Source organism: Halomonas sp. A40-4 (genome assembly GCF_015767635.1).
Classification (GTDB): Bacteria; Pseudomonadota; Gammaproteobacteria; order Pseudomonadales; family Halomonadaceae; genus Vreelandella; species Vreelandella janggokensis.
Genome location: NZ_CP065230.1, coordinates 517,817 through 748,502, shown reverse-complemented (window position 1 = coordinate 748,502; position 230,686 = coordinate 517,817). Strand labels below are relative to the sequence as shown.

Below are 230,686 nucleotides of genomic sequence, written 5' to 3'. Positions count from 1 at the left end.
TCAAGAAAGTTTTACCTTGACCCTGACGAGTGAATATGGAGGGTCCGTCGGCTTTTTCACAGAGGCTGTGGAAAACTCTGTGAAAACACGGCGGACGCATTTCCCTAAGCCAGGAATAACGCCCCTATTCACAAATTGGTCATTTTTTAACCATCTTTCTGCAACACGGATGACTGCGTGACGCAACACCCTTACCCTTTGCCGCCTCTGGCGGCGCTGACGTCGCCGTCGCTCACCTGGAACGACGCGGCGCCGCACTCGGACGCCTTCGACGACGTTTATTTTTCCCGTGATAACGGCCGCGCTGAAACCGAGCACGTGTTTATCAACGCCAACCACCTGCCTGCTCGCTTTACCGAGTGGCAGCAGCGGCGTGCCTTTGTGATCGGCGAGACCGGCTTTGGCACCGGGCTGAATATGCTGTGTGCCTGGGCCTGCTTTGCCGCGCATGCACCGGCCCACGCCCGGCTTCACCTGTTATCCACAGAGAAGTTTCCCCTGGATCGCACCTCGCTTATCCGCGCGTTGAGCGCATGGCCGTCGCTTGCCACTTATGCACAGGTGCTTTGCGACCAGTGGCCCGAAGCGGTCAGCGGCATCCACCGTTTGCACCTGAGCGAACGCGTGACGCTGGATCTGCATTTTGGTGACACCACCGAGCGCCTGTCGCAGTTGGATGGCCAGGTCGACGCCTGGTTTCTGGATGGCTTTGCACCTTCCAAGAACCCTGAGATGTGGCAACCTGAGCTATTTGAGGCCATGGCGGCGCGCTCACGCCCCGGGGCGACATTCGCCACCTTCACCTGCGCCGGTATCGTCAAACGCGGGCTGAAAGCCGCCGGGTTTGGGTGGCAAAAAGTGCCGGGCTTTGGACGCAAGCGGGAAATGCTGGCAGGCGCGATCGCCGTGCCACCCAGCGATACGCGCCGCCGCGCCACGCCATGGTTTACGCCGCCTGCAGGCCTGGATAACCGACATGTTGCCGTGATCGGCGCGGGCATCGCCGGGGCCAGTGTCGCCGCCGCCCTTGCCAGGCGTGGGATCAAGGTCAGCGTGGTAGAGCGTGAGGCACCCGGTGCGGGCGGCTCAGGCAATCGCCAAGGGGCGCTATACGTCAAACTGGCCGCCGAGACGAACCATCAAAGCCGGTTTTATTTGGCCGGGTTGATGTATTCCCAGCGCTGGCTTGGGCAGCTAGCCACGGATACGCCTGTATGGCAGCAAAGCGGCGTGGTACAGCTGGCGTTAAGCGATAAGGAAGCCCGCCGCCAGCAGCGCTTCATGGCGTACCATGCGCTGCCTGAAGCGGTGGTGTCGGCCCATACGGAAAACCTGAGCGAGCTTGCCGGGGTGCCGATCAGTGCCCGGCAGGCGCTGTTTTATCCCCAGGCAGGCTGGGTACACCCCAAAACGCTCTGCGAGCAGCTGCTCGCCCATCCGCTTATCAGCATTATTCAGGGGAACGTGAGGCAGTTGCAGCGGGACGGGCAGCATTGGCAGCTCGACCTGACCAACGGCGATACCGTCAGTGCCGACCAGGTCGTGATCGCCAACGCCCAGTTGGCCAACCACTTTGCGCAAACCACACAACTGCCGCTCCAGCAGGTGCGCGGCCAGGTCAGCGAAGTGACGCTGCCCGAAGACGTGCAAGCGCCTCAGCGGGTAGTTTGCGCTGGCGGCTATGTTTCACCGCCTGTGGATGGAGTGCTGACCTTTGGCGCCAGCTTTGTACCCAATAACGACACCCGCCACGTCACCCATGACGACCACCAGCGCAATATTGACGAGCTGCGACAGGCATTGCCCGACTGGGTGGCGGCTCTTGAGGCATCAGGCGTTGAGCTCAGCTCCGAATCACTCGAGGGCCGGGCCGCCGTGCGTGCGGCAAGCCCGGACAAAAGCCCCTATGCAGGGCCGGTGCCGGTAGCTGAATCCTGGCAGGAGGCGTATCAAGCATTAGGCAAGGACGCCTCGAAAGTGCCTGATACACGGGGGGAGCATTACCCGGGGCTGTGGATATCCACCGCCCACGGTTCCCGTGGGCTTGCCAGCGCGCCGCTGTGCGCCGAGGTGATTGCCTCGCGTATCAGCGACGACCCGCAGCCGTTGGAGTTGCCGCTGGTCGACCACCTCCACCCGGGGCGGCGGCTTATCAGCGCGATTATTCGGAGTGAGAGGGCCTGAGCCGCCGCTAGATATCGCCTTCTTCTTCGTCGTCGGCGATATCCCGGCCAAATGACCGCCACTGGGCGAGAGTCATCACCTCGGTCATCTCTAGCTCAAGGTCGTGGGCAATGATCAGCTCATTGCGCTCAAGCTGCTTTTTAAGCTGCGCAACCCAGCCATGCATGCCCTCGCCCGTGGTATCGGTCGTGTCGTAGCCCTGACGAGTCACAAACGCCTCGAGCAGGGCATCCAGGGTTTCCTGCGGCAGCATTCTGGCGGGTACTTCAATAAATCGGCTCATTAGCTCTGCTCCCACTCTGCCAATCGGTCTATAAAGGTCGCTTCATCGATGACGTCGACACCCATCTGCTCGGCCTTGGTGAGTTTGCTGCCAGCGGCTTCGCCCGCCACCAGGCAGGCAGTTTTCTTGGAGACGCTGCCTGCCACCTTGGCACCCAGCGCCTGCAGGCGCGCCTTACCTTCATCCCGGGTCATCGACTCAAGGGTGCCGGTGAGCACCCAGGTCTGGCCGTCAAGGGGCGTGGGGCCCTGGGTAACCTCTGCTTCTTGCCAGGTTACGCCTGCGTCTATCAGCGCCTGCAGTGTTTCCAGGTTATGCGGCTGGCGGAAAAAGGTGTGCAGGTGAGCCGCGACCACCGGCCCGACATCGTTCACCGCTTCCAACCCTGCCTGGTCGGCGTCCTGCAATGCCTGGAGGGTGCCGAAGTGATTCGCCAGGTTGGACGCCGTGGCTTCACCCACTTCGCGTATGCCCAATGCGTAGATAAACCGCGCCAAGGTTGTCGACTTGGCGTTATCCAGGGCGTTGACCAGATTGCGGGATGACTTTTCCCCCATGCGTGGCAGGCCTTGCAGTTGCTCAACGGTCAGATGAAACAAATCTGCCGGGGTTTTCACCCAGTCCAGGTCAACGAGTTGCTCGATCAACTTCTCGCCCAGACCGTCGACATCCAGCGCCTTGCGGCTGGCGAAATGTTTCAGCGCTTCTTTACGCTGGGCGGCGCAGTAAAGCCCCCCGGAGCAGCGGGCAACGGCCTCATCGGCTAAACGCTCGATCTCTGAGTCGCACACCGGGCAACGGTCGGGAAAGATAATGGGCCGGGCATCCGCGGGGCGCTTGTCGGTATCCACCCGGACCACCTGTGGAATCACATCACCGGCACGACGAATCGCGACGGTATCGCCAATCATGACGCCCAAGCGAGTAATTTCATCGGCATTGTGCAACGTCGCATTGGAAACCGTCACGCCTGCCACGGTCACCGGTTCAAGCCGTGCCACCGGGGTAATGGCGCCGGTACGCCCCACCTGAAATTCCACCTCGTTGAGCGTTGTGACTTCTTCCTGGGCGGGGAACTTGAAGGCCACGGCCCAGCGCGGCGCCCGGGCGACAAAGCCAAGCTCCCGCTGGTGGCGCAGATCGTTCACCTTGATGACCACGCCATCGATATCGTAGCCCAGCTGGTCGCGCTTCTCGCCGAGCTGTTCGCAGTAATCGGCGACGGCTTTGGGGCCCTTCATGGTGGTTAGCTCGGCGCTGGTGCGAAAACCCCAATCTTCGAGTCTTTCCATTTGACGGCTATGAGTTGGCATCACGCTATCATCAAGGTTCGCCATGTTGATTCGTGCAACTTGATAGGCATGAAACTCCAGCGGCCGTTTAGCGGTGATGCGCGGGTCCAGCTGACGCAGGCTACCCGCCGCTGCGTTACGCGGGTTGGCAAACACCTTGCTGCCCTCTTCCCGGGCGCGTTCGTTGAGCGCTTCAAACCCCGCATGGCGCATGATCACTTCGCCGCGCACTTCCAGCAGCTCGGGGACGTTTTTCCCCATCAGCTTCAAGGGCACCGAGCGTAGCGTGCGCAGGTTGGAGGTAATTCCCTCGCCGGTGCGACCATCGCCCCGCGTCGCCCCACTGACCAGCACACCCTGCTCGTAAACCAGCGACACCGCCGCACCATCCAGCTTGGGCTCGCAGCTAAACTCGATATCATCCGCCTCGCTCTCCAGGCGTTCGGCAACGCGCTCGGCAAATGCGTGGATATCCTCACGGCTAAAGGCGTTATCCAACGACAGCATGGGAATGGCGTGGGCCACTTCGGGGAAGCCATCGGCAGGCGCCGCGCCCACCCGCTGGGTAGGGGAATCCGGCGAGACAAGTTCAGGGTTATCGTCTTCAATGGCTTTTAAACGCTGAAATTTACGGTCGTAGTCCGCGTCGGATAGCGTGGGCTCATCCAACACATAGTAGCGGTAGTTGGCGTCGTCCAGCTCGGCGCGAAGCTGGCTGACTTCTTGCCGCACATCGGGGGCAGGCTGACTCATTGAAGCGGGTTCTCGATAGCGGTGGTACGAATTAACGGTATTATAAAATAAAAAACACCCGCCCTCTGCAAGAGGACGGGTGCTGGATGACAAGCGCGCTGTTAGTGCGCCTGCATATGGCGGTGCAGGCGATGTCGGCGTTCAAACTCGTGTACGCGTTGGCGCGCAAACTCGATGGTTTGTGCCGTCATCACGCTATGGTTCTCGTCTTTCAGCTCGCCACCCATATGCCGCACAACTACCATGGCGGTTTCGACCATGGCCTCGAACGCTGCCGAGCTGTCGTGGGCGCCGGGTAGCGGCATCAGCAAGGTAATGCCAGGGGTCACAAACTCATCCATCTCTTCAATGGGGAAGGTGCCGGGCTTGACGACATTGACCATGGAGAATTGCAGTTCGCTGTCGGCACTTTCGGTTTCGAAGCGGTGGAAAACCCCCATGGCGCTGCTATAGCGGAGGCCACAGGCCATCATCAATTCCAGCAGCTTGCCACCGTCAAAGCCTTCCGGGTCGCGTGACAGCACGCTGATGACGATCATTTCTTCTGCATTGGTCAAGGTTTCCTTGGCGTGTTCACCGCAGACATCGTGACGCAATGCTTTTTCCAGTGCAGGGTGAGTCCGTACTACCCCTTCATCAGGCTCGTGCCGGGTCGCTTGTGGCTCCAGCGAGTCGTAGGCTTCTTCCTCAGCGGCATAATGGGCCATCTCGGACGCCTGGGCGAGACGTTCTTCTTCAGCGGCCTGGGCAGCCAACTCACGTTCTTTCGCCTGTTCCTGAGCGATGCGGGCTTTCTCTGCCTCGGCGGCTTCCTCGGCTGCCCGGCGCTGCTCTGCCTCAAGCGCCTTACGCTCTGCTTTCTGCTTGGCTAATGCGTCGGCGCGACGCGCCTTCTCGGCTTTTTTCTTTGCCCGGGCTTTGCGATGGTCGATCATTTTCTGTTTCAGTGAACGACCAATTTCCTCAAAGTCGACCAGACGATAGGTATCTTCTTCGTCTTCATCCGGGTATTCACCGGCAATATCGTTGCGCAGATGACGACGTTTCGTCGATCCATCAGAGGAGGCGTGTTTGGCGAACGCGGCGTCCTCCGGCTCAGCCCTCAGTACCGGCCTGTCGTCATGGACATCTTGCGTGGCCGCCGAACGTTCAACCTCGTTATCCTCCATGGCACTTAAACGAGGCTCGCGGCTGGCAGCGGTGGCGTTTTCATCTGGCGCAGGGCTGGCGCCGTCTGAGGAGGACAACGCAGGTTCGCGATGGCCTTCTTCTGGCGCTGGCGTTGGCTCAGGCATTTTCACCTCGGGGCGCTGGGCACGCGTCGTTGTCGATGCTTCAGCTGTGCGCGTGGTGGCTGGTTGCTCATCCCGGCTCTCTTTCCAGCTCTCTTTTACCCTCGAGGAGACAGATGAACTTGTCTTGGAGCTACCGCGCTTAAACTGGGAAAGTATTTTTGAGGGTCCCGGGTGTTCTTGGCGTTCCAACTTGGGCTTTTGATTGAAACCGCTATAATCAGCAGGCTTTACGACACGGGCTCCGCCGTTGGGAAGCTCCCAGTTGACTTCGGCTTCTTTAGCCTCATCGTCAAACTCGGTGGATCGACTTGACGGAGTTTCGCCGACAGACTGGTCAAGGCGAGGAACACGGCGCTGGCGCTGGAGTCGTCTCACCCCATCGATGACGATGAGGGAAACCAGCGCCAGCCCTAAAATGATTAGCCACTCTCTTAATTCCATGTTGAACATTCCATGGGTCATTTTGACGGTTGCTAAGGCGCGATGCCTGAAAATTAGATCACTACTGTTAAACCTATACTTACCCTAAGCATAGCGCGATTACTACGAAAAGGGCCACTTTTTGCTAATTTTCACGTTATCGCACAGTTTTTAACGTTATCTAAGGCAAAAATTCGACTATACCGTCGGCGATAAGTGCCCCAATGCCTGCCTATTAATTAACTACCTTACGCGATAGCAACATCCTTTGCGATTGAAACCGGTGTTTGCAATGCAAGCTCGGCCCCTTTAAACATCGCCCTGCCGAGTACCGGAAGCCGGATGTGCTTAGCGCATTTTTTAACACTACTGAAGGCCAAAAACACTCATCGCCATATAATATAGATAAGTTTAGCGCCTTGAGTCACCTTTTTTAACGCTGGGATGTGGATCATTAACCGTTAGGGTAGTTAATAACGTTAACACTTGCGAGCATTAATCCACCATCGCTGTCGCTTCTTCAATCCCTACCGAGACCATCCGCGAGACCCCCGGCTCCTGCATGGTGACCCCCATTAATCGCTCGGCGGCCTCCATGGCAATTTTGTTATGGGTGATGTAGATGAACTGAACGTTTTCCGACATCTCTTTTACCAACTTGGCATAGCGACCAACGTTAGCATCATCCAAGGGAGCATCGACTTCATCCAGCATACAAAAAGGCGCCGGGTTTAACTGGAATATAGCGAATACCAGCGAGAGTGCCGTCAGTGCTTTTTCCCCCCCGGATAAGAGATGAATCGTGCTGTTCTTTTTACCCGGTGGACGCGCCATGATCGCCACACCGGTTTCCAATAAGTCATCACCGGTGAGCGTTAACCAGGCAGTGCCGCCGCCAAACACTCTCGGAAACAAGGTTTGCAATCCGGTATTGACCCGATCAAACGTATCTCTAAAACGAATGCGGGTTTCTTGATCAATACGTTTAATGGCGCGTTCCAGGGTTTCCAGCGCTTCGCTTAGCTCAGCGTGCTGGGCTTCCAGGTAGTCACGCCGTTCGGCCTGTTGATCATATTCTTCAATCGCCGCCAGGTTAATGGCCCCCAGGCGACGAATTTTGTCGGTGGTGCTTTCCAGATGCTCCTGCCAGGCGGTTTCAGTGGCGTCGTCGGCAAGCTGTTCTGCCAATGCATCGCCATCGTGGCCCAGCTCAGTGAGCTGCTCATCCTGAGTAGCAGCTTTTAGCGCCAGCGCCTGAACGTCCATTCGCCGCTGCTGCAGCTGCTCGCGGCTTTGTTCCAGATTACGTTCATGCTGCTGACGGGTCAGTTCGTCGTTACGCAACTGCTCTGCCAGCGTCTGGGTTTGCTGGCGGGTGTCGTTTAAACGCTGCTCCTGCTGTTCGCGCTGGTGAAGCAGCTCTTCAAGCTCATCGGCGGCAAGCTCGTCAGGTTCAAACAGGGTCTCCCGCGATGCTTCCAACTCTTCAATGCGCAGCGCCAGGCGCTCTTCGCTTTCATGGCTACGCGACTGCTGGGAACGCAGGCTATTAACCTCGGTGTTGAGACGTTCCCGCTCAAGCGCCAGCGCCTGTTGGCGGGCTTTCAGCGGTGCATGCTGCTGATTCAACCGTTCGCGTTGTTCGCGCTGGTGATCCCGCTGCTCGGCGCTTTCGTCGCGGGCCTGGGCAGCCATTTCCAGCTGTTCCATGGCCTCATGCCAGCGGGCACGCTGCTCATCGAGAGTAAGCGCTAACTCTGCTTCATCTTCCTGCAGTTGACTCAATTCTTCGTCAAGTTCTGTGGCTCGGCTTTCCAGATGTTCCAGACGCTGAGAAAGGCGCTGCTCGGTGACCGCCAGCTGCTGGAGCGTGGCGGCGTGGGCACGCTCTTCCTCCGCCTGTTGATCGCGGGTGTGCTCCAGCGTCTCGATGGTTTCACTGGCCGCCTCGCACTGGGCTTCAGCAAGCGCCAGCGCCTCTTCATCCTGCTCCCGGCGGGCCGCCAGCTCATCATAGCGACGCCGGGTGACCAACAGCGCGTCCACGCCGTCGCCGTTGGCCTGCTGGTGCAACCAGCCACGCCCGCGCCACACTCCCTCCCGCGTGACCACGCTTTCACCCGGGGCAAGTGTGGCTAATAGCGCATCCGCCTCGGCGCTGCTCTCGGCATAGTGAATACTTGCCAACCATTCACCCAGCGCGCCCGCCCCACTCACCAGCGCGTCCAGGCGTTGTCCACCGTGCAAGGCAGGCGACGCCCGGTCAATCAAACACCAGTCGGTGGCCAGCGCGTCGGGCAGGGCCTGCAACTGATCAACGGCAACCAGACGGGCATTGAGCCAGGGCGCCAGCAGCCAGGAAATCACCCGTTCCCAGCCGGGTTCGACACTGATGGCCTCCCCCAACCGTGGCGCCTCGGCAAGCCCGTGGGCGGCTAACGCCTCGGTGATGTGCGGGTCGTGATCGGCAAGCGCGGCATCAATCAGCGCCTCCAGCGAGGCAAGTTCGCCCTGTCGCTGACTCAACTCGGCGCGCTGTTGATCGCGGGCCTGGGTCGCCTGCTGGTAAGCCGCCTTGGCTTCGCTGTAGCGCTGCTGCCATTGGTCGCGCTCGGTTTGGAATGCCTCAGCGCGCTGTTCGGCCTCTTCCTTGCGCGCCTGGCATTCAGCGTGCTCACTGCGTAATTCGGTGACATCGGCAAGCTCGCCCCGCTGCTGACGGCGGCGCTGGCGTTCGGCCTGCAGGCGAGCAATGCGCTGTTCAAGGTCACGCAACTGATCCTGGCGGCGCTCGGCCTCGCGGCTGGCATCCCGCCAGTGGCTTTCGGCATCCGCCCACTGCTGCTCGGCGGCCTCCAGAGAGGGGCTGGCATCGGCCAGGGCCTGTTCCAGCGTTTCCAGCTGTTCGTCGAGTGCTTCGTGCTCGGGCAGCAATTCTTCCAACCGCGCTTCAATGGCGGCCAGGCGTTCCTGATCGCCTTCGCTGACCTGGCGCTGCTCGTCGAGGTCTCGCCGCGCCGTCTCGATGTCGCTTGCCAGTTGCGCTTCCCGGCTGCGCCGGTGGGCCTGGTCCTGCTCCAGACGGGCGATGCGGGTGGTGGTCTCAAAGAACTGCTGCTGGTGGCGTTCGAGGACTTCGGCCAGCTCATCGTGTTGCTCACGGGCCTGTTCGAGGCGGGTTTCGCACTGGCGCACGCCGAATACGTCCTTCTCGACGGCGATTTCCAGCTCGCGCACACGGCTTTCCTGCTGGGACTGTTCCGCCCGCAGGGCACGCCCGCGCAGCACGGCAAGCTCGCCTTTTAGCTGGAATTCCTGCTGCTTCAATGCCTGGTAACGCTTGGCGGCCTCGGCCTGACGCTTGAGGCGTTCAAGCTGCTTATCCAGTTCTTCGCGGATGTCGTCCAGGCGCTCCAGGTTTTCCTGGGTACGCCGCATGCGGTTTTCGGTTTCCCGGCGGCGCTCTTTGTATTTGGAGATCCCCGCCGCCTCTTCCAGGGTGGCACGCAGGTCATCCGGACGAGCTTCGATCAGCCGCGATATCATCCCCTGGCCAATAATGGCGTAGGAACGCGGGCCCAGCCCGGTCCCCATGAACAGGTCGGCGATATCCCGGCGGCGGCATTTCTGGCCATTGAAAAAGTAGTTGGACTGACCGTCGCGGGTCACCAGCCGCTTCACCGCAATTTCAGCGTACTGGGCATAGACCCCACCCATGGCGCCATCCCGGTTATCGAACTTCAGTTCAATGGAGGCCTGCCCCACCGGTTTACGGCCCGTCGAGCCGTTGAAGATGACGTCGGCCATGGACTCACCACGCAACGTCTTGGCGGAAGACTCGCCCATCACCCAGCGCACGGCGTCGATAATATTCGATTTACCGCAACCATTGGGCCCGACGACAGCCGTCATATTTCCGTCGAAAGGCACCGTGACCGGGTCGACAAAGGATTTGAAACCGACGAGACGTATTGACGTTAAACGCATGGAGACTTCACGTTGAGATTATTCAAAAACACGATCAATGGTCACCCTGATAGTCTCTCGTGCGTTAATCGGGCCAACGTCGACCCGGTCGACAGAGCCCCATAAATCCCCCGCCTGAGGAGCAGCCTGGCCGATTGGCGAAACACGCACCATCAGACGAACCTCACGCGCTTGCGATATCTGCGCGTCAGCCGTCATGGCCGCGCGGTCGTCCAGCACGACGGTCATTGGCAGTTCTGACACCAGGCCCTGAACCACCGCCAGTGGCGGCTGTTCGCCGTCTACATCGCGCGCAACGATAAAGACTTTATCATCACCGTCAACCTGACTTGCCAGATCGGGATCGAGCGACACGCTGACCCGCACCCCCGGGCCGTCTGCCTGCGTGACTTGACGGCCTTCTTCTCCCAGGCGCGATTGCGCCACCTGAATTCCCTCGCGCAGCGACGCGGCGATATCGGGATTCTCAACATTGGCCACGGCGCGCCGCCAGCGGTCGATTGCCTGCGCATAATCGCCAGCGTCGAAGGCGTGAATGCCGAGTATACCCAAGGCAGTGGGCTGACGGGGATCTTCCGCCAGCACTTCGTCCACAAGCCCCTGCACCTCGTCGGTGAGTTCTCGCCCGGCCATGAAAAAGCGCAGCTGCGCGAGCTGGGCTAACAGCGATGGCAAGCGCCCTTCGAGGGCGATCAAGCGCTCAAGCGCTGTCACGGCGTTATCCGCTTGGCCGGTTTCCCGATAAAGCGGGAACAGTGTGCTCCACAGGTTGGGGTTGGTCGGCTGCCGGGACGTCTGGGCTTCAAGCCGTTCTATATACATCTCCCGCGAGCCCTCCGGATGTTCGCGAACCTCCTGGCCAATGGCCCACAGCACAAGATCGTCTTCAGCGCCCTGCTGCTGGTACCACACCACGCTGCCCGCCCCCAGCGCGAGCATCACCAGTGGCACGATCCAACGCCCCGATACATAAGGCTTGAGCGGCCGACGCTGCAAGGTGGCGGTATCGTCCAGCAGACTGCGTTCCAGTTCAAGACGTTCTTCCGCCAATTGCGCTGCGTCGACTTTGCCGTCGGCGTGGGCGTTTTCAAGCGCCGCGAGACGCCGCCGAAAGATGGCGACATTTTGTTCAGCGGCGCTTTCATGCTGCTCAAAGGCCATTTGCTCGTCGCGCCACCGGCGCGCCGTGCGCAACGGCAACACCAACAGCCAGAGCGCGGGCAGCAATACGCAGGCAAGAGCGATCCAGAGCAGGGTCACGACGACTCCTTACGCTCGATAAGGGCATCCAGTCGCGCCTGTTCGTCAGGGCTAAGGGCCTTCGCCGAGGCGTGGCGACGAGACCTGACGATCCATGCCACCACAACGCCTACCACTACCAGCAGCCCGACCGGCAAGCCCCACAGCAAGTAGGTACGCTGTTCCAAACGCGGGTTATAGAGAATGTAGTCGCCAAACCGCTGCACCATGTGCTGGATGATTTCCGTATCCGATTTGCCCTCGTCAAGCAACTGATACACCCGTTCCCGCATGTCCGCCGAAATGGGCGCATCGGAATCATCGATTGCCTGGTTTTCACACAGTGGGCAGCGCATCGAAGCCGTTAGGTCGCGATAGCGCTGCTCCGTTACCGGGTCGTCAAAGTCGCGCAGCTCGATACCGGCCGACCACGCCGGTAGCGCGCATAGCAGCACCACCACCAGGCCTAAGCCGCGAATCAGCGCCATTTCTCCACCTCCGGCAGAAGACGGTTGCGAACATCCTCGGGTGATACATAGCCTTTATGGTGATAGCGAATGACACCTTGCGCATCGACCACAAAGGTTTCCGGCGCGCCAATGACGCCAAGCTCAAAGCCGAGTTCACCTTCAGGATCAAAAATGTTGGCCGCAAAAGGATCACCAAACTCGTCCAGAAACGCCAGGCCATTCTCACGGGTATCCCGGTAGTTAACCCCCACCAGTCGGATGCCCCGATCAGCCAGGTCAAGCAACTGGGGCATTTCCTGGCGACAGGCGGCACACCACTCTCCCCACACATTGACCAGTGTCAGTTGGCCTTGGAGCAACGATTGATCGACCCGCTGCTGCTCATCTTCCAGCGTCGTGGCCTCAAAGGCGGGGAAGTCGCGGGCCATCAGCGCCGAGTCACGATCGGCGGGGTCCTGGGACAAGCGCTCAAAGAAAAACAGCGCGAGACCTAAAAACGCAACGGGTAACAGAAACAAAAGCCAGCGTCGTTTCATGCCTGCCCCTCCTGGACCAATCTTGCCGGGCGCGTCTTACGATAGCGCTTGTCGAACACCGCCAGCACACCGCCCAGCGCCATCAGCAAACCGCCGAGCCATAGCCAGCGCACAAAGGGTTTGTACTGGATACGCATCGCCCAACTGCCGTCGTCCAGCTCTTCGCCCATGGCCACGTAAAGATCACGAAAGAGGCCCGGGCTAAGCGCCACCTGGGTCATGGGCATGCCCGTCGCCAGATACAGCCGCTTTTCTGGCTGCATCTCGAAACGGCGGCGACTGTCACCGCGCTGTACCTCAATAACAGCGGTATCGGCCATAAAGTTGGCACCGCGCCGGTCAAAAAGCTCGGTCATGGTAAAGTGATAGCCTGCCACCTCGACGCTGGTATCCGGCGACATGCGCACGTTGCGCTCCACCGCATAATGGCTGACCACCGTGGCACCGACAATCGTCACCGCCACCCCCAGATGGCCCAGCACCATTCCCCAATAAGCTAACGACAGGCTGCGCAGCCCTTTCCATATCGAGTGCCGATGACGCACTTTGTCGAACAGGTCACGGCTCAATGACAGCCCTATCCACAGCGCCGTTGACAACCCCAAGGTCACCCAGAGGTTCCATTCGCCGCGATACACCAGCGGCACCAGTGCCCCCAGACCCAGCGCGACCAACCCGGCCAGCCACAACCTGCGCACCAGTTTGCCAGGCGACGTCGATTTCCAGTGCGCCATCGGCCCCAGGCCCATGAACAGGCAGGCGATCACGGTCAGCGGTACAAACAGTGCATTGAAATAAGGCGGCCCCACGCTGATCTTACCCAGCCCCAGCGAATCCAGGATCAACGGGTACAGGGTGCCCAGCAGCACCGTCATCGTCGCGGTCACCAGCAACCCGTTATTGATCAGCAGCAGGGCATCCCGGGACAACCAGTTAAAACCCACCGTATGGCTGACGCGCGGTGCTCGCAGCGCAAACACGACCAGGGAAAGCGTGACGGTGATAGCCAGCAGCACCAGGATAAACAGTCCCCTTGATGGGTCGTTGGCAAAGGCGTGTACCGAGGTCAGCACGCCGGAGCGGACCAGGAAGGTGCCCATCAGCGAAAGCGAAAAGGTGGCAATCGCCAGCAAGACCGTCCAGCTCTTGAAGGAGCCGCGTTTTTCGGTGACCGCCAGCGAGTGAATCAGGGCCGTACCGGTGAGCCATGGCAGCAGCGAGGCGTTTTCCACCGGGTCCCAGAACCACCAGCCGCCCCAGCCCAGTTCGTAATAGGCCCACCAGCTACCCAGCGCAATCCCGACCGTCAGAAACGCCCAGGCGGCGTTGGTCCAGGGCCTTGCCCAGCGGGTCCAGGCGGCATCCAGCCGCCCTCCCAACAAGGCGGCAATGGCAAAGGCGAACACCACCGAAAACCCGACATAGCCCATATACAGCATGGGTGGGTGAATGATCAGCCCGATATCCTGCAGCAAGGGGTTAAGGTCTGCGCCATCGGCGGGGATGTCAGGCAGATGCCGCTCGAAGGGATTGGAGGTCAACAGGATAAACAACAGGAAACCGGCGCTGATCAGCCCCAGGACACCGAGCACACGGGCAAGCATGTCGCGGGGCAGGCGCCGCGACCACCAGCCGGCAACGCATCCCCAGCCCGCCAGCATCAGGCTCCACAGCAGCACCGAGCCTTCATGGTTGCCCCATACGGCGCTGAGCTTGTAATACCAGGGCAACAGTGAATTGGAGTTGTTGGCGACATTCACCACGCTGAAGTCGTCCATCGCGTAACTGGCCGTCAAGCAAACGTAGGCCAGCAGCACAAACAGGAACTGGCCGGTGGCCATGGGCTGCCCGTAGGCCATCCACAAGGGACGCCGCGTTGCGGCCCCGGCCAATGGCAGTATTGACTGCACAACCGCCATCAGTAGGGCAACGATCAAGGCGAAATGACCTATTTCGGGCAATATTCGGGTCAGCATGGGGACTCCGGCTGAACACGACGAACGATGGCGAGGTAGCGGGGCATCACGTATCGTCCTCGCGCGGCTGCCTCACCTCGGCGGCCCTGGCCTGAAAATCGGCGGGCGAGTAACCGGCCTCTTCCAGGGCCTGTGCGACCTCGGGCGGCATATAGTTCTCGTCGTGCCGGGCTAAGACGTCATCGGCACGAAAACGGCCATCCTCCTGCAGCTCCCCCACCACGACCACGCCCTGCCCCTCACGAAACAGGTCGGGCAGGATACCCTGGTAATCAACGTGCAGATCACCCACGTAATCGGTAACGGTAAATTCGACATTCAAACTATCGGCATCGCGGGATACCGAGCCGACTTTCACCATGCCCCCCGCACGGATGGAACGCGACACGGGGGCCTCGCCCTGGGCAATCTGTACGGGGCTAAAAAACAGATTGATGTTGGCCCGCAGCGCATACAGGGTCAGGCCCACGGCCACTGCTGCCAGGCTGACCAGCGTGACAATCACATAAAGCTTGCGCTTACGCTTTGGGGTCATCGTCATGCCCTCTTTGCTGCGGGGGTGAGGCTTGGCGGCGCGCTACCCGCTTGAGATGTTTGAGCAATTGTCGACGTTCCAGCCGGGCATGGAGCGTAAGGCCCAGCATAAACAAGGCCGTGATACCCCAGGCAGACCACACGTAGACACCGTGCTCACCCATGGATACCCATTCAGCCAACGAGGCCACCATCAGTTAACCTCCTCAAGCAACGCTCTCACCCATCGGGTATTGGCTTCGCGACGGAGTATTTCGCTGCGCGTACGGGTAAGCGTAAGGGCGATAAAGAAGCCGTAAAAGCCCACCACCATCATCAGCAGCGGCAGCCACATTTCCACCGGCATTGCGGGGCGGGAGGTCAGGGTAAATGAGGCGGGCTGGTGCAAGGTGTACCACCAGTCCACCGAGTATTTGATGATGGGAATATTGATCACGCCAACCATTGCCAGCACCGATGCCGCCCGCGCACCGCTATCCCGACGACTAAAGGCACCGCGCAGTGCTATCACCCCTATATATAAAAACAGAAGAATGAGCATGGACGTCAATCGGGCGTCCCATATCCACCATGTTCCCCAGGTTGGCACGCCCCACACCGCGCCGGAAAACAGCGCGACAAAGGTCATGGCCGCCCCCAACGGGGCCATGGCAGTCGCCGCCATATCGGCAATCTTGATTTTCCAGACCATGAAAACAAGCCCGGAAACGGCCATGGCGACAAACACCGACTGGGCCAAAAAAGCGGCGGGCACATGGACATAAATGATGCGGAAGCTGTTGCCCTGCTGGTAGTCGGCGGGGGCAAAGACGAGCCCCCATACGCTGCCGACCAGCAGCAACGCGGCGGCCACGCCCCAGCACCAGGGCTGCAGCGCTGCACTCCGGTAATAAAACCACTTTGGCGACCCCAGCTTATGTATCAAGCCCCACATACAGTGCTCATCCCTACCCGTTAATACTGATACGCAGCGACGCGGCGATGGCCCAGGGAGCAAATATCAGCGCTGCCGCCAGCAAGGCGCCAAGCATCGCCAGGTGAGGCAATGCGGTATCGCCCTGGATTGCCGCCTGAACCGCCCCGGTGCCAAAAATCAGCACCGGAATATACAGCGGCAGTACCAGTAGCGAGAGTAGCACGCCACCCCGGGGCAAATCGACGGTTAATGCCGCGCCAATGCCGCCGATGAGGCTCAAGCTGGCGCTGCCCAGCGCTAACGATGCCATCAGCACGCCGACACTCTGGAAAGGCAGTGCCAGCATGATACCCAGCAGCGGCGCCATGAGCGCCAGCGGCAAACCGGTAACTAGCCAATGGGCAGCCACTTTGGCGACACTCAGCGCCGCAAGCGGCTGAGGGGAAAGCATCATCTGCTCCAGGCTGCCGTCATCGAAATCACTGCGAAAAAGTCCATCCAGCGACAACAGTGTGGCGAGCAGCGCCGTGACCCATAAAAGCCCCGGCGCCATGACAGCCAGCAGCTCTGCCTCGGGTGAAATACCGATGGGAAATAAGCTAACCGTCAAGGCATAGAAGACCAACGGGTTCAGCACGTCACCGCGCCGACGGCGAACGCGATTGAGATCACGCACCAGGGTAGCGCCAAAGGCGACGCCCAGGCGCCTGGATGTCGGCTCGGCCAGGACCGCAACGCGCTCTGTGGTTTCTGAAGGCGGCAACTCTGGCTCCTTAGCCCAACGCAACATGACGCAGTGGATGGTCAATCTCGAGTACGTGATGGGTCGTCATCACCACGGCCCCACCAGCCCTGGCATGGGCGACCAGCTGCGCCTCCAGCGCCTCGACGCCCGCCTGATCGATGGCCGTAAAGGGCTCATCCAGTATCCATAGCACACGCGGAGTGAGATTCAGCCTTGCCAGCGCCACGCGGCGTTGCTGGCCTGCTGATAAATGCCCCACCGGAACATCTTCAAAGCCTTCAAGCCCCATGGTCGCAAGGGCGGCTTCGCGCTGTACCTCGTCGCTACATTCATCGTGCAACGCCTGGTACCAGGCCAGGTTTTCCAGCGGCGTCAGGCCCGCGCTCACGCCCGGCGAATGCCCCAGATAAAGCATGTTGGCGGCAAAATGTTCACGCCCCTGACCAAGCGGCTTGCCCTGCCAGTGGAGCGACCCGCAATAGTCATTGAATTGCCCCGCCAGCACTTTTAACAGCGTGGTCTTGCCACTGCCATTGGGGCCGGCTACATGCCATATATCGCCGCGATTGACGTCAATATCCAGCCCCTCAAAGAGCCAGCGGCCATCGCGCTCACAACCCAATTGACGGCCTTGCAAACTCAGCGACACATGCCACCCCACGCAATCAAATACTGTCTTGAACTCTACACTCAAAGCCATTTCCCCGCTAGTCGCGCCGGTCTTCGACGCTCGCATAGGTCGGTTTGCCAAACCACTGGATAATTATTTCTGGCACTGTATGCAAAAACAGGTTTATACTGGACAAACACTGTATGAAAGAACATGTAAAAACCTAACAACCGTATCGTGTCTACCGATAGATCTTGCCTAGGGACCGGGCGCTGATTTGGAGAAAGCCGATGAACATGTCGATGAACGCCGCAATACCGACGACTCGCCCGACGCCACCCCCCTGTTCAATCCCGTCGGCAGCAGCGCGAATGACTCGCCGTAACACCTATACGCTGAAGGTACGCGGCAACCGGATGGCCGATTGCAACCTGTTCGATGGCGACGTCATCGTGATTCGGCGCTATCAGGACGACAGTCAGGGCGAGACGGTTATCGCCGAAATCAATCAGCAAAGCCTCGCCCTCAAGCAGCTATCCATCAGCCGGGCGGGCGTACGCCTGTGGCTGGATGATGCCCGGCACCCCGAAGTGTTTTTGCATAATCGCGATATTCAGGTACTTGGCATGTTCATGGGAATTGAGCATCATCCCGTGACACACTAAATTGCCGGGATAATCATGCGCTATCGCGTCCCCCAACTGCCGCCAGGCACTTGGCATATTGACGAGATCGAGGTCGAGAAGAGCCGTTTCATTGCCTGGATAGCCCATACCCCTGAGCTTGACGCCGTGGAAGCATTGGCAAAGGCCGCCAAACAGGCACACCCCAGTGCGAGCCACCACTGCCTGGCCTACATTGCCGGCGCCCCGGGCGAGCAACAGCAGATTGGCTTTTCCGATGACGGCGAGCCCGGCGGCACCGCCGGTCGGCCCATGTTTCACTCGCTGCAAGGTAGTCAGCTGGGCGAAATCGGCTGCGTAGTCATCCGCTACTTTGGCGGTACCAAATTGGGTACCGGCGGGCTGGCCCGGGCGTATGCCCAAGCGGTAAACAAGGCACTCGACACCCTTGGTACCCGGGAAATCATCCAACGCATTCACTACCGGGTGCGCTTTTCCTTCGCCGACGAATCCGTTGCCCGCGGGTGGTGCGACGAACAGGCCATTCCCGTGGTCAACGCCGAGTATGACGGAAAGGGAGTGGCGCTCACCATCGGCTGGCCGAGTGATTGCGAGCTCGACTTGACACCGCTGGAAAGCCGCCTGAAGCAGTCCATTAACGCGCAGATCATCAACACCTAAGCAAAAAAACGGCCGCCCCTTGAGGGGCGGCCGTTTTGCTATGGGCCAGGCGCTTTAGCCTAACCCAGGTACTTGATCATTACCCCTGCGGCCACCGCCGAGCCGATCACCCCGGCCACATTCGGCCCCATGGCGTGCATCAGCAGGAAGTTATGCGGATTGGACTCCAGCCCCACCTTGTTGGCCACGCGTGCCGCCATGGGCACCGCCGAAACGCCTGCCGCGCCAATCAAGGGGTTGATCGGCATTTTGCTCACCAGGTTCATCAGTTTGGCCATCAGCACGCCTGCCGTGGTGCCAATCCCGAAGGCGACGATCCCCAGCGCCATGATGCCCAGCGTTTCCACCGCCAGGAAGCTATCGGCCATGAGCTTGGAGCCCACCGCCAGCCCGAGCATGATCGTCACGATATTGATCAGGGAGTTTTGCGCCGTGTCGCTTAACCGCTCGACCACGCCGCATTCGCGCATCAGGTTGCCAAAACAGAACATCCCCAACAGCGGCGACGCATCGGGTAGAAACAACGCCACCAGGATCAACAGCAGCAATGGAAACACGATTTTCTCGAGCTTCGACACCGGGCGCAGCTGCGTCATGGTGATCTCGCGCTCTTTCTTTGAGGTCAGAAGGCGCATGATCGGCGGCTGGATCAACGGCACAAGCGCCATGTAGGCGTAGGCGGCCACGGCAATGGCACCCAGTAGTTCAGGCGCCAGCATGCTCGAGACGTAGATCGACGTCGGGCCATCCGCCCCGCCGATTATGCCGATGGCGGCTGCCTGGTTGAGCGAGAAATCCATCCAGCCCATCGACGACAGCAGCACTGCACCGAAGAGCGTGGCGAAGATGCCGAACTGTGCGGCGGCGCCGAGAAACAGCGTTCTCGGATTGGCCAGCAGCGGCCCAAAGTCGGTCATGGCGCCAACGCCCATGAAGATAATCAGCGGTGCAATGCCCGAGGTAATCGCCACGGTGTAAAACATGTACAGCAAGCCATCGCCATAGCCCGCCCCCTTGGCCACGGCTTTTGCGGTAGCAAGCTGCTCGGCCGATGCGCCATTGGCCATCATCTGTTGAAGGCTCGTGCGCCAGCTCTCGATATTCGCCTGGCTGTCCAGGCTGCCACCCAGCGCCGAGGCGATCTGTTCCAGCAGCACGGGCCGCCCCACGTCAATCGCCTGATCCAGCGCGGACAGCGCCAAACCGGCTTCCGGGATGTTGGCGAGAATGCCACCAAAACCAATCGGCACCAGCAACAGTGGCTCAAACTTCTTGTAGATGGCGAGATAAAGCAGCAGCAGGCCCACCATCACCATCACGGCTTGGCCCAACTCCAGGTTATAAAGCCCGGAGCCTTGCCATAGGGTCAGTAATTTATCCATGTGGAGGGTCCTTAAAGTTCGATCAGCGTATCGCCAACGACAACGCTGTCGCCTTCACTGACGCTAACAGCCGAAACGGTTCCGGCACTGCTGGCACGCACTTCGGTTTCCATTTTCATCGCTTCAAGAATAATCACCACGTCACCCGCTTCGACGGTATCGCCCGGGCGCACATTGACCTTGAAGATATTGCCAGCGAGCGGCGCGGTAATGGCCTCGCCGCTGGGGGCCGGTGCTTCTTCCTTCGGAGCGGCACCGCCCGCGGACTGCTCTTTCACATCGCTGATGTCGCCGCCTTCAGCGACTTCCACGACAAACGCCTTGCCGTTGAGTTTGACGGTGTAGGTTTCCGGACCGGCACTGACGGCAGGTGCCTGGCTTTCTGACTGGGCAGGGACGCTGGCCGTTTCCGCCTCGGCGGCCTGGGGCTCGGGCTCAAAGGCGTCGGGATTGTCGCGGTTCTTGAGGAATTTGAGACCAATCTGCGGAAACAGCGCGTAGGTCAGCACGTCGTCGACCTGCTGCTCGCCGTCGGCCAGGCGAATGCCGTCGGCCTGGGCGTGATCTTTCAGGTCGCTTGCGAGCTTGTCCATTTCCGGCGAGAGGTTGTCCGCCGGGCGGCAGGTGATGGGCTCGCCACCTTCCAGCACGCGTTGCTGCAGCTCACTGTTGAAGGGCGCAGGCGCGGCGCCGTATTCGCCCTTGAGCAGCGCCTGGACTTCCTTGGAAATCGACTTGTAGCGCTCGCCCATCATGACGTTCATGACGGCCTGGGTGCCGACAATCTGCGAGGTCGGCGTGACCAGCGGAATAAAGCCCAGGTCTTCGCGTACGCGGGGGATTTCGGTGAGCACATCGTCGAGCTTATCGCCCGCCCCCTGCTCCTTGAGCTGGCCTTCCATGTTGGTCAGCATGCCGCCCGGCACCTGGGCGATCAGAATCCGCGAGTCGATGCCGCGCAGCGAGCCTTCAAAGGCAGCGTACTTCTTGCGCACGCCGCGGAAGTAGCTGGCGATATCTTCCAGCAGTTCAAGGTCGAGCCCGGTATCGCGGTCGGTATCCTTGAGCATCGCCACCACCGATTCGGTGGGGCTGTGGCCGTAGGTCATCGACATCGACGAAATGGCGGTATCGACGTTATCAATGCCCGCTTCGACCGCCTTGAGAATGGTCGAGGTGGAAAGCCCCGTGGTGGCATGGCAGTGCAGGTGCACGGGGATCGACAGCTCTTTCTTGAGGCGCGAGACCAGCTCAAACGCGGTGTAGGGCGTGAGTAGACCCGCCATATCCTTGATAGCCAACGAATCCGCGCCCATGGCCGCGATGGTCTTGGCGAGGTCAACCCAGCTATCCAGGGTATGGACCGGACTAACCGTGTAAGAAATAGTCCCCTGCGCATGACCGCCCACCTGGCGAACCGCCTTGATGGCGCGTTCCAGATTGCGCGGGTCGTTCATGGCATCAAAGACGCGAAATACATCGACACCGTTGGTTTTGGCACGCTCGACGAATTTATCCACCACATCGTCGGCGTAATGGCGATAGCCCAGCAGGTTCTGGCCGCGCAGCAGCATGGCCTGGGGTGTATTGGGCATGGCGTCCTTGAGGGCCCGAATGCGTTCCCAGGGATCTTCGCCCAGGTAGCGAATACAGGCGTCGAACGTCGCGCCGCCCCAGGTTTCCAGGGACCAGTAGCCGACTTTATCCAGCTTTTCGGCAATCGGCAGCATGTCAGCCAGACGCAGACGGGTAGCAAACAGCGACTGATGGGCGTCGCGCAGCACGACATCGGTAATGCCTAGTGGTTTTTTTGTTTCGTTCATGGCTTGGCTCGTAGTCAAGGAATGTTTATTTGTAGTAAAAATAACAAAAAATTATGCGGATTGCCCGGAGCGCCCCGACAAAAGATGAAAGTTAACGACGTCTTTTCGAGCGATAACGGTGCACTGCAGCACTAATCACGGCTAGCGTCTCATCGTCCTGTCCTTTCCCCCGGGGTGCAGGCTTGGCCCCGCCACCGGGCGCAACCGGCGCGGGAGCAGGCTGAAAACGCCGGATAATGCCTGACATCAAGGTCAGCAAAAAAACTAAAATCGCAAGAAAAACAAACACAAACCCCATACCTAACGCCATAAGCCCGAGGCCTTCCTGTAATAGTTCCGGGTCCTGCATAAGGCTTCTCCTTTCTGGTAGCGGATAAGACCATCAACGCGACCGCCCATTGACGCTTGGCGCAATGCTGGGAATACACTAACCTGCCACACCCCCTGAAGAATGCAATGGCGCGATGGTGTAAGTCATGGTTGTTAATTTACTACATAAAGGCGAAATCGGACTAGCCCCCATGGAGGGGGTGATTGATGCGGTCACGCGCGAGCTGCTGACGGTCAGGCCCGGGTTTGACTGGACAGTGACGGAATTTGTGCGTGTCGTCGATGCCCGCCTACCGCCTCGGGTGTTTTATAAACACTGTCCTGAACTCGCCCGCGACCAGGTTGCCACGCCCAGCGGTATTCCTGTTCACCTGCAACTCCTGGGCGCCGACCCGGTGGCTCTCGCCGCCAATGCCCGCCAGGCCTTGTCACTCGGGGCGCGCAGCATTGACCTAAATTTCGGCTGCCCGGCCAAGCTCGTCAACCGTCACGACGGCGGCGCATCGCTGCTGCGCCAGCCCGAGCGCGTCTATCAGGCCGTGAAAGCGGTTGCTAACGCCCTCGACGGCGAAATTCCCGTGACGGCAAAAATCCGCCTGGGGTTTTCTGACCGCCGCCTGGCCGTTGCCTGCGCCCAGGCCACTGAAGCCGGCGGCGCCGCACGGCTCGTCGTTCACGGGCGTACCCGTGACGAAGGCTACCGGCCACCCGCTCACTGGGAATGGATCGCCAGGATCCGACACCGCGTTTCACTGCCCGTGGTGGCCAATGGGGATATCTGGTCCCTGGAAGATTACTGGAAAGCGCGCACGCTCTCAGGATGCCGTGATGTCATGCTGGGACGCAGCGCCCTGGCCGATCCCTGGCTGGCGCCCAGGATACGACACTGGCAGAGCACCGGCGAGCGCCTGGCCGACACCACCTGGTCAATGCGCGCCAACGTTCTCAAGCAATACGCTCATCGTCAGCGTCAACAGTTGCCGAAGAAAGTGGTGGTATCGCTCGTTAAGCAGTGGCTTGCACAGATGCGCCAAGGCAACGCGGAAGCCAACCTTCACTTTCAGCGCGTCAAGCGGATTACCGATCTGGACACCCTGCTTGATAGCCTTGTGCTGCCAACCCGGATGGCCGAACCGGCATAAAAAAAGCGCCCTACCGTGAAGTGGGGCGCTAAACGAGCACGAGACTCAAGCGCGTGGCACTTGAGCCTGTCTAGAAAGCAGAAAACCCGCCCTTGAAAAGGACGGGTTTGGAATCTGGCGCGCCCGGGAGGATTCGAACCTCCGACCCTCTGATTCGTAGTCAGATACTCTATCCAGCTGAGCTACGGGCGCGTGGATGCTATTCCACGTTTGCTATATAGGTAAAACAACATCTAAAAAGGTGGCGCGCCCGGGAGGATTCGAACCTCCGACCCTCTGATTCGTAGTCAGATACTCTATCCAGCTGAGCTACGGGCGCTTACCTTGGTGTGCGGCTGGCGGAGAGAGAGGGATTCGAACCCTCGATAGGGCTATAAACCCTATACTCCCTTAGCAGGGGAGCGCCTTCAGCCACTCGGCCACCTCTCCTTAACGGCACGGCGCGAATATTACCGATTTGGCAGGAAGTTGTCCAGCCCTGCTCGGATTTTTTTCGCGCCGGCCTTACCTTACGCGTAAAACGCGGCACTATCGCACCATCAAACAGCGCTTATTCGGCTTCACTTTCACCGCTTCGTTCGCGCTGAATACGCTGGTATATCTCTTCACGATGAACCGCCACGTCTTTAGGCGCATTGACGCCGATACGAACCTGGTTACCCTTCACACCTAGTACGGTGACGGTGATTTCATCCCCGATCATCAGGGTTTCGCCGACACGGCGGGTTAGGATGAGCATGGCTGATCTCCTTCTCAGACGTTATATACAACGGGATGTGTCCGCCGGCAGCGGTACCATGCCATTATGCGGCATGGTACCCCCTGCCACCAAAGGCACCGGCTCCATGACACCTTAACCTCCCGTTGAAAGAAAGCTCACCACCACACGGCAGCAAGTACCCTTCAGCGTAGAAGGTATAAGGCGTTAATGTTATTCAGATTCGATATCTGACTTATCCAGGCCGAATGCCTTGTGCAAGGCATTCACGGCCAGCTCCATATGTTTCTCGTCAATCACTACCGAAATTTTAATCTCGGAGGTCGACACCATACGGATATTAACGTTTTCGTCAGCCAGCACGCGAAACATTTTCGATGCCACGCCCGCGTGAGAACGCATACCGACACCCACCAGCGATACTTTCGCGATGTTGTCGTCACCACGCAATTCACCGCCGCCCAGGCCTGGAATCACCGTCTCTTCAAGCAGCTTCTTGGTGGCCTTGTAATCACCCTTGGCCACAGTAAACGTGAAGTCGGTGTAATCGCCTGCCGGGGCCACGTTTTGAACGATCATGTCGACTTCAATATTGGCGTCGGCAATCGGGCCCAGAATACGTGAGGCTACACCCGGCACATCAGGCGTGTTGAGAAGGGTCAGTTTGGCTTCGTTTTTGGTAAAGGCGATACCGGAGATCAGCGGTTCTTCCATGGAATCCTCGTCTTTGTCTGCTTCAGCAACAATTAGGGTACCGGGGCCATCTTCAAAGCTCGACAGCACCCGCAGGGGAACGTTGTATTTGCCAGCAAATTCGACCGCGCGAATTTGCAGTATTTTTGAGCCCAGGCTTGATAGCTCGAGCATTTCTTCGACGGTAATATTTTCCAGACGCTGCGCCTTGGAACAGACACGGGGGTCGGTGGTGTACACGCCGTCGACGTCGGTGTAGATCTGGCACTCATCGGCGCCCAGTGCTGCCGCCAAGGCCACACCGGTGGTATCTGAACCGCCACGACCCAGCGTGGTGATGTTGCCGTCTTCATCGACACCCTGGAAGCCCGCCACCACGACAACCTGACCGGCGTCGAGGTCGGCTCTCAGGTCTTCGGTTTCGATGCGCTGGATGCGCGCCTTGGTATAGGCACTGTCGGTATGGATACCCACCTGGGCACCGGTATGCGACGTTGCCGCCACACCTGCCTGCTGCAGCGCCATCGCCAACAGGGAAATCGTCACCTGCTCACCGGTCGACAACAGCATGTCCATCTCGCGCGGGGCGGGATCGCTGTTTAGCGCTTGGGCCATATCGGTCAGGCGATTGGTCTCCCCGCTCATCGCAGAGACGACGACGACTACCTGATGGCCCTGGTCGCGGAAACCTTTGACCTTTTCCGCCACGGCCTTGATACGGTCGACAGAGCCCACCGAGGTGCCGCCGAACTTCTGTACGTATAATGCCATATGCCGTTTTCCTGTGGTTTGGACATGTATGAAGAAAAAAGCCGATAGCAAATAATGCCACCGGCCTGTCTGTTTAGCTAAGCGTGTTTTCCAACCATGCCGGTACGCTGTTCAACGCACCGGGGAGGGCATCGGGCTGGCTACCCCCGGCCTGGGCCATGTCAGGGCGCCCACCACCTTTGCCCCCGACCTGTGAGGCCACGTGGTTAACCAGTTCGCCCGCTTTGACCCGGTCGGTGAGGTCTTTGGTGACCCCAGCAATCAGGCTGACCTTGCCAGTGTCTGTATCGGCAACGCCAAGAATGATCACCCCCGAGCCCAGCTTGTTCTTCAGCTGGTCGAGTACGCCGCGCAGCTCTTTACCTGATACGCCGTCCAGCTGGGTCGCCAGCAGTTTAACGCCGTTAACGTCCTGCGCCTGGCTGAGCATGTCACTACCGGCGGCGCTGGCAAGCTTGGCCTTGAGTTGCTCAAGTTCTTTTTCCAGACTGCGATTGCGTTCGACCAGCCCTTCGACGCGCGCTTCAACCTGCTCAGGCTTGGTCTTCAGCCGCTCCCCAAGCCGCTGGACACGGGCCTCCTGTTCGCGGAAATATGCCAGGGCATTTTCGCCGGTAATCGCTTCAATGCGGCGCACGCCCGAGGCAATGCCTGCTTCGCTGACCAGATGGCAACAACCGATGTCGCCGCTGCGCGCCACGTGGGTACCACCGCACAGTTCAATCGAGAAGTCATCTTCACCGATGGTCAGCACGCGGACGTTGTCGGCGTACTTGGCTTCAAACAACGCCGCAGCCCCTTTGGCCTTGGCCTGATCCAGGCTCATTTGCTCGATTTTGGTCGGCGCGTTGGCGAGAATCTGTTCGTTGACCAGCCGCTCCACTTCGGCCAGCTGCTCGGCGGTCATGGGCTCGAAGTGGCTAAAGTCAAAACGCAGGCGCTCGGCATTAACCAATGAGCCCTTTTGCTGCACATGGTCGCCCAGCACCATGCGTAGCGCCTGATGCAGCAGGTGAGTCGCCGAGTGGTTGCGAACAGTGGCCTTACGCAGGCTCGCATCCACCTCGCCGCGCACCTTGGCCCCGACACTCATCGTGCCCTCGACCATGATCCCCTGGTGAAGATGGTGGCCACTTTGTTTCTGGGTGTCGGTGACCTGGAAGCGCCCACCGTCGACATGCAGGTAACCGGTATCGCCGACCTGACCGCCCGATTCACCGTAAAAGGGCGTGCGATCAAGGACGACTACGCCCCTCTGCCCCGCTTGCAGAGCTGCCAATTCATTGCCTTCAGTATCCACCAGAGCGGTCACGCTGGACTGGTCTTCCAGCCGGTCGTAGCCGGTAAAGGTGGTTTCGCCGTCCAGTTCGATGGAAGCGCTGTAGTCGGCGCCAAACTGGCTGGCCGCGCGGGCACGCTCGCGCTGGGCTTCCAGTTCACGGTGGAAGCCCTCTTCATCCAGCGTGACTTCGCGCTCGCGGCACACATCGGCGGTCAAATCGTAGGGGAACCCGTACGTATCATAGAGTTTGAACACCGTCTCGCCCGGCAATACGTCGCCCTGCAGGTTATCGAGTGCCGCGCTTAAAAGCCCCATGCCGTGGTCCAGTGTCCGGGCAAACTGCTCTTCTTCCTTGAGCAGGACACGGGTGATCTGATCGCGTGCGTCGCGCAGCTCGGGATAGGCATCGCCCATTTCCGTATCGAGTGCGTCCACCAGCTTGTGGAAGAACGGCTCTGTCGCCCCCAGTTTGTGGCCATGGCGAATCGCTCGACGAATGATCCGGCGCAGTACATAGCCACGCCCCTCATTGGACGGCAGTACGTCATCGGCAATCAAGAACGCGCAGGAACGGATGTGATCGGCTATCACCCGCAAGGAAGGCGCGGTGGTATCCGCGTAGCCAGTGGCGCTTGCAGCGGCCTGGAGCAGGTTCTGGAACAGGTCGATTTCATAGTTGGAGTGTACGCCCTGCATGACGGCCGCGACACGCTCCAACCCCATGCCGGTATCGATGGACGGCTTGGGCAGTGGGTTAAGCGTTCCTTCGGCGTCGCGATCGAACTGCATGAACACCAGGTTCCAGATTTCGATGTAGCGGTCGCCATCCTCTTCCGGGCTTCCCGGCGGGCCACCCCAGACCTCGGGACCGTGGTCAAAGAAAATTTCGGAACTGGGGCCACAGGGGCCGGTATCGCCCATCTGCCAGAAGTTATCTTCATCGAGCTTGGAAAAACGTTCAGGATCGATACCGATCTCATCTTTCCAGATGCGTTCGGCTTCGTCGTCGCTGATATGTACCGTTACCCACAGCTTGTCCTTGGGCAACCCCAGGGTCTCGGTAAGAAAGGTCCAGGCGAAACGAATGGCATCACGCTTGAAGTAGTCACCAAAGCTGAAGTTGCCCAGCATTTCAAAGAAGGTGTGGTGGCGCGCGGTATAGCCGACGTTATCCAGGTCGTTGTGCTTGCCACCCGCACGAACACAACGCTGCGCCGAGGTGGCACGCACGTAGGGGCGCGGGTCTCGACCCAGAAAAACGTCCTTGAACGGCACCATGCCGGCATTGGTAAACAATAGCGTCGGGTCGTTGCCCGGCACCAGCGAACTCGTGGGTACGATGGTGTGCCCGTGTTCTTCGAAGAAGGATAGAAAGGCCTGTCTGATCTCTGCGCTCTTCATAGGGTATCCGTAACAATAAAGCGTGATGCCCCAGGGCGCTGTCGCCGCTACCCGCTGGGGTCGCAAAAGCGCCATTATAGCGCAGTTGTCAAACGACTAAAGCCGCAGTTAGTGGCAGAGCTATCAGAAAGGAGGCTAAATCGCCCGGCAAAGCAGTCTACAAGCAGTCTAATGCGTAGCGAATCTGGTCAAAATCAAACCCCCGCATCGCCAGAAAACGTTCGCGTTTAGCCCGTTCTTTAGGGGTAGCGCCAGGCGATGAGAAGCGCCGCGCCAGGGTGTCCCGGGCCAGTTCAAACCAGTCGACGGCTTCGCGTTCCTCGACGTTCGCAAACGCTGCCGTGGCAATTTCCTGGTCGACACCACGCTGGCGCAACTCGCCTTTGATGCGAATAACGCCCTGCCCTCGATTCACTCGCGACCGAATGAAGCTTTCGGCAAATCGCTCATCCGACTGCAGGCCCTGCTCGATCAGGGCGTCCAGGCAGGCGTCGATATCCTCAGCAGCAAACGTCTTCTGTTCCAGCTTTCGCGCCAGCTCGGTACGCGAGTATTCGCGCCTCGCCAGCAATTGGATAGCCACCTCGCGGGGGGTGGCTTCGTGGGACGATGGGAACATGCTGACGCCCGCGGCTTAGAGCAGATCGTCTTCGGCGTTCGCGTCAGCCGCTTCTTCCTTCTTGGCAGCCTCTTCTTTCTTCGGCTCGGGCTGGGCAAGCAGCTGGGCGCGAATCTGGCTTTCGATCTCTTCCATGACGTCAGGGTGCTCTTCCAGGTACTGGGCCGCATTGGCCTTGCCCTGACCGATCTTTTTACCCTTGTAGCTGTACCAGGCACCGGCTTTGTCTACCAGGTTCTGCTGCACGCCCAGATCGACGACTTCGCCGGCGTGGTATATGCCTTTGCCGTAGAGAATCTGGAATTCGGCCTGACGGAACGGCGGCGCCACCTTGTTCTTGACCACTTTAACGCGGGTTTCGTTACCGGTGACCTCGTCGCCAACTTTCACCGACCCCGTGCGCCGGATGTCCAGCCGCACGCTTGAGTAAAACTTCAGTGCGTTACCGCCAGTGGTCGTTTCGGGACTGCCGAACATCACGCCGATCTTCATGCGGATCTGGTTGATGAACACCACTAGGCAGTTGGCATTCTTGATGTTGCCGCTGATCTTGCGCAGCGCCTGCGACATCAGGCGTGCCTGCAGGCCAACGTGGGCATCGCCCATTTCGCCTTCAATTTCAGCACGTGGGGTCAACGCCGCCACCGAGTCGATAATGATCACATCGACACCGCCGGAACGCACCAGCATATCGGTGATTTCCAGCGCCTGTTCGCCGGTATCCGGCTGAGACACCAGCAGGTCGTCCAGATTAACACCCAGTTTTTCAGCATAGCTGGGGTCCAGCGCATGCTCGGCATCCACGAATGCGCAGACCTTGCCCTGTTTCTGGGCTTGCGCAATCACCGACAGGGTCAGGGTCGTCTTACCCGAGGACTCCGGGCCGAAAATTTCAGCCACCCGGCCATACGGCAGGCCACCGATACCAAGGGCGATATCCAGACCCAGCGAGCCGGTGGACACCGACGGCATGACAACGCGGGGAGCGTCGCCCAGCCGCATGACCGTGCCTTTGCCAAACTGGCGATCAATCTGGCTGAGCGCAGCGTTGAGCGCCTTGGTGCGATTATCATCCTGAGCCATTCAGTCAATCCTCATCATAAGCTGTATAATTAGCCAGTAGTATGCCAAAGATTAGCCGCTAAACAAATCCTCAGCTAGTGTTTCGCGCGATTATTTCTCGCTGCCGTCACCCACTTTTTCCGCCAGCCGCACTATCAGCCCTGCCAGTGCCTGGCGCACGGCCTGCTCACGAACGGCCTGACGGTCACCGGGAAAAACAAACCGCTCGGCTTGCTGCTGGTCCGCATTGCCCCACGCCAGCCAGACAGTCCCCACGGGCTTGTCTTCGCTACCGCCGTCAGGACCCGCGACGCCGCTGACGGCCACCGCAAGCCCGGCACCGCTTTCCCGGCAGGCGCCCGCCACCATGGCCTTGACCACGACGTCGCTGACCGCGCCATGGGTGTCCAGCGTGGCTTCCGGCACGCCCAGAAGACGCGTCTTGGCCGCATTGGCGTAGGTGACGTAGCCGGTGGTGAAGTACGCCGAACTGCCCGCCACCGAGGTGATCGCGCTGGCAATGCCGCCGCCGGTACACGACTCGGCCGCGGTCACTTCCAGTTGCGCCTGCTGGCACAGGCGCCCCAGGCGTTGGGCTAGCAGGGATAAATCCAGATTCATCAAGCTTGAGACACTGGGTGACATCGTCGCTCCTTCATGTGCGTCATCAATTCAGCGTAGAATACTGTGTTTCAGTTGCTCAAAGAACAGGCAGCAAGTTCCACGCGCTTGCGCCCCGCTCAATTAGGACGTCCATGTCACAGGCCAGCCCCGCGCACACGCCAATGATCGCGCAATATTTGAAGATCAAACGCGAGCACCCCGAGGTACTGCTGTTTTACCGAATGGGGGACTTTTACGAGCTGTTTTTCGACGATGCCAAGCGCGCTGCTGCGCTGCTGGATATCACCCTGACCCAGCGCGGCCAGTCGGGCGGCAAGCCCATCCCCATGGCGGGCGTGCCCTATCATAGTGCCGAAGGCTACCTGGCACGCCTGGTCGCCGCTGGCGAATCCGTTGCCATCTGCGAACAGATTGGCGACCCGGCTACCAGCAAAGGCCCCGTTGATCGCCAGGTTGTGCGTATTGTCACGCCCGGCACCCTGCACGACGAGGCCTTGCTGGACGCCCGGCGCGATAACGTACTGGTGGCCGTTGCGCCCGGCAACGAACAGTGGGGGCTGGCCTGGCTTGAGCTTTCCAGCGGCCGCTTTAGCGTGCTGGAAGTCGACGGTGAAGCCGAGATGCTGGCCGAGTTGACGCGGTTATCGCCGGCTGAGTTGCTGGTCCCCGAAAGCCTTACCCTGCCCGACGCATGGTCGCAGACCCGTGGCCTGCGCCGCCAGGGGGAGTGGCTGTTTGACCTGCAGAGTGCGACGCGCAGTTTGTGCGACCAGTTCGAGGTGCAGGACTTACGCGGCTTTGGCTGCGCCCACTTGACCACAGCGCTGGTCGCCGCCGGCGTGCTGATCGACTACGCGCGGGACACCCAGCGCTCACGCCTGCCCCACGTGACGGCCATCAGCGTCGAGAACCGTGACGACGCGGTGGTGATCGATGCCGCCAGCCGACGCAATCTGGAAATCGATATCAACCTCGGGGGCGGGACTGACAACACCCTGGCAAGCGTTCTGGATACCTGCACAACGGCAATGGGCTCGCGCCTGCTGAAGCGCTGGCTGAATCGACCGCTGCGCCAACGCGACGTCATTCAGGGTCGCCAGGCAGGCGTTGCGCTATTAAGCCTGGACGCCAACTACCTGGCCATCCGCGATACCCTGAACGACGTGGGTGACGTCGAACGTATTCTTGCCCGGGTGGCGCTGTATAGCGCCCGTCCACGTGACCTGGCGCGTCTGCGCGATGCCCTGGCCACGCTGCCCACGCTGGAGCAGCAGTTGGGTGAGGTCGAAAACGGCAGCCTGCTGGATAGCCTGCGCCCGCATATTCGCCCCTACCCGGAGATAACCGACACGCTCCAGCGGGCGCTGATCGACAATCCGCCGGTGGTAATCCGCGACGGCGGCGTCATCGCCCAGGGGTACGACGCTGAGCTGGATGAACACCGCGGCCTGGCCGAGAACGCCGGTGACTATCTGGTTCAACTGGAACAGCGCGAGCGCGAGCGCACCGGCCTTGCCAACCTGAAGGTCGGCTATAACCGCGTGCATGGCTACTTTATCGAACTGCCCCGGGCCCAGGCCCAGCAGGCCCCGGCCGACTATATTCGCCGCCAGACGCTGAAAAATGCCGAGCGGTTTATCATCCCCGAGCTTAAAGAGTTCGAAGATAAAGCGCTGTCGGCGAAATCCCGCGCGCTAAGCCGGGAAAAGTGGCTTTATGACCAGCTGCTCAACGAGCTCAACGAGGAGCTCAACGCACTGCAGCGGACATCCCAGGCGCTGGCCGAGCTGGATGTGCTGTGCGCCTTTGCCGAACGCGCCGAAGCACTCAACTGGGTACGCCCAACCCTGGTGGAGGCCACCGGTCTGACCATCCACGCCGGTCGTCACCCGGTGGTCGAGCAGGTGAGTGATCATCCCTTCGTGCCCAACGATGTGACCCTCACCCCCGAGCAGCACATGCTGATTATCACCGGCCCCAACATGGGGGGTAAATCAACCTACATGCGGCAAACCGCGCTGATTGCACTGCTGGCCCACAGCGGCAGCTTTGTCCCGGCGGACGCTGCCGAAATAGGCCCCGTCGACCGTATCTTTACCCGCATCGGCTCTTCGGATGACCTGGCGGGCGGACGCTCGACCTTCATGGTCGAAATGACCGAGACCGCCAATATCCTGCACAATGCCACCGAGCACAGCCTGGTGCTGATGGACGAGATCGGCCGCGGCACCAGCACCTTTGATGGTCTGTCACTGGCGTGGGCAAGTGCAGAGCATCTGGCCAGTGCCCGCGCCTTGACGCTATTCGCGACCCACTACTTTGAAATGACCGGGCTACCCGACCAGGCCGACGGCGTGGCCAATATTCACTTAACCGCTACCGAGCATGGCGACAATATCGTCTTCATGCACCGTATCGAGTCAGGGCCCGCCAGCCAGAGTTACGGCTTGCAGGTCGCCCAACTCGCCGGGGTGCCCAGCCAGGTCATCCAGCGGGCGCGTGAAAAGCTGGTTACCCTTGAACAGCGCGACGTTGAGGAACAGCGTCAAATGCCGCTGTCTCAAACGGCCGCACCTCAACAGAATGATTTGTTTGCCAGCGCACCTCATCCGGTGGTGGAGGCGCTGGAAAACGCGGATGTGGATGGTTTATCGCCACGAGAGGCTCTGTCGCTGCTATATCAATGGCGCGAGCTGCTTTAATTCGCGTAACAGAACATCGCCACGGCGCTTGCCGCGGCCTTAGGGCACCTCTAGAATGTCGCCCATACTTTTTAGCTTATAAAAAACGGCTGATTTATAACCATTCACGATTGACCACGACCAAGGGCGTCCCCTTGGTCCCGCAAGAGGGATAGCAAGATGACGTTTGTCGTTACCGAGAACTGCATCCAATGTAAATACACCGACTGTGTAGAAGTCTGCCCGGTCGACTGCTTTTATGAAGGCCCCAATTTTCTGGTGATCCACCCGGACGAGTGTATCGACTGTGCGCTTTGCGAGCCGGAATGCCCTGCCGAGGCAATCTATTCGGAGGATGAACTGCCCGAGGGACAAGAGCAGTTTATTGAAATCAACGCGGAACTGTCAGAAGTGTGGCCCAACATTGCCGAGAAGAAAGACCCGCTGCCCGATGCCGAGGAGTGGGATGGCAAAAGCGGCAAGCTGGAGAAGCTTGAACGGTAAGTGATGCGCGAATCGAGTCGCCATTGCACACCTTTTAGAAACCAGCGACTGCGCTGGTTTTTTTATGCCTGCGGCAGGCATAAAAAAAGGCGGCCCGTAGGCCGCCCGCTCCAAGCACTTCCTCTTGACCACTCCCTGTGTCAACTTCCTTTGGTGCTGTCCTTGCCAGGACTTACATCACTGTTTCACCCGGCGCACCAACCTGCATCCCGTTGCATCCTGCCTGGGGGACATCCTTGCCTCCCTTGTCCTTGATGAGCATTGTGGCAGAACCGGCTGACACCACAAGGCGGTCCAAAACGACAAAGGGTAGGCCATGCTGGCCTACCCTTTTTCATAAACACCTTTAAAAACAGATAGTTAAAATTTAATTAGTGAAAAATTTCTGTTTTTCTTACATCTATCGAGCGATTTTCGACGGCATTTGTAAGAGATCTCTTACAAAATCTTGAGACATCTCTTACAAAGCCACTGCCATTTCTTGCCTTATTGGCCCTTAATGGCCTTGATCCCCGGGTAGCTGACGTCGCCCAATTCATCTTCGATCACCAACAGGCGGTTGTATTTGGCAACGCGGTCGCTACGGCACAGCGAGCCGGTTTTAATCTGCCCGGCACAGGTACCGACGGCCAAATCGGCGATGGTGGTATCTTCGGTCTCACCGCTACGATGGGAAATCACCGCGGTAAAGCCCGCGTCCTGGGCCATCTTGATGGCATCCAGCGTCTCGGAGAGCGAACCGATCTGGTTGAACTTGATCAGAATCGAGTTGCCGATCTGCTCGTCGATGCCGCGCTTGAGAATCCTGGTATTGGTGACGAATAGATCATCACCCACCAGCTGCACTTTATCGCCCAGCTTGTCGGTCAGCGCTTTCCAGCCGTCCCAGTCTGATTCGTCCATGCCGTCTTCGATGGACACAATCGGGTAATCGGCGCACAGGCCTGCCAGGTAATCAGTAAAGCCTTGGGCGTCGTAGCTTTTGCCTTCACCGGAAAGGTTGTACTGACCGTCTTTGTAGAATTCGGAAGAGGCACAGTCCAGCGCCAGCGTTACGTCTTTTCCCAGCTCGTAGCCTGCATCCGCAACGGCCTGTTTAATCACCGCTAGCGCATCGGCGTTAGACGCCAGGTTAGGCGCAAAGCCGCCCTCGTCACCGACAGAGGTAGAGAGCCCCTTGGCCGAGAGCACTTTCTTCAGCGCGTGGAAAATTTCCGCGCCCATGCGCAGGCCTTCGCGGAAGTTGGCCGCGCCTACTGGCTGGACCATGAATTCCTGGATATCGACGTTGTTATCCGCATGCTCGCCACCGTTCAGGATGTTCATCATCGGCACGGGCATACGGTACTGGCCAGGCTGGCCGTATAGCTCGGCGATGTGCGCGTAAAGCGGCACGCCTTTGGCATTGGCAGCGGCTTTAGCCGCCGCAAGCGATACGGCCAGAATGGCATTGGCGCCCAGATTGGCCTTGTTATCCGTGCCGTCCAGGGCAAGCATGGCGTCGTCCAGGCCACGCTGATCGCGCGCGTCCATCCCCAGCAATGCCTCACGGATTCTGCCATTGACCGCGTCCACTGCTTTGAGCACGCCTTTACCCAGGTAGCGCGCCTTGTCGCCATCACGTAGTTCGAGCGCTTCCCGCGAGCCGGTAGAGGCGCCGCTTGGGGCACAGGCGTCGCCTACCGCACCGCTTGCCAGGCGAACGGTTGCCTGAACGGTGGGGTTACCGCGTGAATCGAGTACTTCCAACGCACGGATATCAACGATTTTGGTCATGACAGTGTCCTTAGTTGTCGGTCTAATGGAGGTTTAACGTATCACGTTTGGCGGCGCCATCAGCGAATGGACAGCGGCGCAAAGCCTTTCACCAGTGCATCCAGCTGCATGAGCTGGGTCAGAAACGGCTCCAGCTGATCCAGCGGCAAAGCGCAGGGGCCATCGCACTTGGCATTATCGGGGTCGGGGTGCGCTTCCAGGAACAGCCCGGCCAAACCCACCGCGACGCCCGCGCGAGCCAATTCCGCCACCTGGGCACGGCGCCCATCGGCGCTATCGGCACGCCCACCCGGGCGCTGCAGTGCGTGGGTCACGTCGAAAAACACCGGCGACCCGGTTTGCTTCATGTCGCCCAGGCCCAGCATATCCACAACCAGGTTGTTATAGCCAAAACTGGTGCCCCGCTCGCAAAGCATCAGGCGGTCGTTACCGGCTTCCCGGAACTTGGTGAGGATATGACGCATTTCATGCGGCGCCAAAAACTGCGGTTTCTTGATATTGATCGCCGCCCCCGTCCTGGCCATGGCCACGACCAGATCGGTCTGGCGTGCAAGAAACGCTGGCAGTTGGATAATATCGGCCACTTCGGCTGCCGGTGCGGCCTGCCAGGGTTCGTGGACGTCGGTGATGACCGGCACTCCGTGGCGGGCTTTTATATCCGCCAGGATCTGCAGGCCTTTTTCCAGTCCCGGTCCACGGTAGGAGTGGATCGAGCTGCGGTTGGCCTTATCGAAACTCGCCTTGTAGACGTAGGGCATGCCCAGCTTTTGCGTCACCTTGACGTAGGTCTCGGCCACTTCATCCGCCAGCTCAGCCGACTCCAGAACGTTCATGCCCCCCAGCAGCATCAGTGGCAAAGAATTGCCGGCAGTTAGGCCGGCAACGTTGATATGGTGCTCTTGGAATGTCTCTTGAGAAGCCATGCTTCCCCCTGTTATTCCTGAGGCGCCGCGTGGGCACGTGCCCTTGCGGCTTTGTGCTCGACGGCGGCATTGATAAAGCCTGAAAAGAGCGGATGGCCATCCCGCGGCGTCGAGGTGAATTCCGGGTGGAATTGGCAGGCGACGTACCAGGGATGGTCAGCAAGCTCGACCATTTCCACCAGCGACTGGTCGACACTCTTGCCTGAAATTACCAGCCCGGCCTTTTCCAGGTCATCGATAAACTGGTTATTGACCTCGAAACGATGGCGGTGGCGCTCGACGATTTCATCAGCGCCATAGGCTTCACGTGCCTTGCTACCTGACGCGAGGCGGCATACCTGACCGCCCAGGCGCATGGTGCCACCCAGGTCGGAAGCCGCATCGCGCAGCTCGATTTTGCCTTCTGCGTTAAGCCACTCGGTAATCAGGCCGACAACGGGGTGCTGGGTATCGTGGGTGAACTCGGTGGAGTTGGCATCTTTCCAGCCCGCCACATGGCGCGCAAACTCGATCACAGCCACCTGCATGCCCAAGCAGATCCCCAGATACGGCACCTTGTTTTCACGGGCAAACTGGGCGGTCATGATCTTGCCTTCAACGCCGCGCTCACCAAAGCCGCCCGGCACCAGGATGGCGTCTTTACCGGCCAGACGTTCGGTACCATGGCGCTCGATATCTTCCGAGTCGACGAAGTCGATATTGACCTTGATGCGCCCCTGGATACCGGCATGGGTCAACGCTTCATTAAGCGATTTATAGGCGTCGAGCAATTCCATGTACTTGCCGACCATGGCGATGCTGACCGACTTCAGCGGGTTGAGCTTGGCATCCAGGACCTTCACCCACTCGGAAAGATCCGCCGGGCCGGCCTCCAGACGCAGTTTGTCACAGACGATATCGTCCAGCCCATGCTCGTGAAGCATCAGCGGGATACGGTAGATCGTATCGGCATCCTGCAGCGGCACAACGGCACGCTCTTCAACGTTGGTGAACAGGGCGATTTTGCGGCGTTCGCTCTCTTCCAACTCGACTTCGCTGCGGCAGATCAGGATGTCCGGCTGGATACCGATGGAGCGGAGCTCCTTGACGCTGTGCTGGGTCGGCTTGGTTTTGGTTTCACCCGCCGTCTTGATGTAAGGCACCAGCGTCAGGTGCATGAACAACGCGCGGTTGGCGCCCTGTTCGCTGCGAATCTGGCGGATCGATTCCAGGAAGGGTAGCGACTCGATATCGCCGACCGTACCGCCAATTTCCACCAGCGCGACGTCAAAGCCTTCACCACCGGCATAAACGCGCTGCTTGATTTCGTCGGTAATATGCGGGATGACCTGAACGGTGCCACCTAGATAATCGCCACGCCGCTCTTTACGTAGTACGTGCTCGTAAACACGCCCGGTCGTAAAGTTGTTACGCTGGGTCATTTTGGTGCGAATAAAGCGTTCGTAGTGGCCAAGGTCCAGGTCGGTTTCTGCACCATCCTCGGTGACAAATACCTCGCCATGCTGGAAGGGGCTCATGGTGCCCGGGTCGACGTTGATGTAGGGGTCGAGCTTGAGCATGGTGACCTTAAGGCCGCGTGCCTCGAGGATCGCCGCCAGCGAGGCCGACGCGATGCCTTTGCCAAGAGAGGACACAACGCCGCCGGTCACGAAGATATATCGTGTCATGAAAAACCTGTCGAAACGTGATCAGAAGGCACGGCAGAAAGCCACACCAGGATGGGACGACAGAATAGCAGAGTACGACCTAAGGCTCAATTACGGCGGGAAGAGGGATCGAGGCGCCGAGGGTGATAGCCAGTCGATGGCCTGATCGCCCGACAAGTCGGGCTCCTACATGGCCTCGCGCAAGACGGGGTGGTAGATACCGTCTCTCTATACCAACTGCAAGGGGCTTCATGCTCCTTGCGGCCGATATTCACTTTGTGACTTCAACACGCCAAAAGCGATGTGTACCAATTTGCGCATAGCCGCCCCCAGCGCCGACAACGTTGGCTTGCCACGAGCTTTGAGTCGTGCAAATTGCTCGCTGACGTCAGGATTACAGCGGGTCGATACGATGGCGGCCATATAAAGTTTCCGGCGGATACTGGGCGCCCCTGCCTTGGAAAGATGGGTTCGCAACTTCACCGAGGTACCTGATTCTTTCAGTATCGGCACGAGGCCCAGGAAGGCGGCTGCCTGGCGAGCACTGCGGAAGTCTCGACTGCGTAGCGTAGCCACCAGACGAGCTGACAGGACGTTTCCAATGCCGGGAATACTCTCGAGTAGTTTGCGATCTTGCTTAAGCGGCGGGTACGCCTCGAAATGGTCAGCGATCGCCTGCTGCAGCCGCTGTACTTCTCGCTCAAGGGCGACCAGCATATAGCTAATGGATTCGCTCGCTTGAGTGTCAGTGTTGAACTCGGCCTTCTCCAGGCGGTTACGCTCGCGCTGCAGGTCGTCTTCTACGGCCTCTAACCGGTTGATAAGGCGCTTGAGCTCTCTCACCTCAGTTGGTTCTGGCTGCCACGGTTTAGGGTTGCGTTCGATCCCATAGCGGGCGAGCATCATGCTGTCTTTACGGTCTGTCTTACTGCGAACGCCCATTCCCTTGGCGTGATGGCGCACCTGGGCAGGATTCAGTACGTACACGGTGACGCCCATGTCATGCAGCCAGTATGCTAAGGGTTCATGATAGATACTGGTGGCTTCCAGAAAGACATGCAGGTTGCTGATATCTTCGCCGGTCTGCCTGACAAGCCAGTCGAGCAAACCTGGGTAGTCCTGATGGCGGTTGGGGAATACTTTCGTTTTCACCTTGCTCTTACTCAGATCCCGCACCCACAGGCAATCAAGTTTCTGTTTGCTAACATCAATGCCGATATATGCCATCTCGTTGTCTCGCCTTGTTCGTACAGCCTCTTTCGTTGTGCGAAGGGCTTTGGATACCGTCCAAATTTACGAGATAAGAAACCAGAAGGGGCCCATCTACGGAGCAGGGTCAATGCCCATCAGGAGCCCAACGGGTTACCCTTCTGGCCAGAGAGAATGGTAGCTAATCATTCCCTCTTGAGAGACACAAGGAGCCCAATTCATTGGGCGATCAGCAATCATCAAGGCACCGAAGAGGATTTCCCGTAGACAGCCCGATCGCCCGACAAGACCGGTGCTGGAACCCCGATTAAACGCCCAGATAATCCAGCATGCCTTCCGCTGCCTGACGGCCTTCGTAGATGGCGGTGACCACCAGGTCAGAGCCGCGCACCATATCGCCGCCGGCAAAGATTTTCTCGTTGCTGGTCTGGAAGGCGTATTGGCCGTGCTCCGGCGCGGTGACACGGTCGCGCTCATCGACCTGGATATTGGCCGGGTCGAACCATGGCGCGGGGCTTGCCTGGAAACCGAAGGCAACAACCACCGCATCGGCGGGAACAATCTCTTCCGAGCCCGGCACTACTTCAGGGCGCTGGCGACCGTTTTCATCCGGCTCGCCCAGACGCGTACGCACCACCTTCACGCCTTCGACCTTGTCGTCACCGACCACGGCGACCGGCTGACGGTTGAACAGAAACTCGACGCCCTCTTCCCGGGCATTGGCAACTTCCTTACGTGACCCCGGCATGTTGCCTTCATCACGGCGATAGGCGCAGGTCACGCTCGCCGCTCCCTGACGAATCGAGGTGCGGTTGCAGTCCATTGCGGTATCACCACCGCCCAGGACCACCACGCGCTTGCCTTCCATTGAGATGTAATCGTTGGGATCTTTTTCAAAGCCCAGGCAGCGATTGACGTTGGCAATCAGGAAGTCGAGCGCTTTATAAACACCCGGCAGATCTTCGCCCGGGAAGCCTCCTTCCATATACTTGTAAGTGCCCATACCCAGGAAAACGGCATCGTAGTCCTGGAGCAGCGTTTCAAACTCAACGTCGGTACCGATCTCGGTATTCAGCCGGAACTCGACGCCCATCTCTTCAAAGACCGCACGGCGACGCTCCATGACGTTCTTTTCCAGCTTGAACTCGGGAATACCGAACGTCAGCAAGCCGCCGATTTCAGGGTACTTGTCGAACACCACCGGCTTGACACCATTGCGTGCCAGGATATCGGCGCAGCCAAGACCTGCAGGTCCTGCCCCCACAATCGCCACTTTCTTGTCCGTCCAGGTCACCTGCGACATATCCGGACGCCAGCCCATGGCAAAGGCCGTATCGGTAATGTACTTCTCGATCGATCCAATGGTCACCGCGCCAAAGCCATCGTTGAGTGTGCAGTCGCCCTCGCACAGACGGTCCTGGGGGCACACACGACCACACACTTCGGGCAGCGAGTTGGTTTTGTGCGAAAGCTCGGCGGCCTCGATAATATTGCCTTCCACCACCAGCTGCAGCCAGTTGGGTATGTAGTTGTGTACCGGGCACTTCCACTCGCAGTACGGATTGCCACAGTGCAGACAGCGGTGTGCCTGGCTGGCCGCGTCGGTGGGCTTGTAGGGCTCGTAGATTTCAGCAAATTCTTTGGAACGCTTACGCGCATCTTTTTTCTGCGGGTCCTGACGACCCACATCCACAAACTGGAAATCGTTATTCAAACGGTTGGCCATGATCTCTCTCCTGTCAGCGATAGGGGCATAAAACGGTTATTCCGGCTGACGCCGAGACTGATCCAGCAGGCTACCCAGGCTTGCGGCCTTGGGCTTTACCAGCCAGAAGTGACGCGCGTAGTCGCTGAAGTCTTCCAAAATAGCCGCCCCACGCGCTGATCCTGTCGCTGCTACGTAGGCCTCAATCATTTCGCGCAGGTGGCGACGATACGCCTCCATCGCTTCGGTGTTAACACGGTGAATCTCAACCAGTTCATGGTTGTACTTGTCTACAAAGGTGCGCTCTTCATCCAGCACGTAGGCAAACCCGCCTGTCATGCCGGCGCCGAAGTTCACCCCGGTCTCACCGAGGACGCAGACCAGGCCACCGGTCATGTATTCGCAACAGTGGTCGCCCGCGCCTTCGATAACGGCCGTCGCCCCGGAGTTACGTACCCCGAAACGCTCACCCGCCGTACCCGCCGCAAACAGCTTGCCGCCGGTCGCGCCATACAGGCAGGTGTTGCCGATAATCGCCGTTTTGTGGCTTTCGAATTCACTGACTTTCGGCGGCACAATCACAATGCTGCCACCGTTCATGCCTTTACCCACGTAGTCGTTGGCATCGCCTTCAAGATACAGGTTCAGGCCACGGGCGTTCCACACCCCGAAGCTCTGCCCGGCAACGCCGGTAAAGCGCGCGGTGATCGGCGCGTTTTCCAGGCCTTCTTCACCGTAGCGCTTGGCAATCGCGCCGGATGTCAGCGCGGCGACACTACGGTCACAGTTGGTAATGGTGAAATCAAACTCGCCACCCGACTGGTTTTCTATGGCGTCTTTCAGTGCCGCCAACACTTCCTGGTTTTTGGCACCCGGATCGTGGGGCACGTTACGGCTCACCTTGCAGAACTGGGGCGCATCCGCGGGCACGAAGTCGTTGGTCAGCAGCGGCGTCAAATCCAGCTTGCGCTGGGAGGCGGTATTGCCTTCCAGCACGTCGAGCAGGTCGGTACGGCCGATCAGATCGGTGAGTTTGGTCACACCCAGCATGGCCATCAACTCACGCACTTCTTCGGCGATAAAGCGGAAATAGTTCTTGACCATGTCCACGGTACCGCGGAAGTGCTCGCCGCGCAGGAAGTCATCCTGGGTGGCGACACCGGTGGCACAGTTGTTCAGGTGACAGATGCGCAGGTATTTACAGCCCAGCGCGACCATCGGCGCGGTACCGAAACCGAAGCTTTCCGCGCCAAGGATCGCCGCCTTGACCACGTCCAAGCCGGTCTTCAGACCGCCGTCGGTCTGCAGGCGGATCTTGTCACGCAAACTGTTGATACGCAGCGCTTGATGGACTTCCGGCAGCCCCAGCTCCCAGGGTGACCCGGCGTGCTTGATCGAGGTCAGGGGACTTGCGGCCGTACCACCATCATAGCCGGACACGGTAATCAGGTCGGCGTAGGCCTTGGCAACCCCTGTCGCGATAGTGCCGATACCCGGCTCGGACACCAGCTTGACCGATACCTGGGCGTCCGGATTGACCTGCTTGAGGTCAAAAATCAACTGCGCCAGGTCTTCGATCGAGTAGATGTCGTGGTGCGGCGGCGGCGAAATCAGCGTCACGCCGGGCACCGAGTAGCGCAGCCGCGCAATCAGCTGATTGACCTTGCCGCCAGGCAACTGACCACCCTCACCAGGCTTGGCGCCCTGGGCGACCTTGATCTGCAGGACTTCCGCATTGACCAGGTAGTGAGGCGTCACCCCAAAACGGCCAGAGGCAATCTGCTTGATTTTCGAGCTGCGAATCGTGCCGTAGCGCGCCGGGTCTTCGCCGCCCTCGCCGGAGTTGGAGCGGCCACCTTCCTCGTTCATCGCCTGGGCAAGTGCTTCGTGGGCCTCCGGCGACAGCGCCCCCAGCGACATGCCCGCGCTGTCAAAGCGCGGCAGCAGGTCTTCGACCGGCTCGACGTCATCCAGCGGAATCGGCGTTTCGGCAGGCTTGAGGGCCAGCAGGTCGCGGATTGTCGCCACCGGACGCTCGTTGACCAGCTGGGCGAATTTCTTCCACTTGGCGTAGCTGCCTTCCTGCACGGCGGCCTGAAGCGTCATCACCACGTCAGGGTTATAGGCATGATACTCGTGGTTATGAACGTACTTGAACAAGCCGCCCTGGGTGATGCCCTTGCGGGGAATCCAGGCGTCTTTGGCCAGCAATGCCTGCTGCATTTGCAGCTCGGCAAAGCCAGTGCCCTGGATGCGCGACGCCATGCCCGGGAAGCACATCTGCATGATGTCGTCGTCGAGGCCGACAGCTTCAAACAGCATCGAACCGCGGTAAGACGCCAGCGTCGAGATGCCCATCTTGGAGAGGATCTTGAACAGCCCCTTCTGCAGGCCTTTACGGTAGTTTTCCCGCGCGTCTGCCGGATTGCCGGTCAGTTCGCCGGTGCGGTGCATATCCGCCATCACCTGATAGGCAAGCCATGGGTAGACAGCCGTCGCGCCCACGCCAAACAGCACGGCCATCTGGTGGGCATCCCGGGCGTAGCCGGTCTCGACCACAATATTGGCGTTGGGGCGCAGGGCAAGCCGGCCCAGATGGGTATGAACCGCCCCTACCGCCAGGACTGCCTGAATCGGCAGCATGCCTTTGGGCAAGTCGGCATCCGTCAACACCAGCAGGACTTTACCGGCCCGCACCTGCGTTTCGGCTTCCTGGCAAAGCGCCGTCAGTGCTTGTTTGAGCGACTGCTGCTCGGGGTCATAGCCCAGCGACAGGGTATGACTGGCAAACGCCGGATCATCCTGACTGACCAGGGCGGTAAATTTGCGTGGCGACAGCACCGGCGTGGTCAAGATCAGCCGGTGGGCATGTTCCGGGGTCGCTTTGAAAACATTCAGCTCGGCGCCACAACAGGTTTCCAGCGACATGACGATCGCTTCACGTAGCGGATCGATGGCCGGGTTGGTCACCTGGGCAAACTTCTGGCGGAAGTAATCCGTCAGCAGCCGCGGACGGCTGGACAGCACCGCCATGGGCGTATCATCGCCCATTGAACCTACCGCCTCCTGACCGCTTTCAGCCAACGGACGCAGCACCTGGTCGCGCTCTTCAAAGCTGACCTGGAACATCTTCTGCTGCACGTTCAGTGCATTACCATCCATGTTCTGGAAACGCGCCAACTCGGTCAGCGCCGATTCCAGGTAGTTGGCTTCCTGCTTCAGCCAGCGCTTGTACGGATACGCCGACTTCAGCCGATTGTCGATGTCCTCGGTATGCAGCACCTCACCGGTATGGGTATCCACCGCCAGCATCTGGCCGGGTCCCACACGCCCTTTGGCCACCACATCTTCCGGCTTGTAGCCGTAGGTGCCGATTTCCGACGCCAGGGTGATATAGCCATTCTTGGTAATCACCCAGCGCGCAGGACGCAGGCCGTTACGGTCGAGCATACACACTGCCTGGCGCCCGTCGGTCATCACCACGCCTGCCGGGCCGTCCCACGGCTCCATATGCATGGAGTTGTATTCATAGAAGCCACGCAACTCGGCGTCCATGGTTTCGACGTTCTGCCAGGCCGGCGGCACCATCATGCGCACTGCGCGGTGTAGTTCCATGCCACCGGTCAGCAGCACTTCCAGCATGTTATCCATGCTGGAGGAGTCTGAACCGGTGGTATTGACGATTTCATCCAGTTCGGCGATATCCGGCAGGCGCTCGTTAACGAAGTTCGCTTTACGCGAGTTCGCCCAACCGCGGTTGGCTTGAATGGTGTTGATCTCGCCGTTGTGCGCCAGCAGGCGGAACGGTTGGGCAAGCGGCCAGCGCGGTGCGGTATTGGTCGAGAAACGCTGGTGGAAGACGCAAATGGCCGTTTCCAGGCGCGGGTCGTTGAGATCTGTATAGAAAGCCGGCAGATCTTCGGGCATTACCAGCCCTTTATACGACACCACTTCGGACGACAGCGAAGCAACATAAAAGTCTTCGTCGTCGCGCATCGCCTGTTCGGCATGACGGCGCCCCATGAAAAGGTCAACATCAAAGTGCTCACCGCTACCCGGCTGCACAAAGACCTGCCTGATACGCGGCAGGCAATCGAGCGACATCGGCCCGCACACGCTGGCGTCGGTGGGCACATCGCGCCAGCCGATCACGTTCAGGCCGCGTGCCTTGAGCGCGTCTTCAAGTGCATCGCGTCCACGTGCAGCCCGCTTGTCATCATCGGGCAGGAACACAACCCCAACGGCAAAACGCTCGCCCAGCTCAACGCCCAAGGCGTCCTTGGCCACCGCCTGCATGAAGTGAGTGGGCATTTTAAGCAACAGCCCGCAGCCATCGCCGGTTTTACCGTCAGCGGCGATCCCCCCCCGGTGCGTCATGCAGGTAAGGGACTCGATCGCGGTTTTCAACAGGTCGTGGCTGGCCTGCCCTTCCATATGGGCAATCAGGCCAAAGCCGCAGTTGTCGCGAAACTCGCCGGGCTGGTGAAGACCTCTATTCATGGGCGTGCCTCTAGTCAGCGTGTTTTTTTGGTAGCGGGGTTGTGATAAAAAGGCGGGTTGTTGATTTTTTTAGTGGTGATAACCGGCCTGTTGGAGGGCGGCTTTTGCCTTCGCTACCATTGGAAAATGGCCGGTCAGCATAGCGATTTGCAGCCGCTTTGCGCAATCTTTCCTCACCTCCTGAGCCTTCAAAACCCTTTCCAAATCCTGTAGTTGCACAACCGATCAATTAAAAAAACGATATCCTTCAACCACTTGCAGCGCAGGAAAACGCTATTTTAACGAAACACTCCAATGCCTAGACTTTAGTCTAATAAGGCGCTTTTTAGCCATGCCGATACTGCATAAGGCATGCGGATTAGCTAAAACAGAAACCTTTATTGCGCACACCTAAAAACACCCCGCTTGGTCGAAGCGGGGTGTTTTTAGGTGCAATACAACGGGAAATCAGCGGCTAGCGTCGCGGATATTGATCGAGCAGGGTTTTTAATTGGTCAGGCGGCACCGCATCGCTGACGCAGGCACTGCCCAACGCCTCAAGCAGCACCAGGCGCAAGCGGGTATCGATATTCTTCTTGTCCAGCCGCATGCGGGCAAGAAAGTCGTCACTCGACATGCCTGCCGGTGCATGAACAGGCAAGTCGGCGCTCTTGATCACCGCCAGACTGCGTTCGCGATCCGCCGCCGAAATCCAGCCCAGCTCATGGGAGAGCGTCGCGGCCATGGCCATCCCAGCGCCTACGGCTTCGCCGTGCAACCAGTTACCATAGCCCTGGTGCGCTTCAATGGCGTGGCCAAAGGTGTGGCCCAGGTTGAGCAGCGCGCGAACGCCCTGCTCGGTTTCATCCTCAGTGACGATATCCGCTTTTATCAGGCAGCTTCGGGCGATGGCCTCGGCAATCACCTCGGGCTCCACGCGGCGTAAAGCCGTCATGTTGGCTTCCAGCCAGGCCAGGAAGGTTTCATCACGGATGAAACCGTATTTGATCACCTCCGCGAGTCCCGCTGACAACTCCCTCGCGGGCAGCGTGGTGAGCGTGTCGATATCGACCAGCACGGCCTTGGGTTGCCAGAAGGCGCCGATCATGTTCTTACCCAGCGGGTGATTGACGCCGGTTTTGCCGCCCACCGAGGAGTCCACCTGGGACAGCAGCGTGGTCGGCACCTGGATGAACGCCACGCCACGCTGGTAGGCGGCGGCCGCGTAGCCGACCATGTCGCCAATGACCCCACCGCCCAGCGCTATCAGGGTGCAGCGACGGTTAAACCCCGCTTCCAACAGCGCACTCCAGATACGCTCTACCTGCTCGATGGTCTTGTACTGTTCGCCATCGGGCAGCACTAGCGTGCGCACCTCCAGATCATCCGGCAGGCTATCGCAGAGACGTTCCAGATACAGCGGGGCAATGGTTTCATTGGTGACCACCATTACCTGCTGGCCAGCCAGATACGGCGTCAGCATATCGGGCCTGCCTACAAGCCCTGTACCAATAAGGATCGGATAGCTGCGCTCGCCGAGCGCCACCTCAAGCGTACGCTGTACGCCGTCAACTGCGGTCATGGGGATACCTTGTTTGACGAATTTATGGATTCAAGAGGGTCGACCAGGCGCCGGACGCGACGCACAATTTCATTGACCACCGCGCGCGGGCTGCGCCGGTCGGTACGCACGGTAATATCCGACGTGGCACGATAAAGCGGGTCACGGGCGGCGAACATATCGTTCAGCACCTTCTCGCGGTCAGCACACTGCAACAGCGGGCGGTTGCGGTCTTTCGCCGTGCGCCGGAGCTGCTGATCGACAGTGGTCAACAGGTACACTACCGTGCCCCGCTCGCGGAGCGCGCGGCGGTTTTCCTCGCGCAGCACCGCGCCACCGCCGGTCGCCACAACCACGGGATGGCGTTGGGTCAGCTCGTCGATCATGTGAATCTCACGCTGGCGAAAGCCCTGCTCGCCTTCCACATCAAAAATCCACGGGATATCTGCCCCGCAGCGCGCTTGAATGGCGTGGTCGCTATCAAAAAAGTCGCGCGATAGTTCGGCTGCCAGCAGTCGACCAATCGTGCTTTTGCCAGCCCCCATGGGGCCAATCAGAAAAAGGTTGGGTAAATCCTGCATTAGCGAACCGTTAAGCCATCATCAAGGAGTCGTGGTGTAATAAAGACTAACAACTCTACCTTTTCATTGCTCTCTTCGGTATAGCGAAACAGTCGACCCAGCAAGGGAATATCGCCGAGCAGCGGTGTTTTGGCGACTTGACGCAGCTCCTCGGTGGTTAAAATACCGCCCAGCACCACGGTTTGCCCATTATCGACCAGTACCTGGGTCTCGATTTCATTGGTGTCTATCGGCGGTTCCCCCCCAAACTCGGACTCCCGGAAGCTGTCATTGCGAATCAACAGATCCATGATGATGCGGTTATCCGGCGTAATCTGCGGGGTGACCTCAAGCGATAGCTCGGCCTCCTTGAACTCGGTATCCGGATTATCGTTACCGTCAACACTCTGGAAGGCACGCTCCTCGCCCTGGCTGATGGTAGCGGTGCGCTGATTGGCGGTAATGATCTTGGGCTGTGAAATGGTCTGGCTCTTGCCCTCACTTTCCAGGGCGCGCAGCTCAAGATCGAGCAATACATCACCGGCCAGGTAGCCAAAGCTGAACCCGGCACCGGCGTCGGAGGTATCGCCAAAATCAACCGCCAGCCCGCCGCGAGCACGGTTTAGCCCATCGGGATTGATATCGCGGCGTTCGAATGTGCCGTCACCGCCATCCTGAAATCCGCGGGTGCTGGACGCCCCCCAGTTGATGCCCAGCTCGCGGGAAGCCGTATCACGGGCGATCACGATGCGGGCTTCAATCTGCACCTGGCGAACGGCTACATCCAGGCGGTCCAGCGTGCGCACGATTTCGCGCACTTGATCCGGGGTGTCCTGAACCAGCAGCGTGTTGGTGCGTTGGTCAACGCTGACCCGGCCTCGCTCGGTGAGCAGACCGAAACCTTCACCGCCACGCAGCAGTTGCGACAGGTCTTCGGCACGGGCGTACTTCACTTCAATAAACTCTGTTACAAGCGGTGCCAGCGTTTCCTGCTGATTGCGGGCTTCCAGTTCCTGGCGCTCTAGTTCAGCCAGTTCGCTCGCCGGCGCCACCACAATCACATTGCCCTTTTCACGACTGGAAAGCCCCTGGCTCTGGAGGATCAGGTCCAGCGCCTGGTCCCAGGGCACATCGTTAAGATTGAGCGTTACCCGTCCGCTGACGCTATCGCTGGCCACCAGGTTCAAGCCGGTAAAATCGGCGAGCGTGGCAAGCACGGCGCGCACTTCAATATCCTGAAAGTTAAGACTCAACCGCTCGCCAGTATATTCCTCGCCTTGATCCACACGCGCCTGCTGCGGGACTTCGCTGACAGGCTGGACTTCCACCGTCAACTGATCGCCTGACTGCGATGACACCATGGCATAGGGGCCATCGGTGGTGAGCACCAGCTCACTGCCGCGTTGCCCGCGGCGCGGCGTGATACGCGAGATCGGCGTGGCAAAATCCGTCACGTCATAGACCTGATTGAGGGCGTCGGGCACCGTCACCTGCCCGAGTTCGACAATCACCTCATTACGTCCACCCTCGCGCACCTTGGGGCTGACGCTGTCGCGATCAAAGGTCACCAACAAGCGCCCTGCACCACTTTCACCGCGTTGAAAGTCAATATCCTGCACCTGGGGCCCCTGCGCTGTTTCAAGGCGTTCGACAGGCAGCTCATTCGATGCCCCAGCGGCCGCCAGGGTCACTGTCAGCCGGTCACCGGACACCGATGAACGAAACTGGCGAGGCGCCTCCAGGTCCAGCACAAGGCGCGTGCGACCACTGCCTTCCAGCGCGGTAATGCCCTCAACGCCCCCCAGGTCAACGCGTGTCCGACGCTCGGTCAGGCCGTTTTGGGTATCCGCCAGATCCAGTGCCAAACGCGGCGGGTTCGTCAGCGGGTAGCCATTGAGCTCAGGCACCTCACCGCTGAAACGCAACTCCAACGCCACGTCGCCGCCTTGCGTTTCACGCACCTCGAGATCGGTGAGCACCGACGCCACCGCCCAACCGGGAAGTAGCATCATTGCGGCCAGCATGCTTTGCCGAAAACGGCTTACCAAGGTGTTTGCCATGGGTCTCCATCCACTTGCTTTGGGTCGCTGCGTGATGCGCATGCCCGTCATCATTTAGCGCTCATCGACAATAGTGAGCGAAGCAGGACGTGTCTGCCAGCCATTTTGCTGGGTGTAGACGCGTTCGCGAATCTCAATCTCCTGAGCTGATATGGCAACAATGCGACCATAATTTGTGCCCATATAATGACCTTCCCTGACGTTAACCACCTCACCCTCAGGTGTCGCAATCATGGCCACTCGCCGACCGTCCATGCGTATCGTGCCAACCAGCTGAAGCTCTTGCAGTGAAAAGCGCTCCAGTGGTTCGGCAGGTCGTTGCGGGTCGGGGCCATTTTCACCCGCCGCCCCGTACGCGCTGTCCTGTGTCGATTGTGGCGGCAAAAAGGGGCTGCGCGCCTCGCTGTGCTGATAGCGTTGTGCAGGGTAAAGCGGCACATACGGAATCACCATGACCGGCTCACTGCTGGAGGTTTGCCGTATATCGTCAAGGGTTGCCTCCAGTTGCGACAGCGCTGGATCCGCGCAGCCCGTCAACAGGAGAAACCCCGCTAGCCATCCAGCGACTAACCCTCGGCGAACCCACGACGTCATGGAGCCTCCTCCCGATCTCGGTAGGTGCGCGCCAGCAAGGAAAGCCGCAGGCTGTCCCCAGTGGTATCGACGGGCGCCAACGTGAAGTCGTGCTGGGTCACAAGCCGGGATAACGAGGCAATGTCGGCGGCGAAACGGGCAATCTGATGAAAGTCGCCGCGTACCTGTATATCCAGCGGCTGCTCCACATAGTGGGGCTGGGTAACCGTGGGACGCAGACGAATGGTTTCGATTGTCAGCCGGTTATCCACCGCGGCATCGCTAATACTATCGAGCAACGATGGAATCTCCGCACCGGTGGGCAGGATGGCGCGCACACGCGCCATTTGGTCTTCCAGCGTGGCAAGCTGCTCGCGTATCTTGGGCAATTGAGCCGCTTCACCTGACTGCCGACGGTAGTCGCCAAGCAAGCGCGATTCTTGCTGCTGCGCACTGGCCAACTCGGCGCGCCGCTCGCCGATAATCAACCATTCCATTATCAATACAGCCACCAGCAAGGCCAGCCCACCGCAAAGCGCTTTGAGCAGCAATGGCCAGCCACCGGCTTCTTTCACATCCAGGTCTCGCCAATCGACATCGCGCAGCTGTTGCCATTCCTGCGCCCAACGCGCCCGCTTCCAGATCATGGCTGCTCCTCGGCGGAAGCCGACAGTGAGGGTTGCTCAACATCGAAGCGGAACTGTCGGCCGCCACCCTCAGCGTCACTCTCGACTTCCGATAGCGATGGCACGCCAAACGCCCGACTGTCAGCCACTCGGCGTAACTGCTCGGACACCTGCCGTTCGCTGGCCGCGACCCCTTCGATGCTGACCTGGGCACCGTTGCGCGACACCTGCTGGTAGACCACACCGCTGGCGACGCTGCTAGCGAGTGCATTGAACAGCTCAACGGTGCTGGCCCGCTGTGTTTGCAGCGTTTGGAACAACACCAGTTGCTCACCGAGCCGCAGGGCGTCCGCCTTATAGCGCTCCAGGTTGCCAATATCCGCTGTCAGCTCGCGGGTTTGAGCCTCAATAAACGCATTGCGCTGTTGCTGGGCAGCCAGTTGCATTGAATAAAACTTGGCGATGCCCCAGCCGAGTGCGACGCCTAACAACAACATCAGCACCATAAAGTAGTAAAAACGCCGCGTGCGCCGTTCGCGCTGCTCCTCACGCCAGGGTAACAGGTTGATGGTGATGCTCATTGCCCAACCCTCATGGCCAGGCCGCCTGCAGTCAGCATCGCCGGGGCATCGTTGGTGAGCGCTTCGACATCCAGGCGCTTGTTGACCGCCATGGCCTGGAAGGGGTTGGCGATCGTCACGTTCATGCCACTATCTTCAGCGATACGCTCTGCCAAGCCAGGAATTACGCTCGACCCACCGGCCAGAACAATATGCTGAACCTCATGTTGACGCCCTGCGGTGTAGTAAAGCTGGAGTGAGCGGCCCACCTGCTGTACGACCGTTTCCAAAAACGGGTTAAGCACGCTGTCAGGATAGTCATCGGGCAGGCCGCCGCGTTTTTTGGCAAAACCGGCCTCCTCCATACTTAATTGGTAACGGTCGCGGATGGCATCGGTCAGTTGGCGGCCACCAAAGACCGTGTCACGGCTGTAGACGATGTGCCCACCGCGCACGACGTGAAAAGCGTTCATATTGGCCCCGATATCCACCAGGCCGACGCAGGCGTCGGGGTCGTCCTGAACATGAAGCTGGCGGCGCAGCACTTCAAACGATCGCTCCATGGCAAAGGTTTCAACTTCAACGGCGGCGGGCTCGAGCCCGGCGCGCTCGAGGGTCTCGGTTAACTGGCTTACATCCTGCTGGCGGCAGGCCACCAGCACCACCTGCTGACGGTCATCGTCAAATGGCGATGGCCCCAGGCACTCAAAATCAAACGCCACCTCATTGAACGGAAACGGAATATGCCGGTCTGACTCGGCGATGATGCGGGCTTCAATATCGTCTTCACTGAGTGATCGCGGAAAGCTGAGCGTTTTGGTGATCGCCGCGCTCGCAGGTACGGCCACCGCCGCTTTACGCGTTGACGGGCTGGCATGTTCTACCGCGCGACTGAGAACCTGGGCGACGTCGTCGATATCACGGATGCGTCTTTCCACTACCGCCCCTTCACGAAGCGGACGCACGGCGTAGCTTTGCACCTGAAAGTTCTGATGAGCGTTCTTGAGTTCAAGCAGCTTGACAGTCGCCGAGGTAATATCGACGCCGATCAACCCGTTACGAGGTTTGAGTAAGCGCATTATGGGTCCGGAGTCGCTTGCCTATCGCGTTGCTCGAGGTTACATGATTTTAAGCCGAGTCACACTCACGCCGCATGATGGCACATCAACACTGGTGGCGGCCGCCTTGGCTTCCTATAATGGCAGCCAGTTGCGTGATACGGTCGTTTAGATACCGTCTCTTTTTTATTCATCCCACGGGTACTTTCCATTCATGACGTTTCTCCGCACCCTTATTGTGTCGCTGTTGGGCATTCTGGTCTCGCTAACCGGTGCCGTCGTTCTTGCCCTGGTCGGCGCCGCTATCTATTTCGCTCCGGGCCTTCCGGACGTTCGTCAGTTGCAAAACTTTGAATTGCACACCCCCTTGCGCATCCTGACCCGCGACGGGCGCCTGATCGGGGAGTTTGGCGAAGAACGACGCATCGAAATTGACTTCGAGGCAATCCCCGATGAGATGATCAACGCACTGACCGCCGCCGAAGACGCCAGTTTCTTCGACCACCAGGGCGTGGACCCGCGCGGCCTGGCGCGCGCCTCCCTGGAACTGATGCAGAGCGGGGGAACCATCCAGTCCGGCGGCTCCACCATTACCATGCAGGTGGCGCGCAATTATCTGCTGACGCTGGACCAAACCTTCACGCGTAAAATCCGCGAAATACTGCTCGCCCTGCAGATGGAACAGGTGTTAAACAAACAAGAAATTTTTGAACTTTATGTAAACAAAATCTTCCTGGGTAACCGGGCGTACGGGATTGCCGCGGCGGCCGACACCTATTACGACAGACCCCCGGATGAACTGACGCTGGCCGAAACCGCCATGATCGCTGGCCTGCCCAAAGCCCCCTCGGCGTTTAACCCCCTGGCCAACTCTGAACGTTCGCTGATTCGCCGCAACTGGATTCTGTTCCGCATGCGCGAGCTGGGCCACATCGACGAAGAGACCTATCGTGAAGCCGTTCAAGCGCCGGTGACCGCAGAGCGGCATTCCACCGTGCCGGAAGTGGATGCGTCCTACGTGGCCGAAATGGCCCGCCAATACGCCGTCGATCGCTTCGGGGACGATGCCTATACCGGCGGCTACCGCATTTACACGACCATCGACAGCGAGTTGCAGCCCACCGCCCGCCGCACTCTGGCCAACGGCTTGATTGCCTACGACCGGCGCCACGGCTGGCGCGGGCCCGAGGAACGCGACATTGCCGCAAGCCTGGTTGAAGCCCAGGAAGAGACCGAAACCCGGGGCCTGGAAGAAGAGCTTGCCGAGTCACCGGAAATTCGCCAAACCGCCCGCCAGGCGGCCGCGCGAAGCCAAACTGAAATCGAAGGCATTGACGGCGATGTCAGCAACTGGCTTCAGGTCCTGGACCGCACGCCTCGCTATGGCTTGCTGGAGCCAGCGATTGTCGTCGAGAGCAGCGGCCAGGAAATGGAGGTTCTGGTTGACGGCGAACTACGCCAGATACCTTGGGAAGGCTTGAGCTGGGCCCAACCTTATCTCAGCCCGCGCAGCCGCGGTGCCCAACCCAGCTCGGCGCAGGAGATCGCGGTGCGTGGCGATATGATCCGTGTGGTTGAAAATGAAGAGGGTCAGCTTCGCTTATCGCAACTACCCGATGCAGAAGGCTCGCTGGTCGCCCAAGACCCACGCACCGGGGCAATTCGTGCGCTTCAGGGCGGCTTTGACTTCAACGCCAGTAAATTCAATCGCGCCATTCAGGCCCAGCGCCAGGCCGGTTCCATCTTCAAGCCGTTTATCTACCTTGCCGCCCTTGAAGACGGCGAGATGAACGCGGCCAGCGTGGTCAATGATGCCCCCGTGGTGATGGATGACGGCAGCAACGAGCTCTGGCGCCCGGTGAATTCGAGCCGCGACTTCCAGGGCCCCATGCGCCTTCGCCCGGCGCTGGCCCGCTCACGCAATCTGGTGACCATCCGCGTTCTGCAAAGCATGGGCATCAACTACACGCTTGAATACTTGAAAGGCTTTGGCTTTGCCGAAGGGCGTCTGCCTAACGGTCTTTCGCTGGCACTGGGCAGCGCAACGCTAACACCGATGGAAATGACCAATGCCTATTCGGTGCTGGCCAACGGCGGCTTCCAGGTCTCCCCCTGGTTTATCGAACGGGTCGCTCGCCAAGGTGACGAAGAAGAGGAAACCATCGACGAGGCAAACCCGCAAGTGGCCTGCCGTGAATGTGAAGACGGTCAGGAGACGGTGGAGATAAACGGCCACGACTACCCTGTGGCGAAACGCGTCGCCGACCCCGCTGCGGTGTACATTCTCCGCGACATGATGCGTGACGTGATCGAGAGAGGCACCGGACGCGCCGCGCTGAGCCTTGAGCGCGACGATATCGTCGGTAAAACCGGCACCACCAACAGCCAGCGTGATGCCTGGTTTGCAGGCTTTAACGACGAGCTGGTCACCACCGTCTGGGTAGGCAAGGACAGCAACGAGACCATCTCCGAGTATGGTTCCCAGGCAGCGTTGCCTATCTGGATCGACTTTATGGGGCAAGCCCTGGAAGGAACGCCCCAGGCGTTGCCTGAGCGCCCGGATACGGTCATTACCGCGCGCATTGATCCGGATAGCGGCCGTCGCCTGCGCGACGACCAGTCTGGCGGTATCGTTGAGCTGTTCCATGAGGATCACCTGCCTGACTACCAAAACAGACAGATCAGCCGTGAACTGGAAGAGGCCAGTGGCTCACAAGGCTCCGGCACGGCGGAATCGATTTTCTAGCCAACCCCACTCCACGCAAAAGGCCTGGCGATATGCCAGGCCTTTTTTTATGCGGCGGTTTTTCACTGCATCGATCGGGCCGTTAGCAGGCTAGGCCGCGACAGCAGACTCCCGGCGACTGGCCAGCCAGTTGGCGATAATCGCCGCGCTCATGACGACCACCCCGGCAACTTCCGCCATCAGGTTGGGGTAGAACACGCCGACGATAGCTACCGCGATCGCCACACGTGACAGCCACCCCATGCGGGTGAACAGGTAACCTTCCAACGCAGCGGCAAAGGCGCAGAGCGCCAGCAAGGCGATCACCGCGTTCCAGATCACCAGCGGCACTGGACCGCCCACGATGATCTCCGGATTAAACACCATGAACAGCGGAATCAGATACAGTCCCTTGGCGAACTTCCACGACTGGAAACTGGTTTCCATGGGCTTGCTGCCCGCAATGGCGGCCCCGGCAAAACCCGCAAGGGCAATGGGCGGCGTCACATTAGAGTCCTGGGAGTACCAGAACACCACCAGGTGGGCAACCAGCAGCGGAATCCCGAACTCTGTCGTCAGCGCCGGGCCGACCAGCACGATCAGCACGATATAGCTGGCGGTGACCGGCAGCCCCATCCCCAGGACCAGGCTTGCCAGCAGAACCATGATGAGTGCGAGCACAATGTTGCCGCCTGAAAACGCCATCATCATCGACGAGAACTTAAGCCCCAGGCCGGTAAGCCCGACAATGCCCACGATGATCCCCGCAACGGCACACGCCATGGAGACGGCGACGGCATTGCGCGCCCCCAACTCCAGACCTTCCACAAGTTTCTTGAACCCCGCAGCGGCCATCTCCTTGATGCTGTGGGCCGTCACGGTTTCACCCTGGCGAGGGGCCACAAAGAAGAACCACAACACATAACGCAACACGGCCACCGCCACCATGGTGACGACCGCATAAAAGCCGACGCGACTGGGTGACATGCTCATCGCCAGCAGCCATACCAGAACGCCCAGCGGCAGCAGGAAGTGCCAGCCATCCTTCATCACCTGGCGCATCTGGGGCAGCTCGCTTCTGGCCATACCCTGCATGCCTTGCTTAAGCGCGATGATATGCACGAACAGGTAAACCGTTGCAAAGTACATAATCGCGGGCAGGATACTGATCTTGACGATTTCAAGGTACGGCGTATTGGTATATTCAGCGATCAAGAACGCCCCTGCTCCCATCAGCGGCGGCATGATCTGCCCCCCTGTGGAAGCAGCCGCCTCGATACCACCGGCCTGCTTGGGCTTATAACCCAGGCGCTTCATGAGCGGAATGGTAAAGGCGCCGGTGGTCACCACATTGGCGATTGCACTGCCAGAAATGGAGCCCATACCCGCGGAGGCCAAGACCGCCGCTTTAGCGGGCCCGCCCCGCTGGCGGCCCGTCGCCGCGTAAGCCATGTCGATAAAAAACTTGCCGGCACCGGTACTTTCCAGAAAAGCGCCAAACAGCACGAAAATAAAGATATAGGTCGCGGCCACGCCCAGCGGCAGACCGAAAATACCCTCCTGGCCAAGATAGAGCTGACCCGCAATACGGTCAAAGCTATAGCCCCGATGCCCCAAGATGCCAGGCAGCCACTCCCCCAGCCAGGCCAGATCACCGCGTGGCCCTGCCATCGCGTAAAGAATCGCAATCAGCCCGATCATGGTCATACTCAGGCCTACCGCTCGGCGGCTCGCCTCCAGCACGGTTACCGTGGCGATGCAGGCCACCATGATATCGGTCTGGGACCAGAAACCGGCCCGATTGATGATCTCATCGAGATACAGCACCAGATAGCCGCCAGTAATCAACGCACCGGTAAAAAACACCGCATCAAGCCCCCAGCCAACAATGCCCCTGGGACGCCCTCCGCCAAACACCGGGAACATCAAAAAGGCCAGCATCATGATCAACGCCAGGTGAATGCTGCGCTGATAAAACAGGCCCAACGGCTGGATGCCCGCTGAGTAAAGTTGAAACAGTGAGAGCCCTACCGCCACGATGGTAATGCACCACAACACAGCACGTGGCTGGACCACATTGCCGCCGGGCATTACCACCGAAGGTTGTTTTGATTCACTCATGGAGTCCTCGTCAGACGATATATCTGGCTGATTAGTTTTTCGCGTTGGCGTCAGCTGCCTCGGTCAGGCCCAGCGTTACCCGCTCGCCGGCTGCCCGACGGCTCAGGCTGAAGCTGTGTGCCTGTCCATTGCGCTGCCAGACCAGGCGGTGGTTAACGGCAGGTGCGCCGACACGCAATACATACTGATTCCCTGGAACGGGCTCGTCGATGTGCTCGATCCAATATCCGCCCTGACCATCGGAAACCTGCTCGCCACGGCCGTAAATGTGCCCCAGGCCAGCGGCAAAGTCGGGTTGGTGGCTGCGTTCCAGTTCCATCACCCCCGCGTGATTTCGGTAACAGTCCAGGACCGTAAACTTCTCCACCGAATGCTGCCATTTCAGGCACCAGCGCGAGCCCTCGGGCATTGGCGTTTGGAAGAGCTGCTCGCCCTGCTCATCGGTCACTACCAGGAGCTCAGACGCATTAGCCGGAGCAGAGGTGGACCCCGCTCCGGCTAATGGTGAACCGGTTAGCCCCAGCACAAAAGCCGGGACTAACCTTACCGTCAGTGTCCAAGGCAGGCGTCGTAATGGTTGCATAATGATCGCCTGCGCAAGAATCAGGGACGTAGACGATCCGGAATCTCAGCGTCGACTTCTTCAAAGTAGCGAATGGCGCCCGGATGCAGAGGTACCGGCGTGGACTCCATGGTGAACTCGACGGTGGTATCGTTCGCCGCCGGATGAACCGCGATCAGTTCGTCGGTATTCTCGAACAGCAACTGGGTTAACTGATACGCCAGCTCTTCGTCCATATCCGAGTTGACCACCAGTACGTTGGGAATGCCGATGGTCTGGACCGTTTCGTCCATGCCTTCGTAGAGACCTTCCTGGAGCTGGTAGGGCGCGAACACTTCCACTGCTTCCCGCGCGTTGGCGACTTCCTCATCGGAAAGGCCGATGATACGGATGTCACGCGTAGTGGCCAGGTTCATGATGGAACTGGTGGGAGGCCCAACGCTCCAGAAACCCGCGTCGATATCGCCATCGCGAATGGCGTCAGCGGTTTCGTTGAAGTTCAGCCGCTGGGGCGTGAAGTCTTCATAGCTCAGGCCGTTGGCCTCCAGTACGGCGCGCGCATTCAGCTCGGTACCGCTACCGGGTGCACCCACGGAAACCCGCTTGCCTTCAAGATCGGCCAGCGATTCAATGTCTGAGTCGGCCAGGGTGACCAGCTGCACGGCATTCGGGTATACCGACGCCAGCGCACGGGTATTCTCGATCTGGCGGCCTTCAAAGTCGCCGGTACCTGTATAGGCCTGATAAACGGTGTCGGCCAGGGCCAGGGCCATATCGGCGTCACCGCGCATGATCAGCCCCATGTTTTCAACCGACGCACCGGTCACTTCGGCGGTGGCCTGAGCACCTTCAATATGCTCGTTGATCATCTCGGCGAAACCGCCGCCGATGGGGTAGTAAACGCCACCGGTACCGCCCGTGGCGATAGACAGTTGCTGGGCGCTGGCAGGCAGCGCAACGGCCAGGAGTGAAGCGGCAGCAGCTTTAGATAGAGTTCGCATAAGCGTTTCCTCCGTCCTGTTTGGACTTATAGGTATGGTTGACGATAGGGAGGTCATACATCCAGCTTCCGGTCGAATGGAAGCGGTCCCAGTGAAATTAGCATGCAATCGCCGTTTGATGCCAATAACTTGGCGTTAAGGCAAACCTTGCTTCAACGCTTGGCCAAGCCGAAAAGTCGTCTGCGTGCGTTTAGTTGGCGATGCTTATATGATCAATGGCTTATCGAAATTTCAGGCAAGGAGACCCCCATGCTCTATCGACACTATGCCCCTGGCAGGTGCCGCCCATGATGCTCTGGGAGGCCGCTGCGCTGGTGGGCATCGGTATTATCGCCGGGTTTATCAACGTGCTCTCGGCAGGTGGTTCGATGCTGGCACTGCCGCTACTAATGTTTCTTGGCTTGCCCACCCAGGTAGCCAACGGCACTAACCGTGTCGCCATTGTGCTGCAGAGCGTGTCCGCGATCAGCAATTTCAGACGCGCAGGCGCCTCGCATATCGGTCTGAGCTTGCGCCTTTCGGTGCCTGCCGTTGTCGGCTCGCTGGTGGGGGCGTGGCTCGCCCTGCAGGTTAGCGATGCGCTGTTCGAGGCGATCTTGATTGCCGTCATGGCCGCCTCGGCCCTGGTGATGCTGCTGCCGCAGCCCAAACTGGATACCCGCCCGCTCACCAAGGACCGGCTGACCCCGCTGATTTATCTGGCCATGTTCGTGATCGGCATTTACGGCGGCTTTATTCAGGTCGGCGTGGGCGTGCTGTTCATCATCGTGCTGTACCGCATGCTGAAAATCGACCTGGCTCAGGTCAATGTTTTCAAGGTGCTGATCATTCTCGTCTACAGCCTCCCTGCCCTGGCGATGTTCATGTGGTTTGACCAGGTGCGCTGGAGCTACGGGCTTCTGCTGGCGGTGGGCAGCATGACCGGCGCCTGGCTGGCGGTAAAGGTCAACATGAGCCCGCGGGGAGCAATGTGGATCAAATACCTTACCCTTGCGATGATCGCCGCGATCCTGCTGCGCCTGCTGTTTGGCTAAGCGCCGGGGTCAATCGATCAGCAGCGCCGCAACCTGCTTAACGATATGCGCGCCAATGGGCAATGCCGAAGTCGCCGCCGGTGACGGCGCGTTACCCACGTTGAGCGTCCGCCGGGTGTTGACGAACAGAAAGTCGTCCACCAGCTTGCCGTCTTTGGAGACCGCCTGGGCGCGAACCCCCGCCGGGTAGGGCAGCAAGTCATCCGCCGTCAGGCTGGGGCAGTACTTGCGCACCAGCTCCAGGTAGCCGCGCTTGTAAAACGAGTTTTTCATTTCAGCCAGGCCCGGCCGAAGATGCCTGCCCAGCACCTTGAGAATACCGGGGTGCGTCAACATCTGGCCCATATCGGCAAGCGATACATCGCGCTTACGATAGCCTTCACGCTTTAAAGCGAGCACTGCGTTGGGCCCGACGGTCACACTGCCGTCGATCATGCGGGTCAGGTGCACGCCCAGAAACGGCATCGTCGGGTCGGGAATGGGATAAATCAGGTGGTTCACGATGTGATTATGCTGCTCGGGCAGTTGGTAGTACTCGCCGCGAAACGGGCAGATCGTGAAGTCGGGCTTCTGCCCCAGCATGCGGATCACCTTGTCGGCCATCAGGCCCGAACACGACACCAGATAACGGCTGGTGTACGACGCCTTCGTTGTGCTCACCACCACCTCCTGGCGGCGCTCCTCCAACCCCGTCACTTCAGCTTCATAGCGGATTTCACCGCCCAGGCGCTGAAAGTCAGCGGCCATGGCCCGAGTCACTTCGGCGTAATCGACGATCCCGCTGGAAGGCACATGGATACCCGCCACGCCGGTAATATTCGGCTCGCGCTCGCGCAGGGCATCGGCTTCCAGCCATTCACGCTCGAGGCCATTGGCCGCAGTACGCTCCCAAAGCGCTTCCATGCGCTGCTTTTCGACCTCGTTCGTCGCGACCAGCAACTTGCCGCAGATGTCGTAGGCAATGTCGTGCTGGTCACAGAATTCGCGGGTAGCGCGATTACCCTCAAGGCAAAATCTGGCCTTCAAGCTACCCGGCGTGTAATACACACCGGCGTGAATCACACCACTATTATGGCCGCTCTGGTGCTGCGCGGGGCCACTTTCTTTTTCGAGCACCATCAGACGTTTATCGGGGTAGGTCTGCTGGAGCTGCATTGCCGTGGACATGCCCAGGATACCGCCACCAATAATGATGAAATCCCACATCAATCTCTTCCTCCAGGCCAAATTGTTAACATTTCCTGATAATAGCCGTTATTCTTCTGTTACCGATATTATCCAGCTTTAATCAGGGAGCCACTCGCCATGGAGCCAGACGCGCCGCGTCAGAACCTCGCCATTCGCGCCTACCGGAAGCTCAAGCACGATATTATCCGAGGCCGCTTCGCACCGGAACAGAAGCTGCTGATGAGCCGCCTCAAAGACGATTACGGGGTCAGCACCGGCCCGCTGCGCGAGGCATTATCGCAGTTGGTGGCCGACCACCTTGTGGTGGCCATCAGCCAGCGAGGCTATCGCGTTGCGCCCATGTCGCTTGCCGAACTCAACGATATCTACGACGCCCGCGCGCAGCTTGAGGGGCTCATTTTGCGCCTGGCCATCGAACGCGGCGACGATGACTGGGAAGCCGCCGTGCTGGCCGCGGCGCACCGGCTGGCCAAGGTCACCGCCATCAGCTCGCCGGATGAGCTGCTCGACGGCTGGGACCTGCGTCACAAAGCCTTTCATACCGCCATCGCCAGCGGCTGCAACTCGCCGCATCTCCTGCAAATGCGCGACACCCTGTTCAACCAGGTGGAGCGCTACCGCCATCTCTGGCTGCAGGAAACCGTCATGTCGCCCACGGCCCTGGAGCAAAAGCGCCAGGAGCATGCCACATTGGTCGACGTTATCCTGGCCCGGGATGCAGATCGAGCGTCTACCCTGATGCGCGACCATTTGATGACGCCGGTCCCCATCATTACCCGTGTGCTCAAGGCACGCGGCATCGAATAAATTCTTCGTTTTAAAAAAATGTAGATATTTTAAAGAAACGGCGATACATTGACTGTAGCATCACACCGACCGCACCGTTATTGCCGTGGTCGCTTGCTGGCGTCTGCGGGACAGCACCAAGGAGTTCACATGACACACTTCAACTGGGACGACCCGCTGCTGCTTGAGCAACAGTTGAGCGACGAAGAGCGCCAAATCCGCGACGCCGCCCACGACTACTGCCAGGAAAACCTTCAGCCCCGGGTGCTAAGCGCCTTCCGTGAAGAACGCTTCGACCGCGAGATCATGACCGAAATGGGCGAGCTTGGCCTGCTGGGGGCGACCGTTTCCCCCGACTACGGCGGCGCAGGCGTCAACCACGTCGCTTACGGCCTGATTGCCCGGGAAGTCGAGCGCGTGGACTCCGGCTATCGCTCCGCCATGAGCGTGCAGTCGTCGCTGGTAATGTACCCCATCGAGACCTATGGCTCCGAAGAACAGAAACAGAAATTCCTGCCCAAGCTTGCCAGCGGCGAGATGGTCGGCTGCTTCGGCCTGACCGAGCCAGACCACGGCTCCGATCCCGGCAACATGATTACCCGCGCAGAGAAAGTTGACGGCGGTTATCGCCTGACCGGCGCCAAGATGTGGATCACCAACAGTCCGATTGCCGATATCGCGGTGGTCTGGGCCAAGTCGGCCGCCCACGACAACCAGATCAAGGGCTTTATCGTCGAACGCGGCGTGGAAGGTTTCACCACGCCGAAAATCGAAGGCAAGGTCTCGCTGCGCGCGTCGATTACCGGCGAGATCGTGCTTGAAAATGCGTTTGTGCCTGAAGAGAACCTGCTGCCCAATGTCAGCGGCTTGAAGGGACCGTTCGGCTGCCTGAACAAGGCCCGCTACGGCATTGCGTGGGGCGTGATGGGTACGTCTGAATTCTGCTGGCACGCCGCCCGCCAGTACACCCTGGACCGTAAGCAGTTTGGTCGCCCGCTGGCCGCCAACCAGCTGATCCAGAAAAAACTCGCTGACATGCAAACCGAGATCACCCTTGGCCTGCAGTCAGCGCTCCAGGTGGGCCGCCTGATGGATAGCGGCAACTGGGCACCGGAAATGGTCTCGCTGATCAAGCGTAACAACTGCGGCAAGGCGCTGGATATCGCCCGTCAGTCCCGGGACATGCACGGTGGTAATGGCGTTTCTGACGAGTACGGCGTCATTCGCCACATGGTGAACCTGGAATCGGTCAACACCTACGAAGGCACCCACGACGTGCACGCCTTGATTCTGGGTCGCGCCCAGACCGGCATTCAGGCGTTCTTTTGATCACTGTCGTTAATCACTATCTGTTAAGCACCAGGCTTTGAGCACTTATCCCCCCTTACAGGAGCCTCTATGGGCGAGCTAACCAAACCCTTGGCCGGAATCAAGGTACTCGATATCTCCCGAGTGCTGGCCGGCCCATGGTGTGGGCAAATGCTGGCCGACATGGGGGCCGACGTGATCAAGGTGGAACGCCCCGGCTGCGGCGATGACACCCGCCACTGGGGTCCGCCCTGGCTCGCGGGCAGTACCGAGTCGGCCTACTATCTGTGCGCCAACCGCGGCAAGCGTTCGGTCACGGTGGACATGGCAAAGCCCGAGGGCCAGGCACTCATCAAGCAGATGGCGGCTGACAGTGACGTAGTGATCGAGAATTTCAAAGTCGGCGGCCTCAAGAAGTACGGCCTGGATTACGCAAGCCTCAAGGCCCTCAACCCGGGCCTGGTCTATTGCTCGATTACCGGCTTCGGCCAGGAAAGCCCCTACGCCCACCGCGCCGGCTACGACTTCATGATTCAAGCCATGGGCGGGATCATGAGCCTGACGGGCAAGCCTGATGAGGAACCTGGCGGCGGCCCGGTAAAAAGCGGCGTGGCGTTTACTGACATCTTTACCGGCCTGTACGCCGCCAACGCAGTGCTCGCCGCCCTCTACCAGCGCCGCGACACGGGTGTCGGCTGCCATATCGATATGGCGCTGATGGACGTTCAGGTAGGCGTGCTCGCCAATCAGGCCTTGAACTATTTAACCTCAGGCAACGTCCCCCAGCGGCTGGGTAACGCCCACCCCAATATCGTGCCTTACCAGGCCTTTGCCACCCAGGACGGCCATATGATTGTCGCCGTGGGTAACGATGAGCAGTTCAAGCGCTTTAGCTCGGTGCTTTCACTGCCCGCCCTGGCTGACGACCCACGCTTTGCCACCAACGGCATGCGCGTTCAGCACCGCGACCAATTGGTGCCCGTACTCGAAGCGGCACTTGCCCAGCGCCCCACCGACGACTGGCTGGCGGCATTTGAAGACGTGGGCGTGCCCAGCGGCCCGATCAATACCCTGGACCGGGTATTCGACGATGCCCACGTCAAAGCGCGTGGGTTAAAGCAGACGCTGCCCCACCCCCAGGCGGGCCAGGTTGATCTGGTCGCGAACCCCATTCGCATGAATGGTAAATCGATCAGCGCCAGTAAGGCGCCGCCCTATCTCGGCGAACACACCGACGACGTGTTAACCGATATTGGCATTACCCCTGAGCAGCGACAGGCGTTGCGCGATGCAGGTATTATCTGAATCTGACCGATTTCATTTAAACGCCTAGCCAACCGTACACTGGTTAACTACATCTTAGGCTACTGTAAAAAGCAGCCTATACCGGTGCTTTTGGTTGATGTCCGTTATCACCAAAATACTGTACAATACATATACAAAAAGCTTACAGAGAGTTAGTCTATTTGTACGACTAACCTGCTATTGTTTGGCCAAGTAGGCAATGCCGCGCTTGTTTTGTTACTGGCGAGCGCCAGAGACCTGGAGATACAATGAGTCAGTGCGCGCGCACAAACGGAACCTGCAAACGCTGCGAAGGCGAGCTGCCCTTCGATTTCACGATGGCCTTTCAACCCATTGTGGATGTATCGCTTGCCAAGATTGACGCCTATGAGGCTCTGGTACGGGGCCCGCAAGGTGAATCTGCCTGGAGCGTTATTTCCCAGGTGACCGACAGCCTGCTCTATCACTTTGACCAGGCGTGTCGAGTTAAAGCCATTGAGATGGCAAGCGCGCTTGATATGCCGACAGCGCTGTCGATCAACTTCCTGCCCAACGCTGTATACGAACCCAGGGCCTGCATCCAGGCGACACTGGACGTCTCTAAACGCGTGGGTTGGCCAACCGACCGACTGATCTTCGAAATCACCGAAACCGAGCGCGTGCGTGACAGGCAGCATCTATGCAACATCATTGATGCCTATCGCTCGATGGGTTTCAGAACGGCCCTGGACGATTTCGGCAATGGTTACGCCAATCTGGACCTTCTGACCGACCTCGCCCCCGATAAAATCAAGATAGACCGTGAACTGGTGATGAACTGTGACCATGATCATAGACGCCAGTCGCTGCTTCGCTCGATCATTCAACTGGCCGATGAACTAGCGATCAAACTAATTGCCGAAGGCGTGGAAACCCACGCAGAGGCGTTGTGGCTGGCCCGTGAAGGCATTGCCTGCCAACAAGGGTTCTACTATGCACGACCGGCCGTCAATGCCTTGGCTGACGATAAAGCCTTAAAGCTGCGCCTGATGGCGCTACGCGAAGAATCACAGCAGGTCAGCGAAGGTACCCAATGACTAGTTACGCCTCGCCAGACATTCATCAGCTTCTGGACCAATCAAAACGCAATACGGAAAACGTCATCAAGGCGGCACCGCTGGGTATCTGCATCACCGACCCCCATGGTTATTTTGAAATGGTCAACCCGGCGTACTGTGACTTTTACGGTTATGCCGAAAAGGAGTTGCTCGGCCAGCACTTCACCATGGTCGTTCCCGATGCCAACCGCGAGACGCTCCAGGCCCTCCACGACTCGTTTATAGGGGGAGAGGAGAGACATGAGCTGCGTCAGGAGTGGGAGGTCATCGGTAAAGGTGGCAAAACGCATACCATTATCGCCGAAGCCGCACGCATCATCGGCTTCGACGGCCAGCCACGGAAAGTCACCTTTATTGTCGATATCACCCAGCGCAAACGGCTGGAAGAACGCCTTCAACGGGCGAACGAGCGCCTGCATTACCTCGCCCACCATGACGAGCTCACCGGCCTGTTGAATCGCCGGGCCGGCTTGCAGCGCCTGGAACAGGAGCTAAGTCGAAGCTCGCGTTATGGCAGCCCACTTAGCATTGCGATGTTTGATCTGGATAATTTCAAGGCGATCAACGATACCTACGGCCATAGCGTAGGCGACGATATTCTCCAGGAAGTAACCGCTAAAGTGAACGAGACACTGCGCGAAACTGACTTGCAGATTCGCCTGGGCGGCGAAGAGTTTCTGGTCATCATGCCCGAAGTAAATGCAGAAAATGCGCGGCAGGCCATGGAGCGAGTGCGCGCTGCCGTTGCCCAGACAACATTTACCCAGCGGGCCTTGACGGTTACGCTCTCCGCAGGCGTGGCAGGTTATGTTGAGGCCTCCACCACCCGGTTACTTGATCATGCCGATAAAGCCATGTATCAAGCTAAACAGTCGGGTCGCAATCGCGTTGTGGTCGCTTCATCCATGTAATCCTGCCTATTGCGCACTATGCTGAAGCCTATCCCCATCAACTCAGGAGTTGAGCTATGAGTAATGCCGAGTTAAACGAGTTAAAAAACAAGTATGTCGCTGCTGGTGCCGCAAGCCCCGCCACCGCCTTTGCCGCGCGCGCGGAAAACTCTGAAGTATGGGACGCCGATGGCAATCGCTTTATCGATTTTGCCGGCGGCATTGGCGTACTGAACGTCGGCCACCGCCATCCCAAGGTCGTGGCGGCGGTCAAAGCCCAGCTCGACAAGGTGATGCACACATGCCAGACGGTAATGCCCTATGAAGGCTATGTAAAAGTCGCCGAGAAGCTGAGCCAGATCGTCCCGGTACGTGGCCACGCCAAGGTAATGCTGGCCAACTCGGGCGCTGAAGCGCTGGAAAACGCCATCAAGGTTGCCCGCGCGGCCACAGGACGCTCCAATGTGGTCTGCTTCGACGGCGGCTACCACGGCCGTACTTTCTACACCATGGCCATGAACGGCAAGGTCGCGCCTTACCAGACCGACTTTGGCCCGATGCCGGGCACCGTTTTCCGCGCACCTTACCCCGTGCCCTACCACGGCGTAAGCGAAGACGAAGCCATCCGTGGCTTGAAAATGGCGCTGAAAACCGACGCCAACCCCAAAGATACCGCCGCTATCGTGCTTGAGCCGGTACTCGGTGAAGGCGGCTTCTACCCAGCCTCCACCAGCTTCCTGACCAAGATCCGTGAAATCTGCGATGAGCACGGCATCTTGATGATCATCGACGAAGTACAGTCGGGCTTTGGTCGTACCGGCAAGATGTTTGCCATCGAGCATAGCGGCGTAGAGCCAGACATCATGACCATGGCCAAGAGCATGGCCGACGGCATGCCGATCTCCGCGATCGTGGGTACCGACAAGGTCATGGACGCCTCTGGCCCCAACTCGCTGGGCGGCACCTATACCGGCAGCCCGACCGCCTGTGCGGCTGCACTTGCGGTAATGGAAGTGTTTGAAGAAGAGAACATTCTCGAGAAGAGCCAGGCGCTGGGCGAAAAGCTGGCGCAACGCTTCAGCAATTGGGAAAGCAAGTTCGCCTGCGTTGATAACAGCCGCAACATGGGTGCCATGGCAGCCTTTGAGCTGGTCTCGGACAAAACCGACCGTACGCCCAACCCTGAACTGGCCGCGGCGCTGTGCAAAAAAGCACGTGAAGAAGGGTTGATCCTGCTTTCCTGCGGCATGTACGGCAACACCATCCGCTTCTTGATGCCCGTCACCATTCAAGACGATGTGCTCAATGAAGGGCTGGATATTATCGAGTCCTGCCTGGATTCGCTGGTATAAGCGTTATCTTTATATCAGACCAAAACGCCGCCCAATTGGGCGGCGTTTTTTATGTTGGCGTTAACGAGGCCGCCGGTCACCCTCGAGAAAATTAGCCGTAAAGACCGCTTTTCCATGGGTTTCGAACGACCACTTCATGACATCGCTCAGCGCTGCCATCACCTCGTCGAATTCACCAAACACCTGGGTACTCATCCGGTTAGGATGAACCTCCAGGCCTGTTGCTTCCAGGCGTTTTACCACTTCTTTCACCACCGGCTTGAAATCATCGGCCAGTGGGTAATAGCTAAGCTGTACAGAAAGATACATAACGTCTCCTTACGCTGTGCGGGAAGACTGACTCGTCTTGGCCATGCGATGCCAGACATCCAGGATAGCGTCGCGGGTTTCCTCGGGGTGCTCCATGGGGAACATGTGCGTGCCGGGAACACGGCTCACCTCGACCCCATAGCGCTTCAAGCGCTGAATGCGCGACGCCGTCAACAAGTGTGAGTTGTCGCCCGCCACGACCTCTACCGGGACGCTCAACCGACGCGGCAAACGGGTCAAGTGGTCCGGCAAATGACGGAAAATCTCTACCTCGATGCGCGGGTCAAACGTCAGTTCGGCACTGCCGTCGGCCAACACTCGGGTTCCTGCTTCAATGTAGTCGTTGAGCGCGTCCGGGGTAAAGCGCCGGAACAGCCCCCGGCGACGCAGCGAATTGGCCATGGCCTCACGACTCGGCCATACCGTGCGCCGGCCCAGGGTTTTACCCGCAGGTGTTACCCGGTCGACAAACCCAAAGCGTTTGGCAGCTTTCATCGCCCAGGCATCCCGTCCCAGCATCAACGGTGGATCGAGCATGATCACGCCGCAGAAGCGTTCGGGCTGTTTATCAGCCGCCATCGCCATCAGTGTGCCGCCCAGCGAATGCCCGACACCAAGCAATGGCTTATCGCTATCGGGGAGGTAGCTCAGCAACTCATCCACCAGGTTGCCCCAGTTATGATTGACCGGGTAATCCGGATGGTGCCCCAGGCGATCCAGCGGGTGCAGATCAAAGGACTCGGCCAATGGATCAAGCAGGCTGCGATAGCTCAAACCGGGAAAGCCATTGGCATGGGCAAACACTAAGCGAGGGCGTGATGAGGTATCAGCAGGCATGGCAGGGCTCATGGTGAAGTCGATAAGTCAGTGGTTAGAAACCATCTATCATACATCTGTTTTAATTCACTCTGTACGCAGCGTCAATCCGATCAGGCGTTAACAGGCTAATTAAAAAAGCGCCAGCTGTTGCACTTGCGTGTTCTCCGCCAGCCGATACCCTACGCCCAGCAGGCGCACGGGTCGCTCGCCACGGTGCCAGCCCACGTTCAGCAGTGTTTCGAACTGAGCCAGGTCCGGCGCGGGGTCAGCGTGCTCTACAGTGGTTTGGGTGAAATCGTTGAACTTTACTTTAACGATTAGCCCGCGCACCCCGAGCGGCGGGTCCAGCCTTGCGTAGCGGCGCTCTAAATCCTCGATCAGCCCCGGCAGTTCATGGCGACAGGCCTCAAGAGTGGGCAAGTCCTGGGCATAGGTTTGCTCGGTGCTGATTGATTTTCGCTCGCGGTGGGTTTTCACCTGTCGATCATCTCGCCCCCAGCTCAGCTCATGCAACCGCCGCCCGAAACGGCCGAAGTGCTCCACCAGATCCGTGAGTGTCCGAGCGCGTAAATCGGCACAGGTATGAATGTCCAGACCCGCCAGTTTCTCCGCCGTACGCGGACCCACGCCGTGGATTTTTTTCACCGAGAGCTGCTGTACGAAGCCGTCCACCTCATCCGGCGTGATCACGCAGAGGCCGTCGGGCTTGTTCCAGTCGCTGGCGATTTTGGCCAGAAACTTGTTCGGCGCCACACCCGCCGAGACGGTAATGCCTACCTCGCGGCTGACCCGCTCACGGATCGCCTCGGCCATGAGCGTCGCACTACCGTGATGCTGAGTAACCCCGGAGACATCCAGGAACGCCTCATCCAGGGAAAGCGGCTCGATAAGCTCGGTAACGTCGCGATAGATGGCAAATACCTGCCGCGCGACGGCTTTATACTTGGCCATATCGCCGCGAATGACCGTTAAATGCGGGCAGCGCTTGAGCGCCTGGGCCATGGGCATCGCCGAGTGAATGCCGTATTCGCGGGCGGGGTAATTGCAGGTGGCGACCACCCCGCGCTGCTCCACACTGCCGCCAATCGCGATGGGAATATCGCTCAGCGCCGGGTTGTCGCGCATCTCAACCGCCGCGAAAAAACAGTCACAGTCGCAGTGAATAATTTTGCGCACTGGCTAGCCTTTAAACTGTAAAAAAACACAGCTTACCACAGCATCAGGTACCGCAGAACGTCCGCAGCACCTGCTCGCTTTCGGTGGCGGGTGCCGCCAAGCGACGCGCTTCAACGGTGTCTTCAAACGGCTTGGTCACTACCGCAAGTAGCGTATGGAACGGCGTGAAATCGCCCTTGACCGCGGCATCAATGGCCTCTTGAACGCGGTGGTTGCGGGGAATCACCACCGGGTTGGCGCGCTGCATGGCTGCCAGGCGGTCGGTGTTTTGGCTTGCCACCTGGGCCGCCTGCCACTGGCTGAGCCATTCGCCTAGCGCCTCTGAGTTCTGCGTTAGCGCCAGCACGTCCTCACGCCTCTGGTCACTGGGCGACGCGACGTATTGCGTCAGCGCATCAAAGGTGGCGGTCATGTCCATCCGGCCCTGGTGCATCTGGCTTTCCAGCCCTTCCATCAACGCCTCGGCCTGGTCACTTTCCGCTTCCAGGCCTAGCTTATCGGCATGCAAGCGGCGCTGTTCGGCGTTAAACAACGTATCGAAATGGCGGATAGCATCGGTGGCTTTTTCAACCAAGGCATCGCCCTCACCGTCTATCAGCGGCAGCAATGTCTCGGCGAAGCGGGCCAGGTTCCACTGGGCAATCGCCGGTTGGTTGGCAAACGCATAGCGGCGGCCTTCATCGATGGAGCTATACACCTTCTGCGGATTGAACTGCTCCATGAAAGCACAGGGGCCATAATCGATGGTCTCCCCTGCCAGGCTGCAGTTATCGGTGTTCATCACCCCATGAATAAAGCCGACGCTCAGCCAGCGGGCAATCAATTCTGCCTGGCGGGCGACAACTGCCTCAAGCAGCGCCATGTAGGGGTCGTCTGCCGAAGCAACCTCCGGGTAATGGCGCTCAATGGCATGATCCGCCAGGGCCTTTAGCGCCGCTTCATCCTGACGGGCAGCGATAAATTGAAACGTCCCGACGCGAATATGGCTGCTGGCCACGCGGGTAAATACCGCCCCCGGCTCGGGCAGTTGGCGCACCACCCGCTCACCGGTGGTAACGGCCGCCAGCGCCCGGGTGGTAGGAATCCCTACGGCGGCCATAAACTCGCTGACCAGATATTCACGCAGCACCGGCCCCAAGGGCGAGCGGCCATCACCACCGCGGGAAAACGGCGTACGGCCGCTGCCCTTGAGCTGCACATCACGGCGCTTGCCGTGCTGGTCGACGACTTCACCCAGCAGTAACGCTCGGCCATCGCCCAGCTGCGGCACAAAGTTGCCGAACTGGTGGCCCGCGTAGCCCAGGGCACCCGGTTTGGCCCCGGGCGGTAACTGATTGCCACTGAACCACTCGGCAAGCGTGGTGGTATCAGGGATGTCCTGCGCGCCCAGTTCTCGGGCGAGCGGGGCATTAAACGCAATCAACTCCGGGCGGGCAACCGGCGTTGCCTGGCTGGCAACCCAGAGCGGTTCCGGTAAGGTGGCATAACGATGTTCAAATGACAGCATGAAACGATCCACGTGCTAGCGAATAAGGTATGTCCTAATACCCTAGCATTTTACTCAAGTAAACGCCGAGACAAAGCTTCCCAACGATGTCGACTACCCATAAATCTACGCTAACGCCCCTGCCCCAGGATTTTTATAACCGCGATACCCTGACGGTCGCCCGAGACATGCTCGGCTGCTGGCTGGTGCGTGAAGACAACGGGGAGCAACTGGCCGCCAGGATTGTGGAAACAGAGGCGTATTGCGGTGCTGAGGATTCCGCCTGCCACGCCCACCGCCGCCGCTCGCCCCGCACGGAAGCCATGTTCGGCCCAGCGGGCCACGCCTACGTTTATCTGGTATATGGCATGCACTGGCTACTCAACGTGGTCACCGAGCCGGAAGATTCACCCTGCGCGGTGTTAATTCGCGCCGTGGAGCCCACCATCAACGAGGCGGCAATGCGTGCCACCCGCCAGGCACCGGGCAAGCAGTTGAGCAATGGCCCGGGCAAGCTCACCCGTGCGCTTAGTATTGATAAGGCCTTGTACGGCCACGATATGACCCAGACTGGACAGCTGTGGATTAGCCGAGCCACGCATAGTACCGCTATTGCGACCGGGCCTCGCGTGGGGATCGATTACGCCAGCCCTGAGCACCGCGACGCCCCCTGGCGGTTATGGTTGGAGGGTAATCCGTGGGTGTCCAAGGCGCGCTAATTCTCGCGCAGACAACGCACCGCCTCTTCCAGCACCGGCGTTAACGGTGCGCGCCACTGATGGGTGAGCATGGCATCAGCGCGGGTCACGCCAAGCGATAGCGAGGCAACGGGAAGTCCCATTCCATGCGCCTCGCGGCAGAAGCGGTAGCCGGAATAGACCATCAATGACGTTCCCACGGCCAGCACCGCCTCCGCATTGTGCAACCCAGCCTGGGCGGCAACCCGCCGAGCAGGCGGGACCACATCGCCGTAATAGACAACGTCCGGTTTGAGAATCCCCCTGCAGCGCGGGCAGTCGAAGACCTTAAAGGCGGAAAAATCGGTTTCCAGGTCAGCGTCGCCGTCCGGTGCATGACCGGCATCCAGGGCGGCAAAACGCGGGTTGAGGTGTGCCATTTCACTATGCATGGCGTGGCGCATCATATGGTAGCCACAGGTCATGCAACTGACGGTATCGGCCCGGCCGTGCAGGTCAATGACTTTCCTTGACCCCGCCCGCTGATGCAGGCGGTCCACGTTCTGGGTGACTAACAGCTCCACATAACCCATGGTTTCCAATGCGGCCAGTGCCTTGTGCGCACCGCTCACCTGGGCTCCGGTCAGGGCCTTGAAACCGACCAGCGCACGCGCCCAGTAGCGCTGGCGCACCGCATGGGAAGCCATGAAGTCGCCGTGCTGAACCGGCGGTGAGCGCTTCCACTGGCCATCGGCATCGCGATAGTCAGGAATCCCGCTGTCGGTGCTCACGCCCGCGCCGGTAAGAATCCAGAGCTTTGGGTAGCGCGCGATAAAGTCGGCAAGCTCTTCACCTGCCTGGGCCACGCTTTTGGTCATGTCCACCGCCTGCGTCAAATGTTCACCCCTAGGCAATTCTGCTCTCGCTAGACGATACTGTATGACAACGGCAACGCCTACTCTGTGCCAAGCTTTTTATCCGAGGAGCCACTTATGCAAGGGTCTGATCAACGGACGATGCGGGATCATGATGTCATTATTGTTGGCGGCGGCATGGTCGGCGCCGCACTGGCGGCTCGGCTGGGCAATGCGGGCCAATCCGTCGGGCTGATCGAACAAGGCGATGCCCCCGCAGCGCCCGAGGGCGATTACGACCTGCGCATCTCGTCGCTGAATGCGCGCTCGCTTACGTTTATCAACGCCAGCGGCACACAGCTGCCCGAGGAGCGCTGCTGCCCCTTCCGGCATATCGATGTCGCCAACCAGGATGGCACCGGCCACTCGCTTTTCTCTGCGGCTGACAGCGGCATGGAAGACTTCGGTATCTTTGTCGAAAACCGCACGCTCCAGTACGCCCTCTGGCAGCGTTTGGCCGACCTCCCCGGCGTGACCTGCTATACCCAGTGCGCCCCGGTAAGCACCCTGACCACGGGCGAGGCGCGCCTGATCGAGCTGGATAACGGCAAGACGCTAACCGCCGCGTTGATCGTCGGGGCCGATGGTGCGCGTTCCACCCTGCGCGAATTAGCCAGCATTGGCGTGACCCATTACGACTACCACCAGCGGGCGATGATCATTAACGTGGAGACCGAGTTGCCCCAGCAAGACGTCAGTTGGCAGGTCTTTACCCCCACCGGCCCCATGGCCATGTTGCCACTGCCCGGCCAGCGCGCGTCGCTTGTGTGGTACGACAGCGACGAGGCCACCAAGACGCGGGAAAAGCTGGACGATGACGCGCTCAAGACAGACATCGAAGACGCCTTCCCCGAGCGGCTGGGCAAGCTCACCCGCATCGTGGCGCGTGCCAGCTTCCCCATCAAGCGCCAGCACGCCAAGCGCTACATGGGCAAACGCCTGGCGCTGATCGGCGACGCTGCCCACGTGGTGCACCCGCTGGCAGGCCAGGGACTGAACATCGGCCTGCACGACGCCGACACGCTCGCCGAGATTATTATTCATGGCCGCGACCCCGGCGACTACCTCAACTTACTACGCTTTGAGTGCCAGCGCCGGGCGGCTAACCAGGCAATGATTGCTGCCACCGACAGCTTCCACCATCTGTTTACCGGTGCCAAACCACTGCGCCAACTGGGTGATCTCAGCCTGCATATCGCCGAGCGTATCCCCTTCGCCAAACGCATGATGATGCAGCAGGCCAACGGGCTGAATCCGTTCAAACGGCGCTAGGACAGATAAGCGCAACGACGCGTCACAAAGAAGGCCAAGCTTAACCGCTTGGCCTTCTTGCATAGATGATGCCCAGCTTGGAACAGAGGCTAACCTGTTGCTTCTCTCTATCTCTTCAGGTGGTTATCCAGAAACTCACGAATCACCGGGATAATGACATCGCCGTGGGTCTCCAGGGCAAAGTGCCCTGTGTCGTAAAAGCGAATGTCCGCCTGAGGCATATCACGCTTCCAGGCGTCAGCCCCCGGCGGCAGGAAGAACGGATCATGCTTCCCCCATACGGCGAGCAACGGCGGCTGATACGCCCGAAAATAGGCCTGAAACTCGGGATACTTCGCCACGTTGGAAGCGTAGTCCAGCAATAAGTCGAGCTGGATATCCGCCATCCCAGGTTGAGAAATATGCGCCCCTTCCAACGTATAGGCATCCGGTGCTACGACGCTTGTATCACTTACCCCCTCCACGTACTGCCATTTGATAGACGCCGGGGTCGGAAAGTCGCTGAGCGCATCACGATTCGCTTGTGAAGGGTCGTTCCAATACTTGCGGATTGGCTCCCACCCTTGTGAAAGCCCCTCCTCATACGCATTGCCGTTTTGCGAAATGATCGCGGTGATCTTTGACGGGTGAGCCTCTGCCAAACGCCAGCCAACAGGCGCACCATAGTCGTGAACGGCGATGGCGTAGCGCTCAAGGTTCAACTGCTCGGTAAATTGATCAATCGTCTTCGTCAGGTTGGCAAAGGTGTATTCATACTCACCCTGCGCCGGTGATTGAGTAAAGCCAAACGCCGGCAAATCCGGGGCGACGACGTGATAGCTATCGGCCAATGCCTCAATCACATCGCGCCACATATACGAGGACGCCGCGAACCCGTGCAGCATCAATACCGTCGGCGCCGCTGGATCTCCCGCTTCACGATAGAAGACATCGACATCGCCCACTGTCTCGAAACCGTAGTGAACCTGCCGCGCCGCCGATCCAGAAGCCGTCATATTTTCAGATGTCATAGCCAAGCCCTTAGTAACCATTAAAAATAACTTTTGAAGGTTATGAAGAAACATAGTAACCTGTCAAGTGTTAAATTAAAGGTTACTAAGCATGTCATCTAAAATTATCGCCCCGTTTATCGCCAGCAACCTCGCTCTCGATTTCATCAACACGCAATTTGGCGTCAGCGAAGCGCGCCAGGAATGCCTTCATGACGACAGCGGTGTAGTGGCGTGGCTTCAACAGGCGGGTGTACTGAAGGAAGCTTGTGAACCCCCACCGGCTGGGATCGCCCAGTTGGCTCGGAAACTGCGCGACAACATGCGGGATCTGCTCGTCTCGGCCCAACTGGAGCAGGCCGCAGACTCCGCCGTGGTCAATCACGTGCTGGAATGGGGTTACCCCATAGAGAAGATTGAATGGCAGCCGAGTGAGGCGGTGTTTCAGAAAAAAACGTATAAACGCAACATGGACAGCGAAAGCCTGTTACACCCCGTCGCCGCGTCGTTGGTCCAGTTGCTTACCGAGGAAAATCTGCAGCTCGTCAAACAATGTGAAGCCTCGGACTGCGTTCTCCTGTTCCACGATCAAACGAAATCCCACCGCCGCCGCTGGTGCAGCATGGCCGCTTGCGGCAACCGGATGAAAGCAGCTGCGCACCGGGCTAGAAAGAAAACCGGATAGCGTGCTTTGCGATCATGCCCGGTACGGGGAGACTCGGCGACTTCAGCTCGACAAGCGGATGATGATTCAGCAAGCTAATGCGTTGAATCAGTTTAAAATTATTTAGGATTAATTCATGCATTCAGAGTCGACTGATTTGGCAGCATTGGAGCGTTTTTTTGAAAAACTGGCACTTCTGCCCAAACCAGAACCAGCCACACCCAATTTGTTTTCCGTTGCAGGACCTGGCCAGCATGAGAATCGCTTATCTGACTTGATGGCCTTCTTTATGGGCGGTTACCCAGGGGCTCCCCGCTGGATGGCCAAGGCCGTGTTGCATGCACTCTTTCGTAAAGAGCGATTCGATCATGAGTCCCTACAGCGCATCGACTGGGAAGCAGTCACTACCGAGCGGGAAGCAGGGAACTGGAATGTCGAAAGCGCATCGACCAAGCGCCTTGACCTGGTGGTTTCGGGAAACGACTTTGTATTGGGTATCGAGCATAAAGTATGGGCTTCAGCGGAGAGTAACCCGTTTTATGCCTATGACGACTTGCTGAACAGCTATGAGGTTAAAGTCTACAAGTGCGTTTTATGCCCGAATGACGTTAAGAAAAGCGTTTGGGCACCCGCCAATAACGCTGGCTGGCCGACGCTATCTTACTCGGAAGTATTGGCCTCAGCTTATGAGCTGTACGGGCAAGACGTAGCCCCATCTAATCAGACCAAATGGCAAATTTTCTACCAAGAGTTGTTGCAGCATCTCACCTCTCTCGCCCATCCAACGGAAGAAAAGACAATGACAAAAGACGAGCTGGATTTTTCGTTGAAGCATTTCAATGATTTATACGAAGCATCCCAACGTCTGAAACAACTCGACAATGAATTGATGACGGAAGGTAAAAGCCATATTGCTACTGCATTGCAGATAGACACGACCGAGATTAGCACCAATAAAAAGCCGGAGGATTGGGGAGATCAGACAAGAGTGTGGCGCTTCTTCCCTCACACTTGGGGTGAAAATAATGGGAAAGGCTCTCAGGTGTGCTTGATATATTACCCGTCGGCAGAATCAGAAGGCGATGAAAGCATCGGCTTTGAGGTACGGGCATATTTGGAAAGTCAGGAAAGCAATGACCCCTGGCTGGAAAGAATCGAGCAAGCATTTCTGAAGGTAACTCCTATCACCAAACACCCAGACCTTGCTTGGTACAGAGACGGCCATGGCAATGACACTTGGCCTGAAGTTGCGGGGCGATGGCAGGCTTTGAGTGCTTGGCCCCGAGATTACACTAAGACAGGAGCTATGAAGGCGCTGGGTGATTTAGCGAAATGGGTAGATGAGCACGCATTCCAGCCAGAAACGCATATCACCGACTAAGCCTAACAGTAAGCACCCACCAACCACCGCTGTAACGTCTCCAATGACGCCTCGCCCGGCAATGCATTGCAATAACCGCTGCGCCAGCTGGGCGATATCAAGCCGAACGGTTCCCTTTCGCCAAGCGCATGATGATCAACCCAACGGGCTGAACTGGATTAAGAGACACCGGCGCGGGCTACGCCAAGTACCTGGATTGGAGTCTACTTTTTACGGCTTGCTACCCGCCATCCGATGAGGCGTCACCCGAACGCTCTGCTCCATTCTGCGCTTGAGGGCTAATTGCCTCTTTTACCCACCCATACCATCCCGCCTCAGATGCTATGACTCCAAGGCCGAAAGCAGCAACAGTCAGACTGAGCAGCCAAGCCACGATGCTCAACGGCATTTTTCCGACAAGACCAAGTGTCAATTCCTTCGGCCAGCCAGGTGAGGTTACAGCCGCGACCTCTGTCTCATCGAGATAGTAGACGACTCGATTATTCCCTTCTGCAAGCAGTGACTCCCGGATCCGTCGAGCAAGTTCATGAAGCTCCTCGGCTTGCGGCATAGTAAGGTCCGGACTGGACTTACTCGCTTCTTTAAGCATTAAGTGCATTTTACTGAGCTTGCCGAAGGCTCCGGCATCAAGTGTGCCCGAAAGTTTGAGCTCTTTCGTTAGATCTAGAACAATGCGTATGTTGTCGATCACATGATCGTTCCAGAGAGGTTCAGGCGTGCCGCTCGCCCCCATCTTATATTTAACATCATTAAGATATCGGATGGCCGTTCCGAGTTTTATAAATTTTTTAGCTTTATAATTATTCATGTGCTCTCCCCGGTGCAACGCCACATGCCCTAAATTTATGTCCAAGGCCAAGCAGTTACCCACATAACGCCTGGAATCTGCGTCCCTGAAACTCGAAAGTCATGCGCCAATTTCCGTTAACACTAATCGACTACCGCTCTTTACCTTTACCCCTTATCAGATGATGCCGACAAACAGGGATGCTCATGTCTTCCACTGACATAGCGGTGTTCAACCCTGCGAGCTGCTTACGCCGCTTCCTCGCGTAATAAAACTGTATGTCATCTGTGCTGCAAGCCGAATAGAACCAATTCAGTAGTTTGTGTCGGAATAATTTAATCATCCAAGACCTTCTGCGTGCTGCACACTTCGCAACACACAGGCTGACAAGTGACTATTCAGCGATGCTGGGGCCGCGAGCAGTGATAATATTTTCCGGCAGCTACGCGGCTTTATATGTATGACGCATTGTCTTTTTCACCACTAAGTGCGCTAGCCAACAGACCAGATAACACTATCCACCTACTTTGATAAAGAGGCGAAGGACTGCCTCGAAAATAAGCTAGAGCGTGCGCCTCAGGGATGATGGCGCGACACGGATTGCGGATTCACAAAAGGAGTATTTACTGATGAACAGTATCGTCTACATTGTTGGTGCCGTCGTTATCGTCATAGCGATTCTTTCCTTTCTGGGCTTGCGGTAGCACGCGGCTAAGACATGTTTTTATAGAGACTTACCCAGAGCCTGCGATGATTGACCATTCGCAGGCTTTTGCGTATCGCACTGAGTTACCACAGGAAAGGGCTTCAGATGCTGCTTTATATGGCCAAGTCGGTATACATGCTACTCAACTTTTCGCCTATTCCTCACGCAATCTAGCGCTACACCATCGATTTAACGGCGTCAGGCCGCTGCGTCAGCCGAACGACCTTAGCCTTCACATCATCAAGCGCCTCCTGCTCACTAAACCCAACAGCAAGCCTAAGGGTTAACCCCTTCAAAATGCGTTAAAAATGGCTAGGCTGTGAGGAAGGCCATTGCAGATGGTCAACAACAATCACAATGATCCCTTATCGCAGGAGAACTTATGGCGCTTATTCAACGGCATCCTCTGCTAACGTCAGCGTTTATCAGCATCGGCCTAATTGCCTCCTCATCACTAATGGCTTGGGACGGCCTAGTCGAAAAGCAGACCTTCGAGCTAGAAAACTTCACCACCCAAGGGGGAGAAACAATCCCCGAAGTAAGCGTGGGTTGGGAGGCCTACGGCGAATTAAACGAGGCCCGCGATAACGCCATTCTGATTACCCATTTCTTCTCCGGCACCAGCCACGCCGCCGGCCGCTATGAGACCGAGGGCGAACCAACCGGCTACTGGGATGCGATCATCGGCCCCGGCAAACCGCTGGATACCGATGAGTACTACATCATTGCCTCGGATACGCTGGTCAACCTCAACGCCCATGACCCGAATGTCACCACCACCGGGCCTGCCTCAATCAACCCGGATACCGGCGAACCCTGGGGCATGGACTTCCCGGTGGTGACCATTCGTGACTTTGTCGAGGTGCAGCGCGAGTTGCTGGAAAGCCAGGGCATTGAATCGCTGCATGCGGTGATGGGTGCCTCGATGGGCGCGCTTCAAGCCTTTGAGTGGGCCAGTGCCTACCCAGACCGGGTCGAGCGGCTGATTCCCGTGATCGGCGGCGGAGTGGCCGACCCCTGGCTGCTGGCAACCCTGAGCGCCTGGGGCGCACCGATTCGCCTGGATGCCAACTGGAACGAAGGCGACTACTACGACGGCGAGCCGCCCACCGACGGGCTTAAAGAAGCGCTCAAACTGGTCACGCTCAATGCCAACCACTGGGAGTGGGCCAACGAGACCTTTAACCGCGACTGGGCCGACGAAGAGCGCGACCCCGCTCAAGATATCAACGCCAACTACGCCATTGAGCAAACGCTGGATGACATTGCCGCTGCACGTGCAGAGGTTTCCGACGCCAACCATTTCCTGTATCTGGTTCGCGCCAACCAAACCTTTATGGCGGGCCACGGCGATTCTCTAGAAGCGGGGCTTGAAGCAATCGACGCCCCCACGCTGATGCTGTATAGCGAAAACGACCTCGTCTTCGCGCCCGAAGGCGTGCGCCACACCGCGGAGCTTATTGAAGAAGGCGGCAGCGACGTTACCCTTGAAACCCTGGAAGGCAATCGAGGCCATTTGGATGGCGTTGTCTCTATCGACCAGGCCAGCGATACGTTGCGGGAGTTTTTGCAGTAAGGGATCGAGCGCTGGCTCTTTGAGGCCAGTGCCACCCTCTTTTCAATGATATCGAAACGGGCCATTAGAACTGACGGTGCCGTGCAAGCGGCAATTCGTTAGCGTCGACGGAAACATGGATTCACAGCGCTTTAGTCCTGACGTAAAGATTGCCTGGGTTCTGTGGCCTGAGTTTTTCAACTCAGTATGCCAAATAACGGTGACGCTCGATTTCGTGCTTTCCTTCAGCCTTTTAACATCGGATCAACTGAGCCGGTTTCCCTCAAAAGCAGGGATGACACCACGCCCAAGCTGCTTATCATCAAGGGCAACACCAGGGCAATTTGATAGCTCTGAAGGGTTGGCGCCATTTCCAGTTCAGCATTGGCGACGATATCAAGAATAATCCCAAAGCCTGATTGAACCAACGCAGCTGTCAGAAAGGCGCCCATATTAACGAGAGCAATCGCAAAACCAACGTTCTCCAAGGCAACTGATTCCTTGGTAGCGGCAAAAATAACACCGACGGGGCCACCAGAAAGCCCTAGAAGTACAAACAGTGCCATTGCCACCCACCCCAGTTCCCACTCTGCAAACGCCATACAAGCCCATACCACGACGGATAACATACACGTCACAACAATGATGGGTTTCTTTGTTCCAATTCGGTCAGCGAACCATCCCCAAAATACAGAACCAATACCATAAATGGTCAACGTAACAGTGGCATATTGTGCAGCTTGTGCTGGTCGGATACTGAACCCCTCCGTCAACAATGGCACAGCCCATAATCCTAAAAACGCATACAAGGTTCCGTTGGTAGCAGCGACACAAACAAATAGTAACCACACCTGACGATTTCTCAGGACATATCGATTTCCACATTGTAATGGATGCACAGTCTTTTTGGCTTTGGCTTCACTTGTCTTTTTTGATCCTGGATCGCTTTTACAGAAAACAAGAAGGCAGGCAGTGGCCAATAAGGTAAAGGCTCCAAAGAAAAGGATGATTTCTCTCCAACTCAACCAATTCAATAAATGCGCGGTCGGGGTCTGTGCAATGACACTTCCTAGCGCAGCCAGAAGCATGGTGGTGCCCATCACAAGGGAGTGACGTTCTGAGGAAAACCAGGTAGCGTTGTAACTCATCAGGGCGACAAAAACGGCCGACAGCCCCAGTCCCAATAAAGCCGACCCTACAAGCAACACCACAAGATTTGGCGCAATGCCAAAGCAAAAAGCACCTATTGTCGTTATGCCACCCCCGATAATGCCAGCATTACGTATCCCCACCGAGTCCGTAAACATTCCAGCCGGCATCTGCATCAGCGTGTAAATCCAGAAATGCATCGACGCCACAATACCGAGTGTACTGGCGGTCAAACTGAGTTCTTGTTGCATACTTCCTGAAAGGGTCGAAGGCGCAAAGCGGAAAAAGAACCCACTCATGAAGATGCTGATGAGAAAGCACCAGCCTGCCCATTTAAGCCAGGCATTAGGCATCCGATTTCGCCTACCCATAATTGTGCCCGTGCTATTCATTCCCCACCTCCAGCAGCCTTTTTTGAATTAGCTCTGAAAAATAGGCGGCCACCGGCTCCGCTGGCGTGTAATGCCCCTGCACGCGATTTCTCAAACCTTCCAACTGGTATTCACAAATCTGATCATCTTCAAGAATTACTTGATCGAGCCGTTCGAAATAGTGTGGAGCGACCTCTTTAAAGTCACTGCGAGCCAAGGTTTCATCATGAAACGCGTAACCAACATTGACGCTTGTGCGAGTAGCTGAGATCGGGGTCTTCTGAATCCACCACATAACCTCAGGGGCCGTTACAATGAAAAAACCTGGCAGAATGACACAAAAGTGGGTGCCCTCTGCCGCTTCACCAGTAACACCATGGGGAGTTGAAAAGGCGAGGCTACGCTTTTCAGGAAATAATGCTGGAGAAAGAGAATTTTGATGGTAAACACCAAACCAATTGCGACCATGCTCTAACGGCGTAACAGGCTGACTACCAATTGAATGACTGTGAATGAAATTTGTATGTAGAGTCTCCATATCTACCTCAATATACAACTTCCAATTGGTCGTTAATGTATACGACTTTTCTTGGACACAGTGCATTCTTTGAACTTGGTGTGGTTTGGCTACATTATCGATGTAGCTGCCCAGATAGGATTTAAGCGGCATCTCATTTTCTTCATTAAGATTGATAAATACCAAGCCTGCCACGACTTCACATTGCACGGGCACAAGATTCAATCTGAGCTTTGAGAGCTCACTCCTTTTCACACTCCCACCTAAACCAGGAGCGCTCTTTAAATCCCCAAATGTATCATAGGACCACTTATGAAAAGGACATCTAAAGTATGTATTATTTCCACACCTGTCGCTCGTCAACGGAGCACCACGATGCCTACAGGTATTTAGAAAAGCCCTGATGATACCGTCTTCACCACGAACAACGATGACACTGCGTTCCAAGAAGCGACGGGTTACAAAGCTTCCAGGATTTTCAATGGAAGTCGACAGGCATACAAAATGCCAAGCTGAAAAATGGATGGCTTGTAGTTCACGCTCGAACCATTTTTCATTAGTATAGAATTCAGGATCGAGCATTTTTGAGAGACTTTCTTTAAGACACTTTCCTTCATCTCTAACATCCAGGGAACTAGTCGTTATCGTCATTTTCTTGTCCACATGTTGGTTTCCATAACAGGTGGTCAGAGCGTACAAAGCGATAGGCAGTAAATGGAAACGGAAATATTTGCCAGGGGGTATCAACTCATTCGATACTTGACTCACCCGCTTTTACGTCACCCGGTGGCTACTTACGTTAGTCATCAGGCGAGCAAGACGAGTCGGCCGCAGGAGGCAAAAAATGAAATGGAGCTTGGATCAGCTGCGTACCTTTATCTATGTTGCAGATTTGGGTGGTTTTTCACGGGCGGGAGAGCGACTTTTTCTGGCTCAATCTACTGTCAGTTGGCAAGTTCAGCAGCTTGAACGCCAGATTGGCGCTCAGCTGCTCTACCGCAGCCATAATGGCGTTACCCTTACCGAAAAAGGCTATGCCTTCTACCTGAGGGCGCAAAAAGTCATTACCGCAAACAATGAGGCTGAGCGTTGGTTGGCACAGAGTTGTGCTGACCGCCAGACCATACGATTCGCCACCACAGACTGTTACGCCAGTTGTCTATTGCCAAGCCTACTTGAACACTGGAAAGGCCAGTTTCCCAATGTGCAAGTATCGTTGGATTGCAGTTTCAGCACTGATATCTGGAGACGTTACAAGAACGGGGAATTTGATATTGCGCTGGCTCAGCATTGCCCTTCCGAAATCAATGCTGAGCCTGTCAGAGTTGAGCCGTTGGAGTGGGTATGCGCCAGAAGTTCGCTCGTCTGGAAACAAGGTACGTTACCCGTTGCTTTATTCGAGTATGGCTGCCCTGACAGAGAAATCATCCTGAATTCGCTCAAGGGCGCAAGCCGCGAATATAGCGTTGAGTTCGAAACCTATAGCTATGGAGGGCTGGTGGCTGCAGTGGAAAGTGGTGCTGTCGTTTCAGCGCTGCCCAAATCCACAATCCCGCCCACGCTCAGGCAGCTTGATAGCCAGCAAGGTCTCCCACGGTTGCCATCTTTAAATGTGAACTTAGCAAGTCCCAAAACAAGTAGTGACCACATATGCAGCCAATTGTATGACGCTATTGTCATGCACCTGGCCGAACACGAGCAGGGTTCAACGACCAAAGGCCAGGAGCTGCTCCAATAAGTGCTGCCTTACCCTCCAGCGCTATGGACGAGAACGACGTCACCCTATTTTCAGTCCCCGCGTATTCTCAAGAAGGGTTGAAACACGGCCACCCTATTCGCCCGCCAGTTCAGAAAAGTGGCCCGATTTACTCAGGGTGTATTCTCCAAAATCCCGCGCCAAGTAAAGCGACCCCGAATAGACGCTTTGGGCCTCCTTGCGGATGTCCTCGAGGGATGTCCATGTCTTCCACTGACGTCGAGGTATCCAAGGCAGCGAGCTGCATGCGCAGCTTCTTAGCATGATCAGACTGTATGCCTGCTGTGCTGCCGGTCGCGTAGAACCGTTTCAGTCCTTTGTGACGGAATGATTTAATCATGAGGAAAGAATAGCGTGTTGCACATCACGCTCCAATAAAATGACAGCGCTCTTGCGGTAATCCCCCAAGCTGATGCTGTATAGCGAAAACGACCTCGTCTTCCACCCCCCGAAGGCGTGCGCCATACCGCAGAGTTGATTGAAGAAGGCGGCAGCGACGTGACGCTTGAAACCCTGGAAGGCAATCAAGGCCATTTGGATGGCGTTGTTTCTATCGACCAGGCGAGTGATACGTTGCGGGCGTTTGTGTAGTAAGGGAATGAGCGCTGGCGTTGAGGTTAAAGCCAGCGCTTGAGAAGTTGCGATATAAACTAAACCAGCCTAACTCGCCGCAACTCAGGCCGGAGCCACTGAAACATTAGCGGCTAGCGTTTTCCTCGGCCACCTGACGAAGTGCATCGACAAGCACGTCGGCGGGCTGGGCACCAGAAATCAGGTAGCGCCCTTCGAGAATGAACCCTGGGACCGCGCTCACGCCTGCCTCCATGAATCGCTGTTCTGCCGCGCGAACGTCGTCCGCGTATTGATCTGACCGGGCAATAGCCTCAGCAGCGTCCCCGTCAAGCCCAATCTCGATGGCCTTCTCTCGCAGAACCTCTGGATCTGAAGGGTTCTTCGCCTCACCTAAGTAGGCATCAAATAATGCCAATTGCAGGGGCGTCTCTCGGTTCTGCGTGGCGGCCCACGCAAGCACGCGGTGGGCATCGAACGTATTGTGCGCCCGACGCTCCTGGGCGCCACGGAAATTCAGCCCAAGCTCTTCAGCCACCGCCATAATCTCGTGCTGGGATTGCTCCATGCTGGCCGCATCCTTGCCGTACTTGCGGCATAAATGCTCCAGAATCGGCTCGCCCTCGGGCGGCATGTCCGGGTTGAGCTCGAAGGGCTGCCAGTGTAGTTCAACGTCGATCTCGCCATCTAGTATTTCCAACGCTTGCTCCAAGCGCCGGTAGCCGATCGCGCACCACGGGCAGGCGACATCAGAGACCAGGTCGATTCTCACCGTTTGCATAAGGGCTCTCCTTGCTGGGTTCGGTCATCAGGGCGCAAACAACGCCAAGCCCTGGCTTGTACCATGAAACGCATAAACGCAACCAGCGCAGAACGCTACTCGCCCTCTATCTCAGCAAAGTGGCCCGCTTTATCCAGGGTGTATTCACTAAAATCCCTCGCCAAGTAAAGCGAACCCGAATAGACGCTCTGAGCTTCTTTGCGGATGTCCTCAATGGAAGGCGACGCATGGGGGTTGAGCTGGTAGCGGGGGCTGAAATGCGTCAGCACCAGGTTGGGGAGCGCCACCGATTCGGCAAACGTGGCGACCTGCCTGGCGTAGCTATGCCCCACGTCACCGGCCTTCTCGGCCATTGCTTCGGTGTAGGTAGCTTCATGCACCAGCACCTGCGCCCCCGCGCACGCCTCCGACAACAAGTCGGGCTGGTCATTGTCCCCAGCGACCACGACTTTCCTGGGTTTGTGTTTGGAGATAAGGAAGTCACGGCTTTTTAACCGCTCACCCGCGAACTCGATATCAAAGCCCTGCTTCAACTGCCCCCACAACGGCCCTCTCGGAATCCCCTTTTGTGCCAGCTTATCCACATCCAGAGCCGATTCGACCTTTCGCTCCGTCAACCCATAAGCATAGGACGGCGCCCGGTGCGAAAGCCTGTAGGTGGTAATCGCAATGCGCTCAAACTCGACGCTTGGCAGGTCATCAGAGCAGACAAATTCAACATCGAAGGGTAACGATAGCTGGGTGGCCTCGCAGGTGGCGTCCAACCATGCCTTGATGCCAGCGGGCGCCACAATGGTCAGCGGCGCTTCCCGGCCGTTCATCGCCGCGCTCGCCAGTAGGCCCGGCAACCCATAGCAATGGTCGCCGTGCACGTGGGTAATCAGGATGGCTTTCAGTGAATTCAGCGACAGTTTCGTGTGCAGGACCTGATGCTGGGTGCCCTCACCACAATCGATCAGGTACCAGCCCTTCCCCTTGCTCTCTCGCAACGCGACACCGGAGACGTTTCTTTGCTTGGTGGGCACACCAGCGGAGGTGCCGAGGAAGAGTATATTCATCGTTTGCTCGTGATCTCTTAAGTACACGCTTTGGGCACAAGATGAAGCCAGCCTGGTCGCTATGTTTGCGCTCTAGTAATCACCACGGTAAACAGACTGCCAACCTAAATAATTTCGTGTTGGCGGGCTAACCATGGGCTTTGATGGATTAACGTCCGAAGCAGCAAGCGCATGCTTGAATGCGCACTGACATGCGCATAAACTTAGACAACACATTGAATAGCCACTTGGAGGCTCCAATGGCCGAACTTTATAACGCAGCCGCGCCAAAAAAAGCGGCGAACCTCTCAGTCAATAGCGACCTGCTGCGTAAGACCCGTGAACTGAACATTAACTTGTCCGCTACCCTGGAGCGAGCCCTGAAAGAAGAACTCTCCAAACGCGAAGCAGCCCAATGGGTGGAAGAAAATCGCGCTGCGATCCAAAGCTACAACGATTTTGTCGAACAACATGGATGCTTCGGCGACGAATTCAGGGAATTTTGATGGCACAGTTCGATGTATACCCCAACCCAAGCAAAACCAGCAAAGCGCACTACCCATACCTTGTCGATATTCAGAGCAGCCTGCTGAGCGAACTGACAACGCGCATCGTCATCCCGTTGGGGAAACGCGCCGCATTGGGCGGCAACGCTATGCAAGGGCTCACGCCAGAAATCAGCTTTGCAGACCAGGAATTTCTACTGTTGACCCCGCAAATTTCCTCTGTTTCTGAAAAGCATCTCAAAAACCCGGTGGGTTCTTTATCGCATTTCAGAGACCAGATTGTTGGCGCCCTGGACATGGCCATCATGGGCATTTAACGACCTGATTAAGCGGCTTCGAAGTCCAGGGGGTGGATTCCATCCAAATTGACCGTCTTCCGAGCCACCCAAGGGTCATACCTATCCTGCCTCGCCAACCAGCTCTCTGGCGTTCGCCCGAGAACCTTGGATAGTCGAAGAGACATCTCCGGGCTAATGCCACTACTTCTCACGCAACGCGACCCCGGCGATGTTTCTTTGCTTAGTGGGTACGCCAGCGGATGTTCCGAGAGAGAGTAAATTCATAGCTTGCTCGTGATCTCTCTTGCAACCTCATTGGCCGTTGCACTCATGAACATTAAGTCATCCGTGGATTCTGACTCGATGACTGAGAAGCCAAGGCTTGAATATACAGAACGAGCGGCGTGATTGTCTCGATAGACGCGCAGCGTCACCGTCGACGCGCCGGTTGACTCTCTGGCCTTTGCTACCAGCTTTTCGCAAAGCAAGCGGCCTACGCCCTTTCCTCTTGCCTCAGGCGAAACAATAATCCTGCCGATATGAACCGCACCCTGCTTTCCCGGCCAGAACTGGCCAAACCCAACGCAGCGGTTATCACTATCGGATAAGCAATAGCTTGAGCACCCTTCAACGGCGAGTAGCTCCGGCAACTTGGATGCAACAAAAGGAAACGGCACGGATGGCCCAGCCCAGCGAGAACAGGCTTTCTTATCACTGACCCAAGCCGCGATAGCGTCGTAATCGGTTTGCTTTGGGGTTCGTAGAGTTGTTTGCATACGTCTAACGCTGCTCAGCACGCGTGGCGATATAGTGAATGCGAAGCCGCAACGTAAACGCCATCGCCGTGCTTGGCCTTGTTAGCGAAAGACGGCATGCCCGCCACTATACCCAGACATCATTTTCCGCCTGGAGCTCTCCGCCAGAGTCTCCGGTATTCACCACGCCTCGGGGCTCAATTAGAAGAACATGACACTCACTTTCAGCGAAGGGTCTATGTTCCACCCCTTTGGGCACTACATACATTTCACCCTCGGATAGATGAACAGTACCACCTCGGAGTTCGATGCCCATTGCACCTTTGACGACCAGAAAAACCTCGTCCGTATCTCTATGGTCATGCCACACAAAATCGCCCTGAAACTTTGCCAGCTTGAGCTGATAATCGTTCATTTCAGCGACCACACGTGGCGACCAGTACTCAGAAAACTTTCTGAATTTTTCGGCTAAATTAACTACGTCTGACTGCATTGGTATGCCCCCTGTTGTCTCGCTAACGCCAATGCTTGGTTGCTGCCTGAATCGCGGCAGCGCTTTGGGCAGTCAACTGAAGCTTCTAGTTAGGCCTTTTTTCCTCAAAACTTCTATTTGCTCAGACACTGACATAGCTCCTTCTAGATTTATGACGCGACATGAGCGCTTTTCTAGCCATGCTCGGTGTCTGGCTAGACTTCGTCCCGGCGCTGTTCCCTCATCATACTGTGCCGCCCATTCTAGGAAATCAGGATCTGCAGCGCCGTAACGATGAATCTCTCGTTCCCGAAGTCTTTTTATACGAGTAGCTGCTTCGACATAAAGAAAAACCACCAAGTCGAACGCATCTTCAATTTGGGAACCCCATTCCATTACAGATCCAGCGACAACCGCGCTCGAATGGCTATGCAGGCTCGACAGCATTAGCCCCCGCCTCTCCTCAATTGTTCTTTTCTCCTTAAACGGCGGGCTGGTTTGCAGCCAATAGATATCGTCTGCCTCAATGAAAGCAGCATTCAACTCTGTGGCGAGAGCTCTGCCAAGCGTGCTGGTTCCCGAGCCAGCCGCGCCGGTAATCAAAACATGCATTGTTAGACCTAACGTTTCCGTCGCCGGGGCCAGAAGTGGCGCGCCAGCGACGCTTATGGCCTCCGGTGCACGGCTTGGTTAGAGCACATGGCACGATTAAGGAAGCCCACTGTGTTTACCTCCCCCACAGAAACATGGCTTAGCCCGCAGTTGTCGTGGGGGAATCGCGTTTTTGATGGCAACGCCAGAAAACTGTTCAACAGCTCACGTATCATGTGCCCGTGAGTCACGACCAGGATTTTAGATGCAGATTGAGAGAAAATAACCTCTTGTGCCTGCATGACCCGCCTGAGAAACGCACCGGCTTGTTCGTTTTTTGCTGGGTGAAAATAACCGGACCCGTGAGGCGTGTAAACGGGCTCTTCTTGAGAGGCTGAGTTATCAAGTATCAACTGGCCTTCAGCTAAACAGGGATGGACCACGATAGGAAGCGACGCGGCTTGCGCGAACGGCTCAATCGTATTCCGAGCCCTAGAGTAAGGAGAGCAAAGAATAGCTTTTATTCCCAATTCCATCAGACCATCAATGATCTCTTGGGCCTGCCAGTGCCCGAACTCTGTCAAATCATCCTCACAACCCGAGCTAGGTGAACCAGCCCGGTTTGATTCTGTTTCAGCATGTCTCAACAGAAATATTTCCATATGCCTCATGCTCTAACGCCAAGCGCACCGGTGACCTTGACGCAGCGAAGACAAGGGCATCCGTGTGCCGCGAATTGTTATGGTCATTGCTCACTAAGCTCAACCTTTCTCCCATCAGGATCTCGAACGATGTAAACCTGTTTGCCATTGAATTCGTGCTGGCTCTCAGTTGCCACTTGGGAGAGAACCTGCGGTATGTGTTTTACCGAGAAACCGACCCTGGCATTGTCCACAGCCTCATTTTCCGCCAATGGATAAAGCTCAAACACAAAACCGGCATCTCGCGACGAGTAGTGCAAAGGACCACCACCGTGCTTCTCCTTGACGAAGGTAAACCCTAGCGATTCATAAAACTGCTTACTTGTTTCCAATTCTTTGCACCGTAAGACGAGCAAGTTGATTTCCATGTTTCACCTGAAGGCCATAACAGTGATTCTACGCACCGCTACAAAGCCTCAATGAACGCGACGGCGCATTGATTAAGATTTTGCAGCCAAACGCTTTGACTCTACCCCATTGATTCTTCGAAGAGCAAAGCCAATTTTGGCAATAAAGCCAGAATTCGCGTGCCGGCGCGTTTTGCCGGTTTCAATCATCACACCAGCGCCACGCGCTCCAACTGCTCACCCAACAACTGCTGCCTTAGCCCGCGCTGCTGGTCGAGTAGCAGCGTTAGATACGGCTGTAACGGATGTACGGCGGGTAGTTGGTCGCGGTGGCGTTGCAGGCGTGGGCGGTGTTCGAGTTGCTTGGCGGGGTCGTGGAGTGTAGTGGCCTGCTCGGTGAGCCATGTTAGCGGCGGGAGTAATAAGTGCGAGGCGTCGCTGGAAAGCGCGATGCTGAGGCCTTTTACATCGAAATCGCCCGCGTAGAGGTGTGGCTTTTGGATTGCGTTCCAGGCGCTGGCGAGTTGCTTGAAGCCGCCGCCGTAGTGGCTATCGCCACGGTAGACGACCAACGGATTAGCGTAGCCGCTTAGCGGTGCTAGTTCAGGCGAAAACTCGTAGAAGCTATCCAGGTTCTCCACCTGCACCAGCACGTCGCACTTTTCAAGATGTATATCGCGCCAGTCAACATCATGTATTGAACGTGGCTTATCAGACAGCCATGCGGGCGTACGCGCGGGAACATTAACCAGCACCCGCTGAGCGCGTGGACGTTCGCGATTACCCTTGTCTTCGTCTAGCCCTTCCTTTGCCTGTTCGGCACTGCTCTTACTGCTTAGCAGTCGACCAATAGGTGCCAGCCGTTGGCTGTCGAGCACCTCATCAACCTCCTTGATAAGCGCGCGATCAAAAAGAAGCGTTTTACCGCTCAACCTTAGGCCAAGCTCGATATTGTGCGCGTCACACCAACTGCAAAACCGTTCCACCCATTGGCTACGCGTTTTTTCCACTCGTGATTGCCTGCGCAGCAAACCTTCCACTTCGCTTAACTTTTTACGCAGCTGAGGCGTTAGATTTTCATCGCCCATGCTCACACCGCCAAACTCAGCGCGACATCGTGAATCAACCTCACCTCATTGAACGGACTGGCCTGCCCTTCTTCCTGCTGGATATGGAAAGCACGCTGTTCGCTGTGCGGTAGGCCCTGGAATTCGGCGATGACCTGGAAGAGCCATATCTCGGCGTTCCAGGTCAGTTCGCTGGTGTGCAGGTATTCCAGCGCGCTGATGGGTTGGTCGGGCTCGGTCTTGTCGACTACGTGGAGGTAGAAGGTTTCCACATCCTGCTTGAGCGCTTGCTGGCGGGCGGCGACGTGGTCGCCTTCGCTGCTTTGCGAGGGCCGTGCGGCGCTGACCGATTGCACCGAGTGGGCGGGCGCGGGGATGTCGTTAAGCAGCGCGCTTAGCGTGGCGGTGTCTTGGGCGCGGTCCAGCGCTGCGGAGCCGGCGGCGGTGAGCGGTGCGGCGCGGTTGAACAGCGTGGGCACCTCGCTGCGCCGGGCGTAGTTGCCGGGCACAAAGCCGGGGTGTTCACGCAGGAACGCCGCCATGCCCGCCACCAGGCGGCTGCGCGACTGCATATGGCGAAAGCGCGCCATCAGCTCGATCAGGCGGTGCTGTACTTCGCGCAGGCTGGTGTAGTGCTCGCTCAGCTGCTGCTGTAGCTGGCTGATCAGCAGCTTGCGCAGGGTGCCGTCGCTGCCCACCAGGGCAATCAGCTCGTTGAAGTCGATCAGCGCCAGGCCGTCGAGCAGGCGCACCACCTGCTTTTGCGCCCGGTCGTTCTCGCGCACCTTATCGTTCAGGCGGCTGACAAAGCCAAAGTCGCTGTTGAGGCGCTGCCAGAGGCTGTCGATGGCGTCGGCAAAGCGCCCGCTCATGTCGTCCACTGCCTGGCGCAGCCGCAAAAGCTGCTGCTCCTGCTGCCAGTAGTCGCCCCGGTGGCTGGACTCGCGGTAGCTCTCGACCAGGCTGCGAATCAGCTCCAGCGTCTCGGCCACATCGGCGTTGACGTGGCGGCGCGCCTCGTCGGCGACCATTTCGGCAATCAGCTCGCGCACCTTGGGGGTGAGCTTGACGCCGCTCTGCTCGTCGGGCCGCCAGACAATCCGCGCCGCCAGCAACCTGCGCAGCGCGGTATTGCTTAGTCCGTCGAGCGGCACTTCATCATGGGCGTAGCCCTGCATGAGGGATTCGGCGTGGCGCCCCAGCAGCGACAGGCGCTCGACGCCGGTGGTGATCAGGCGGCTTTCCAGCCCCGGTGTGTCGGCTTCGCTCACAGCAGCGCCTCCTGGGTGGCCTCGCCCTGCTCGTCAACGGGCAGGTGTTCCTCATCGCGAATAAAGCGCACCAGGTCCAGCAGGTAGTCGATCTTGCCGGTGACCAGAAAGACCTGCCGCTCGCCGTGGGGCTGGAGCAGATAACCGTGCTCCTTCAGGCGCTTGAACACCTGCTTGACCTGGGCGTCCAGCTGATCGCTCTGGGAGCCGAAGAAGCTATCGGTGGCCAGGCGTTCGATGCGCTCGCGCAGGCTGGGGTTGTCTTCGCTCTTGGCCTGCAGTTCGCCGGGCTTGAGCACATCGCCGGGGGAAAGCACGCTGTCGCGGCCGAGCGCTTCCTGGACCAGCTGCAGCCACTCGAGCACCGGCAGCAGGCTGTGCAGCGTGTCGCTGAGCTGGCGGGAGAGCTGGTCGCGGGCGCTGTCGTCGAGCTGACGCCAGGCGAGGAAGTAGACACTGGCGTCCGGGTTGCTCGCCAGGCGGCGATTGAGCGGGCGCAAATAGTCGTCGATGGCCTCGCGGGTGTCTTCATCCTCAAGGCGCTGAAAGGCGCTTTCGTCGCTCACCGCGCAGATAAACTCGCCGGCCAGCAGGCGCTCCAGCAACGGGCCATGGGGTAGCAGACCATTGGATAACGCATTCATATCGCTCATGCCATCACCTCCTCACTGCGGGCCTTGAGCCGTTCTGATAAGCGGCTGCGATACGGCTCGATGCGCTTGAGCCGTCGGACGTCGGGCTGGTCGGCATCGCGGTCGATCAGGTAGCGGTTGTGGAACAGCAGCAGCACGTCGGACTCCGGGTTGGGGAAGGCGCCGACGATATGGATGCGGTTGCTGTCGCAGGCGTCGAACAGCTTTTCGACGTTGTGATAGGCAAGGGTGCCGATTTCATCGATCGGCCAGTGAATGGCGATCTCGGCGCGGCCGCGCAGCAGGCGGGTAAACGCCAGCAGGAACTTGCACAGAATCAGGTACGCCATGCCGTGGCTCGAGGACTCGAGCAGTTGGCGGTCGTTCTTGATCACCAGATCGGTGCCGCCTTCATTGAGGTGCAGCTCCAGGCGCAGCAGGCTTTCAAAGCTGTATTGCTGGTCGCTGCGCAGCAGGTCGACCACATCGGCCAGGGCGTTGAGGTAGTCGTCGCTGGGCAGCATCTGCCCCGATTCACGCCAGGTTTTATAGCGCTGGGAGAACAGCTTCAGCGGCTCCCAGAAGCCCAGTTCGTCGATGGTCGACTGGATGCGCACTTCGGCCTTGCTGATGCCCTCCAGGCGAAGGTCGTCGGCTACTTCGTCGGACAGCCGCTTGCTCTGGGCGCTGATTCGCCGGTTGAGGTCGCGGAACACGGTGAAGAACTTGTCCAGGTCGTCGCTCAGGTTGCGCCCCTGCTGAATCAGCTGTTGTTGCTGGTCCTCGAGCAGCTTGAGCATGCCGCCCAGCAGCGGCAGCAATGCGCGGGGGTCGTCGGGGTCGTTGAGCTTGCCGCGCTCGCTTTCCAGGGCATCGACAAAGCTGGTGCTCGCCCCCTTGATCAGCTGGCTCTCGACCTCCTGGCAGCCCTTGCGCAGCGCGTCACGCTCCTGGGCGCGGCGTTTGAGGGCTTCGCGGCTGCGCGCCAGTCGCTCGCCCACATCGCCGGGGGCGTCCTGCTGGGGCGTGGGGTTAGCCGCCAGCGGCAGTTCGTCGAGCTGCTTGAGCAGCGGCTTGAGCTCGTTGAGAATGTCCTGAGATTCTCGGCGAGTAGCCTCGAACGCGCTGACGTGGCGCTGGTGGGCGGCCTTGGTGGTGGTGAACGCCTGCTGGTGCTGCTCGCGCTGACGCTTGGCGTCGTCCACTTCACGGCTCAGGCGGCTTTCCTGCTCGACCAGCTCGGGCTTGCGCTGTTCCCAGTCCACGCGCATGAAGCGCGAGTAGGCTTCGAGCTCTTCCTGGCGGGCGGCGGTCTCGCGAATGTGCGCTTCCAGGGTTTTCAGCTTGGCGCGGGTGTCGCGCAGCGTCTCCGGGTCAACGCCCTGCTCTTTCAGCTCTTCGTCGAAGGCCTGCTCCAGCTCGTCGCACTGGCGTTTGTGCTCGGTTTTCAGCTCGGTAAGCTGCGTCTTGTGCTGCTGAATCTGGCCGTCGAGGCTATCCAGTTGGTTTTGCGCATCGGCCTTGAGCTCGAGGAGTTCGGCCTGGTGCGCCGCCTGACGCTTGTCCAGCGCGTCCTGGCGTTCGTCGCGCAGGGCCTGCTGTTGGGCTTCCTGCTCGGCGAGCAGTGATTGCTGTTCGCTACGCCGCTGCTGCTGCGCCTCGGCGTGGCGCGCCTGGATCTGGCGGCGCGCTTCCTGGGCGTAGTCGACCTCTTCATCGGCACGCTTGACCGCCAACTGCGCCTGGCTGAGCGCATCGTCGGCCTCGCCCACTCGCTCGTTCGCCCGCTTGAGGGCCTTTTCGGCGCGCTCTACTTCGGCCTCGGCGCGCAACACCTCGGCTTCGGCGGCGTCGATGGCGACCAGCAGGCTGGCTTCGTCCTGGGCGTAGTCGGGCGGCTCGATAGCGTGGGTATCCACCACCAAGCCAAACAGGTCGTCCCCGGCGGGCTCGGCAAGCGCCGGCGCCAGATCGCGGCGCTCCAGCAGTTCGGGGGCGATCACCTTGCCCAGGCGCTGCTCCCAGCCGGGCAGGTGGTAGCGCAGGAAGTGACGTAGCGTGCCCTGGCTGGGGTCGCGCTGCTGATGCAGGGCCTGGTTATCCTGCTGGCGGCGGGAAAGCACCCGGCGCGCCTCTGCGTGGGCCTGCTCGGCCTCGTCGCGTTCGCGCTTGAGGCTTTCGACCTCGCGGCGCTGGCTCTCGCGCTGGCTGTTGGCGGCACTGCGCTCGCTTTGGGCCTGATCCAAACGCGCCTGAGCCAGCGCGGCTTCCTCGCTTTCTTCGGGCGTGGTGCCATTGTGCTCGAGCGCCGCTTTCAGCGAGGCCAACTGCTCGACGCCCTGGGCCAGGCGTGCCTGATAGTCGGTCTCCAGCGTCTGGCGCTGTTCGTGGTAGCGGGCTTCCAACTGGCGTTGGGCTTCCCACTGGGCTTCCTGGCGTTCGGCTTTTTCATCGTGCAGGGCGTCGACCAGGGCCTGGATCTCGTCGCGCTGGCGGGCCAGCGCTTCGCCGAGTTCGCGCAGGCGCTCTTCCTTGCGGGCCTGGCTGGCCTGCACGGCGTCCTGCAGCGTGCGCAGGTGGCTGGTGAGCTGGTCGAACTGCTCGCGCTTTTGCGGCAACGCGTTGAGGTCGCGCTGAAGCGCCGGCATATCGGCGTCCTCGAAAGCCTCGAAGCGCTGCTGAAGATCGCTCAGCTCGCGCTGGGTCTGCTTCAGTTCGCTCTCGCGCTCGCTCAGTTGGTCGTTGAGTTGGTCGCGGGCCGCCTCGTAGGCGCTTTGCTCGGCTTCGAAGACGCGCTGTTGCTCGGCCATGGTGGCTTCGGCGTCGGCCAGGCTACGCTCGGTGCTGTTCTGGTCGGCCTCCAGCTGGGGCTTGAGCTGCCAAAGCGAGGTTTCCAGGTGCTCGAGCTCGCGGTCCACCTCATGCAGCTTGGTGAGCGAGCGCTGCAGTGGCTCGAGACGCATGGATTGGCGCATCTGGGCAATCCACTCCCGCGCCTTGGCGCTGCGGATGCGCGTTACCGGCAGCTCGACGCCGTCCTCTTCGAAAATCGCCGCCAGCATGGTCTTGAGGGTATCCATCTTGCCCTCTTTGGCGTGCACCGCCGAGACCAGCTTTTCGATATGGCGAATGCGATGCTCGGACTTGACCAGGCTGAACTTGGCCGCCATCTGGCGCAGCTTGAGGGCGTCCTTGCGGTTGCCGTGCATGGCAAGTCCCGGCGTGGGCGTGAAGTCGTTCTGGATCACCGCGCGGTATTCGGAGGTCGCGGAGAGCTTGGGCGACACCTCGATCGATTCCCGGCGCAGGCCGCTGGCCCACTGGCTGTAGGGTATCGCTAGCGGGCCCTGGTCGGTTTCCACCAGATAGTCTTCGGGCCGGTAAGGCGCACCGACAAAGCGGTATTCCACTCCGCCGCTGGCGCTGCGGGTGAGCACCGCCTGGCAGACATCCCCCGCTTCGCGGCGATATTCGTACACCAGATAACTATTGCTGGAAGGCAGATAGAAGGCGTCAAACTTCATGCGGGTTTTGGGGACGACCTTGTTAGGTAGCTCGCCGTAAAACACCGGGACCAGCCGCTGGAGCGTGGTTTTACCCGAGGCGTTAGTGCCGCAAATATTGGTGTGGCCATCCACACTCAGTTCGACCACCCCTTCCAGGTGGCCGTGAATCATCACGATGCGTAGCAGGTGGGCCATGCCGTATCCTTGGACAGGTTTTCTTCGTTGCAGTGTTAGGCTACATTCTACGCTATCTCATTTGGAGACGTTATGCCCCGCTACCCCGAACACTTAACCGGCGAAGGCCCGCATAACCCTTTCCCCGGCATCAAGGTGCTGGAGCGCAAGCTTGGCCATGCGGTTCCCTACCAGTTGGGCTCCAACGAGGGCCTGGACATGCCCCACCACGCCCTGCGCGAGCACTTTGGCGATGCCCTGGCGACCCACGTTTACAGCTACGGCGATGCCGAGGCGTTGGGTATACGCAAGCGCTTGAGCGCCCAGCAGGGCATGCCCCTTGAGACGCTGCTGGTGGATGCCGGCGCCGACAGCCTGATGGCGCTGGCCCTGCGTACCACCTGCGAACCCGGCGATACGGTGGTGAGCACTGCGGGTACCTACCCCACCTTTGGCTATTTCGCCAGGGGGCAGGGCTGTCACCTGGTGGAGCCCAGTTATCTTGAGGCCCCGGGCGTGCTGGCCCCGGACCTTGACGCCCTGGCAACCGCAGCGCAAGACGCCGATGCAAGGGTGGTGTATCTGGCCAACCCGGACAACCCCAGCGGCCATTTGCATAGCGATAGCGACATTCTCAAGCTGCGTGAGGCCCTGCCCGACACCTGCTGGTTATTGCTGGACGAGGCTTACGGGGACTTCCGCGACGATGCGGGCAGCGAATTCACCACCCGAGCGATTCCGGGCGTGATCCGCCTGCGCACGCTGTCCAAGGCCCACGGCCTGGCGGGCCTGCGCATTGGCTACGCGATAGCCGAGCCCGACGTGCTGGCGATGATGATGAAAGTGCGCATTCACTACGCCGTCTCCACCTTCACCCAGGCCGCCGCCGAAGTGGTGCTCGACCACCCTGACGAGGTGAACCAGCACGTTGCCGACGTAAAAGCCCGCCGTGGGCAGTTGGCAGAACACTTCCGCGCGCTGGGGGCGGAAGTTCTGCCCAGCGCCACCAACTTTATCGGTATTCGCCTGCCCAGCGCCGAGCTCGCCGCCGAGGTGCACCAGCAACTGCTCGCTGAGGGCGTGTTGGTCGCTCGCCTGGCCCACCCGGAACTTGCCAACGTGATACGCATTACCGCCGTGCAGGCCGCGTTGGAGCCAGGGAGGTTGGCGGCGCTGGAGAAGGCAATCAAGACTTAGGCTGGCGTCAGCCAGTGACAAAAATCAGCCAGCTCACCGCGCACCGCCTGGCGATATAAGCGCTGCAGTTGAGCCGTCACGCTGTCGGGGCTGATTGGCTCGTTGACAGGCGTAGCCCCCGCACGGACGCCAATGCGCCGCCCATCCAGCTCGCGCAGCGGGAGTATTTCAGCGGCGGTGCCGGTCAGGAAGGCTTCGTCGGCGGTGTACAGCTCGTCGCGGGTCATCCGCCGCTCGCGCACCTCGATACCCAATTCACGTTGCGCCAGTTGAATCACGCTATCCCGGGTGATGCCCTGCAGGCAGGAGGTCACTTCCGGGGTGTGCAGCACGCCATCGCGCAGCAAAAACACGTTCGCCGCCGAGGCCTCGGCCACGTAGCCTTCCGGATCAAGCATGATGGTTTCGTCAAACCCGGCTTTAAGCGCCGTGTTCAGCGCCAGCATGGAGTTGACGTAGTGGCCGTTGGTTTTGGCGCGGCAAAGGCTGATATTGACGTGGTGGCGCGCCCAGGAAGAGGTCAGCGCGCGCAGCCCGTGGGTCGCAGCCTGGGGGGAAATGTAAGGGCCCAGATCCCAGGCGGCGATCATCACATGGGTAGTCAAGCCTTGGGCGCGCAGCCCCAGGCCTTCCGCCCCGAAGAATACCGTGGGCTTGAGGTAGGCGTTGCTCAGGCCGTTTTTGGCCAGACAATCGCGCTGGGCGTCGATCAGCGCCGCTTCGCTGAACGGCAGTGGCATATCCAGCGAATGGGCGCTTTCCACCAGGCGGCGGGTGTGCTCGGCGGCTCGGAACAGGTGTGTGCCGTCGGGGCCAGCGTAGGCGCGCACCCCTTCGAAACACCCCATGCCATAGTGCAGCGTGTGGGTGAAGACATGCACCTTGGCGTCGCGCCATTCACGCCATTCGCCGTCCTGCCAGATCCAGCCGTCGCGGTCGTAAAGCGGTGTCATCGGGTGGTTTGCTCCCACTGTTGGCACCAGTCGTCGATCAACGTCTGCTGGTGCGGTTGCAGGGCCTGATAGCCCCAGGCGGCAATTTCATCGTTTTGCGGATCAGGCACGGCAATTTCGCTGCCTGCCAGGGTCTGGATGACGGCGTGGCCGCATAGCGGCGCGTAGCCTTCCGAGTAGCCGCCTTCATGAACAACTACCAGCTTGCCATCGCAGCAGCGCTCGGCCAGCGATTTAAGCTGGGAAGTCATGTCGGCGAACGCCTGGCTATTGAGCAACATTTTGCCTAATGGATCTTTGGCGCAGGCGTCATAACCGCAGGCCACCACGACGAGCTCGGGGTTGAAGGCCTCGAGCGCCGGCAACACCAGTTTTTCCATGGCATAGGCGTAGGCCCCCAGGCCACAACCCGGCGGCAGGGGCAGATTGAGGTTGGCGCCCCGACCGGCCCCCTCACCCTGTTCATCGAAATCACCGGTTTCCAGCGGGTAGTTGCCCGCCTGATGGAGCGAAACGGTAAACACCTCTGGTTGGCCATAAAACGCTGCCTGCTGGCCGTTGCCGTGATGTACATCCCAGTCGAGTATTACCACGCGCTTGACCTGCCCCAGGGCGCGGGCACGCATCACCGCCACGGGAATATTGCCCAGCAGGCAGAACCCACGGCCCTGGTCGGCTTCCGCATGGTGACCCGGCGGACGGCAAAGGGCATAGGCGTTGTTCACCTCGCCAAGCGCCACGGCTTCCACAGCAGCGATGGCTAACCCGGCGGATTGCGTGGCTGCCGCCCAACTGCCCGGCATGTAGGGGGCGCAGTCGCCGCCGTTGCCGCCTCGTGATTTGTCTCCCGCCTGCAGTTCGTCCAGGTAGCGTGGGGTATGAAAGCGCAGCAGATCATCAAGCGTCGCGACAGGTGGTTTAACCACGCTCAGTTCATCGATCAGCCCGCTGACTTCGAGGATATTCTTCAGCCGCCGCTTGCTTTCCGGGCTTTCCGAGGCGGGCTGGGGCTGTAAAAACTCACCGGGTGCGGAAAACACCCCAATGGCGCCCTGGTCGTGCCAAAAGCAGCGTTCGTGCCAGTAAAAGCCGGTCGTGCTCATGCCGTAAAGCCCTGCATGAAGGCGCTCAGGTTGGCGCTTAGATACTCGGTGGGATAACCGCCCTCCTGGACCACAACGGTGGGCAACGACAGTGCGGCCAGGCGTTTGCCAAGCTCTACAAAGGCGTCTGTTTCCACGGTGAGCCCTGCCAGCGGGTCATCTTTGTGGGCATCCAACCCCAGCGCCACCACAACGGCATCCGGCGCGTAGCGCTGGAGGTGATCAATTAACACCGCCAGGGCGTCGAGGTAGACCACCTCATCGCTGCCTACCGGCAGGGGCAGATTGACATTTGCGCCGACGCCCTCATCGCTGCCCTCTTCATCAGCACCGCCCCAAAAGAACGGGTAGAAGTCGCTGGGGTCAGCGTGGAGCGAGCCGGTCCAGACATCACAGCGATCATAGAAAATATCCTGGGTACCGTTCCCGTGGTGCAGGTCCACGTCGATGATGGCCACCTTGGCAAAGCGTTCGCGCAGCACCGTGGCCGCCAGCGCCGAGTTGTTCAACAGGCAGAAGCCCCCGGCGCGTTCAGGCCCGGCATGGTGACCCGGCGGGCGGCACAGCGCGTAGGCCGCTGGTGCTCCATCAAGCACTTCTTCTGCAGCGGCTTCGGCGCTGGCGGCTGACGCCAGCGAGCCTTGAAAGCTGGTGGCACTTAGCGGGCAGGCCATATCATGCAGATGCCAGCCCGCCTGGCCGATCGGGTGGCGTGGGTAGTGGTGACCACCGCCGCAAGGATGAACGTTGGGGGCAACCACCTCCGCCGCATTGGGCAGGGTCTGCCAACGGGCATAAATGGTATCCAGAAATGTCAGGTAGCGCGGTGTATGGATTTGCTCCAGGCGCTTGCGCAGCGTCGGCGAATCCGCCTCTCTGGGGGCGGTCAGGGTCAGTCCTGCGTTGGTCAAGCCCTGGGTAAGCAACTCGGCGCGCAGTGGGCCTTCCGGTGAAGGCGCAGGCTGGCCGCGCAACAGAAACGTTGGCGGCGCGTGGTAGGCCTGATCAGGATGGTAGAAGCATTTCATGGTCAAATTCGCAATCCTTGGCAGCCCGTTAGAGTAAAGAAGGAATCCAGGTAGAAAGTGCTGGGAACGCCGCCAGCAGTACAATTACCACTAAAAACGACACGTAAAACGGCAGCGAGGCCACAATGGCCCGCTCATAGGGCACCTCGGCGATTCGCGCGGCGGTCATCAGCGTCATCCCCACGGGTGGTGTTACATTGGAGATATTGAGCACCACGATCATCAGGATGGCGAAGTGCAGCGGGTCGAAACCCAATTGGATCATCGCGGGCACCAGCACCGGGGCAATCACCACCAGCGCGGGCAGCACATCCATCACCGTACCAATCACGATGAGCAGCAGGCAGACCAGCATCAATTGCACAAAGGCCGCATCGCTGACGGTGGTGATCATGCTCGCCGCATCCCGGGCAATGCCCGAGCGGGTGACAAACCAGCCAAGCACCGCTGACGTGGCCAGAAGAAAAAACACCACCCCGGAGAAGCGTACCGTGGTCACCAGCGAATCCCAGATCTTGCGCCAGGTCAGATTGCGGTAGAACACCACGCCGATCACGATGGCGTAAACCGCCGCAAAGCCCGAGGCTTCGGTAATCGTGGTGAGCCCCGAAAGAATACCGCCCAGGATAATCAGCGGCACCACCATGGCGGGAAGCGCCAGCAGAAACGACATGACCGCCATCTTGAACGGCGTTGGCGCCTGCTTGGGGTAGTTGCGCTTCCAGGCCAGGAAAAAGCTCACGCCCAGCAGCGCCAATGCCATGATCAGGCCGGGAATAATGCCACCGGCAAACAGGTCGATCACCGAGATATCCCGCAGCAGCGTGGCGTACACCACCATCACGACGCTGGGCGGAATAATCGGCCCGATGATTGAGGAGCAGGCCGTGACCGCCGCGGCGTACTCGGCATCGTAGCCCTGCTTTTTCATCTCGGGGATCATGATCTTGCCGATTGCCACGGTGTCGGTCACTGCCGCGCCGGTCAGCCCGGCAAAAAACACCGAGACGGAGATATTCACGTGGGAGAGCGAGCCACGCACCCGGCCAAACAGCGCATTGTTGAACGCGATCAGCTTGTGGGTCAGCCCACCCTGGTTCATCAACTCAGCGGTGAAGATAAAGTAGGGCACGGCGATCAGCAAAAAGCCGGAAACGCCCGAGAACATGCGGTCGGCAATGATGCCCAGCATGCGTTCGCCGCCCATGGCAAAACCGCCCGCCAGCCCTGACATGGCCATGACCACGGCCACCGGCGCGCCGATGAAGAGCAGCAGTACGAAGACGATAATCGCAGGCGTCATGAGCGGTGCTCCCCGTCGGCCGAGTCGATGAGCTCGCCGATCACGTCGTCATCATCGATAAAATGCTCCAGCAGTGAAAAACCATGCACCAGGTGCAGCAGCATGATGATGCCGCTGAGAGGCACCACGATGGCAGTCACCTTGCTGGGAATTTGAATTTGCGCGGACACCATGTAGACCTGGGTGGCGCTGGTGAAGTAATCCCAGCCGTACCAGGTCAGCATCAGGGCAAACAGCGCAATCACCGCCAAACAGAGCCCGGCAGCGATTTGCACCAGGACTCTTGGCAGGCTGCGAACCAGCAGCGTCATGGCAACATGTTCGCCATAGCGCAACGAGATGGTCATGGATAAAAAGCCGATCCATGGCAAAAACAGTCGCGCCAGTGAGTACGTCCAGCTTAGCGTGCTGCCGGTCACCAGCTTGTAGATAAACGCGGTAAACGAAATGCCCAGCATCGCCAGAATACAGCCCACACACACCACGATAGCCACCTGATTGACGCTATCGCTCAGGCGGCGCAACGGTTGTAATACGCCCATAAAGCCCCCTCATGACAACGCCCGCTAATCACGGTTTACGCCGGGGCGGTAATTGCCGCCCCGGCGTCGATCAGCAGCGCGTCGTTCTGGACATGCGTTTATTGGCCATAAACCCGGTAGTCTTCCTCGGCAACTGTCTGGCCAACGCTTTCGACTTCGTCCAGCAGCCCCTGCACACGGGCTTCGTCCATGCCGAAGTCATCGACAATCCATTCCTGCCAGGCAGGGCGGGCAATCTCGGCCATGCGTTCGCGCTCTTCATCGGGCATCAGGTAGCACTCTTCAAAGCGTTCGCAGGATTCCACCCAGCTGGCGGTGGCCAGGGCGCCGGACATGCCGTGGCTCATCTGGATCGCCTCACGCGCGGAGTTGATCAACACCTGCTGTTGCTCTTCGGGTAGCGATTGATACCACGATTCGCTGACCATCCAGGGGGCGCTGTTGTATACGTGCCCGGTGAGTGTGGTGTAGTCGGTGACGGCATCGAAGTTGAAGGTGGTGTTGAGCACCGGGGCATTGAACTGGCCATCGGCAAGGCCGGTCTCCAGCGCGGTGATCAGCTCACCCCAGGGCAGCGGCGTGGCAGAAGCCCCGAGGGCTTGCATGATGGCGACGTGGGCGGGGTTCTCTTCAGTGCGGATGTTGAGCCCTTCCAGGTCTTCGACGGTCTCGATCAGGCGGACGTTGTTGGTAAACGCCACGAAGCCACCGCCATCATCGAAGGTGCCGAGGTAACGCATATCGGCGTCTTCAATGGTGCCGGACATGAAGTCAGCGAACCATTCACTGTCGAAGAAGGTCCAGGCCTGGCGCCAATTAGTGAACAGGAAGGGGGCCGTGACCACCTGGTAATCATCATAGAAAGACGACATGGCCCCGGCCGACATGATCGTCGACTGCAATGTACGTCCGCCCTGTACTTCCGAGCCATTCTCAACCTCGGAGCCTAACTGGCCGCCACCGAATATGTTGACCGTCAGATCCCCGTCGGTACGTGCCTCGACAAGATTTTTGAAGTGCACCAACGCCGGATAAATCGCGTTATTGCTCATGTCCTCCGGCAGTTGGGTGGCGATCACCATTTCATTGGATTGCGCCTGGGCATTAGCGCTGGCAATGGCCAGGGGGAGCGCTGCCAGGGCGGCAATCAATATGGATTTGCTAGTGTTCATAACATACCTCGTTTTGGTTGTTGGTCGGTCTTGGTTATGACTGGCGTTATCACCTAATCGGTAGCGATTTCTTTGTTGTGTGGGTTATTCGGGAAGTGACTCCCATACCTCAATGGCGGCAGCAAGATCTTCAAGCGACGCGCCTACCGACTTGAACAGCGTAATCGCCTCCTTTCCCAAGCGTCCGGGCTTGGTGTCAGATAGCACTTCGGCAAGCTCGGCCTGAATCTGGTCGAACTGGAATTCCCCTTCGTCAATCGCCTGCAGAATATCCCCCGCCTCGCCTTGGGCACCGGCGTAGGTATCCACAAATACCTCGGCGCGGCGCAAACACAGGGCATCGGTTTCGCGCATTTGCGGGCGGAACGCACCGATCAAATCCAGATGCGTGCCGTGGGTCAGCCATTCACCCTTGATCAGCGGCTGGGTGGAAAGCGTCACACAGCTGATGATATCGGCCTCAGCCACGGCATCGGCCAGCTCGTCTACTACCTGTGTCTCGAAGCGTTCGGCGTAATCGTTGGCAATCGCTGCCGCCTTGCTGGGGTTGCGTCCCCAAATCAGTACCCGCTTGATAGGCCGCACGCTGGCGTGGGCTTCAATCACCATCGGCGCCAGCTTGCCAGTGCCCACGACCAGCAGGGTCTCTGCGTTTTCATTTGCCAGGGCCTGGGCGGCAAGTGCTGACGCCGCCGCCGTGCGACGCCGGGTAAGCTCGCTGCCATCAATGCATGCCAGCGGCTGACCGTGCTTGCCCTCGCTGAGCAGATAAAGCCCGGAGATAGCGGGAACGCCATGGTCGGCGTTTTGCGGAAACACATTGACCATCTTGACGCCGATATACCCGGCTTCTTCCCAGGCGGGCATCAGCAGCATGGTGGCTTCGCCATCCGGTCGATGCATGGCGTGATGGTGGCGCGGCGGCGACTCCACGCCATTCACGAAGGTGGCATGTAGCCGCTTGACCAATCCCTCCCAGCTAAGCGCTTGAGCGACGTCTTGTGCAGATACAACCCGCATGTCAGGCCTCCGGCAGTGCGGCAATCACCATGATTTCAACCTTCCACTCGGGTTTGGCGAGTTTGGCTTCAACGGCAGCGCGCACGGGCGGGCGGCCCGGCACGACCCAGGCATCCCAGGCGGCGTTCATCTGGTCGAACTCTGCCATGCTGGTCACCCAGATTTGCGCTGACAGCAGATGCTCTTTGGAGGTACCGGCCTGGGCCAGCAGTTGGTCGATGCGTACCAGTACTTGCTCGGTTTGGCCGCGCATATCCGCCGAGGCATCCTTGGGGACCTGGCCCGCAAGGTAAACGGTGCCGTTATGAACCGCTACTTGGCTCATCCGCGCATTGCTGTCTTGGTAGGTAACGTTCACTGGGTCTCTCCATCAAAAAGGCTTCTTCAGAGACTAGAACGCTATTGGGCAAATTACTTGCCCGACACTGCGGCAAGTTTGCCCGTAAGTCATGCAAACCGGTCTAAGGTGGCTGACTCCAGGAAACGCTTACCTGTCAGACGAGGGTGATATCTCAAAATAGCGCCGATATGCGCGCGAGAAGCTGCCCTGGTCGCGAAAGCCGACCAACATGGCGACATGCCCCAGGCTAAGCGTACTGTGCCGTACCAACGTTCGAGCGTGCTCCAGGCGTCGGCGCTGGACATACGCCAGCGGCGTCACACCGGTCAGCTCGCGAAAACAGGTGTGGAAATGCCCCGGGCTCAAGGCACAAAGGGCGGCTAGCTGCTCCACGCGGATTTCATCGGCAAGGTGCTGATCCAGCCAGGCATCCAGACGGGCGAGGTCGAGGCGTTCGCTGATACAATGCTGCCCCAACTGCTCAACGGCTTCAGGCCTGGCGTCGTGCAGATACATCGTCAGCGCGCGCAGCAGCAGAATGGCGATTTCATTCTGCAACCCGGGGCACTGCTCGAGCTGACTGGCCAGGGCGTGGGTAAGCTGATTTAACGCCGGGGGGACGCTGAAAAAACGCGGCCTATCGAACAGGCGCTCAATCTCGCTGCCTTTTTCAAGCGTGGCCAGTTGAGCCACGGGAACATCCAGCACCAAGGTACGGTTACTGCCATCGCCCTGGTACTCATGGTGTCGCGACGAGGGAATCAAACAGCCACGCCGGGCCGTCACTCTTTCCCCCCGCCCCTCCATCGAAAGCTCCGTGACACCACAGGTCGCCAGTATCAGCTGATGGAAATCGTGGGTATGGGCCACCTGCTCCTGGGATAAGTTGCGGCTATGCAGCTCAAAAAGGGCCATGGTGGGTTACCGTGTTTCGTCGAATGCGATTCATTCACTATAAAACGGCTCGGCGACAAAAAGCGAGGGAATAGCCAACTGTGCGTTAACGCTCTACCGAGGTGCAATAGGGATGACAAGCTGTCATCAGCAAGTCATGGGCTCGGGTTAGGATGGCAATAAGCTGCCATAAGAGTTTAGACAACATGCCACAGCGTCGACGCCCTCCTCTCAACTCCCCGCTCAGTGACCAGGACGTCGCGGCGTTAACCCATTTAGCCAACGGCAATGCTCTCTATCTGCAACGTGAGGCTGACCGCGAGGCTCGGCGGGAATCGGCGTTGGCGCTGCTTCACTCAACGACGTCAACGGCTAACGCGCAGCCGGGATGCATGAAAGTACTGATGATTTCGGATGTCTACTTTCCCCGCGTCAATGGCGTCTCCACCTCCATTGCCAGCTTTCGCGGTGCCCTTGAACGCCTGGGTCACTCAGTCACACTGATCTGCCCCGACTACCCGTTGGGCCAAGTGGACGAACCGGGTGTACTGCGCATCCGCTCGCACCGGGTACCCGGTGACCCGGAGGATCGCATGATGCGCTACCGCGATCTGCTCGCTCTGACACCGCAGCTTGCAGGCAAGGCGTTTGACCTTATTCATGTCCATACGCCCTTTACCGCCCACTATGCCGGTGTTGCCCTGGGTCGCCGACTCGGGCTTCCGGTGGTCGCGACCTACCACACACTTTTTGAGGCGTATGTTCAGCACTATATTCGCTGGTTACCAAAACGCTGGCTACGCCTGGCCGCACGGCGGCTTTCGGCACACCAATGCCATCAGCTAAGCGCCCTGGTAGCTCCCTCCCAAGCGATGCAGCATGCACTGACTCGCTACGGCGTGACCACGCCCACCACGGTGATTGCTACCGGCCTGGCGCTGGAGGCGTTCTGTTCGCCTCAGCATGACAGCGACTTTCGGGCTCATTACCGCCTGCCCCGGGAAGCACGACTGCTGCTCTATGTAGGCCGCACCGCCTTCGAGAAGAACATCGACTTTCTGATCGACATGCTGCCCAAGGTATTAGCCGAGCACCCCACCACCCGGCTGATTATTACCGGCGAAGGCCCGGCCCAAGACTCGCTTGTCCGGCGTGCTCAGGCGCTTGGCGTCGCGGAATCGGTGCTATTTCTCGGTTATCTCGACCGCAGCGGCCCTTTGCAAGCGGCCTACCGCGCCGCCGACGTTTTCGTCTTTGCATCACGCACGGAAACCCAGGGGCTGGTACTGCTGGAAGCGATGGCGCTGGGCACACCGGTGGTCTCCACCGCCACCATGGGCACGCTTGATGTCTTAAAAGAAGGTGAAGGCTGCCTGATCGCCGAGGAAGACCATAACGACTTCGCCACTAAGGTTAACCAGCTATTGAGCGATGAAACACGCCGAGCACAGCTCGCCGAGCGCGGCCAGATCTATGCCGCCAGCTGGCACGAAGACGCCAAGAGCGCAGAGCTGGTTGCTCTTTATCGAAAGCTGGCGACTGAGCGTTTGGCTAATGCGAGGAAGTAAGTAAGACAGTAAGGGCTGGAATCGCTGTTGACACTTTGTAGGCACACTCAAGCATCTTGAAGGAGAAAAGCTCAACGTCCAGACACAAAAAAGGGGCCTAAGCCCCTGATTTTAAAGATGGTGCCGGTGGCCAGACTCGAACTGGCACGCCTGTTACAGCGGCGGATTTTGAATCCGCTGCGTCTACCAATTCCGCCACACCGGCAATGGCTGCGCATTATACGTAGATCACCTTCTAGGTCAATCACATTGACTGACTTTATCGCCACAAAGCGCTATCCTATGCCGCCCGTTTGGTCACCGATATAGAGCTTTTTCATGCAGCGTGCGGATTTTCATTTTGAGCTACCCGACGAGCTTATCGCCCGTTACCCGTCTGAACAGCGTAGCGACTGCCGTTTGCTGTGCGTAGATGGCCAGAGCGGCGCGCTCGAACACCGCCGTTTTCCCGATTTGCTTGAGCTTCTCGAGCCCGGCGACCTGCTGGTGTTCAACGACACGCGAGTGATCCCGGCGCGCCTGCACGGCCAGAAAGCCAGTGGTGGCAAGGTGGAAATGCTGCTTGAGCGCCCCCTTGATACCCACCGTGGCCTCGCGCATCTCCGGTCGAGCAAATCCCCCAAGCCCGGCACCAAGCTGGTCTTTGAAGGCGATATTCACGCCGTCGTGGAAGGCCGCCATGATGCGCTGTTCGAACTGCGCTTTCTGGGCGACACGCCAATGATTGCGCTGCTGGAAAAACATGGCCATATGCCGCTACCGCCCTACATTACCCGGGAAGACGAGCTCAGCGACCGCGAGCGCTATCAAACCGTCTATGCCCGGCGCGATGGTGCGGTGGCAGCGCCTACGGCAGGCCTGCACTTCGATCAGCCGCTGCTCGATGCGCTGGCGGAAAAAGGGATAAACAGCGCCTTCGTGACCCTGCACGTCGGCGCTGGCACTTTCCAGCCGGTGCGCGTGGACAACATTCTTGAGCACCACATGCATAGCGAATGGATTGATGTCTCAGAGGACACCTGCCAGCAGGTGCGCGCCACACAGGCAGCGGGCAAGCGGGTGATTGCGGTGGGCACGACCAGCGTGCGCTGCCTGGAGAGCGCCTGCCTCAAGAGCCCGGACAATCAAATTGCCCCCTTCAGTGGCGATACCGATATCTTCATCTATCCCGGCTATGAATGGCGCTGCGTGGATGCGCTGATCACCAATTTCCACCTGCCCGAATCAACACTGTTAATGCTGGTCTCGGCATTCGCAGGTTACGATAACATCATGCACGCCTATCAAGCGGCGGTTGACGAGCGCTATGCGTTTTTCAGCTATGGCGATGCCATGCTGCTGACCCGCTGATCATGTCGCGCTTTAACCGCTTTCTGAACGAGTAACAACGATGCGAAACGAATGCTTTATGCGCTTTGAGCGCCTGGCCGAGGACGGTCGCGCGCGCCGGGGTCGCCTTCACTTCCCGCGGGGAACGGTAGAAACACCTGCCTTTATGCCGGTAGGTACCTACGGCACGGTAAAAGGCATGACGCCCGAATCCGTCAAAGAGATCGGCGCCGAGATCATCCTGGGCAATACCTTTCACCTCTGGCTACGCCCCGGTACCGAGGTCATCGAAGCCCATGGCGACCTTCACGACTTTGCCCAGTGGGACAAGCCGATCTTGACCGACTCCGGCGGTTTTCAGGTGTTCTCGCTGGGCGAGATGCGCAAAATCACCGAGCAAGGCGTGCATTTCCGCTCGCCGGTGGACGGTAGCAAAGTGTTCATGGGCCCGGAAGAGTCCATGGCGGTTCAACGCTCGCTGGGATCCGATGTGGTGATGATTTTCGACGAGTGCACGCCTTACCCGGCGACGTTCGAAGAAGCCGAGAAATCCATGGAACTGTCGCTGCGTTGGGCCAAGCGTTCGCGAGACGCCCATGGCGACTCCCCCTCGGCGCTGTTCGGCATCATCCAGGGCGGCATGCACCCTGAACTTCGTGAACGCTCGTTGAAGGGTTTGCTCGATATCGGCTTTGATGGGCTGGCGATCGGCGGTTTATCCGTGGGCGAGCCCAAGGACGAAATGATCAAGGTGCTCGACTATTTGCCCACCTGGATGCCCGACGACACGCCCCGTTACCTGATGGGCGTCGGCAAGCCCGAAGACCTGGTGGAAGGCGTACGCCGTGGCGTGGATATGTTCGACTGCGTGATGCCCACGCGCAATGCGCGTAACGGCCATCTGTTCACCGCTGACGGTACCGTCAAGATCCGCAACGCTGTCCATCGCTTTGATACCCGGCCGCTTGAAGAAGACTGCGATTGCCATACCTGCCAGCATTTCTCACGTGGTTACCTGCACCATCTTGACCGCTGCAACGAAATGCTTGGCTCAATGCTCAATACCATCCACAATCTGCGTTATTATCAGAGGGTGATGGCTGATTTGCGCGCGGCAATCGAAGCGGGTACATTGACGAACTTTGTGGAAGGCTTCTATGCACGGCGCGGCCTGCCGGTGCCTCCCCTTGCGAATTAATCGGCGCGCGTATTAAGCGGGCGCTATCTCTTGCTCATTCATTGAGTTTATAACCCAGGAGTTCTCTGCAATGCTGGATTTCTTTATCTCACCAGCCCACGCCCAAGCAGGCGGTGCTGGCGGTGGTATTGCGCAAATCGTGATGCTGGTCGGTTTTGTGCTGATTTTCTACTTCCTGCTTTGGCGCCCCCAGGCCAAGCGCGCGAAGCAGCACAAGCAATTGATCAGCAACCTGGACAAAGGCGATGAAATCGTCATCGGCGGCGGCATGGTAGGTCGCATCACCAAGGTGAGCGATGAGTTTCTGACCATGGAAATCGCCGAAGGCACCGAAGTCAACGTGCAGAAAAACGCCGTTGCCACCGTACTGCCAAAGGGCACCATCAAGTCCATCTAATGTAATGATGTAGCACCCCTGCCTTAATGCCAGCCATCCCGGCAGGGGTGACATGGTATCCACGATGGTGAACCTTGCTGTGCATAGCGAGTCTGTGCACAGCATTCCGTTTGTAATTGAAGGCAGGGCTTGCATGCTCAACCGTTACCCCCTGTGGAAGTATCTCTTGATACTGGCCGTTTTAGTGGCCGGCCTTATCTACGCGCTTCCCAACCTGTTTCCTGAAGATCCCGCCGTCCAAATCAGTAGCGCCGAAACCGGCGAAACGCTGGATGAGAGCGAAATCGAGCGTGTCGAAAACGCCCTCGATGAGGCCGGCATTGCCGTCAAATCCATCGAACAAACCAACCAGCAGTGGCTTATCCGGCTACCTGATTCCAACGATCAGTTGCGCACCAAAGAAATCGCCAGCGACCTGCTAGGCGACGATGCCACGGTTGCGCTTAACCTCGCCGAAGCCACCCCCGGCTGGCTGCAGGCGTTTTCCGCCTCACCCATGACGCTGGGCCTCGACTTGCGCGGCGGCGTTCACTTCCTGCTGGAAGTGGATATGGAGGCGGCCCTGACCCAGCGGCTGGAAGTTAATGCCAGCGCCGTTCGCGAGATGCTGCGTAGCGAGGGCATTCGTTATCGCAATACCGAGATAGACGAGCGCAGCCTGTCGCTTGACTTCGCAGGCGAAGAAGATCGCGATGAAGCGCGCCGCCTGATCAGCCGCGAGTTCCCTGACTTTGAATACAGCAACGAAGAAGAAGGCCGCGCGGCGCGCCTGGTGATGTCACTGACCGACGAGCTGGTCAATGAAATCCAGGACTACGCGATCAACCAGAACCTGACCACACTGCGTAACCGGGTGAATGAGCTAGGTGTCGCGGAGCCACTGGTACAACGCCAGGGGCCTAACCGAATCGTCGTCGAACTACCCGGCGTTCAGGATACCGTGGCCGCCAAGCGCGTTGTGGGCGCGACGGCTAACCTTGAGTTCCGCCTGGAAGCGCGCCCCGACACACCCGAAAGCGAAACGGAAACCTTCAGCTTCCGTAACCAGCCATCACGTTCTGCCGACCTGATGCGCGACGTCATCGTCACCGGCGACAGCGTTTCCAACGCCAGCCGCAGCTTTGACGAAAACGGACGCCCACAGGTCAACATCGATCTTGATGGCACCGGCGGCACCCTGATGAACCGCGCCACCCGCAGCAATATCGGGCGCAACATGGCAGTGCTGTTCATCGAGCATAAAACCGAAGAGCGCACGGTGATTGAAGATGGCGAGGAGACGACCGTTCGCGAACCCTATGTGGAACGCGGTCTGATCAGCCTGGCCACCATCCAGAGTGCGCTGGGTAACAGTTTCCGCATTACCGGCCTTGAGTCGCCCACCGAAGCCGCCGAGCTTGCCCTGCTGCTGCGTTCGGGGTCGCTTGCCGCCCCCATCTACTTCGTGCAGGAACGCACTATCGGGCCAAGCCTGGGGGCCGACAACATCGAGCGCGGTTTACTGTCGGTCCAGATCGGCTTGTTACTGGTCGCCCTGTTCATGCTGATTCGCTACAAGGTCTTCGGTATTTTTGCCAATATCGCGCTGGCGCTGAACCTGACGTTGCTGGTCGCTGCCATGTCGCTTTTGGGCGCCACGCTGACACTGCCGGGGATCGCCGGGATCGTGCTCACGCTGGGCATGGCCGTCGACGCCAACGTGCTGATATTCGAGCGAATACGCGAAGAATTGCGCAATGGCATGTCGATTCAGCAAGCCATCTACTCGGGTTACGAACGTGCGTTCACCTCGATCGTCGACGCCAACATCACCACGCTGCTGGTGGCGGTCATTCTGTTCTCGATTGGCACCGGACCGGTCAAAGGCTTCGCCGTCACCCTGTCCATCGGTATTTTGACCTCGATGTTTACCGCACTGCTGGTGACGCGTGCCATGGTCAACCTGACCTACGGCAGCAAGCCCGTCAAAAAGCTCTGGATCTAATGCCAATGCTCAGCCCAGATTTCACGAGGTGGTCATGAAACCTTTAACACAACGGCAAATCGACTTTATGGGGCGCCGCAAACTGGCGTTCATCGTCGCTGCCGTCATGCTGATCGTGTCGATTGGCGCGATTTTTTTCCAGCAGCTGAATCTAGGCCTGGACTTCACCGGCGGCACACTGATTGAAGTGCGCTACGCCGACGCCCCGAGCCTCGACACGGTAAGGCAACTGCTTCAGGACAATGGTTTTGAAGACGTGGCCGTACAAACCTTTGGCGCTTCCAGCGAAGTACTGATACGCCTGCGTCAAGCCTTCGACCCGGATATCGGTAATCAGGTCGTCAGCTTGCTGAGGGACGATGGCGCAAGCGTCGACCTGGTGCGCGCCGAATTCGTCGGCGCCCAGGTGGGTGACCAACTGCGCGACCAAAGCGGCATGGGGCTACTGGTCGCACTGGGCGTGGTGATGCTCTACGTGGCGCTGCGCTTCCAATACAAGTTCGCCATTGGTGCGCTGCTTGCATTGATGCATGACGTCATTATCGTAGTCGGTTTTTTCGCCATATTTCAGCTTGATTTCGACCTTACCGTGCTGGCGGCAATTCTCGCCGTCATCGGTTACTCGCTGAACGATACCATCGTGGTGTATGACCGCATGCGCGAAGAAATCCGCATGTCGCGCATTGATGATATGCCGCAAATCTTCAACGATGCGATCAATGCCACCCTCTCCCGGACGCTGGCAACCTCAGGCACCACCCTGCTGGTACTCATCGCCCTGTTGTTGCTGGGCGGCGACATGATCCAGAACTTCGCCATCGCCCTGCTGGTGGGTATCGTGGTGGGGACATTTTCATCCATCTATGTCTCTGGCGCACTTTTGCTCCCGCTCAAGCTGTCGCGGGAAGACTTGATTCCCCCCCAGAAAGAAACCGACGAAGAAGAGGAAGAACTGCCCTGATCAGGCAGACCCTGCTTCCAAAAAAACGCCCCTGCCGTTTCCACGGCAGGGGCGTTTTGTTTCGATGATGGTATCTTGATAATCGTGTCTAGATGGGCAGCACTTAAATCTAGATGGTTAGGACTTAAACGTGTGGCGCAAGCTGTTTGATAATCGATTTATACAGACGCGGCCCCGCCGCCAGCAGCTGACTTTCGGCTTTCACGTTGGGTTGCCCGTCCGGAGTGCCCATCAATGCACCCGCCTCTTTCAATAAAAGACTGCCCACTTGAAGATCCTGCTCTTCAAGGCCCAGCACAAAGGCACTGTCGACCCGTCCCGTCGCCAACTCACAAATATCCAAGAGTCCACTGCCCGTGGCTACCAGTGTATCTATCTGGGGTGCCAACTGCTGGGTAATGGTCAGATAGGCAGGTAAATGACGGGGGCGCAGCCATGCTTCGGGAAGACTCATCGCCAGGCGGGTCGCGCTGATCGCCTTGGCTTGGCTAACCCGCATACGCTTACCGTTATGCTGGGCACCCCGGCCGCGGCTGGCGATGTATTCGTCATCGGCAAAGGGGGCGATAATCACCGCATGCTCGGGACGCCCTTTAATCAAACACACCACTGACAGCGCAAAGCCCTTACCCGCCACGGCCAGGTTGGAATAGCCGTGCAACGGCTCAATTTTCCAGACGATATCTTCGCTTTCATCCTGCCCGGGCTTGAAGGTCGTGTAACGACCGATAACGCCGTGCTGGGGATAGCCACGCTCCAGCTGCTGAACAATCGTACCTTCGGCTTTACGCGCCGTGTCTTCGAGCAACTTGTCGAGGTTGAATTCGTCGTGGGCATTTTCAATGCGCTCACGCACCTTCAAAAAATGCTCAACAGCGCTACGCGCCGCGCGCAGCGTAAATTGGACCATCGGATTCATGGTTGGGCCTTGTCACAGTGATGTTAAAGAACGTTAGGCGTAGAGATCGCCTTTGGCGCGCAATTCTAGCAGACCGCTATCGGGCACGCTATCGACTCATGCTAAACTGCGCCTTTTCCGCTTTCAGGGGTCGAGTCCTATCATGCTTGAGCGTGTCCGCATTGTACTTATTGGCACCAGCCATCCTGGCAATATCGGGGGGGTGGCCCGCGCCATGCATAATATGGGGCTCGCCGACCTGGCACTGGTGGCGCCGCGCTGCGACACCATCACCCAAGACAGCATTTCCCGCGCCTCGGGCGCCGACCACCTGCTCCACAGCGCCCAGGTGTTTGCGACCATCGAAGACGCCGTGGCGGACTGTACGCTGGCGGTGGGTGCCAGCGCCCGCTCGCGTACCCTGCCGTGGCCGATGCTATCCCCACGTGAACTGGCCGATCGTCTGCCTGCTGAATGCCAGCCAGCCGAATCTCGCGTAGCGCTGGTCTTTGGCCGCGAGGACAGCGGCCTCACCAATGCCGAGCTGCAGCGCTGCCATGCTCACGTGCATATCCCCACCAATGCCGATTTCAGCTCGCTCAACCTGGCGGCCGCCGTTCAGGTGCTCGCCTACGAATGCCGCATGGCCTGGCTGTCTCAAGCCAGCCATGAACCGAGCGCCAGCGGACCAGCCGCTACTGTTCAACCGGTCACGGTGTCCCAGGCAGACGATGATCTGGCGTCCCATGCGGCCCTTGAAAACTATTTCGAGCACCTGGAACGCGTGCTGATCACCATCGGGTTCCATGACCCCGAGAAGCCCCGCCAGCTCATGGCGCGCCTGCGGCGTCTTTACCTTCGCGCCCGTCCTGAACAGATGGAAATGAATATCCTACGCGGGATTTTATCCGCCACTGAAAAGGCGACGCAGCACAAGCAACCCCGTGAGTGAGGCGCTAGACTTGAAGAGAGCGCCAAGTGCCCCCAATATCAGACGTCTACTGCGCTTGATTACCCTGCGATGCGGGTCAAAACCGCCCGGTGACAAATCGAACTGCCAACGCCCAAGGGATCCCCATGTTTCAACGCCTGCGTGAAGATATTAACAGCGTCTTTGAGCGCGACCCGGCCGCCCGCAACTTTCTTGAGGTGCTGACCAACTACCCTGGGCTTCATGCGTTGCTGCTGCATCGTTGCAGTCACTGGCTGTGGCAAAAAAACCTCAAGTGGCTATCGCGCTCGATGTCGACATTCGGTCGCTGGCTGACGGGCATCGAAATCCATCCCGGCGCGACCATCGGGCGGCGGTTTTTTATTGACCACGGCATGGGCGTGGTGATTGGCGAGACCGCCATCGTGGGCAATGACGTGACGCTCTATCAGGGCGTCACCCTGGGGGGCACCAGCTGGCACAAGGGCAAACGCCACCCGACGCTGGGCGATGGCGTGATCGTCGGCGCAGGTGCCAAAATCCTCGGCCCCTTTACCGTCGGTGCGGGGGCTAAAATCGGCTCCAATGCCGTGGTTACCAAGGAAGTGCCGGCCGGGGCGACGGTGGTCGGCATTCCGGGCAAGGTGGTGAAGCGTGCCGAGCCGGATGTGGAAGAAGCCCTTGACGTCGACCCGGCTCGCCGCGAGGCCATCTGCCAGAAGTTTGGTTTTGATGCCTACGGCGTGAGCGAGGACATGCCCGACCCGGTCGCCCGCTCCATGCAGGCCATGCTGGATCACATGCACGCCGTGGACGAACGCATCGAACGTATGTGCTCGACGCTTCGCAAACTGGATGCCAGCTATCGCGACGGTCAGTTGCCAGCGCTGCGCGATGAGGATTTCGCCGACATTCTGGATGAGGCAGACGGTGCCTGCTCAGGTTTAGGCAAGCGTACCTCTCCGACGGCCTCAACCGAGCAGGACGCCTCATCGGGTAATGGTTGACCAAAGCACTCGGGTTTTCCCATAATGGCGACACATTTGCCGTTAGCGCTGAGCCACCGGCGTCGAGGTACCTGTCATGCGTTTGACTACCAAAGGGCGTTACGCTGTAACCGCCATGCTGGACTTGGCACTCAATGCCCAGCATGGGCCCACCAGCCTTAGCGATATTTCACAACGTCAGGAAATATCGCTGTCGTATCTTGAGCAGCTGTTTGCCCTGCTGCGCCGTTACGGGCTGGTGAATAGCGTGCGCGGCCCGGGTGGCGGTTACCTCCTCGCCCACGCGCCCGACAGCATCAGCGTTTCCCAGGTGATTGACGCGGTTAACGAAACCGTTGACGCCACACGCTGCCAGGGGCTTTCAGACTGCCAGCAGGGAGATACCTGCCTGACACACCATTTATGGTGTGATCTATCGGCGCAGATCCGCCATTTTCTCAACGACGTCACGCTGGCTCAATTGATGCAGCGACCTGATGTAATGCAGGTCGCCGAACGCCAGCAGCAACGGGTCGCAGCGGGTATTCTTGCTTCGTCAACTTGATAATCAAGCGACCTCTTTCCACCACAGGTACATGACCACGATGACTGCTGCTTCGCTTCCCATTTACCTTGATTATGCCGCCACGACGCCGGTCGACCAGCGCGTGGCCGAGGTGATGCAGCGCTACCTGACAGTGGATCAGCTGTTCGCCAACCCTGCTTCGCGCAGCCACATGCTTGGCTGGCAGGCGGAGCAGGCCGTAGAGCAGGCGCGTCGCCAGGTGGCCGATACGATCGGCGCCGACCCACGCGAAATCGTCTGGACCAGCGGTGCCACCGAGGCCGACAACCTGGCACTGATCGGCTTCATGCGCGCCAATCGCGAACGCGGCATGCACCTGGTGACGTCAACCATTGAACACAAGGCGATTGTCGACACCGCCCTGGCGCTTGAACACGAGGGCTTTGAGGTTACCTGGCTGACGCCGGGACCCGACGGCTGCATCCAGCCCGATCAACTGCGGGAGGCCATGCGGGATGACACCGCGCTGGTCTCGCTGATGGCGGTCAACAACGAGCTCGGCAGCATCAACGACATCGCCGCCCTGGCCGCCGTGGCCCATGAGTTTGGCGCGGTTTTCCATTGCGATGCCGCCCAGGCCGTCGGCCGCATCGAGCTCTCGGTAGCCGCCCAGCAGGTGGACCTGATGTCACTGTCGGGCCATAAGGCCTACGGACCGAAGGGCGTGGGGGCGCTCTACGTGAAGCGCCATCCGGATATCCGCCTCGAAGCGCTGATTCACGGCGGCGGCCACGAGCGGGGGATGCGCTCCGGCACCCTGCCCACGCATCAAATTGCCGGCATGGGCGAAGCCTTTGACCTGATGCAGCAGCAACAGGCTGCAGACCAGGCGCATATCACCCAGCTGCAGCAACGCTTTTTAAAAGGACTGGAGGGGTTGGACGGTGTCTATGCCAATACCCCTATTTCCCGGGCAGTCCCCAACATCTTGAACCTCGCCTTTGAAGGCGTGGAGGGTGAATCGCTACTGATGGGGCTGCGCGATGTCGCTGTTTCTACCGGTTCTGCGTGCAACTCTGCCAGCGTAGATCCATCATACGTATTACTAGGCATTGGCGTACCGCGACGTCTTGCCCTCTCGTCGATTCGTTTCAGCTTCGGGCGCTTTACCACCGAGGCTGACATCGACCACGCCATAACGCTCATCCGCCACGCGGTGAGCGGGCTGCGCGCTTAGTAGCGCTAAGCGGCTGACTACTTACAGGAGGACGCCTCAATGGCCACACTCAACATTACCCCAGCTGCCGCCCAGCAGATCCAACATGTGCTCGACGAACGCGGTCAAGGCCTGGGCCTGCGCGTTTCCGTCAAGCCCAGCGGCTGCTCGGGCTATAGCTATGTACTGGACTTCGCCGACCAGGTGAACGACGAGGACGTTCGCTTTGAAGCCAACGGGGCGAGCGTTTACGTTGCCCCGGACGCCGTGGAGATGCTCGACGGCAGTGAAGTCGATTACGTTAACGAAGGGCTGAATCGCTTTTTCCGTTTCAATAACCCCAACGTAAAAGACGAATGCGGCTGCGGCGAAAGCTTTACCGTCTAGTGCGCGTTACAGGCTCATGGCAGGGCGGTATTCATCCCCCGGCTTAAGCGCTATAATCGCGCCACTCGTTAGCCAAGATGGCTGACGACCCCTTATTTGTACCGCCCCGGCCCACCGGGGCGGCAATCTTTTTCATCCTTTCAGGAGACGCTGAACATGGCAACTGAACGCACGCTATCCATCATCAAGCCCGACGCCGTAGCCAAAAACGCCATTGGCGAGATCATCGCCCGTTTTGAGAACGCCGGGCTGCGCGTGGTCGCCGCAAAAATGCTGCACCTGTCTGAAGAAAAAGCCGGCGGCTTTTACGCTGAGCATAAAGAGCGTCCGTTCTTCAAGGACCTGGTCGGTTTCATGACCTCAGGCCCGGTTGTCGTGCAAGTGCTTGAAGGCGAAGGCGCGGTTGCCAAAAATCGCGACTTGATGGGAGCCACCAACCCCAAGGAAGCCGCAGCCGGCACGATTCGCGCCGATTTTGCGGAAACAATCGACGCCAACGCTGTCCATGGCTCTGACTCTGTGGAAAGCGCCGAGCGCGAAATTAACTACTTCTTCAGCAACGACGAAATCTGCCCGCGCTAGCCTTTAAGGTAGCGCCGCCGTTTCAACGTCTGTTGCCGGCCATTTACGCGGGGGCTTCGCCCTCGCCATTTCCCAATACGCTGACCGCCATGACCACCACCGTAGCCCAACATACGCCTAGCTCTGCCCCCCAACATACGCCCAGCGCAAAAGCGACGCCCGAGCGTCAAAACCTGCTGGGTATGTCGCGCGAGCAGATGGCGGCCTTTTTTGTCTCTATCGGCGAAAAGAAATTTCGTGCCGCCCAGGTGATGAAGTGGATTCACATCGAAGGGTGCGATGACTTTTCCGCGATGACCAACCTGTCGAAACCGCTGCGGGAAAAGCTCGCCCAGGTGGCGGAAATTCGCGGGCCGGGGGTGATCTACGAGGGCACTTCGAGCGATGGCACACGCAAGTGGGTGCTGGAAGTGGAAGACGGCAGCTACGTCGAGACCGTGCTGATCCCTGCCGAAAACGGTAAGCGCCGCACCCTGTGCGTTTCTTCCCAGGTGGGCTGCTCGCTGGACTGCAGCTTCTGCTCGACCGGCAAGCAAGGCTTTCAGCGCAACCTCACTGCCGCTGAAATCATCGGCCAGGTGTGGGTCGCCCAGCGCAGCGTCGGCCCGCGGCGGGACACTGCCAACCGGCCGGTGACCAATGTGGTGATGATGGGCATGGGCGAGCCGCTCCTCAACTATGATAACGTCGTGCCGGCCATGAAGCTGATGCTCGACGACGACGGCTATGGCCTGTCCAAGCGCCGGGTCACGCTTTCCACCTCAGGCGTGGTACCCATGCTGGACAAGCTCGGCGATGAGCTTGACGTCAGCCTGGCAGTGTCGCTTCACGCCGCCAACGATGAGCTGCGTAACGAACTCGTACCGCTAAATCGCAAGTACAACATACGGTCATTGATGGATGCCTGTCACCGCTATTTGGCTAAATGCCCAGAAAACCGGTTGGTGACCATCGAATATACCCTGATCAAAGACGTCAATGACCAGCAAGAGCACGCCGAGCAGTTAGCGGCGCTGCTCGACGAGCTACCCTGTAAAATCAATTTGATTCCGTTCAACCCGTTCCCCAACTCCGGGTATGAAACACCATCGCGGAACCAGACAATGCGTTTCCAGCAGTGGCTGCACGACTTGGGCTACACTGCTCCCATTCGGTCGACGCGCGGCGATGATATTGATGCCGCCTGCGGACAGCTTGTGGGCCGGGTGAAGGATCGCACCAAACGCAGCGCCCGCTATATCCAATCGATTCAATTGGATGCCGACTGATGAGACGCCTTCTTGACTTCCGGTTAACACAACGCTTTGATGGACACGGTTTAATTTAGCGATCCCCCTTTTTTACCGTTACCTTGCGAGGATCTACATGATGTGTCACCGCAGGCTTTACCACCCATCTCGGGTGTCCTTGCTCGCCGCGCTGATCGGCAGCATGTGGCTAGCCGGCTGTGCCTCTACCTCCAATGTACCCTCCTCGCCGTCACCTCCCGAGGCCGCATCAGCCTATACCCAGCTCGGCGTTGCCTACCTGGAACGCGACAACCTGCCAAGAGCACTCAATGCACTGGACCGTGCGCTTGAGATCGCCCCCGATAATGCGGAAGCGCTGCAGGCCATCGCGCTGGTTTACCAGCAGCAAGGGGAAAGCAACCTGGCTGACCAGCATTTCCAACGTGCTATCGAGACGGCGCCCGAGTTTACCCGTGCGCGTAACAATTACGCCGCGTTTCTTTACCAAGAGGGGCAAGTGGAAGCCGCCTGCAACCAACTGGAAATCGCTTCCCGGGATGCCCAGTACGATAATCGCACCCAACTTTTTGCCAATTTAGGGCAATGCTATATGGCCCTGGGCAAGACCGAATTAGCGCGCGAGCGATTTAAACGCGCGCAACAAATCGATCCGCGCAACCCACGCGGCTATTTAATGTTAGCTGAACTCGAATATTCACAGGGCAATTACGCCGAGGCATGGTCTCCGCTGCAAAAGCACCTGCAGCTTGCCGGGCCGAGCCAGGAGGCGTTGACGCTGGCCATTGATATTGCCGAAGCCCGAGGCGATCGCGCCGCTGTGGCCGACTATCAACGTCAGCTGAGAGCCAATTGAGCGATGGACGCCCTGATCACCGATTATTTAATGAAGGATGCTCAGCCATGAGCGAGACACTGTCACAATCGAGCGATACCCCAGACGTTAATGACTCCCCCGGCGAGCTGCTGGCCCGCCGACGTAAACAACTCGACATCAACCTGAACGATGCCGCTCGGGCGCTGAACCTGCGCCCTGCCGTCGTGGATGGTCTCGAGCGCGATGATTACAGCGAAATCCCGGTGGTGACCTATCGCCGCGGTTATCTGCGGGCCTATGCCAAGTATCTCGACCTCGATGAGCGACAGATACTCGAAGCTTACCGGGCACGCTTTGGCGAAGCCGATGTTGAACGCAAAGTCACGCCGGTAGCCGTCACCAAGCCGCCCTCACGCCTGGGCGCCTGGTTGTTCAAGCTGGTCACGTTGTTGGTCATCGTGGCGTTGATTGCCGTTACCGTCATGTGGTGGCAGAGCCGCGGGGGGAGCGAGCTCCCCGACCTGGATTCATCGTCATCAATGGACGCACCCGCAGAGCAGGATCAGGCAGGGGATTTATCCAGCGAGCCCACGCAGACTGAACCGGCTGTTTCGTCCAGCGACCCCGAAGAAGAAGCACCGACATTTGACGACCTGGTCGCTGAAGATGACACCAGCACAGCACAGAGCAATCTTGCCGCTGAAAACACCGCGGACGATACCAGCGAAACCAGTAACGATACCTCCTCAACCGAGCCTGACCCTGCATCGCTGGCCGATGGCGATGAGGCGACTCAGGCCAACAATCTGGCAACCACGGATAGCGAGGATGATGACAGCAGCAACGATGACGGCAACAACGACGCCAACCCTAACCTTCTGACGCTGACCTTCAACGAACAGTCATGGACCGAAATTATCGATGCTGACAACCAGCGCGTGCTGGTAGGACTTCAAGAACCTGGCACGTCTGCCAGTGTCGAAGGTCAGCCACCGTTCCGGCTCACAGTGGGCAACGTCACTGGCGTTGAAATGCGCTATCAAGGCGAAGACGTCGACTTGACCTCGCGCGCAGGCGCCAACAACGTGGCTCGCTTCACTCTGGGAGAGTAACCGACTTATGCACGCTCATTCGCCCATCAAGCGCCGGGCTTCGCGCCAAATCCATGTGGGGAACGTTGCCGTTGGCGGAGATGCGCCCATCGCCGTTCAGAGCATGACCAACACGGACACACTGGACGTCGAGGCAACCGTTGCGCAAATAGCCCAGTTAGAGAAAGCCGGGGCTGATATCGTTCGCGTGTCAGTACCCGACATGGACGCTGCCGAGGCCTTTGGCAAAATCAAGCGCCAGGCCAACGTGCCGCTGGTCGCCGACATCCACTTTGACTATAAAATCGCCCTGCGCGTGGCCGAGCTGGGTGTTGACTGCCTGCGCATCAACCCTGGCAACATTGGTCGGGAAGACCGCGTCCGCGCGGTAGTCAGCGCGGCTCGCGAGCACGGCATTCCCCTGCGTATCGGCGTGAACGCGGGGTCTCTCGAGAAAGACCTGCAGAAGAAATACGGCGAACCGACACCGGCAGCCCTGGTCGAATCGGCGATGCGCCATATCGACTACCTGGATCGCCTGGATTTCCCCGACTTCAAGGTCAGCGTCAAGGCCTCGGATGTCTTCATGGCCGTGGCCGCCTACCGCGACCTGGCAACGCGCATTGAACAGCCACTCCACCTGGGTATTACCGAAGCCGGCGGACTACGCTCCGGCACGGTCAAATCCTCCATCGGCCTTGGCATGCTGCTGATGGATGGCATTGGCGATACGATTCGCGTCTCGCTCGCGGCTGACCCGGTGGAGGAAATCAAGGTCGGCTATGACATGCTGAAGAGCCTCAAGCTGCGCTCCAAAGGCATCAACTTTATTGCCTGCCCAAGCTGCTCGCGGCAGAATTTCGATGTCATCAGCACCATGAACCAGCTTGAAGAACGGCTGGAAGACGTCATGACACCGCTTGACGTGTCGGTCATTGGCTGTGTCGTCAACGGGCCTGGCGAAGCCAAGGAAACCGACATTGGCCTGACCGGCGGCAGCCCCGCCAACCTGGTGTATATCGACGGCAAGCCGTCCAGCAAATTGCGCAACGACCACCTTGTCGATGACTTGGAGCGGCTGATCCGCGACAAAGTACGTGAAAAACAGCAGCAGGAAGACAACACGATCGCCCGCAGCGTTTAAGCACGACGCGGGATAGCCGACCCAGGGAGTTTGCCTTGAGCAAGTCTGTAGCAAAAAAAATTCAAGCCATTCGAGGCATGAACGATCTATTGCCCAGCGAGAGCCCTCGCTGGCAATTTTTTGAAGGAATAGTCCGCCAGTTGATGCAGCGTTACGGTTTTGCGGAAATCCGCACGCCGATCGTCGAGCAGACGGCGCTGTTTGCACGCTCCATCGGCGAAGTCACCGACATTGTCGAAAAGGAGATGTATACCTTCGAAGACCGAAACGGAGACAGCCTTACCCTGCGTCCCGAAGGTACCGCCAGCTGCGTACGCGCGGCCATGGAAAACGGGCTTCTGTACAACCAGACCCAGCGGTTGTGGTACCAGGGGCCGATGTTCCGCCATGAGCGGCCCCAGAAGGGCCGCTACCGCCAGTTTCACCAGGTCGGTATCGAGGCTTACGGTTTTGAAGGCCCGGACATTGATGCCGAGGTGATTCTGCTCTCTGCTCGGCTGTGGAAAGAGCTGGGGCTGATGGAGCATGTCACCCTCGAGCTTAACTCGCTGGGCTCAAGCGAAGCCCGCGCGGCTTACCGCGACAAGCTGGTCGCCTATTTCGAGCAGCACCGCGACGTCCTCGACGAGGACGCCAAGCGGCGGCTGAACAGCAATCCGCTGCGCATTCTCGACTCCAAGAACCCTGCCATGGCGGAGATGCTCGACGGCGCACCACGCTTGCTGGATAACCTCGACGAGCCCTCGCAGGCCCACTTTGAGCAGCTAAAAGCCATGCTCGACGCGGCGGGTATTGCCTATGTCATCAACCCACGGCTGGTTCGCGGTCTCGACTACTACTCGCGCACCGTCTTTGAGTGGACCACGACAGCGCTGGGCAGCCAGGGCACCGTATGCGCTGGCGGCCGCTACGACGGCCTCGTCGAGCAGTTGGGCGGCAAACCCACTCCAGGCGTTGGTTTTGCCATGGGTGTTGAGCGCCTGATTCTGCTGCTCGAGACCCTTGATTTAATACCCGACGAAGCGGGTAGCGACGTGTATGTGCTGGCGATGGACGATACCGCGACGGTCGCCGCGATCACCCTGGCCGAGCAGCTTCGCAGTGAACTGCCCTGGCTTCGCCTGCAACTGCATTGCGGCGGCGGCAGTTTCAAGAGCCGCATGAAAAAAGCCGATAAAAGCGGTGCCGCGTATGCCCTGCTGCTTGGCGAAGACGAAATAGCCGAGCACACCGTCACGCTCAAGGCCCTGCGCGACGACCAGGCACAGCAACGCGTTCCCCAGGCAATGCTGGCCCACACGCTCAGCGAGCAGCTGCCCAACACACCATAAACGGGTGGCAGGCATCGCCTGCCTCTCAACCCATCATGACCGTTGCCGTAAGCGGCGGTTATTGCTGAATAGGAGACCGCCCGTGGCGGATAGAAGCGAAGACGAACAGCTGGATGTGATCAAGCGCTGGTGGAAAGAAAACGGCACGTCACTGATCGCTGGCGCTGCACTGGCGGCAGCCGGCGTATTCGGCTGGAACGCCTGGCAGGATTATCAAGCCGACAAAGCCGAGGCGGCCTCAGTACGCTATCAGCAGTTGGTTAGCCTCGCCGCTGGCAACGAGCTCGAAGGCGACCAGCTCAGTGAAGCCCGTGAGATGGTCGACGAGATCGTCAGTGAGCATGACGACACCCTGTACGCTGAATTGGCCTTGCTGCTTGATGCCCGCCTGGCTGTCCAGCAGGATGACCTGGACAGCGCCGTTGAGTCGCTTACCCAGGTGGCGGAATCCTCATCGCGGCGCTATGTGCAAAGCCTTGCCTGGCTGCGGTTAGCGCGTCTCGCCATTGCCAACGAGGACCCCGAACGCGCGCTCGAATTACTCGATGAACCGATCACCGAACCCCTGGCAGCCCAACAAGCCAACGTGCGAGGCGACGCTTACATGGCACTTGGCCAGAACGATCAGGCTCGCAACGCCTGGCAGGATGCTCTCGAGCTGGCACAGCAACAAGGCCAGCCGCTATACGGCGTGCAGTTCAAGCTTGACGATCTCGGCGCTGAGGAGACAGCTCAATGACCCCCCTGTTTTCAACATCAATGTTTTCAAGATCTACATTTTCGAAACGCACCTTTTCAACCCCCGCCATGCGTGTGGCCCTGGGCGCCGCTGCACTGGCCCTCCTGGCTGGCTGTGCGAGCAAAAGCGAACCCGCCTACACGCCCAAAGAGCTTAAAAGTTTCGAAGCAACCTCAACCCTTGAGACGCTTTGGGAAGAGGACGTAGGCGACGGCCTGGGTCGAGCGCGTTACCCCATTGCACCAGCGCGCGAAGGCGATAACGTCTTCGCCGCCGACGCGCAAGGCGTGGTGATGTCGTTTAGCGCCGACGACGGCGAAGAACGCTGGGAAGTCGACCTGGACACGCCGATTTCCAGTGCCTTGACCGCGATTGCCGGACAGGTCTATCTGGGCACGCGCAACGGCGAAGTCATTTCCCTGGACCAAAGCAATGGCAGCGTTAACTGGCGCTCGCGGGTCTCCAGCGAAGTGCTGGCAGCCCCCCAGGCCAACCCGGAATTGCTGGTCGTGCAAAGCATCGACGGCCAGGTGACCGCCCTTGACCGCGCAAGCGGTGACGAACGCTGGGTCTTTTCCGGTTCACTGCCGTCACTGACACTGCGCGGTACCGGCACGCCGATGGTTATCGAGCCCGTCAGCTTTGTCGGCCTGGCCAACGGCCGGTTGACGACCATCGACAACCGTAACGGCCAGCCATTGTGGGATATGCAAATCGCCACGCCGCAAGGTCGCAGCGAAGTCGAACGCCTTGTCGATCTTGCCGGTCAGCCTGTGCTCAGCCGCGAAGGCCGCCTGTTCGTGACCAGTTATAACGGCCAGCTGGTGGCACTGGAGGCAACCCGCGGCAATGTTATATGGGAACGCGAGCTCTCCAGCCGCCACACGCCCCTACTGGTGGGTGACCTGCTGTTTGTGGTCACCGACGACAGCCACGTGGTCGCCATTGACAGCACCAATGGCCAGGAAGTGTGGCGCAACGACGCCCTGGAAGATCGCTGGCTGACGGCCCCCGCCTTCGCTGACGGGCGTGTGGTGGTGGGTGACTTTGAAGGCTATGTGCACCTGATCGACGCCCGCGAAGGTGAGCTGGTGGGTCGCACCGAAGTCGACAGCTCGGGCATTAGCGTCCCGGCGGTCACTGAAGGCGACGTGATTCACGTGCTGGCCAATGACGGACATTTTGAAACGCTGGAAGTCTCTCCATGACACCTGTGATTGCGCTAGTTGGCCGCCCTAACGTGGGCAAGTCGACGCTGTTTAACCGCCTTACCCGCTCGCGGGATGCGCTGGTCGCCGACTTTCCTGGCCTGACCCGTGATCGCAAGTATGGCAACGGCATGCTGGGCAATAAAGCCTATACGGTGATCGACACCGGCGGCATCAGCGGCGACGAACAAGGCATCGATGCGGCCATGGCGGAGCAATCGCTGGCCGCCATCGACGAAGCGGATATCGTGCTGTTCATGGTTGATGCGCGGGCAGGTTTGAACATGGCCGACGAGGCCATTGCCAACCACCTGCGGGTCAACCAGAAGAAAACCTGGCTGGTGGTCAACAAGACCGATGGGTTGGAAGAACACTCGGCCATGGGCGATTTCTGGTCGCTTGGCCTGGGTGACCCATGGCCGATTGCGGCGGCTCACGGTCGCAACGTCTCGACCCTGATGGATACGGTGCTCGAGCCCTTCCCCGAACGCGATGCCGACATACCCGCCGACACCGGCACCAAGGGCATTCGTATCGGCGTGATCGGGCGGCCCAATGTGGGCAAATCGACGCTGGTCAACCGCCTGCTGGGCGAAGAGCGTGTGGTTGTCTTCGATGAAGCCGGTACCACGCGTGACGCCATCGAGATTCCTTTCGAGCGCCGCGGCAAGCCTTATGTGCTGGTTGATACCGCCGGGGTCCGGCGACGCAAGAACGTCAGTGAAGTGGCCGAAAAGTTTTCCATCATCAAGACCCTGGATGCCATTAAGGAATGCCATGTGGCGGTCATGGTGCTGGATGCGCGCAGTGGGCTGGTCGAGCAGGACCTGCACCTGCTCGATTACGTGCTTACCTCCGGCCGTGCCCTGGTGCTGGCCGTCAATAAATGGGACGGACTGGAAAGCGAAGCCAAGGACAAGATGCGTAACGAGATCAAGCGCCGCCTGGGCTTTGCCGACTATGCCGAGATGCACTTTATCTCGGCGCTGCACGGCACGGCGGTAGGCGATCTCTATCCGTCGATCGAGCGAGCCTTCAATGCCGCCAACGCCCACTGGTCCACCAATCGCCTGACCACGCTGCTTCAGGATGCCGTCAGCCAGCACCCGCCGCCGATGATCCATGGGCGACGCATCAAGCTGCGCATGGCCCACCAGGGCGGCAGCAATCCACCGATCATCGTCGTGCATGGCAATCAGACCGAGGCACTGCCGGACGCCTACCGCCGCTACCTGACGAACACCTTCCGCAAGGTGTTGAAAGTGCGCGGCACGCCCATGCGCTTCGAGTTTCGCTCCGGCAACAATCCCTTCGATCACATGGCAGGCGCCAGCGACAAGGAAAAAGCCAAAAAGCGCGAGCTCAACCGTACCAAAGAGGCACGCAAAAGCCGCCGTTAAACGTCTAAGCCTTGTCGTGCAATCCCTTGCGGCCTACCCAGTGGGCCGCAAACTGCCAGGCAGTGCGGCCGCTGCGACCGCCTCGCAGGGTCGCAAAGCGCAGCGCTTCAGCACGCGCCTCATCATCCCAGCTGACGTTTTCGCTGCTGACCCGCGCGACCCAATGAGCGCACACGTCCAGGTAGGTTGCCTGGTTAAAGGGATGAAAGCTGAGCCATAGCCCAAAGCGGTCCGACAGCGAGATTTTCTCCTCCACCGCATCGCCATGGTGCAATTCCTCACCGACCAGCTGCGAGCCGCTGTTGTCGTCCATCGATTCGGGCAGCAAATGACGACGGTTCGAGGTGGCATACAGCAATACGTTTTCCGGCGGGCCGGTGAGCGCCCCATCGAGTACGCTCTTGAGCGCCTTGTAGGCATCGTCGTTGCCCTCGAAAGAGAGGTCGTCACAGTACACGACGAAGCGTTGTGGCTGATGACGCAGCTGTTCGACCAGTACCGGCAAGCTGGCGAGTTCATGGCGGTCAATCTGAACCAGGCGTAGCCCCTCACCTGCCAGTGCGTTAAGCAGCGCGCGTACCACCGACGACTTGCCGCTGCCTCGCGCGCCCCAAAGTAGCGCGTGGTTGGCCGGCAAGCCTTGTAGAAACGCCCGGGTATTATCCACCAGCGCCTGCTTTTGCCGTTCAATGCCCAGCAGGTCGTCAAGCGCTAGCGCATCCCTTGGCGGCACCGCCACCAGACGCCCGCCCAGCGGGTGACGCTGCCACAGCGCGGCGACTTCCGTCTGCCAATTAACCGGTTCGGCTGCGGGTGGTAACCAATGGTCCAGTCGATCGAGTAAGTGGGTTAAGCGCTGGCTTAATTCGGCATCCATAACGACTCTCTTGGTGAATTATTCGCATGAGGATTGATTTACCCTGTACAGCCGTTATCTTGGGGCAAGGAATTCACTTTCACAAAAGGAAATACACCATGCGCTGGTTTCGCCCTCTCGCCATTACGGCCCTGTGTCTTGCTGTTGCGGCCTGTTCGACATCGCCTACCGGGCGCTCACAGCTGTTGTTGTTATCCGACGAGGAACTCAACAACATGGGTAGCCAGGCCTTTAACCAGTATCAGCAGGAATTGCCCAGTGCCGGTCAGGCAAGCCAGCGCTACGCGCAATGCATTGCCAATGCCATTGTCGCGGAACTCCCTCAGGACCAGCAGCAGATGGACTGGCAAATCCGTGTCTTCGAGGCTGAAGAGCCTAACGCCTTTGCGCTACCCGGCGGCTATATGGGCTTACATACCGGCATGCTGGATATCGCCACCAATCAGGACCAGGTGGCGTCAGTGGTCGCCCACGAAATCGGCCACGTGCTCGCCAAGCACTCCAATGAGCGGGCATCGACCCAAAGCGCGACCCAACTGGGGCTTTCCGTCATTTCCAGCGCTTCCGGCCTGGAAGGCGCAGGTGGTGAGCAGCTGATGGGCGTCCTTGGCATGGGGGCACGATACGGCATCATGCTGCCCTTCTCGCGTCGCCATGAAAGCGAAGCGGATACCATTGGCCTGGAGTTGATGGCCCGGGCCGGGTTTGACCCGCGTGAGAGCGTCACGCTGTGGCAAAACATGCAGCAAGCATCTGGCGGTGGCGCACCGCCGGCCTGGATGTCGACCCACCCAAGCCAAGGCCAGCGGATTGAAGGGCTGCAAGCGAGCATGAGCAATGCCATGGCCACCTTTGAACAGGCGCGCAACAACGGCCGCACGCCCAACTGTCCACGCCCATAATAAACAACCGCCGCTGCCTCTCGGCAGCGGCGGTTCATCAGGGTTACGGCCCTCGGGTGACCCCGAAAAGTCGCTCCTTAGCTATATCCAGCTAGCACAGTTCAGCTATTCGTAGTTCAGTGACTGACGCAGCCGCGCCCGAACCGGCGCTGTATCAGGGCGCTGATTGCGCCAGAGGTAAAACGCTTCTGCCGCCTGCTCGACCAGCATGCCCAGTCCGTCCAGGAGTTTCGCCCCTCGGGGCCCGGCCCACTTTAAAAACACCGTCGGCTCGACACCGTACATCATGTCATAGGCCCAGGCGCCATTGGCAAACAGCTCGTCGGGTAGCGGCGGCAAGTCGCCCGAAAGGCTGGCGCTGGTACCATTGATGACCACGTCAAATTTGCCTTCCAGAGCGTCGAAACCACCGCCCTTGATCGGCCCCAAGTCGGCAAAATCATCGGCCAGTTGCCGAGCTTTTTCTGCCGTGCGATTGACCACGACCATTTCATTGGGCTGCTCACCGAGCAGGGGCTCCAGAATACCGCGCACGGCGCCGCCTGCGCCGACTATCAAGACACGCTTTCCCGCTAGCGCCACACGGTGATAAGCCAGATCACGAACCAGGCCAACGCCATCGGTGGTATCCCCGTAGGTGCGGCCATTACCGCCCAGAATCAGCGTATTCACTGCCCCTGCCCGACGGGCACGATGGCTCAGCGTATCGCAGAGCGCGAAAGCATCCGCCTTGAACGGCACGGTCACATTGGCACCTCGTCCACCCTCGGCGCAAAACGCCTGCCACGCCGCCGCCAGCTCGCCTATCGGCGGCTCCATGGCGGTATAGTCGATGTCCTCCCCTGTTTGATCGGCAAAGTCGGCGTGAATCATGGGAGATTTGGAGTGGCCAATGGGATTGCCAAAGACGGCGTAACGATCGGTCATAGAACCTCCTCGCCACGCGTTGCGGTGGCTTCGTCGAGCCAGTCGCGGGGCACAAGATACTCATTGAGCTTCGCCTCGGGGCTATCGTTCTCCGGGGTGAACGCATATTCCCAGCGGGCCAAGGGTGGCATCGACATCAGAATGGACTCAGTGCGCCCCCCGCTTTGCAGGCCAAACAGCGTCCCTCTATCCCATACCAGGTTGAACTCGACATAGCGTCCGCGGCGATAAAGCTGGAATTGACGCTGCTGCTCGTTCCAGGCATCGCCACGACGACGTTCGACAATCGGCAGGTAGGCGTCCAGAAAGCTGTCGCCGACGGCACGTTGAAAAGCAAAGCAGTCTTCAAAGCTGCCGTCGTTGAGATCATCAAAGAACAAGCCACCCACGCCTCGGGTTTCCCCTCGGTGCTTGAGATAGAAGTACTCATCGCACCAGGCCTTGTAGCGCGCGTAAACGTCGTCCCCAAACGGTGCGCAGGCCGCGCTAGCTACCTTGTGCCAGTGCACTACATCGTCAAACACCGGGTAGAACGGCGTTAAGTCATAGCCGCCACCAAACCACCAGACCGGCGGCTCGCCCGCTTTTTCGGCGATAAAGAATCGTACGTTGCCGTGGCTGGTGGGCACATGGGGATTTTCCGGATGCAGCACCCAGGAAACCCCGACCGCGTGAAAACTGCGCCCGGCAAGTTCCGGTCGTGCGGCTGTGGCCGAGGGCGGCAACTGGGTACCGAAAACATGCGAGAAATTGACGCCACCTTTTTCAAACACGCCGCCATTTTCGATTACCCGCGAGCGGCCACCGCCGCCTTCTTCACGGTCCCATTCATCCTGCTTGAAGTTTGCCTGTCCGTCGGCGCTTGCCAGCCCCTCGCAAAGACGTTCCTGCAGATCCAGCAGGTAGTTCTTGACGGTATCCAGATGTTCGTGCGCCACGTCGTCTCCTGATGATCGATTAACTGCGTATCACGCTGCCACTGACGAGATCCCGGATCTTGCTGGGCCGTTCGTTACCGCCTAGCTCGCCGTCGATGATCGCCGCCAACTGGTCGCCAAACACCGCCCTGACGTCATCTGCATTGGTCGCCGGGGGATCGCCGGCCACGTTGGCAGAGGTCGATACCAGCGGGCCACCAAAGGCGTCGCAAAGCGCCTGCATCAGCAGGTGGTCAGTGACCCGCAGCGCCACTTTACTGTGCGCACCGCGGACCAGACCGTGACTGCGTCCGTTATCCGGCACCAGCCAGGTGTTCGGCCCCGGCCAACTGGCAATCAATGGTGCATGCAGGGCCAGCGGCAACTGTGTGAGCCACGGCTGAAACTGGCCAATCGATGCCGCCACCAGAATCACGCCCTTGGCTGGATCGCGGGCCTTCAAGCGCATTAACTGAGCCAGCGCTTCGTCGTTGTCAGGGTCACAGCTTAATCCCCACACCGCTTCCGTTGGGCAGGCAATAACGCCACCGTTGCGCAATGCGCGAACGGCTTTATCCAGTTCAGCCGCTGTCGTCATGAAGTCTCCACCCGTTATGGTAAAGGAAACATTATCTTATCATGGCCGGGGTAAACGCACCCAACCACCCGCCCGGGATGCGACCCAGCCCTCGATTTCCAGCATCAGCAGACGTTGCTGGCAGTCACTCACCGAGCTGCCGCTTTGTTGAACCAGCGCGTCGATGGGCGTGGGGGAGGCGCTCAGCAAGCCGAGCAGCGCATCGGGCAGCGGTTCGACTGCGGTGTCAGTTGCCGACCGGTGGGCAGCGATACCTACCCCTGGGGCGGGCAGAAACTCGCTCGCCCAATGCTGCAGCTCGCTGACGATATCCTCGGGGTCGCAGGCCATTGCCGCCCCCTGGCGCAACAACTGCAGGCAGCCACGTGCCTGCTGATTGTGCAACGAACTGGGCAGGGCAAACACATCGCGGCCCTGCTCCATGGCCAGGCGGGCGCTGACCAGCGAGCCGCTTTTCTCGGCCGCTTCGACCACCAGCGTACCCAGCGATAAACCTGTCACGATACGGTTACGGCGCGGAAAAAAAGCCGGGTGGGCCCTGGTGCTCGGCGGATGTTCAGCCAGCACCAGTCCTCCCGGCGAATCGCTGAGCTGTTGATACAGCGCGCGATGGCGGGCGGGATAAATCACATCAATCCCGCAGCCCAATACCGCTACGCTGCTACCGCCCGCGTCCAGGGCAGCTTGCTGGGCCACCCCGTCAATCCCTAAGGCCATTCCGCTGACGATACTCCAACCTCGCTCGGCCAATTCCCGAGCGAAAGTTTGCGCATTATACGTGCCTTCCGATGTCGGCCGACGCGTGCCCACCATGGCAAGTGTCGGTCGCTCAAGGGCGCCCAGGTCGCCCTGCGCCCAGAGGACGGCTGGCGGATCAGGTATTTGATTGAGTAGCCTTGGCCATGCGGGGTGGTCGCGGTGCAAAAGCGTGCGCCCTGGCGCACTGGACTGCCAGGTCAGACTCGTCTCGACCTCACGTTGCAGGGGGCTTTTTGTGGGGTGCTCACACCACAATCGAAGCGCACTGGCTGCCTTGCTGGGCAAACCCGCCAGCCACCCTTGTGGCCATTGCGGTTGTTGGGCCACCAGCTCAGCGATTCGTTGGGCCCCCACCCCCGGCAGTGCATTGACCACTAACCATTCCCTGGTATCCATTACCTCTCCTCATTCCACCTATCGACGATTGACCCAACTGATCTAGCGCGGCGGCGTCCTTACAAGATCACCAACCTCCAGCACTCGGGAGGCCTCCATCACCAGCGCATAGCTCACGTGATCATAGGGGTTGAAGACGATCAAGGTGCCGGCGGCCTCGTCAGGTAACCTAAGCGGCTCCTGGCTACGTGGATCATTGACGACCTCACCCTGCTCGGCAATCTGGAAGACATGCCCGGCCTGGACGCCATCCAGCGTGCCTAAGTCGATCGTCACCACCTGCAGACGGCCGATAAAGCGCACCCCGCCCGGTACGCCGATCAATGTCCCGGATAACGCATTGCGCGGTGCACGGGGCACCATGTCGTCATTCAGTGGCGAGGTTTCCAGCGGCAAGACAAGGTCGTTGTTGCGTATTTCCTGTGCGGCGCTCAGCACTCTCAACTGGGCGACATCCGCATCGGCGCGCAGGTAGCGGGCCTCGCCGATCTTGATCAGTTCGGTACCCAGGACCGTGCCATCGTTAGCCGTATAGGTGTCGGCGGGCCGATAAATACCCACGTCCGCTTGCCTTGGCACCTGCCCGCGCACATACAGCGAATCCCCCGCCCCGCTGATCAAGCGTCCCTGGTGACCGGCCACGACATAAGCCATGGCGTCGGCGGCGGGGTCCCCCTCCTTGATACGATGATCACCCAGGAACGGCCGGATAATACTCGCGTCGATGGGGGGTATTGCTTCCCGGCGAGGCACGGTGCGCATCTTGGGCGAGAGTGTCACTACCCGCTGCTCCCGTGAAAAGGACAGGCAGGGATCGCCCTGGCAATCGCTTAAGGTGAGTACATCGCCGGGGTAAATAAGGTGTGGATTGCGAATGGCAGGATTGGTCTGCCAAAGCTCAGGCCACTGCCAGGGCGCATGCAAGAACCGGCCCGCAATGTCCCAGAGGGTGTCGCCCTCTGCCACCGTGTAGCGCTCGGGTGCCGAGTCGCGAACGCGCTCCCAGGCGCCCGCATCCAGTGACATCAATATCGTCAGTGCGCCGATGAACCAAGCGCCCGCGCCATATCGCCTGCGTTGTCCAGCCCCCATCCTGCCCCCTGTTTTTTTACCTGCGATTACGCGGGTGATTCGCGCTGCACCACCGGGCAGGCATGCCCGGAACATTGACAGCATGATATAGTGGTCGATCATAAAGTACTCAGGTCATAAATAAAGCACTTGGGCATGCGACCCCATTGACGCACTGCTCAAGCGATTACTCAGTTCAGCACAACGGTGGTAGCAACGCCATGGCCAAACTCGCCATTCTCGAATTCCCTGACGAGCGCCTGCGCACCAAGGCCAAAGCAGTTCAAAGCGTCGATGATGAAGTGCGCAAGCTCGTCGATGACATGCTGGAAACCATGTACGACGCCAAGGGGATCGGCCTTGCCGCAACCCAGGTGGACGTTCACCGCCGCGTGGTGGTCATGGATGTCAGCGACGACAACTCCCAGCCGCTGGTTCTTATCAATCCCAGCTATACCCCCATCGGCGACGAAAAAGAGCCGCTGTCGGAAGGCTGTCTGTCGATTCCGGAGCACTACGCTGAAGTGCCGCGTTACCTGAACGTGGAGTTGAAAGCGCTGGATCGCAACGGCGAGCCCTACACGCTTGAAGCCGACGGCCTACTGGCGCACTGTATTCAGCATGAGTACGACCACCTGGAGGGTGTGTTGTTTGTCGACTATCTGTCGCCCCTCAAGCGTGACCGGATTCGCAAGAAAATGGAAAAGCGCCACAAGCAGATGCAGGACGCCTGACCGCGTCTTGTTGTCCAAGATTACTGTCACGTTTACTTTTGCCGCCAGGTCCCTGTGTCCATGTCATCATTGCGCGTTGTTTTTGCGGGTACCCCGGAATTCGCTGCCTCAAGCCTGGCCGCCCTGCTGGAAAGCCAGCATCAGGTGGTCGCCGCCTATACCCAGCCCGACCGTCCCGCCGGGCGCGGACGCAAGCTCACCCCAAGCCCTGTCAAACGCCTGGCACTTGAGCATGAACTGCCGGTCCACCAGCCTGAAAGCCTGAAAGGAGCCGATGCCCAGGCGACCCTGGCAGCGCTGAACGCCGACGTGATGGTCGTGGTGGCTTACGGGTTGCTGTTACCCCAGGCCGTGCTGGATATGCCTCGACTGGGCTGCCTTAACGTTCACGCCTCGCTGCTACCCCGCTGGCGCGGCGCGGCGCCGATCCAGCGCGCCATTGAAGCCGGTGACAGCGTTTCCGGCGTGACCATCATGCAAATGGATGCCGGCCTGGATACCGGCGACATGCTGCTTGAGGTGCGTACGCCGATCACCGACCAGACCACTGGCGGCGACCTGCACGACCGGCTGGCCCTTCAAGGAGCCAATGCGCTGGTTCAGGTGCTGGACGAGCTGGACACAGGGCGAATTACAGCGTCGCCCCAACCAGAAGACGGCGTCACCTACGCCGCCAAGCTCACCAAGGCCGAGGCCGAGCTGGATTTCAGCCAGTCTGCCGAACAGCTGGTACGCACCATTCACGCCTTCAACCCCTGGCCGGTTGCCTGGTGCGCCCTGGGCGACGACCGCTTGCGCCTGCTGAAGGCAAGTGCCGAGCCCGGTGAACAGTCGCCAACCCCCCCCGGCATGTTGCTCGAACACGACGAGGATCACTTGCGAATCGCCTGTGGCGCCGAAGGTCGCCAGGTGCTTTGCGTCAGCCGCGCCCAACTTCCCGGGGGTAAGGCGCTGCCAGCCCGCGAGTTGCTCCACGCCCGCCAGACACGCCTTATCCCGGGCACGCGCCTGGGGCCCAGCCCGCAAGAAGGAGCACCGTCATGAATCAGCCTCGCGCACCCAAAGAAGGCAGCGGCCTGGAAGTACGCGCCGCCGCCGCCAAGGGGCTCGTACCGGTGCTCACCGACAAGGGATCCCTCGCGGGGCTGGATGAACATAGCGTGATCGCCCGGGATCGCAGCCTACTCAAAGAGCTTTGCTACGGCACCTGTCGGCGTTTGCCGCGCCTGGAAGCATTGGCCGGTCAACTGCTTAAGCAGCCGTTCAAAAAGCGCGACAGCGATGTTCAGGCCTTACTACTGATCGGCATCTACCAGCTGCTGTATATGCGCATTCCGGCCCATGCCGCCGTGGGTGAAACCGCTGGCGCCGCGCGGTTGCTCGGCAAGGACTGGGCAACCCGGGTACTCAACGGCTGTCTGCGTCGCTTGCAGCGTGAAGCCGCCGACCTAGAGGCGACGGTCGACCGCGATGCCCACGTCGCCCTCGAGCATCCCGCCTGGCTGTTGAAAACACTGCGTCAGGCATGGCCGGAGCAGTGGCAGGCCATCGCCGAGGCCAATAACCAGCCCGGCCCCATGACGCTGCGCGTGAACCAGCGCCATCAGGATCGCGAAACCTACCTGTCGCTGCTCACTGAAACCGGCCTGGGCGGCCAGCTCTGCGTTCACGCGCCGGATGGCATCACCCTTGAGCAGCCCTGCGATGTTGCCACGCTGCCCGGTTTCGAGCGTGGCTTGGTCAGCGTCCAGGATGAGGCCGCCCAACTGAGCGCGGCGCTGCTCGGCCCGGCGCTTGCGCCACGCCCGGGCGCACAGGTGCTGGACGCCTGCTGCGCGCCCGGCGGCAAGACCGCCCATCTGCTGGAGCAGTTCGATATCGCGCTCACCGCCATCGATAGCGACAACCAGCGCCTGGGGCGGGTTGACGACAGCCTGAGCCGGCTGGGCCTGACCGCCGACCTGCAGCACGCCGATGCCACCCAGCGCGACTGGTGGAACGGCACGCCGTATGACGCCATCCTCCTGGACGCGCCCTGCTCCGGCACCGGGGTCATTCGCCGCCACCCGGATATCAAGAAGCTGCGACGCCCCGACGACATTGGCAAGCTCGCCACTCTGCAGCGCCAGCTGCTGGATAATCTTTGGGCGATGTTGCGCCCCGGCGGCACACTACTGTACGCGACCTGCTCGGTGCTGCCAGAGGAAAATGCCGATCAAATCGAGGCATTTCTTGCCCGGACACCCGATGCTGTCGTCACCACGCCGGACGATGTCGCCTGGGGCATGCCCAGCGGCCAGGGGCGCCAATTGTTCCCCGAAGTGAGCAGTCACGACGGCTTTTTTTATGCCAGACTAGAGAAGCAGGCTGCCTAACGCATTTTCCGTAATGACAGGCAGTGAATTCATGACACGGATGGAGATACCATGAGTCATCACACCTATAAGCACATTGAGCTAACCGGTTCTTCCGAAAAAGGAATTGAAGACGCCGTGCAGAGCGCGCTCGCCAAGGCGTCTGAAACCGTCAAGCATATGCGCTGGCTGGAAGTGACCGACACCCGCGGCCACATCGAAGATGGCCGGGTCGCACACTGGCAGGTCACGATCAAGGTTGGCTTTACCCTGGAATAATCCCCACCTGCTTTTCGGCGGCGGCTGGTTTACACTGGCCGCCGTCTTTATTGCAGCGCACGATAGGCCGCCTCGCGCAATTAACGAGGCATCGCTGGCGCTCTAAACGGAAACGATGCTCAGCAATGAAAATCATCATTCTCGGCGCCGGCCAGGTCGGCGGCACCCTCGCGGAGCACCTTGCCCGTGAGGAAAACGACATCACCGTCATCGATACCGATGCCAAAAAGCTGCGCGAGCTGCATACCAAGCTCGATATTCGCACGGTGACCGGCGCGGGTTCCTACCCCATTGTACTGCGTCAGGCAGGCTGTGAAGACGCCGACATGCTGATTGCCGTGACCAGCAGCGATGAGATCAACATGATCGCCTGCCAGGTGGCGCATACCCTGTTCCGTACCCCGACAAAAATCGCCCGGGTGCGCGCGACGGCCTACCTGACCCGCAAAGGGCTGTTCGCCCACGAAGCGATTCCCATCGACGTGCTGATCAGCCCCGAGCAGGTGGTCACCGACCACGTGCGCCGCCTTATCGAGCACCCCGGCGCGCTGCAGGTGTTGGAATTCGCGGGTGGGCTTGTACAACTGGTGGCCGTCAAGGCGTTCTACGGCGGCCCGCTGGTGGGACAGGACCTGGCTTTTCTACGCCGCCATATGCCCAACGTGGATACCCGGGTGGCAGCGATCTACCGCCGCAATCGACCGATCATTCCCCGTGGCGATACCGTCATTGAAGCCGACGACGAGGTCTTCTTCCTCGCCGCCCGGCGCGATATCCGCGCGGTAATGAGCGAGCTGCGCCGCGTCGAACGGGATTTCCGCCGCGTGGTGATCGCCGGGGGCGGCAATATCGGCGAGCGCCTGGCGGAGCATCTGGAGCACAGCCACCAGGTCAAGATTATCGAACACAGCCTGGAGCGCTGCACCACGCTCTCCGAGCGGCTCGACCGTACCGTGGTGCTCCACGGCAGCGCCACCAGCAAGCGGCTGCTGGAAGAAGAGAACATCGAAGACTGCGATATTTTCTGCGCGCTGACCAACGACGATGAAGTCAATATCATGTCGTCGCTGCTGGCCAAGCGGATGGGCGCCAAAAAGGTGCTGACGCTGATCAATAACGCCGCCTATGTCGATCTGGTTCAGGGCGGCGAGATCGATATTGCCATTTCCCCTCAACAGGCAACGATCGGCAGCCTGCTGACCCACGTGCGCCGGGGCGATATCGTCAACGTCCACTCGCTGCGCCGGGGCGCCGCCGAGGCCATCGAGGCCATCGCCCATGGCGACAAGCAGTCATCAAGGGTGGTCGGGCGCACCATTCGCGAGATCGACCTGCCCGAGGGCACCACCATCGGCGCGATCGTGCGTGGTAAAGAGGTGATGATCGCCCACGACCACATCGTGGTGGAAAGTGGAGACCACGTCATCCTGTTCGTCATCGACAAGCGGCGCATTCGCGACGTGGAGCGCTTGTTCCAAGTAGGGCTGACGTTCTTCTGATGCTTAAATTCGGCGCGCAACTTATTGACCAGGGGAGCCTAGAACAGCCATGAGCCTGAGGGTTATTCTACGAATCCTGGGGCTGCTGTTGATGCTCTTCAGCCTCACCATGCTCCCCCCCATGCTGATTTCCGTGTGGTTTCGCGACGGCGTTTGGGACGCCTTTATGATGGCCATGGCCATTACCGTGGCGACGGGGCTGTGTTTCTACTTACCCAACCGTCGCGCACAAAAAGAGCTGCGCGTGCGCGACGGCTTCATTATCGCCGCCATGTTCTGGACCGTGCTGGCCCTGTTCGGCTCGCTGCCCTTGATGCTGTTTGGCGATGAGGCGCTCGGTTTGACCGATGCAGTCTTCGAGTCTTTTTCGGGGCTGACCACCACGGGCGCGACGGTCATAACGGGAATCGACTTTCTGCCCGAATCGATTCTCTACTACCGCCAGCAGCTCCAATGGCTGGGCGGCATGGGGATCGTGGTTTTGGCCGTGGCGATTCTGCCCACACTTGGCGTTGGCGGCATGGCGCTTTACCGCACGGAAATACCCGGCCCTTTGAAAGATTCCAAGCTGACCCCGCGCATCACCGAAACTGCCAAGGCGCTGTGGTATATCTACGCCACGTTGACGGTGGCTTGCATGCTGGCCTATATGGCGGCTGGCATGAACTGGTTCGATGCGCTGGGGCACAGTTTTTCGACGGTAGCCATTGGCGGCTTTTCCACCCACGACGCCAGTATCGGCTATTTTGACAGCGCCGCGATCGAAATGATCAGCGTGGGCTTTATGCTGATTTCGGCGTTCAGCTTCAGCCTGCACTTTATCGCCTGGCGCGAAAAACGCCTGACACACTACTTCCAGGATCCGGAAGCCCGGTTTCTGATGCTGTTTCTTGCCGGGCTGACCACCATTACCGTAACCACCCTATGGCTGAGTAACACCTACAGCGATATCGACGTGCTACGCCATGCGCTGTTTGAGGTCGTCTCCGTTGCCACCACCGCCGGGTTTGCCGTGGCTGATTTCTCGGGCTGGCCGGGCGCCCTGCCTTTCCTGCTGTTTGTGGCGGCTTTTGTGGGGGGCTGCTCCGGCTCCACCGCAGGCGGGATGAAGGTCATCCGCATCATTCTGATCATGAAGCAGGGCATGCGCGAGGTCATGCGCTTGATCCATCCCAACGCCGTCATTGCCGTTAAAGTCGGTAAAGTCAGCGTGCCCGACAGTATCGCCCAGGCGGTGTGGGGCTTTTTCTCGGTCTATGTGCTGCTGTTTTTCTTGATGCTGGTAGGCGTCATGGCCACAGGGGTGGATCAGGTCACCGCCTGGTCAACCGTGGGCTCTGCCTTGAACAATCTGGGACCGGCACTTGGCGAAGCCAGCAGCCACTATGGCGATATGCCCGGTATCGCGAAATGGATTCTGGTGTTTGCCATGCTGCTGGGCCGTTTGGAAATTTTCACCGTGCTGGTACTGTTTACGCCTGCCTTCTGGCGGCGCTAACCCACCACCGCTGCCTGCTTATTTATTGAATCGAGACGTTGTCATGACCCAGGAAGACGTTACATCAACAGTGCCCGACAGCGACGCACTGCCCGCGACCAGCGGCCCGATAAACGTGATTACGGTGGGCGATACCCGCTACACGCTGCTAGGCACCGCGCACGTCTCGGAAGAGAGCGCCAACGACGTGCGCCAGTTGATTGACACCGGCCGCTTTGACGCCGTTGCCATTGAGCTGTGCGATGCCCGACACCACAGCATGGCGAACCCTGATGCCATGGGAGAGCAGGACCTCTTCCAGGTATTCAAGCAAGGCAAGGCCGGCATGGTCGCCGCCAGCCTCGCTCTGGGGGCGTTTCAACAACGTATTGCCGACCAATCGGGCATTCAGCCCGGGGCTGAAATGAGAGCCGCCGTCGAGGCCTGCAAGGGCAAACAGCTACCGTTGCTGCTGGTCGACCGTGACGTCGGTATCACGCTCAGGCGCATTTACCGCAATGTGCCCTGGTGGCAGCGCTTCTCGCTGTTTACCGGCTTGATCGGCAGCGTGCTCTCCCGGGAAGACGTCTCGAAGGAAGATATCGAGAAGCTCAAGGAAGGCGATATGCTCGAAGCCACGTTCAGCGAATTTGCCGCCCAGTCGGAAGCGCTTTATAACCCGCTGATCCGCGAGCGCGACCGCTATATGGCGCTGCGCCTTGCCGAAGAAACGCCTTCAGGGGGTTACCGAAACGTGCTGGTGGTGCTGGGCGCCGGTCATTTGAAGGGCACCGTCGAGCATCTTGAAGCGCCGCTGCCCGCCAACCCTGGCGAAGAAATCGCCACCCTGGAGGCCACCCCGCCGCCGTCTAAAATTTGGAAACTGGTTCCCTGGCTGATTACCGCTCTGGTATTGGTCGGTTTTGCCATTGGCTTCTCGCGCAACACCGACCTGGGCTGGCAGCTTGTCACCGAATGGTTTTTGATCAACGGGGTTTTATCTGCCGGCGCCACCATCGCCGCTCTAGCCCACCCGGTCACCGTGATCGCCACCTTCTTTGCCGCACCGCTGACGTCGCTAAACCCGACGATTGGCGCCGGGTTTGTGGCCGCCGGGGTCGAGCTTTACATGCGCAAGCCCAAGGTGCGCGACTTTGCCACCCTGCGCAACGATGTGGTGAACCTGAAAGGCTGGTGGAAAAACCGTGTGTCGCGCACGCTGCTGGTATTTATTCTCGCCACGCTCGGTTCAGCGGTGGGTACCTGGGTAGCCGGTTTCAGAATCGCCGGTACGCTGTTTGGCGGCTAGCAGCCTGTCGGGCTTGACCGATCGTCGCGAGAAGCATGGATTCGCAGTAGATCAGTGTTAAGTCCGACAGGCTGCTAAGCGCTGCATCGCCGCCGTCGGCGGGTCGATCTTGTGATACGACCGGCTCGCCGCATAGCTATCGTTGAACACCTCAAAGTAATCATCCAGCACCTCCGCAGCGGAGGTGTCTCCACCCTGCCGCAGCAGCTCGATAGCCACTTCGGCGGTGCAAAGATGCGCTTTGGAGGCAGGCTTGCGCAGACGGTAGCGGGTCTCCCGCTCGGTGCGCAGCGGCAGCACTGGCAACGCATCAAGGTAGGGGCTTTTTCGGAAAATTCGCCGTGCCTGGCGCCAGGTGCCGTCCAGCAGTATATACACCGGAATCTTGCCGCTTTGCCTTGCGTCACTCACCGCCGCCAACGACACCACGCGGTCAGCATAGTCGGGCTGATCATCGGGAAATATTACAAAGGGCGCGTAGCGCGGGTCGTCCAGCAGCGCCATCAACTGCTCATCGGGCGCCGTGCGATACCAGGTAAACACCTTGGTTTGCGACAGCACGTCGCCGATCAGGCGACCCGTGTTGGTTGGCTTATAGTGCTCCAGAGGATGGGTCAGCAACCACACCTGGGCATGGCTTTCGGCCTTGACCTGATAGGAGCAGAGGCAATTGAGCTCAGGCAGGTTACAGCCCTCACAGCGTCTGACAAAGCTGCCCCGCGCCTTGAATTCCCGCCGGGGCGGACGCGGATGCCCCGTCGCCGGATCTCTCTCGACGTTTGGGCTGACGGCATCGGCGTTGTGCGTACCGGACTCAGAGACTGACATCTGCGCTCCCACGATTGGCAAGGGGCGCCGAGTATAAAGCAGGTCCCCACGCAAAACGAACCCCTCTCAGCTGGATCCCTCCCCCTATGCTCGCCGCTGTAAACCTGGATATTCTTCTTAGTTGACACCTGAGCCGGGTCGCCGATAAAGTCTCGTCAACTTTCAAAAGAATATAGGTTTACCCGTGACCGCCACTGCCGCCAATACCCCGACTGACGCCGCCCGCCACGACTGGACGCTGGACGAGATCAACGCGCTGTTTGCGCTGCCCTTCAATGACCTGCTGTTCCGAGCCCAGCAGGTGCATCGCGCGCATTTCGACGCCAATGCGGTGCAGATTTCGACCCTGCTGTCGATCAAGACCGGCGCCTGCCCGGAAGATTGCAAGTACTGCCCCCAGTCCGGCCACTACAATACCCAGTTGGAAAAAGAGAAGCTGCTGGAAGTTGAAAAAGTGGTCGAACAGGCCAAGGCGGCCAAAGAAGCGGGCGCCAGTCGTTTCTGCATGGGCGCGGCGTGGCGAAGCCCGCGGGATAAGGATCTGGTGCTGGTGGAAGAGATGGTCCGCCAGGTCAAGGCCCTGGGCCTGGAAACCTGCATGACACTGGGCATGGTCGATAGTGATCAGGCTAGCCGCCTGGCTACGGCGGGGCTCGATTACTACAACCATAATCTGGACACCTCGCCCGACTATTACGGCGAGATCATCACCACCCGCACCTTTGGCGACCGGCTGGATACCCTGGCCACCGTGCGCGAGGCGGGCATGAAAGTCTGCTCCGGCGGTATTCTCGGCATGGGTGAAGACGCCCAGGATCGTAGCGCCCTGTTGCAGCAGTTGGCCAGGCTGTCCCCACACCCCGAGTCTGTCCCCATTAACATGCTGGTCAAGGTACCCGGCACGCCGCTGGAAAACGTCGAAGACCTGGACCCTATCGAATTTATCCGCGCCATTGCCGTGGCGCGCATCATGATGCCCCAAAGCCACGTCCGGCTCTCCGCCGGTCGCGAGCAAATGAGCGAATCCACCCAGTCGCTGGCCTTCCTGGCGGGTGCCAACTCGATCTTCTATGGCGACAAACTGCTTACCACCGGCAATCCCCAGGCCGATCTTGACCGTGCGCTCTTCGCCAAACTCGGCCTTCATCCGGAGCGCCGGGAAACCTGCGAAGATGATGCGATTCACGCCCAGCGCCTGGCCCAGCAGGCCGAACAACATGCCCGCGCAGAACGCGTGGCCGAGCTTGCGGTCGACGCCAGTGTCTGATGCGTGGCGTCAGCGTTTGGCCGAGGCCCGTTTCAACCGCCAGCAGACCCGACGCTGGCGGACCCGGCAAATCGTGGCAGCGGGTACGCTCGACTTTGCCGGTAACGACTACCTGGGCCTGGCCCAGGACCCAAGGGTGTGTGAGGCCCAGGCGGAGGGAGCGAGCCGTTACGGGGCGGGTGCCGGTGCATCGCATTTGGTCAGCGGTCATTTGGCGGTTCACGAGGCCCTGGAGAACGCCTTGGCATGCTGGACGGGCCGGGAGCGCGCCCTGCTGTTTTCTACCGGTTATATGGCCAACCTCGGCGTGTTGCAGGCGTTAGCCAACGCCGACACGGCGATATTTCAAGACCGCCTCAACCATGCCTCACTGCTGGATGGCGCCACGCTCAGCGGCGCCCGCTCGCGGCGCTTTCATCACCGTGATGCCCACGATCTGAACCGCCTGCTCACTCGCAGTGAGTGTCCGCACAAGCTCGTGGTCAGCGACGGCGTGTTCAGCATGGATGGCGATGTGGCGGATATTGCCACGCTGGCCCAGTTGAGCCAGCAGCACCGCGCCTGGCTGATGATCGACGATGCCCATGGTGTCGGGGTGCTGGGCGACAATGGCAGCGGCTGCGTGGGCACTCTCTGGGGCAGCGCTGAGGTACCTATCCTGGTCGGCACCCTGGGCAAAGCGCTCGGTACCGCCGGTGCCTTTGTCGCCGGGGATGCCGCGCTGATCGAGCATATCACCCAGTTTGCCCGCAGCTATGTGTACACCACCGCCCAGCCGCCGAGTATTGCTGCCGCCACCCTACAAGCTCTGGAAATCGTTCAGGGTGAACCCGAACACCGCGACCATCTCAACGCCAACATCGCTTACTTCTGCCGCGAGGCGTTGCAGTTGGGGCTACCGCTAAGCACGCCGACGACCCCGATTCAGCCACTGCTATTGGGCAGCGAAGCCCGTACCCTGAGCTGGTCGGCAACGCTTGCCAAGCATGGCTTGCAGGTCGGCGCAATTCGCCCACCCACGGTTGCCAAGGGTGAGGCGCGTCTGCGCATCACGCTGAGCGCCCGCCATACCCGCTGCGACATTGATCGTCTACTGGCAGGTTTAAAGCTCTGTCAGCAAGAGGAGGCAAGATGCCACGCCCATCCTCACAACGCCTAGTCCTCCTCTCGGGCTGGGGCATTGATCAACGCATCTGGCAGCCACTCGAGGGCTGCTGGCCCGCATCGGTCGAAGCCCACGCCGTGGACTGGCCGGGCTACGGCGATGCGCCAGCCCTACCCGACACCGACAACGCCACACTGGATCAGTTAGCCAGCACCATGGCCAGACAACTGCCCGGCGACGCCATTTGGGTCGGCTGGTCACTGGGCGGACTACTGGCCACAGCGCTACTTGATCACCTCCCCCCACCGCGTGGCTTGATACTGATCGGCGTGGGCGAACGGTTTTACAGTAATGATGGCGTCACCTCGTCAGAGCTTGCCAGTTTTCGGCACGCCTTTGCCCGTGACCCTCACGCCACCTGGCGGCACTTTTTACGCTGGCAAACGCAGGGCGAACCCAACGCCCGCCAGGCCCACCGACAGCTGCGGGCGCTTCTGGGTGATACCCCCTGCGCTAACCGCAGCACGCTCGCCCAGGGGCTTGATTGGCTGGCCACCATCGATAACAGCCAGCGACTACACAATGCCCCCTGCCCGGTGAAGCGTTTGATCGGCGAGCACGACCCGCTGGTCGGCACGTCGGTCCGGAACAAGGCAGCAACGCTGGCAAAAGCCGGGCATTGCCCGATGCTCTCCCAACCCGTTCAGCTGGCTGACTCCCTCGCGGCGCAGGCGATACTTGCCGTCGAGGAGCAACCATGAGCACGACCGCTACCTCGCCGCCTCCTACCAACTGGCAGGCCAGCGTCGCGCATGCGTTTTCCCGCGCGGCCCCGCGCTACGATGCCCTGGCCAACGCCCAGCGACATATCGGCGAAACGCTTTGGGCCACCTTGCCTGATACCGCTGGGTTGAGCCTGTTGGATATGGGCTGCGGCACCGGTTACTGGACCCAGCGGCTTGCCGAGCGCTACCCCCATGCTCACGTCACAGGACTGGATATTGCGCCCGGCATGCTGGCCGAAGCCCAGGTCCGCTACGGCAACCATATTCGTTGGCAGCTGGGCAACGCCGAAGCGCTCCCCTTTGCCGCAGAATCCTTTGATCTGGCATTTTCCAACCTGGCGATTCAGTGGTGTCGCGATATCAGCGCGGTGATGAACGAACTCCAGCGGGTGCTTGCTCCCGGGGGCCAGGCCCATCTCACGACACTACTGCCCGGCACGCTGGCCGAAGTCGCCCATGCCTGGCAACGCCCCGAGGCGTTATTGCAAACGCCCGAACGGAATGAGCTGGCGCGTGCCATTGATCAAAGCGGCCTGACGTCTATTCATCAGCAGGTCGAGCGGCGCAGGTTCCACTACCCCGACCTGAACGCCGTGATGGCCTCCATCAAGGGCGTTGGTGCACAGGTCTCAAGGCCCCACGCCCGGCGTCTGACCCGCCGCGAGCTGAAGGCTGCCCGCGAGCGCTTTGAAACGCTGCGGGAGCCCCAAGGCCTGCCGGTGAGCTACCTGTGTTTTACCCTGCAACTGGAAAAACCCTCATGAGCGCCTACTTCGTTACCGGCACTGATACCGATGCGGGCAAAACCCTGGTGACCAGCACCCTGTTAGCGACTGCCAGTGCGCAGGGACTCACCACGCTGGGCTTGAAGCCCGTCGCCTCGGGCAGCCGCGTCACCCCCGAAGGCCTGCGCAACAGTGATGCCCTGGCGCTGCAGGTACGAAGCATGCCGCCGGTAAGTTACGCAACGGTCAACCCCTGGGCGTTTGAGCCCGCCATTGCGCCGCACTTAGCCGCAAGCGAGGCAGGCCAAGCGCTTAACCTCGGCGATATTGTGACAACAGTTAGCGCGACCCTTGCGCAAACGCCGCGGGACTTGAGCCTGATCGAAGGCGCGGGCGGCTGGCGGGTACCGCTCAACGACCGCGAAGATTTTTGCGACATCCCTTGCGCCATGGGCCTACCGGTGATTCTGGTGGTCGGCTTGAAGCTGGGCTGCCTCAACCATGCCAGACTCAGCGCCGAGGCCATTGTCGCCGACGGCCTGACGCTTGCAGGCTGGGTGGGCAGCGTGGTCGACCCGGACTTTGCCGCTGAGTCGGCCCGCTTTGCTGACAACCTTGACGTGCTCAAGCGAACCTTAGCGGCCCCCTGCCTGGGGGTTATCCCGCATCTCGAACAGCCTTCGCCTGAAACGGCACAGCCGTTCCTTTCCCTGCTACCGTTACGCCCGCTGGAGACTCTATGACCTCGCCTGTCTGGCACCCCTATGCCGATCTCAAACATCAAACGTCGGCGCCCAAGGTGGTGGGCGGGGACGGCGCTCACTTTGTACTCGAGAGCGGTGAACGCCTGCTGGATGCCACCTGCTCCTGGTGGTGCATGATTCACGGCTACGGCCACCCGCGCCTGGTGGCGGCCATCCGCGAGCAGGCCGGTGAGCTTTGCCATGTGATGCTAGGTGGCTTGACCCATGAGCCCGCGGATCAATTAGCCCGTGAATTGGTGCGTATCACCCCCACCGGGTTGAATCACGTGTTCTACTCGGACAGCGGTTCGGTGGGCATGGAAGTGGCGATGAAAATGGCCTTGCAGTACCAAGTGCTCACCGGCACCCCCGGCAAGCGCAGGATGCTCTCGCTGATGAAGGCCTACCACGGCGACACCACTGGCTGCATGGCGGTGTGCGACCCTGAAGAAGGCATGCACGGTCTGTTTACGGGCCTGCTACCCAAACACCATTTTGCCCCGGCGCCCACCGCCCCTTATGACGCCACTCCCGAGCAGGTGGAACACGATCTGAGTGCTCTGCGTGAGGTGCTTGAGCGCCACCATGATGAGATCGCCGCGCTGCTGATGGAGCCGCTGTTGCAAGCCGCTGGCGGGCTCAACATGACCTCGCCGGACTACCTGCGCGGCGCCCGGGCGCTATGTGATGAATTTGGGGTACTGCTGATCTTTGACGAAGTGGCCACCGGCTTCGGCCGCACCGGCAAGCTGTTTGCCGCCGACCACGCAGACGTCACACCGGATATCATGGTGCTCTCAAAAGGCTTGACCGGCGGTTATCTGGGCCACGCCGCGACGCTTGCTACAAACCGTGTACACGACGCCTTTATCGGCGACAGCGAGCACCACGCCTTCATGCACGGACCGACGTTCATGGGCAATCCGCTGGCCTGTCGCGTGGCGCTGGAAAGCCTGCGGGTGTTCGAGGAAGAGGATTACCTTGGCAAGATCGCCACGCTCAACCAATGGCTGCGCCGCGAGCTGCTGGAAGACCCCGCGCTCAACGCGCACCCGGCGGTGGCCGACGTCCGGATACTCGGCGCCACGGCGGTGATTGAAGCGCACTCCGCTGAAGCACTGAAAGGCGTTGCAGGCTTCGCCCGCGAACGCGGCGTCTGGCTACGCCCCATCGGCCGCTGGCTTTACACCATGCCCGCCTACATTACCTCTGAAAAGGAGATGGTACAGGTCACCGACGTCATGAAGGCGTGGTTTTTGGAAAGCTCAGGGCAACATTAGATTGCCCTGCTTGCGCCACTGGTTGACCAGCGCGGGCACACCTTCACCGGCGGTGGTGTTAATCGCCAGCACGCCCGGCGGGGTTAACGCATCTGCATCGGGGTCGACCAGCGCGCAGGGCGTCTCCAGCTCGATGTAGGACAGCAGCGACGCGGCAGGCATCACGGCAAGCGATGTGCCCACTACCAGGAAAAAATCCGCTTGGCTTGCGATCTCGCAGGCATCTTCAAACAGCGGTACCGATTCGCCAAACCAGACAACGTCCGGGCGTAACTGGCTGCCCTTGTCGCAGATATCGCCCAGCTCAATGCCACCTTTGGGCAGCGGATAACGCAGCCGTGGATCCACCGAGGACCGCGCCTTCAGGATTTCTCCATGCAGGTGCAATACATGGCGCGACCCCGCGCGCTCGTGGAGATCATCAATGTTTTGGGTAATCACGCTGACCTTGAAGCCCTCCTGCTCAAGCACCGCCAGCGCTTTATGGGCAGCATTCGGTTTGGCGCGGCGAATCTGTTCCCGGCGCTGATTATAAAACCCCAGCACCCGCTCGGGGTCATGCCGCCAACCTTCCGGCGTCGCCACCTCCTCTACTGGATGCTCTTCCCACAGGCCGTCGCTGGCGCGGAAGGTTTTTATTCCACTCTCGACGCTGATACCTGAACCTGTGAATACCACCAAGTGTGGGGCGTCTGCCATAGTGTCCTCGTCGTGATTGACTAGTGTGTTCTTTCTAATATACCAGCTGGCCCACGGTACCCGCGAAACGCTGCTTGTTGCGATACGGATAGACATCAATGACCCGGCCATCGCGAATCGCTTTTTGTACTTCCAGCCAGTAGTCGGGGTCGAAGAGCTCGGGGTGTTGGTCCATGAACATATCGCGCAGCACTTTATTGGCAAACATGAAGGGGCCAAACTCCTCGGGAAAAATATCGTTGGGGCCGATCGATAAGCTGGATGCATCAACCCCCTGGCCTTTCGGCATGTGCCGAAACCGGCACTCGGTGATGTAGCACACCTCATCGTAATCGTAAAAAATCACCCGACCGTGACGGGTCACCCCAAAATTCTTGAGCAGCATATCCCCGGGAAAAATATTCGCCGCTGCCATTTGCTTGATGGCATTGCCATAATCCTTGAGCACCGTGGCCCGCTCGTCCTCGCTGCACTCCTCCAGGTAAATATTCAGTGGCGTCATCATGCGCTCGGTATAGCAGTGCTTGATGATGACCTTGTCGTCCTTTAGCGAGACCGTCGAGGGCGCCACTTCCAGCAGATGTTCCAGGCACGCCGGATCGAAATGATCCTTGCGCACGATGAAGTTGGAGAACTCCTGGGTATCCGCCATACGGCCGACCCGGTCGTGCCGTTTGACCAGCCGATACTTCTCGCGCACCACGGCGTGGGTCACGTCTTTGGCCGGATCGAACTTGTCTTTGATGATCTTGAATACCGTACGGAAGGTAGGCAGCACGAACACCGCCATCACCATGCCGCGCACCCCGGGGGCAATGATAAACTGGTCCTCGCGCTTGGCCACCTGCTGATTGAGCGCCCGGAAAAACTCGGTCTTGCCATGCTTGAAAAAACCGATGGCGGCGTAGAGCTCTCCCGCCGGCTTGTGGGGCATCAGCTGTTTCAGGTACTGAACGAACTCCCCTGGTACCGGCACATCCACCTGAAAATAGGCCCGGGTAAACGAGAAGATGATCGAGACTTCATCGGTTTCCGTCAGCACCGTATCCAGATGAAGGCAAGGGTCGCCGCCCTGCTGCTCGCCAAAGCCCTCGCCGTGGAGGATCGGCAACACCAGCGGCACCTGCTCGCCGCCGCCCAGGATACGACCGACCAGATAAGCCCCTTTGTTGCGATAGAACACACTTTTCAAAAGCTCGACCTGAGCATCGTCGGCCTGCCATATCGCCGCGGGCAGTTGGGCTTCCAGTAACGCTGTCCCAAGCTCGACATCCAGTTCCAGATCGGCAAAGGGGTTATCGAACGGAGCTTCTTCCAGCGCCCACCTCAGGGCACTTGGCCAGTCAGCATTCACCGGGCAGCGACGGCACAACTCAATGCCTGAGCGATGCGCGGCATCCTCCCGCGAGCTGTACACGAACATCCATTCATTGCGGATGTGGCGATGCTGGAAAATCGAGCAGAAAAGTGAGTTGAAGAAGGTTTCGGCCAATTCGTAATCGAGCCGCTGGCTGATCAATTCCGCATAGTGGTGACGCGCTTCGCCCCAGGTTTCACAATGAACCAGTACATCTTGAGGGAAAGTACGCCGCAAACGCCCGAGGGTATCTTCCACCTTTTCGCCGTAGAGATTGATACGCGCCGCCGAAGCCTGCTGGGCATCGCGCCATGCCGCCTCGCGAAAGCGGCGGCTGGCGTCGAAGGTAATCTGTTTGAAGCGCGCACGGTACTCGTCAAAGCCGTGCAGAATAGTGGCCGCTAGGCGATACGCGGGAGATAGTTTCACGGCTAGACTCCTGTTCGTTTTGACCAGCTTGGCGTAACCGGATACTACATGCGAGGCGACCTTGGTGTGACTAGCCCTCGGTATCCAGAAGCGCTGTCAGCGGAGCCACCTGATCCGGGTCAGCCAGCGCCTTTGCCAACCTGGCAATGTCTTCCGCAAGCGGTCGATCCTGTTCGAGCGGTGCCGCAAGCTCACGAACCCATTCACACAGGGACCAGGAAGCCAAGCTGAGCGACGACATGTTCTTCAACTCGGCGCCCTGCACCAGCACCAACGCCTCAATCGCCAGCACCTGATAAAGCTGTTCCAGGCTAGTGCTCGCACGCCGCGCGGCAATAGTCCCCAGCGGGACAATATCCTGGTTATCGGCGTTGGTGGGAATCGACTGGATCGAGGCGGGCATAGCCTGGCTGCGTAGCTCGGCAACCAGCGCTGTCGCACTGACCTGAGCTCCCATGAAGCCGCTGTGCAACCCGGTATCCAGCGGCTGCATAAACGCAGGCAACCCTTTATTCGTCAAGGGGTTGGTTATTCTGGCAATGCGCCGCTCACTGTACAGCGCCATCTGGATGATGGCGTTGTTGAGATGATCGCTGGCAAACGCCAACTGCTGACCGAAGAAATTACCGCCATGCAGCACGATATCTTCCTCGGCGAAAAGTAGCGGGTTATCGGTGACGGCCTCCAGTTCGATACGCGTCGTTTGAGCGTGTTGTTCGACCACGTCCCAGACCGCTCCCAAGGCCTGCGGGGCGCAACGCAGTGTATAGGCATCCTGAGGTAACGGGCGATGCTGTTCAATACTGCCGGGCATGTCCGGCAGCAACTCGGGCCTCGGCTGCCAGGGAGTCAAAGCGCCACTGTCTGACGAAAGCGACCATAGCCAGCGATGCAACTGACTCTGGCCCGGGTGGGGACGCAGCTCTCCGATGGCGGGATGAAAAGCCTCACGGTGCCCTGCCAGCAGCTCGGCATAAAGCAGGACCAGCAACGTGCTGAGCTTTAAAGCCCGCTGGGACGCCACGGCATTCATAGCGGCAATACCCGCCGTGGCCGAAGTGCCATTAACCAGAGCAATGGCATCTTTTCCCTGTAGCACTAATGGCTTCCAGCCTAATTGGTTATGGGCATCGCTGCTGGTACCCAGCGTCCACCACGAAGGCTTACACGCCCCTCTCCACTGAGCGCCCGCGCCAAATGCGCCAGCGGAGTCAGGTCACCGCTAGCGCCAACGGTGCCCTGCGCGGGCACCTCAGGCACCATATCGACCTCCAGCCATGCTTGCAGCCGGCCGATGAGCACAGGGTTGGCGCCAGAGTGCCCCTGCACCAAGCTGGTCAATCGCGCCACCATCATTGCCCGCACATGTTGGTGAGATAGCGGCTCGCCCACCCCGCTGCACAGGTGATAAACCAGATTCTGCTGCAACAAGGCAGACTGCCTGGGATCGACGTTGGTGGTGGCTAACGGCCCGTACCCGGTTGTCACGCCGTAGATTCGACGCCGCTGGTCGATAGCCTCGCACAGGAACGCGTGGGCCTTGGCTACCGCGCGCTCTTCCTGTGGCGATATAGCAAGCGACCGACGCCCCAGGGCGATCTTTTCAATCTCTTCAAGCGAGCGACGTCCGTTGTCCATAGTCATATGTCCTGTGATGAAGCCTTTCTGGCGGAATTACCAGTCCCTGGGCTTGCCCATCGCATTGGTGGGTAAGGCATCGCCATAAGTAACAGCCACGGGGCGCTCGGCGGCAGGCCATTGGCTGATGGCCTGGGCGATCTCGGAGGCGGCGTGTTTCTCGTCTTCCACCGGCACCACAAAGGCTTTCAAACGCCGCCTTCCAGAGGACTCCGTAGCGCGAACGGCGCAGTCAGCCACGCTTGCCAGACCGCGCAGACGTCCGGCGACGTGGCCAGGGCTAACGTTGACGCCGCCAATCGCCACGACATCGTCATGGCGTCCCTGCAGCGTGAAGGTGTTATCGTCTAGCCAGCGAGTGTGGTCCAGCAGCGGCGTGGCGGTTTGGCCACCCAGGCGCTGAATGTGGTTGGCATCAAGGCGCTGCCAATGGGCTAGCAACTGGTAGGCGTCTTCCGGATACCAGCGGGTCGCCACTCCGCCAGTTTCGGTGCTGCCGTAGATATCCAGCAGTTCACTTAGCCCGTTTTGGAGCAGCGTCTCGGGGGTCCCGGCAGCCAGCGGCGCGGTGGACGAGACGCCGACAACCGCGTCCGGCCAGGCGCGCCGCGAGACGGCCAGGTAGTCCCAGCGGGGTGGAACGGTAACCACCAGATCGCCAGGCGATAGCGAGGGCAATGCGTTAGCATCAACGCTGATGCGCGGCACACCCACCACCCCCGGCAACGCCACGCCGAGCATGAAACCATAGAGGTGATGCAAGGGCAGCCAGCGAATCACGCGGTTAAGAGCCCCCTGCGAGACAAGGCGCTGCGCCAGGGCATGCGCCTCCGCCTCGATGGCGTCCCAGCGATGTAGATGGGCAGAGGGCGCCCCGGTGCTGCCCGAGGTTCTGAACGTCAGCCCCGAGGTGTCGGAAACAGCCTGGGCCACCAAAGAGGCCCAATCATCTACGTGCTGGGTCATCAGTAGGCGATCTTCAACGCCCGTTTCGTGTAGACAGAAGAATTCATTGACGCAGGCAGCCAGGTGTAGCCGTTCGAGTGAATCAATCGCGGGAGGAGACTGCCAGTCCGGTGCGGGGGAGCCTCGATAGGCAGCCAACTCCGCGCTCAGCAATGATTGCAGGACAGCTTTGCAATCGGCTTCGTTCAGCCACTGAGGCATCTTGAGAATCCTTAACAACGCCAGTAGCGTCCGGTTTGCTTGTTATAAAGCCGCCTGAGCGCTTGACGACATGAAGGCGGCTTTCGGAAGGGTTACAGGCGCTTGACGAAGATCCAGTAAGTGTCGCCTGAAATGGCTTTCTTCATATGCACTTTTACCTTGGTGGGGGTCATCTGGTAATCGAACACGTATTCGAACATGGTGTTCAGGTCACCGTTTTTGACTCCTTCCTTGAAGCGTCCCTGGAATTCTTTGCTTTGCGTGCAGGGCGCCACGTCAGTAAAAAAGTTCTTGCCGATAACGCTTTTGGGGTCGCGACCGGTAATGCCACCTTCTGCGGCGTTGTATTGAATAATCTTGCCGCTGGCATCCAACTGAATGGCGCCGAAGGCTAATTCATCCAGTTTTTTATCATCCATCTTCGCCAGCGAGTTTTCAATATCATCGCCACCAAACCGAACCATTTCCATTGCCATCACTACACCTCCAGATTGAGCGCTTCGAATGTATGTCGATTCACCACGCCCCTACAAAACATATACAAGAATTGTATGCGGAGCCTTGAAGCTAGCAGTATCCGCCACCCAAGGCAATCAACTAATACTATTTAATGACGTCGCCCCCATTTAGTGCTCATCGAGTAATGCCGTCATTTGCGTCACCTGCAAGCAGAAAGGCCCTGCGGTTCGGTCGGCGATCAAGAAGCCCACCTGGGTGAGGTCCGATGGCTTAAGGGATGGCGCGTCGCTTAACCGCGTTCCACGCCGCACGGCTTCAAAGGCGGACCATGGAAAGTGCAGTATCTCGAGGTGGTCCTGAGGCGGCATAAACGTCACCCGGTAAGCTGACGCATCGCCCAGGGAGTTACTTTTAAGGCGCAGTTGATAGGTGCGTCCATCGCCGCGCACGGTTAGCGTTATGCCACGAGCATCCGCCAGCGTTGATTCAAAATCGTGGGGCTCGCGGCGAACGGAGGCAAAACCGCCGCCGTTTTCCAGCGATACCTCGCCATGAAAGCGCCCCTCACCGTCAACAACACTGAACTGACTCCGGGATTTGCCGCCCATCACGCCATCATCGACGGCGTACCAGCGCTGCTGTTCACTGGGATCATTAAAGGTCAGCGTCATACGATCACCTCTCAACGGCTCGTGAGTAAGAAAAAGCCCCTGGCGTCATACCGCCAGGGGCCTTGGTTACAGTAGCTTAATCGCTGGTTTGCTTACAGCTTGGCAGCAGCCACCGGTGCGGGTTCGTCTGCGTCCAGTTCCTCAGGTGATGCGGATACCAGCGCAAATTCCTCCTCCGCGGTTTTCGCGACCAGATGATTTTTACTGTAGAGGAAATAGTAGGCCGCCCCGGCAATGAAGAGCACAATGGTGTAGTTGAACGCGCGGGGATCGAAGGCGTATACGCCAGTGAGCGCCACCAGCGAGAGCACCAATGCAATGCCCGAGGTCACTACGCCGCCAGGGGTTTTATAAGGCCGCGGCAGATCCGGTTGTTTGACTCGCAGCATGATATGGCTCAGCGCCATCAGCGCGTAAGAGATTGTCGCTCCCACCACTGCCATGCCAAGAATCAGATCGCCTTCGCCGCTGAGTGACACCAAAAAGCCAAACACACCGGGCACAATCAGCGCCAGATAGGGCACTTTGCGTTCGCTGGTAAGCGATAGCGGTTTAGGAATATAGCCTGCACGGGAAAGCGCGAATACCAGACGGCTATAGCCGTAGATAATCGAGAAGAAGGAAGCGATCAGACCGGCCAGTCCCAATATGTTAACCAAGGTGGCAAGCATTGGGTTGCCCGCTGCATTCAGGGCATCGACCAGTGGCACCCCGCTTTGGCCGATCATCTCGGCGCCCGCCGCACCGGCGAGCAGCACCACGACCAACAAGGCGGTGAACAGCAGAAACAGCATCGCGCCGATAATACCCTTGGGCATATCCCGAGCGGGGTCTTTGGCTTCCTCCGCTGCCAGCGGCACACCTTCCACCGCCAGGAACAGCCACATGCCGAAGGGCAGCGCCGCCCAGATACCGTACCAGCCAAACGGCATAAAGGTACTCGCGCCCGCCGCATCGGTGGGGGCGATATCAAACAGGTTGGCGGCGTCAAAATTGCCGATCAGCGCCACGGCGGTGGCAATGATGGCGAACACCGCCAAGCCGCTGATCACCATCATGACCTTCAGCGCTTCACCCACCCCGGCCAGGTGAATACCGATAAACACGGCGTAAAACAGCAGATACACCAGCGGACCGTTAATGCCCAGTAATGACTCCACCGCGGCACCGATGAAAATCACGATCGCCGCCGGGGCCAGAGCGTATTCGATCAATACCGCAAGCCCGGTGAGATAACCACCGGCCGGCCCCATGGCCTGGCGGGCAAAGCTGTAACCGCCACCCGCTGCGGGTATCGCGGCGGACATTTCCGCAAGCGATAACACCAGCGCAAGATACATCAACGCCATCAAGCAGGCGGCAATCGCAAAACCACCCCAGCCCGCTTCGCCGATACCGAAGTTCCAGCCTGCAAAGTCACCGGAAATAACATAGGAAACCCCTAACCCCGCCAGCAGCATCCAGCCGGCGGTGCCTTTACGCAGTTGACGTTTTGCCAAATACGCCTGATCAACTGATGGTTGTGTCATCGTTTTGCCCTCATGGTGTGGAACGAAAGTGTCGTCAGCGGCGTGCTTTGCTATGTGCTGCTTACTGCGTTCCATATTGTTATTGGAGAATGATTACGTCGTTGTTGTGATACGTCTGCTGTTATACGGCTGCTGCCGTTCGTCAAGGTCGTTAATCAGCGACCAGAAAGTTGCGTATTGAACCCGATGCGGCGTCACCTTCCAGCACATCGTCTTCACTACGATCTTTCAACTTAACCCCCGACACCTTGAGCTGACGGGCCTCTTTAAAAAGTAGAAAGAAGCGCCGGGCGGCCTCCTCGATCTGCAAACCCGCCGGGCGCACGTTGGAAATACAGTTACGCCGGTCATCTTTTAGTCCCGGTTCCGGCGCCCAGGTCATATACAATCCCAGGCTATCCGGCGAGCTTAACCCTGGCCGTTCACCGATCATCACCAGAACGGCGTCAGCGTTCAGTAGCGCACCAATCTCATCGCCAATCGCCACCCGCCCCTGCTCGACAATGGTCAACGGCGCTAGCTGCCAATCCGCAACATCGCTGTTGAACATCTGATACAGCGTGCTGAGAAACGGCACGCTGTTCTGCTGCACGGCCAGCGCAGAGAGTCCATCGACAATCACTACCGCGAGGTCATAGCGCTGCTGAGAGGCGGCGGTCTGCTGTAATTGCGCACGGGTCTCATCGTTGAGACGGCGGCCATAGTCAGGCCGCTGCAGATACATGGCGCGATCCTGGGCATGGCTATGTAAGCGTATGGGCGCCTCTGACACCTCAGGTGTGGTTGTTAACTCAGTGGCAAGCGCATCAACATCCAGCGGGGTATGAACGGCGTCCTGGGCCTGCGCGTGGGCGAGCTGAAAGGCCAGCAGCTTGCTGGTCGGCAGGCTGACACCCGCGCGCCCCAGTCCAATTCGCGCGTCGGTAAACGCATTCAGGCGCTCCCAGGGGTTGTCGACGACGATGGGCGCTGTCGGCTTATCAACCATGTCGCGGCTCCTGTGGCAGGTGGCGCAGGCTATTGGCAAAGGCGGCAGGCAACTGGTCGTTGAGCCGGTGGGTGCTGACATCCTGGAAAATCTGCATGTCTTCAAGCCAGCGCTCGAACTCCGGCGCCGCTTTTAGCCCCAGCACCCGCCGCGCGTAGAGCGCGTCGTGAAAGGAGGTGGTCTGGTAATTGAGCATAATGTCGTCAGAACCGGGGATGCCCATGATGAAGTTGCAGCCCGCCACGCCGAGCAGCGTGAGCAGGTTATCCATATCGTTCTGGTCGGCCTCGGCGTGGTTGGTATAGCAAACGTCGCAGCCCATGGGCACGCCCAGCAACTTGCCGCAGAAGTGGTCTTCCAACCCCGCCCGGGTGATCTCCTTGCCGTCGAACAGGTATTCAGGGCCGATAAAGCCCACCACGGTATTGACCAACAGCGGATTAAACTTGCGGGCCACCGCGTAGGCGCGGGCCTCGCAGGTTTGCTGGTCGAGCCCGTGATGGGCATCGGCGGAGAGCGAGCTGCCCTGGCCGGTTTCAAAATACATCACGTTGCGCCCCACCGTGCCGCGGTTAAGCGACTGCGCCGCCGCTTCCGCTTCCGCCAGGGTGCTCAAGTCAAAACCAAAGCTGCGGTTAGTCGCCTCGGTGCCGCCTATTGACTGAAACACCAAATCAACCGGGGCACCCTGCTCAATCGCCTCCAGCGTATTGGTGACGTGGGTAAGCACGCAGGATTGGGTAGGGATCTGATATTTCTGAATGACTTCGTCCATCAGGCGCATCAGCTTGACGCTCTGGGCGACGTTATCAGTGGCCGGATTTATGCCGATCACCGCGTCGCCGCTGCCGTAGAGCAGCCCGTCGAGAATACTGGCGGCAATGCCGGTGACATCGTCGGTGGGGTGGTTTGGCTGGAGCCTTGTCGAGAGCCGACCCGGCAGGCCGATGGTGTTACGAAAAGCCGTGGTGACCCGGCACTTTTTGGCGACCAGAATCAGATCCTGGTTGCGCATCAGCTTGCTGACAGCGGCGGCCATTTCAGGAGTAATGCCTGCGCGTACTTCTGTCAGTACCTCACTGGTGGCGTGATCGGAGAGCAGCCAGTTGCGAAAGTCGCCCACGGTCAGGTGACTGATAGGCGCGAAAGCGTCGGCGTTGTGGTCATCGACAATCAGCCGGGTGATTTCGTCCTCTTCATAGGGGACCAACGCCTCGTTCAAAAAGGTGGTGAGTGGCAGCTCGGCCAACACCATTTGGGCAACTACGCGCTCTTCGGCACTCTCCGCCATCACCCCGGCCAAGCGATCACCGGAACGGGGCGGCGTGGCTTTGGCCATCAACTCGGCCAGGCTTGCAAAGCGGTAGCTGCGGCTCCCCACCGTGGAGTGATAGGCTTGTGCCATAAAGCGTTCCTTTTGGCGGAATGAGGCACTATAAAAAAGCGCCAAGGTACAATACTTGCTTGTTTCTACCTTAGCGCTAACCCTTAATGGGAAGTATCGAGTTTTGGCAAACTCACCACACTCTCGATAATCCAAACAAAAACAAACAGGTACGTAAAAAACAGGGCAATTAACGTCCTTAAGCAGCCACAAAGGAGTTGATCATGAACGCGTCTGGCAGCGCTCATGCACCAAAAAGATGCATTCAGGAAGCGTTTGATGCTGATGAGCACGCCAACAACCTGACGCGCTGGCAACAGCAATACGACCAGTTAAGCCCTGGCCGATTCTACGGTCGGCTGGATGAAATCGAGCTGACCGGTATGCAGGTGTTTAAAGAGCACACCGGCCAAGCGCTGCGTCAAGACTGCTGCGTGTGGCCCAACTCGCTGTGGATTGGCATACCGCCATTAACACAAGGATCACGCATTAACGGACAAGCGCTGAATGTCGATGAGGTCATGTGTCGACCAGGCGGCCACGACTTTGAACTCGTCACCCCAGATGCGTTTGATATTTATGGTTTGGTGGTTGACTTGCCCACGCTGAACGCCGCCGCAGCGCAACAGGGTATTAAGCTGGATGAGCGATGGCAGCAAGTACCACGCCGCCATGTGGCGCATGACACGCTGAGTGCCGTTACGTTTTTGCTGGAAAAGTTAGTGGTTAACCCGAAAGGCACCATTGCCGAACGACTGCATCGAGATATTTTTTTGATGGCTCTGCTTGAATTACTGCAGGCGGAAAAGCCTTGCCAGGAAGCACCACCCAGCTATGCGCATCGAAAAGAAGTCGTCGACCGCGTTAAGCGTTACGTCGACGAACATCTGGAAGGACCGGTCACCATGGAGGCACTGTGCGAACTGACCCATGTCAGCAGGCGCACGCTGCAATACAGCTTCACCACCATTCTTGGCATCAGCCCGCTGCAGTTTCTGCGCCTTACCCGGCTCAACCGGGTTCGACGGGCATTGCGGGCCGCAGCCCCTGATCAGTCGGTGACCGAGATTGCCACTTATTGGGGGTTCTGGCATCTGGGTCAGTTCGCCCATGACTACAAGCAACAGTTTGGTGAATGTCCCTCACAAACGCTGAGCGCCCACAAGCCAGCGTTCAGCAAACTGGTCGGCGGGTAGCGGCCGATCAAAATAGTAGCCTTGCGCCTGGGTACACCCCATCGCCAGCAGTGCTTCCGCCTGGGAGGCATGTTCAATACCTTCCGCGATCGTTGCGAGCCCCAAGGTGGTGGCCATGGCAATAATTGTCTCGACTATAACGCGGTCATTGTCGCTGGTGAGCATGTCGCGAACGAATGAAATATCAATCTTGATTTTATCGGCGGCAAAACGCTTTAAATAGGCCAACGACGAATACCCTGTACCAAAGTCATCAATCGCCAATCCCAACCCTTTTCCTTTCAGGGTTTTGGTCATGGCTATGGCCTTTTCGGGATTCACCATGATACCGCTTTCGGTGATTTCCAGGCTGAGCATTGAGGCTTCCACCTGAAACTGCTGGCAGTAGTCCAATAGTGACCTTACCAGATCACCGTCTTCAAACTGGTCGGCCGCAATGTTGATCGCCAACTGCCCCGGTAGCCACAGGCCCTGTTGGTGCCATTGCGCCAGATGCCGACAGGCTTCTTCTATAACCCAGTTGCCCAGCGCCACCATCATGCCGCGGTCTTCGGCAATGGGAATAAACTTGCCAGGTGACACGACACCAAGTTCCTCATCGTGCCAACGGCATAACGCCTCAGCGCCGATTAACTTTCCATTCCGAAGGTCGACCTGTGGCTGAAAATGCAGACGCAGTTGTTTTTCTGTAATGGCATTGGACAGCCGTTTGGCTATCTGCAACTGCTCAGCGACTTCGCACTCCATCCAGGGCTCAAAGACACAAACAGGCAGCTTTTGGCGCTTGGCTTGATACATGGCAATGTCGGCATCCTTCAGAAGATCCAAAGGCGTTGTCGCATGCCGAGGGTAAAGCGAGATACCCACGCTGACCGTGAGTTCGAAGGACTGCTGGTAGATGTTGAAAGGATCCTCGATGCACTCACACAATCGTCGGGCATTTGCCAGTACATCGGCCTCATCGCGGGCAGGGCAGACCACAACAAACTCATCACCGCCCAGCCGCGCCAGATACTCGTTGTCCTTCAATGAGGCCGCCAAGCGACTTGCCACTTCTTGAAGGACGATATCCCCCAAATCGTGCCCGGCAGTGTCGTTGATCTCTTTGAAATGGTTGAGGTCCAGAATTAACAGTGCCATGCCCGGGGCTGAGGCGTCAGTGAGCACATGCTTAAGATGGCGCATGAAAGCCGCTCGGTTGGGTAACTGCGTGCCCGAATCATTAAAAGCCAATTGCCTTATACGGTTTTCGTCTTCCTGACGCTCCAGCTCTGACGCGGCCCGGGCTGCAAATATCTGCAGCACATTACGTACGATATCCACGTCGGCCAGCGGCTCTTTGAACATCACGCCAATAAGCCCCATGGGTTGACCATGGCTATTATCCAACCGCCTCCCTACATACCCATTTACCCAACTCAGCGCCCCGTTCGTTTCACCGGGAAGCATGATGGCGGCGTCTTTATGAACAATGCACTCCTGTTCGACCATCACCTTGTGGCAAGGCACCCCAGGCAGGTAATAGGCAAAATTTTCCTGGAGCTGGCCTTCTACATATAGCGTTAATGTACAAGCGAAATCGGCATCCTGTTCATCCAGCAACGCAATAAACCCGACTTCTGCCGATAATGCCTCGGCCATGTGCACCGTGAGCTGATGAAGAAACGCCTCGCCATTACTGGCGGAAACAGCTGTCGCAATTCTTGTTACCGCATGCTGGATACGCGTTTCTGCTTGTTTTTGACGACGGCTATAGATGCCTAATGATACTTCATCAGCCAGTTCTTCCAGCAACTGCATTTCATCGACGTTCAGCATGCCAGGCTGTCGATGATAAAGCGTCATTACGCCGTACTGCTTATCGGCATACTGAAGCGGCAAGGCAACGACCTGTTCAGCCCCCAACGCGCTTAGGGCCTGATTAACCCCTGAAGGCAACGTTTCATCATTGGGGCGCTCAATGACGATAGAGCGATTATGTTGCAGGGCTCTCTCGGCCAGTCCTTTGCAGTAACGGGAAATAAAAAGCTGGGCGGGGCTCAGCCAGGAAGCGGCCTCGCCATCTTCATCCGCCATCGCCTCTATGGATAACGCCTCGTCTGATCCCATTTCAGGCGTTAATGCGGTAACCCAGGCACCCGCGTATCCGCCGACACTCACCGCCACGCTGCACGCCGCCTGCAGCAACTGCTGCTCGCTACCGGTATGCATTAATAAATCGTGACGCCGATTCATTAGCTGCAGTGCTCTTTTCTTTCTGCGTAACCGTGCTTGAACATTATCCTGGGTGAGTTGGCGGGCAAGTTCGGTTCCCCCCAGTATCGCGATGACTCGCAAGATCTCTTCAGCGTAGGCAGGCAGCACCAGAGGTGACGAGTGCATGATGGCAAGCACCCCCATGCAGGTGCCGTCGGGTGCTTGTAGCGCCATGCCCCAATAGCCTTCCGCCGATAGCTCACCCAGCCGTGCATCATTAGGGAAGTGGTCGCTTACACCCGACAGGGTGCGCCAGCGGGTTAGCATAACGACCTGTTCGCAGGGTGTGTCCTTTACAGCGTACGTATCCAGCTCGCTGGGCGCCCCATGGGTCCAGAAGGCCAAAGGGGTTGCGATACCACGCTCAGAATCAAAGCGTGCCAATAGCACATGGTCAACGCACAGGATGTCCGAGAGCGCTTTTACCAAGTGATAAAAAAAACCGTTTTCACTGACAGAGGTCAAGCTGTCAGCCAACTGCCCAAAAACCACTGGAGCCTTAGTAGAAGACATGATATTAACGCCTTGAAATCCGACAGGTACGCCACGTCTGCTCGCCAAAGGCTGTATAAGGCTGCGGTGTGATCATCCCTGAACCATTCGCTAGTAGAGTAAATAATTTCATGTATTACGTTATAAACCACGACCCGCCGCTTCCAACGGCAGGGCCTACACCCGCTGTGCGTCTAAATCTGCCTTTAATTTGGCATCAGCTAAGGCCCACCTAATCAACTACGTCCATTTATGAAAACGCGAAAATAGCTTCAACTCACCCCTAAAAAACCAACTAAAAACACCCAACTTACTTTTAATTAAATGATCAAAGAAATTAAATTTTTCATCTGCCTATTTCCCCTGCAGACGTTGCTATCAAAAACTCTCTATCCTGCTGTACATCAACCTAAAAAGTTGATATTCAACCCAAACAGTCCTTCATGTCAATAGGTTGATCCTCAACCATTTAGGTCTATACGGAGGGCACTGTGAACAAAACTGAACAGAAACGGCTAGCTAGCAACATTGGCAGAGCAATTGCCAAGCAGCGGATTCGCAGTCAACTTACCCAGGAAGAAGTGGCTGAACGCTTGGGCATTGGCAATGAGGCCGTGTCGCGGATAGAGCGTGGCAGGGTGATCCCCAACATCGTTCGGCTGCTGGAACTGGCAGAAATCTTCAACTGCGAGGCCGCATTGTTATTAGGGCAAGCCAGCTTTCACCTGGACGACCAGTCCAGTCGGGTAAAGCAACTTCTGGCACCACTCGATACAAGTGACCGCCAGCTGTTACTCGATATTCTCGAGAATCTAACCAACCGTTTTAATCATAAAAAATAAATTAAAGCCGATTAAAAATAAGAAAAGCTTCATAAAACTATATTAAAAAAACAAACTGACCATCAGCCTTTAAACAATGACCTCATAAAATTAAAGCAAGATCGAGCCTTCCCGAAGCCCCACCCTTGTTGGTGACCTTTACTCATTCGTGCTATAGATGATTGATCAACGCTGCATGCCAGTGAGGGCATTGATGCTCAACACCACCGTTTGGAACCGTATACGCTATACCGCCTATGCGCCACTATACGATGCCATTGCGAGTCGTGCTTTTCGCAGGCCTCGGCGGGTGGCGCTGGGTCAGGTGGACTGGGAACCTGGAATGCGCGTCTTGCTGGTGGGGGCTGGCACTGGGTTAGACCTTCCTTTTATACCTCGTGAGCTGGAGATTCATTTAACCGACCTGACACCCGCCATGGTCACGCGCGCCAAGACTCGTGCTCATCGCTATCAGCGCGATGTCACTTGCCACGTAATGGATGCTGAAGCGCTAACCTATCCGGACGAGCATTTCGACGTTGTGATCATGCATTTACTGCTCGCTGTCATGCCCAACCCCCAGCAAGGTCTGGCTGAAGCTTACCGCGTACTCAGGCCTGGCGGTCAGTTATGCGTGATGGACAAGTTCCAGCCTGACGGCCAGCCAGCAGGTGCTAGTCGACGTCTTGTCAATATAGTGACGTCTGCACTCGCAACCGATATTACCCGCCAAGCAGAGCCGTTGCTTACCCAGGCCGGATTCCAGATCCGCCACGACGAACCGGTCCTGATGAACGGCTTGTTTCGTGCCCTGTTGGCCGCCAAACCCGAATGACACCTTATATTGCGACGCTATGTCGCCCGGTTGGACTGGTGCCATCCAACACCCTCGCCTACCATACGGGCTGACGCTCTTTTCCAGGTTCTACGCTGGATCGCCATAAAACGCCGCCACTCGTCGCGTGTACGCACTTACATTTTCCCTAAACTCAAAAAGGTATCGCCATGCCCAAAGCTGCCGTCAAACGGTTTCGCCGCCTACCTGACGATGAACAGTCACGCATCATCGAAATGGCCTGGGAAGACCGCACGCCATTTGAAGCCATTGCAACGCTCTATGGTCTTGCCGAACCCGATGTAATCGAGGTAATGCGCCACCAGCTGAAACCGGCTTCATTTCGCCTCTGGCGCAAACGGGTCACCGGCCGCGCGACGAAACATACCGCTCTGCGCTCACCGGATGTCCTACGCGGCTACTGCCCAACGCAATATAAGCGCTGATTGCTGCTCATGAAGAGCTTCATGTAGACGCCAGAGAAACATATCTTTCTGTTGCCACCTCTTTTTTGTTATATTATTACATAACATACTATCATTTAGAGGTGACCTGGTAATGACTGCGCTTTCTCCTTTACCCGTGACAGTGCTCTCGGGTTTTCTGGGTGCTGGCAAAACCACCGTGCTCAATCATATTCTTGCCAACCGTGAAGGTCGCCGTGTGGCGGTCATCGTCAACGATATGAGCGAGGTCAATATCGACGGCGCGCTGGTGCGCGGCGGCCCTGGCCAGTCGACGCTGGATGGCGAGGTGGCGCTTAATCGCAGTGAGGAACGGCTGGTCGAGATGAGCAATGGCTGCATCTGCTGCACCCTGCGTGAAGACTTGCTGGAAGAGGTCAGCCAACTGGCCCGGGAAGGCAAGTTCGATTATCTAGTGATTGAGTCCACCGGCATTTCCGAGCCGTTGCCCGTGGCGGAAACCTTCACGTTCGAAGATGAAAGCGGCCAGAGCCTTTCCCACCTAGCGCGGCTGGATACGCTGGTCACTGTGGTCGACGGGGCAAATTTTCTGGAGCAGTACCGCGAAGCGCAAAGCCTGTCCGAAGCAGGCGAAAGTTTGGGTGAAGAGGATGAGCGCAACGTGGCCGACCTGCTGGTCGATCAAGTTGAGTTTTGCGACGTCTTGCTGATCAGCAAGACCGATCTGATTAGCGACAAAGAGCTGGACGCTCTAAAAGCCATTCTGCGCTCGCTGAACCCCGATGCTGAACTGGTGCCGATTACCCAGGGAGACGTGCCGCTGGATAAGGTGCTCGACACCGACAAGTTTAACTTTGAGCGCGCACAACTGGCACCCGGCTGGCTGAAAGAGATGCGCGGTGAGCACGTGCCCGAAACCGAAGAGTACGGCATCGGCAGCTTTGCCTACCATGCCCGCCGCCCCTTCCATCCCCAAAAATTTCACGACCTGCTGAATCAGGAGTGGTTCGGTAACGGCCTGCTACGCTCGAAAGGCTTCTTCTGGCTGGCGACCCGCCCGCGCTACGCGGGCCAGTGGAGCCAGGCAGGCGGTATCGCCCACCACGGTATGGCCGGCGTATTCTGGAAAGCCATTCCTGAAGACCAATGGCCGGACGACCCAGAAACACGACAGTTTATTATGGACAAGTGGCAAGAACCGTTTGGCGACATGCGCCAGGAACTGGTATTTATCGGCCAGAGTCTGGATCAAGCCAAAATGCGCGCAGCGCTGGATGATTGCCTGCTGAGTGAAGCAGAGTTACTCGAAGGCATGGAAGCGTGGAAGACGCTACCCGACCCCTTCCCTGCTTGGGAATGACATGTCGTTAGTGGTCGGCATTGCCTAAATGCCTTTCAGCCCACTGGCGCACGTCCGGGTAGGGCCGCTGTTCGAAAACCGCGAAGCCGTTAAGGCCACGAGCTTTGAGCGGTGTGAATATCGGCATGGTGAGGCCGCACAGAAAGTGCGCCAGCCGCTGCGCATTAGGCGGCTTACCAAACTGTTCGGTGTGGCGCTCAATCAGCGGCCTGGCATAGCGCGCAAAATCAGCATCGCTTAGCGCGGGCAGCGGCGGCGCATCCGGCAGTCGCACGGGGTGGCCGTAACACACCGAGCAGTGCCCGCAGCGGCCCTGCTCGGTCTCGGGTGGTGCTTCAAAAGTGCTATCGCCAAAGTGTTCGGCCAGCCGCCGCGTAAGGCAACTTTCCGATTCAAACAGCGCCAGCATGGCCTGTAGCCGCTCAATCTCAATTCGTTCCCGATGTCGGCATTCGTCAATTAACTGACTCGCCAGCGCTTCAATGGCAAAATTCGGCTGAAGCACCTCGTACACGTCGGTCATCCGCTTGCCTTCCAGGGTCAGCCAGCCTTTATCCTGAAAGTACTCAAGCGCAGCAATCACGCGGGCACGGGAGGCGTCAATCTGCTGGGCCTGCCCCGCACTGTGCAGGCGCTCAAAATCCACCGTTCCCCAGGTCCGGGCGATGGGGATGTTATCGACAATAAGGCGCACAAAGGCCGCTCGCTCGCCCTCAAAGCGGCTCACCAGTTCCGCGGGTTCGATGTGATAGCGCAGCCGATACTCGGCTAGAAACGCAAAGCGCGGGGCGATAATGCCGTGCATTTCCAACCGCACTAATAGAGTTTTCAATGGCAGCGAACGGATATTGGTGTCGCGGGAAAGCGTGAAAACCAACACTTCCCACTGGCGGTCGGGCTGGCCACCTGCTGCCGCGATCTCTTCCAGCAAGCGGACAATGCCGGCGTATTCGGGGGTATCGCCGTAAACGAAATTTTCCAGCACCCGCAAGCCATCGCGTCCCGCCATGGTGAGGCAGGTGGAAGGCCAGCCGTCGCGCCCCGCCCGGCCGATCTCCTGGCTGTAGTTTTCGATGGATTTGGGCAGGTCATAGTGAACGACGTTGCGGATATTGCCCTTGTCGATGCCCATGCCAAAGGCAATGGTGGCCACGATGCAGGGCGATTCCCCGCGCATGAACTGCCCCTGAATCTCATCCCGCCGCTGCGAATCGAGCCCGGCATGATATGCCTGGGCGGCAATGCCTTGAGCCGTCAGCGCTTTCGCCACCTGCTCTGCAGTTTGCTGCAGGGTGACATAGATAATCGTCGGCGCCTCAAAGCCCGGCTGCATCTGCGGTGTCAGCCACCCAATCAACTGCTGCTGGCGATCCTCCAGGGCAGGTGCCACCAGCAACTCAAGATTGGGACGATAGAAGCCGGTGGTGATGACGTTATCCGGCGCGATGGCAAACTTCTCACGCATATCGGCGATAACGGCGGGCGTTGCCGTGGCGGTGAGCAACAGCACCTGGGGAATGGCAAACTCACGCTGGTAGTCCGGCAGTTTGAGGTAATCGGGGCGGAAGTTATGCCCCCATTCAGAGAGGCAGTGGGCTTCGTCGACCACCATAAGCGAAATACGCACCTGGCGTAGAAAGTGCCGAAAACGCTCGTTCTTGAGCCGCTCCACCGAGACCATGAGGATTTTCAGCTCGCCGCTTTTGGCTCGCTCCATGACGTCACGGGTGGTGTCACGGTCTTGGGTGGAATCAATACTCGCTGCGGCCACACCATGACGGGCCAGAAAGGAAAGCTGATCCTGCATTAGCGCCAGCAGCGGCGACACCACCAGGGTCAAGTGCGGAAGGTGAATCGCTGGCAACTGATAGCAGAGCGATTTCCCTGCACCGGTGGCAAAAATCGCCGCCGTGGAGTACCCATCCAGCACCCTTGACACTACCGCCTGCTGGCCACCGCGAAAGTCGTCAAAGCCGAAGACGTCCTTGAGCGTTTGTTGCGGCGATATCGGGGACATGACCGTTCCTTGGCGGAAAAGTAAAACAGTTGGCCAACAGCCTACCGTAAAACGTACCCATCAGACTATCCGTGGGCGTTACTCCCAGGCCGCACCTTCCAGTGCATCCAGCGGAATTTTCAGGTAGCGCTTGCCGTTGGCCTCTGGTTCCGGGAGGCGACCGCCTTGGGTATTGACCTGTAGCGCGTGGAGAATCAGCTTGGGCATGGGGAGCTCGCTGTCACGCTTTTGGCGCAGCGCAATGTAGTCATCCTGGCTTTTGCCCACCAAGTGCGGGTTGTGCGCCCGCTGTTCGGCGACGCTGCTTTGCCACTGGGGCTCTCGATCATCAGGCATATAATCGTGGCCGGTGAACAAGCGAGTATGGTCGGGCAGGGAGAGAATCTGCTGGATGGAATCCCATAGCGCTTTGGCACTTCCACCGGGAAAGTCCGCCCTGGCGGTACCAAAATCAGGCTGAAAAAGGGTGTCATGAACGAAAGCCGTATCGCCGACCACATAAGTAATCGAGGCCAGTGTGTGGCCTGGCGAATACAGCACGCGGGCGTCCAGCTTACCGATTTTAAACGTGTCGCCTTCCGCAAACAGCGTGTCCCACTGACGGCCGTCGGTGGGCATTTCCGGCCAGTGATAGATATCCTTCCACAGCGCCTGCACTTGAGTGACGTGCTGGCCAATGGCGGTGGGCGCGCCGGTTTTTTCTTGTAAATAGTGGGCCGCCGAGAAGTGGTCAGCGTGGGGATGGGTATCCAGAATCCAGGCGACCGAAAGCCCTGCTTGCTCTATATAAGCCAGTAACTCGTCCGCATTAAAGGTCGCCGTCGCGCCAGACTTCTCATCGTAATCCAGCACCGGGTCAATAATCGCGCACTGCTGGGTAGCAGGGTCGCTCACTACGTACTGAACGCTGAAGGTGCGTGGATCAAAAAAACCGGCGACATCCGGCGTGCCTTCTCCCTTGTGCTGGGAAAGCGCGAAGGTCTTCATGCTTATATCCTCAATGTTGACGCCATTCAATAAAGGTTATAAAGATAGCTGATTAAAGAATATAAGCAATAGCACTCACGAAAACGCTTTTTCCAGCGCAAAACGGGGCTGGGTCTGGCCCTCTTTGCTGACTGTCTCCATAAACATCTCAAGCGGGCGCACCCAGAGACCGTAGTCGCCATACAGGGCACGATACACAACCAGCGGCTCTTCACTTTCGCTGTGCTGGGCAGTCCCGAGCACTTCGTAAAGGCTGCCTTTGTAATGGCGGTAAATACCGGGGACGGGAGCGGTCATAAAGCTTCCTTTTGAGTCGCTGGCTGGTTGGCTTTTTTGGCAAGTCGCTCAAGCACTTTTGAGGCAGCAACAAAACCAAAAGTGCCGGTTAAAAAAGTGGCGGCGCCAAAGCCTGAAGCGCAGTCCAACCGCGTGGCGTCACCGCTACCGGGCTTTTGCAGGCAGACTTCGCCGTCGCCGCTGGGGTAGATGAGCTGTTCATCGGAGTAGACGCATTCCACCGAGAAACGCCGTTTGGGGTTGCGGGAGAAGCCGTAGTCCCGGCGCAGCCGCGAGCGGACCTTTGATAGAAGCGGATCGTGCTCGGTGCGGGTTAAATCCGACACTTGAATGCGTGTCGGGTCGGTTTGCCCACCCGCCGCCCCCGTCACGGTAATCGGAATTTTGCGCCGTTTGCACCAGGCGATGAGCGCGGCCTTGGCGATCACGCTGTCGATGGCATCCACCACATGATCAGCGTCATCGGGGACGCGCTCGGCAAGATTGGCGGGCGTGACGAAGGCGGTATCAGCGACAATCTCAATCTCGGGGGCAATCAGGCGGCAGCGCTCAGCCAGTACGTCGACCTTGGGCTTGCCGATGGTGCCATCCAGCGCGTGAAGCTGCCGGTTGACGTTGGAGACACAGACATCATCCAGGTCGATCAGCGTCAGCTTGCCAATGCCCGAGCGCGCCAGCGCCTCGACTGTCCAGCTACCTACCCCACCGACGCCGACGACCACCACGTGGGCATGGCGAAATACATCCGCGGCACGCTGACCATAGAGGCGGCGAATCCCGCCGAAGCGAAAATCGTAGTCCGCAGACGACATAATATCTCCCAGGCTCATGTTAAAAGGGCGGATGGCGTGCCGACAGGCGGCGTCCGCACGCTGTCCAGGGGCAAGTGGCCAGACCAGCCCAGGTAATCAAGCAGCGTGCTCATGGTGTCATCCAGGGCACAGCTAAGCTGAATGCGCTTGTCGAACAGCGGATGGTCAAACGCCAGATAGGTCGCGGCCAGCAGTAACCGGGGAGCACTTAGCTGTTCGGCAAAAAAGCGATTGTGGACACTTTTGCCATGTTTGGCATCACCAATGATGGGGTAGCCACGCCGCGAAAGATGGCGGCGAATCTGATGGCGCCGCCCGGTCAGTGGCCGCGCCTCGACCAGCGAGTAGCGCGCCACGGGGTAGCGGTCGACCTGGACAGGTAGCTCAGCACTGTCCAGGCGGCGAATATCCGTCATCGCTGGCATCGCGGGCATTTCCGCCTTGGGGCGCGTGCCATCCTCTTCCCGGAGCGGGTAATCCAAGCGCTCACTTTCCGGGGCTTTACCGCGCACCACGGCCAGGTAGCGCTTTTCGACCTGACGTTCGCTAAAGGCGTCGCTGAGCAGAGCAGCGACCTCTGAGGATAAACCAAACACCATCACGCCTGAGGTGGGCCGGTCTAACCGATGCACCGGGTAGACGCGTTTGCCAAGCTGATTACGCAGCCGTTGAAGGAGAAATTCAGTTTCTCCACGCGCCAGCGCCGAACGGTGGACTAAAAGCCCTGACGGCTTATGTACCGCAACCAGATGCTCATCCTGATAGAGGATGTTGAGTGGCGTCATAACGCTCCTGGGTAATCATAACGAGTCACTATGGCAGAGTGCCATTGTCGCGGCTTGGCGCGGCGTTGTCACCCACGCGATGGGAAAAGCGCGGGACGAACGATTGGCAGTTTAGCCCTCATGCAGCTACTTTAAGGAAGTACCTTATCGCGAAATTTCCATGGACAAGGAAAGGAGACATCATCATGCGTCATGCAGCAATAATCGGCGGTCTTTCCGCCTCTCTACTGCTCGTCTCTGCTGCTCAGGCTAACAACAGCATGGATGTAGGAATGCATAAAATCAGCGCCGAAGGCGTCGGCGAGTCCATCGGCAGCATCACGCTGGAAGACACTGAACATGGCCTGCTGTTGACGCCTGACCTCAGCGATCTGGAGGCTGGCCCCCATGGCTTTCATGTACACCAGAACCCAAGCTGCGAGGCTCAGGAAAACGACAGCGGGCACATGACCGCGGGGCTTTATGCCGGGGGCCATTATGACCCGGAAGAAACAGGCAGCCACAAAGGGCCCTACGACGACGGCCACCTGGGCGATTTACCCGTGCTTATCGTCGATGAAGACGGCAACGCCACTCTACCTGTCCTCGCGCCGCGCTTGAGTGTCGAGGATGTAAAAGGCCGCAGCATCATGATTCACGAAGGCGGCGATAACTATTCGGATGACCCTGAAGCACTGGGTGGCGGCGGAAGCCGCGTGGGCTGTGGCATCGTAGAAGCCTCTGACGACAGTGAATAACGCTTAGAGACAGCCAAAAACAAAACGGGCAGCCAATGATGGCTGCCCGTTTTGCGTTGTGCGATTGGCTCAGCTGTTAAGCTGGTTCAACTCAAGCGATTACTCGTCGCCTGCCATCTGCATCTGGCGCTGCATATAATTCTGAATACCCACCTTGTCGATCAAGCCAAGCTCGGTTTCGATGTGGTCGATATGATCTTCTTCGTCGGCGAGCAGGTCGCGCAGCAAATCGCGGGTAACGTAATCTTTAACGCTCTCGCAATAGGTAATGGCTTCGATGTAATCGTTGCGGCCATCGTGCTCGATCTTCAGATCGCTTTCGAGCATCTCTTTGACATTTTCGCCGATATACAGCTTGCCGAGATCCTGCAGGTTGGGAATGCCTTCAAGGAACAGGATACGCTCGATAAGTTTATCGGCGTGCTGCATCTCTTCGATGGATTCGTCGTATTCCCACTTGGCCAGCGCTTGCAGGCCCCAGTCCTTGTACATCTTGGCATGCAAAAAGTACTGATTGATGGCCACCAGCTCGTTGCCAAGTGCAATATTGAGATGCTCAATTACTTTCGGATCACCTTTCATGACGTCACCTTTTTGCTGTAATGCTGATAGTTTAGCAGGCTCTATCAAGCAGTTACGTTAATGGAGGAGTATTGACCATAAAAGGCGTACTCCCAGCCTTACTGGGAGTATAGAGATGAGGACTAAAAATTCAAGCAAATCATATATTTGCTAAAGATAACCCTAACAATAGTGATTCGCGTCAAACGGCATATGCCAAGCCAGCATTGGCTTCCAGGCGCGCCTCATGAACCGCTTCGCGGGTCACCGACTTGGCGAAGCATGCGCACTTGCCGCATTGGGTGGCACAGCCGGTTGCTTCACGGACTTCCTGCCAGCTACGCGCGCCGTCGCTCACCTGCTGGCGGATCTGATGGTCAGTTACTCCCTTGCACACACACACGTACATGGCTGCACCTCATAAAGTTCATAAGGTGAATGTAAATGAGTCGCATACATCTTTGCAAGTAAAAATGCATGTCCTTTAGTATCGATTCGTCTTAAGTAACGTGAGGGTGCATGTAACTGATTGTCGGGAAAGACATTTCATCCACTTGCAAAGAAAAATTAATGCTTGGGCAATTTCACGGTCTGGGTGCCAGAAGCGATGTCTGGCCAGCTGCGGCACTGGCTATCAAACAACACCCACCAGTAACCTATTCCCAGCGCTGCCAGGGAAAGCCAGGCCATGAGGCAGCGCACCAGACTTTGCTTGAGTGAAATGCTCTCTCCATCGAGGGTTTGCACACGCAGCCGCCACGCCTGCATGCCCAGCGTCATGCCTCCGCGCTGCCAGAAGAAAACAAAAAACAGCGTCGTGATCAGCACCAGCAAAAGCCGCAAACTCCAAATATCGACGCCCTGGATGCCAATCTCTTCTGCCTTCTGACCTAGCACGAACCTGAAAAACACCAAGTGAGCGACAGTCACGGCGATCCAGATGGCTGTCACCAACAAGCCATCGTAGAGCATCGCGCCCAGGCGCGATGGCAATCCCGCGGGCCGGGTATTGGCCGGTTGCGGAAAACGTCGCTTGGTCATGGGACTCCTCGGCATCTGGATTAACCGTTGCGCCGCAGGAAATACACTCCCACCACGGCGCACGCCAGCGTCGGGACCAGTACTGCCCAGACAGGGGAGAAACCAAAGAGTGTCGAGGCCGGTGCCAGCAAGTCCTGAACGTATTTAAAGACCAGCCCGGTCACCACGCCGTAAAACACCCGCGTGCCCGCCGCCACGGTGCGCAGCGGACCAAACACGAACGAAGCGGCAATCAAGACCAGCGACCCCATGGTCAGCGGCATTAACATTTTTTGCCAGAAATACAGCAACGGCTGGTCCGCTTGCATACCTTGCTCTTCAAGGAAGCGCGCGTAAGCCCAAAGTTCGCTGGGTGCCTGACTTTCTACCGAACGCAACAGGCGCTCCAACTGAAGCGGGGTGAAGTCGGTTTCCCAGCGCAAGGTTTGAGCTTGCTCAGACTCGGTGTGGTCATCAAAAATCTGCGTGGTGGCGACATCTTCCAGTTGCCACCCGCCATCGTCCCAGATAGCGCGTTGCGCATGGGTCGCTTCGACGAGACGTTCCTCGTCAAACCGGTAACGCGTCAGGTCGAGCACCACATTGTCAGCCCGGATAGCCCCGAAGCGGTAAACACTGTCTCCTTCGACCTGCCAGCCGCTGCGGCTGGTTAACATGGCCCCCTCACCCTGAAGCTGTTCAAGCCGCCACGCTTCGGCATATTGTTCGGTGCGCGGGCTGACATACTCGGCCACCATCAGTACGACCACGACGACGACCAGCACAGGCTTCATCACGCTCCAGACAATACGTCCCAGTGAACGGCCCGCCGCTCGCATCACGGTCAGTTCATTACTTGACGCCATGCTGCCCAGGCCGATCAGCGCACCTATCAGCACCGCGACCGGCGCATATTGGTAAAACCGCCAAGGAGTCCGCATCAGTAGATAGAACAGTGCATCCAGTGCCGAATAGCCTTCCTGCACATCACCCAGATCGTCGATGTAGGCGATGGTGATATCCAATCCGAGCAGAACAAACTGCACCACCACAATGGCCGCCAGCACATTGCGAGCAATATAGCGGTCGAGTCGATCAACGATCATCAGCGCATCCCCTTGCGTTGCGAGTGCCAGATCAGCAAGAGCCCCAAGGCTAGAAACAGCCCATGGACGGGCCATATGCCCACGCTAGTGGACCACGCCCCGCTACCCACCGCATCGACAGCCGCCAGCAATAAGCTCAGGTACGCAACGTATAAAAAGACCGCAGGAAGCAACTTGGCAAACCTCCCCTGTCGGGGGTTAACCCGCGAGAGCGGCTGCGCCATGATCGCCAGAATAAAGACCATCAGCGGCAACCCCGCCCGCCACTGCCATTGGGCCTGGGCACGATCATTGTCATCCTGCCAAAGTGCCAACGTCGTGGCGTACTCCAGCGAATCCAGTTCCTGGCGGTCGCGGCTCAGGCCAAGCCGCAACGTGTAGCGCTCAAACGTCAATCGTTCGGCGTTTCGCTGCCCCGGGGTCACGCCGTAACGCTCACCGTCATTAAGCACCAGAAAGCGGCTACCGGTATCCATCCGCGTTTCCTGATAACCCGACACTGCACGCGTGACATAGTTGTGTTCGGCATCATCACCAGGCTGACGCTGTTCATGAACCAACACATCCTGCATTTCGCTTCCATCATCATTGAAACCGCTGATATAGGCGGTACGCCCACCGCCAAACTCCTGAAAGCGGCCGGGGGCCAGGACTGAAACGTCCAAGCGGCTTTCCTGTTCTTCTATGATGGCAGCGGTCTGGAGGGCCCCCGCCGGTGTCAGCCACAGGCTGCAAACGCCTACCACTATCGCCACCGCCGAAGCGGGCAATAACGTCACCTTGAGAAGCCGCTTGGGGCTCATGCCACAGGCCACCATAACGGTAATTTCGCTGTTCATGTACAACTGGCCATAAGCCAGCAATATGCCCAGAAAAAACGAAAGCGGCAGGATAAGCTCCATGAACCCCGGCAGGTGATAGACCATCAAGCTACCCAGGATATTGACCGGAAAGTCTCCCTCCGCGGCGTCGGAAAAATAGCGGATAAAGCGGCTGCCCATGATCACCAACAACAAAATGCCCGCTACAGCGGACATGGTGACCAGAACTTCTCGTGTTAAATAGCGAAATAAGATCAACGCGCTCTCCGGCTAGTCGTGCAGGATGTTATGCAACACCTGCAGTGCTTGGGTACACTGGGACATTATCCTGAATACCTCGATGCTTGTCTTGTTGGAGACGTCATGGAATTTTCCGTTCAAACGGCTAACCCTGCCAAAATAGAAACGGCCTGCCTGGTCGTTCCTGTTTACAAGGTACCTGACCACAAAAGTAGCGACTTATTACCCGCCGTTGCCAAACTCGACGATGCCAGCGAACAGTTGATCGGCCAGCTTGTCGCCAGTGGCGACATTGATGCCAGCCTCGCAAACGTTCAGCTATTGCCGTATGCCCCAGGTCTGGGTGCCGAGCGCCTGCTGATTGTTGGCCTTGGCGAACGCGAAAAATGTCATGAAACGGCGTATCTGAAGGCGCTGGATGCTGCCATGGCGGCGCTGATCAAACTTCCCATCGATAATGCCAGCGTCATGCTGACCGAAGTGCCGCTTGCCGATCGCGATACGGGCTGGAAAGCGCGCAAAGTGCTCGAAAGTATCGAACGCGCGAACTACCGGTTTGATCAGTTCAAGCGCAACCCGGCGCCAGCGGCAAGCCTGACGCAATTGAACCTGATGATCAGCAATGCCGCCGATGCCGAAGGGGCTCGACAGGGCGCCCACCAGGGTAGCGCCATCGGTCAGGGCATCAACTATACGCGTACGCTAGGCAATCTGCCGGGAAATGTCTGCACGCCGAGCTACTTGGCCGACCAGGCGGAACAGCTTGGACGCGAATCCCAAGGCGCTTTGGCCGTCGATATTCTGGACGAAGAGGCGCTTGCCGAATTGGGCGCGGGCGCCCTGCTATCGGTCGGTCGTGGCAGTCGAGAGCCAAGTCGCCTGATCGTCATGCACTATAAAGGGGCCGACAATGCGGAAGAAGCCCCCCATGTCTTGATCGGCAAGGGTATCACCTTCGACACAGGCGGCATTTCGCTCAAGGCTGGCGAAGGCATGGACGAGATGAAGTTCGACATGGGCGGGGCGGCCAGCGTCTTTGGCACGGTCAAAGCGCTCCTCACGATCAAGCCCAAGCTGAATCTGGTGTTTATCGTCGCCGCAGCGGAAAACATGCCGGACGGCGCCGCCACCAAACCCGGCGATATCATTACCACGCTCAAGGGGCTGACCGTTGAGGTGCTCAATACCGACGCCGAAGGCCGTCTGGTGCTGTGCGACGCGCTGACCTATGCCGAGCGCTTCAAGCCGGCAAGCGTGGTCGATATTGCCACGCTCACAGGTGCAGCCATCATCGCGCTGGGCCATCATGCCACCGGTCTGCTCTCCAATGATGATGACCTCGCCCTTGACCTGCTGGATGCAGGCGAAGGCGCCTGGGATCGTGCCTGGCACCTACCGCTGTGGGATGAATATCAGGAACAGCTCGACTCCAACTTCGCCGACCTGGCCAATATCGGTGGCCGCCCTGCGGGCACGATTACCGCGGCGTGTTTCCTGTCGCGTTTTGCCGACCGTTTCCCCTGGGCACACCTGGACATTGCCGGCACCGCCTGGCACTCCGGCAAGCAGAAAGGTGCCACCGGCCGCCCCGTCGGCCTGCTCACCCAGTACCTTCTGGACCGGGAAAACGACGTCCAGGTTGAAAATGGCGACGACTAGACAACCAGCGGTTGCCTTTAAGCGCCACAACCGTTAAACCTGAACACATCAAGGCGTACTGGGCCTGACTCTGTGCGCCTGTTTTAATACCTCTTACTGATACAGTATTCGCCCGACAAGGCGTATTGCTAGCGGAGACCCACAGCCGTGCCCACTGCAAGTTCTGATACCCGTTTTGATGTGTTGCCGTCCAATCAGCTGACAGACGACGAGATTCGCGACAGCATTCTGGAAAGCCCCGGTTTTGGCCAGTACTTCACCGACCACATGGCCCACGTTCGCTGGACGATCGATGCCGACTGGCACGGTCACCAGGTGCGTCCTTACGGCCCCTTGACGCTTGACCCCGCCGCTTCGGTACTGCACTACGGCCAGGAGATTTTCGAGGGCATCAAGGCTTATCGTCACGCCGACGGCTCGGTCTGGACGTTCCGCCCCGAGAAGAACGCCGAGCGCTTTCGTCGCAGCGCGCGGCGTTTGGCGCTGCCAGAGCTTTCCGACGAGGACTTTATTGGCTCGCTGAAAGCCCTGCTCGCCCAGGATCACGCCTGGGTGCCCACGCCCTCAAGCAATGCCGATGAGTGCAGCCTCTACCTGCGTCCCTTCATGATTGCCACGGAAGCTTTCCTGGGCGTACGCCCTGCCCATGAGGTGGATTACTACGTGATTGCCTCACCGGCCGCCGCCTATTTCAAAGGCGGCATTGAACCCGTTTCCATCTGGCTGTCTTCCCATTACAAGCGCGCCGCGCCCGGCGGCACCGGCTTTGCCAAGTGTGGCGGCAACTACGCGGCCTCACTGGCAGCGCAAAAGGAAGCCGCCGCCAACGGCTGCGGCCAGGTGGCGTTTCTGGATGCCGCAGAAAGCAAGTGGATCGAGGAACTGGGCGGCATGAACCTGTTTTTCGTCTTCAAGGACGGTCGCCTGGTGACGCCTCGCCTGACCGACACCATTCTCGAGGGCGTCACGCGCAACTCGGTGCTCACCCTGGCCAAAGACGAAGGCCTGAGCCCTGAAGAACGTCCTATCAGCATCGACGAGTGGCGTGAGGGGGCGGCCTCAGGCGAGATTACCGAAGTTTTTGCCTGCGGCACGGCGGCGGTAATCACACCGGTGGGCGAGCTGGTCAGCGAAAATGAGCGTATTCGTCTTACGGCTGGCGGCAGCAACGAGGTCGCCAAGCGCATTCGCACCAAACTGCTGGATCTGCAATACGGCCGTAGCGAAGACCAGTACGGCTGGCTCACTAAGCTGGCATAACCCCCAGCCTTATTGCGTCGCCGCGGCATTGCCTGCGGCGGCGCTGCCTTGAGACGCCCTGCCAGGAATCCGCCATGGCGCGTATCGACTTTTATATCCTGCCGGACACCACGCTGGATGCCCGCCTCCAGTTTGCCTGCAAGCTGGCCGAGACCATCTGGCGTAAAGGCTATCGCCTGCATCTGCACTGCGAGGATAAGGCCCTGGCTGAACAGGCCGACGAGGCCCTGTGGGGGTTTCGCGACGACGCCTACCTGCCCCACGCGCTGGAAGACAGCGACATGGCCGCCAGCGTGCCGATCACGCTCGGCTGGCAGCAGTTACCGGTGCCTTCGGCAGAGACCGCCCTGCTGAACCTGCACCCGGATATTCCCGAGGGCATAGAACGCTACACCCGCATTGCCGAAATCATTAACCAGCACCAGCAAGTACTGGTCGCCAAGCGCGCCTGCTGGCAGCGCTATAAAGAACTCGGCCATGAGGTCGTGCCGCATAAGCTGGGATCGTGACCGTGCCCCCATACGGATGAAGCCTCTCTGGACACTGCCATTGAGATCTCCCTTGTGAGCTGAAGCGAAGTAAGTCATGACGATAAGTGAACTTCTTGAGACGGTCGCAGGTGGTGAAGACAGCCGCCACCAGTTCAAGCGTGACGCCACCAACGCGGATGGCTTGGCCGCTGAGCTGGCCGCCTTTTCCAACAGTGGCGGCGGATGGCTGTTTCTGGGCGTTAATGATGACGGTTCGATTGCGGGACTGGATGGCGCGGCGGTTCGACGGTTGAATCAGTTGCTTGGCAACGCTGCTTCCCAGCATGTGCGCCCACCGGTGCATCCGCTGACCGAGAATGTGCAGACGCATCAGGGCATTGTGGTTGTGATAGAAGTGCCCGATGGACTAGCCAAGCCTTACCTCGATAGTCAAGGCCGTATCTGGGTTAAACAAGGTTCGGACAAACGGCATGTAACCTCCCGCGAAGAACTGCAACGCATGTTCCAGCGCTCCGGTCTGGTTTACGCTGATGTAGTACCGGTGACGGGCACCTCAGTAGAAGATATCGATGACAAGACGTTTACCACTTACTTCAATCGTCGCTATGGCGAGAGCAGCGAGTTCTCAGGCCTGACACGGGAGCAGTTGCTGCAGAACCTGGGCCTGGGCGACGGCCAGGCGTTGAATCTGGCAGGGCTGATGTTGTTTGGTCGCAATCCCCAGCGTTGGCGCCCAGCTTTTGAAGTGAAGGCGGTGGCCTTTCCCGGCACGGCTTTGCACGATACCCGTTATTTGGACAGCGAGGACATCAAGGGCACCCTGCTGGATCAGTTCCGGGGCGCTTTCGCGTTTATCAAACGCAACCTGCATCATGTGCAGCATGGCCGGAGTTTCAACACTCTGGGCGAACTGGAGATTCCCGAAACGGCACTTGAGGAGTTGCTGGTCAATGCCTTTATTCACAGGGATTACTTCACCAGCGCTTCCGTTCGCCTTATGATCTTCGCCGACCGTGTGGAGATCGTCAGCCCTGGCCACCTGCCAGATAGACTAAGCCCCAAAGACATTAGCCAAGGAAAGACCATTCGTCGCAATCCCACGCTCACTGAACATGCCTCCCACATTTTGCCTTATCGCGGGATGGGTAGTGGGATTCCGCGAGCGCTTGAGGCTTGGCCCCGGATTGATTTGCAAGATGACCCTTCGGGCAATCAATTCAGTGTCATCGTCTGGAGGCCGGAAGCAGAATGGCAGGGCGACACACCGTCCGTCACCGACCCAGTCACCGACCCAGTCACCGACCCAGTCACCGACCCAGTCAGCCCGGAAGTTGCCCGCTTGCTAGACTCTCTGGAAGGCGAAATGACACGGGCCGAGCTACAGGACATGCTGGGCCTCAAACATCAGCCCCATTTCCGCAATGCCTATTTGCGACCTGCACTGAACGCAGGGTTGATTGAGCAAACGATTCCGGATAAGCCCAATAGCCGCTTTCAGAAATACCGGCTAACGGCCGCTGGTCATGCATGGCAGCAACAACAGAACACTAGGGGGTGATTTGCGAGACCCCGCACGTGGCGGGGTCATCAATGGAGAAGACAGTCTCTATCACTGCGTCTTCGCCTTAGCCTCCCTGCTGTTGCATCTGCTCCTGCATCTGTTGCATCTGCTGCCGCCGCTGGGCCATGGCCTCATCCAGTTGGTCGCGCTGTTCCTGGGTGAACACGTCTTCGATCTGAGACTGCATGATGACGCTGTCAGCGGTCATCTCGGCCGTCAGGTCACCAAGACGCTCAGCATCCGCGCGAATAGCCGCTTCATCGTAATCGGGCTGGACATGCTCGCTGAGTTGCCGTTGCAGCTCTCGGGCTTCCTGCTGCTTGGCACTGCTTTCATCTTGCATCTGGGTCAAAAGGCCGCTGAGTTCTTCCTTTTGCGCGTCATCCAGATCCAGCATTTCATCGAGCTGGTTAACCTGGTCATCGATACTGGGGGTACCACCACCCATTTGCTGGGCCATGGCGGGAGCACTGAACACCAGTGCGGCGACTGCCGGCGCGAAAAGCTTGGCTACCTGCATCAAAAACTCCAATTGCGTACAAAATGAATGACTACCCGACTCAATCCTGACGGGCCTTGTTCTACTCTCGCATTCCGACACTGCTGTTTTCAAAAAATTCGTCGTAACAACGAATTGTTGATTACCATAAGCGGGGCCTGCCACGCCCTGTACACTCCTGGAGACGCAAACGTGCTCACGCGCTACCCGCTTGTTATGATCGTTATTGCCCAACTATTCGGCACCTCGCTGTGGTTCAGCGTTAACGGCGTTGGTTTGGCGCTGCAGGAGTCCGTCGGCCTGAGTGAAGGCGATCTCGGACTCCTCACCATTGCCGTACAGGCCGGGTTTATTACCGGCACCCTGGCCATTGCCACCTCGGGGTTGGCCGACCGCGTTCGCGCCAGCCACCTGTTTGCCATCTCGGCGGTTCTCGGGGCACTGGTTAACGCCGCCTTTATCGGCGTGGCAGATAACGTCACACTCGCCGGGTTCGCGCGTTTCGCGACGGGGCTTTGCCTGGCGGGCATCTACCCGCTGGGCATGAAGCTGGTAGTTAGCTGGACGCCCAGTCACGCCGGGGCGGCGCTCGGCTGGCTCGTGGGCATGTTGACCCTGGGCATTGCCTCGCCGCACCTGCTGCGTGGGCTGACCCTGCACCTGCCCTGGCAATGGCCGTTACTGCTGGCGTCGCTGCTGGCCCTGGCCGCCGCACTGCTGATTTATCGACTGGGCGTTGGCCCGCACCTGCCTGCCAAGGCCACCGGCGGGCGCCCTTGGGCGGGGCTGGCCGCGTTTAAGCACAAAGACTTCCGGGCCGCGGCGCTGGGCTACTTCGGCCACTGCTGGGAACTGTATGCACTGTGGGCGCTGGTGCCGTTTTTGGTCACACGCGAGCTGGAACGCCTTAATGCGGCCACCAGCGCCCAGTCCTGGATCAGCTTTTTGATCATTGCCATCGGCCTGCCCGGCTGCGTGCTGGCCGGCCGCTGGAGCCGCCATTACGGTAGCGCTCGAGTCGCGTTTGTGGCACTTGCCACGTCGGGCGCCTTATGCCTGCTCTATCCGCTGATCGGCGGGGCGCCACCGCTTTTGCTGATCGCCCTTTTACTTCTCTGGGGCTTTAGCGTGATCGCCGATTCTGCACAGTTTTCCGCCCTGGCCAGCGCTACCGCGCCACCCGAGCGGCTAGGCGCGGCGCTCGCCATGATGAACGCCATTGGCTTTGGGCTGACAATACCCTCGATTGCGCTGGTCACCGCCCTATGGTCGGACCAAGGCCTTGCAGTGATCTGGTGGCTGCTGCCGGGGCCGGTACTTGGGTTGATCGCCATGCGCGGACTGAATCGTCACTCGGTCAGGGCCTGACGCCCTACCCTTAATCGCGCTATACTTGACGCCATTTTTTCGATCCCATTTATGAATTCCATGCTTCCCGGCGGGGAGCATCGTTGCGGTGAGCCAATCCATGGAAAAGACCTACCAACCTGAACAGATCGAAACTCGCTGGTACGAGCGTTGGGAAGCCGACAACCGTTTCGCGCCGACCGGCCGCGGAACCCCGTTTTCGATCATGATTCCACCGCCCAATGTGACCGGCAGTCTGCACATGGGCCACGCGTTCCAGGACACCATCATGGATACCCTGACGCGCTGGAAGCGGATGCAGGGCAACAACACCCTGTGGCAGGTAGGCACCGACCACGCCGGTATTGCCACGCAAATGCTGGTGGAACGCAAAATTGCCGCCGAAGAAGGAAAAACCCGCCACGACCTGGGCCGCGAGGCGTTTATCGATAAGGTCTGGGAGTGGAAAGAGGAATCCGGCGACCATATTACCCGCCAGCTGCGCCGCATGGGCGCCAGCGTTGACTGGTCCCGCGAGCGCTTCACCATGGATGACGGCTTCTACAAGGCCGTACAGGAAGTCTTCGTGCGCCTGCATGAAGAAGGCCTGGTTTATCGCGGCAAGCGTCTGGTCAACTGGGATCCCACCCTGCACACGGCGATTTCCGACCTTGAAGTGGAAAACAAGGAGCAGCAGGGCAGCTTCTGGCACTTCCGCTACCCGCTGGCCGACGGCGTCAAAACCGCTGACGGAAAGGGCTACCTTGTGGTCGCCACCACCCGCCCGGAGACCCTGCTGGGGGATACCGGCGTGGCGGTGAATCCGGAAGACACGCGCTATGCTTCGCTGGTCGGCAAGTTTATCGAGCTGCCGCTGGTCGGCCGTCGGATTCCCATCGTCGCCGACGAGCATGCCGACATGGAAAAAGGCTCGGGCTGCGTCAAGATCACCCCGGCACACGACTTCAACGACTACGAAGTCGGCAAGCGCCAGGATCACCTGCTGATCAACGTCTTCAGCCAGGATGCCACCATCCTTGAGCGCGCCGAGATCTATGACCTGAAAGGCCAGCCGCAGCCTGACGAAGACGCCAGCCTGCCCGCCAAATACGCCGGGCTGGACCGCTTTGAAGCGCGCAAGCTGATCGTCGCGGACATGGACGCGCTGGGCCTGCTGGAACAGGTGGAAGCCGTCAACAACACCATGCCCTACGGCGACCGCTCGGGTGACGTGATCGAGCCGCTGCTCACCGACCAATGGTTTGTGGCTGTCGAGTCCCTCGCCAAACCCGCCATCGAGGCGGTGGAAAACGGCGATATCCAGTTCGTGCCCAAGAACTACGAAAACATGTACTTTGCCTGGATGCGCGACCTGCAGGATTGGTGTATTTCCCGCCAGTTGTGGTGGGGTCACCGCATTCCGGCCTGGTACGACGAGGAGGGCAATGTCTACGTAGCCCGCACGGAAGCCGAAGTCCGCGAGAAGCACGGCCTGGGCGATGATATTGAGCTCACCCAGGACGAAGACGTCCTCGACACCTGGTTCAGCTCCGGCCTGTGGACCTTCGGCACCCTGGGGTGGCCGGAACAGACACCGGAGCTTGAAACCTTCCACCCGACCAGCGTGCTGGTCACGGGCTTTGACATCATCTTCTTCTGGGTCGCCCGGATGATCATGATGACGCTCAAGTTCACCGGCGAAGTCCCCTTCAAGACAGTCTATGTACACGGCCTGGTGCGCGACGGCCAGGGTCAGAAGATGTCCAAATCCAAGGGCAACGTGCTGGATCCCATCGACCTGATCGACGGGATCAGCCTGGACGCGCTACTCGAAAAACGTACCGGCAACATGATGCAGCCGCAAAAAGCCAAGGCGATTGCCAAGGCGACCCGCGACGAATTCAAGGACGGCATTGAAGCCCACGGTACCGATGCGCTGCGCTTTACGTTCCTCTCCCAGGCCACTACCGGGCGGGATATCAAGTTCGACATGAACCGCCTGGACGGCTACCGCAACTTCTGCAACAAGTTGTGGAACGCCTCGCGCTACGTGCTGATGAACGCCGAAGGCGAAGACTGCGGCACCTCACTGGAAGGAGAAGGCGTCAACGATGTCGAGCTTTCTCTGGCCGACCGCTGGATTATTTCCCAACTGCAGAAAACCGAGGCCCAGGTCACCAGGGCGATGGAGGAATACCGCTTTGACCACGCCTCCCAGGCGTTGTACGAGTTCGTCTGGAACGAATACTGCGACTGGTACCTGGAGCTATCCAAGCCGGTACTGTGGGACGAAAATGCCAGTGCCGAGGCAAAGCGAGGTACACGCCGTACCTTGGTGCGGGTGCTGGAAACCGTTCTGCGCCTCGCCCACCCGATGATGCCCTACATCACCGAAGAGATCTGGCAACGTGTCGCACCGCTGGCAGGCACTTACGTCGGCGACGACGCGTCCTTAATGCTGCAGGCCTGGCCGCAAGCCGACGACAGCAAAATCGACGAGCAGGCGACCCGCGACATCGAATGGCTGAAAGGCGTGATCATCGCCGTGCGTAACATCCGCGCCGAGATGAACATCGCCCCCGGCAAGCCGCTCGACGTACTACTCACCAAGGGCAAGCCGGAAGATGCCGAGCGGCTTGAAGACTACCGCCACTTCCTCGCCAAGCTTGCCAAGCTGGAAAGCGCCACCTGGCTTGAAAATCCCGATGATGCGCCGCTATCGGCCACACAGCTGGTCGGCGACATGGAAGTACTCGTGCCAATGGCGGACTTGATCGACAAAGACGCTGAGCTCAAACGCCTGGCCAAGGAAATTGAAAAACAGGACAAGCTGATCGGCGGCATCGAGAAGAAACTCGACAACGAAGGCTTTATCGCCAAAGCCCCGGAATCAGTGGTGGAAAAAGAACGCGGCAAGCTCGCCGACTTCCAGGCCGCCAAGCAGCTGCTGGAAGAGCAGCGGGCTAAAATCTCAGCGCTGTAAGCCACGCGGCGCCAGTCAGCTCTTACCGCATGGCGCCCGTGCTACCTTGCCCGGCGACCCGATAGCGCCTATAACTGGGAGATGGACTCGCCCAGCAAAGACAGCGTTTCGGCCCGACACCCCCTGGCGGTGTTGCGTTTTCTTGGTCTGGTACTATTGGGCAGTCTCGTCGGGGGCGTGGCGGCGCTGGTCGCCGTCGGTTTCGTCAATGCGGTGTTATGGCTCAACGACCTGTTGTTGATCTCCCCGCGGGGCCAGATGATGGCGGCTAACACCACGCTTGTGATCCTGGCCACCCTGCTGATACCGACCCTGGGCGGGCTGCTCGTTGGTCAACTACATCGCGGTCTTCCCGGGGGCCGTCCCCACACACCTACTGACGCCATCGCTGCTGTCCAGACCCGCCGGGGTCGCCTGCCTGCCAAGGCGGGTGCGCTATCGGGGTTAAGCAGCCTGGTGTCGTTGGGCGCCGGTGCTTCGGTGGGTCAGTACGGGCCGCTGGTCCATCTCGGCGCGACGCTCGGCTCGCTGATCACACGCTTGCTGCACCTGGGGCGCTCAGAAGACAATATCACGATCGCTTGCGGGGTGGCTGCTGCCATTGCGGCCGCCTTCAATGCGCCCCTGGCAGGCATTGTCTTCGCCCACGAAGTCGTACTTCGCCACTATGCCCTGCGCGCCTTCGCTCCCGTGGCCGCCGCCGCCATCGTCGGCTATGTGCTGGCCACCCAGTTGCTGGATCAAGGGGCGCTGTTCCATATCACCGAGCCTGGCGTACCCCAACCCTGGGAATTCGCTCTTTTCCTGGCCCTGGGTGGCCTGGGCGCCCTGGTGGCGGGCGCCTATATGCATGCCATTCTTGCCATGGGGCAGCTAGCTAAGCGGCTACCGTTACCTGCCAGCCTGCATCCCGCACTGGCCGGGGCTTTGCTCGGCTTAACCGCGCTGTGGGTACCCGATATCCTGGGCATGGGCCAGGAATCCCTGCGCTTCGCCACCTTGCCGGGGGCCTACGGCGGCGGCGAGCTGCTGATGGTCCTGCTGCTCAAGCTGGCCGCGACGGCTTTGTGTCTGGGGCTGGGCTTCGCCGGTGGCGTCTTCAGCCCAGCGCTGGTGATCGGTACTCTTTTTGGCGCCCTGGTCGGAACCCTGGTCGCCGAGCTGGGCGGCGGCCAGGAGACGTTCATCTTCTATGCCGTGTGCGGCATGGTCGCGGTCACCGCTCCGGTACTCGGCGCGCCTCTTACCACTCTGCTGATCGTCTTCGAACTTACCGGCAGCTATGCCTTGACCACCGCCGCCCTGGCCAGCGTCACGCTCGCCAATCCACTGGCCGCCCAGTTGTTCGGCCGCTCGCTCTTCGATATTCAACTGGCCCGCCGTGGCCTGGACCTCTCCGCGGGGCGCAGTCGCGCCGTGCTCCAGGAAACCCGATTGACCGAGTTGATCAGCCACGATGCCGTCACCCTGGCCCCTGCGACCCCACTGGACGCGGCTATCTCGTGCCTGAGCACAGCAGGTCATGGCGAAGCCTACCGGGTGGACGACCGTGGTCGCTATCAAGGCTGCGTGACGTTGGCGAGCCTGGAGACCCTCCGCGCAGGCAGCGAGGCGACAACCCTGGCCGACTGTCCCGAGACGCCTCGCCCCGTGCTGGATCCTCACGCATCACTTTGGGACGCAATGCATCAATTGGAGAAGGTCACCGGTGAGGCCATCGCCGTTGTCGATAACGAACGGCGCTTCCTTGGGGTGGCCTATGAGTCGAGTATTGCTCGAGCCTTCTTGCATCACAGCGACGCCCTGCGACGGGAGGAACACGGTGCTGGCTAGACGATGGATCCCAGGACTCCTGACCGGGCTGCTTGCCCTGACATCTCCCATCCGGGCGGACGTGCCTGACGCCGCCAACCCGCTGACCGTTCTGAGCTGGGGCGGTGCCTACGAGCAAGCCCAGCGCCGCGCCCTCTTCACCCCTTTCACGGAGGCTCACGACGTACCGGTGGCCGTGGATAGCTATAACGGCGGCCTGACGAAACTGCGCCAGGCCGTTGCGGACAACGATGTCCCCTGGGACGTCATCGATATGACCCGCAGCGAGGCCATGGCAGCCTGCGAGGAAGGGCTGCTGGAGCCGCTACCCACCGAACTGGCGGCCCCCGCGCCGGACGGTACCCCGGCACCCCAGGATTTCTTCTCTGGTGCCCTGGGGCACTGTTTTATCAGCCATTCAATTTTTGCCACTGTCGTGGCCTATCGCCGTGATGCGTTCCCCGGAGAGCGCCCCACTCGCATCGCCGATCTCTTCGATCAACAGCGCTTCCCTGGCCCTCGGGCCTTGCAACGCACGCCGGCGGCTAATCTGGAGTGGGCGCTGCTCTCCTACCGGGTCCCCCGGGAAGAACTTTACCGCCTGCTCAGTACCCGCCGTGGCCTGGATCTGGCCTTCGCCCGGCTGCAAGGCATCGACAATATCCACTGGTGGGAAGCCGGCGACACCCCGGTGCGCCTGCTCGAAGAGGGCAAGGTGGTCATGGCGTCAGGCTACAATGGCCGCTTCTTCGCGGCCATGGTGGAGCGCGATCTGCCTATCGAGATTCTCTGGGACGGCCAGCTCCAGGAGCACGAGACATGGGTGATCCCCCGCGGCGCCCCGAACCCCGAGACGGCCCGAGCGTTTATCCGTTTCGCCACCACCAGCGAGCGCCAAGTGGCGCTGGCCCGGCATATTCCCTATGGCCCAGCGCGACACTCTGCCGCGATGCAGGTCACTACCCACCGCGACACTGGACTGGACATGCGCCTGCATATTCCCACCCACCCCATCAACGCCCAAAGGGCAGTGACCAAGGACGAGGCTTGGTATGCGCGTACCCAGAAGCGCGTCGAAGCCCTGTTTCATGAGGCCCTGATGACACAGGAATGAAGGTGATATGCGATTGCAAAATGGGTGGTTATAACGCCCGCCCCCTTGGCGGCACCGAAAAGGGAGCGGTTGGGCTTTTCCCTACCGGTAGCACACAGATTGGACCAGGAACAAAACGCAGCATAACCTGACCAATATCATTGGACCGTTTGTTCCTGCCGCTCAGGACCCTGTCACGGACATTCGCTGAGTGAAGAAAATTCACCCATTGAGGTCACGTCATCATGCGAACACCCTCCGACAAGTTCAGCAACACGCCACCGACCATACCACCGCTCGACCCTGACCGTGTCGCGCTGTTTGAAGAAGCCGGCCTGACGGTCAAACAGCTGGAGCCGCTTGGCGTCGAAATTTACGGTGCTGACGTACGTCACCGACTCCCAGCGCCTGTCATCGAGGCGCTGGAAGTGGAAATGGCGAACCGTGGCTTCATCGTGTTTAAGCACCAGGCAGATCTCTCGGCCGATGAGTTGGTCAACGCGAGCAAATGGTGGGGCGCGGGTGAAATCCACTCCACTCATGGCGTCCACCCGGCGACGCCTGGCATGAACCGGGATATCTTCCGCTGCTCCAATGACAACCGCTACGGCATCCTGGGCGTAGGCCCACAGTGGCATAACGATGGTAGTTTCGAAGCCGCGACGTTTTCCCACTCCGCCTACTACATGGCGCGCGCCCCAGAGCAGGGCGGCGGCACGCACTTTGCCCACCAAGGGGCCACCTTTGATGTTCTGCCCGAGGACAAGCAGGCCTTCTGGGAACGGCTGGTGTCTGTCAACTCGGCATCAGGCGTGAGTCACCCCGTCGTCCACAAACATCCTATTTCTGGGCGCAAGAGCGTATGGCTGCATCTGGGAATGACCGGCGCGGTGCTGGAGCGGCTACCGGAAGACGGTGTCGCCATTGATGAGCTGCAGCAGACACCCGCCTCCACCGAGCAACTTCGCTTGCTCAACGAAGACGAGATGAAGCAGCTTTTCAACGACTATAACGATCTGCTGAATGCGTCATTCGAAAAGGGTTACGGCATACGCTACCACTACGACACAGGCGACCTTCTGTATATTGATAACTGGGCGCTGGCCCATCGGGCAGCGCCTGAAGCGCATATGTCGGCAGAAGAGCAGGGGCTGAGAATCATGGACCGCGTGACGATCAAGGCCAGGCAGAATCTGGCGCCGCACTTCGAATTGCCGCAGTACATCAACTTATCCGGCCCGCACCCCTTCAATCGCGACGGCGTATGGAAAGCTGGTGGCGTCGGCTTTCGCTGGAAAGATGATATTCCCATGCAAAACTAGGGCTGCTGATATTCCACCCGGGCGGCATGACCGCGCCTTTCCGCCGTGCCTGCATCATTTTTAACCATAAACCGTGTAAGGTTGGCGTTAGAACAACCACTTAGTGGCAACGATGACTTGCTCAACACGGATGACGCCATGCCGACACCTTTACAGGCGCGCCTGCAGTCCCTGGAAGCAGTGCTGCAAGAGGCCAATATCAGCTATCAATCGCTATCCCCGATGGCGGATACGGGGCTTGCCCATGATCACGTGTGGCTACACCGTGAGGGGGCGGACTGGGTGGCACGGCTTCCCAAGCAAAGCCAGATGAACCTTGGCCCTGCCGACAATCTGGCTTACGAAGCCGCCTGCTACCAGCGAGCCAGCCAGGGTGGCCATGTACCCGGTTTACATGGCCTTCTGGAAGTAAGCGATCGCTTGCCGCGCGGCGGCCTGCTGGTGGATGCTATCGCAGGTCAGCTGGCCCAACTGCCGCAGGATTTACCCCGCATCGCTGAAACCCTTGCCAGCCTGCACAGACTGCCACTGCCGGACCCGCCTGCCCCACTGCTAGCGCCAGCAGACCCGTGGCGAGCCATGCGCGAGGAAGTGGCTCGCCAGTCTGAATGGCTCGAACAGGCCGACTTGAGCGCTGAAGTCATTGCGCGCATTCGAGATGAACTGGCGGCTCTACCGGTGGCGCTTCCCGATGCCGAACGCTGCCTGATCAGCTTTGATACCCATCCGGGCAACTTTCTGATCGATGCTCAGGGGCGCGCGGTACTGGTGGATTTAGAGAAGTGCCGCTATGGTCTGCCGGGCATCGATCTGGCCCATACCAGCCTCTACACCTCCACTACCTGGGACCTGAATAGCCAGGCGGTGCTGTCATTGGATGAGGTCGTCGGGTTTTACCGTCGCTGGCAGACCGCCATGGGCACATCACCCAGCGCCGAAACCTTAGTTGCCTGCCGGCGAGCGACCTGGCTGTGGTCGCTGACCTGGTGCGCCAAGTGGCGTGCCCAGCACCTGCGCGCCAAGGACGCCCAGCAGCGCGGCGAAGACTGGTCGGCGGAGCTTACCGACAGCGCGGTCATTGATCACGTACGCGATCGAGTCGAACACTACCTGTCACCGCCGATCATCGATCACGTTCAGGACGAACTGCAGCGCCTGCGCGCAACACTTTAATTGACAGCGATTGAGTAATGCCCGCTCATTTTGACAGAGGTACCCCATGCTAAAACGCCGATACTCCCTGATCGCCCCCTTGCTGGCGCTGACACTTCCCGCGGTGGCGGCGCCAGCCCCCAGCGACTGGCCAGCCGTGCTGGATGAAGCTGAAGGCCAAACGGTTTACTGGAACGCCTGGGGCGGTGATTCACGCACCAACCGCTATATCGACTGGGTGGCCGAGCAAATGCAGGCGCAGTTCAATGTTGAAGTGGCTCACGTAAAACTGGATGACACCAGCAGTGCGGTGTCGCGGGTGCTGGCTGAAAAGCAGGCGGGCAACGATGACGAGGGCAGCATCGACCTGATCTGGATTAATGGCGAAAACTTTGCCGCAATGCGCGAGAACGATCTGCTGTTCGGTCCCTTTGCCGAGGCACTGCCCAATTTTGCGCTCACCAACGCCAACGACAACCCCGAAGTGGTGACCGATTTCACCCTGCCCACCGAGGGGTATGAGTCGCCCTGGGGCAAGGCGCAGATCACCTTCTATTACGACAGCGCCCTAACCGATACCCCGCCTCAGAACATGTCGGCACTGCTTGAGTGGGCTAAAGCCAACCCTGGCCAGTTCAGCTATCCACGCATCCCTGACTTCACCGGCAGCACCTTTTTGAAACAGGCACTGATCGAGCTCACAGACCAGGATGATGCCCTCTACCAGCCCGTGGAAGACGCCGATTTCGAGCGTGTGACGGCTCCGTTGTGGGCCTACCTGGATGAGCTGCACCCGCACCTGTGGCGCAGCGGACGTACTTTCCCGGACTCTGGCCCCAACCTGCGCACCCTGATGAGCGATGGCGAGTTGAGTCTGGCATTTTCCTTCTACCCCACCGATGCGGCCGTCGCGGTCATGGAGTACGAACTGCCGGAGAGTGTGCGCAGTTACGTGCTGGAAGGCGGCACTCTGGGCAACGTCCACTTTGTTGCCATTCCCTACAACTCGCCGCACAAGGCCGGCGCCATGGTACTCGCCAACTTCCTGCTATCGCCGGAAGCCCAGGCACAGAAGCAGTCGCTTTCGATGTGGGGGGACCGCAGCGTGCTGGATATCGACCGCTTGGAGGCCGATGCCCAGGCGCTGTTTGAACAGGGCGAGCGGCATCCTTCAGAACTGCCGGCCGATGCGCTGTCCAAGACGCTGCCCGAGCCGCACCCAAGCTGGATGACCGCACTGCAGGACGCTTGGCTTGAGCGTTATGGCGTGAACTAGGCGATGCTGCGCCTGGCCCCGACGCTGCTTATTGCCCTACTGGTCCTGCCCGTTGGGGCAGGCCTGTTGATGGTATTGCTGCCCGCCTTTGGCTATCTGCCTGCATTGGGCGGCAACACCGTGAGCATGGCCCCCTGGCAAAGCCTGTTCGCCCAACCCGGGCTTGGTCGTTCGATAGCGGTGAGCTTTGCCAGCGGATTGCTGAGCACCCTCATGGCACTGGTGGTGGTGGTGCTTTTTCTGGCTGCCAGCCGCGGCACCTGGCTTGATCGCGGCATCCGGCGGCTGGTTTCACCCTTGCTGGCGATCCCTCATGCGGCCGTGGCGTTTGGCCTTGCCTTCCTTATCGCGCCCTCCGGGTTATTGGCACGTTTTCTCTCTCCCGGGCTGACGGGCTGGGAGCGGCCTCCCGACTGGCTCATCGTCAACGACGCCATAGGGCTTACATTGATGGCCGGGCTGGTGCTCAAGGAAGTCCCCTTTCTACTGCTGATGTGTCTTGCCGCACTGCCTCAGCTTCAACCCGATCAGCGTGTCATGCTGTCGCGCTCACTGGGTTACGCCCCGAGTATTGCCTGGCTGAAAAGTGTCTTCCCGGCGCTCTACCCGCTGATTCGGTTGCCCGTTTACGCGGTGATTGCCTACGCCACGTCGGTGGTTGATATGGCCATGATTCTTGGCCCGACCTTACCGCCTACACTGAGCGTCTCGATTCTGAGCTGGTTCAATGACCCCGATCTGAACCGTCGTTTCATGGCGTCTGCCGGCGCCGTGCTTCAGCTTGGCGTCACCCTGGCCGCGCTGTTGACCTGGTGGCTCGGCGAGCAGTGTGTCAAGCGGGTTAGTCAAGGCTGGCTGGTCAATGGCGCAAGAAGTACGGGGTCGGTGGCGATCGCCATGGGTGGCCGACTATTGCTGGCGACCACGACACTCTTGGCCATCAGCGCGATCGGGGGGCTGGTGATCTTTTCAGTGGCCGGTTTCTGGCGTTTTCCTGATGCCTTGCCCGGCACCTTTACGCTCGATCATTGGCAACGTCTTCTCCCCAGCCTGGCAACGCCACTGTTGAATACCTTAAGCGTGGGGCTGGCGGCGACGCTGATTGCCGCTGCGCTGGTGGTGGCTGTCCTTGAGAATGAGGTGCGCCAGCGTCTTCCGGCCAGCCGCTCCCAGTGGCTGCTGTATCTACCGCTGATCATTCCCCAGGCCGCCTTTCTGTTTGGCTTGGTGGTCGCGGCGGAAAGCATTAACGTTCGCCCGCAACGAACGCTAGTGGTGGCCGCCCATTTACTTTTTGTAGCGCCTTACCTCTACCTGTCACTCTCGGAAGCCTATCGACGCCTGGACCCTCGCTGGCTGCAGGTTGCCCATTCGCTGGGGGCCTCGCCTTGGCGGGCTTTTTGGCAGGTACGCCTGCCGCTGCTGCTGGCGCCACTGCTCACCGCCTGCGCGGTCAGTTTGGCCGTGAGTATCGGCCAATACCTACCCACACTGCTACTCGGCGGCGGGCGTGTCCCCACCATTACCACCGAAGCGGTGGCCATGGCATCCGGGGGCAACCGACGGCTGATCGCCGTCCTCGCGCTGCTCCAGGCACTACTCCCCTTTATCGGCTTTAGTCTGGCGCTGCTGATACCGCGCCTGGCCTGGGCCAAACGTCGCCAGATGCGAGGAGTTGCATGACACTGAACCCGACGCTGCACATTCAGCAGGTACAGATCACCCTGAATGGCGAAAGGCTGCTGGCCATCGATCGGACCATTGCCCCCGGCGAGGTGCTCACCGTCATGGGCCCCTCCGGCTCGGGTAAATCAACCCTGCTGGCCTACCTGGCAGGATTCATATCGCCTGCCTTCAAAGCCCAGGGGCAAATCTTTCTGGCCGACACAAGGCTGGACACCCTGCCTGCCGAAAAACGCCGACTCGGGCTGTTATTTCAGGATCCACTGCTGTTTCCTCACCTCAGCGTGGGCGGCAATCTGCACTTTGGCATTCCCCAACACACCGCCAACAAACAGCCGAAGGTGGCCCAGGCGCTTCACCAGGTGGGGCTCGCAGGCTATGAGGAGCGCGACCCGGCAACGCTTTCCGGCGGTCAGCAAGCCCGCGTGGCCTTGATGCGCCTGCTGCTCTCACAGCCACACGCGGTGCTGCTCGACGAACCATTTTCCAAGCTGGATATGGCCCTGCGCCAGGAAATGCGCTCGTTGGTATTCCGCCAGTTGCGCGACGCAGGCCTCCCCGCGCTGCTGGTCACCCACGACCACGCCGATGCCGACGCCGCGGGAGGGCCGATCATTGAACTCGGCTGACCCAACCGCTCGCCTCAGCATCGTCATCCCAGTGCTCAACGAGGAAGCCTCTTTGGCGGACCATTTAACGGCACTGTCATCGCTTGGCGACCAAGGTGTTGAAGTCATCGTCGTCGATGGCGGCAGTAGCGACGCAAGCGTTCACATCGCCCGGCCGCTGGCGAATAGAGTGATAGCCAGTCAACCGGGGCGGGCGCGGCAAATGAATCTCGGCGCACAGCATGCCAGCGCCCCGGCGTTACTGTTCCTGCATGCAGATACTCAACTGCCCGGGAACGCCGTTGAGCAGATAACCCAGGCGCTTGGCCGCCATGCCTGGGGACACTTCGCCATCAACCTCTCAGGCCGCAGCCGCTGGCTGCCCGTGGTAAGCACGATGATGAATCTGCGTTCTCGGCTCACTGGCATCGCCACCGGCGACCAAGGCATTTTTGTGCGCGCGAGCACCTTCACGGCAGTCGGCGGTTTTCCCGATCAGCCGCTGATGGAAGACATTGAGCTGTCTAAACGGCTCAAACAGGTGTCGAATCCTGCCTGTCTACGCAGCAAAGTGATAAGCTCAGGCAGGCGCTGGGACCAACACGGTGCCTGGTCGACCATCCGCCTGATGTGGCGGCTGCGCTATCGCTACTGGCGCGGCGTTAGCGCCACCCAACTGGCCAGGGAGTATCGCGATGCCCGGTGAAACGCTCCACCTGCACCTGCTGGCCAAGGCGCCGCTGCCAGGGCGGGCTAAAACACGCCTGGCGCCGTTGCTCGGCCCAGAGGGTGCCGCGGATGCCCATGCGCAACTGGTCCGCCACTGTGTGGCCAATGCCTGCAAAGCACTACCTGCTGACCACATCACGCTGTGGACGGCACTCGACCATACTCACCCACTGTTTGGCGAGCTTTACGAACACTTTGGCGTGACGCTCGCCCCCCAGCCGGAGGGCAATTTAGGGACACGCATCCGTCACGCACTGAACAGCGCGTCAGGCCCCGCCATGGTGATGGGCAGTGACTGCCCGAGCATCACCAGCGATCTGATCACGGCCTGTGCGCAGCAGCTCCACACGCATGACGTGGTCATGCTGCCCGCCGAGGACGGCGGCTATGGGCTGATCGGCACCCACCGCGACTATCCGGGGCTGTTTGAGTTGATTCCCTGGGGCAATGACAGGGTGCTTAGCGCGACCCGGCAACGGATTGAAGCACTCGGCCTTCACGCCAGTTACCCCGCCACCGTATGGGACGTTGACCGACCGGAAGACTGGCAGCGCTGGCAAGCTACCCGCGCGCCATTGTAAGGAAACACGCTGCACGCCCACTGACCTCTACCCTGAAACGCTTTCCTGGAGATGACCGTGACCCGACAACGTATACTGATGGCAGCCTTACTGATCTTGGCCATCGGGGCTTTCTTTCTGACCGGTGCCCACCAGTGGTTCACCCTCGATACCCTCAAAGCCTACCAGAGCGATTTTCAGGCGGCGTTCAGTCAATCCCCCTGGCAGGTAGCGGGCATCTTTTTCGCCGTGTATGTGGTGATGACCGCGCTGTCGCTGCCCGGGGCAACGCTGCTGACACTACTGGGTGGCACGCTGTTCGGGCTCGGCTGGGGGCTATTGATCATCTCCTTTGCCAGCACATTGGGCGCTACGCTGGCGTTTTTGCTGTCGCGCTTTTTATTCCGCCAGGCGATTGAAAAGCGCTTTCCGCGTCAGTTCGAATCGGTGAACCGCGGGGTCGAGCGGGACGGTGCCCTGTACCTTTTCACCCTGCGTCTGGTGCCAGTGTTCCCGTTTTTCATGATCAACCTGGTGATGGGCCTGACGCGCATCAAGACCGTGACGTTTTATTGGGTGAGCCAGGTCGCCATGCTTCCCGGCACTGCCATTTACGTCAATGCCGGCGGCCAGTTGGGGGAGCTTGAGAGCCTCGGCGGCATTATTTCACCAACGCTGCTGGCGTCCTTTGCACTCCTGGCGATTTTTCCCTGGATCGCGCGGCGCATTGTCCTGCTGGTACAGAAACGAAAAGCCTACAAAGAGTTCAATCGGCCAGCGCATTTTGACTACGACATTGTCGTGATTGGCGGCGGCTCGGCCGGTCTGGTGACCAGCTATATCGCCAGCGCCGTCAACGCCAGGGTGGCATTGGTTGAAAAACACAAGATGGGTGGCGACTGCCTGAATACTGGCTGCGTACCGTCCAAGGCACTGATTCGGGCCGCCCGCGCCGCCCACGAGATTCGCACCGCACCACGCTTTGGCGTGACGTCAAGCGAACCGCAGATTGATTTCGCCAAGGTCATGGGGCATGTGCATCAGGCGATTCGCGATATCGAACCCCACGACAGCGTCGAGCGCTACACCGATCTGGGCGTTGAGGTGTATCAGGACCACGCCACTCTGACGTCGCCCTGGGAAGTTCAAATCGGTGCTCAAACCGTTACTGCCCGCCATATCGTGCTGGCCACCGGCGCCCGCCCCAAGGTGCCGCCGCTACCGGGCATTGAGCACGCGCCCGTACTCACCTCTGAAAACCTATGGTCACTGACAGAACTGCCTAAACGCCTGGTGGTACTCGGTGGCGGCGCTATCGGCTGTGAACTTAGCCAGAGCTTCGCCCGCCTGGGCAGCCAGGTCACGCTGGTAGAAGGCATGCACCAGTTGCTGGGTCGGGAGGACCAGGAGGTCGGCGAAGCCGTCGAAAACACCCTGACGGACGAAGGGGTGACGGTGATGACGGACACCAAGGCACTGGAAGTTCTCAACGACACGTCAGGCTACCAGCTTGCCGTGGAGCATCAGGGAGAGCGCTCGATACTGGCCTTTGACTATCTGCTGGTGAGTGTCGGCCGCCAAGCCAACATTGAAGGGCTGGGCCTTGAGGCACTGGGCGTCTCCACAACCCCTACCGGTACACTGGAGCTTAACGAGCGACTGCAAACCCGACTGCCGAATATCTGGGCCTGCGGGGATCTCGCCGGGCCCTACCAGTTGACTCACGCGGCCGCTCACCAGGCCTGGCACGCAGCGGTAAACGCGCTGTTTGGCGAGTTGAAAAGCTTTGCCGTGGATTACCGCTTTATGCCCGCCGTCACCTACGTCCAGCCCGAAGTGGCGCGAGTCGGCCTCAACGAGAAGGAAGCCAGGGAGAAAAATATCGCCTTCGAGGTAACCCGCTACGCCATGGCAGACAGTGACCGGGCGATTGCCGAAGGCGCCACCCAGGGGTTTATCAAGGTGCTCACCGTGCCGGGCAAAGACAGGATTCTTGGCGCGACCATCGTGGCCGAAAATGCCGGCGAATGGCTGGGTGAGTTCACCCTCGCCATGAAACACGGCCTGGGTCTAAACAAGCTGTTGGGCACCATCCACCCTTACCCGACCCTGGGCGAAGCCGCCAAGGCGACGGCGGGCGTGTGGAAGAACGCCCACAAACCCGAACGGGTGCTCAGTTTGTTAAAGCGCTACTTCAACTGGCGACGCGGTGAGTCGTAGCGGAAGATCGCTCAAGACACCACCTATTTAGTCGGGCTATCTGTCGTTGAATAGGCTTTCGCAAACGTATCCATCACTTCTAGAACGACCTTACGTTGCTCGGAGGGCAAGCGGCGATATAACGCTAATAAGCGCCGCTCTTCGTTGCTGGAAGAGGTCTCCCAAACGCCAGACGGCTCCTTGATGGACGCTTGTCCCCCAGCTCCATAGCGTAATTGGTGAGGATCAATGGCCAGCCAATGCGCCAATACCTGAAGTTTTTCCTGGCTGGGAATGGAATCGCCGCGCAGCCAGCGTCTGACCGCCTGATACGTAATCGGCTTTCCCCAATAGCGCAGGTTGAATTCACGCTCCAGAACAGAGGAGCGTACATCGTACCCGGCAGCTTGCATGGCGTTTTTCAATCGCTCGGCGAACATCTGTTTTTCATTCATGCCGCCAATGTGAAGCGATTATTCAATAATAGTTGAATAACGGTTAACCTTTTGATTGAATCGTTACTTCAATTCCAGCCCATCGTTTCACCCATACCAAGGCACGACCTGGCGGTTAGGGGGGGCACCGTGCTTTAGGAGTCATTCCGTATGAGTGGCGTACCTTCTATACCAGCCAATAAACCAGGCAGTACATACGATGATCTGTGTCTCGCATTGGACCTCATCAGCTCATCGAAAACGCCTCAGGAGCTTTTTGAAAGGCTTACTAAAACGCTCCATGAGTTGGCGGACCACCAACCCATCGCGCTTTACCGACGATTAGATTCAGGAGAGCTTCGCCTGACCTATTGTTACCCCGCAGCCAGTACCATGACGTCTCACGGGCAACTGCTTACCTTTCGCTCACAGGATGAATTACGGACGTCTCACTATCACCATTATGAATTAAAAGGCGAGCATGACGTCTGGGGTTACATAGGACTCCCGACTGCCCCACCGGAAGACGCCTTGCAGTGGGTTACCGTCCTTATCGATATCGCCGCTCAGCGGCTGCACCTGCTGAAGGCAAAACACATGGCCGAGCGTCAGCTTGGGCTCAAAGCTCGCCGCCGTCTACTGTCTCGTGACATAAAACGGCTAACGAGCCTTGCCGATTTTTTACAGCGTCATGGTCACGGCTGGTGTGACATCTTTCAAGCAAGCGGTATCGCCTTGACCCACAAGGGCGAGCTTTATTATTTCGGGGAATGCCCAGATCGCCAGCAGATTTTTCAGCAACTGGGGTACCTGGATACGACAACCGATCAGGACAGCACGATCGAATTAGACGGTGATTGCCAGGGAGGGCTTGCCGCCCCTTTAAACCTGGCCAGTAACCACCTGGGTTGGTTGTTGATTTTCCGACAACACGCCATGGTGACGCCCGGTGACGTCACCTCTATCGCCCAGCTCACTTTCTGGTTGCCGATTGAAGCGTCCATGGTGCTGGAGCTCGCCGATGACCTGGCCGTTGCGATTACGGCCCTGGACGTCGTACACGTTAACCGCCAGTTGCGCAAAACCAATCAGCGACTGGAAAGCCTTGCTCACACCGACCTGCTCACTCGATGCTGGAATCGCTACTATACCGAGTTCGTTATTGAAGAATTGTGCGCTTCCAACGCGACCTGTGCGGTGTTGATGTTTGATATTGATGACTTCAAACGTATCAACGATACCTATGGCCACCCCACGGGAGACGACATACTTCGAGAAATCGCACGTTTAGCGACCCAAACGTTGCGCAGCAACGACCACCTGGGCCGATGGGGCGGAGAAGAGTTTATCGTGATAATTGCTGACGTGACACTGAACGAAGGGATTTGCATCGCCAAACGACTCCGCCGTCATATCGAACAACACTCGTTTGCGATTCCGGATTCCGTGACCATCAGTGCAGGGCTTACGACCATTCGAACAGATGAGAGCCCCCGTCAATTGTTAGAGCGAGTGGATAAGGGCATGTATCTTGCTAAAACAGCGGGTAAAAATCAGGTTATGATCTGTTAAGACAACATATCGTTTCAATACACTCGCGTTTTGAGGGCCATTGGCATGCAGCATCTTTTACTGATCGGTGCGGGGCATGCCCACGCCTTTGTGCTGGAAGCCTTTGCCAAACAGCCAGAAGCCAAGCTCGCCATCACCGTGGTCAGCGACAGTCCGCTGGCGGCCTATTCCGGTAGCGTACCGGCCTGGCTGGCTGGCGAATGTACACTGCGCGAGACACAGATTGACGTGGCAGCACTTTGCCAGCGGGCCGGGGCACGTTTTATCGACTCTCCTGCGGTGACGTTGGACACGTCGGCACGTCAGGTCACCCTGGCCAACGGCGATGTACTGCACTTTGACGTAGCCTCGCTCAATGTGGGGTCGACGCTGACACTCCCCGAGCAGCATGGCCAACACCTACCCCAGCTGCTGGCCATGCGCCCGCTCAGCTCACTCCATTACCGCTGGCAGTCATTGCGCGATGATGTCGAACAGCTGCCCCCCGGCGCAAGCCAGCGGGTGGTATGCGTAGGCGGCGGCGCGGCGGGCTGCGAAACCTTGATGAGCGTGATGGAACAACTCCGCCATCAGCGCCCGGACGTTAGCTGGCAGGGTCATCTGCTCAGCGCGTCGCCAAAGCTGCTCCCCGAGGCTGGGCGCTTGCCACGCTGGCTGATGCAACGGGCGTTAGCCAAGACAGGCATTCGGATTCACTCCCGCGTACGCGGCGAAGCGCTGGTGGACGGCGGCGTAGTGACTCACGAAGGCAAACACATCGAGGCGGATATCGTGCTCTGGGCCACCGGGGCTGTCGGCCACCGCTGGCTTTCTGATACCCGACTGCCGCTGGATACGCAGGGGTTTATTCAGGTGGAAAAGACCCTGGCAGTGGTCGGCCACCCGACCATCTTGGCGGCCGGCGACTGCACCGCCTTTGATCCGCCGTTACCCAACGCGGGCGTTTATGCAGTACGTATGGGATCACGCCTGGCAGGTAACCTGCGTGCGGCATGCCGCGGAGAAACCTTGTCAGCCTGGCAGCCACCCAAACGTGTGCTGGCGCTGATCGGCACCGGTGGTGGCCGGGCTATTGCCAGCCGGGGCGCCATGGGCGTTTCCGGGAGGTGGGTATGGCACTGGAAGAAGCGGATTGATGCGCGCTTTATCGCCCGCTTCAACCCGCCTTTTGAGGACTGATTAAATCAGTTCGATTCGCGCCAGCCGCCCAGCACGCGACTGTCCGGACCGAAAAATACCAGCCGGTCATGGTCGATCAGGTAACGATAAGCGGTCTCCAGCATATCGGTCACCTTCTCTGCATCGCCCATTTGCGGACAGGCCATACGGGTAGTGGCCAGCTCGCTGAACTCGATACGCTGGTTGCCACCCAGTGTGGCTTCACCGGTAAAACGATTGCAGCCATCGTGGCCACGCACGCTACCGTCACGGCTAATTTCAAAGAACGGGGTGTCAGGCATCGACAACCGCTCGTTGGTGCCAACCAGTAGCAGGTTCCAGCGCTGCTCGATGACCGGTCCGGAAAGTGAGTCTCCGCCTGGTTCCGGGTCTGGCGCGGAACTTGGCCCCGGCGCGCTGCTACAGGCACTCAGCAATAGCGCTGCCGAAGCAAGCCATGGCAGTAACCGCCAGTTTTTGATGGTCATGATGATCTGTCCTTATCGCTCAATTACCAGCTGCCGGTATTTTCCATGGAGGCCCAAGGCTCTTGCGGTGCCAGCGCATCGCCTTTTTGCAACAGCTCAACCGAGATACCGTCCGGCGACTTGACGAACGCCATGTGGCCATCGCGGGGCGGGCGATTGATGGTCACCCCATTGTCCTGGAGCTTCTGACAAAGCGCATAGATATCGTCCACACGGTAGGCCAGGTGACCAAAGTTGCGGCCGCCGGTATATTCTTCGGGGTCCCAGTTGTAAGTCAGTTCAATTTCCGGCGCGGTGAGGCGTGAAGAGCGTGCTTCATCCTCCGGCGCGGCAAGAAACACCAGCGTAAAACGGCCCTTATCGTTTTCTTTACGACGGACTTCCTTGAGTCCCAGCAGCTCACAGTAGAAGTGCAGCGATGCGTCAAGATCACTGACGCGTACCATTGTGTGCAGGTATTGCATGCCATCTCTCCTTGTTGCGTCGTGTGACGAAATTAATGCAAACGCACCCAGCTTAGCATTCCAACCGCATTTTTGCGGCTGCCAATGTGCGCTAGGCATAATCCACGAATCAGCGCCATGAATTATACAATATCTATACAGATATTGCTTTTAACAGTACGCTTGTAACACCAACATGATAACGGAGAAACACCCTTGGATTCAGTCACACAGGCAGCGCTGGGTGCAACCGTTGGGGGCGCCGTTTTAGGGCGTCGGCTAGGCTGCAAAGCGGTTATCCTCGGCGCTCTGCTAGGCACCCTGCCCGACCTCGATGTGATGATCGACTACGGCGATGCAGTCGCCAACGTCACCGAGCACCGCGGCTTCAGTCATTCGCTTTTTGTACTCACGGGACTTGCCGGTTTACTGGCACTCGTCAGTGCTCGCGTTGCGCCCGCCAGCGATATACCGCTTGCTCGATGGAGCGCTTTCTTCGGTCTGGTCCTGATCACTCACCCGCTTCTGGATGCCTTGACCACCTATGGTACGCAGCTTTTTTGGCCACTTGAGTCCCCACCGGTGGCCTGGCCGATTGTCTTCATTATTGACCCCTTTTACTCGCTCACTCTGCTCGCCTGCCTTGTCATCGCCCTGCTTACCCGCCGGGTACGGCACTGGTGCGCCTGGGGACTGGGACTATCCTGCATTTACCTGTTACTGGCTTTCAGCGCAAAGCTGACCGTTGAGCATCGGCTTGCCCCCGTACTCGCTGAGCAGGGGCTTGAGGATGCGCCGATCCTGGTACAGCCGACACCGTTCAATATTCTGTTGTGGCGTGCCACTGTGGTTGACGGTGATCGCTACCATGAAAGTCTGGTGAGCGTTTTTGATCGCGCCGCGCCCCCGACACTTGAACCGCTGCGCCGGGGCGCGACGCTGGAAAGCGTTGCGCTTGATAGCCGGGCGGGTCAGCGCCTGGCGTGGTTTGCCGGACCGTTTTTACGCTACGAGATGCGCTCCATAGATGGTCAGCTCACCCTGCTGGCCACCGATCTTCGGTTGGGTTTTCCCGGGTATCATCCGTTCAACTTCAGCCTCGCCACCCGCCAGAACAATGCCTGGCAGCCGGTCGCCATCAGCGTGGAAATTGCCAGCGAGCGAGACCTAGACGCCACAACGCTGTCACGCCTGGCAGCTCGCGCAGTGGGCAATCGCGATGCGCTCTGCGCCACTACCTTTGTCATGCCCAAATGGCAGCCCGAGCCTCTTGCACTGCCTTGCGCGTCATCCAACAACCCTTAGGCTGACGGTGCGATCCCCTGACCACACCCACTGTACTGCTCACCATCCATGGTGAGCGTTACCCGCGCCGGGAAAGGATGACCGCTCATGCCGTCGAAGCAGGCACCGGCTTCAATACGCACCCGGAAAAAGTCGTCGGCATTGGCGTTCTCAAGCACTACACGCCCAGCGTCGTTATCCATCACGCTGACCATGTAGGGCAGCGTTTCAACGTTCTCGCCGTAGTCGGTCGATAGTGTAAGTTTGGGCGCGTCATGGGCAAGTTCGACCGTCCAGCCGGGCTCGTTGCCCTGACCACGGAACATGACACCGGGATGGTCCCTACGGGTCGAAGCCTCCCGTCGGGCGGCCAGGTCACACTTGAGTTGACCGCGCGGCGTTTCTACCAGCGCCTGTTCACCGCGGTTCCAGAAGCTGATCTCGCCATCTTGGTAGCGGGCGCCACTGGCGACAACCGCTTGCGGCAAGCGCCAGGCCCCGTGCAAGGACCAGAGCCGTAGCACGTCACCATCGACCGCCGTGATTAAATGCTGATTCGCCGGGCGACAGTGCCAGGCGTCGAACTGTTCGGCCTGACCGGAAAACAGGGCTGACGGGAACAAGGGGGCTTTGGCATCCCCGCCAGCATTGTCTTTCGTCCTTTCGGCGCTCGTAGGCGACTCCATGGCAGCACAACCGCTGATCGCTACAAAAGCACAACCTAATACAAAAAACCGTGACGGTGTCATCATGACGGTACACTCCTGACGTAACGGATAGATAAATTAGCCGCGTTTAAAGGCATGTAAATCCTGAGGATCAAACTGCTCGACCTGGAGTGGCAAGGCAAGAGCCTCGCGCCGCTCGTTAACTCGCTGGCGTTCGTCGTCATCACTGGGCGCACGACCATTGAACTCGGCCAGTTGCGCCAACCCTTGATGATAAAACGCCAGAATATCCAGCGCCGTGCGGTTATCTTCCTGCATCGCCTGACGTAGTGCCGGCAGATGGCTGTTGATCCGCGACAGGTGCTGCTTGAGCTGCCATACATAGCCTACTTCCTGCATCCACGGCCGGTCGCGCAGCGCTGCAAACATGGCACTGGTGGCCAGCAGCCCCAGTATGCCGCCTAATACGTTCAGCCCTAAACTCTGACCAAAGGTGGCGGTCAGCAGCATGGCAAACAGCAGGCCAAAAATCAGCAGTTGCCCGACCATGATGAAAGTGATCATACGCGCCTTGCGGCGATAGGTATGGGAATCGTAGGGCTCTAGGGTAAACACCATGGCCAACCTCACAAACGGGAAAAGAGTGACATCCACCCATGATACGGGGCTGGCCAGGGCAAACAAGTCATTGTGTTAGGGACCTATGCCAACCGCTCCGCGGCGGTTTTCAGCAGGTGCTCGGTGGTTTCCCAGCCCACACAGGCATCGGTAACCGATACGCCGTAACGCATGGCACCAGGCTTTAACGGCTGCTTGCCTTCAAACAGATGGCTTTCCAGCATGAGCGCGACCAGATTGGCCTCACCCGCTTGGCGCTGGGCGAGCACATCAAGCATGACTTCGCTTTGGCGACGGTGGTCCTTACGCGCATTGGCATGGCTGCAGTCAACCATCAAACGCGGGTTCTGCCTGGCTTCACGCAGTGTGTTAACCGCCTTACGTACATGGTGGGCCTGGTAATTGGGTTCGCCATGGCCGCCACGCAGCACCACATGGGTATGCGGGTTGCCTGCCGTTTGCTGCATGACCGGACGGCCCTCGTCATCAAGGGCAAACCGCTGATGCGAATGCGCTGCCGCCTGCATGGCGTCGATCGCTACCTGGACATCGCCACTCGTGGCGTTCTTGAAGCCGACTGCCGCTGCCAGGTCACTGGCAAGCTCACGGTGCAGCTGCGATTCCGTGGTACGCGCGCCGATGGCAACCCAACTGAGGACATCCTGTAGATAAGGTGCCAGCATGGGCTGGAGCAGTTCCGTCGCGACGGGTAAGCCCCGCCTTGCCACGCCCTGCATCAGCTCACGGGAAAGCGCTAGCCCCTGTGCCATATCGCCTCGGCCATCCAGATGCGGGTCGTACGCCAGCCCTTTCCAGCCGACGGTAGTACGCGGTTTTTCGACATACACCCGCATCACCGGCAGGAGGTAGTCGCTTACCTCGTCACTCAAGGCGGCCAGGCGGTCAGCGTACTCGAGCGCGGCAGCGGGGTCATGCACCGAGCAGGGGCCGACAACCACCAGCAGACGGTCGTCCTGACCGGCAAGAATACGCTGCACAGCGCGGCGCTGGTCGGCAATTTGTTCGTCAAGGGCGCCATCGAGCGGCAGGTCGCGACGTAATTCGAGAGGCGTCGGCAGCATCGCGGCGGACTCGCTTATGGCAGTAGAGGTAGCAGCAGTATTGAGCATCGAGCTTGCAGTGGCGTTCATTGGGTTAACTCTCCGTAGGGGTCTGACATCGACCATGACATCGTGTATCCAGCGCGCCACCTGCCAGGGCACAGTCGGAGGTGGCAGCTGTCACCGACCGCGCGTCGCTAAATCGCCAGCCATAGCGGTAGCCGGGATAGCGGTTCACCATGGTGTGGACAAAATCGCGATAGGTCATGGGTCAGCTCCTTAATGAAATACCTGTGAACAAGAAAGAACGCTCGAAACGCAAGAAGCCCCGGTGGGGTTACCAGCCGGGGCTTCTTTGCAGTCGGCAGGCAACCCTTGGGGTGTGCCTGCAGGCGCGACGTTAGGCGTCGGCCATCGGCACACCGTCGCTAAACCAATAGCCATAACCAAGGACGCCTTGCACGCAGCTTCCACCCGCCATTCCTGGCAGGCGATCAGTCGTTAATGTAGCGCGTGATGATGACATAAAGCGTCCCGATGGAAATATTGGCCGGATGCGGGCCGAATGTTGCAATCTATGAACTTATCTTGCCTGCATGCGCCGCGAATAGCAACTCGTCGCCAAGGGCTATTGGTTGCGCGGTGCGTAGGAGAACACGTCTGAGAACACCCGGTCCTCAGCGAGTCCCTTGCGCTCCAGCACGTCCATGCAGGCATACACCATACCGGGCGAGCCGGAAATATAGACGTCCCATTCGCTGGGCGTCATGGATGCCTGTTCAAGCGCCAGGTCTATACGCCCCTGATGGTGGCTAATGCGCTCGCCGGGGGCCATCGGTTCCGTCAGCGGAAACTCGGTGACGGCCTGAAAGTCGACATTGGGATAACGCTGTGCCCAGTCGCAGGCCAGCACCTCGGCGTACAGATCGCGATGCTCACGCACCGCCCACCACAGAGAGATCCGGCGCTCAGGCTGGGTTTTCAGCGATGCTTCAATGATTGCCTTCATTTGCGCGAAGCCGGTACCTGCCGCAATCAACCATAGCGGGCGCGTGCTTTGGGCATCCAGAACGCAATCCCCACCGGGGAGCCGCACGGTCAGTTGATTGGCGACCTGCAAAAGCTCCCGCAGACGCGCCGAGTTTTCTCGCTCAGGCCAGTGCTGAATGTGCAACTCCAGGATACCGTCGCCACGCTCGGCGCTGGCGATCGAAAAGGGTACCCAGGTCGACTCATCGAGCTTGAGCTCTAAATATTGTCCTGGCGCGTGCTGCATGGCCTCGGCGCGCCCTTCAAGGGTGACACCGAATACGTCGGGATTGAGGTCCTCGACGGCCGTGACCTGGCAAGTCAACATCCTTGCACTCATGAAAGCCTCTTTGGTTAAAAATCAGTCGGGATACTGGCTAAGCGCCGCTGCCTTTGCGCGGTGACGGCAAGGGAATATCGATACCCAGGCTTTCCCAACGCGCATCGACCCGGGCCTTGATATCTTCATCCATCACGATGGGCGTGCCCCACTCACGATCGGTTTCCCCCGGCCACTTGTTGGTGGCGTCCAGGCCCATTTTCGACCCCAGCCCCGACACGGGAGACGCAAAATCGAGATAATCGATCGGGGTGTTTTCCACCATGACGGTATCACGGGCCGGATCCATACGCGTGGTGATGGCCCACATGACATCTTCCCAATTACGCGCGTCCACATCATCATCCAGCACGATAACAAACTTGGTGTACATGAACTGGCGTAAAAAACTCCATACCCCCATCATCACGCGCTTGGCGTGGCCGGGGTACTGTTTCTTCATGGTGACCACCGCCATGCGATAGGAACAGCCTTCAGGGGGCAGGTAGAAGTCGATAATTTCAGGGAATTGCTTGTGCAGAATGGGCACAAACACTTCGTTGAGCGCCACGCCCAGGATGGCGGGCTCGTCCGGTGGCCTGCCGGTGTAGGTCGAATGATAGATTGCGTCACGGCGCATGGTCATGCGCGTCACGGTAAACACCGGGAAGTGGTCGACCTCGTTATAATACCCGGTGTGATCCCCGTAGGGGCCTTCAGGCGCCATATCGTCGGGATAGATGAAGCCTTCGAGGATAATTTCCGCCGAGGCAGGCACGTCCAGTTCGGCGTGACCACATTTCACCAGCTCGGTGCGCGAACCACGCAACAACCCGGCAAAGGCATACTCGGACAGTGTATCGGGTACCGGGGTCACTGCGCCCAGGATGGTCGCCGGGTCGGCGCCGAGGGCGACCGCCACAGGGAACGGCTCGCCCGGGTGCGCCTTTTGAAATTCCTGAAAATCCAGCGCTCCTCCGCGATGGGATAGCCAGCGCATGATCAGGCGATTTTTGGCGATCTTCTGCTGGCGGTAGATCCCCAGGTTCTGGCGCTTTTTATGCGGCCCCTGGGTGATCACCAACGGCCAGGTCACCAGCGGCGCTGCGTCGCCAGGCCAGCAGTGCTGGATGGGCAGACGACCCAGGTCGACCTCATCTCCCTCGAACACAATCTCCTGCACCGGCGCGCGCTTGACCTGCTTGGGGCCCATGCTGAGCACCTGCTTGAAGATGGGCAGCTTGCTCCAGGCGTCTTTAAGTCCCTTGGGTGGGTCGGGCTCTTTCAAAAAGGCCAGCAGCTTGCCAACTTCGCGCAGCGCCTCGACCGACTCCTGCCCCATGCCCAGCGCTACCCGTTTGGGCGTGCCGAACAAGTTGCCCAGCAGCGGCATGTCGTGACCCTTGACGTTTTCGAACAGCAGCGCCGGGCCACCGGCACGCAGCGTGCGGTCGCAGATTTCGGTAATTTCCAGATAGGGATCAACTTCAGCGGTAATTCGCTTCAGTTCGCCTTGGGCCTCAAGAGCCGTGATGAACTCGCGCAAATCATGGTACTTCAATGCACACTCCCTGGCTGGCCATCATGCCGCTAGGCCTGTTTGAGGAAACCTTAGCGGCGCTTCATCGCGTCAAAAAACTCCAGATTGGTCTTGGTATCTTTCAAGCGGTCAATCAGGAACTCGGTGGCAGCGGTGTCCTCCATAGGATTCAACAGCTTGCGCAATATCCACATGCGCTGCATCTCTTCTTCGGAGGCCAGCAGGTCTTCACGACGCGTGCCGCTGCGACGGATATTGATCGCCGGGAAGACGCGTTTTTCAGCCAGTTTACGGTCCAGGTGCGCTTCCATGTTACCGGTGCCCTTGAATTCCTCGAAAATGACTTCGTCCATTTTCGAACCGGTATCTACCAGGGCCGTGGCAATAATCGTCAGGCTGCCGCCCTCTTCGATATTACGCGCCGCACCGAAGAAGCGTTTGGGCTTCTCGAGCGCGTGAGCATCCACACCGCCGGTCAGCACTTTACCCGAGCTTGGCACCACGGTGTTGTAAGCACGCGCCAGGCGGGTGATGGAATCAAGCAGAATCACCACGTCCTTTTTGTGCTCGACCAGCCGCTTGGCTTTCTCGATGACCATCTCGGCCACCTGCACATGTCGGGCGGGCGGCTCATCGAAGGTTGAGGCGACCACTTCGCCACGCACGGTGCGCGACATCTCGGTCACTTCCTCGGGGCGCTCATCGATCAACAGGACGATCAAATGACATTCGGGGTTATTGCGCGTGATCGAGGTGGCGATGTTCTGCAACATCAGTGTCTTACCCGCTTTGGGCGGTGACACCAGCAGGCCACGCTGACCTTTGCCGATCGGCGCTGTCAGGTCGATGATCCGCGAGGTCAGATCCTCGGTGGAACCATTACCGATTTCCATGCGCAGGCGATCGTCCGGAAACAGCGGCGTCAGGTTCTCGAAGAGAATCTTGTGCTTGGCGTTTTCCGGGCGGTCAAAGTTGATCTGGCTGACCTTGAGCAGCGCAAAATAACGCTCGCCCTCTTTGGGCGGCCGGATCTTGCCCGAGATGGAGTCGCCTTTACGCAGATTAAAGCGACGGATTTGCGAGGGCGAGACATAGATATCGTCCGGCCCGGCGAGATAAGAGCTGTCGGCGCTGCGCAAAAAGCCAAAGCCATCCTGAAGAATTTCCAGCACCCCATCGCCGTAGATATCCTCGCCGCTTTTGGCGTGCTTCTTGAGGATGGCGAAGATGATGTCCTGCTTGCGCGAACGGGCCAAGTTATCGATACCCATTTCACGGGCGATATCGAGCAGCTCGGGAACGGTTTTTTGCTTGAGTTCAGTGAGATTCATCGGTGTGATTAGAAAGTTGCTCATGAAAGCTGGGCGCTAAGCGCCTAAATAGGACAGGAGGCGTAGCTCTTGATTATATGGCTAGGCGCCGTGTGATGCGTTCAGACCCCGAAGAAGGCACTCACTCGAATAAAGGGGCTAGACTGAGACTTGTTAACCACATGATCAATGGTGGCTCAGTTCGAGGGTGCTAGTGCTGATAAGTCTGGTCAGCACAGGAACGGCTGGGCCAGCGGGCTATCTGACGACTTGGACATCTGGCCGACATCATTGTACGCGATAGTCAAAAGCTTCACCGCGCAATTGCGCCAGTTACAGCGCTAAATGATGCCTGGGGCGACCTGGGTAATATATGGGTAAATCCGGTCGTATCAAGCCAGTAGCTCGATGTTAGTCAACCCCCGCGTCAAACGCAAGCTTTTGGCAATTGACAATAAATAAAGCCCACCGCAACCTTGGGTCAGTCAACACGAAGGATAGCTCATGCCCAAGGACATTTCGCTCCCCACTGATGCCGCTGACGCAGCGGCCGACAACGGGGCACCACAACGTTTAGCGGCCATCGACATTGGGTCGAACAGCTTTCATCTGCTGGTGGCCAACTACCAGAATGAGCGCCTTCAAGTCGTGGCACGCCTCGGCGAAAAGGTCCAGCTTGCCGCCGGTTTGGATGAGGAGGGCCAGCTCAGTGAGGCCGCCATTCAACGGGCGTTGGATTGTTTGGGACGGTTTGCACCGTTCCTTACCGGTATTACCCAGCAACATTTGCGTATTGTGGGAACCAATGCGCTGCGCGATGCGCATAACAGCCAGGCCTTTATCGAACGCGCCGAGGCCCAGCTTGGTCACCCCATCGAGATAATTGCCGGCCGCGAAGAAGCCCGCCTGATCTACCTGGGTGCTGCCCATGCCCTGGCGGAAAACGGTCGTCGCTTGATTGTCGATATCGGCGGTGGGTCCACCGAGTTCATCATCGGCGAGGCCTTTGAGCCCAGAGCGCTGGAGAGTCTGCGCATGGGCTGCGTGACCTTTTCGCGGCGCTTTTTCCCCGAAGGCGAGCTCAGCGAAAAGCGCATGCGCCGTGCCGAGCTGGCGGCACTTTCGGAGCTGGCCAATATTCAGCGACCTTATCAGCGCCTGGGCTGGGACGACCCGGTGGGCTCCAGCGGCACGATCAAGGCAGCGGCCAGCGTGCTCTTCGCCTATGGCGACACGACTCAGGAGGGCCTGATTACCCGCAGCGGCCTGAAAAAGCTGCGCGAACGGCTTATCAAGTGCAAACGGCTCGATAAGGTCGAGCTCGACGGTTTGAAGTCTGACCGCGCCAAGGTGTTTCCTGCCGGGATCGCCATATTGAGCGCTATTTTCGAAGCCTTCGACCTTGAGCAGATGCGCTTTGCCGACGGCGCCCTGCGCGAGGGAGTGCTGTATGACATGGCGGGGCGTAATAGCGCCGAAGATACCCGCTCAAAAAGCCTCGACGTTCTAAAGCGCACCTATGACGTGGATAACCGGCAGGCAGACAACGTGGCGGATACCGCCAGTCGATTATTTGATGCCCTCCAAGGTGACTGGTCGCTGAACGACTCACTCAGGCGTTATTTACGCTGGGCGAGTCACGTACACGAAATTGGCCTGGCCATTTCCCACAGCCAGTTTCACCGCCACGGCGCTTACCTGATTGAACATTCGGATCTGGCCGGCTTTTCCCGCCCGGAACAGCAACTGCTGGCGTTTTTAGTCCGCGCCCACCGGCGCAAATTCCCCCTAAAAGAGTGGCAGGCGATGCCTAAAAGCCAGCAGGCACAAAGCGCCAAGCTGGCGCGCCTACTGCGGCTGGCGGTGTTGTTCAACCATTCACGGCCTGAACACGCCCCGCCGCTCCCCGAGGTAAGCGCCAACGGTGATCAATTGACGATCACGCTGCCTGAAAGCGACGAGCCAACACTGTTGAGCACAGATCTGGAACAGGAACAAGGCTACATGGAGACGGCGGGGTTCAGCCTGCATCTTGTTGAGCACCCCATTAGCCCAACCTGACGCCGTCCGCCCGCCACAAGATGGTGGCGGGCGGCTGAATCACGCCCAGACATTCATCTTCTTGCATCACCATGACTATCCACTCGCGCTGCCAGGGCGGCAAGTGGGCTTCTTGCAACAGCCGCTTTACCGCCCGGCGGCCTCGCTTTGGCAGTCGAATCACCTCGCCTCCCTGGCGCCAGCGCAGCGTCACCGGCTGGTCGGTATCGAGCGTCAGCGCAAGCGGACCCAGCGGCGTGTCGATGCCCGGCTGACCGTTCCAGGTGATTTGCCAGGGTAGCGGGCTCTCTAACGGCGGCATCACAAACAATCGCTCTCGCCACACCCGGGCGTAGGCCCCCGGCCAAGTGACGCGCACCTGAGCGTCGCGCCCGGCCATCAGTTGATCAAGCAGGGTTTCCAGACGCTCTCGCGGCGGCGTGGGCAAGCCCGCCTGCTGACACAATGTGCGCACCAGCAGGCGCTGGCGAGGGCGGTCGCGTGAGCGCAACGCGGTCACGTTCAGACCATCACCCTCTTGCAGGGTTTGCAGTTCTTCACCGGCGTAGGCGGCCAACAAGGCGTCGGCTTCTCCCGCGAGGCGGGCGCTTTGCGATAGCGCCCGGCGTGCTGCAGGCCAGCGCGCTTCAAGTCGCGGCACTACCTGGTGGCGCAGCAGGTTGCGGTCCAGGGCAACGTCGTCGTTGGTCGGGTCGTCGCACCAAGCTAGCTGCATGGCCCTGGCCGTTTCGGCGAGCTGATCACGACCTATATCAAGCCAGGGACGCAACAGGGTGATGCCCTGCCAGTCACGGCGATAGGGCATAGCGGCGAGTCCGCGAACCCCGCTACCACGCATCGCGGCCAGCAGCAGCGTTTCAGCCTGATCGTCCTGATGCTGCGCCAGCCAGAGTGTATCGCCAGGCGGGATATGCTGTCGAAAGGCGGCCAGGCGCGCCCGGCGAGCAGCACCTTCAAGCCCTTCGCCCTGGCGTTCGACCGTTACCCTGGCCACCGTGAGGGGCACGCCGAGCCTGGCACACAACGCCTGGCAGTGCGCTTCAAACGCGTCGGCGGCGGGTTGCAACGCATGATTGACGTGCAGCGCTCGTAGGCGACGTCGGGCCTTTCGGCAGGCGTCCGCGGCCAGTGTCAAAAGTAGCGACGAATCCAGTCCGCCGGAGACGGCCACCCAAATAGATCGCCCCGGTGGGGTTTCCACCAGGGCGTCATTGAGCAGGCCAACCAGCGATTCAGGCGGCTGGGGCGCCATAACTCATCAGGCGGTCATAGCGACGCGCCAGTAGCGCCTCGGTATCCATCTGTTGCAGCCGGTCGATGCTCGCCGTCAATGCTTCCTTGATGCGTTCGGACGTCGTCACCGGATGCCGGTGCGCGCCACCCAACGGCTCCTTGATCAGCGAGTCGACAAAACCCAGCTCTTTCAAGCGCTCGGCGGTAATGCCCATCGCCTGAGCAGCGTCTGAAGCCTTGTCGGCGCTCTTCCACAGAATCGACGCGCAGCCTTCCGGAGAGATCACCGAATAGGTCGAGTACTGCAGCATCTGCAGTTCATCGCACACACCAATCGCCAGTGCGCCGCCGGAACCGCCCTCACCGACCACCGTGGAGATAATTGGCGTCTTCAGGCGCGACATGACCGCCAGGTTGTAGGCAATCGCCTCGGACTGACCGCGCTCTTCGGCGTCGATCCCCGGGTAGGCCCCCGGCGTGTCGATAAAGGTCAGCACCGGCATCTTGAAACGCTCGGCCATTTCCATCAGTCGGCAGGCCTTGCGGTAGCCTTCGGGACGCGGCATACCAAAATTGCGCCGCACCTTTTCCTTCACGTCGCGGCCCTTCTGGTGGCCGATCACCATGACAGGCTTATCATCCAGGCGCGCCACACCGCCGACGAGGGCGGCATCATCGCCGAAATTGCGATCGCCGTGCAGCTCGTCAAAGTCGCTGAAGATATGCTCAAGGTAATCAAGCGTGTAGGGGCGCTGGGGGTGGCGCGACAGCTGGGACACCTGCCAAGGGGTCAAATCCTTGAAAATCGACTCCGTCAGCTTGCGGCTTTTCTCTTCCAGCCGGGCGATTTCGTCGGAAAGATTGACCTGGCTATCGGAACTGACCAGACGCAGCTCTTCAATTTTTGCCTGAAGCTCGGCAATGGGCTGTTCAAAATCGAGATAATTAGGATTCATCGGCTCTGCCTGTTAAAAATAAGCCTTGTCGAAACGCGCATGTATGACGCCATTATCGCACCCTGACCCTATCACGCAAGGCACCACGAAGAACGCGCATTACTTGTACCGTAGCTGGACACCCACCTGCCCCTGGACATCGCGCAGGGTGAGCAGCAAATCATCGCTGGGGGCGACCTTCCATTCATCCGCCAGTTCCAGCCAGCCCACGGCATCGGGGTGTCGATACTGCAGGCGGACAGGCAACCCGGCCTCGTCGCGAAATGGTGACAGGCTGGCGCGCAAGCTCTCGACCAGACGGCCGTTGAGCTGCTGGGCATCCAGTGCCAACTCCACTGCCTGACCAAAGCGGGCGCGAGCCGCCACCATGGGCGTGACATCCTTGCCGCGCAGCTTGAGCCCACCGGAGAAGTCATCGTTGGACACCTCACCTTCGATAATCACCACTTCATCGGCGGCGATTTGCCCACGCAATTGTTCGAACAGCTCGCCAAATAGCGAGGCCTCGATGCGCCCGGTGCGGTCATCCAGGGTGATAAACGCCATGGTATCGCCGCGCTTTGATTTCATGGTGCGCATGGCCACCACCAAACCAGCGATACGCTGGGGCTCCCAGGACGCTTTTAAATCGCTGATCCGCGTCGATACAAAGCGCTTTAATTCACGCTCGTACTCGTCAATCGGGTGGCCTGTCAGATAAAGGCCGAGGGTATCTTTCTCACCGGACAGCCGTTCGCGGTCGGTCCATTCACGGACGTGGCGGTATTCAGCGTAGACATCTACCGCCTCTTCTTCAGCGGCAAACGCCTCGCCGAACATATCCAGCATACCCAGGTTCTGGTTGGTGTGATTTTGCGCGGCGGCCTTGAGAGCGTCTTCCATGGCAGCGGCTAGCACGGCGCGATTCGGTCCCAGATTATCCAGCGCGCCGGAGCGGATCAGCGCTTCCAGCGTGCGCTTGTTCATGCGTTTGGGGTCAATACGCTTGCAGAAATCGAAGAGGTCGCTGAATGCGCCGCCTGCCTCACGAGCATCAACGATGGCGCCAATCGGACCCTCACCAACGCCACGAATCGCCCCCAGTCCGTATACCACGCGGCCCTCAATGTCGACGGTGAACTTGTAGCCGCCCACATTGACGTCCGGTGGGGTCACTGTCAGCTTGAGGTTTCGGCACTCTTCAATCAGCGGCACAACCTTATCCAGATTGTCCATTTCCGTGGACATCACCGCCGCCATGAAGGGCCCCGGGTAGTGCGCCTTGAGCCAGGCGGTCTGGTACGAGACCAGTGCGTAGGCGGCCGAGTGCGACTTGTTGAAGCCGTAACCAGCAAACTTCTCTACCAGATCAAAGATATTGCCCGCCAGGTCTTTATCAATGCCGTTGGCGGCGCAGCCTTCCATGAAGCCGGCGCGCTGCTTGGCCATTTCCTCGGGCTTTTTCTTGCCCATCGCCCGGCGCAGCATGTCGGCCTGGCCGAGCGTGTAGCCCGCCATCACCTGGGCGATCTGCATGACCTGTTCCTGGTACAGGATGATGCCATAAGTGGGAGCCAGCACCGTTTTCAACAGCTCGTGCTGGTAATCAGGGTGTGGATAAGATACTTCCGCGCGGCCGTGCTTGCGGTTGATAAAGTCGTCCACCATGCCCGACTGCAGCGGGCCGGGGCGGAACAGCGCCACCAGGGCGATCATGTCGTCGAGTGAATCGGGCAACAGGCGCTTGATCAGTTCCTTCATGCCGCGGGATTCCAGCTGGAACACCGCCGTGGTCTCGGCACGCTTGAGCATCTCGAAGGTCTTGCCATCGTCCAGGGGAATGGCGTCGATATTGAGCGGCCCCTGGTCGTTGGCTTCGCGCACCTTGTCGACCATTTCCAGCGCCCAGTCGATAATGGTCAGCGTGCGCAGCCCCAGAAAGTCGAACTTCACCAGCCCGGCGTCTTCGATATCGTTTTTATCGAACTGCACCATCAGGCCCGAACCGTCCTCATCGCAGAGCAACGGCGAAAAGTCGGTGAGCTTGGTAGGCGCGATCACCACGCCCCCGGCGTGCTTGCCGGTGCCCCGGGTGGTGCCCTCCAGCTTGAGGGCCATTTCCCAGATTTCTTCAGCTTCTTCATCGCTGTCGATAAATTCTTTCAGCGCCGCTTCCTGCTCGATCGCCTTATCGAGCGTCATGCCCACTTCAAAGGGAATCAGCTTGGAGAGTTTGTCGCCCAGCGAATAGGGCTTGCCCTGGGCGCGAGCGACGTCGCGCACCACCGCCTTGGCGGCCATGGTGCCAAAGGTGACAATCTGCGATACCGCATCACGCCCATAGCGGTCGGCCACGTACTCGATGACGCGGTCGCGCTTCTCCATGCAGAAGTCGACGTCAAAGTCGGGCATGGAAACCCGCTCGGGGTTCAGGAACCGCTCGAAAAGCAGATCGTAACCGATGGGATCAAGGTCGGTGATCTTCTGCGCGTAGGCCACCAGTGAACCCGCACCGGAACCGCGACCGGGCCCTACCGGAACATTGTTGTCCTTGGCCCACTGGATAAAGTCCATCACGATCAGGAAGTAACCGGGAAAGCCCATCTGGATGATGATGTTCAACTCGAAATCGAGCCGCTCACGATAGCGCTGGTCGATTGCCTTGTACTCATCACCGTCGCGCGGGTAACGCTCGGCGGGGTACAAAAAATCCAGCCGGTCCGTGAGACCATCGTGGGAAATCTTGCGGAAAAACTCGTCCTGGGTCATGCCCTCGGGAATTTCGAACTCGGGCAGGAATATCTCACCGAGCCGCACGTCGACGCTGCAGCGCTCGGCGATCATCACGCTGTTTTCCAGCGCCTCGGGAATGTCGGCAAACAGCTCGGCCATCTCGGCAGGGCTTTTGAGATACTGCTCTTCGGTATAGCGACGCTCGCGCCGCGGGTCATCAAGCGCCTTGCCTTCACCGATCGCCACGCGTGTTTCATGGGCCCAATAGTCATCGCGCTCCAGGAAACGCACATCGTTGGTCGCCACCACCGGTGTCTGGGTGTCAATCGCCAGTTTCACGCTGGCATGCACACAGTCTTCTTCCAGGGGCCGCCCGGTGCGGATGAGCTCAAGGTAGAAACGGTCGGGGAACGCCTGCTGCCACTCCTCCAGCAACCCACGTGCTTCGCGCTCGTGGTCGGAAAGCAGGTGGCGGCCTATTTCACCATCGCGCGCCCCAGACAGCGCAATCAGTCCTTCACTTTGTGAAAGCACCCACTGTTTATCCAGAATGGCACGGCCCTGCCGCTGGCCGTCGGTCCAGCCTCTGGAAATCAGTTCGGTCAAATTGCGATAACCGATATCGTTCATCGCCAGCAGCGTCAGCCGGTAGGGGTGCGCCTCGTCGTGGGGATTATGCAGCCACAAGTCGCTGCCGATAATAGGCTTCAGACCAGCGCCCTGGGCAGCCTTATAAAACTTTACCAGACCAAACAGGTTGGCTTCGTCGGTCAGCGCCAGCGCTGGCATCTCGCGCTCAGCGGTCGTGCTGACCAGGGACTTGAGCTTGACCAAGCCATCGACCAGGGAATATTCACTGTGCAAACGTAGATGAACGAACGGAACCGTCATGAGACTCTCGGTAAAAACGCTGAGTAAATAGAAAGGCTACAGCAGTGCTAACTGGCGCTGCACCGGCGCAAAGCTTCGTCGATGGTCGGCTAATGGTCCATGAACCGCAAGCGCTGATAGATGCTCTCGGGTTGGATAGCCCTTGTGGCGCGCAAACCCATACTCAGGATAGCGCATATCCAGGGCAACCATCTGGGCATCCCGGGCAACCTTGGCCAAAATAGACGCCGCCGCTATTGCCGGATGCCGGGCATCGCCTTTGACGACCGCCTGACCGGGTAGCACATGACCCGGCAGCCGATTTCCGTCCACCAGCAAGTACTCAGCCGCCGGAGCGAGACCATCGATGGCCCGTCGCATGGCCAGGTGCGTGGCATGATAAATATTGAGCTGGTCCACCTCGGCGGCGCTGGCCTCGGCCACCGTAAACGCCAGTGCATGCTCGCGAATCAAGTTATCCAGTGCTTCCCGCCTGCGCGCCGTCAGCTTTTTGGAGTCGGTCAGACCATCGATGGGCCTGGCAGGATCAAGGATCACGGCGGCGGCTACCACACTGCCTACCAGCGGCCCCCTGCCCACTTCATCGACCCCTGCCAGGCGCTCACCGGCATAGTCAATCTGCAGTGGTGGAAAATCGATTGCTTTAACACCCATCGATGCTGTCATCCTGTACGGCTAATGGCTGACCGGCGACCAGCGCGTCGATGGCATCTGCCGCTCGGCGGCTGGCATTCCGCTGAAGCGCCTGGTGCATTGAGGCAAAGCGGGCTTCCAATGCGTGCCGACCCGCATCGTCGGTCAATAACGCGCTGAGCTGCTCGGCAATCGCCTCAGGTGAGGCATCGTCCTGTATCAGTTCAGGCACAATCGACTGCTGAGCAATCAGGTTGGGTAATGACACCCAGGATGTCTTGACCAGCCGCTTGGCCAGCCAGTGCGTCACCGGAGCCATTTTGTAGGCCACCACCATGGCGCGGTGGCACAGCATGGCCTCCAGCGCAGCGGTGCCTGACGCCAACAGTACGGCATCGCTTGCTACCATCGCCTCGCGGGCCTGACCATCGAGTAACAACACGCGTTCGCCAAGCGCTGGATAGACGTCCAAGAGCTGATCAATTTCGTCACGTCGCTGTGCGCTGGCCGCCGGAATCACCACCTGGAGTGTGCGATGCTGTTGGCAGAGCGTCTCGGCCGCTTGCAAGAAGGTCGCGCCTAAAAAGCGTATCTCATTGCCCCTTGACCCGGGTAGCAGCGCCAGTACCGGCGCCTGCTCGTCCAGACCAAGTGATTGACGGATGCTTGACCGATCGTTCTCGAGCGGCAGTTCATCGGCTAGCGGGTGACCCACGAAAGCAACCGGCACCTGATGACGGCGATAGAAAGCCGCTTCAAAGGGCAACAGCGTCAGCATGCCGTCCACGGCTTTGGCGATCTTTTTTACCCGGCCTTGCCGCCACGCCCATACCGACGGACTGACATAATGCGCCGTCGTTATGCCCGTTTCGCGAAGCTGCTTCTCAAGGCCGATATTGAAGTCGGGGGCGTCGATGCCGATCATGATATCGGGCTGCCAGGCGATGGCTTCTTCACGTAGCGTCCGGCGTACGCGAAGAAGCTCAGGCAAGTGCTTGATGACTTCCACCAGCCCCATCACTGACAGGGTTTCGAGGGGGAAGCGACTAGTGAGTCCCTGAGCCTCCATGCGCGGGCCGCCGATGCCGCGAAACTCAACACCCGGGTGGCGTGCATTGAGTTCGCGCATCAGCCCCGCGCCGAGGATATCGCCGGAAAGCTCGCCTGCTACCAGGTAAATGCGCTGTGGTTGCATGAAAACCGCCGGTTAGCGGGTAATGCCGCGTGTTGAACGCTCAATGGAATCAGCGAAGTGGGACACTTCAGGAATTGGGAAGCGGCTACGCATTTCGGCAAGTGCCTGCTCAACGGTCAAGCCTTGCCGGTACACCAATTTGTAGGAAGCACTCAGGGCGTTGATGGCTTCGCTGCTGAAACCACGTCGTTTCAAACCCACAAGGTTGAGACCGCGGGCTTCAGCAGGATTGCCGTTGATCATCACATACGCGGGCGTATCCTTGGTGATGATTGAGCCCCCGCCTGCCATGGCATGGTCGCCGAAATAGCAAAACTGATGGATCGCCGCCAATCCGCCCAGAATGGCAAAATTGCCGACTGTCACGTGACCGGCCAATGTGACCTGGTTGGCCAGAATACAGTCATCGCCAATCACGCAATCGTGGCCCACATGCACATACGCCATGATCAGGTTGCGCGACCCGATGGTAGTTTCACCACGGTCCTGAATCGTGCCGCGGTGCAGCGTGGCACCTTCGCGAATGACGTTATCATCACCCATCACCAGGCGCGTTGGCTCGCCTGCGTACTTTTTATCCTGACAATCCTCGCCCACAGAGGCAAACTGGAAAATGCGCGTGCGCTCACCGAGGCTAGTCGGTCCCTTGATCACCACATGGGGACCGACAACCGACCCCGCACCAATGGTGACATCCGGGCCAATCACACTAAAAGGGCCAACCTCAACGTCGTCAGCAAGCTGCGCGGCGGGGTCAACAAGGGCGGTAGGATGTATCAAGCTACTTTCCTCTCAGCACAAATAATCTCTGCTTCGCAGGCCAGTTCACCATCCACCGTTGCACGGCAGGCGAATTTCCAGATGCCCCGTTTGCCACGGATAACATCGGCTTCGAGCATCATCTGGTCGCCAGGCATTACCGGGCGCTTGAAACGTACCTTATCACTACCCACCAGGTAATACACATAGCCATCGGCGGGAAGTTTGTTAACCGTTTTAAACCCTAGAATACCGCAGGCCTGAGCCAACGCTTCTATCACCAGGACACCCGGCATGATGGGATGGTGGGGAAAATGACCGTTAAAAAACGGCTCGTTAATGCTGACGTTTTTATACGCAACGATGGATTCGCCCTTGGTCAACTGCGTTACCCGGTCAACCAGCAAAAACGGGTAGCGGTGCGGCAAGTACTCGCGAATTTCGTTAATATCCATAACCATCGTAGCGACCTCTAAAAAGACAAAACACCTGGTACATCAGGCAAACATCGGCACACAGGCCGATCAAAAGGCAGTGGATTATAACGCGCTGCGGATGAGCCTCAACCGGCCCACTGCCATATTCACACAGTCACGATTGGCCGCGATGATTTTTTTCCAAACGAGACAAACGCTTGGCAATCTCATCAAGCTGTTTGAAACGCACGGCATTTTTTCGCCATTGGGCATTGCCCATGGCGCCGGTGCCGGAAGAATAAACGCCGGGCTCGTGGATAGAGTTGGTCACCAGACTCATTCCGGTCACCTGGACACCATCGCAGATCGTCAGGTGGCCTGAAAGGCCAACGCCTCCACCCAGCATGCAGTGCCGCCCCACATGGGTTGAACCGGCGATACCCACGCAGCCAGCTAGTGCGCTGTGATCGCCGACCGTGACGTTATGGGCAATCTGCACTTGGCTGTCGATCTTCACATCATTACCGATCACGGTATTGCCCAGCGCCCCCCGGTCGATGCTTGAGCAACTACCGACCTCGACGTCATCGCCGAGCACCACACCGCCCAATTGAGCAATCTTGTGCCACTTGCCGCCATCGTGGGCAAAGCCAAACCCATCTCCGCCAATCACACAGCCGCTCTGCAGGATGACACGCTTGCCTATCACGACGCCATGACACACGGTGACGTTGGCATGTAAACGCGTCCCCTCGCCGATAATACTGTCGGCGCCCACCAGACTGCCCGCACCAATGACCACGTCGTCACCCAGCACCACCCCTTCCTCGATGACCGCATTGGCCTGCACACTGACGCCATCCCCGAGCAAAACGCTTTCAGCAACAACCGCACTTGGGTGTATTCCCGGCACATCACGGGCAGGTAACGGGTCAAAAAGCTGGGAGAGTGTGGCATAACCCAAATATGGATTATCGATTTCCAGGCGTGGCACCGGGCAGCTTTTGCCATGCTCAGGGTGGAGCAGAACCGCCCCTGCCTGCGTCATGGCCAGATCTTTCAGGTAGGCGCGATTAGCCAGAAAAGCCACCTGATCTGCCTGGGCGTCTTTAAGCGTCGCCAAGCCTCTGATGGGCTGGCTCCCGTCACCCTCGAAGGTAACATTCAAATGGCGGGCAATATCCGCAAGGGTCAGGTCGTGAGAAGCGTGGGTCATGGGCGGCCAAGGAACCTTTGGTGCGGCTGAGCCGCACCGAGCATTATGGGTATTTTAGTTGAGCGAGTTAAAAATCTGCGTGACTTCATCCGTCACGTTGGGTAAATCTCTGGATGAATGCAGCACGCCTTGGGGCTCAACCAAGACTTCAATACCATGTCGATCAATCACTTGTTCAACCGCCTGTTCCAGTTTGGCTTCGGCGCCCTCAAGAAACTGTTGCTCTGAGCGTTGCTGCGCCTGACCAATTTGCTGGCGTAACTGCTCAAATCGACGACCTTTTTCCTGCAATTCAGCAATCAGCGACTCGCGTTGTGCCTCGGACATCGTCTCGCCCTCGGTCTGCAAGCGTTCCTGTAAGCCCTGCAATTCGCTGCCCAGGCTTTCAGCTTCACGCTGCTGGTTACCAATCTCGCTTTCCAGTCGGCTGATCGATGATTGAGCGGAATCGCTGTTCATCAATGCCGCACGCCAGTCAAGAACAGCCACTTCGTCTGCCTGAGCCTGAGCAGATAACACCATGGCACCCAATAGACAAACGACCCTAGTGAGCTTAAGCATGGTCATAACTCCTTTTTGTAAAACGGATGCGCCTGACGGCGCATCTCAACACGTTAGAATGACTGGCCTAACGAGAACTGGAAGAACTGGGTGTCATCGCCACTCTCTTCATTGAGAGGCTCAGCCACCGCAAAGGTCAACGGACCTACCGGCGTCAGCCAAGATAGCCCCACCCCGGCGCTGTAGCGTAGATCGCCAAGATCAACCCCTGAATTACAGCGTTGGCGGCTGGCATCTTCATCGAGCACGTCATAGCAGGATGACAGAAACGTATTACCCGCATCTAAGAACAGCGATGTCTGCAAAGAGTTCTGATTTTCCACAAACGGAAGCGGGAAAATAATTTCGGCACTACCTTCGACGAGCACGTTACCGCCCAGGGTACGATCTCGCCCACCTTCTCGCGCCGGCGTCGTCCGCTGCCCGAGGGTGTTGGAGGTAAACCCGCGCACGGACCCCAGACCCCCGGCGTAGAAGTTTTCGTAGAACGGATACGGGTCATCGCCTATCGTATCGGCGTAGCCAAGATCACCGGTAAATTTCAACGACCATGCATCGTTGAGCGCGAATAACTGCTGTGCTCGGGCACTGGCTTTGTAGTATTGCGTGTCGCTGCCAGGTGCACCGGTTTCGATGGCGACACGCTGGTAGCTTCCCGCCGTGGGCATGATACCGCGATTAAGGTTATTGCGCGTCCAGTTGGCGTTCAGCTTCAGGGTTTGCGCATCCTTTCCCTCATCCTGAACATAACGACGAATTTCAGAGGCGGTATCAAAGTAGGTTTTTACCGTTAAGTCTTCGGCGCTGGCGCCAAAGTTCAGCCGCGATAGCTCACTGACCGGATAGCCGAAGTTGATACCGGCACCATACGCATCCGTGGAGTAGGTCGAGATATCGGAATCTTCGTAGTCGGTTTCACGGTAGAAGACGTTATAGCCTCGTGAAATACCGTCAAGCGTCCAGTAAGGGTCGGTGAAACCGAAGTTCACGCTGGTGAAGGTGTCACTCCGCTGAGCGCCAATGTTGACTCGGTTACCGGTACCCAGGAAATTATTCTGCGACAGCGACGCCCCGTATATCACCCCAGCGCTTTGCGAAAAGCCGACGCTGGCTGACACAGAGCCCGACGGTTGCTCTTCAACGTTGTAGGTGACGTCCAGCTTGTCGGGCTCGCCCGGGACCCGCTCGGTATCGACTTCAACCTGACTGAAAAAGCCTAATCGCTCGAGGCGTTGACGTGACTGGGTAATCGACTCCGTGGAAGCAGGAGCGCCTTCCATCTGGATCATTTCCCGGCGCAACACTTCATCATCGGTGGTCGTATTACCGACAAACTCGATACGTCGTACATAGGCACGCTGTCCCGGATCGACGTTAATCACCAGATCGACCGTCTCACCGTCACCGGCCACCTCAGGCACGCCCTGAACATCAGCAAAGGCAAAACCTTCTGCGCCAAGGCGTTGACGTAGCGCCTCGGTCGAGGCATTGAGGTCCTGACGCGAGAATATCTCGCCACGCTCAATGGTGAGTAGGTCCCGAGCCTCCTGCTCCCTGATTTCCAGGTCACCTCTGAAACTCACATCGCCGACGCGGTACTGTTGGCCTTCGTTGACATTGAGCGTTATGAATATCTCTGACTTGTCGGCCCCGATCGATACTTGTGTAGAGGTCACGTCGAAGTTGACATAGCCGCGATCCAGGTAATAAGACCGCAGACGTTCGATATCGCCTGACAACGCTTCACGGGAGTACTCATCGCTGGAAAACCAGCCAAACCAGAAGCCAGGGCGATCTTCGAGCTCGAAAAGATCCAGCAGCGTTTCATCGTCGAAAGCCTCGTTGCCGACGATGTTTATCTGGCGGATCTTGGCGACTTCGCCTTCGTTGATATTGATATTGACACGCACGCGCCCTTCATCGATTTCCTCGACCTCAGTGTCGATACCTGCACTATAACGGCCCTGGGATTGGTAAACACCTTCCAGCTCACGCTCCATTTCCTCGAGCGTCGAGAGTTGAAGCACCTCGCCTTCCGCCAGACCTGCTTCCGTCAGCCCACGCCGCAGGTCATCTTCCGAAATTTGCTCGTTACCGCTGATGTTCAACTGGGTAATGGTGGGGCGCTCGACAACCTGTATCACGAGCACATCGCCTTCCCGGGCGAGCGATACGTCTTCAAACAACCCGGTTTCGAAAAGTTGCCGCGCCGCCGCTGCCAGTTCGCTTTCGCTCACCTGGTCATTGGCGCTGACAGGAAACGCATTAAAGACCGAGGCGGCGGAAACCCGCTGCAGTCCTTCCACACGAATGTCCGAAACATCAAAGGATTGTGCCTGGGCACCGCTGGCGCCCGCCAGCAAGAGTACCGCCATTCCAAAGGTCTTGATTTTCATGCAGTCATTTCGCTCGCGTTGGTCTGCCTATGCATTCAAACAGGCACCATATACATTTGTGCAGGCAGATGACAAGGCATCCTAGGCACTACACGCGTCGTTACCAAAGGCGCATCAGATCAAAGTACAGAGCCATCAGCATCAGGGTGCCCACCATGGCAAGCCCGATACGTAAGCCGATGGCTTGGGTTTGCTCGGAGACCGGCCGCCCGCGCACGATCTCCAGAAAATAATAAAGCAGATGCCCCCCATCCAGCACAGGGATAGGCAGCAAGTTCAATACCCCGAGGCTGATGGAAAGATACGCCAGAAAGCTGACAAATGCTTCCAGCCCCGCCCGTGCGGAATCCCCTGAAATCTGGGCAATTGTCACAGGACCAGACAGATTGGACGGCGATATCAGCCCTACCAGCATCTTGCGAATGGCATCAACGGTCAACAATGTCATGTCTGCTGTGCGCGACAGTGACTGCCCTACAGCTTCCAATGGGCCATAGCGTATCTCGCGCTGATACTCTTCAGGCCATTCGACAGGCTCGGCACCCGCACCAATGTACCCAATTTCAACGCCGGTCTCCAGACTGTTGCGACTGGGGGTCAAAGTGGTGGTTAGCCGTTGGCCGTCTCGTTCAACGGCAACCGTCAATGCCTCATCGGGGCTACCACGGATGACGTTGACGAAATCCATCCAGTCCGCAATGGGCTGTTCATCCACCGCGATAATGCGGTCACCCACCTGTAAACCCGCCTCGGCGGCCGCCTCGCCCTCAATTACCTGGCCAAGCGTGGCCGGGACATCGGGCTGCCAGGGGGTCAAACCCAGTGTTTCCAGTGGTTGCGGCGGATCCTGACGGGTCATGTAATCGCGTAGCGAAAGTTGGTAAGCCACCGCGTTGCTCTCACCCTGAGGCCGAGCTTCAATGGTTAGCTCTCCAGTGAAGCCGATCATCGACACCAGTTTCAGGTTGACCGCCTCCCAGTTGCTGACGGCTTCACCCTGAATCGCGGTAATCTCGTCCCCGTGGGCCAGCCCCGCTTCGGCGGCAGGGGAGTTCGGCACGGTTTCCCCGACCATCGGCGCAACGGCGGTTGTGCCCGCCACAAACAACGCCCAATAGGCGACAATCGCCAGCAGGAAGTTGGCAACAGGCCCCGCCGCCACTACTGCAATACGCTGCCAGACACTTTTACGGTTAAATGCCTGATCGAGCTGTTCGTCAGGTACCGGTGCCTCGCGTTCGTCGAGCATCTTGACGTACCCGCCAAGCGGGATGGCGGCAATCGCAAACTCGGTACCGTGGCGGTCAACCCGCGACCACAGAGGCTTGCCAAACCCAACCGAAAAGCGCAGTACTTTGACCCCGCAGCGACGCGCCACCCAAAAGTGACCAAATTCGTGGAAGGTCACCAGCAGCCCCAATACCACGATCACCGCTAAAATGTTTTGTATCAGGCCCACAGGGTACTCCTCGATATGCGCCTCAGCCGGGCTAAGACTAGGCGGACCAACGTGCCAGCCATCCAGCTGCACGCTGACGTGCGCGTTGATCGGCCCATAAAATACTCTCAAGGCAATCGGCAGACCCATCGATAGGCGAGGACAACGCCTCTTCGACCAGCTGACCGATGCCCAGAAAACCCAATCGGTGATTCAAGAAAGCTTCGACCGCCACTTCATTGGCGGCATTAAGCACGACAGGCGCCAAACCACCACTGCGCATCGCTTCGCGGGCCAGTGGCAGGCACGGAAAGCGCGCTTCATCCGCTGTTTCAAAATCGAGCCGCGCCACCTGAAAAAGGTCCAGCGCTTCAACGCCCGCCTCGATTCTGTCTGGCCACGCCAGTCCATACGCGATGGGGGTACGCATATCGGGATTGCCCAACTGCGCAAGCACGGAGCCGTCCTGATAAGCCGCCATCGAATGAATGACACTTTGCGGGTGCACGACAACCTGAATTTGGTCAGGGCGGGCATCAAACAGCCAGCAGGCCTCAATCAGCTCCAGCCCTTTATTCATCAAGGTGGCGCTGTCCACCGATATCTTACGCCCCATCGACCAGTTGGGATGCGCACAGGCCTGTTCGGGCGTGACCTGAGCAATTGCCGCCTCACTCCAGGTCCGGAAAGGCCCACCTGAGGCCGTCAGCAGCAATTGCGATACACCGTGGCGCGAAAGGCCTCCACGATGCTCTGGAGGTAGACACTGATAGATCGCATTATGTTCGGAATCAATGGGTAATAGCGTGGCCCCGGAGCGAGCGACCGCCTTCATGAAGAGCGCTCCACTCATCACCAACGCTTCCTTATTGGCCAGTAGCACCCGCTTACCCGCTTCTGCCGCCGCAAGCGAGGGCAACAAGCCTGCCGCACCAACAATCGCTGCCATGACAATATCGACACTGGCATCACGAGCCACATCGCATAGCGCTTCCGGCCCCACCATGACCTCGGTGGATTGGCTTGCCCGGCGCAACTCAGCGCGCAGCCAACGAGCATCCGCCTCATTGGCAAGTACCGCAACGGTAGGGCGAAAGCGAAGGCACTGGCTGAGCAGCGTTTCTTTTGAGGTATGTGCGGTTAACGCATGCACCTGATAACGATCAGGGTGACGGGCGATGACATCGAGCGTACTGGTACCGATGGAGCCGGTGGAGCCCAGCACCGTTACACGCCGTGTGGTTATCGAGGTCATAGGCCCAGCACCTGTAGATAGAGCAGCGCAAACAGCGGAATCGCCGCCGTCAGGCTGTCAATGCGGTCCAGCACGCCGCCATGTCCCGGCAGCAGCTGGCTTGAATCTTTCACGTCGCGGTAGCGCTTGAGCATGCTCTCCAGTAAATCGCCCAACACAGAGATTAACGTGACCAGCAGCGTAACCGCCACCAGGGCCACACCTTCGGCCAATCCCAGCGACAGCGTGAACGCGAATCCAATCGCCAAAAGGGCCGTGGCCGCCATACCGCCCATCACGCCTTCCCACGATTTACCGGGGCTGACCCGGGGTGCCAGCTTGCGCTTTCCCCATCGGCGCCCCGCGAAGTAAGCGCCAATATCCGCCGACCAGACAAGCAGCAGTACGAACAGCAGCCACACGGCCCCGGTCTCGCGCAGAATATTGAACCCTACCCAACACGGCAACAGCACCCAAAGCCCCATCAATAGACGGCCTGGAGTAGAATGCCACTGTGCCGCCAGACCTGGGTAGCGGGTGACCCATACCAGATTGAGAAGCCAGCCTGCCGCGGCAAGCCATAGCGGCCATTGGGCATGGGTGGCGCCACTGATCCACATCACCAGCATCAGGACGGCACAACCGGCGACCAGTGCGGCACGCCTCAACGGTTGAGTCACGCCGGCGAGATTGGTCCACTCCCATGCACCCAGCAGCATGACGAAGGCCGTGAAAAGGGCATAGCTTTCACCCTGCAGACCGAACAGGCCGACCAGCACCACAGGTGCTAGCCAGACCGCGGTTATCACTCGTTGCTTAAGCACCCTGGGCCTCTAACTGCTCGTCGGTCATGCCGAAGCGACGCTGCCGGCGACAGAAATCAGCCAGGGCATCATCAAAGGCCTGGGCATGGAAATCGGGCCAGAGTAACGGCGAAAAGTGCAGCTCGGCGTAAGCCAGTTGCCAGAGCATGAAATTCGAAAGCCGTTGTTCACCGCTGGTTCGAATACACAAGTCGATAGGTGGAACATAAGCCCCCTCACCCATCGCCTGGTCCACCTGGACTTCGTCGATAGCGGATGGGGAAATCTCCCCTGCAACCGCCTGTTCAGCCAGTCGGCGGGCCGCCTGAGCAATATCCCATTGGCCGCCATAATTCGCGGCAATCACCAGATGCATACCGGTATTGTTGGCGGTCAACGATTCGGCACGCTGAATATGCTTCTGAATCGCATGGGAAAAACCACGCTGCTCGCCGATAATCGACAGGCGGATATTACGCTCATGCAGCTTCTTGACCTCTCGCTTGAGGGCCATCAGAAAAAGCTCCATCAGCGCATTGACTTCCGTTGCTGGCCGCTTCCAGTTCTCGCTCGAGAAAGCGAACAGGCTAAGCGTTTGCACCCCACGCTCGGCGGCACGCTGAATAACCGCCCTGACGGCCTCTACGCCTGCGCGATGCCCGCGCGCGCCTGACAGACCTCGCGCACGCGCCCAGCGATTATTACCGTCCATAATAATCGCCACATGGGACGGCAACGAATCCTGCTCCACCTCCATCGCGTTGGCATCGTCCGGTCGTTGTCCGGGGAGCTGCGGTGACGTCATGAATGCTTGCACCAAAGATCAATCATAGAAAAGCCACTCAAAGATGGCTGAGCGGGCAGCCCTGCTGCCCGCGGCGTGAACATCCGCTTCTTACACCTGCATCAGGTCGTGCTCTTTCGCAGCAAGTGCCTGGTCGATCTCAGCGATATACTTGTCGGTCAGCTTTTGAATCGCATCTTCGCCTTCACGTTGATCGTCTTCGGTAATTTCTTTATCTTTTAGCAATGACTTGAAATCACCGTTGGCATCGCGGCGTACGTTGCGCACCGCAACACGGGCGTGCTCTGCCTCGCTGCGAGCCTGCTTGATATAGCCCTTGCGCGTCTCTTCGGTGAGCATCGGCATCGGCACGCGAATCACGTTGCCCGCACTGGCCGGGTTGAGACCCAGATCGGCGGTCATGATGGCCTTTTCGATTTTCTGCACCATGCTCTGCTCCCAGGGGGAGATCGTCAGTGTACGCGCGTCTTCAACGTTGACCGAGGCCACTTGGTTCAGCGGCACCTGACTACCGTAGTATTCCACGGTCACCGCATCCAGAATGCTCGGATGGGCACGCCCGGTACGAATCTTGTTAAAGTTGCTGTGCAGTGCCTCGACACTTTTTTTCATGCGCGCCGCGGCATCTTTCTGAATGTCATTAATCACGTGGATAACCTCTGTCTATCAGCGTACCTTCCCTGCCCCCAACTACTAAATTTAGCAGGGCACCAGGCTTGTTCATATCAAACACCCGCACTGGCATGTCATGGTCACGTACCAGGCAGATAGCGGTCAAATCCATGACGCCGAGCTTTTGATCAAGCGCATCATCGTAGGTGAGTTGTTCATATTTGACGGCGTCGGGGTGCTTCACCGGGTCTTTATCGTAGACACCGTCGACCTTGGTCGCTTTGATCACCACATCGACATCGACCTCAATACCCCGCA

The 230,686-nt window shown here is 59.0% G+C and carries 209 protein-coding genes, 4 tRNA genes and 1 pseudogene (2 of these 214 cut by a window edge); 85 read left to right on the top strand and 129 right to left on the bottom strand.

Features of this window, described 5'->3' with window-relative positions:
* Both IT895_RS03580 and mnmC read left to right on the top strand, forming a co-directional pair.
* On the top strand, positions 1-20 hold the 3' portion of the coding sequence (locus IT895_RS03580) for a YciI family protein (protein ID WP_199284712.1). 280 nt of this gene lie to the left of the window's left edge; the window shows 20 of its 300 coding nt (coding positions 281-300); the start codon falls outside the window, past its left edge; its stop codon occupies positions 18-20.
* Between the two features lie 157 nt (positions 21-177).
* Positions 178-2,184, top strand: a complete 2,007-nt coding sequence (mnmC, locus tag IT895_RS03575) for a bifunctional tRNA (5-methylaminomethyl-2-thiouridine)(34)-methyltransferase MnmD/FAD-dependent 5-carboxymethylaminomethyl-2-thiouridine(34) oxidoreductase MnmC (protein WP_199284711.1) — start codon at positions 178-180, stop codon at positions 2,182-2,184.
* Between the two features lie 7 nt (positions 2,185-2,191).
* Here mnmC and IT895_RS03570 read toward each other — a convergent pair whose 3' ends face one another.
* The 13 genes from IT895_RS03570 to ccmA form a co-directional block, all read right to left on the bottom strand.
* The gene (locus IT895_RS03570) at positions 2,192-2,467 is read right to left on the bottom strand and encodes a YheU family protein (RefSeq protein WP_066321347.1); all 276 of its coding nucleotides are present in this window, start codon (positions 2,465-2,467) and stop codon (positions 2,192-2,194) included.
* Positions 2,467-4,512, bottom strand: coding sequence for an NAD-dependent DNA ligase LigA (ligA, locus tag IT895_RS03565; protein WP_199284710.1), 2,046 nt, complete (start codon positions 4,510-4,512; stop codon positions 2,467-2,469). The genes IT895_RS03570 and ligA overlap by 1 nt, the downstream gene beginning before the upstream one ends.
* A gap of 101 nt (positions 4,513-4,613) precedes the next feature.
* Complete coding sequence (zipA, locus tag IT895_RS03560; protein WP_199284709.1) at positions 4,614-6,248, bottom strand: cell division protein ZipA; 1,635 nt, start codon at positions 6,246-6,248, stop codon at positions 4,614-4,616.
* A gap of 474 nt (positions 6,249-6,722) precedes the next feature.
* Positions 6,723-10,214: a chromosome segregation protein SMC gene (gene smc, locus IT895_RS03555; protein ID WP_199284708.1), complete on the bottom strand. Its 3,492-nt coding sequence runs from the start codon at positions 10,212-10,214 to the stop codon at positions 6,723-6,725.
* Positions 10,215-10,232: 18 nt separating this feature from the next.
* On the bottom strand, positions 10,233-11,474 hold the full coding sequence (gene ccmI / locus IT895_RS03550) for a c-type cytochrome biogenesis protein CcmI (protein ID WP_199284707.1): 1,242 nt from the start codon (positions 11,472-11,474) through the stop codon (positions 10,233-10,235).
* Positions 11,471-11,941: a cytochrome c-type biogenesis protein gene (locus IT895_RS03545; RefSeq protein ID WP_199284706.1), complete on the bottom strand. Its 471-nt coding sequence runs from the start codon at positions 11,939-11,941 to the stop codon at positions 11,471-11,473. The genes ccmI and IT895_RS03545 overlap by 4 nt, the downstream gene beginning before the upstream one ends.
* Positions 11,932-12,459 (bottom strand): DsbE family thiol:disulfide interchange protein, encoded by a 528-nt coding sequence (locus tag IT895_RS03540; protein WP_199284705.1) that lies wholly within the window; start codon positions 12,457-12,459, stop codon positions 11,932-11,934. Before IT895_RS03540 ends, IT895_RS03545 begins: the two co-directional genes overlap by 10 nt.
* The gene (locus IT895_RS03535; protein WP_199284704.1) at positions 12,456-14,435 is read right to left on the bottom strand and encodes a heme lyase CcmF/NrfE family subunit; all 1,980 of its coding nucleotides are present in this window, start codon (positions 14,433-14,435) and stop codon (positions 12,456-12,458) included. Before IT895_RS03535 ends, IT895_RS03540 begins: the two co-directional genes overlap by 4 nt.
* Positions 14,436-14,481: 46 nt before the next feature.
* Positions 14,482-14,970, bottom strand: coding sequence for a cytochrome c maturation protein CcmE (ccmE, locus tag IT895_RS03530; protein ID WP_085918139.1), 489 nt, complete (start codon positions 14,968-14,970; stop codon positions 14,482-14,484).
* Entirely contained in the window at positions 14,954-15,163 is a 210-nt protein-coding gene (ccmD, locus tag IT895_RS03525) for a heme exporter protein CcmD (protein ID WP_309782254.1), read from the bottom strand. Before ccmD ends, ccmE begins: the two co-directional genes overlap by 17 nt.
* Positions 15,163-15,903 (bottom strand): heme ABC transporter permease, encoded by a 741-nt coding sequence (locus IT895_RS03520; protein WP_199284703.1) that lies wholly within the window; start codon positions 15,901-15,903, stop codon positions 15,163-15,165. Before IT895_RS03520 ends, ccmD begins: the two co-directional genes overlap by 1 nt.
* Positions 15,904-15,916: 13 nt before the next feature.
* A complete protein-coding gene (gene ccmB / locus IT895_RS03515; protein WP_233337344.1) occupies positions 15,917-16,648 on the bottom strand; it encodes a heme exporter protein CcmB in 732 nt (243 codons plus the stop codon).
* A gap of 10 nt (positions 16,649-16,658) precedes the next feature.
* Entirely contained in the window at positions 16,659-17,279 is a 621-nt protein-coding gene (gene ccmA, locus IT895_RS03510) for a cytochrome c biogenesis heme-transporting ATPase CcmA (protein ID WP_199284701.1), read from the bottom strand.
* A gap of 332 nt (positions 17,280-17,611) precedes the next feature.
* Between ccmA and IT895_RS03505 the strand changes: the two genes are divergently transcribed.
* Positions 17,612-17,905, top strand: a complete 294-nt coding sequence (locus tag IT895_RS03505; RefSeq protein ID WP_085918900.1) for a LexA family protein — start codon at positions 17,612-17,614, stop codon at positions 17,903-17,905.
* 15 nt (positions 17,906-17,920) lie between these two features.
* Positions 17,921-18,544: an IMPACT family protein gene (locus tag IT895_RS03500; protein ID WP_199284700.1), complete on the top strand. Its 624-nt coding sequence runs from the start codon at positions 17,921-17,923 to the stop codon at positions 18,542-18,544.
* 59 nt (positions 18,545-18,603) lie between these two features.
* Here IT895_RS03500 and IT895_RS03495 read toward each other — a convergent pair whose 3' ends face one another.
* The 3 genes from IT895_RS03495 to IT895_RS03485 form a co-directional block, all read right to left on the bottom strand.
* Positions 18,604-19,926 (bottom strand): sodium ion-translocating decarboxylase subunit beta, encoded by a 1,323-nt coding sequence (locus IT895_RS03495; RefSeq protein WP_066321323.1) that lies wholly within the window; start codon positions 19,924-19,926, stop codon positions 18,604-18,606.
* Between the two features lie 11 nt (positions 19,927-19,937).
* Positions 19,938-21,749, bottom strand: a complete 1,812-nt coding sequence (oadA, locus tag IT895_RS03490) for a sodium-extruding oxaloacetate decarboxylase subunit alpha (RefSeq protein ID WP_199284699.1) — start codon at positions 21,747-21,749, stop codon at positions 19,938-19,940.
* Between the two features lie 91 nt (positions 21,750-21,840).
* The gene (locus IT895_RS03485) at positions 21,841-22,098 is read right to left on the bottom strand and encodes an OadG family protein (RefSeq protein ID WP_066321319.1); all 258 of its coding nucleotides are present in this window, start codon (positions 22,096-22,098) and stop codon (positions 21,841-21,843) included.
* Between the two features lie 172 nt (positions 22,099-22,270).
* Between IT895_RS03485 and IT895_RS03480 the strand changes: the two genes are divergently transcribed.
* A complete protein-coding gene (locus tag IT895_RS03480) occupies positions 22,271-23,221 on the top strand; it encodes a tRNA dihydrouridine synthase (RefSeq protein ID WP_199285398.1) in 951 nt (316 codons plus the stop codon).
* Positions 23,222-23,336: 115 nt separating this feature from the next.
* On the opposite strand, the gene IT895_RS03475 is transcribed toward IT895_RS03480, so the two are convergent.
* From IT895_RS03475 to IT895_RS03435, 9 genes are all read right to left on the bottom strand, one after another.
* Positions 23,337-23,413, bottom strand: a tRNA-Arg gene (locus tag IT895_RS03475).
* Positions 23,414-23,463: 50 nt separating this feature from the next.
* Positions 23,464-23,540, bottom strand: a tRNA-Arg gene (locus tag IT895_RS03470).
* Between the two features lie 17 nt (positions 23,541-23,557).
* Positions 23,558-23,650 (bottom strand) — tRNA-Ser (locus IT895_RS03465).
* A 121-nt stretch (positions 23,651-23,771) separates the two neighbouring features.
* Positions 23,772-23,960 carry a carbon storage regulator CsrA gene (csrA, locus tag IT895_RS03460; protein ID WP_066321318.1) on the bottom strand — a complete coding sequence of 63 codons (189 nt, stop codon included), beginning with the start codon at positions 23,958-23,960 and terminating at the stop codon, positions 23,772-23,774.
* A gap of 192 nt (positions 23,961-24,152) precedes the next feature.
* Positions 24,153-25,403 (bottom strand): aspartate kinase, encoded by a 1,251-nt coding sequence (locus IT895_RS03455; RefSeq protein ID WP_085918905.1) that lies wholly within the window; start codon positions 25,401-25,403, stop codon positions 24,153-24,155.
* Between the two features lie 73 nt (positions 25,404-25,476).
* Entirely contained in the window at positions 25,477-28,086 is a 2,610-nt protein-coding gene (gene alaS / locus IT895_RS03450; RefSeq protein ID WP_199284698.1) for an alanine--tRNA ligase, read from the bottom strand.
* A gap of 157 nt (positions 28,087-28,243) precedes the next feature.
* Positions 28,244-28,705 (bottom strand): regulatory protein RecX, encoded by a 462-nt coding sequence (locus IT895_RS03445; protein ID WP_199284697.1) that lies wholly within the window; start codon positions 28,703-28,705, stop codon positions 28,244-28,246.
* Positions 28,706-28,720: 15 nt separating this feature from the next.
* Positions 28,721-29,788, bottom strand: a complete 1,068-nt coding sequence (gene recA, locus IT895_RS03440; protein ID WP_066321310.1) for a recombinase RecA — start codon at positions 29,786-29,788, stop codon at positions 28,721-28,723.
* 90 nt (positions 29,789-29,878) lie between these two features.
* Positions 29,879-30,412, bottom strand: a complete 534-nt coding sequence (locus IT895_RS03435) for a CinA family protein (RefSeq protein ID WP_085918908.1) — start codon at positions 30,410-30,412, stop codon at positions 29,879-29,881.
* A 110-nt stretch (positions 30,413-30,522) separates the two neighbouring features.
* Here IT895_RS03435 and mutS point away from each other — a divergent pair, with 110 nt between their 5' ends.
* Together mutS and fdxA are read left to right on the top strand one after the other, a co-directional pair.
* Complete coding sequence (gene mutS, locus IT895_RS03430) at positions 30,523-33,093, top strand: DNA mismatch repair protein MutS (protein ID WP_199284696.1); 2,571 nt, start codon at positions 30,523-30,525, stop codon at positions 33,091-33,093.
* A 159-nt stretch (positions 33,094-33,252) separates the two neighbouring features.
* Complete coding sequence (gene fdxA / locus IT895_RS03425) at positions 33,253-33,576, top strand: ferredoxin FdxA (RefSeq protein ID WP_066321307.1); 324 nt, start codon at positions 33,253-33,255, stop codon at positions 33,574-33,576.
* Positions 33,577-34,062: 486 nt separating this feature from the next.
* Here fdxA and eno read toward each other — a convergent pair whose 3' ends face one another.
* The 13 genes from eno to pilM form a co-directional block, all read right to left on the bottom strand.
* Entirely contained in the window at positions 34,063-35,352 is a 1,290-nt protein-coding gene (eno, locus tag IT895_RS03420; protein ID WP_199284695.1) for a phosphopyruvate hydratase, read from the bottom strand.
* Positions 35,353-35,411: 59 nt separating this feature from the next.
* The gene (gene kdsA / locus IT895_RS03415; RefSeq protein ID WP_199284694.1) at positions 35,412-36,275 is read right to left on the bottom strand and encodes a 3-deoxy-8-phosphooctulonate synthase; all 864 of its coding nucleotides are present in this window, start codon (positions 36,273-36,275) and stop codon (positions 35,412-35,414) included.
* Between the two features lie 11 nt (positions 36,276-36,286).
* Complete coding sequence (locus tag IT895_RS03410) at positions 36,287-37,942, bottom strand: CTP synthase (RefSeq protein WP_085918912.1); 1,656 nt, start codon at positions 37,940-37,942, stop codon at positions 36,287-36,289.
* A 228-nt stretch (positions 37,943-38,170) separates the two neighbouring features.
* On the bottom strand, positions 38,171-39,148 hold the full coding sequence (locus tag IT895_RS03405) for an IS110 family transposase (protein ID WP_199284693.1): 978 nt from the start codon (positions 39,146-39,148) through the stop codon (positions 38,171-38,173).
* Positions 39,149-39,437: 289 nt separating this feature from the next.
* Positions 39,438-40,856 carry an FAD-dependent oxidoreductase gene (locus IT895_RS03400; RefSeq protein WP_085919586.1) on the bottom strand — a complete coding sequence of 473 codons (1,419 nt, stop codon included), beginning with the start codon at positions 40,854-40,856 and terminating at the stop codon, positions 39,438-39,440.
* A gap of 36 nt (positions 40,857-40,892) precedes the next feature.
* Entirely contained in the window at positions 40,893-45,335 is a 4,443-nt protein-coding gene (gene gltB, locus IT895_RS03395) for a glutamate synthase large subunit (RefSeq protein WP_199284692.1), read from the bottom strand.
* A 454-nt stretch (positions 45,336-45,789) separates the two neighbouring features.
* Positions 45,790-46,896 carry a 3-dehydroquinate synthase gene (gene aroB / locus IT895_RS03390; RefSeq protein WP_199284691.1) on the bottom strand — a complete coding sequence of 369 codons (1,107 nt, stop codon included), beginning with the start codon at positions 46,894-46,896 and terminating at the stop codon, positions 45,790-45,792.
* The gene (gene aroK / locus IT895_RS03385) at positions 46,893-47,456 is read right to left on the bottom strand and encodes a shikimate kinase AroK (protein WP_066321297.1); all 564 of its coding nucleotides are present in this window, start codon (positions 47,454-47,456) and stop codon (positions 46,893-46,895) included. Before aroK ends, aroB begins: the two co-directional genes overlap by 4 nt.
* Complete coding sequence (gene pilQ, locus IT895_RS03380) at positions 47,456-49,495, bottom strand: type IV pilus secretin family protein (protein WP_199284690.1); 2,040 nt, start codon at positions 49,493-49,495, stop codon at positions 47,456-47,458. The genes aroK and pilQ overlap by 1 nt, the downstream gene beginning before the upstream one ends.
* 54 nt (positions 49,496-49,549) lie before the next feature.
* On the bottom strand, positions 49,550-50,089 hold the full coding sequence (locus IT895_RS03375) for a pilus assembly protein PilP (RefSeq protein WP_199284689.1): 540 nt from the start codon (positions 50,087-50,089) through the stop codon (positions 49,550-49,552).
* Positions 50,086-50,715 (bottom strand): type 4a pilus biogenesis protein PilO, encoded by a 630-nt coding sequence (locus tag IT895_RS03370; protein ID WP_085919591.1) that lies wholly within the window; start codon positions 50,713-50,715, stop codon positions 50,086-50,088. The genes IT895_RS03375 and IT895_RS03370 overlap by 4 nt, the downstream gene beginning before the upstream one ends.
* Positions 50,712-51,275, bottom strand: a complete 564-nt coding sequence (locus IT895_RS03365; RefSeq protein WP_199284688.1) for a PilN domain-containing protein — start codon at positions 51,273-51,275, stop codon at positions 50,712-50,714. Before IT895_RS03365 ends, IT895_RS03370 begins: the two co-directional genes overlap by 4 nt.
* The gene (gene pilM / locus IT895_RS03360) at positions 51,272-52,333 is read right to left on the bottom strand and encodes a type IV pilus assembly protein PilM (protein ID WP_085919593.1); all 1,062 of its coding nucleotides are present in this window, start codon (positions 52,331-52,333) and stop codon (positions 51,272-51,274) included. Before pilM ends, IT895_RS03365 begins: the two co-directional genes overlap by 4 nt.
* A gap of 193 nt (positions 52,334-52,526) precedes the next feature.
* On the opposite strand from pilM, the gene IT895_RS03355 reads away from it, so the two are divergent.
* Positions 52,527-55,058 carry a penicillin-binding protein 1A gene (locus tag IT895_RS03355; RefSeq protein WP_199284687.1) on the top strand — a complete coding sequence of 844 codons (2,532 nt, stop codon included), beginning with the start codon at positions 52,527-52,529 and terminating at the stop codon, positions 55,056-55,058.
* A 90-nt stretch (positions 55,059-55,148) separates the two neighbouring features.
* On the opposite strand, the gene IT895_RS03350 is transcribed toward IT895_RS03355, so the two are convergent.
* Genes IT895_RS03350 through IT895_RS03340 form a run of 3 tightly spaced genes read right to left on the bottom strand, consistent with a single transcriptional unit; the run spans position 55,149 to position 58,721 of the window.
* The gene (locus IT895_RS03350) at positions 55,149-57,158 is read right to left on the bottom strand and encodes a TRAP transporter permease (protein WP_085919595.1); all 2,010 of its coding nucleotides are present in this window, start codon (positions 57,156-57,158) and stop codon (positions 55,149-55,151) included.
* A 31-nt stretch (positions 57,159-57,189) separates the two neighbouring features.
* A complete protein-coding gene (locus IT895_RS03345) occupies positions 57,190-57,741 on the bottom strand; it encodes a DUF1850 domain-containing protein (protein ID WP_199284686.1) in 552 nt (183 codons plus the stop codon).
* Between the two features lie 20 nt (positions 57,742-57,761).
* Complete coding sequence (locus IT895_RS03340) at positions 57,762-58,721, bottom strand: TAXI family TRAP transporter solute-binding subunit (RefSeq protein ID WP_085919597.1); 960 nt, start codon at positions 58,719-58,721, stop codon at positions 57,762-57,764.
* A gap of 287 nt (positions 58,722-59,008) precedes the next feature.
* On the opposite strand from IT895_RS03340, the gene IT895_RS03335 reads away from it, so the two are divergent.
* Entirely contained in the window at positions 59,009-59,755 is a 747-nt protein-coding gene (locus IT895_RS03335) for a sulfite exporter TauE/SafE family protein (protein ID WP_085919598.1), read from the top strand.
* Between the two features lie 9 nt (positions 59,756-59,764).
* Here the strand turns inward: IT895_RS03335 and lhgO are convergent, their stop codons facing one another.
* Positions 59,765-60,961 carry an L-2-hydroxyglutarate oxidase gene (gene lhgO / locus IT895_RS03330; protein ID WP_199284685.1) on the bottom strand — a complete coding sequence of 399 codons (1,197 nt, stop codon included), beginning with the start codon at positions 60,959-60,961 and terminating at the stop codon, positions 59,765-59,767.
* Between the two features lie 99 nt (positions 60,962-61,060).
* Here lhgO and csiR point away from each other — a divergent pair, with 99 nt between their 5' ends.
* The 6 genes from csiR (at position 61,061) to gabT (ending at position 67,660) form a co-directional block, all read left to right on the top strand.
* Positions 61,061-61,750, top strand: coding sequence for a DNA-binding transcriptional regulator CsiR (gene csiR, locus IT895_RS03325; protein WP_199284684.1), 690 nt, complete (start codon positions 61,061-61,063; stop codon positions 61,748-61,750).
* Positions 61,751-61,879: 129 nt separating this feature from the next.
* Positions 61,880-63,058 (top strand): acyl-CoA dehydrogenase, encoded by a 1,179-nt coding sequence (locus tag IT895_RS03320; RefSeq protein ID WP_085919601.1) that lies wholly within the window; start codon positions 61,880-61,882, stop codon positions 63,056-63,058.
* Between the two features lie 69 nt (positions 63,059-63,127).
* The gene (locus IT895_RS03315) at positions 63,128-64,342 is read left to right on the top strand and encodes a CaiB/BaiF CoA transferase family protein (RefSeq protein WP_085919602.1); all 1,215 of its coding nucleotides are present in this window, start codon (positions 63,128-63,130) and stop codon (positions 64,340-64,342) included.
* 248 nt (positions 64,343-64,590) lie between these two features.
* Positions 64,591-65,397: an EAL domain-containing protein gene (locus IT895_RS03310; protein ID WP_199284683.1), complete on the top strand. Its 807-nt coding sequence runs from the start codon at positions 64,591-64,593 to the stop codon at positions 65,395-65,397.
* Complete coding sequence (locus IT895_RS03305; RefSeq protein ID WP_199284682.1) at positions 65,394-66,329, top strand: GGDEF domain-containing protein; 936 nt, start codon at positions 65,394-65,396, stop codon at positions 66,327-66,329. Before IT895_RS03310 ends, IT895_RS03305 begins: the two co-directional genes overlap by 4 nt.
* A 56-nt stretch (positions 66,330-66,385) precedes the next feature.
* Positions 66,386-67,660: a 4-aminobutyrate--2-oxoglutarate transaminase gene (gabT, locus tag IT895_RS03300; protein WP_085919605.1), complete on the top strand. Its 1,275-nt coding sequence runs from the start codon at positions 66,386-66,388 to the stop codon at positions 67,658-67,660.
* 60 nt (positions 67,661-67,720) lie between these two features.
* Here gabT and IT895_RS03295 read toward each other — a convergent pair whose 3' ends face one another.
* The 4 genes from IT895_RS03295 to IT895_RS03280 form a co-directional block, all read right to left on the bottom strand.
* Positions 67,721-67,969: a YkoF family thiamine/hydroxymethylpyrimidine-binding protein gene (locus IT895_RS03295; RefSeq protein ID WP_008958845.1), complete on the bottom strand. Its 249-nt coding sequence runs from the start codon at positions 67,967-67,969 to the stop codon at positions 67,721-67,723.
* Between the two features lie 9 nt (positions 67,970-67,978).
* Positions 67,979-68,806, bottom strand: a complete 828-nt coding sequence (locus IT895_RS03290; RefSeq protein WP_085919606.1) for an alpha/beta fold hydrolase — start codon at positions 68,804-68,806, stop codon at positions 67,979-67,981.
* A gap of 111 nt (positions 68,807-68,917) precedes the next feature.
* Complete coding sequence (gene dinB, locus IT895_RS03285) at positions 68,918-69,964, bottom strand: DNA polymerase IV (protein ID WP_199284681.1); 1,047 nt, start codon at positions 69,962-69,964, stop codon at positions 68,918-68,920.
* A gap of 43 nt (positions 69,965-70,007) precedes the next feature.
* Positions 70,008-71,471: a protein adenylyltransferase SelO gene (locus tag IT895_RS03280; RefSeq protein ID WP_199284680.1), complete on the bottom strand. Its 1,464-nt coding sequence runs from the start codon at positions 71,469-71,471 to the stop codon at positions 70,008-70,010.
* Between the two features lie 86 nt (positions 71,472-71,557).
* Between IT895_RS03280 and IT895_RS03275 the strand changes: the two genes are divergently transcribed.
* Positions 71,558-72,169 carry a DNA-3-methyladenine glycosylase gene (locus IT895_RS03275; protein ID WP_199284679.1) on the top strand — a complete coding sequence of 204 codons (612 nt, stop codon included), beginning with the start codon at positions 71,558-71,560 and terminating at the stop codon, positions 72,167-72,169.
* Here the strand turns inward: IT895_RS03275 and IT895_RS03270 are convergent.
* Positions 72,166-73,005 (bottom strand): NAD-dependent protein deacetylase, encoded by an 840-nt coding sequence (locus IT895_RS03270; protein WP_199284678.1) that lies wholly within the window; start codon positions 73,003-73,005, stop codon positions 72,166-72,168. The genes IT895_RS03275 and IT895_RS03270 overlap by 4 nt on opposite strands.
* A 114-nt stretch (positions 73,006-73,119) precedes the next feature.
* On the opposite strand from IT895_RS03270, the gene IT895_RS03265 reads away from it, so the two are divergent.
* The gene (locus IT895_RS03265; RefSeq protein ID WP_199284677.1) at positions 73,120-74,313 is read left to right on the top strand and encodes a UbiH/UbiF/VisC/COQ6 family ubiquinone biosynthesis hydroxylase; all 1,194 of its coding nucleotides are present in this window, start codon (positions 73,120-73,122) and stop codon (positions 74,311-74,313) included.
* Positions 74,314-74,420: 107 nt separating this feature from the next.
* Here the strand turns inward: IT895_RS03265 and IT895_RS03260 are convergent, their stop codons facing one another.
* Positions 74,421-75,323 carry an alpha/beta fold hydrolase gene (locus IT895_RS03260; RefSeq protein ID WP_233337343.1) on the bottom strand — a complete coding sequence of 301 codons (903 nt, stop codon included), beginning with the start codon at positions 75,321-75,323 and terminating at the stop codon, positions 74,421-74,423.
* A gap of 91 nt (positions 75,324-75,414) precedes the next feature.
* Between IT895_RS03260 and IT895_RS03255 the strand changes: the two genes are divergently transcribed.
* Complete coding sequence (locus IT895_RS03255) at positions 75,415-75,987, top strand: CGNR zinc finger domain-containing protein (RefSeq protein WP_199284675.1); 573 nt, start codon at positions 75,415-75,417, stop codon at positions 75,985-75,987.
* 115 nt (positions 75,988-76,102) lie between these two features.
* Complete coding sequence (locus tag IT895_RS03250) at positions 76,103-77,347, top strand: PDDEXK-like family protein (protein ID WP_199284674.1); 1,245 nt, start codon at positions 76,103-76,105, stop codon at positions 77,345-77,347.
* Between the two features lie 220 nt (positions 77,348-77,567).
* Here the strand turns inward: IT895_RS03250 and IT895_RS03245 are convergent, their stop codons facing one another.
* Positions 77,568-78,155 (bottom strand): hypothetical protein, encoded by a 588-nt coding sequence (locus IT895_RS03245; RefSeq protein WP_199284673.1) that lies wholly within the window; start codon positions 78,153-78,155, stop codon positions 77,568-77,570.
* 1,067 nt (positions 78,156-79,222) lie between these two features.
* Between IT895_RS03245 and IT895_RS03240 the strand changes: the two genes are divergently transcribed.
* Positions 79,223-80,416, top strand: coding sequence for an E22 family MetX-like putative esterase (locus IT895_RS03240; RefSeq protein WP_199284672.1), 1,194 nt, complete (start codon positions 79,223-79,225; stop codon positions 80,414-80,416).
* Between the two features lie 224 nt (positions 80,417-80,640).
* On the opposite strand, the gene IT895_RS03235 is transcribed toward IT895_RS03240, so the two are convergent.
* Together IT895_RS03235 and IT895_RS03230 are read right to left on the bottom strand one after the other, a co-directional pair.
* Positions 80,641-81,897 (bottom strand): MFS transporter, encoded by a 1,257-nt coding sequence (locus IT895_RS03235; RefSeq protein ID WP_199284671.1) that lies wholly within the window; start codon positions 81,895-81,897, stop codon positions 80,641-80,643.
* Between the two features lie 31 nt (positions 81,898-81,928).
* Positions 81,929-83,083: an aromatic ring-hydroxylating oxygenase subunit alpha gene (locus IT895_RS03230; RefSeq protein ID WP_199284670.1), complete on the bottom strand. Its 1,155-nt coding sequence runs from the start codon at positions 83,081-83,083 to the stop codon at positions 81,929-81,931.
* 193 nt (positions 83,084-83,276) lie between these two features.
* Here IT895_RS03230 and IT895_RS03225 point away from each other — a divergent pair, with 193 nt between their 5' ends.
* Positions 83,277-84,170, top strand: coding sequence for a LysR family transcriptional regulator (locus IT895_RS03225; RefSeq protein ID WP_199284669.1), 894 nt, complete (start codon positions 83,277-83,279; stop codon positions 84,168-84,170).
* 127 nt (positions 84,171-84,297) lie between these two features.
* Here the strand turns inward: IT895_RS03225 and IT895_RS03220 are convergent, their stop codons facing one another.
* The gene (locus tag IT895_RS03220; protein ID WP_233337342.1) at positions 84,298-84,528 is read right to left on the bottom strand and encodes a type II toxin-antitoxin system RelE/ParE family toxin; all 231 of its coding nucleotides are present in this window, start codon (positions 84,526-84,528) and stop codon (positions 84,298-84,300) included.
* A 116-nt stretch (positions 84,529-84,644) separates the two neighbouring features.
* On the opposite strand from IT895_RS03220, the gene IT895_RS19495 reads away from it, so the two are divergent.
* Positions 84,645-84,779, top strand: coding sequence for a hypothetical protein (locus tag IT895_RS19495; RefSeq protein WP_267905861.1), 135 nt, complete (start codon positions 84,645-84,647; stop codon positions 84,777-84,779).
* Positions 84,780-84,885: 106 nt separating this feature from the next.
* Here the strand turns inward: IT895_RS19495 and IT895_RS03210 are convergent, their stop codons facing one another.
* Entirely contained in the window at positions 84,886-85,539 is a 654-nt protein-coding gene (locus IT895_RS03210; protein WP_199284668.1) for a DsbA family oxidoreductase, read from the bottom strand.
* A gap of 95 nt (positions 85,540-85,634) precedes the next feature.
* On the bottom strand, positions 85,635-86,597 hold the full coding sequence (locus IT895_RS03205) for a ribonuclease Z (protein ID WP_199284667.1): 963 nt from the start codon (positions 86,595-86,597) through the stop codon (positions 85,635-85,637).
* Between the two features lie 239 nt (positions 86,598-86,836).
* On the opposite strand from IT895_RS03205, the gene IT895_RS03200 reads away from it, so the two are divergent.
* Positions 86,837-87,082 carry a type II toxin-antitoxin system CcdA family antitoxin gene (locus IT895_RS03200; protein ID WP_085919619.1) on the top strand — a complete coding sequence of 82 codons (246 nt, stop codon included), beginning with the start codon at positions 86,837-86,839 and terminating at the stop codon, positions 87,080-87,082.
* A complete protein-coding gene (locus tag IT895_RS03195; protein ID WP_199284666.1) occupies positions 87,082-87,399 on the top strand; it encodes a CcdB family protein in 318 nt (105 codons plus the stop codon). The genes IT895_RS03200 and IT895_RS03195 overlap by 1 nt, the downstream gene beginning before the upstream one ends.
* Positions 87,400-87,641: 242 nt before the next feature.
* Here IT895_RS03195 and IT895_RS03190 read toward each other — a convergent pair whose 3' ends face one another.
* The 9 genes from IT895_RS03190 to IT895_RS03150 form a co-directional block, all read right to left on the bottom strand.
* Complete coding sequence (locus tag IT895_RS03190; protein WP_199284665.1) at positions 87,642-88,136, bottom strand: GNAT family N-acetyltransferase; 495 nt, start codon at positions 88,134-88,136, stop codon at positions 87,642-87,644.
* A gap of 106 nt (positions 88,137-88,242) precedes the next feature.
* A complete protein-coding gene (locus IT895_RS03185) occupies positions 88,243-88,608 on the bottom strand; it encodes a cupin domain-containing protein (protein ID WP_199284664.1) in 366 nt (121 codons plus the stop codon).
* A gap of 72 nt (positions 88,609-88,680) precedes the next feature.
* Entirely contained in the window at positions 88,681-89,199 is a 519-nt protein-coding gene (locus IT895_RS03180) for an AAA family ATPase (RefSeq protein ID WP_199284663.1), read from the bottom strand.
* A gap of 53 nt (positions 89,200-89,252) precedes the next feature.
* Positions 89,253-89,840: a histidine phosphatase family protein gene (locus tag IT895_RS03175; RefSeq protein WP_199284662.1), complete on the bottom strand. Its 588-nt coding sequence runs from the start codon at positions 89,838-89,840 to the stop codon at positions 89,253-89,255.
* Between the two features lie 83 nt (positions 89,841-89,923).
* The gene (locus tag IT895_RS03170; RefSeq protein ID WP_199284661.1) at positions 89,924-90,247 is read right to left on the bottom strand and encodes a VOC family protein; all 324 of its coding nucleotides are present in this window, start codon (positions 90,245-90,247) and stop codon (positions 89,924-89,926) included.
* Between the two features lie 188 nt (positions 90,248-90,435).
* Positions 90,436-91,314 (bottom strand): DUF7281 domain-containing protein, encoded by an 879-nt coding sequence (locus IT895_RS03165; protein WP_199284660.1) that lies wholly within the window; start codon positions 91,312-91,314, stop codon positions 90,436-90,438.
* A gap of 2 nt (positions 91,315-91,316) precedes the next feature.
* Entirely contained in the window at positions 91,317-92,564 is a 1,248-nt protein-coding gene (locus IT895_RS03160; protein ID WP_199284659.1) for a hypothetical protein, read from the bottom strand.
* Complete coding sequence (locus tag IT895_RS03155) at positions 92,561-93,187, bottom strand: condensin complex protein MksE (protein ID WP_199285397.1); 627 nt, start codon at positions 93,185-93,187, stop codon at positions 92,561-92,563. The genes IT895_RS03160 and IT895_RS03155 overlap by 4 nt, the downstream gene beginning before the upstream one ends.
* Positions 93,188-93,213: 26 nt before the next feature.
* Entirely contained in the window at positions 93,214-96,897 is a 3,684-nt protein-coding gene (locus IT895_RS03150; RefSeq protein WP_199284658.1) for an ATP-binding protein, read from the bottom strand.
* Positions 96,898-96,969: 72 nt separating this feature from the next.
* Between IT895_RS03150 and IT895_RS03145 the strand changes: the two genes are divergently transcribed.
* Complete coding sequence (locus IT895_RS03145) at positions 96,970-98,073, top strand: pyridoxal phosphate-dependent aminotransferase (RefSeq protein ID WP_199284657.1); 1,104 nt, start codon at positions 96,970-96,972, stop codon at positions 98,071-98,073.
* Here IT895_RS03145 and IT895_RS03140 read toward each other — a convergent pair.
* From IT895_RS03140 to IT895_RS03100, 9 genes are all read right to left on the bottom strand, one after another.
* Entirely contained in the window at positions 98,070-99,026 is a 957-nt protein-coding gene (locus tag IT895_RS03140) for a branched-chain amino acid transaminase (RefSeq protein WP_199284656.1), read from the bottom strand. The two genes, IT895_RS03145 and IT895_RS03140, sit on opposite strands and share 4 nt — an antisense overlap.
* On the bottom strand, positions 99,023-100,129 hold the full coding sequence (locus tag IT895_RS03135) for a class II histone deacetylase (protein WP_199284655.1): 1,107 nt from the start codon (positions 100,127-100,129) through the stop codon (positions 99,023-99,025). The genes IT895_RS03140 and IT895_RS03135 overlap by 4 nt, the downstream gene beginning before the upstream one ends.
* Complete coding sequence (locus IT895_RS03130) at positions 100,126-101,157, bottom strand: histone deacetylase family protein (protein WP_199284654.1); 1,032 nt, start codon at positions 101,155-101,157, stop codon at positions 100,126-100,128. Before IT895_RS03130 ends, IT895_RS03135 begins: the two co-directional genes overlap by 4 nt.
* Before the next feature lie 28 nt (positions 101,158-101,185).
* Positions 101,186-102,460 (bottom strand): TRAP transporter large permease, encoded by a 1,275-nt coding sequence (locus IT895_RS03125; protein WP_199284653.1) that lies wholly within the window; start codon positions 102,458-102,460, stop codon positions 101,186-101,188.
* Positions 102,457-103,002 (bottom strand): TRAP transporter small permease, encoded by a 546-nt coding sequence (locus IT895_RS03120; protein WP_066321848.1) that lies wholly within the window; start codon positions 103,000-103,002, stop codon positions 102,457-102,459. Before IT895_RS03120 ends, IT895_RS03125 begins: the two co-directional genes overlap by 4 nt.
* Positions 103,003-103,100: 98 nt before the next feature.
* A complete protein-coding gene (gene dctP, locus IT895_RS03115; protein WP_066321849.1) occupies positions 103,101-104,174 on the bottom strand; it encodes a TRAP transporter substrate-binding protein DctP in 1,074 nt (357 codons plus the stop codon).
* 84 nt (positions 104,175-104,258) lie between these two features.
* Positions 104,259-105,194 carry an ornithine cyclodeaminase family protein gene (locus IT895_RS03110; RefSeq protein ID WP_199284652.1) on the bottom strand — a complete coding sequence of 312 codons (936 nt, stop codon included), beginning with the start codon at positions 105,192-105,194 and terminating at the stop codon, positions 104,259-104,261.
* A 1-nt stretch (position 105,195) separates the two neighbouring features.
* Complete coding sequence (locus IT895_RS03105) at positions 105,196-105,552, bottom strand: RidA family protein (RefSeq protein ID WP_199284651.1); 357 nt, start codon at positions 105,550-105,552, stop codon at positions 105,196-105,198.
* 129 nt (positions 105,553-105,681) lie between these two features.
* A complete protein-coding gene (locus IT895_RS03100) occupies positions 105,682-106,449 on the bottom strand; it encodes a helix-turn-helix transcriptional regulator (RefSeq protein ID WP_066321858.1) in 768 nt (255 codons plus the stop codon).
* Between the two features lie 185 nt (positions 106,450-106,634).
* Here IT895_RS03100 and IT895_RS03095 point away from each other — a divergent pair, with 185 nt between their 5' ends.
* Positions 106,635-107,996: a glycosyltransferase gene (locus tag IT895_RS03095; RefSeq protein WP_199284650.1), complete on the top strand. Its 1,362-nt coding sequence runs from the start codon at positions 106,635-106,637 to the stop codon at positions 107,994-107,996.
* Positions 107,997-108,114: 118 nt separating this feature from the next.
* Here IT895_RS03095 and IT895_RS03090 read toward each other — a convergent pair.
* Positions 108,115-108,201 (bottom strand) — tRNA-Leu (locus IT895_RS03090).
* Between the two features lie 113 nt (positions 108,202-108,314).
* Here IT895_RS03090 and queA point away from each other — a divergent pair.
* The 5 genes from queA to secF all read left to right on the top strand — a co-directional run bounded on the left by queA (position 108,315) and on the right by secF (position 113,865).
* Entirely contained in the window at positions 108,315-109,346 is a 1,032-nt protein-coding gene (queA, locus tag IT895_RS03085; protein ID WP_199284649.1) for a tRNA preQ1(34) S-adenosylmethionine ribosyltransferase-isomerase QueA, read from the top strand.
* A 58-nt stretch (positions 109,347-109,404) separates the two neighbouring features.
* Complete coding sequence (gene tgt, locus IT895_RS03080; protein ID WP_082926134.1) at positions 109,405-110,523, top strand: tRNA guanosine(34) transglycosylase Tgt; 1,119 nt, start codon at positions 109,405-109,407, stop codon at positions 110,521-110,523.
* 70 nt (positions 110,524-110,593) lie between these two features.
* Complete coding sequence (yajC, locus tag IT895_RS03075; protein WP_066321865.1) at positions 110,594-110,920, top strand: preprotein translocase subunit YajC; 327 nt, start codon at positions 110,594-110,596, stop codon at positions 110,918-110,920.
* Positions 110,921-111,053: 133 nt separating this feature from the next.
* A complete protein-coding gene (gene secD, locus IT895_RS03070) occupies positions 111,054-112,904 on the top strand; it encodes a protein translocase subunit SecD (RefSeq protein WP_066321870.1) in 1,851 nt (616 codons plus the stop codon).
* Positions 112,905-112,938: 34 nt separating this feature from the next.
* Positions 112,939-113,865, top strand: a complete 927-nt coding sequence (gene secF / locus IT895_RS03065) for a protein translocase subunit SecF (RefSeq protein ID WP_066321871.1) — start codon at positions 112,939-112,941, stop codon at positions 113,863-113,865.
* A gap of 124 nt (positions 113,866-113,989) precedes the next feature.
* Here the strand turns inward: secF and IT895_RS03060 are convergent, their stop codons facing one another.
* On the bottom strand, positions 113,990-114,784 hold the full coding sequence (locus tag IT895_RS03060; RefSeq protein WP_066321872.1) for an inositol monophosphatase family protein: 795 nt from the start codon (positions 114,782-114,784) through the stop codon (positions 113,990-113,992).
* Between the two features lie 142 nt (positions 114,785-114,926).
* Here IT895_RS03060 and IT895_RS03055 point away from each other — a divergent pair, with 142 nt between their 5' ends.
* From IT895_RS03055 to der, 14 genes are all read left to right on the top strand, one after another.
* A complete protein-coding gene (locus IT895_RS03055; RefSeq protein WP_066321873.1) occupies positions 114,927-115,715 on the top strand; it encodes an RNA methyltransferase in 789 nt (262 codons plus the stop codon).
* A gap of 125 nt (positions 115,716-115,840) precedes the next feature.
* Positions 115,841-116,701, top strand: coding sequence for a serine O-acetyltransferase (gene cysE, locus IT895_RS03050; RefSeq protein WP_199284648.1), 861 nt, complete (start codon positions 115,841-115,843; stop codon positions 116,699-116,701).
* Between the two features lie 76 nt (positions 116,702-116,777).
* A complete protein-coding gene (gene iscR, locus IT895_RS03045; protein ID WP_066321876.1) occupies positions 116,778-117,245 on the top strand; it encodes a Fe-S cluster assembly transcriptional regulator IscR in 468 nt (155 codons plus the stop codon).
* A gap of 40 nt (positions 117,246-117,285) precedes the next feature.
* Positions 117,286-118,443 (top strand): IscS subfamily cysteine desulfurase, encoded by a 1,158-nt coding sequence (locus IT895_RS03040; protein ID WP_199285396.1) that lies wholly within the window; start codon positions 117,286-117,288, stop codon positions 118,441-118,443.
* 39 nt (positions 118,444-118,482) lie between these two features.
* Positions 118,483-118,809, top strand: coding sequence for a HesB/IscA family protein (locus IT895_RS03035; protein ID WP_066321879.1), 327 nt, complete (start codon positions 118,483-118,485; stop codon positions 118,807-118,809).
* A gap of 156 nt (positions 118,810-118,965) precedes the next feature.
* Positions 118,966-119,391 (top strand): nucleoside-diphosphate kinase, encoded by a 426-nt coding sequence (gene ndk, locus IT895_RS03030; protein WP_085918431.1) that lies wholly within the window; start codon positions 118,966-118,968, stop codon positions 119,389-119,391.
* 89 nt (positions 119,392-119,480) lie between these two features.
* Positions 119,481-120,659, top strand: a complete 1,179-nt coding sequence (gene rlmN / locus IT895_RS03025) for a 23S rRNA (adenine(2503)-C(2))-methyltransferase RlmN (protein WP_199284647.1) — start codon at positions 119,481-119,483, stop codon at positions 120,657-120,659.
* A gap of 97 nt (positions 120,660-120,756) precedes the next feature.
* Complete coding sequence (gene pilW / locus IT895_RS03020; protein WP_199284646.1) at positions 120,757-121,494, top strand: type IV pilus biogenesis/stability protein PilW; 738 nt, start codon at positions 120,757-120,759, stop codon at positions 121,492-121,494.
* A gap of 47 nt (positions 121,495-121,541) precedes the next feature.
* The gene (locus IT895_RS03015) at positions 121,542-122,567 is read left to right on the top strand and encodes a RodZ domain-containing protein (RefSeq protein ID WP_199284645.1); all 1,026 of its coding nucleotides are present in this window, start codon (positions 121,542-121,544) and stop codon (positions 122,565-122,567) included.
* Positions 122,568-122,574: 7 nt separating this feature from the next.
* Positions 122,575-123,690, top strand: coding sequence for a flavodoxin-dependent (E)-4-hydroxy-3-methylbut-2-enyl-diphosphate synthase (gene ispG / locus IT895_RS03010; RefSeq protein WP_066321885.1), 1,116 nt, complete (start codon positions 122,575-122,577; stop codon positions 123,688-123,690).
* Between the two features lie 35 nt (positions 123,691-123,725).
* A complete protein-coding gene (gene hisS, locus IT895_RS03005; RefSeq protein WP_199284644.1) occupies positions 123,726-125,021 on the top strand; it encodes a histidine--tRNA ligase in 1,296 nt (431 codons plus the stop codon).
* 82 nt (positions 125,022-125,103) lie between these two features.
* A complete protein-coding gene (locus tag IT895_RS03000) occupies positions 125,104-125,760 on the top strand; it encodes a YfgM family protein (RefSeq protein WP_199284643.1) in 657 nt (218 codons plus the stop codon).
* A 68-nt stretch (positions 125,761-125,828) separates the two neighbouring features.
* The gene (bamB, locus tag IT895_RS02995) at positions 125,829-126,968 is read left to right on the top strand and encodes an outer membrane protein assembly factor BamB (RefSeq protein ID WP_233337411.1); all 1,140 of its coding nucleotides are present in this window, start codon (positions 125,829-125,831) and stop codon (positions 126,966-126,968) included.
* Positions 126,965-128,368: a ribosome biogenesis GTPase Der gene (gene der / locus IT895_RS02990; RefSeq protein ID WP_066321888.1), complete on the top strand. Its 1,404-nt coding sequence runs from the start codon at positions 126,965-126,967 to the stop codon at positions 128,366-128,368. The genes bamB and der overlap by 4 nt, the downstream gene beginning before the upstream one ends.
* A 4-nt stretch (positions 128,369-128,372) precedes the next feature.
* On the opposite strand, the gene IT895_RS02985 is transcribed toward der, so the two are convergent.
* The gene (locus IT895_RS02985; RefSeq protein WP_199284642.1) at positions 128,373-129,245 is read right to left on the bottom strand and encodes an ATP-binding protein; all 873 of its coding nucleotides are present in this window, start codon (positions 129,243-129,245) and stop codon (positions 128,373-128,375) included.
* Between the two features lie 98 nt (positions 129,246-129,343).
* Between IT895_RS02985 and IT895_RS02980 the strand changes: the two genes are divergently transcribed.
* Positions 129,344-130,147: a M48 family metallopeptidase gene (locus IT895_RS02980; protein ID WP_199284641.1), complete on the top strand. Its 804-nt coding sequence runs from the start codon at positions 129,344-129,346 to the stop codon at positions 130,145-130,147.
* Between the two features lie 105 nt (positions 130,148-130,252).
* Here the strand turns inward: IT895_RS02980 and aroE are convergent, their stop codons facing one another.
* The 5 genes from aroE to IT895_RS02955 are packed head-to-tail and all read right to left on the bottom strand — an operon-like array spanning position 130,253 to position 134,836.
* Positions 130,253-131,074 (bottom strand): shikimate dehydrogenase, encoded by an 822-nt coding sequence (gene aroE / locus IT895_RS02975; protein ID WP_199284640.1) that lies wholly within the window; start codon positions 131,072-131,074, stop codon positions 130,253-130,255.
* Positions 131,071-132,012: an oxygen-dependent coproporphyrinogen oxidase gene (gene hemF, locus IT895_RS02970; protein WP_199284639.1), complete on the bottom strand. Its 942-nt coding sequence runs from the start codon at positions 132,010-132,012 to the stop codon at positions 131,071-131,073. The genes aroE and hemF overlap by 4 nt, the downstream gene beginning before the upstream one ends.
* Before the next feature lie 19 nt (positions 132,013-132,031).
* On the bottom strand, positions 132,032-132,589 hold the full coding sequence (locus tag IT895_RS02965; RefSeq protein WP_199284638.1) for an L-threonylcarbamoyladenylate synthase: 558 nt from the start codon (positions 132,587-132,589) through the stop codon (positions 132,032-132,034).
* Between the two features lie 39 nt (positions 132,590-132,628).
* Entirely contained in the window at positions 132,629-133,744 is a 1,116-nt protein-coding gene (gene dprA / locus IT895_RS02960) for a DNA-processing protein DprA (protein ID WP_199284637.1), read from the bottom strand.
* 42 nt (positions 133,745-133,786) lie between these two features.
* A complete protein-coding gene (locus IT895_RS02955) occupies positions 133,787-134,836 on the bottom strand; it encodes a LysM peptidoglycan-binding domain-containing protein (RefSeq protein ID WP_199285394.1) in 1,050 nt (349 codons plus the stop codon).
* Between the two features lie 200 nt (positions 134,837-135,036).
* Here IT895_RS02955 and def point away from each other — a divergent pair, with 200 nt between their 5' ends.
* The 7 genes from def (at position 135,037) to IT895_RS02920 (ending at position 142,467) form a co-directional block, all read left to right on the top strand.
* The gene (gene def, locus IT895_RS02950; protein WP_085918417.1) at positions 135,037-135,549 is read left to right on the top strand and encodes a peptide deformylase; all 513 of its coding nucleotides are present in this window, start codon (positions 135,037-135,039) and stop codon (positions 135,547-135,549) included.
* A 60-nt stretch (positions 135,550-135,609) separates the two neighbouring features.
* Positions 135,610-136,593: a methionyl-tRNA formyltransferase gene (gene fmt, locus IT895_RS02945; RefSeq protein WP_199284636.1), complete on the top strand. Its 984-nt coding sequence runs from the start codon at positions 135,610-135,612 to the stop codon at positions 136,591-136,593.
* Positions 136,590-137,924, top strand: a complete 1,335-nt coding sequence (rsmB, locus tag IT895_RS02940) for a 16S rRNA (cytosine(967)-C(5))-methyltransferase RsmB (protein ID WP_199284635.1) — start codon at positions 136,590-136,592, stop codon at positions 137,922-137,924. Before fmt ends, rsmB begins: the two co-directional genes overlap by 4 nt.
* A gap of 51 nt (positions 137,925-137,975) precedes the next feature.
* Positions 137,976-138,182 (top strand): dodecin, encoded by a 207-nt coding sequence (locus tag IT895_RS02935; RefSeq protein ID WP_085918414.1) that lies wholly within the window; start codon positions 137,976-137,978, stop codon positions 138,180-138,182.
* A gap of 125 nt (positions 138,183-138,307) precedes the next feature.
* Complete coding sequence (trkA, locus tag IT895_RS02930; RefSeq protein ID WP_085918413.1) at positions 138,308-139,681, top strand: Trk system potassium transporter TrkA; 1,374 nt, start codon at positions 138,308-138,310, stop codon at positions 139,679-139,681.
* Between the two features lie 49 nt (positions 139,682-139,730).
* On the top strand, positions 139,731-141,179 hold the full coding sequence (locus IT895_RS02925) for a TrkH family potassium uptake protein (RefSeq protein WP_199284634.1): 1,449 nt from the start codon (positions 139,731-139,733) through the stop codon (positions 141,177-141,179).
* Positions 141,180-141,222: 43 nt separating this feature from the next.
* On the top strand, positions 141,223-142,467 hold the full coding sequence (locus IT895_RS02920) for a TraB/GumN family protein (RefSeq protein WP_199284633.1): 1,245 nt from the start codon (positions 141,223-141,225) through the stop codon (positions 142,465-142,467).
* Between the two features lie 57 nt (positions 142,468-142,524).
* Here the strand turns inward: IT895_RS02920 and IT895_RS02915 are convergent, their stop codons facing one another.
* Complete coding sequence (locus IT895_RS02915) at positions 142,525-143,295, bottom strand: tRNA-uridine aminocarboxypropyltransferase (RefSeq protein ID WP_199284632.1); 771 nt, start codon at positions 143,293-143,295, stop codon at positions 142,525-142,527.
* A gap of 184 nt (positions 143,296-143,479) precedes the next feature.
* Here IT895_RS02915 and bioB point away from each other — a divergent pair, with 184 nt between their 5' ends.
* Genes bioB through bioA form a run of 6 tightly spaced genes read left to right on the top strand, consistent with a single transcriptional unit; the run spans position 143,480 to position 149,200 of the window.
* Positions 143,480-144,562, top strand: coding sequence for a biotin synthase BioB (gene bioB / locus IT895_RS02910; RefSeq protein WP_199284631.1), 1,083 nt, complete (start codon positions 143,480-143,482; stop codon positions 144,560-144,562).
* Complete coding sequence (gene bioF / locus IT895_RS02905; protein WP_199284630.1) at positions 144,513-145,721, top strand: 8-amino-7-oxononanoate synthase; 1,209 nt, start codon at positions 144,513-144,515, stop codon at positions 145,719-145,721. Before bioB ends, bioF begins: the two co-directional genes overlap by 50 nt.
* Positions 145,694-146,428, top strand: coding sequence for an alpha/beta fold hydrolase (locus IT895_RS02900; protein ID WP_199284629.1), 735 nt, complete (start codon positions 145,694-145,696; stop codon positions 146,426-146,428). Before bioF ends, IT895_RS02900 begins: the two co-directional genes overlap by 28 nt.
* Entirely contained in the window at positions 146,425-147,216 is a 792-nt protein-coding gene (bioC, locus tag IT895_RS02895) for a malonyl-ACP O-methyltransferase BioC (protein ID WP_199284628.1), read from the top strand. Before IT895_RS02900 ends, bioC begins: the two co-directional genes overlap by 4 nt.
* Positions 147,213-147,920 (top strand): dethiobiotin synthase, encoded by a 708-nt coding sequence (gene bioD / locus IT895_RS02890; protein WP_199284627.1) that lies wholly within the window; start codon positions 147,213-147,215, stop codon positions 147,918-147,920. The genes bioC and bioD overlap by 4 nt, the downstream gene beginning before the upstream one ends.
* Positions 147,917-149,200, top strand: a complete 1,284-nt coding sequence (bioA, locus tag IT895_RS02885) for an adenosylmethionine--8-amino-7-oxononanoate transaminase (protein WP_199284626.1) — start codon at positions 147,917-147,919, stop codon at positions 149,198-149,200. Before bioD ends, bioA begins: the two co-directional genes overlap by 4 nt.
* Here the strand turns inward: bioA and IT895_RS02880 are convergent.
* The 9 genes and pseudogenes from IT895_RS02880 to IT895_RS02840 form a co-directional block, all read right to left on the bottom strand.
* Positions 149,186-149,899, bottom strand: a complete 714-nt coding sequence (locus IT895_RS02880) for an SIR2 family NAD-dependent protein deacylase (RefSeq protein WP_085918403.1) — start codon at positions 149,897-149,899, stop codon at positions 149,186-149,188. The two genes, bioA and IT895_RS02880, sit on opposite strands and share 15 nt — an antisense overlap.
* A 34-nt stretch (positions 149,900-149,933) precedes the next feature.
* A complete protein-coding gene (gene aceK / locus IT895_RS02875; protein WP_199284625.1) occupies positions 149,934-151,685 on the bottom strand; it encodes a bifunctional isocitrate dehydrogenase kinase/phosphatase in 1,752 nt (583 codons plus the stop codon).
* Positions 151,686-151,755: 70 nt separating this feature from the next.
* Positions 151,756-153,323 (bottom strand): annotated as a pseudogene (locus IT895_RS02870) (HAL/PAL/TAL family ammonia-lyase).
* 36 nt (positions 153,324-153,359) lie between these two features.
* Positions 153,360-154,490, bottom strand: a complete 1,131-nt coding sequence (locus tag IT895_RS02865; RefSeq protein WP_199284624.1) for an AMP-binding protein — start codon at positions 154,488-154,490, stop codon at positions 153,360-153,362.
* A 92-nt stretch (positions 154,491-154,582) separates the two neighbouring features.
* Entirely contained in the window at positions 154,583-154,966 is a 384-nt protein-coding gene (gene pyp / locus IT895_RS02860; protein WP_199284623.1) for a photoactive yellow protein, read from the bottom strand.
* 150 nt (positions 154,967-155,116) lie between these two features.
* Positions 155,117-155,620 (bottom strand): CIA30 family protein, encoded by a 504-nt coding sequence (locus tag IT895_RS02855; protein WP_199284622.1) that lies wholly within the window; start codon positions 155,618-155,620, stop codon positions 155,117-155,119.
* A 92-nt stretch (positions 155,621-155,712) separates the two neighbouring features.
* Complete coding sequence (eat, locus tag IT895_RS02850) at positions 155,713-157,149, bottom strand: ethanolamine permease (RefSeq protein ID WP_085918400.1); 1,437 nt, start codon at positions 157,147-157,149, stop codon at positions 155,713-155,715.
* 151 nt (positions 157,150-157,300) lie between these two features.
* Positions 157,301-158,137: an ethanolamine ammonia-lyase subunit EutC gene (gene eutC / locus IT895_RS02845; protein ID WP_085918399.1), complete on the bottom strand. Its 837-nt coding sequence runs from the start codon at positions 158,135-158,137 to the stop codon at positions 157,301-157,303.
* On the bottom strand, positions 158,130-159,542 hold the full coding sequence (locus IT895_RS02840; protein ID WP_085918398.1) for an ethanolamine ammonia-lyase subunit EutB: 1,413 nt from the start codon (positions 159,540-159,542) through the stop codon (positions 158,130-158,132). The genes eutC and IT895_RS02840 overlap by 8 nt, the downstream gene beginning before the upstream one ends.
* A 203-nt stretch (positions 159,543-159,745) precedes the next feature.
* Here IT895_RS02840 and IT895_RS02835 point away from each other — a divergent pair, with 203 nt between their 5' ends.
* Positions 159,746-160,717, top strand: coding sequence for a helix-turn-helix domain-containing protein (locus IT895_RS02835; RefSeq protein WP_199284621.1), 972 nt, complete (start codon positions 159,746-159,748; stop codon positions 160,715-160,717).
* Here the strand turns inward: IT895_RS02835 and IT895_RS02830 are convergent.
* Positions 160,664-163,486, bottom strand: a complete 2,823-nt coding sequence (locus IT895_RS02830) for a bifunctional diguanylate cyclase/phosphodiesterase (RefSeq protein WP_233337339.1) — start codon at positions 163,484-163,486, stop codon at positions 160,664-160,666. The genes IT895_RS02835 and IT895_RS02830 overlap by 54 nt on opposite strands.
* A gap of 470 nt (positions 163,487-163,956) precedes the next feature.
* Here IT895_RS02830 and IT895_RS02825 point away from each other — a divergent pair, with 470 nt between their 5' ends.
* The 4 genes from IT895_RS02825 to zigA all read left to right on the top strand — a co-directional run bounded on the left by IT895_RS02825 (position 163,957) and on the right by zigA (position 166,906).
* Positions 163,957-164,307 carry a helix-turn-helix domain-containing protein gene (locus IT895_RS02825; protein WP_085918396.1) on the top strand — a complete coding sequence of 117 codons (351 nt, stop codon included), beginning with the start codon at positions 163,957-163,959 and terminating at the stop codon, positions 164,305-164,307.
* Between the two features lie 193 nt (positions 164,308-164,500).
* Positions 164,501-165,121, top strand: a complete 621-nt coding sequence (locus tag IT895_RS02820; protein ID WP_085918395.1) for a class I SAM-dependent methyltransferase — start codon at positions 164,501-164,503, stop codon at positions 165,119-165,121.
* 170 nt (positions 165,122-165,291) lie between these two features.
* Positions 165,292-165,567: a TIGR03643 family protein gene (locus IT895_RS02815; RefSeq protein ID WP_085918394.1), complete on the top strand. Its 276-nt coding sequence runs from the start codon at positions 165,292-165,294 to the stop codon at positions 165,565-165,567.
* A 112-nt stretch (positions 165,568-165,679) separates the two neighbouring features.
* Positions 165,680-166,906 (top strand): zinc metallochaperone GTPase ZigA, encoded by a 1,227-nt coding sequence (zigA, locus tag IT895_RS02810; RefSeq protein WP_199284620.1) that lies wholly within the window; start codon positions 165,680-165,682, stop codon positions 166,904-166,906.
* 7 nt (positions 166,907-166,913) lie between these two features.
* On the opposite strand, the gene IT895_RS02805 is transcribed toward zigA, so the two are convergent.
* From IT895_RS02805 to IT895_RS02785, 5 genes are all read right to left on the bottom strand, one after another.
* On the bottom strand, positions 166,914-168,923 hold the full coding sequence (locus IT895_RS02805; RefSeq protein WP_199284619.1) for a RecQ family ATP-dependent DNA helicase: 2,010 nt from the start codon (positions 168,921-168,923) through the stop codon (positions 166,914-166,916).
* A 78-nt stretch (positions 168,924-169,001) separates the two neighbouring features.
* Entirely contained in the window at positions 169,002-169,910 is a 909-nt protein-coding gene (locus IT895_RS02800; protein WP_085918391.1) for an MBL fold metallo-hydrolase, read from the bottom strand.
* Between the two features lie 75 nt (positions 169,911-169,985).
* The gene (locus IT895_RS02795) at positions 169,986-170,207 is read right to left on the bottom strand and encodes a DUF1653 domain-containing protein (protein WP_085918390.1); all 222 of its coding nucleotides are present in this window, start codon (positions 170,205-170,207) and stop codon (positions 169,986-169,988) included.
* The gene (gene tcdA / locus IT895_RS02790; RefSeq protein WP_233337338.1) at positions 170,204-171,019 is read right to left on the bottom strand and encodes a tRNA cyclic N6-threonylcarbamoyladenosine(37) synthase TcdA; all 816 of its coding nucleotides are present in this window, start codon (positions 171,017-171,019) and stop codon (positions 170,204-170,206) included. The genes IT895_RS02795 and tcdA overlap by 4 nt, the downstream gene beginning before the upstream one ends.
* A gap of 14 nt (positions 171,020-171,033) precedes the next feature.
* On the bottom strand, positions 171,034-171,804 hold the full coding sequence (locus tag IT895_RS02785) for a pseudouridine synthase (protein ID WP_085918388.1): 771 nt from the start codon (positions 171,802-171,804) through the stop codon (positions 171,034-171,036).
* A gap of 185 nt (positions 171,805-171,989) precedes the next feature.
* Between IT895_RS02785 and sodC the strand changes: the two genes are divergently transcribed.
* Positions 171,990-172,541: a superoxide dismutase family protein gene (gene sodC, locus IT895_RS02780; protein WP_199284618.1), complete on the top strand. Its 552-nt coding sequence runs from the start codon at positions 171,990-171,992 to the stop codon at positions 172,539-172,541.
* Positions 172,542-172,640: 99 nt separating this feature from the next.
* On the opposite strand, the gene bfr is transcribed toward sodC, so the two are convergent.
* From bfr to lptF, 5 genes are all read right to left on the bottom strand, one after another.
* Positions 172,641-173,123, bottom strand: a complete 483-nt coding sequence (bfr, locus tag IT895_RS02775) for a bacterioferritin (protein ID WP_085918386.1) — start codon at positions 173,121-173,123, stop codon at positions 172,641-172,643.
* A gap of 181 nt (positions 173,124-173,304) precedes the next feature.
* Positions 173,305-173,511 carry a (2Fe-2S)-binding protein gene (locus IT895_RS02770; protein WP_085918385.1) on the bottom strand — a complete coding sequence of 69 codons (207 nt, stop codon included), beginning with the start codon at positions 173,509-173,511 and terminating at the stop codon, positions 173,305-173,307.
* Between the two features lie 158 nt (positions 173,512-173,669).
* Positions 173,670-174,143: an RDD family protein gene (locus IT895_RS02765; protein ID WP_199284617.1), complete on the bottom strand. Its 474-nt coding sequence runs from the start codon at positions 174,141-174,143 to the stop codon at positions 173,670-173,672.
* 20 nt (positions 174,144-174,163) lie between these two features.
* Positions 174,164-175,228 carry an LPS export ABC transporter permease LptG gene (gene lptG, locus IT895_RS02760; protein ID WP_199284616.1) on the bottom strand — a complete coding sequence of 355 codons (1,065 nt, stop codon included), beginning with the start codon at positions 175,226-175,228 and terminating at the stop codon, positions 174,164-174,166.
* Entirely contained in the window at positions 175,228-176,307 is a 1,080-nt protein-coding gene (gene lptF / locus IT895_RS02755; RefSeq protein ID WP_085918382.1) for an LPS export ABC transporter permease LptF, read from the bottom strand. Before lptF ends, lptG begins: the two co-directional genes overlap by 1 nt.
* A 105-nt stretch (positions 176,308-176,412) precedes the next feature.
* On the opposite strand from lptF, the gene IT895_RS02750 reads away from it, so the two are divergent.
* The 4 genes from IT895_RS02750 to IT895_RS02735 all read left to right on the top strand — a co-directional run bounded on the left by IT895_RS02750 (position 176,413) and on the right by IT895_RS02735 (position 181,257).
* On the top strand, positions 176,413-177,948 hold the full coding sequence (locus tag IT895_RS02750; protein ID WP_085918381.1) for a leucyl aminopeptidase: 1,536 nt from the start codon (positions 176,413-176,415) through the stop codon (positions 177,946-177,948).
* Between the two features lie 147 nt (positions 177,949-178,095).
* On the top strand, positions 178,096-179,208 hold the full coding sequence (locus IT895_RS02745; protein WP_199284615.1) for a branched-chain amino acid aminotransferase: 1,113 nt from the start codon (positions 178,096-178,098) through the stop codon (positions 179,206-179,208).
* Between the two features lie 74 nt (positions 179,209-179,282).
* Positions 179,283-179,717 (top strand): DNA polymerase III subunit chi, encoded by a 435-nt coding sequence (locus tag IT895_RS02740; protein WP_199284614.1) that lies wholly within the window; start codon positions 179,283-179,285, stop codon positions 179,715-179,717.
* Between the two features lie 76 nt (positions 179,718-179,793).
* Entirely contained in the window at positions 179,794-181,257 is a 1,464-nt protein-coding gene (locus tag IT895_RS02735) for a Fic family protein (RefSeq protein ID WP_199284613.1), read from the top strand.
* 67 nt (positions 181,258-181,324) lie between these two features.
* Here IT895_RS02735 and IT895_RS02730 read toward each other — a convergent pair whose 3' ends face one another.
* Complete coding sequence (locus tag IT895_RS02730) at positions 181,325-181,780, bottom strand: Spy/CpxP family protein refolding chaperone (protein WP_085918378.1); 456 nt, start codon at positions 181,778-181,780, stop codon at positions 181,325-181,327.
* Between the two features lie 171 nt (positions 181,781-181,951).
* On the opposite strand from IT895_RS02730, the gene IT895_RS02725 reads away from it, so the two are divergent.
* The 12 genes from IT895_RS02725 (at position 181,952) to IT895_RS02670 (ending at position 198,544) form a co-directional block, all read left to right on the top strand.
* Positions 181,952-183,127 carry an MFS transporter gene (locus IT895_RS02725; RefSeq protein WP_233337337.1) on the top strand — a complete coding sequence of 392 codons (1,176 nt, stop codon included), beginning with the start codon at positions 181,952-181,954 and terminating at the stop codon, positions 183,125-183,127.
* A gap of 100 nt (positions 183,128-183,227) precedes the next feature.
* Complete coding sequence (locus IT895_RS02720; RefSeq protein ID WP_199284612.1) at positions 183,228-186,089, top strand: valine--tRNA ligase; 2,862 nt, start codon at positions 183,228-183,230, stop codon at positions 186,087-186,089.
* A gap of 81 nt (positions 186,090-186,170) precedes the next feature.
* On the top strand, positions 186,171-187,922 hold the full coding sequence (locus tag IT895_RS02715) for a chloride channel protein (RefSeq protein ID WP_233337336.1): 1,752 nt from the start codon (positions 186,171-186,173) through the stop codon (positions 187,920-187,922).
* Positions 187,912-189,015, top strand: a complete 1,104-nt coding sequence (locus tag IT895_RS02710) for an extracellular solute-binding protein (protein WP_233337335.1) — start codon at positions 187,912-187,914, stop codon at positions 189,013-189,015. The genes IT895_RS02715 and IT895_RS02710 overlap by 11 nt, the downstream gene beginning before the upstream one ends.
* 224 nt (positions 189,016-189,239) lie before the next feature.
* Positions 189,240-190,316 (top strand): TauD/TfdA dioxygenase family protein, encoded by a 1,077-nt coding sequence (locus IT895_RS02705; protein WP_199284611.1) that lies wholly within the window; start codon positions 189,240-189,242, stop codon positions 190,314-190,316.
* A gap of 138 nt (positions 190,317-190,454) precedes the next feature.
* Complete coding sequence (locus IT895_RS02700; RefSeq protein WP_199284610.1) at positions 190,455-191,489, top strand: aminoglycoside phosphotransferase family protein; 1,035 nt, start codon at positions 190,455-190,457, stop codon at positions 191,487-191,489.
* A 46-nt stretch (positions 191,490-191,535) separates the two neighbouring features.
* The gene (locus tag IT895_RS02695; RefSeq protein WP_199284609.1) at positions 191,536-192,744 is read left to right on the top strand and encodes an ABC transporter substrate-binding protein; all 1,209 of its coding nucleotides are present in this window, start codon (positions 191,536-191,538) and stop codon (positions 192,742-192,744) included.
* 3 nt (positions 192,745-192,747) lie between these two features.
* The gene (locus IT895_RS02690) at positions 192,748-194,427 is read left to right on the top strand and encodes an ABC transporter permease (protein ID WP_199284608.1); all 1,680 of its coding nucleotides are present in this window, start codon (positions 192,748-192,750) and stop codon (positions 194,425-194,427) included.
* Positions 194,424-195,056, top strand: coding sequence for an ATP-binding cassette domain-containing protein (locus IT895_RS02685; protein ID WP_199284607.1), 633 nt, complete (start codon positions 194,424-194,426; stop codon positions 195,054-195,056). Before IT895_RS02690 ends, IT895_RS02685 begins: the two co-directional genes overlap by 4 nt.
* Entirely contained in the window at positions 195,043-195,741 is a 699-nt protein-coding gene (locus IT895_RS02680; protein ID WP_233337334.1) for a TIGR04283 family arsenosugar biosynthesis glycosyltransferase, read from the top strand. Before IT895_RS02685 ends, IT895_RS02680 begins: the two co-directional genes overlap by 14 nt.
* Positions 195,731-196,345 carry a TIGR04282 family arsenosugar biosynthesis glycosyltransferase gene (locus IT895_RS02675; RefSeq protein ID WP_199284605.1) on the top strand — a complete coding sequence of 205 codons (615 nt, stop codon included), beginning with the start codon at positions 195,731-195,733 and terminating at the stop codon, positions 196,343-196,345. Before IT895_RS02680 ends, IT895_RS02675 begins: the two co-directional genes overlap by 11 nt.
* Positions 196,346-196,402: 57 nt before the next feature.
* Positions 196,403-198,544 carry an FAD-dependent oxidoreductase gene (locus IT895_RS02670; RefSeq protein ID WP_199284604.1) on the top strand — a complete coding sequence of 714 codons (2,142 nt, stop codon included), beginning with the start codon at positions 196,403-196,405 and terminating at the stop codon, positions 198,542-198,544.
* 23 nt (positions 198,545-198,567) lie between these two features.
* On the opposite strand, the gene IT895_RS02665 is transcribed toward IT895_RS02670, so the two are convergent.
* Positions 198,568-198,963, bottom strand: a complete 396-nt coding sequence (locus IT895_RS02665; protein ID WP_309783590.1) for a transcriptional regulator — start codon at positions 198,961-198,963, stop codon at positions 198,568-198,570.
* A 387-nt stretch (positions 198,964-199,350) separates the two neighbouring features.
* Between IT895_RS02665 and IT895_RS02660 the strand changes: the two genes are divergently transcribed.
* Together IT895_RS02660 and IT895_RS02655 are read left to right on the top strand one after the other, a co-directional pair.
* Positions 199,351-200,529: a GGDEF domain-containing protein gene (locus tag IT895_RS02660; protein WP_233337333.1), complete on the top strand. Its 1,179-nt coding sequence runs from the start codon at positions 199,351-199,353 to the stop codon at positions 200,527-200,529.
* Between the two features lie 45 nt (positions 200,530-200,574).
* On the top strand, positions 200,575-201,708 hold the full coding sequence (locus IT895_RS02655; protein ID WP_199284602.1) for an FAD-dependent oxidoreductase: 1,134 nt from the start codon (positions 200,575-200,577) through the stop codon (positions 201,706-201,708).
* A 5-nt stretch (positions 201,709-201,713) separates the two neighbouring features.
* On the opposite strand, the gene IT895_RS02650 is transcribed toward IT895_RS02655, so the two are convergent.
* Both IT895_RS02650 and gloA read right to left on the bottom strand, forming a co-directional pair.
* Positions 201,714-202,175 carry an META domain-containing protein gene (locus IT895_RS02650; RefSeq protein WP_199284601.1) on the bottom strand — a complete coding sequence of 154 codons (462 nt, stop codon included), beginning with the start codon at positions 202,173-202,175 and terminating at the stop codon, positions 201,714-201,716.
* Positions 202,176-202,198: 23 nt separating this feature from the next.
* On the bottom strand, positions 202,199-202,639 hold the full coding sequence (gene gloA, locus IT895_RS02645) for a lactoylglutathione lyase (protein ID WP_085918362.1): 441 nt from the start codon (positions 202,637-202,639) through the stop codon (positions 202,199-202,201).
* A 195-nt stretch (positions 202,640-202,834) separates the two neighbouring features.
* On the opposite strand from gloA, the gene IT895_RS02640 reads away from it, so the two are divergent.
* A complete protein-coding gene (locus tag IT895_RS02640; protein ID WP_199284600.1) occupies positions 202,835-203,923 on the top strand; it encodes a metal-dependent hydrolase in 1,089 nt (362 codons plus the stop codon).
* Here the strand turns inward: IT895_RS02640 and IT895_RS02635 are convergent.
* The 8 genes from IT895_RS02635 to rho all read right to left on the bottom strand — a co-directional run bounded on the left by IT895_RS02635 (position 203,920) and on the right by rho (position 210,468).
* Positions 203,920-204,654: an MliC family protein gene (locus IT895_RS02635; protein WP_085918360.1), complete on the bottom strand. Its 735-nt coding sequence runs from the start codon at positions 204,652-204,654 to the stop codon at positions 203,920-203,922. The genes IT895_RS02640 and IT895_RS02635 overlap by 4 nt on opposite strands.
* A 33-nt stretch (positions 204,655-204,687) precedes the next feature.
* The gene (locus IT895_RS02630) at positions 204,688-205,188 is read right to left on the bottom strand and encodes a DUF3087 family protein (RefSeq protein WP_085918359.1); all 501 of its coding nucleotides are present in this window, start codon (positions 205,186-205,188) and stop codon (positions 204,688-204,690) included.
* 83 nt (positions 205,189-205,271) lie between these two features.
* Positions 205,272-206,339: a 3-deoxy-7-phosphoheptulonate synthase gene (locus tag IT895_RS02625; RefSeq protein ID WP_199284599.1), complete on the bottom strand. Its 1,068-nt coding sequence runs from the start codon at positions 206,337-206,339 to the stop codon at positions 205,272-205,274.
* 4 nt (positions 206,340-206,343) lie between these two features.
* Positions 206,344-206,517 (bottom strand): hypothetical protein, encoded by a 174-nt coding sequence (locus tag IT895_RS02620; protein WP_176243656.1) that lies wholly within the window; start codon positions 206,515-206,517, stop codon positions 206,344-206,346.
* Between the two features lie 132 nt (positions 206,518-206,649).
* Positions 206,650-206,775, bottom strand: coding sequence for a hypothetical protein (locus IT895_RS19490; protein ID WP_267905860.1), 126 nt, complete (start codon positions 206,773-206,775; stop codon positions 206,650-206,652).
* A gap of 102 nt (positions 206,776-206,877) precedes the next feature.
* Complete coding sequence (locus tag IT895_RS02615) at positions 206,878-207,618, bottom strand: NAD(P)H-flavin reductase (RefSeq protein WP_085918357.1); 741 nt, start codon at positions 207,616-207,618, stop codon at positions 206,878-206,880.
* 37 nt (positions 207,619-207,655) lie between these two features.
* Positions 207,656-209,158, bottom strand: coding sequence for a 4-hydroxy-3-polyprenylbenzoate decarboxylase (gene ubiD / locus IT895_RS02610; RefSeq protein ID WP_085918356.1), 1,503 nt, complete (start codon positions 209,156-209,158; stop codon positions 207,656-207,658).
* A 50-nt stretch (positions 209,159-209,208) separates the two neighbouring features.
* On the bottom strand, positions 209,209-210,468 hold the full coding sequence (gene rho / locus IT895_RS02605; RefSeq protein ID WP_066322024.1) for a transcription termination factor Rho: 1,260 nt from the start codon (positions 210,466-210,468) through the stop codon (positions 209,209-209,211).
* A 483-nt stretch (positions 210,469-210,951) separates the two neighbouring features.
* On the opposite strand from rho, the gene ppx reads away from it, so the two are divergent.
* Complete coding sequence (gene ppx, locus IT895_RS02600; RefSeq protein WP_199284598.1) at positions 210,952-212,508, top strand: exopolyphosphatase; 1,557 nt, start codon at positions 210,952-210,954, stop codon at positions 212,506-212,508.
* Here the strand turns inward: ppx and tilS are convergent.
* The 16 genes from tilS to pyrH form a co-directional block, all read right to left on the bottom strand.
* Positions 212,495-213,760 carry a tRNA lysidine(34) synthetase TilS gene (gene tilS / locus IT895_RS02595; protein ID WP_199284597.1) on the bottom strand — a complete coding sequence of 422 codons (1,266 nt, stop codon included), beginning with the start codon at positions 213,758-213,760 and terminating at the stop codon, positions 212,495-212,497. The genes ppx and tilS overlap by 14 nt on opposite strands.
* On the bottom strand, positions 213,741-214,697 hold the full coding sequence (gene accA, locus IT895_RS02590) for an acetyl-CoA carboxylase carboxyl transferase subunit alpha (protein WP_085918353.1): 957 nt from the start codon (positions 214,695-214,697) through the stop codon (positions 213,741-213,743). Before accA ends, tilS begins: the two co-directional genes overlap by 20 nt.
* A 99-nt stretch (positions 214,698-214,796) precedes the next feature.
* A complete protein-coding gene (gene dnaE, locus IT895_RS02585) occupies positions 214,797-218,300 on the bottom strand; it encodes a DNA polymerase III subunit alpha (protein ID WP_085918352.1) in 3,504 nt (1,167 codons plus the stop codon).
* A gap of 36 nt (positions 218,301-218,336) precedes the next feature.
* Complete coding sequence (gene rnhB / locus IT895_RS02580; protein WP_085918351.1) at positions 218,337-218,954, bottom strand: ribonuclease HII; 618 nt, start codon at positions 218,952-218,954, stop codon at positions 218,337-218,339.
* A complete protein-coding gene (lpxB, locus tag IT895_RS02575) occupies positions 218,944-220,128 on the bottom strand; it encodes a lipid-A-disaccharide synthase (RefSeq protein WP_199284596.1) in 1,185 nt (394 codons plus the stop codon). The genes rnhB and lpxB overlap by 11 nt, the downstream gene beginning before the upstream one ends.
* A gap of 12 nt (positions 220,129-220,140) precedes the next feature.
* A complete protein-coding gene (gene lpxA, locus IT895_RS02570) occupies positions 220,141-220,908 on the bottom strand; it encodes an acyl-ACP--UDP-N-acetylglucosamine O-acyltransferase (protein ID WP_199284595.1) in 768 nt (255 codons plus the stop codon).
* Positions 220,905-221,348 (bottom strand): 3-hydroxyacyl-ACP dehydratase FabZ, encoded by a 444-nt coding sequence (gene fabZ / locus IT895_RS02565; RefSeq protein WP_085918348.1) that lies wholly within the window; start codon positions 221,346-221,348, stop codon positions 220,905-220,907. Before fabZ ends, lpxA begins: the two co-directional genes overlap by 4 nt.
* A 130-nt stretch (positions 221,349-221,478) precedes the next feature.
* Positions 221,479-222,519 carry a UDP-3-O-(3-hydroxymyristoyl)glucosamine N-acyltransferase gene (lpxD, locus tag IT895_RS02560; RefSeq protein WP_199284594.1) on the bottom strand — a complete coding sequence of 347 codons (1,041 nt, stop codon included), beginning with the start codon at positions 222,517-222,519 and terminating at the stop codon, positions 221,479-221,481.
* A gap of 54 nt (positions 222,520-222,573) precedes the next feature.
* Positions 222,574-223,080 (bottom strand): OmpH family outer membrane protein, encoded by a 507-nt coding sequence (locus tag IT895_RS02555; protein ID WP_085918346.1) that lies wholly within the window; start codon positions 223,078-223,080, stop codon positions 222,574-222,576.
* Positions 223,081-223,133: 53 nt separating this feature from the next.
* Positions 223,134-225,476, bottom strand: a complete 2,343-nt coding sequence (gene bamA / locus IT895_RS02550; RefSeq protein WP_442786527.1) for an outer membrane protein assembly factor BamA — start codon at positions 225,474-225,476, stop codon at positions 223,134-223,136.
* A gap of 100 nt (positions 225,477-225,576) precedes the next feature.
* Positions 225,577-226,935 carry a sigma E protease regulator RseP gene (gene rseP / locus IT895_RS02545; protein WP_085918345.1) on the bottom strand — a complete coding sequence of 453 codons (1,359 nt, stop codon included), beginning with the start codon at positions 226,933-226,935 and terminating at the stop codon, positions 225,577-225,579.
* Between the two features lie 37 nt (positions 226,936-226,972).
* A complete protein-coding gene (gene ispC / locus IT895_RS02540; protein WP_199284593.1) occupies positions 226,973-228,169 on the bottom strand; it encodes a 1-deoxy-D-xylulose-5-phosphate reductoisomerase in 1,197 nt (398 codons plus the stop codon).
* On the bottom strand, positions 228,166-228,972 hold the full coding sequence (locus tag IT895_RS02535; protein WP_199284592.1) for a phosphatidate cytidylyltransferase: 807 nt from the start codon (positions 228,970-228,972) through the stop codon (positions 228,166-228,168). The genes ispC and IT895_RS02535 overlap by 4 nt, the downstream gene beginning before the upstream one ends.
* Entirely contained in the window at positions 228,965-229,756 is a 792-nt protein-coding gene (gene uppS, locus IT895_RS02530) for a polyprenyl diphosphate synthase (protein WP_085918342.1), read from the bottom strand. Before uppS ends, IT895_RS02535 begins: the two co-directional genes overlap by 8 nt.
* 90 nt (positions 229,757-229,846) lie before the next feature.
* Positions 229,847-230,404 carry a ribosome recycling factor gene (gene frr, locus IT895_RS02525; RefSeq protein WP_085918341.1) on the bottom strand — a complete coding sequence of 186 codons (558 nt, stop codon included), beginning with the start codon at positions 230,402-230,404 and terminating at the stop codon, positions 229,847-229,849.
* Positions 230,397-230,686: the end of a UMP kinase gene (gene pyrH / locus IT895_RS02520; protein WP_085918340.1), read on the bottom strand. The gene runs 499 nt beyond the window's last position; 290 of the gene's 789 nt are visible here — the last part of the coding sequence; its start codon lies beyond the right edge, outside the window — the gene reads right to left on this strand; it ends in the stop codon at positions 230,397-230,399. The genes frr and pyrH overlap by 8 nt, the downstream gene beginning before the upstream one ends.

Coding starts and splice junctions, on each gene's coding strand:
- tgt (WP_082926134.1), top strand. CDS start 109,405: ATGCGCTTTGAGCGCCTGGCCGAGGACGGTCGCGCGCGCCGGGGTCGC.
- IT895_RS03505 (WP_085918900.1), top strand. CDS start 17,612: ATGACTCGCCGTAACACCTATACGCTGAAGGTACGCGGCAACCGGATG.
- pilW (WP_199284646.1), top strand. CDS start 120,757: ATGATGTGTCACCGCAGGCTTTACCACCCATCTCGGGTGTCCTTGCTC.
- ndk (WP_085918431.1), top strand. CDS start 118,966: ATGGCAACTGAACGCACGCTATCCATCATCAAGCCCGACGCCGTAGCC.
- IT895_RS02555 (WP_085918346.1), bottom strand. CDS start 223,080: ATGCTTAAGCTCACTAGGGTCGTTTGTCTATTGGGTGCCATGGTGTTA.
- IT895_RS03290 (WP_085919606.1), bottom strand. CDS start 68,806: ATGCCTGCTGATACCTCATCACGCCCTCGCTTAGTGTTTGCCCATGCC.
- IT895_RS02840 (WP_085918398.1), bottom strand. CDS start 159,542: ATGGCACAAGCCTATCACTCCACGGTGGGGAGCCGCAGCTACCGCTTT.
- bamA (WP_442786527.1), bottom strand. CDS start 225,476: ATGAAAATCAAGACCTTTGGAATGGCGGTACTCTTGCTGGCGGGCGCC.
- IT895_RS02665 (WP_309783590.1), bottom strand. CDS start 198,963: ATGTTCGCCGAGCGATTGAAAAACGCCATGCAAGCTGCCGGGTACGAT.
- IT895_RS02865 (WP_199284624.1), bottom strand. CDS start 154,490: ATGCCTCAGTGGCTGAACGAAGCCGATTGCAAAGCTGTCCTGCAATCA.
- ispG (WP_066321885.1), top strand. CDS start 122,575: ATGCACGCTCATTCGCCCATCAAGCGCCGGGCTTCGCGCCAAATCCAT.
- dprA (WP_199284637.1), bottom strand. CDS start 133,744: ATGGATACCAGGGAATGGTTAGTGGTCAATGCACTGCCGGGGGTGGGG.
- def (WP_085918417.1), top strand. CDS start 135,037: ATGGCCAAACTCGCCATTCTCGAATTCCCTGACGAGCGCCTGCGCACC.
- ccmD (WP_309782254.1), bottom strand. CDS start 15,163: ATGGTGGCCTCGTTGGCTGAATGGGTATCCATGGGTGAGCACGGTGTC.
- IT895_RS03485 (WP_066321319.1), bottom strand. CDS start 22,098: ATGCAGGACCCGGAACTATTACAGGAAGGCCTCGGGCTTATGGCGTTA.
- IT895_RS03120 (WP_066321848.1), bottom strand. CDS start 103,002: ATGGGCGTATTACAACCGTTGCGCCGCCTGAGCGATAGCGTCAATCAG.
- accA (WP_085918353.1), bottom strand. CDS start 214,697: ATGAATCCTAATTATCTCGATTTTGAACAGCCCATTGCCGAGCTTCAG.
- cysE (WP_199284648.1), top strand. CDS start 115,841: ATGTTTCAACGCCTGCGTGAAGATATTAACAGCGTCTTTGAGCGCGAC.
- IT895_RS03455 (WP_085918905.1), bottom strand. CDS start 25,403: ATGGCATTATACGTACAGAAGTTCGGCGGCACCTCGGTGGGCTCTGTC.
- IT895_RS03335 (WP_085919598.1), top strand. CDS start 59,009: ATGATGCTCTGGGAGGCCGCTGCGCTGGTGGGCATCGGTATTATCGCC.
- tilS (WP_199284597.1), bottom strand. CDS start 213,760: ATGGCGCCCCAGCCGCCTGAATCGCTGGTTGGCCTGCTCAATGACGCC.
- IT895_RS02705 (WP_199284611.1), top strand. CDS start 189,240: ATGCGAACACCCTCCGACAAGTTCAGCAACACGCCACCGACCATACCA.
- IT895_RS03355 (WP_199284687.1), top strand. CDS start 52,527: ATGACGTTTCTCCGCACCCTTATTGTGTCGCTGTTGGGCATTCTGGTC.
- IT895_RS02935 (WP_085918414.1), top strand. CDS start 137,976: ATGAGTCATCACACCTATAAGCACATTGAGCTAACCGGTTCTTCCGAA.
- bioA (WP_199284626.1), top strand. CDS start 147,917: ATGACCTCGCCTGTCTGGCACCCCTATGCCGATCTCAAACATCAAACG.
- IT895_RS03055 (WP_066321873.1), top strand. CDS start 114,927: ATGCTTGAGCGTGTCCGCATTGTACTTATTGGCACCAGCCATCCTGGC.
- IT895_RS03570 (WP_066321347.1), bottom strand. CDS start 2,467: ATGAGCCGATTTATTGAAGTACCCGCCAGAATGCTGCCGCAGGAAACC.
- IT895_RS02955 (WP_199285394.1), bottom strand. CDS start 134,836: ATGGGGGCTGGACAACGCAGGCGATATGGCGCGGGCGCTTGGTTCATC.
- fmt (WP_199284636.1), top strand. CDS start 135,610: ATGTCATCATTGCGCGTTGTTTTTGCGGGTACCCCGGAATTCGCTGCC.
- IT895_RS19490 (WP_267905860.1), bottom strand. CDS start 206,775: ATGTCATCATCACGCGCTACATTAACGACTGATCGCCTGCCAGGAATG.
- IT895_RS03220 (WP_233337342.1), bottom strand. CDS start 84,528: ATGATTAAATCATTCCGTCACAAAGGACTGAAACGGTTCTACGCGACC.
- IT895_RS02815 (WP_085918394.1), top strand. CDS start 165,292: ATGCCCAAAGCTGCCGTCAAACGGTTTCGCCGCCTACCTGACGATGAA.
- IT895_RS03190 (WP_199284665.1), bottom strand. CDS start 88,136: ATGCAAACAACTCTACGAACCCCAAAGCAAACCGATTACGACGCTATC.
- secD (WP_066321870.1), top strand. CDS start 111,054: ATGCTCAACCGTTACCCCCTGTGGAAGTATCTCTTGATACTGGCCGTT.
- IT895_RS03280 (WP_199284680.1), bottom strand. CDS start 71,471: ATGCTGTCATTTGAACATCGTTATGCCACCTTACCGGAACCGCTCTGG.
- IT895_RS03205 (WP_199284667.1), bottom strand. CDS start 86,597: ATGAATATACTCTTCCTCGGCACCTCCGCTGGTGTGCCCACCAAGCAA.
- IT895_RS03315 (WP_085919602.1), top strand. CDS start 63,128: ATGGGCGAGCTAACCAAACCCTTGGCCGGAATCAAGGTACTCGATATC.
- kdsA (WP_199284694.1), bottom strand. CDS start 36,275: ATGGCTTCTCAAGAGACATTCCAAGAGCACCATATCAACGTTGCCGGC.
- IT895_RS02690 (WP_199284608.1), top strand. CDS start 192,748: ATGCTGCGCCTGGCCCCGACGCTGCTTATTGCCCTACTGGTCCTGCCC.
- gabT (WP_085919605.1), top strand. CDS start 66,386: ATGAGTAATGCCGAGTTAAACGAGTTAAAAAACAAGTATGTCGCTGCT.
- eat (WP_085918400.1), bottom strand. CDS start 157,149: ATGACACAACCATCAGTTGATCAGGCGTATTTGGCAAAACGTCAACTG.
- mutS (WP_199284696.1), top strand. CDS start 30,523: ATGTCACAGGCCAGCCCCGCGCACACGCCAATGATCGCGCAATATTTG.
- IT895_RS03435 (WP_085918908.1), bottom strand. CDS start 30,412: ATGTCACCCAGTGTCTCAAGCTTGATGAATCTGGATTTATCCCTGCTA.
- eno (WP_199284695.1), bottom strand. CDS start 35,352: ATGACCAAAATCGTTGATATCCGTGCGTTGGAAGTACTCGATTCACGC.
- IT895_RS03400 (WP_085919586.1), bottom strand. CDS start 40,856: ATGGCCAACCGTTTGAATAACGATTTCCAGTTTGTGGATGTGGGTCGT.
- IT895_RS02720 (WP_199284612.1), top strand. CDS start 183,228: ATGGAAAAGACCTACCAACCTGAACAGATCGAAACTCGCTGGTACGAG.
- IT895_RS03240 (WP_199284672.1), top strand. CDS start 79,223: ATGGCGCTTATTCAACGGCATCCTCTGCTAACGTCAGCGTTTATCAGC.
- csrA (WP_066321318.1), bottom strand. CDS start 23,960: ATGCTCATCCTAACCCGCCGTGTCGGCGAAACCCTGATGATCGGGGAT.
- yajC (WP_066321865.1), top strand. CDS start 110,594: ATGCTGGATTTCTTTATCTCACCAGCCCACGCCCAAGCAGGCGGTGCT.
- IT895_RS02900 (WP_199284629.1), top strand. CDS start 145,694: ATGCCACGCCCATCCTCACAACGCCTAGTCCTCCTCTCGGGCTGGGGC.
- IT895_RS02735 (WP_199284613.1), top strand. CDS start 179,794: ATGACGATAAGTGAACTTCTTGAGACGGTCGCAGGTGGTGAAGACAGC.
- IT895_RS03365 (WP_199284688.1), bottom strand. CDS start 51,275: ATGAGCATCACCATCAACCTGTTACCCTGGCGTGAGGAGCAGCGCGAA.
- IT895_RS02965 (WP_199284638.1), bottom strand. CDS start 132,589: ATGACGACAGCGGCTGAACTGGATAAAGCCGTTCGCGCATTGCGCAAC.
- IT895_RS02770 (WP_085918385.1), bottom strand. CDS start 173,511: ATGTACGTGTGTGTGTGCAAGGGAGTAACTGACCATCAGATCCGCCAG.
- bioC (WP_199284628.1), top strand. CDS start 146,425: ATGAGCACGACCGCTACCTCGCCGCCTCCTACCAACTGGCAGGCCAGC.
- IT895_RS03125 (WP_199284653.1), bottom strand. CDS start 102,460: ATGACGCCTGCGATTATCGTCTTCGTACTGCTGCTCTTCATCGGCGCG.
- IT895_RS03095 (WP_199284650.1), top strand. CDS start 106,635: ATGCCACAGCGTCGACGCCCTCCTCTCAACTCCCCGCTCAGTGACCAG.
- IT895_RS03140 (WP_199284656.1), bottom strand. CDS start 99,026: ATGACACCGCTTTACGACCGCGACGGCTGGATCTGGCAGGACGGCGAA.
- IT895_RS02855 (WP_199284622.1), bottom strand. CDS start 155,620: ATGACGCTGACCTTTAATGATCCCAGTGAACAGCAGCGCTGGTACGCC.
- lhgO (WP_199284685.1), bottom strand. CDS start 60,961: ATGTGGGATTTCATCATTATTGGTGGCGGTATCCTGGGCATGTCCACG.
- IT895_RS02800 (WP_085918391.1), bottom strand. CDS start 169,910: ATGAAGACCTTCGCGCTTTCCCAGCACAAGGGAGAAGGCACGCCGGAT.
- zigA (WP_199284620.1), top strand. CDS start 165,680: ATGACTGCGCTTTCTCCTTTACCCGTGACAGTGCTCTCGGGTTTTCTG.
- IT895_RS02655 (WP_199284602.1), top strand. CDS start 200,575: ATGCAGCATCTTTTACTGATCGGTGCGGGGCATGCCCACGCCTTTGTG.
- dctP (WP_066321849.1), bottom strand. CDS start 104,174: ATGAACACTAGCAAATCCATATTGATTGCCGCCCTGGCAGCGCTCCCC.
- IT895_RS03110 (WP_199284652.1), bottom strand. CDS start 105,194: ATGCGGGTTGTATCTGCACAAGACGTCGCTCAAGCGCTTAGCTGGGAG.
- IT895_RS02620 (WP_176243656.1), bottom strand. CDS start 206,517: ATGACCTATCGCGATTTTGTCCACACCATGGTGAACCGCTATCCCGGC.
- IT895_RS02765 (WP_199284617.1), bottom strand. CDS start 174,143: ATGACCAAGCGACGTTTTCCGCAACCGGCCAATACCCGGCCCGCGGGA.
- IT895_RS03145 (WP_199284657.1), top strand. CDS start 96,970: ATGCCCCGCTACCCCGAACACTTAACCGGCGAAGGCCCGCATAACCCT.
- IT895_RS02920 (WP_199284633.1), top strand. CDS start 141,223: ATGACCCAGGAAGACGTTACATCAACAGTGCCCGACAGCGACGCACTG.
- bioD (WP_199284627.1), top strand. CDS start 147,213: ATGAGCGCCTACTTCGTTACCGGCACTGATACCGATGCGGGCAAAACC.
- IT895_RS03260 (WP_233337343.1), bottom strand. CDS start 75,323: ATGACATCTGAAAATATGACGGCTTCTGGATCGGCGGCGCGGCAGGTT.
- IT895_RS03060 (WP_066321872.1), bottom strand. CDS start 114,784: ATGAATCCGATGGTCCAATTTACGCTGCGCGCGGCGCGTAGCGCTGTT.
- IT895_RS02635 (WP_085918360.1), bottom strand. CDS start 204,654: ATGATGACACCGTCACGGTTTTTTGTATTAGGTTGTGCTTTTGTAGCG.
- aroB (WP_199284691.1), bottom strand. CDS start 46,896: ATGACCGCAGTTGACGGCGTACAGCGTACGCTTGAGGTGGCGCTCGGC.
- IT895_RS03235 (WP_199284671.1), bottom strand. CDS start 81,897: ATGCCTAATGCCTGGCTTAAATGGGCAGGCTGGTGCTTTCTCATCAGC.
- dnaE (WP_085918352.1), bottom strand. CDS start 218,300: ATGACGGTTCCGTTCGTTCATCTACGTTTGCACAGTGAATATTCCCTG.
- lptG (WP_199284616.1), bottom strand. CDS start 175,228: ATGATCGTTGATCGACTCGACCGCTATATTGCTCGCAATGTGCTGGCG.
- IT895_RS02835 (WP_199284621.1), top strand. CDS start 159,746: ATGAACGCGTCTGGCAGCGCTCATGCACCAAAAAGATGCATTCAGGAA.
- IT895_RS03410 (WP_085918912.1), bottom strand. CDS start 37,942: ATGACACGATATATCTTCGTGACCGGCGGCGTTGTGTCCTCTCTTGGC.
- bfr (WP_085918386.1), bottom strand. CDS start 173,123: ATGAAAGGTGATCCGAAAGTAATTGAGCATCTCAATATTGCACTTGGC.
- pilM (WP_085919593.1), bottom strand. CDS start 52,333: ATGCGCTTACTCAAACCTCGTAACGGGTTGATCGGCGTCGATATTACC.
- IT895_RS03340 (WP_085919597.1), bottom strand. CDS start 58,721: ATGCGAACTCTATCTAAAGCTGCTGCCGCTTCACTCCTGGCCGTTGCG.
- trkA (WP_085918413.1), top strand. CDS start 138,308: ATGAAAATCATCATTCTCGGCGCCGGCCAGGTCGGCGGCACCCTCGCG.
- csiR (WP_199284684.1), top strand. CDS start 61,061: ATGGAGCCAGACGCGCCGCGTCAGAACCTCGCCATTCGCGCCTACCGG.
- oadA (WP_199284699.1), bottom strand. CDS start 21,749: ATGAACGAAACAAAAAAACCACTAGGCATTACCGATGTCGTGCTGCGC.
- IT895_RS02615 (WP_085918357.1), bottom strand. CDS start 207,618: ATGAGTGCAAGGATGTTGACTTGCCAGGTCACGGCCGTCGAGGACCTC.
- IT895_RS02625 (WP_199284599.1), bottom strand. CDS start 206,339: ATGAACGCCACTGCAAGCTCGATGCTCAATACTGCTGCTACCTCTACT.
- IT895_RS02695 (WP_199284609.1), top strand. CDS start 191,536: ATGCTAAAACGCCGATACTCCCTGATCGCCCCCTTGCTGGCGCTGACA.
- IT895_RS03195 (WP_199284666.1), top strand. CDS start 87,082: ATGGCACAGTTCGATGTATACCCCAACCCAAGCAAAACCAGCAAAGCG.
- pyp (WP_199284623.1), bottom strand. CDS start 154,966: ATGGCAATGGAAATGGTTCGGTTTGGTGGCGATGATATTGAAAACTCG.
- IT895_RS02795 (WP_085918390.1), bottom strand. CDS start 170,207: ATGACCGCTCCCGTCCCCGGTATTTACCGCCATTACAAAGGCAGCCTT.
- IT895_RS02915 (WP_199284632.1), bottom strand. CDS start 143,295: ATGTCAGTCTCTGAGTCCGGTACGCACAACGCCGATGCCGTCAGCCCA.
- IT895_RS03245 (WP_199284673.1), bottom strand. CDS start 78,155: ATGAATAATTATAAAGCTAAAAAATTTATAAAACTCGGAACGGCCATC.
- IT895_RS02675 (WP_199284605.1), top strand. CDS start 195,731: ATGCCCGGTGAAACGCTCCACCTGCACCTGCTGGCCAAGGCGCCGCTG.
- IT895_RS03015 (WP_199284645.1), top strand. CDS start 121,542: ATGAGCGAGACACTGTCACAATCGAGCGATACCCCAGACGTTAATGAC.
- IT895_RS03100 (WP_066321858.1), bottom strand. CDS start 106,449: ATGGCCCTTTTTGAGCTGCATAGCCGCAACTTATCCCAGGAGCAGGTG.
- ispC (WP_199284593.1), bottom strand. CDS start 228,169: ATGACCTCGATAACCACACGGCGTGTAACGGTGCTGGGCTCCACCGGC.
- IT895_RS03270 (WP_199284678.1), bottom strand. CDS start 73,005: ATGACCAAAAGCGTGGCCCAGGCAGGTGAAGAGCTTGCCGACTTTATC.
- IT895_RS03445 (WP_199284697.1), bottom strand. CDS start 28,705: ATGTTCCCATCGTCCCACGAAGCCACCCCCCGCGAGGTGGCTATCCAA.
- IT895_RS03320 (WP_085919601.1), top strand. CDS start 61,880: ATGACACACTTCAACTGGGACGACCCGCTGCTGCTTGAGCAACAGTTG.
- IT895_RS03500 (WP_199284700.1), top strand. CDS start 17,921: ATGCGCTATCGCGTCCCCCAACTGCCGCCAGGCACTTGGCATATTGAC.
- IT895_RS03480 (WP_199285398.1), top strand. CDS start 22,271: ATGGAGGGGGTGATTGATGCGGTCACGCGCGAGCTGCTGACGGTCAGG.
- IT895_RS03035 (WP_066321879.1), top strand. CDS start 118,483: ATGGCCACACTCAACATTACCCCAGCTGCCGCCCAGCAGATCCAACAT.
- IT895_RS03310 (WP_199284683.1), top strand. CDS start 64,591: ATGAGTCAGTGCGCGCGCACAAACGGAACCTGCAAACGCTGCGAAGGC.
- IT895_RS03350 (WP_085919595.1), bottom strand. CDS start 57,158: ATGAGTGAATCAAAACAACCTTCGGTGGTAATGCCCGGCGGCAATGTG.
- IT895_RS02785 (WP_085918388.1), bottom strand. CDS start 171,804: ATGACGCCACTCAACATCCTCTATCAGGATGAGCATCTGGTTGCGGTA.
- IT895_RS02925 (WP_199284634.1), top strand. CDS start 139,731: ATGAGCCTGAGGGTTATTCTACGAATCCTGGGGCTGCTGTTGATGCTC.
- sodC (WP_199284618.1), top strand. CDS start 171,990: ATGCGTCATGCAGCAATAATCGGCGGTCTTTCCGCCTCTCTACTGCTC.
- IT895_RS03200 (WP_085919619.1), top strand. CDS start 86,837: ATGGCCGAACTTTATAACGCAGCCGCGCCAAAAAAAGCGGCGAACCTC.
- bamB (WP_233337411.1), top strand. CDS start 125,829: ATGCGTGTGGCCCTGGGCGCCGCTGCACTGGCCCTCCTGGCTGGCTGT.
- IT895_RS03230 (WP_199284670.1), bottom strand. CDS start 83,083: ATGACGATAACGACTAGTTCCCTGGATGTTAGAGATGAAGGAAAGTGT.
- IT895_RS02685 (WP_199284607.1), top strand. CDS start 194,424: ATGACACTGAACCCGACGCTGCACATTCAGCAGGTACAGATCACCCTG.
- IT895_RS03265 (WP_199284677.1), top strand. CDS start 73,120: ATGCAAGGGTCTGATCAACGGACGATGCGGGATCATGATGTCATTATT.
- gloA (WP_085918362.1), bottom strand. CDS start 202,639: ATGCAATACCTGCACACAATGGTACGCGTCAGTGATCTTGACGCATCG.
- IT895_RS03170 (WP_199284661.1), bottom strand. CDS start 90,247: ATGGAAATCAACTTGCTCGTCTTACGGTGCAAAGAATTGGAAACAAGT.
- tcdA (WP_233337338.1), bottom strand. CDS start 171,019: ATGTCGTCTGCGGACTACGATTTTCGCTTCGGCGGGATTCGCCGCCTC.
- IT895_RS03130 (WP_199284654.1), bottom strand. CDS start 101,157: ATGAAATGCTTCTACCATCCTGATCAGGCCTACCACGCGCCGCCAACG.
- aroK (WP_066321297.1), bottom strand. CDS start 47,456: ATGCAGGATTTACCCAACCTTTTTCTGATTGGCCCCATGGGGGCTGGC.
- IT895_RS02880 (WP_085918403.1), bottom strand. CDS start 149,899: ATGGCAGACGCCCCACACTTGGTGGTATTCACAGGTTCAGGTATCAGC.
- IT895_RS03175 (WP_199284662.1), bottom strand. CDS start 89,840: ATGGAAATATTTCTGTTGAGACATGCTGAAACAGAATCAAACCGGGCT.
- rho (WP_066322024.1), bottom strand. CDS start 210,468: ATGAATCTCACTGAACTCAAGCAAAAAACCGTTCCCGAGCTGCTCGAT.
- IT895_RS03150 (WP_199284658.1), bottom strand. CDS start 96,897: ATGGCCCACCTGCTACGCATCGTGATGATTCACGGCCACCTGGAAGGG.
- IT895_RS03370 (WP_085919591.1), bottom strand. CDS start 50,715: ATGATCTGGAAGCGGGCGCGTTGGGCGCAGGAATGGCAACAGCTGCGC.
- IT895_RS03305 (WP_199284682.1), top strand. CDS start 65,394: ATGACTAGTTACGCCTCGCCAGACATTCATCAGCTTCTGGACCAATCA.
- IT895_RS03185 (WP_199284664.1), bottom strand. CDS start 88,608: ATGCAGTCAGACGTAGTTAATTTAGCCGAAAAATTCAGAAAGTTTTCT.
- recA (WP_066321310.1), bottom strand. CDS start 29,788: ATGGCTCAGGATGATAATCGCACCAAGGCGCTCAACGCTGCGCTCAGC.
- IT895_RS02980 (WP_199284641.1), top strand. CDS start 129,344: ATGCGCTGGTTTCGCCCTCTCGCCATTACGGCCCTGTGTCTTGCTGTT.
- IT895_RS02805 (WP_199284619.1), bottom strand. CDS start 168,923: ATGTCCCCGATATCGCCGCAACAAACGCTCAAGGACGTCTTCGGCTTT.
- IT895_RS02740 (WP_199284614.1), top strand. CDS start 179,283: ATGGCGCGTATCGACTTTTATATCCTGCCGGACACCACGCTGGATGCC.
- IT895_RS02730 (WP_085918378.1), bottom strand. CDS start 181,780: ATGCAGGTAGCCAAGCTTTTCGCGCCGGCAGTCGCCGCACTGGTGTTC.
- zipA (WP_199284709.1), bottom strand. CDS start 6,248: ATGGAATTAAGAGAGTGGCTAATCATTTTAGGGCTGGCGCTGGTTTCC.
- smc (WP_199284708.1), bottom strand. CDS start 10,214: ATGCGTTTAACGTCAATACGTCTCGTCGGTTTCAAATCCTTTGTCGAC.
- IT895_RS02715 (WP_233337336.1), top strand. CDS start 186,171: ATGGACTCGCCCAGCAAAGACAGCGTTTCGGCCCGACACCCCCTGGCG.
- IT895_RS03210 (WP_199284668.1), bottom strand. CDS start 85,539: ATGCAAACGGTGAGAATCGACCTGGTCTCTGATGTCGCCTGCCCGTGG.
- rsmB (WP_199284635.1), top strand. CDS start 136,590: ATGAATCAGCCTCGCGCACCCAAAGAAGGCAGCGGCCTGGAAGTACGC.
- fdxA (WP_066321307.1), top strand. CDS start 33,253: ATGACGTTTGTCGTTACCGAGAACTGCATCCAATGTAAATACACCGAC.
- ppx (WP_199284598.1), top strand. CDS start 210,952: ATGCCCAAGGACATTTCGCTCCCCACTGATGCCGCTGACGCAGCGGCC.
- uppS (WP_085918342.1), bottom strand. CDS start 229,756: ATGACGTCACCGCAGCTCCCCGGACAACGACCGGACGATGCCAACGCG.
- lpxD (WP_199284594.1), bottom strand. CDS start 222,519: ATGACCCACGCTTCTCACGACCTGACCCTTGCGGATATTGCCCGCCAT.
- der (WP_066321888.1), top strand. CDS start 126,965: ATGACACCTGTGATTGCGCTAGTTGGCCGCCCTAACGTGGGCAAGTCG.
- ccmE (WP_085918139.1), bottom strand. CDS start 14,970: ATGACCCCAAAGCGTAAGCGCAAGCTTTATGTGATTGTCACGCTGGTC.
- queA (WP_199284649.1), top strand. CDS start 108,315: ATGCAGCGTGCGGATTTTCATTTTGAGCTACCCGACGAGCTTATCGCC.
- rlmN (WP_199284647.1), top strand. CDS start 119,481: ATGACCACCACCGTAGCCCAACATACGCCTAGCTCTGCCCCCCAACAT.
- IT895_RS03225 (WP_199284669.1), top strand. CDS start 83,277: ATGAAATGGAGCTTGGATCAGCTGCGTACCTTTATCTATGTTGCAGAT.
- IT895_RS03040 (WP_199285396.1), top strand. CDS start 117,286: ATGACTGCTGCTTCGCTTCCCATTTACCTTGATTATGCCGCCACGACG.
- IT895_RS02660 (WP_233337333.1), top strand. CDS start 199,351: ATGACGTCTCACGGGCAACTGCTTACCTTTCGCTCACAGGATGAATTA.
- IT895_RS03535 (WP_199284704.1), bottom strand. CDS start 14,435: ATGCTGACCCGAATATTGCCCGAAATAGGTCATTTCGCCTTGATCGTT.
- IT895_RS03135 (WP_199284655.1), bottom strand. CDS start 100,129: ATGAGCACGACCGGCTTTTACTGGCACGAACGCTGCTTTTGGCACGAC.
- IT895_RS02630 (WP_085918359.1), bottom strand. CDS start 205,188: ATGGTGTTTACCCTAGAGCCCTACGATTCCCATACCTATCGCCGCAAG.
- IT895_RS03275 (WP_199284679.1), top strand. CDS start 71,558: ATGTCGACTACCCATAAATCTACGCTAACGCCCCTGCCCCAGGATTTT.
- alaS (WP_199284698.1), bottom strand. CDS start 28,086: ATGAAGAGCGCAGAGATCAGACAGGCCTTTCTATCCTTCTTCGAAGAA.
- IT895_RS02700 (WP_199284610.1), top strand. CDS start 190,455: ATGCCGACACCTTTACAGGCGCGCCTGCAGTCCCTGGAAGCAGTGCTG.
- lpxB (WP_199284596.1), bottom strand. CDS start 220,128: ATGCAACCACAGCGCATTTACCTGGTAGCAGGCGAGCTTTCCGGCGAT.
- iscR (WP_066321876.1), top strand. CDS start 116,778: ATGCGTTTGACTACCAAAGGGCGTTACGCTGTAACCGCCATGCTGGAC.
- IT895_RS03495 (WP_066321323.1), bottom strand. CDS start 19,926: ATGGATAAATTACTGACCCTATGGCAAGGCTCCGGGCTTTATAACCTG.
- rnhB (WP_085918351.1), bottom strand. CDS start 218,954: ATGGGTGTTAAAGCAATCGATTTTCCACCACTGCAGATTGACTATGCC.
- ligA (WP_199284710.1), bottom strand. CDS start 4,512: ATGAGTCAGCCTGCCCCCGATGTGCGGCAAGAAGTCAGCCAGCTTCGC.
- IT895_RS02830 (WP_233337339.1), bottom strand. CDS start 163,486: ATGTCTTCTACTAAGGCTCCAGTGGTTTTTGGGCAGTTGGCTGACAGC.
- IT895_RS03345 (WP_199284686.1), bottom strand. CDS start 57,741: ATGCAACCATTACGACGCCTGCCTTGGACACTGACGGTAAGGTTAGTC.
- secF (WP_066321871.1), top strand. CDS start 112,939: ATGAAACCTTTAACACAACGGCAAATCGACTTTATGGGGCGCCGCAAA.
- IT895_RS02650 (WP_199284601.1), bottom strand. CDS start 202,175: ATGACCATCAAAAACTGGCGGTTACTGCCATGGCTTGCTTCGGCAGCG.
- fabZ (WP_085918348.1), bottom strand. CDS start 221,348: ATGGTTATGGATATTAACGAAATTCGCGAGTACTTGCCGCACCGCTAC.
- eutC (WP_085918399.1), bottom strand. CDS start 158,137: ATGGTTGATAAGCCGACAGCGCCCATCGTCGTCGACAACCCCTGGGAG.
- pilQ (WP_199284690.1), bottom strand. CDS start 49,495: ATGGCAAACACCTTGGTAAGCCGTTTTCGGCAAAGCATGCTGGCCGCA.
- IT895_RS02750 (WP_085918381.1), top strand. CDS start 176,413: ATGGAATTTTCCGTTCAAACGGCTAACCCTGCCAAAATAGAAACGGCC.
- aroE (WP_199284640.1), bottom strand. CDS start 131,074: ATGACCGATCGTTACGCCGTCTTTGGCAATCCCATTGGCCACTCCAAA.
- IT895_RS03295 (WP_008958845.1), bottom strand. CDS start 67,969: ATGTATCTTTCTGTACAGCTTAGCTATTACCCACTGGCCGATGATTTC.
- IT895_RS03255 (WP_199284675.1), top strand. CDS start 75,415: ATGTCATCTAAAATTATCGCCCCGTTTATCGCCAGCAACCTCGCTCTC.
- IT895_RS03540 (WP_199284705.1), bottom strand. CDS start 12,459: ATGAAACGACGCTGGCTTTTGTTTCTGTTACCCGTTGCGTTTTTAGGT.
- IT895_RS02820 (WP_085918395.1), top strand. CDS start 164,501: ATGCTCAACACCACCGTTTGGAACCGTATACGCTATACCGCCTATGCG.
- IT895_RS03405 (WP_199284693.1), bottom strand. CDS start 39,148: ATGGCATATATCGGCATTGATGTTAGCAAACAGAAACTTGATTGCCTG.
- IT895_RS02985 (WP_199284642.1), bottom strand. CDS start 129,245: ATGGATGCCGAATTAAGCCAGCGCTTAACCCACTTACTCGATCGACTG.
- IT895_RS03520 (WP_199284703.1), bottom strand. CDS start 15,903: ATGTGGGGCTTGATACATAAGCTGGGGTCGCCAAAGTGGTTTTATTAC.
- IT895_RS03180 (WP_199284663.1), bottom strand. CDS start 89,199: ATGCATGTTTTGATTACCGGCGCGGCTGGCTCGGGAACCAGCACGCTT.
- IT895_RS03250 (WP_199284674.1), top strand. CDS start 76,103: ATGCATTCAGAGTCGACTGATTTGGCAGCATTGGAGCGTTTTTTTGAA.
- IT895_RS03545 (WP_199284706.1), bottom strand. CDS start 11,941: ATGGCGCTGATTCGCGGCTTAGGCCTGGTGGTGGTGCTGCTATGCGCG.
- bioF (WP_199284630.1), top strand. CDS start 144,513: ATGCCCGCGCAGAACGCGTGGCCGAGCTTGCGGTCGACGCCAGTGTCT.
- IT895_RS03165 (WP_199284660.1), bottom strand. CDS start 91,314: ATGGGCGATGAAAATCTAACGCCTCAGCTGCGTAAAAAGTTAAGCGAA.
- gltB (WP_199284692.1), bottom strand. CDS start 45,335: ATGAATAGAGGTCTTCACCAGCCCGGCGAGTTTCGCGACAACTGCGGC.
- IT895_RS03375 (WP_199284689.1), bottom strand. CDS start 50,089: ATGACGTCGTGGGTTCGCCGAGGGTTAGTCGCTGGATGGCTAGCGGGG.